This is a genomic window from Nocardia arseniciresistens, from assembly GCF_046764875.1.
GTDB lineage: Bacteria > Actinomycetota > Actinomycetes > Mycobacteriales > Mycobacteriaceae > Nocardia > Nocardia arseniciresistens.
The window spans coordinates 1-230686 of the sequence record NZ_JBKORD010000005.1; the positions used below are offsets into that span (position 1 = coordinate 1).

Consider the following 230686-nt stretch of genomic DNA (forward strand, 5'->3'; position numbering starts at 1 on the left):
AACGCGGCCCCGGGCCAACTAGGTTGTACATTGGGGCCGGCCCCGGGCGGCCGGTCCAGCTGTCCCGGGGGGCGGGCGGCGGGGGTTGCTCGCGCCCCCCGCCGCCCAGTCATTGCGAGAGCTGGCGTGGGATAACGTCGACAGCATTCCGGTGCTGTGGGCGCTGTCGCGGTCGCCGGACGCGGACCTCGCGTTGCTGACGGTGATCAGGTTGCGCGCTGAGCTGGGCGACGAGTGGGCCGAACTGGATTCGACGCTGCGAGTCGACAAATCGTTGCGCGGCAGACTGTTCGCGTTGATCGGATCGTCGAGTGCGTTCGGCGATCATCTGGTCGCCGATCCGGCGGCGTGGCGGCTGCTGCGGCGCGACAAGTTGCCGAGTCGCGAGGAATTGATCGCGGATCTACTGGCCACGGTGGACGCCGTGCCCGCGGAAAGTCCGAACTCGACGGCGATGCTGTATCGGGCGGGGATATCCGGTCCGGAGTCGGTTGCCTTGTTGCGCAAGCGGTATCGCGATCAGCTGATGTTGCTCGCCGCACTCGATCTCGCGGCGACGGTGGAGAACGAACCGGTATTGCCGTATCAGGTCGTCGGGCGGCATCTGACCGACCTTGCCGATGCCGCACTGACCGCAGCGCTGTCGGTCGCGGTGAGCCGGGTGTGCAAAGACGAGCCGGTTGCGATGCGGCTCGCGGTCATCGCTATGGGCAAAAGCGGTGCGCGCGAACTGAATTACGTCAGCGACGTCGATGTGGTGTTCGTCGCCGAGCCCGCCGACGCCACGGCGGCCCGGCTGGCCGCCGAGATGATGAGCGTGGGCAGCGCGGCCTTCTTCGAGGTCGACGCGGCGCTGCGGCCGGAGGGCAAGGCGGGTGCTCTGGTGCGCACCTTGGAATCTCATATCGCGTACTACAAACGCTGGGCGCGAACCTGGGAGTTCCAGGCACTGCTCAAGGCGCGGCCGATGACCGGGGATCTGGAGCTGGGGGAGCAGTACCGTGCCGCGCTGATGCCGATGGTCTGGACCGCCTCGGAGCGACCGGATTTCGTGGCCGACGTGCAGGCGATGCGGCGTCGAGTGGAAGATCTGGTACCCGCCGATCTGCGCGAGCGCGAGCTGAAGCTCGGGCGCGGCAGCCTGCGTGACGTCGAATTCGCTGTGCAGTTGCTGCAATTGGTGCACGGAAGGGTGGACGAGAACCTGCACGTGCAGGGCACCGTGGAGGCGTTGACCGCGCTGGCCGCGGGGGGCTATATCGGCCGCGACGATGCCGCCAACCTCACCGCCTCCTACGAATTTCTGCGGCTGCTCGAGCACCGGCTGCAATTGCAACGACTCAAACGAACACACACCTTGCCTGCTGCCGACGATGAGGAAGGAATGCGCTGGCTGGCTCGCGCCGCGCATATCCGGCCCGACGGCAGGCAGGACGCCGTGGGTGTGCTCGGCAACGAGATTCGACGTAATTCGGTGCGGGTGCGGCGATTACACGCCAAGCTCTTCTATCGACCGTTGCTCGAATCGGTGGTCAAGCTCGAACCGGACGCGGTCCGGCTGAGCCCGGACGCGGCTATCCGGCAGCTGGCCGCGCTCGGCTATGTGGCGCCGGAGCATGCGCTCGGGCACCTGAAGGCACTGACCGGTGGGGTCTCGCGCAAGGGGCGCATTCAAGCGTTGCTGCTGCCGACTTTGCTCGAATGGCTCGGTGACACACCGAATCCCGACGCCGGACTGCTGGCCTACCGGCGGGTGTCCGAAGGGCTCGACGACCAGATCTGGTTCATGCGCGAGCTGCGCGACGAAGGAGCCATCGCGCAGCGACTGATGATCGTGCTCGGTTCGTCGGAATACCTGCCAGATCTGCTGATCAACGCACCGGACACAATTCGGATGTACGCCGACGGCCCGGGTGGACCGCTGCTGCTCAGTCCGCAACCCGAAGACGTCGCGCGCGGCATCCTCACCGCGGCGGCACGCTACGACGATCCGAAACGTGCTGTGGCGGCGGCGCGTTCGTTGCGGCGGCACGAGCTGGCGCGGGTGGCATCGGCGGATCTGCTCGGCATGCTCGACGTGCAGCAGGTCTGTCGTGCGCTGTCCTCGGTGTGGGTCGCGGTGCTGGAAGCCGCACTGCGCGCGGTGATTCGGGCCAGCGAGGTCGAACGCGGCGCGCCGTCGCCCGCCGATCTCGCGGTGATCGGCATGGGCAGGCTCGGCGGTAAGGAGCTGGGCTACGGCTCCGACGCCGATGTGCTGTTCGTCTGTGATCCACGTCCCGGCGAGGACGAGACCAAGGCCGTGAAGTGGGCGAACGGTGTCGCCGAGCGGGTACAGCGGATGCTCGGCGCGCCGAGTACCGATCCGCCGTTGCAGGTGGATGCCGGGCTGCGACCCGAGGGCCGCAACGGTGCGCTCGTGCGGACCCTGGCCGCCTACGCCGCCTACTACGAGCAGTGGGCGCAACCATGGGAGGTGCAGGCGTTGCTGCGCGCACATCAGGTGGCGGGCGACGAGGCGCTGGGGGTCCGCTTCCTGCACATCATCGACAAGGTGCGTTACCCCGAGGGCGGGGTGTCCTCGGACGCGGTGCGCGAGATCCGGCGGATCAAAGCGCGGGTGGATTCCGAGCGGCTGCCACGCGGCGCCAACCCGGCCACCCACACCAAGCTCGGCCGCGGCGGGCTCGCCGATATCGAGTGGACGGTGCAGCTGATGCAGCTGCGGCACGCCCACGATGTGCTCCGCCTGCACAACACCTCGACCCTGGAATCGCTCGACGTCATCGAACAGACCGAGCTGCTCGACACCGAAGACGTCGCGCTGCTTCGTGATGCCTGGCTCACCGCGACGAAGGCCCGCAATGCCCTTGTCCTGGTGCGTGGTAAGCCCGCCGACCAGTTGCCCGGCCCAGGCCGCCTACTATCGGCCGTCGCGAGGGTAGCGGGCTGGCCGAACGACGATGGCAGCGAATTCCTGGACAACTACATGCGCATCACGCGCAGGGCGAAGGCGGTCGTGGAGCGGGTGTTCGGGGAATAACCGAGTTCCGCAGCCGTGCGACGGCGGATGCGCTCAGCCCGGCAACTCGATGTCCACTCGGTCGGCCCGCTTCGTGCCCCACTCGAACATGGCCGTCAGCACCGGGACCAGGCTCCAGCCTTCCTCGGTCAATCGGTACTCGACCTGGGGCGGCACGGTGTCGAAGACGGTCCGCTCGACCAGATTGTCGGCTTCGAGCTCCCGCAGCTGCTGGATCAGCATTTTCTCACTGGTGGCGGGCATCAGTCGGCGCAGCTCGCCGTAGCGGTGTACACCTTTCTTGAGCTGGGCGAGAATCACCGGCTTCCATTTGCCGCCGATCAGGTCGACGGTCACCTCCACCGCACAGTTGTAGCGCTTCTGCGCACCCATCTCTCGCCTCCGGTACTCACAAAAAAGTGCGTTCTTGTAACACTGTAATCATCCGGGTTTCATAGTGATGTCCCGCGGCTGTGCCGCATCAGCATCTACAGACTTGGAGTCCAAAAGCTATGAAGGTCATCGTTTTCGACCGTTTCAAGCCCGGTGTGACGATGGAGACCATCAACCCGTACCTGCCCGAAGAGGTCGCCAATGTCTGGCGGCTGTGGAAGGCGGGGATCGTGCGGGAGAACTACGCGCGAGCCGACGAGCCCGGGGTGGTCATCGTGTTCGAGGTCGACAGCGTCGAGGAAGCAAAGAAGTATGTCGCCGACTTCCCGCTGACCAAGGCCGGCTACCTGGAATGGACCTACGTTCCGGTGCAGGCGCCGTTGCCGCTCGAGGCATTGATGGACCCGAAGGTCGACCTCGCCGAGCCATACGACCGGACGAATTGAGTCCGGTATGAGAAAAGCATTCGGTCTCGACATCCCGCAAAACCTCGAAGACGCCTGCGATCCGAGCCGCATGGCGTTGATCATCTACGACATGCAGGTCGGCATCGTCAACCAGGTTCCGGACGGTGACAAGATCGTGCAGGCTTGTGTTCAGCTGCGAGATGCGGCGCGAGCCAACGGGTTCCGGGTCTTCTATACCCGGCACATGTCGCTGCCCGCACCCATCGCGGGCGTCTCCCAGCTGCGTATGGCCATGGCATGGCAGCGGATCGACGACCCGGCCGAGGTACAGTCCAGCTTCCCGCAGGGCTCGCCGCAATTCCAGCTCGTACCGGAGCTCGCTCCCGGCCCCGACGAGATGGTTTTCGACAAGATCACCATGTCCGCTTTCGCCGCGACGCCGCTGGATATCGCGTTGCGCGACTGCGGAATCGACACCTACGCGATCGCGGGCATCGCCATGGAGGTCGGCATCGAACCCACCGTCCGGCATAGCCTGGACCTGGGCTACTTCCCGGTCGTGGTCACCGACGCCTGCGGTGCGGGACATCCCGAAGCCGCGCGACGTTCGCACGCGACACTGGAGTTCGCGGGAGGCTCGCTCAGTACCGACACCGCCACTCTCACCACGGCATTGAGTCGACCACGCGACTGACACTTCGGCACGGTCGTGGGTCACCGAGGGTGACCTCGCGCGGCAGGACACCGCCGTGCTGATCTGGCCACCCCATGGTTCGAGATCAGCACGGCGGTGCCGCAACGCTTCTCGGTCACGATCGATCCAGCGCACACCGGTCGATGACCTCGGATTCGCGATGTCTGTCACGGTGCCTACTGGGTCGCGCACGGCGACACCGACGCGATGCGGAAGGTGCGGGGGCCCGCAGTGTCGAGGTAGGCGGTGAGGCGATAGCCCCTTCCGTCTGTGTAGGACCGATTCGCCGGATCGTCGATCTGGGACCAATCGGGTTCTCGGACGAAGCCGCGCTCGGTCATCGATTCGAGTTTCGCCAGCGCGGAGTCGACGAAGTCCTGCGGTGGATCGACGAGGGATTGTTCCAGCGTCAGTACCCACGGCGGCCCGTAGCCCATCATCGACTGGTTGTTGCGGCAGCCCGACCGCACTACCGCGAAGGACCGCACCGCCACCGGCCATACAGTTCGCGCATTGTCGCGCACCACCTGCTCGGCCCTATCGACCGTAGGCCCACCGGATTTCGCGATGTTCGCGTTCGTCGGCCCCTCGGAAAAGCCGCACCCCGCCATCGCCAAAACCAGGGCGCAGCCGACGACTCGACCGAACATCTCTATCCGACTCCGATCTTCGGGCCGAGCTCGGGATGGTTGGTCACGTGCGGATTGCCGTACGGGTCCCCGGCACCGTACCTGCGCGCGACCAGGACATCGTGGATTTGCCGCCCCCAATTGTTGTCGTCGCCGAGGTGCACCTCGACATGGTTCGACTCGATCTCGCGCTCCACATAGGCGGTGGCTTCCCCGCCGGTGATCACGTCCACGATGTTGTGGAAGGCATCCGATTTCGGGTCGTCCCAGTATCTGCCGTGGCCGTTCTGTCCGAAGATGATCTCGCCTGCTTTGTGCCCGTCCCGATCCGTGCCGTAATACCCGGTATCCAAGCGCGTGACGCCGGGCGCCGTGTCGGGGTCGTCGCCGAGGCTCTTCTGGCTGGTGGACTGGATTATCCCGATCGGGTCGCCGGGTGCCGTCATGGAATACCGCTGCACCCGGGGGTTCGGGTCCTGCCACGGCCCTTCGTGGATGCCCGTGCCCGCCGAGGACGCATGCAGGATGCGGTCGGCGCGCAGGCCCTCCTGCTCGGCCGTGCCGACGATGACGCCACCGTAGGAGTGGCCGATATAGCTCACCGGTGTTCCCGGTGCGTGCGCGCCGATCTCACGGTCGAGCTCCCTGCCGAAATCGACCAACTTCGGCGCCATGTCCTCGGCCCAGCGCGATTGCGCGGCGTCGGGGGCGAGATTTTGTGGGAAGTCGCCCTCCATATAGAGGAAGATCGGTGACCTGCTCTGCTGCGCGAGATTCCACGCCGCGGTGGTGTTGGAATCGGACCCGTTCAGGTTCGTACTCGTGCCGGGGACATAGACCCCCGCACCGGGCACGCCCGGTTTCACGTCACCGACCATCTCGATCATCCGGCCGTTGCCTTCGGTCGAGAACATCACGAACTTGCGATCGATCATGTAGTCCGGCGCCGTGGCGCCGGCCGGGACGGTCTGGTCCCGACTCGTGGCATTCGACGGATCCGGAATCGGTGCGAGCATGTTCTCGAGCTGCTTGATTCGACCCTGATCGGGATCGGACTTCTGCTTTTCGTGGACGAGGGAATTGCGGATGCTGATCTCGTTGGCGGCGATTCGCGTAACGAAGGGGACGCCGTTCATGTTGCCGAGCTGCTCAGGGTCTGCGACGACGAGTTGGCGGATATCGTCCGGGCTCAGCCCTGCCAGCTGGGCGGCACGCTGGTCGGGGGGCATGGCAGCCAGTCGGGTGATGACTTGGTCGGGGTCCGCGCGGGTGCCGTCGGGGAGTGTCACATCGTGCTGTCCATCGCGAATCGCGGCGAGGTCGGCCTGGTGCTCGCGCAGGCTCGCGCCGAAAGTGGTGTCGATGCGCTCGATTTCGTCGAGTCCACCGAGCAGGTTCGACTGGATGGTCGCGGCGTCTGCGGTCCGCTCGGGATCGGGGTGGGTGACGAAACCGGTCGGTGCGATGGCGTAACCCTGATCCTCGGCCAGACGCTTGGCGGTCAGCACGAACTCGCGGGCGTGCCGGAATTCGCGGGCCGCGTCGTCGGAGTCGTCGGCGATCCGATAGAGGATGTTGCGGACCTCGTAGCCGTGGTCGGTTTCCTCGTTGGTGCGGCGAAACGCGGCATCCTTGGTCTTACCGTGCCAGTCGTGCGCGGCGTCGACGACGCGGGAACAGTCGTTGAGCGAGGCGTCCAGCGCCGCGGCGTTGTTGCGGGCGGTCTCGGCGGCTGTGACGAGGGCACCGAGGTTCCAGCCCGCGAGCACGTCGATGGTCGGGCGCATCAGCGGGCGCTCAATGTGTCGAACTCGCGCGCGATCTCGCCGTCCTCGGCCTCGACGTTCGCCGAGTACTTGTCCACCAGGCCTGCCATAGTGTCGAACCGATCGGCGATCGAGGTCATCGCTTGTTTCGCGGGATCGGCGCACGCGCGCACCGCGGCGAGCACATCACTGCCGGCACCGGTCGCGCCCGCGAGCGCCGACCACACGAGTGCTTCGATCGCGTCGGCGTCCCTGCGCCAGCTCGACGTGATCGCGGTGAGCTGATCGGGGCTGATACCCATCGACTCGGATCCGTTCGCCATGGTTTTCCCTCCTTCTCCTGACATTGACGCGCCCGCGGGCCGATCGGTTCCACTGTCGCCGGAATTGTGTCGCCGAGGCCGATCGCGGGCCGGCCGGGACGTGGGAGGTGGGCCCACACCGAATCTCCACGAGGTCGACACGGCGCGCGCACCGAGCGCGCTTAGAGTTCGAGGCATGCGTAAATGGACGGACCGGGCGCTGCTCGGGTTGGGGTGGTGCGCGTTCACGGCCGGGTTCGCCGGTGTCGTTCTGTATTTCGGATCGTGGCAGCGGCAGCTGGTCGTGCTCGTCGCTTCCGGCGCGTCGTATCTGATGATCGGCGCGGTCGTCGGCCTGGTGCTGTTCCTGATCGCGCGAGGTTGGCGCAGCGCCGCGGCCGCGGGGGTGCTCCTCGCCGCGGTGGTGTGGACACAGCTGCCCATCTTCGTATCGGACGGACATGCGGCCAGTGGGGCGGAAGTCGTTGTGATGCAGTCGAATCTGCTGTTCGGCGAGGCCGATGCGGAGACGGTGGTGCGTGCGGTAGAAGACAATCGGGTCGATGTGCTGACCACCGACGAGCTCACCGCCGACATCGTCGCGAGGCTCGCGGCGGCGGGCCTGGCCCGGTCGCTGCCGTATCAGTACCTCGAGCCCACCTCCGGCGGTGGTGGCACCGGGATCTACAGCCGGTACCCGTTGCGCGACACCGAGAAGTACGACAAATTCGTGCTCAACCAGGTCTCGGCGACGATGGACCATCCGCGAGCAGGGGCGGTCGCGGTGTTCGCCTTCCATCCGATTCCGCCGTCACTGGACTTCCCGGCATGGAGTTCGGAGATGCGCAGGATCCACGAAATCCTCGATGCGCAACAGGGTCCGGCGATCGTAGGCGCGGATTTCAATGCGACGCGCGATCATTCGGCCTTTCGCGACCTGTCGCGCGGGCGCTTCACCGCGGCCGCCGAGCTGGCGGGCGCGGGGCCGCTGCTCACCTTCCCGAACGATCGCCGGTGGGGTCCGGTGATCGGCATCGACCACATCCTGGTCGCCGACGCGACCTGCGACGAGGTCCGCACACTGACTGTGCCGGGATCCGACCATCGGGCCATGATCGCCAGGGTCCGGCTGAACGGATAACGGCCTTGCGGTTCCGCGACGGCTAGCGGGTCACGGCACCACGGCGGGCAATGCGCGCAGGGAGCTGAGGGTGGTCGCCATCGCGCGAGCGGCCTCAGCTCCCTTTGTCACGAAGTGCTCGGTGAAGTAGCCGACGTGGTCGCTGTGTTCGTGGAAGTGGTGCGGGGTGAGCACCACCGAGAAGACGGGCACGTCGCTGTCGAGCTGTACCCGCATCAGGCCGTCGATCACCGCGGTGGCGACGAAATCGTGCCGGTAGATGCCGCCGTCGACGACCAGTGCCGCCGCGACGATCGCCGCGTACTTGCCGCTGTTGGCCAGGCGTTTGGCGTGTAACGGGATCTCGAACGCGCCGGGTACTTCGAAGACGTCGATGGTCGCGGCATCGAAGCCGAGGTCGGCGTACTCGGCGGTGAAGCCCTCATATGCCTTGCCGACGATCGAGCTGTGCCACATGGCGCGAATGAAAGCGACGGATCCGGTGGTAGTGCCCATGGTCGGATCCTACTTCTCGGTAACGTGCGCTTCCAGCCAGTCCACGACATCCGCGATTACCTTGTCCCGCTCGGGCTCGTTGAAGATCTCGTGATAGAGCCCTTCGTAGCGGATCACGGTGAGATCCTTCGAGCCCGCGCCCTCTTCGATGAGGGTGGAACTGGACGGCGCTGCGATGGCGTCCGCGGTACCGTGCAGCACCAGCAGCGGCACGGTGAGCTTGTCGAGCCGCCCCTTGACCACCTTGGTCGCATTCAGGATCTCGGTGCCGGTGCGGGCGGGGAGTTTGCCTCGGAAGACGAGCGGATCGTTGTCATAGGCGCGGACCACCTCGGGATCGCGACTGATCATCGACGAATCCAGCGTCAGCACACCGAGATTCGGCGTCAGCCGCGACAGCACGGGTGCTAGCAGCAGCTGCAACGGATTGCCGATCGGGATATCGAGCGGCGGGGCCGAGAGCACGATGCCCTCGACATCGATCGGCGCCCGAGTGGCCAGGTACAGCACGATGAGGCTGCCCATCGAATGGCCGATAAGGAAGCGCGGCACGTCCGGATGCTCGCGGCCGGCGAGGTCGAGCATGAAGGCGACATTGTCGGCGGCAGCGTCCATCGACCCGATGTTGGCGTTACTGCCCGCGGACTTGCCGTGGCCGATGTGGTCGAGCGCGTAGACGGCGAAGCCGGAGGCCGCGAGCAGCTTGCCGGCATGGGTGTAGCGGCCAGAGTGCTCGGCGACCCCGTGCACGAGCACGATCACCGCCCGTGCGGTGGTGTCGGGTAACCAGGCGCGCCAGGCGACTCGGCCGCCACGTCCTTCGAATTCACTGGTGTCGGACTCGGGACTGTCTGATGTCATCGGGTGTTTGGCGCGGATGCTCCTTCGTTCACGAGGGAGAGGGAGCGCCATCCTCCTTCCAGAGGTCGGGTCGCAAAGATATGTCGGTGGTGTCGTTTACATTGCCGAGCATGACCGAGGTGGTGCGCTACAGCTACCGACTGCGCCCTGGCGTGCAGGCGGAGCGGGCGTTGCTCGCGGAGGGGCACCGGAAACGGTGCGCCGCGGAACTCGCGAAAGCGCAACGCCGCATGGCTCGCCGCCACAGCGGCAAGGGGCACCCGCAGTCCGGCGGCTATAAGCGGGCCACCCGGGAAGCTGCGCGGTTGCACATGAAAGCGGCGCGGCAGACCCGACATGATTCGCGGGTGTGGGCGAAACATGTTGTCGCCCATCATGGGTTGATCGCAGTGGAGGACTTCAAGCTGAAGTTCCTGGCGAAGTCCACGATGGCCCGCAAAGCCGCGGACGCGGCGATCGGTGCGGCGAAGCGAGAGTTGATCGAGCGTGGTGTGCGGGCTGGCCGGAGGGTGGTGCTCGTTCAGCCTGCCTTTACTTCGATGACGTGCAGTGATTGTTTTGCGAGAGCCAAGCGACTGGAACTGTGCGAGAGAACTTTCCGATGCACCGACTGCGGGTTTACCGCTTGTTGGGATCGGAACGCTGCCAGGGTGGTTCTGGTTGTGGCAGAACGCGGCCACGTCAGTGTCGACGATGTGAGACAAGCGGGTCACCTCCCTCGGGTGGGTGGTTCGGTTGCGGTCTGAGCTGTGGATCTCCTGCCTTCAGCGAGGAGAAGCGTTAAGTGTCGGCTCCTGATGTCTGCGGCGGCGCGGTCCTCGACGCGGGTGCGAAATGGTCGATCAGCCGCCTGTTGAACTCGATGAGCCGAGCGTAGTTCACCAGCGAGATGCGCTCGTCGGTTCCGTGGATCGTCGCGAGGTCGGCCTGCGTCATGACGATGGGGGCGAAATTGCAGCGTGCGGTGGCGAGATCGTCGTAGTGCCTGGCATCGGTCGCGCCGGGGACGAGGCCGGTGGTGACCGCGATACCGGGAACAACGGCTTCGGCCAGCCGGGCGATGAGGTCGAACCCGGCGCCGGGCACGGCGGGGTCGGTCGGCTCCGAGGTCGTGCCGACCAGTTCGACGCGCACGCCGGCGTCGCGCACCGCCTTCCGGCAATGCTCGAGCACCGAGGTCACCGAATCACCGGGCAGGATACGGAAATTCACCAATGCCTCGGCCTGTTGCGGTAGCACATTGGCCTTCACGCCGCCGCGGATCACCGTCGGCGCGGTGGTGGTGCGCACCAGCGCCTCGGTCTGCGGCGTCGCGGCCATCACCCGGGTGATCAACGGTGCGGCAAGCCCGGCGAGGCCGAGTAGGCGGCGACGGGAGGCGGGCATGGCATGGCGCAGCCTGGCCAGCATGTCGGCCACCAGGGGGGTCAATCGCAACGGCATCGGATGGTCCTGGACGCGGCCGACCGCGCGGGCGATGCGGCCGACCGCGGTCTGGCGGCCCGGCATGGACGAATGCCCGCCCACCTCCGACACCGACAACCGGATGGTGGCATAGCCCTTCTCGCCCAACATGATCGAGGCCACCGGCTGGTCCACGCCTTCCACGAGGCCCTCGGTGATCACGCCGCCCTCGTCGAGCAGCAGGTCCGCGTGCACGCCCGCGTCACGCAGCCGTTGCGCCATCTGGACCGCGCCCCTGTCGCCGAAGACCTCCTCGTCGTGGCCGAAGGCCAGATACAGGGTGTGTTCGGGCCGGATGCCCGCCGCGAGCGCGGACTCGACCGCTTCCAGGATGGCGAGTACGCGGCTCTTGTCGTCGATAGCGCCACGGCCCCAGATGAATTCGTCGTCGACAATGCCCGCGAACGGCGGATGTGTCCAGCGCGCCGGGTCATCGACGGGAACTACGTCCTGATGGGCGAGCAGTATCGCCGCCACCGTGTCCGGCTCGGTGCCCGACCAGCGGTAGAGCCTGCTGTGGCCGAACCGCTCCAACTCGAGTTCGGCGTGCACGAGCGGGAATGATCGCTCCAGATGCTCGCCCAATCGGGTGAATTCCTGGTGATCGTCGGCGGCGGGCTCGTCGGCCGAGACCGTGACGCAGCGCAGTGCTTGCGCCAACCGCTCGGCGACGGCCGCGTCGACCGTGGTGGCGGTGGTGCGTGCGCTGTCGCCGGTCATCGATCACCGGTGTCGGTCGGTGCGCTGGTCGGTGGCAGATTCATGGGCACCACCGCATTGTTCAACACATCGGGGCCGAGGGGGAGATTGCGGCGCGCCATTCGGCCGTGAGCGCGACCGACGGCGCACCGAGCAGCGGCAGTAGCGCCCCGACCAACGCGCGCAACACCACGGCACCCACGCTCACCTGAGCACTATCGACGGCGCCAGGTCGGCTGTCCAGCCCCCGGAACCGGGGTGTCGGTCACCCGGTGGTTGTGCACGCGCGCGAAAATGGCCCGTCGTTCGCGAGCACGACGGGCCATTCTCGGCGAATCAGCCGACCAGGTTCTTGCGCAGTTGCAGGATGGTCCTGCCGTCGAGGCCGAGGCCCTGCGTCAAGAACTTCCCGAAATCGCCGTAGTCGGCTTCGAGTTTGTCGACCGCGGTATCCAGGTATGCGTCACGGACTTCCTGCAGCGGAATCAACAGTGCGGGGTTCTGCATCAAGCCCGCCCGCTTCACGTCCTCGCGCAGCTTCGCATCGGCGGCGGCGCGGAACTGATTCGAAAGCAAATAGTCCTGTCGCGCAGTCTGTTCCGGCACGCCGACCGCGCGCAGCAGCACGTAGGTCGTCCAGCCGGTCCGGTCCTTGCCCGAGGTGCAGTGGAAGAGAGTGGCCTTATCGGTCGCGGCGAGGTCTTTGATCGTCTGACCGAACTCGGCGAGCGAGTCCGCGGTGAAGAAGCTCCGGTACACCCCCTGCATGATCTCCTCGGCGCGCCCGTTGCCGAGCAACTCCTCCTGTCGTTGCGGATCGCGGGACTGAATGGCCGCCAGCATCTGCTGGAACAGTCCGGTGTCGTCGATCGGCCGCGCCACTTGCTGCACCCCCGCGGGCACCTTGTCCTGGCCCGAGAACTGCACCTCGGCGGGCGTGCGCAGATCGATGACCGCCTTCAGGTGCAAGCCGCCCAATTTCTGTACATCCGCATCGGTCAGTTTGTCCAGCGAATCGGCCCGAATGGCTTTGCCGGACTTCACCTTCGCTCCGTCATAGGTGCGATATCCGCCGATATCACGAACATTCACCGCACCTTGCAACTCGATCCGCGCTGCCGCGGTCTGCACCGTCGGTTCGGCAAGCGCCGTCGGCGGTGAACTGGTCGCGGTGAGCGCGAATGTCGCGAGGGCGGCGGAAATCAAAGAAATAGTGGAAATCTTCATGGCGGGGGACAGTAGGACCCCCGCCGCGCTGCGTGCTGCGGTTCTCCCCGCTTTCGCCGCAGCTGCCCCGCTGATCGGGATTCTCTTCCTGCCCAACGGGATTGGCCTTCCGTTCAACGGGATTCACCCTTTTGCAGGACTGGCGTGAGTGCATCTCGGTGGTGCACGGCGTCCACACCACACCGACGCGGACGCCGACCTGCGATTGCCCAAGGTCGCAGACGGGCGGAGTCGCCGTTTCGGGCGGGCGGCGTGCGGGCCGCTCGCGATCCCACCAAGTCGGCCTCGGCTGCCATCAGCTCGGCCTTCTTCGGGCGGCCGTCGTCGCTACCCGACGAATCATGCATTTACACAGCGGATTTCAGGTGCGGAACGCTAGTTCGGCGACCATCGGGTAGATCATTTCGGGAGGACGTACTCCCTGGCTGGTCGGCTTGCCCCCGCAACGTCGATCGGGGAGACACTCGCCCCGACAGCCTCGCCAACCGGCATCGCCCGAGTTGCGGAGGCATCAAAAGTAGCCGATACCAACATCTTCAGCGTGATTGTGGTGTCGAATTGCCATTGATCGGCGGTGTTGTAGATGACCGATGTGACCAGTCAGGAGTGCCCGCGTGCCACGTGAAATCGATTCGGCTGTCTTCCCGCATCTGGATGCGGACTTGGACCGCGTCCGTGACGTTCTCGGCCCCGTGCAGTTCGAGGGCAGGCCCGAGCTGACCGCACTCACAGACGAAGGACCGGACACCTCTCGCCGCCTGGTCCGTCCCACTTTGACGTTGCTGTCGTACTACCTGCTCACCGATCCCGCGGTCCCGGCCGAGGACCGGGTGGTGCGCGCCGCCGCCGCTGTCGAGTTGGTGCATCTGGGCTCGCTGTACCACGACGACGTTATCGATCACGCCTACCAGCGCCGAGGCCGCCCCAGCGCCAACGTGGTGTGGGGATCGCACATGGCCGTTTTGGGTGGAGACTCGGTGACGGCCTCGGGTGGGCGCATGCTGATCGAACTCGGCCAGCGCGAAGGGCTCGCGGGGTCGATCGCGAGTGAGCAGATGTGCGCGGGCATGGTGATCGAGGCCGCCGACCTCTACATGGCCTCTCGCAGTGAGCAGGCCTACCTCGACGCGATCGACGGCAAAACGGCGGTGCTGCTGTCGCTGGCATGCCGGGTGGGCGCGATGCAGGCCGGCCGCTCCGAGGATGAAGAAGAGGTGCTGGCTTTGTTCGGCCGCCACTTCGGGCTGGCCTACCAGCTGTATGACGACATCCTCGATCTGACTTCGACCGCCGAAGAGATGGGCAAGCCGGTCAACGCGGATCTGCCCGAGGGCATCTACACCCTGCCCGTGATCCGCGCCGCTGCCCGCGATCAAAAGCTCGGTCGTCTGCTGCGCAGCGGAATGACGGGTGAGCAAGCCGCACATGCGCGTGCGCTCGTCATCGCCTCCGGCGCCGTGGACGAAGCACAGGCGGTGGCCGATGAATTCATGGACCAGGCCGCCGGTCAGCTCGCCGACCTGCCCGTTGACCCGCGCGCCCGCCACGCGATGACCGCCTACGCCAAGTCCATACTCGACCGGCGAACTCCGCTGCCCGCAGTCTCCCGGCCCGCGCCGCAGCCACCCAAAGCCCACAGTTATGTGCTCCCGCAGGAACTCACGCGATGGGTGCGAAGCTGGATGGTCGACACCGGCCTTATCGTCTCCCCGGCCGAGGCCGACTACGACCGGTGGACAGGAGCGATCCAGCTCCCGGGACAGATCTTGGCCCCTGCGGACGCGGCCCGTGAACAGACCGCCGTTGGCCTGGCCGTGCTGTCCTTCATGTGGGACGACCTCTTCGATGATCCGCAGCTGACCGACCCGGAAACCGTCACCGCGCTGAGGCGTGGCCTGGTGGCGATGGTGCGCCAGGACCCCCAGGTGCACGGAGCGATCCCGACGGCCTGGGCGAGTTTGTGGCCGCGCCTGAGCGAGGGCCGCACTACCCGCTGGCAGGAGCGGTTCCTCGACAACCTCGAGGAGTGGTTCGAAGCCGCCGAACGCGAAGCGCACCATCGCATCACCGGCTACATCACCTCTACGGCCGACTACCTGCCGCTGCGGAAGTCGACCGGCGGGATCGAAATAGCTGTCGCCGGCGTGGAGGTGCGCCAGGACCGGGAACTGCCGTCGAGGCTGCGCAACCATCCCGTGATCCGCCGTCTCGAGGAACTCGTCTTCTGGGTGACATTCATGGAGAACGACCTGCTGGGGTTGGATCAGGACGAGGCAGATCACATCCCCTACAACCTGGTGCGGGCGGTCCGTCACGAGACCGGCTGCACCCGCGGTGAAGCCATAGAGCAGATTCAGCGCCAGCTGGCGGAGCATCGCGCCCAACTCGACGAGGCGATCCGCTATCTTCCCGCGCTCATCCGCATGATTCCCGGCCTGTCGGGCCAGGGGAAGGACTACCTGTCGATCTACGAGATGGTGAGCGTGGCGCCCCGCGTGCATCAGAGCCGTCGGTACACGCAAACCTCCACTTCCGCAGCACCAGACTTGGAACGTTTGCGCCGTGAGATCTACCTCCCAGCCGACGAAGTGGCTTCCGCCGCGCGGTAATCCCCGGCAAAGCACCCTTGGCGCGTAGGTGTTGCCCCCATGACGGCGCTACGGACACCCAGCAACCCGAGAGGAAACCATGACTACCGCCAACTTCGCAACGCGAATCGGCGCCAAAGCGCTTCAGACGCGCTGGTTCGTGCGCGCGCCGATCCGAATGTACAGCGCCGGACTGGGATTCGTATTCGGCTCCCGCGTGCTGATGCTGCAACACACCGGCCGCACGACCGGCGCCCCCCGATTCGTCGTGCTCGAAGTGATCGAGCATCCAGCGGCCGATGAGTACATTGTCGTTTCCGGGTTCGGCGCGAAAGCTCAGTGGTACCGCAACATCCAAGTGAACTCCGAGGTCAAGGTCTCCTCGGGATTCCGCCGCGGCGCACCGGCCACCGCGACCGCGATGACGCAGGAGCAATCAGCCAGCGCGCTCGAACGCTATGCCGCCGTGCACCCGAAGGCATGGGCGAGACTTCGCGCGACCATCGAACACGCCATCGGCCGATCTGTCGACATCCTTCCGATGGTGCGGTTGCGACTTCCCTAGACGCATCGCGCGGGCTCGCATACGCCACAGCGCATTTCAAGACAGCAGTGGCCGCGTGGCGATCACTACAATGGCGGCGTTCTTCGCCGCGCGGCTGATTTCCTTGGAGTGGCGCAACTATGAGCTTCCGAAAGGGACGAGCCCTCCCCGCGCGAACGCGGGAAGGGCTCGAAACATTTTACGACCGAACGACTTACACGTCGTAGTAGAGCTCGAACTCGTACGGGTGCGGACGCAGGTTGACCGGAGCGATCTCCTGGGTGCGCTTGATGTCGATCCAGGTCTCGATCAGGTCCGAGGTGAAGACGTTGCCCTCGGTGAGGTAGTCGTGGTCCTGCTCGAGCTTGTCGATGACCGACGCCAGGTTGGTGGGGGCCTGCGGGATGTTCTTGGCCTCCTCCGGCGGGAGCTCGTAGAGGTCCTTGTCGACCGGCGCCATCGGCTCGAGCTTGCGCTTGATGCCGTCGAGGCCCGCCATCATCATGGCGGCGAAGGCCAGGTACGGGTTACCCGAGGAGTCCGGCGCGCGGAACTCGATGCGCTTGGCCTTCGGGTTGTTGCCGGTGACCGGGATACGCACGGCAGCCGAGCGGTTGCGCTGCGAGTACACGAGGTTGATGGGGGCCTCGTAGCCGGGAACCAGACGGTGGTAGGAGTTCACGGTCGGGTTGGTGAACGCCAGCAGCGATGGGGCATGGTGCAGGATGCCCCCGATGTAGTGACGTGCCAGATCCGACAGACCCGCGTAACCGGCCTCGTCGTGGAACAGCGGCTTGCCGTCCTTCCACAGCGACTGGTGCACGTGCATGCCCGAGCCGTTGTCGCCGAAGAGCGGCTTCGGCATGAAGGTGACGGACTTGCCTTCCTGCCACGCGGTGTTCTTCACGATGTACTTGAACAGCTGCAGGTCGTCGGCTGCGGAAAGCAGCGTGCCGAACTTGTAGTTGATTTCGGCCTGACCGGCGGTGCCGACCTCATGGTGGCCGCGTTCGAGCACGAAACCCGCGTTCTGCAGGTTGGTCGAGATCTTGTCGCGCAGGTCGACGTAGTGATCGTACGGCGCGACCGGGAAGTACCCACCCTTGTTGCGGACCTTGTAGCCGCGGTTGGGGGAGCCGTCCGGGTTGACCTTCGCACCGGTGTTCCAGGAGCCCGATACCGACTCGATCTCGTAGAACGCGCCGTTGATGCCGGAGTCGTAACGGACCGAGTCGAAGATGTAGAACTCGGCCTCGGCGCCGAAGAAGGCGGTGTCGGCGATACCGGTCGAGACCAGGTACTCCTCGGCCTTGCGCGCGATGTTGCGCGGGTCGCGGCTGTAGGCCTCGCGGGTGAACGGGTCATGCACGAAGTGATTGAGATTCAGCGTCTTCGCGGCGCGGAACGGGTCCAACTGCGCGGTGCTGAAGTCGGGCAGCAGGAGCATGTCCGACTCGTCGATCGACTGGAAGCCACGGACGGAGGAGCCGTCGAACGCGAGCCCTTCCTCGGCGAGGTCGGTCGTGAAGGCCTTCGCCGGGATCGAGAAGTGCTGCTGCACACCGGGAAGATCGCTGAAACGGATGTCGACATATTCGACTTCCTCGTCAGCGAGGTATTTGATGACCTCGTCGGCCGTGCTGAACGTCACTTGTTCTCCTTACGGATCGGTTCCCAGCCCGTGTCGATTGCGTGGGTTCGTCGGGTCCAGACGCTATGGACGCCGTGTTTCCCGGCAGTCAAGGCTGTGTTTCGCCAGTGTTACACGTGCGGCTGGCCGAGTGGCGCTGGCCACCCGGGCTCGAACAGCATGGTAATCCTGCCATCTTGTGCGGCGTGCGCCGACCTGAACTCCCCTTATGCGGTGCCCGGCAGCCGGTCGGGCGCGCTTATTGTGGGGGTATGGCACGCAGCACCGGATCCTGGCTCTCCGGACCCCCGACGGACCCGAGCGACCCGGCAACTCCTGAGTACCCCGGCCAATTTCTCGGTCTGCCACCGTCCGGTCCCGGATCGTTGCCCGGCATGGGACGCCGCATCGTGGCCTTGTTCGTGGACTGGATGATCGCGCTCGGTATCTCGCTGTTGATCGTGCGCGGTGGCTCCGCCTCCAGCCTCACCCTGTTGATCTGGTTCGTGATCGGAATCGGTGCGGTGACGCTGTTCGGCTACACGCCGGGCCAGTACTTCCTGCGACTGCGGGTGATCCGGATCGATGCGCCGGTCGGAGTCGGTTTCGTGCGTGCGCTCGCGCGGCAGGCGCTGCTGGTGTTCGTGGTGCCCGCGCTGTTCACCGACGCAGACGGTCGTGGCATGCACGACCGCGCCACCGGCACCGCAGTCGCGCGCGCCCGCTGACCCGCGGGTCACGTCGCGGCCGACATCGACGAGCCGGGTGGCGCGGGGCCGCACTGTCCACGGCGGCCAAGATCACAGGTCCGCTCGCGGGCCGAGGTACCGGCACATCTCGTTGACCGACAGTGTCCGAAAACCGCCGGGCAGCCGCCTGCCTGCACCGGTAGGCTCCGCCGGTGTCATTGAATCCGGCGTTGCTCGCCGTTCGTCTACTCCTCGAACTCACCGCTATCGCTTCCTTCGGGGTCTACGGCTGGCGGGCGTTCGATTCGCCGTGGCGGTTCATCCTGGTGGTCCTGCTTCCGATCGCGGCAGCGGTCCTGTGGGGCACTTTCGCGGTCCCCGGAGATCCCAGCCGCAGCGGAGCCGCGCCTGTTGCGGTGGTAGGCCCGGTTCGCCTCGCGGTCGAGTTCGCCGTGCTTTTCGGCGGGGTCGCGCTGTTGTGGGCGGCGGGGTTGCCGCGGTGGGCGCTGGTTTCGGCGACGGTGCTCGTCGTCTATCACCTGCTCGCCTACGACAGGATCACGTGGCTGCTCAGCGGCAAACAGTCCGCGTAGTACCTCGGGATAGGCAAAGGCCCGCGTCCCCGGGACGCGGGCCTTTCCAAGCTTCGACAGCGCTGAGATCAGCGCCTGCGAATACTGCGCTGCACACCGCGCATCTTGGCGCCCGCGGGCATCGGGCCCTTCGGCAGGGCAGGGCCGCTGCGCGCGTTGAGGGCGCTTAGCCTGCCTTCGATGAGGTCCATGCGCTTGACGTCGATATTGCGCGGCAGTTTGGTGAGATAGCGCTGCAACTCCTTCAGCGACACCTGGCCCTCGTCGTTGCCGACGATGACGTCGTAGATCGGGGTGTCGCCGATGAGCCGCGCTGTACGCTTCTTCTCCTGCGCCAGTAGCGATTTCAGCCGCTGCGGGGAACCCTCGCCGACCAGGATCACGCCGGGAAGGCCGATCACCCGGTGCACGGCATCCAGCTGGGTGGTCGCGGCGATGCCATTGCTGACCCGCCACTTACCCTGGAGATTCTCCAGCACCCACGCACCTGCGCCCGCCTGGCCCTCGGCCTTGGCGTAGACGTTCTTCTGCACGCGACGGCCGAAGAGGATGAACGCGGCGAGCACACCGAGCAGCAGGCCGATCGGCAGTAGGAACCACTGCAAACCGAAGATCAGGCCGACCACAAGGAACACCGCGGTGATGCCGACCACGGCGCCGATCATCAAGGGCAGCAGCAGCTTGTCTTCCTTGCGCTGCATCTGGAACGCCTGCCACAGCTGCTGGCGACGTTCTTTCGACTGCTGCTTGCGGGCCGCCTTCGCCGCGGCCTTCGCTTCCTTCGACGGCGTGCCGCCCTTGCCTACTGCCATGAGAAACAGGATAGTGCCACGTCGCGTGCCGATCCGCACTGGACGGTCAGGCGACCAGAAATGGCGGCGACCGGGAGGCGACGGGGCGGGCAGCGGAGCTGGATTCGGGTCGCGGCGTGTCCGCGCGGGGAGGTGGCCAAGGGCGTCGGCGTCGGCTCGCGCTCGGCGTAGGCGCGGCTGAAGTCACCGACGGAATGGCCGACCGGGTCTGGGCGGAAATCGAGGCGAGGATCGGACGCACCGTCGAGATCACCCGAGGTTTGTGGAGTAGGAGGCCAGGACGTGCACCCTGCGAAGTCGTTGGAATGCCGTGCGCGCTGTCCTGCCCGTAGCCGAGGGTACGCAGGGTCGGCGCGTACGTGTCGAAGGCTGCGGCCCGCTGCAGAGGCGGGCGGCGGAGGTGCCGAGGCTCCGGCGTATGCCTGTTCTTGCGCTGCCAATGCCCCGCTCTTGCAGTGCCTTTCGGTCGGCCGTCCAGCCTCGCAGCGAATATCTTTGAACGGGCGATGGTTATAGGCGCGATGGAGGTGACTGTCGGTGCGGGTCATCAACGAACCAACGGCGACGCCGGGATCCGGTCCGCGAGTGCTCGACTGGATGCGGAGCTGGACCGGGCACCACATCATTGTGGGACTGGCCGTGGCTGGGTGTCCTATACCTGAACCCGGCCGCACGGGGAAGGTGCGCGAAGCCGACCTGGTGGTGATCACACCGCAGGCGGTCGTCGTGATCGGCGAGCAAGCGGCCGTGCCGGCAGCCGCCCACAGCGGCTTGCCGGTGCGGGCCGCTGGCCGAGGATCCGGGTTCGAAAGTGCCGGCGAGGACGACAGCAGCGGGTTCGATCAGTTGCGCAGTCATGTCTGCGACCTGAAAGAGCTGGTTGGTGCGCACCTCGTCGACGCCCACATCACCGGGCTGATGGTCGTGGTGCCGCCCGAGGAAGCGGCTATCACGGCGTATGTCGATTCGTGGCAGCACGAATGCCCGGTGGTGCTGGGGGCCACTCCAAGCCAGTTGCGCGCCTGGTTCATCCGCAGCGCGGACCGAAGGCTGCTGTGGAACGCCGAGGACGTGCACGCCTTGCTCGATGACTTGCGCATGTCCGAGCTGGTCACCCTCGAGGCTCTGGTCGAGGAGGGCTTTCCGTCGGGAAGCCGACTGCGTGCCGCTTCGAGCACGGCACCGAACTCGACCGCATCCGGTCCGGGCCGTTTGTCGATCCCGGTGTTCCCCGCAGCACCGGCGACCGGACCCGACCCGGTGTGGTCGACCACACCCGTCCCGCCACCATGGGTTGCCCCCGACTCGAACGGGGAGCCGCGTCGGAGCCCGTCTCCTCTCGTGGGTCAGCCGCCGTTGATCAAGCCTGATTTCGACGATGAGCCGCCGTCACCGAGCACTTTCCACACAGATCGTGTGTCGCCGATTGTTCCCGATCCCGGCCCGGATCCGTCCAGGTCTTACCGAATCCCAGAGTGGTACATGGGCGGGCAGTACAAGGCCGAAGACGATTCAGGGGTCGCGGAGCCGCCGGAGTCTGCCGGTGAACTGCGATCGTCCTACACCGGCCAATGGTCATCGTGGGTTGACGGCTATGCCGATGACTTCGCTGATGCTGATGGTTTCGCCGACGCTGATGGCGTCGGCGTCCCCTCCGGCGATTTCGATGACTCCGGCGATGCGGATGACCACGCCGATGGTCGTGATGGTCCTGGTTATAACGATGGTCGTGGGCGCCGTGGGTACGCCGATGGTCGTGATGGTCGCGAATATGGCGATGGTCGTGACTTCCCGGATGCCCTTGACGGGCGTGACTACAGCGATAGTCGTGTTTTCGGTGATGGTGGTGATGGTCGTGGTTACAACGATGTCCGCCATTACGCCGATGGCTATGCCGACATGCCACCGCACCCACCCAGCGCCCTACCGCCTCGCGAGAACAGACTATGGTCGCAGCCCACCACCCCACGACCATTGCCGAGCCGACCCAAATCGATCGCCATCGAGCGTCGGCTCCGATTGCCATCGCTTCGGTCGGCGCTGACCACCCGCCAGCCGTCCCCGACCAACGCCATCAGCCACCAACAGCTCAACCGGCATCTCCCACAGCAGTTGACGGCCGGCGTAGTCATCGCGGGCGCCTTTGCGACTCTCTGGTTCCTGGCCTTCGGCTGCTCGTCGCCGCAACCGAAGGCGGTAGTACCACCCGAGCCCGCCTCGAACACCGAGGTCTACGCGCCACCCGCACACGTCGTGGAAGCACCGGAACCAGCACCCCAGCCTTGACCGCCACTGTGCTAGATGCTGAGTGGCGAGCGGCGAAGTTAGGTCCGGACCGCAGTCCGGCCTCGGACAGCGGCGGCCAACGATTGGGGCATCTGCTCGTGCCTGGCGTAGGTGCGGCTGAAGTCGCCTGTGCCGTGCGAGAGGGAACGCAGGTCGATGGCGTAGCGGCTGAGCTCGAGTTCCGGGACTTCGGCGTGGATGCGGGTGCGGCCGGGCCCGTGCGGCTCGGTTCCGAGTACTCGGCCGCGTCGGCTGGACAGGTCGGTGAGGACCGGGCCGACGTAATCGTCGGAGACCACAACCCAGACCTCGTCCAAGGGTTCGAGCAGCGCGACCCCCGCCACGGTCGACGCCTCACGTAAGGCGAGCGCGCCCGCGGTCTGGAAGGCGGCGTCGGAGGAATCGACCGAGTGCGCCTTTCCGTCGAAGAGCGTGATCCGCACGTCGACGAGGGGATAGCCCGCCGCCACGCCGCGTAGCGCCTGAGCGCGCACACCCTTCTCCACCGACGGAATGAACTGGCGCGGAACAACTCCGCCGACCACCTTGTCGACGAACTCGACGCCGGAGCCGCCGGGCAGCGGTTCCACCTCGATCTCGCAGACGGCGTATTGCCCGTGGCCGCCGGACTGTTTGACATGCCTGCCTCGTGCGGTTGCCTTGCCCGCGAACGTCTCCCGCAGCGCGACCTTGTGGTCGACCACGTCGACCTGCACCCCGAATCGGGTACGCAACCGCTCCAGCGCGACATCGCGGTGCGCCTCGCCCAGGCACCACAGCACGATCTGATGGGTGTCGCCGTTCTGCTCGAGGCGTATGGCGGGGTCCTCGGCAACCAGGCGCGCGAGTCCGCTCGAAAGCTTGTCCTCGTCGGCCTTGCTGTGAGCCGCAACGGCGATGGGGAGCAAGGGATCCGGCATCGGCCACGGTTCGATGCGCAGCGGCGCCGAGGTGCCGGACAGGGTGTCGCCGGTCTCGGCGCAGGTGAGTTTGGTGACGTAGGCGATGTCGCCCGCGATGGCCTTACCGAGTGGGCGCTGCTGCTTGCCGAACGGCGCGGTGACCGCGCCGATTCGCTCGTCGACATCGTGGTTTTCGTGGCCTCGATCTTCTTGGCCGCGGCCGCAGACGTGCACGGTGTCATCGGCGCGCAGGGTGCCGGAGAACACCCGGACCAGCGACACCTTGCCCACGTAGGGGTCCGAGGCCGTCCGGATCACCTCGGCGGCCAGCGCGCCGTCCGGATCGCAGTACAGCGGCCGCGTCGCGGTGTCGTCGGTGGTGGTGACCGCGGCGACGGCATGCTCGGCCGGTGTCGGAAACCCGCCGGTGATCAGCTCGAGCAGTTCGACGGTGCCGAGCCCCTGCTTGGCGCCTTCCGGTGCCTGCGCGCCGAACAGCACGGGATGAAAGCTGCCGCGTGCCACCGCGCGTTCGAGGTCGGTGACGAGCGTGCCGAGGTCGATCTCCTCGCCGCCGAGGTAGCGCTCCATGAGCGATTCGTCCTCGCTCTCGGCGATGATGCCCTCGATGAGCCGGTCGCGCGCCTCCTCCAGCGCCGTCACCTGCTCCGCGGACGGTTCGATCTGCGTGCATTCACCCGTGGAATAGTCGACAACGCAATGCGGCAGCAGCTCGACTAGCCCCGTGGCCGGCCGATGACCGTCGGGACTCCTCGGTCCGTATACCGGAAGATGAAGCGGGAGAATGTTTTCCGACGAACCATTGCCGAGGACGGCGCGGCAGGTCTCGGTCATTTCGTCGAATTCCGCGCGCGCGGTATCCAGATGCGTGATCACAATCGCGCGCGGCATCCCGACTGCCGCACACTCCTCCCACAGCGCGCGCGTCGCACCGCTGATCGCCTCCGCGCCTTCCGCGGCGGAAACCACGAACAACGCCGCGTCCGCCGCTCGCAGACCCGCGCGCAATTCACCGACGAAATCGGCGTAACCCGGCGTATCCACCAGATTGATCTTGATCCCCGCCCAATTGATCGGCACCACAGACAGCTGCACCGACCGATGCTGCCGATGCTCGATCTCGTCATAATCCGACAGCGAAGTCCCGTCCTCGACCCGTCCCGCCCGATTCACCGCCCCGGTAGTCAGCGCTAAAGCCTCAACCAACGTCGTCTTCCCGGCCCCGCTGTGCCCGACCAGCACCACATTCCGGATGTTCTCCGGCCGCCCCCCGGTAACCACTCTGCCGTTGCCTCCGGCAGCAGCACTCGTCTTGTCCACTGTGTGTCTCGTTTCCTCGCCGACACGTGCCGTATATCGAGCTTCCCACCACGCGTGAGGTCGCGTCCACGGATCGGGCGATCCGGTCGGTCGGAGGGGGTAGAAGTTTCGGCTCGGCCTTCGGTCGGCGTCGCCGACATGGTTCGAACTTCCTCCGTAATGACCACCGCGAGCTGTCTGATATGGCGTCCCCGGGCACTGAGACCCATGTCATGTGACGTCCCGTGAGAAAACTGGGGGGACCCGAACCGCAGGTGATCGCGCTGGCTGGGCGATCAGTTGCTCAGTCGTGTTCGGTCACCTTCAGCTCGGTTGGAAGAACTCGAGCATTCTCCGGCTGGCGTCCGGCGACATCAGCAATTCCTGGATGTCCGCGGACATCCGGGCGGCAGCGTTGGTGCGTTCGAACATCTCGCGTTCGTACTCTTCGATGGCGGCGGGATAGTCGTCCGGGTGCGCGGCCAGCGCCAGACCGAGCAGGGCGCCGTCGAGTAGCGCCATGTTGGCGCCTTCTCCCACCGGCGGCATCAGGTGCGCGGCATCGCCGAGCAGTGTGACCCCTGGCGTCGACGGCCAGGTCAGGCCGACCGGGAGAGTAGTGATCGACCGCGGCACGATTATGTCGTCGCAGGCCGCGATCAGCGCGGTGAACCGTGAGTCCCAGCCGGCGAACTCCTCGATCAGCCGGGCCCGGGCGGCGGCCGGGTCGTCGAACGGGATCCCGCTGGTCGCGAACCAGTCCTCGGCGGTGTTGTAGAAGCTGAGGCCGATGCGAACGCGGCCGTCGCCGTTGCGCTGCGCCGCCAGCGATTTTCCGTTGCCGAGCACCCAGTAGTTGCCGCGCCCCACCATCGCCGCGAGGTCGGGGTGGGTGCGGTCGATGTCGGGAATGCCGACCTCGATGATGTTCTGGCCGATATGCGCCGGACGGGCGTCGGTGAGCAGCGCGCGGACCCGGGACTGCGCACCGTCGGCGCCGACCAGTAGGTCGTAGGTCGCGCTGCTGCCGTCGGCGAAGCGCAGCACGCCGTTGTCAGCGGACTCGAACGCATGCCCCCAGCGCGTCGCGTGTTCAGGAAGAGAGTCCAGCAGCAGGTCGCGCAGATCGGCACGGTCCACCTCGGGTCGCTCGAGCGGCGCGCCCTCGGGCGTGTCCTCCTGTAGCAGCAAGGTGCCATCTGGCTCCAGAAGCCGCATGTCCTGGCCTTCACCACGGGCAATCGCGTAGAACTGGTCGATCAGACCGGCCTCGCGCAGCGCCCGCTGCCCGGAGTGGATATCGAGCATGCCGCCCTGACCGCGCGCACCACGCGACGATTCCCGTTCGTACACCACGGCGTCGATGGCGTTCACGTGCAGCACCCTGGCAAGGGTCAAGCCACCCAGGCCGGCTCCGACAATGGCGATGGTCACAATTACCCTCGATTCACCGTATCAGTCAATACACTGTATCAACCCCAACACTGTATTGTCATCGGCATGTTGGTGTGGGAGCGGCCGGAGCCGCCGGATCGACCGATGCCGGCCCCGCTGAGCCGGGAGCGGATCGTCCGAGCCGCTATCCAACTCGCCGATGCGGACGGCCTGGACGCGGTGTCGCTGCGCAAGGTCGCTGCGGCGCTGGACGTCGGACCGATGCGGCTGTATGGCTACATCGCCACCAAGGAGGAGTTGCTCGACCTGATGGTCGATGCGGTCCACGCCGAGATCAGGCCGACCGGAGACGGTTGGCGAGAGGTGTTGCGTGCCTTTGCCGAAACCATCCGGCACGCCGCACACCAGCACGAATGGCTCGCCGACCTGCTCGGCGGGCGGCCCCAGCTCGGGCCGAACACACTGGCCAGTGGAGAGGCCGTGCTGGCCGCGATGGGCGGCGTCGACCTGGACACTGTCGTACCGGCGGTCGCCGCGGTCAATGCGTACGTTATCGGCGCGATCCGCCGAGAGATCACCGAGCGACGCGCCGAGCGAGCCTCCGGGATGGACGAGAAACAGTGGCAGGCCACCTTCGGGCCTTACCTACAGCGAACCTTCGCCAGCGGCCGATTCCCCGCGCTGGCCACGGTCGTCCACGATGGCCCCCACCTGGACGCCGACCAAACCTTCCGGACCGGCCTCGACTTCCTCCTCGACGGCATCGAAGCCCGCATCTCGAGCTGACGGGTGGCCGAGGGGCCGGACGAGCGAACTCCCTGCACAACGAACTCGGTCCTCGCACATCCGGCGGATATCCGCCGGTCGCGCGAGGACCGAGTCAGGTCGGGGTCAGGAACCGAAGCGCGCGAGAACGGCGCTGGCCTCCTGGGAGGCGGTGCCTCCCTGGGCGAGATGGTTCATGGCGGTGGGGATTTCGCGGCCGTGGTGGGCCATCGCCTGGGTGTAGAGGCGGCCTGCGCGGTACGAAGACCGGACCAACGGTCCCGCCATCACACCGGCGAAGCCGATTTCCTCGGCCATCTTGGAGTGCTCGACGAACTCCTCCGGTTTCACCCAGCGGTCGACGGGGTGGTGCCTGGGTGAGGGGCGCAGGTACTGGGTGATGGTGAGGATGTCGCAGCCTGCTTCGTGCAGGTCGCGCATGGCCTGGGTGACTTCTTCGGGGGTTTCGCCCATGCCGAGGATCAGGTTCGACTTGGTGACCAGGCCGTCTTCGCGTGCCGCGGTGAGCACCGAGAGGGAGCGTTCGTAGCGGAAGGCGGGGCGGATCCGCTTGAAGATGCGAGGAACCGTCTCGAGGTTGTGTGCGAGCACCTCGGGGCCTGACGAGAAGACCTCGGCGAGCTGGTCGGGCTCGGCGTTGAAGTCGGGGATGAGGAGTTCGACGCCGGTGTTGGGGTTCAAAGCCTTGATGGCGCGGACGGTTTCGGCGTAGAGCCAGGCGCCGCCGTCTTCCAGGTCGTCGCGGGCGACGCCGGTGATGGTGGAGTAGCGCAGGCCCATGGCCTGGACGCTTTCGGCGACGCGGCGGGGCTCGTCACGGTCGAGCGCGGCGGGTTTGCCGGTGTCGATCTGGCAGAAGTCGCAGCGTCGGGTGCACTGCTCGCCGCCGATGAGGAAGGTGGCTTCGCGGTCCTCCCAGCACTCGAAGATGTTGGGACAGCCTGCCTCCTCACACACCGTGTGCAGGCCCTCGCGTTTGACCAGTCCCTTGAGCTCGGTGTACTCGGGGCCCATCTTGGCCTTGGTGCGAATCCATTGAGGTTTGCGCTCTATCGGGGTCTCCGCGTTGCGCGCCTCGATGCGAAGCAGTTTGCGTCCTGCCGGTGCTGAAGCTGAGGTCACTGGATTGATGCTACGCCCGGCCGAATCGCCTTCCCCGGCCTGGGCAACCGGCCTCGCGCCCGCGCACCCCGTAGCGCCTGGGGACGGCTGTGACACCGGGTGTTCGGCTGTCATCGCGATTCGGCGGGGGCGATGGGCGGTACGACGCGCGCGATATCGTGTGCGGTCACCGGGAGTTCGCCGTTCAGTGCGCGGGTGATCGCGTCGGCGACTACGGGCTTGATTTCCGCGACGGTTACCTCGCGGCCGAGCTCGCGGGTCAGCGTGGTGACGCCCGCGTCGCGGATGCCGCACGGCACGATTGCTTGGAAGCCGTCGAGGGCGGAATTGCAGTTGAGCGAAATGCCGTGCAGCGCAACGCCACGCTGCACGCGCACGCCGATGGCGGCGATCTTGCGTTCGGCGAGGAGGTCGGTGGCGGGTAGCCAAACGCCCGATCGGCCTTCGATCCGGCCGCAGCTCAGACCGAGGTCGGTACACGCCGTGATCAGCGCTTCTTCGAGCCTGCGTACGTACTGCACCACGTCAACGGGCTCGGCGAGGCGCACGATCGGGTAGCCGACGAGTTGGCCGGGCCCGTGCCAGGTGATCTTGCCGCCGCGATCGACCTCGACCACCGGGCTGCCGTCGATAGGCAGATCCTCGGCCTCGGTGCGACGGCCCGCCGTGTACACCGACGGATGCTCGAGCAGCAGCAGCTGATCGTTTCCGATGCCATCGGCCCGCTCGGCGGCGATCTTGCGCTGGAGCTCCCAGGCGCTGTGGTAGTCGATGAGTCCGAGATCCTGGACCACGATCGGGGTCGTATCGAATCTGGCGGACCACGTGGTGCGCGTGTCGTTCACGACGTCGACGGTACGCTCAGCCCGTTCACAGGTTCTACCGATGTGGTGTGGGGGATGCCACACGGTAACCGGCTCGGCTGCGCACTCGGCACGACTGCTACCGGAGTCTGCGCGACTGTCGCGGGAGTCGGCGCGACCACCTCTCGAATCGCCACGACGCGATCGGTGTGTGATAGCCGTCAGTGCGGGTCGATGGGCAACGTCAGCTGCATCAAGGTCAGGTCCATCCAACGCTCGAACTTCCACCCCACTTGCGGCAGTTCGCCGACAGTGTGGAAGTCGAAGCGTTCGTGTAGTGCGATCGAGCCGGTGTTGCTGGTTTCGATCGCGGCGATCATCGCGTGCACGGTGCCGGAGAGGCGCGCCCGTGCGACGAGTGCGGTGAGCAGTGCGGTGGCGACGCCGCGTCGCTGGAATCGGTCCGCGACGTACACCGAGTTCTCCACTGTGTAGCGGTAGCCGGACTTGGGCCGCCATGGTCCGTAGCTGGCGTATCCGGCAACGTCGCCGTTGATGTCGGCGATGAGGATGGGCAGTCCCGCTGCGGTGCGGGTCTCGAACCAGGCCTGCCGCTCGTCGAGACCTACCTGCTCCTCGTCCCAAATGGCCGTGGATGTAGCGATATTCGCGTTGTGGATCTCGAGCACCGACGGCAGGTCACGCTCGGTTGCGTCGCGGATGACCGTGATCGGTCGTGCCTTTAGTTCGGTCATCGATCATCTCCCTCGCGACCCAACGTCGCCGCGAGCGCGGCGCCGATGGTGTGGTGCTGGAACGGGTAGCCCGCCTCCTCGAGGGCGGTGGGGATGGCCCGTGGGCCGTGCAGGATCGCCTCCTGCGCGAATTCGCCGATCAGTGCGCGCAGCGCGAACGCGGGCACGACGAGTGGGGTCGGCCGGTGCAGTGCACGGCCGAGGGCCCGGTTGAACTCGGCATTGGTGACCGGTGCGGGGCCGACAGCGTTGATCGGTCCTGCGATCGTGTCGTTGGTGAGCGCGAAGATGATCGCGCCGATCTCGTCGTCCATCGAGATCCACGGCGTGTACTGCCTGCCGCTGCCGAGTCTGCCGCCGAGGCCGAGCGAGTACAGCGGCTGCAGCATGCTGAGCATACCGTCGCCACGGGACAACACCACCGCACTGCGCAGCAACACTGTGCGCACGCCTGCTGCGGTAGCGGGTTCGGTCGCGGCCTCCCAGTCACGGCACAGCGTGGCGAGGAAGCCGGTACCGGCGGGCGAGGTTTCGTCGACCACCCGATTGCCGGTCTCGCCGCCGTAGAAATGCACGCCGCTGCCGTTCAGCAGGACAGGAACGCCCACGCCGGCCACGGCATCGGCGAGCACATCGGTCGGGGTGATTCGGCTGTCGCGCAGCTCTTGTTTGTAGCTGCCGTTCCAACGTCTTCGCCCGATGCTCGCGCCGCACAGGTTGACCACCGCGTCGGCGCCGCGCAGGGCCCGCTCGTCCAATTCGGCGCGAGCGGGGTCCCACACGTATTCGTCGGGGGCGGCGGCCGGACGGCGCACCAGGCGGGCGACTTCATGCCCGTTTCGGCGAAGTGCCGCGACGAGCGCCGTCCCGATCAGACCGGACGAACCGGCGATCACCACCTTCATGCGTGCGTGTCCGACCTTCCCGAATTACAGGCCGAGATCAGCTTCGAATGCCGCTTCCTCGAGCCGGTGCCGGATCGTGGTCAGGAAGCGACCGGCGTCGGCGCCATCAATGAGGCGGTGATCGTAGGTGAGCGGCAGATAGCACATCGACCGGACGCCGATGGATTCGTTGCCCGTCTCGTCGGTGACGACAACGGGCCGCTTGACGATCGCACCCGTGCCGAGCATGCCCGCCTGCGGCGGTACCAGGATCGGGGTGTCGAACAGCGCGCCCTGGCTGCCGATGTTGGTGATGGTGAAGGTGCCACCGGACAACTCGTCCGGCTTGAGGCCACCGTTGCGAGTGCGGTTGGCGATGTCCGCGATCGCGCGAGCCAGCCCCGCGAGCGACAGGTCGCTCGCGTTGTGGATCACCGGGGAGAGCAGACCCTGCGGGGTGTCGACGGCAATGCCGAGGTGCACCGAAGCGTGGTAAGTGATCTCCTTGGTGCCCTCGTCGTAGCTGGCGTTGACGTTCGGGTGCACACCGAGCGCCTCGACGACCGCCTTGGCGAAGAACGGCAGGAACGTCAGGTTGACGCCCTCACGGTCCTTGAACGAAGCCTTGGCGACGCCGCGCAGCGTGGCGATCTTGGTGACGTCGGCCTCGTGCACCTGGGTCAGCTGCGCGGTGGTCTGCAGCGATTCCCTGGTCTTGGTCGCGGTGATCTGGCGGATACGGCTCGCCTTCTGGACGGTGCCACGCAGATGCGCGAGCTGCGACTGGGGCGCGGCCGGTGCTGCTGCGGGAGCCTTGGCGGCAGCCGCGGGTGCCGGCGGTGCGGCGACCGGAGCCTTCTTGGCTTCAGCGGCGGCGAGTACATCCTGCTTGCGGATGCGTCCACCGACACCGGAGCCGGTCAGTGCCGTCAGATCGACGCCGTTCTCGTCGGCCAGCTTGCGGACCAGCGGAGTGACGTACGGGGTTGCGCCATTGCCGGAGGTGTCCGGGGCTAGTGCCACGGCGGCCGGAGCCGGAGCCGCGGGAGCCGGAGCGGCGGCTGCGGGGGCAGGTGCAGGTGCAGGTGCGGGCGCTGGTGCGGCTGGTGCCGGAGGCGGAGGCGGAGGCGTGGGTGCCGGTGCGGCGGGTGCGGGAGCCGGGGCAGGCGCAGCGGGAGCCGCGGCGGCCGGGGATCCGCTGCCGACAACGCCGAGTTGTCCACCGACCGCGACAACATCGTCTTCCTGCGCGGTGATCTCCAGCAGGGTGCCTGCGACGGGCGACGGGATCTCGGTGTCCACCTTGTCGGTGGAGACCTCGAGCAGTGGCTCGTCGATCGCGATGTCGTCACCGACGGCCTTCAGCCAGCGGGTGACGGTGCCCTCGGTAACCGATTCGCCGAGTTCCGGCATCTTGACCGGGGTGCCCGACGTGGCACCGGCCGATGGTGCGGGGGCTGCCGCTGGTGCGGGGGCCGCTTCGGCCACCGGCGCGGGAGCCGGTTCCTGTGCGGGCGCTGGTTCTGGTGCTGCTTCGGGTGCAGGAGCTGCGGCAGGTGCCGGTGCCTCACCGGCTTCACCGATCACGCCGAGTTCACCGCCGACCTCGACCACATCATCTTCTTGGGCGACGATCTTCGACAACACGCCCGCGATTGGCGACGGGATCTCGGTGTCGACCTTGTCGGTGGAGACCTCGAGCAGTGGCTCGTCGACCTCGACCGTGTCTCCTTCCTGCTTCAGCCACCTTGTCACCGTTCCCTCGGTGACGCTCTCACCAAGAGCCGGCATCTGGACGGAGAAGGCCATGTCCGTTGACTCCTCTGACTGCTCGACGGGTTTTGCAACAGTTGATCTCGCTGCGAACACTCACCGCGAGTTGCGCTGAGTGCTCGAAAGCCACCGATCATTGTGCGTGGCACCGCAGATCCGTGTGGTTCTTGTACCGCGTTCCATCCTTGCACTCGTCTGCTTCTCACGTAGCACAGGGCAGCGAACTGTACCGGGCTGGCAAGATGGGAAGTCCGGTGACGAGCGATTCCCGGTGTTGGACAGGAGGTCGTCTGCGGTGGGTTTGCTGGATCGTTTTCGTGGCGCCGCGCGCCGCGGTAGCGGCGCTCTACGTGCGGGTTCCTCGAGCGATGATGACGTCCGCTACCTGGCTCGGTGGGTGCGCACCCATACCGGGGTCGAGGGCTATATCGAGCCGAAGACCACAGTGACCGACGTCACTGTCGTGCTTATTGCCGTTGATGGGGAATGGACGCGCCGGGTGGTCGGCGAGCGCGGGGCGCGACGGCTTGCCGGAGATTTGCGCATCCCGGTCTACGACGTAGGCAAAACGGGTTATCCGCAGCGGATGCGCGATTACGATGCCCGCAAGCGCATCGAACGCCAGCGCGCGATGGAACGGGATCTGCGCGATCTGTAGCCCGGCCCGCTGTTTCGTTCAATATGTTCACCTGATCCCGCCCGGCTTCGGGCGGGATCAGGTGACCTTCGGCCGCCGGGGGCACTACCCGGCGGCGATGTCCTCGATGACCGCGATGAGCGTGCGGACCGGCACTCCGGTGCCGCCCTTGCCGATGTAGCCGAACGGGCCGCCGGTGTTGTAGGCCGGACCGGCGACATCCAGGTGTGCCCACTGCACGCCTTCGGGCACGAACTCCTTGAGGAACAGCGCGGCCGAGAGCATGCCGCCCCATCGGTGCGGTGCGACGTTGGCGAGGTCGGCGATCTTGGAGTTCAGATCCGCGCGCAGTTCAGTGGGAAGCGGCATGGCCCAGCCGTTTTCGCCGACCCCGCGGGAGATCTCGGCCACCCTGTCGCGGAACTCCTCGGTGCCCATCACGCCCGGGGTCCTGGTGCCGAGCGCGACCATCTGCGCACCGGTCAGTGTTGCCACGTCGATGATGTAGTCGGGCTCGTCCTCGGCGGCACGCACGATGGCATCGGCGAGGATGAGGCGGCCCTCGGCGTCGGTATTGAGCACCTCCACGGTGGTACCGCCGTACTGGGTGAGCACGTCACCGGGGCGCTGCGCGGTGGCCGATGGCATGTTCTCCGCCATCGGAACGGTCGCGACGACCGTGACCGGAAGCCCGAGGCGCGCGGCGAGCAGGACGGTGGCCACGACCGCGGCGGCGCCGGCCATGTCCGAGGTCATGTTTTCCATGTTCTGCGCGGGCTTGATGGAGATGCCGCCGGTGTCGAAGGTGACGCCCTTGCCGATCAACGCGATCTTCTTCGGACCGCCCGCGTAGGTGATGCGGACAAGCCGCGGCGGGCGCGAGGAACCCTTGCCGACGCCGAGCACGCCACCGTAACCGCCCGCCTCCAGGGCCGTTTCGTCGAGCACCTCGACCTCGAGCCCGGCCGCCTCGGCCAATACCTGCGCGCGCGAGGCGAATTCGGCGGGGAAGAGGTGACTCGGCGGGGTATTGACGAAATCCCGTGCGGTGGCGACGGCTTCGGCGACCAACTGCGCCTTGATCAGCGCCGCTTCGCCGAAGTCGGGCTCGGGCACAAGCAATTCGACCCTGGCCACCGGGCGCTCGTCCGGCTTGGGTGCGGACTTGCCCGATCTGAACGGTGTGAAGGCGTAGGCGCCCAGGTAGAAGCCCTCGGCGGCGGCACCGATATCGAGGCCCGAGAGCGTGGTCGCGACGAGCTCGGTTCCGGACAGCGCACGCGCGGCCACACCGGCCGAGCGGCGGATCTGCTCGGCGTCGATCTTGTCGGCCGCGCCGAGGCCGACCGCGAGCACGCTGGTCACCCCGTCGAGCCCGGCGGGCGCAGGCACCCTTGTCAGTTCCTCTGCTTTGCCCTTCGCCCCGACCGCGCCGAGCTGGTCCAGCAATTCCGCGCGGATGTCGGCGTCGAGCACGTCACTGAACAAGTCGTCGGGCGCGATCGCCGGGCCGTTCTCGGAGGAGGTCAATCCGATGACGAGTACATCGGTGTCGGGGCCGACGGTTTGCGTGCGAGCCAGGTCCGGTCCAAGTGGACGATCTGCAACAGCGGTCATGGGCCCAGGCTATTAGGTAGCCGGTGGGTGACGCATCACGACGTCGTCGAGCCGCAGTAGTGCGGGGCATCGAGCAGGGCGTCGAGATCGGTTTCCAGGCCGGTGGGAGTGCTGGTGAAGAGTCGGTGCGGCACCGTCGGGTGAAGTTCAGCATCCGGGTCACGCAGCGTGTGGCGAAGTAGTGGCAGCAACTGTGCGCTGTCCATATCTTGGCGAAGACACTCCGAGGAGAGGACGACACATGGGCACACTATTGACGGTTCGGCGGGAAGACGGCGGTCGTCGCGACGCGCTGATCGAGGCGTTCACCGAGGCCAGCGCGGACGAGACGGCGACGGTTTGGGTGCTGGAAGGGTATTCCGTCGAGCAGTACCAGTCCGGCTACGTGCCCGCGATGATCGACGATGCGTTGCGGGCTGACGAGGTGTGGACCGCGGGGACCGATGACGAGGTGTGGGCGGTGTCGCTCTGGCAGCACGTCACCTCCGCGACCCGGTTCGAAACCGAAGCCGTCGAAGCGCGGGAGCGCGCCGACGCGATGCCCGACCTGCGCCCACTACAGCGGGTTGCCACCCTTACGGAACTGCTCGCAAGGGAGCACCCTCGGGAATTCCCGCACCGCTACCTCCAGGTGATCGTCACGGTGCCGCGGCATCGCGGCAAAGGCGCGGGAGCCGCGATCCTCGGTGACCGGTTGAAGGCCGCCTCCGATGCGGGCGTCCCTGCGTTTCTCGAAGCGAGCACCGAGCGGTCGGCCCGGCTGTACACCCGAAACAGATTCGTGCGCGACAGCGTGACGCACACGCTGCCCGAAGGCGGACCGACGTTGATCCCCATGTGGTTCCGAGGCTGACGCCCGTCGTGGACCGAGCCGCCGCGGCGCACTGCGCCGATGTCGAGGGGGCGTATTCGGGAGCGGCGAGCGTTCGAGTGTGCGGGGCGTCGACGCCGAGAGTGTGCCTCGCCGGTACCGATCCGAGGGCGGATCGGGTCGCGTTAAGCTCGCCCGGTGACCGAGACGAACCTGCTGCAAGGCCCGATCCATGACGTCCACGTCGAGCTCGGGGCGATTTTCGCGCCGTTCGGTGGGTGGGAAATGCCGGTGTCGTATGCGGGGACTGTTGCCGAGCACCAGGCGGTTCGCACAACGGTCGGATTGTTCGATGTGAGTCATCTCGGGAAGGCGACCGTGCGCGGTGCCGGCGCTGCCGCGTTCGTGAACTCGGCGCTCACCAACGACCTCGGCCGTATCCGTCCAGGCAAGGCTCAGTACACCCTGTGCTGCGCGCCCGACGGTGGTGTGATCGACGATTTGATCGCCTACTACGTCAGCGATGACGAGATCTTCCTCGTTCCCAATGCCGCCAACACCGCGGCGGTCGTCGCCGAGCTGCGGAAGGTCGCGCCCGAAGGGATCACGGTGACCGACGAGCACCGCGAATACGGTGTGTTCGCGGTGCAGGGACCGCGTTCGACCGAGGTACTCGCCGCACTCGGGCTGCCAACCGAGATGGAGTACATGGCCTACGCCGACGCCGAGTGGAATGGTCGACCGGTCCGGGTGTGCCGCACTGGCTACACCGGCGAGCACGGCTTCGAGCTGCTGCCCCGCTGGGCCGACGCGGCGCCGTTGTTCCGCGCTCTCGTCGAGCAGGTGCGCGCCGCCGATGGTCAACCCGCTGGCCTCGGCGCCCGCGACACCCTGCGCACCGAAATGGGCTACCCGCTGCACGGACACGAACTCGCACTGGATATTTCGCCGGTCCAGGCCCGCGCCGGCTGGGCCGTCGGCTGGAAGAAGCCCGAATTCTGGGGCAAAGCCGCTCTGGAACAGGAGAAGTCGATGGGCCCGCGTCGAATCCTGTTGGGCCTTAAGGCACTCGACCGCGGTGTGCTGCGCCAGGGACAGACGGTGCTGCGCGACGGCGAGCCGGTCGGCGAAACCACCTCGGGCACCTTCTCGCCCACCTTGAAGATCGGCATCGCCCTCGGCCTGCTCGACACCGAGGCCGACTTGCAGCCCGGCGACGAGGTCGAGGTCGACGTCCGAGGCCGACGCCTCCGCTGCGAGGTCATCCGCCCGCCCTTCGTCGACACCAAAACCAAATAGGGCCGCGCCCCGATCAGTGGCTCGCACACACGCTGTCTCGGCGTGTCGGTACACAAGTTGCTATGCGCGGGCGCCGAAAAAGTGACGTCCGCGCAAGCATGCCGAACACGCGTACGCCCGGGAATCGGTGCCGGATAGGATCAGGCTCATGACCGTCGCCGCACAGTTCACCCGTGTTCCGCATCCTGCGCCGACCCCGGCGCCGCGGGTACAGGAGATCCTCGCGGCACCCGGGTTCGGGCGCTTCTTCACCGACCACATGGTGTCGATCGACTACACCGAGGGTGAAGGCTGGGGCAACGCCCGCATCGAGCCGTACGGGCCACTGGCCATGGACCCGGCGACCATGGTGTTCCACTACGGCCAAGCCATCTTCGAAGGTCTGAAGGCCTACCGCCAGCACGACGGCAGCGTCTCCTGCTTCCGCATCGACGCGAACGCGACGCGGTTCCGCAAGTCCGCACGGCGCATGGCGATGGCCGAACTGCCGGAGGAACTATTCATCGAGTCCGTGCGGCAGCTGCTCGAGCTCGACGGTAGTTGGGTGCCGGCGGCGGGCGGCGAGGATTCGCTCTATCTGCGCCCGTTCATGTTCGCCACCGAGGCCGGGCTCGGCGTCAAGCCCGCGTCGGCCTACAAGTACCTGCTGCTCGGTTCCCCCGCGGGCGCGTACTTCCCGCGCGGCGTCAAACCGGTCCGGGTGTGGCTGTCCACCGAATACGTGCGTGCCGCGCCCGGCGGCACCGGCGAAGCCAAGGTCGCGGGCAACTACGCCGCCTCATTGCTCGCCCAGGCGCAGGCCACCGAGCAGGGCTGCGACCAGGTGGTCTGGCTGGACGCCTGCGCCCGCAGCTACGTCGAGGAGATGGGCACCAACAACCTGTTCTTCGTCTTCGGCTCCGGCTCAGACGCGCGCCTGGTGACCCCGGAACTGTCCGGCTCGCTGCTGCCCGGCATCACCCGCGACTCCCTGCTGACCCTGGCCGCCGATGCGGGTTACCCGGTCGAGGAGCGCAAGGTCTCGGTCGAGGAATGGCGCAAGGGCGCCGAATCCGGTGAAATCACAGAGGTTTTCGCCTGCGGCACCGCCGCCGTCATCACCCCCGTCGGCTGGGTCCGCTCCACCGACGGCGAATTCTCCATCGGCGGAGGCGAGCCCGGCGAGGTCACTATGGCCCTTCGCGACACCCTTACCGGCATCCAACGCGGCACCTTCGCCGACATCCACGGCTGGATGCGCGGCATGTGACTTGCGGACCACACCGGATCCGCAGCCCGGCTAGCTGGGCATGAACATTTGCCATTCGTCGAGGGTTTTGGGTCGCATCACGTAGTTGGTGGCTTTGACCGAGGACAGTGCGGCGGAGGGTTCTTCGGAGTACCAGTGCCCGGGGTAGACGATAGGGTCGCCGGGCAGGTCGGCGAGGTTGCGCAGGCTGCGGAACATCGCGTCGGAGTCGCCACCGGGGAAGTCGGTGCGGCCACAGCCGTCGACGAAGAGAGTGTCGCCCGCGATGAGGCGGTTGTCGAACAGGAAGCACTGGCTGCCGGGGGTGTGGCCGGGGGTGTGCAGGAGTTCGATATCGAAGGCGCCGACGGTGACCTTGTCGCCGTGCTGGTGGCCGGTGAGTTCGCTGGGTGCGATGCCGGTGACATTGGCGACCCATGACAGTTCTTCGGCATTGATGTGCACGGGGACGCTTGTCTTTTCGAGCAGCTCGCGCACACCGCGCAGGGTGAAGCCGAGCATGGTGCCACCCACATGGTCGGGATGATGATGGGTGGCGAGCACGCCGGTCAGCCGCAGCCCATCGGCCTCGGCGATATCGACGAGGTCACCCGCCGCATACGCCGGATCCACCACCAGGCATTCGCCGGTCTCACGGTCACCGATCAGATATGCGAAATTTCGCATCTGCGTCGCGATCGGATCACCTACGGCGAAGTCTCGCCCGGCCAACAGCTGACGAAAATACAGGCGCTCGGAAGACATACCGCACACCTTATTGCCCGACCCAGACGATTCGTGCGGCGCGGCCGGAAAAATTCCAGTGACCCAGACTGTGTTATCCAACACCTGGGCCGCGGCAGCCTTCGACCGCGCATGGCAGGAGCGAAGGCGGAGGTACGCCTAACAGGTGCAGCCGGACGGAGTCCGTCATTCGACCGCGCATGGCAGGAGCGAAGGCGGAGGTACGCCTAACAGGTGCAGCCGGACGGAGTCCGTCATTCGACCGCGCACGGCCGGAGCGAAGGCGGAGGTACGCCTAACAGGTGCAGCCGGACGGAGTCCGTCATTCGACCGCGCACGGCCGGAGCGAAGGCGGAGGTACGCCTAACAGGTGCAGCCGGACGGAGTCCGTCATTCGACCGCGCACGGCCGGAGCGAAGGCGGAGGTACGCCCATGAGCAGTAGCACCGCACGACCCGATGCCGGAGGCGCCAGCTGGCCGCGGACCCTTCGCGCGGTGTTCTCCGTACGTTCAGGTGCTTGCAGCAGCGCGGCGGCCCAAGCGCCGGGCGCCTTAGCCGGGCCGTGGACCGTTCGCGCGGTGTCCTTTGCGCGGTCAGGCGCCGAAGGCCAGGGCGGCTGCGGTGAGGGATACCGAGATTTCGAGTGTGGCGCCGAGGACGTCACCCGAGAGACCACCGAATCGGTGCAGACAGTGGCCCACCAGCACGGCCGAGATGATCAGTACGAGTACGACGACAACGGGACCGAGCCAATGGTGTTCGGGGACAACGGATATGCCCGCGGCCACCGAGGCCGCCGCCCACACTATGACAATGAGGCTGGACTGGGTTCCGGCGACGAGTGCTCCGAACCCGGTGCCCGGTGCGGCGCTGATGCCATGTCGGCAGGCGAGTACGACCGCGACTCGGCCGACGACCACCGCGAGAATTACCGCGAACCAGCGCTCGGCTTGGGCCAGCGCGGCGAATGAGAATGCTTGAACGGCAATCGAAAACACGATGGCCGCGGCACCGAAGGCGCCGACGCTACCGGATTTCATGATCTGCCTCGCACGTTCGGGCGGCCCGTAACTGCCGAGCCCGTCCATGGTGTCGGCGAGGCCGTCGAGGTGCATGCCCCGAGTAATCAACGCCAGCGCGGCGACTACGAGCAGCCCGGCCAGCGGCGCGGTCACCCCCGCGAAGATCAGCACCCACAGCAACCCGGCGGCGGCGGCACCGAGCGCACCACCGACCAACGGCGCCAACGCAATCGCCTGTCCGGCGGTCCCACGATCCACATTGTCCGGCCCGCCAACGGGTATCACCGTCAGCCAGGAAACCGCCAACCGCAGTTCGTTCATGAGCCGTCGATCAGCATCGGTCGAAGCCCGCTCATTTCGTCAGATCCGGCTTGGCCGTGGAGGACTCGACCGTGCCGCCTGCATTTGCGACGGCGTCCGCATTCGAGTCCGCGGCGGTGTCTGTGACCGCGTCCGCCTCGGGTTCAGCAGTACTGACGCCCGCCTCGCCGAACGTAGCCATCTCGGCGAGGGCGGCCACGGCGGTGCGCAGGATGGGCAGGGCAGTGAGTGCGCCGGAACCCTCGCCGAGGCGCATGTTGAGCTTCAGCAGCGGTTCGAGGCGCAACCGGGTCAGGGCCAGAGTGTGGGCGGGTTCGGTGGAGAGGTGGCCCGCGAGCCACCATGCGCTGGCGCCGGCGGCCAGGTCTTCGGCGACCAATGCGGCGGCCGTGACGACGACACCGTCGAGGATCACAGGTGTGCGGCGGGCGGCGGCCTGGGCCAGGAAGCCTGCCATCGCCGCGAAATCGGCGCCCGCGGCTACGCGTAGTAGTTCGACGGGGTCCTTGGCGGCGGGGCGCGCACGGCGCATGGCATCGCGGATCGCGGCCACCTTGCGTGCCCAGCCTTCGTCGTCGACGCCGGTGCCGCGCCCGACCGCGGCGACCGGTTCGGTGTCGGTGAGGGTCGCGATGAGCACGGTGGCCGGCGTGGTGTTGCCGATTCCCATGTCGCCCACGATGAGCAGGTCGGCACCCGCGTCGATCTCCTCGTCGGCGATCGCGATGCCCGCCGCGAGCGCCGCCTCGACCTCCTCGGTGCTGAGCGCGTCCTCGCGGTCGATGGCCCCGCTGGAGCGGCGCACCTTGTGCTTGCCGATCTGTGGATCGGTGTCGGTGTCGACGGAGATATCGGCTACCCGGACTGTCGCGCCGGCCACCGCGGCGAGCGCGTTCACCGCGGCGCCGCCGCCGAGGAAATTGGCGACCATCTGCGCGGTCACTTCGCTCGGATACGCCGACACCCCGTGCTTCGCGATGCCGTGATCGCCCGCGAAAACCACCACCCTGGCCCGCTCGAACTGCTTGGGCGGGCACACGCCCTGGCATGCCGCCACCCAGTTACCGAGATCCTCGAGCCGCCCCAGCGCCCCACCTGGTTTGGTCAGCTGCGCCTGCCGCTGCTGCGCCGCGGCCCGAATTTGCGCGTCAGGCGGCGTAACCGGTCCGAGTCCGTGTGTCACTGTCGAGCCTTTCGGGGTCAGGGCAGTTCGTTCCTACGCCGCCCAATACTGCCCGCCTCCGGCGCCGCGGCGCACATCGCCGACTTCCCACTATTTGAGGCGGACGGGCAACCCGGCGACGATCAAGAAGGCTTCGTCGCAGATGGCGGCGAGACGCTGGTTGAGGGTGCCGATTTCGTCGCGGAACAGACGTCCCGATCGACTGGCGGGGATGACGCCCATGCCGACCTCCGGGCTGACGATCACCAGTCGGTGCGCGTAGGTGTCGACCGCCTCGACGAACGCGTCGGTGTCGGCGGCGACGGTGCCGCGCGGGGATTCCCAGGCGTCGAGGGCGTCGATGCGCGCGGTGAGCCAGGTGCCGATGTCATCGATCAGGGTCGCGCCCGCCGCGGCAGCATCCGCCTCATTAGTGAGAACCGCTGTCGGATCGGCACTTTCGACCACCGTCCAATCGGCGGGCCTGCGATCGCGGTGCCTGGCGATGCGCTCGGCGAAGTCGAGATCGGCGGGATCGAGGATCGCGGTCGCCAGGTAGCGCACCGGCCCTGGGTCGGCAGCCAAGTCTTCGGCGAATGCGGACTTACCGGACCGAGCAGCGCCCAGGACCAGCGTCCTGCGCGTGCGGCGCACGCGCCTGGGGGTTGGTGATCTGTCCGACACGTGCGCAACCGTATCAATGGGCGTACCTCCGCCTCCGCTCCGGCCGTGCGCGGTCGAGGGACGGACTTCGTCCGGCTGCACCTGTGAGGCGTACCTCCGCCTCCGCTCCGGCCGTGCGCGGTCGAGGGACGGACTTCGTCCCGTTGCGCCTATTCGGTGGGTTCCGCGTCGGCGGTCGGGTTGCTGCCGAAGCGGCGGCGGTATTCGGTGGGGGCGATGCCGACGATGCGTTGGAAGTGGTGGCGCAGGAGGGCGCCGGAGCCGAAGCCGGCCTGAGCGGCGATAGGCTCGAGACCGTCGTCGGTGTCTTCGAGTAGGTGCTTGGCGTAGAGCACGCGCTGGTTGGTCAGCCATTTCACCGGTGTGGTTCCGGTTTCGGCGGCGAAGCGGCGGGCGAAGGTTCTTGTCGACATCGTCGAGCGGGCGGCGAGCTCGTCGATGGTGTGTGGGAGTTCGAGATTCTCGTTCATCCACAGCAGCGTGGCGCTGAGGCCGTCGGAGGTGCATGCGGCAACCGGGCGCTCGATGAACTGGCGTTGGCCGCCGTCGCGCTGCGGGGGCACCACCATGCGCCGCGCGATGCCGTTGGCCGCGGCGCTGCCGATCTCCCTGCGCACCAGGTGCAGGCAGGCGTCGATGCCCGCGGCGGTGCCCGCGCTGGTGATCAGGTTGCCTTCGTCGACGTAGAGGACGTCGGGGTCGACGGTGGTCTCGGGGAACATCTCGGCGAGTTGGCTCACATAACGCCAGTGCGTGGTGCATTTGCGGCCGTCGAGCAGCCCGGCCGCACCGGCGAGGAAGGCACCCGAGCAGACCGTGAGAATGATCGCCCCAGCGTCGGAGGCCGCGCGGACACCGGCGACTATGCGCGGATCTACCCCGGAGCCGAGCAAGGACGAGTGGTAAGCGGGAATCGCGACCAGGTCCGCCCCGGTCAGTTCCTCCAGCCCGTACTCCGGTGTGATGGTGACGCCGGGCGTGGTGGAGCGCAGTGGCTTGCCCGGTTCGGCGCCGCACACCCTGAAATCGAAGGCAGGCAATCCGTCGGAGGTTCGGTCGAGGCCGAAAACCTCGCAGACGACCCCGAATTCGAACATGGCGAGGGGGCCGGTGGTGACGACGGCGACCTTGGACAGCATCGGTCCAGTGTAACTGGCTGAATCTTTACGGACAATGTCAGTACAGCCACTTTCGGCCGAAAGTCTACGAGCGCAAAATTACTGCCATGATTACTTTCCTGGTTGTTCTTGCAGTCATCGTCGGTCTCTCCGTCCACATCGCGCACGGCGTCGACCGTTTCGGATCTTCGAACATCACCGATCGCGACGCCCAGCGTCAACAGGCCGAACTCTCCGTCATGTACGGCCGGATGTCGCACCACCGATGAAAACGGGCGAAAACCCGACCCGGACGCGCGAGCCCCATCGACTCCGACACGCTGCGGCGGGGCTCGAGCCCGAACCACAGACAGGACACAGCAGACCGGCCCGGAAGCGTGAAGCGCCGGGCCGGTCTGCTGTTTTCTGTCCGGAGCTAGACCGCGTCGCCGGGGGAGACCCTCGGCTTGGGAGCCCGCATCTTGCGGATCTGGGAAGCGCGGACGAAGGCGTACCAGCCCAGGCGGTACCCGGTGTCGACGCTGTCGGGGAACCGCTCGCGGACCCGGCCGTTCACGATCCGGCCGAGCAGGAAGCCCTCGGCGATCATGAACGCCATCATGACCAGCATCGCCAAGGTGACGATGGTTTGCAGCGCCGGTGCGACGAACATGGACAGGATCAGCACGAGCGCCATCGGCATGAACAAGCCGACGAGGTTGCGCCTGCCGTCGACGATGTCACGGACGAACCCGCGTACCGGGCCTTGATCGCGCGGCAAGAGGTACTTGTCCTCGCCGGCGAGCATCCTGGCGCGCCGATCCTGGGCCGCGACGCGCCGCTCTGAGGACGCCGTTTTGCGGTCTGCCCTGCTGCCACGAGTGGCCTTGCGCCTGGCGCGCGCCTCCTTCGAGGTCAGCGGCGCCGGAGCGACCGGACCGCGGCGCTTGCCTTGTGCGTCACGACGTTTCGGGGTGGGCCGGCCCTTGCCCTCGGTGGCCGGGGCCACCGTCCTGGTTGAGCCCGCGGCCGAGCCGCCGTCCGAGTCCGCCGTCGAGTCGGCGCTCTCGTCGGTGGTGCTGGAGTCGCCGCGACGGAACAATTTCACAGCGACCAGGCTATTCGATGCCGCACCAGGGGAGGAAATGCGGTCGCCCTCGCGAGCGTGCGGCGGGTATCCGGCATGCGAGCGGTCACACACCACCTTCGTGTGCTCCTCCCGCTCCGATGATGGCAAGATGGGGAATAGCAGCCTGCGGAACGGTGTTGACAGCCACGAGCCGTGTGCTGTTCACGGGTTGAACACAGCTGTCCATAGGAGAGTTCATGACTGTGCAGAACGAGACCGAAACTCACGGTGCGACGCTGACCGATGCGGCCGCACTGAAGGCGAAGGCGCTGCTCGATCAGGAGGGGCGTGACGACCTTGCGCTGCGTATCGCCGTGCAGCCCGGTGGTTGTGCCGGCCTGCGCTACCAGCTCTTCTTCGACGACCGCTCGCTCGACGGTGACCTGGTCGCAGACTTCGGCGGCGTCATGCTCGCGGTCGACCGGATGAGCGCCCCCTACGTGCAGGGTGCCTCGATCGATTTCGTCGACACCATCGAGAAGCAGGGCTTCACGATCGATAACCCGAACGCCACCGGCTCTTGCGCCTGCGGCGATTCGTTCAACTGACGGCGGAGAGCGGCTTCTCCTCCTGACGAGGCTGGGCTCGCACGCATCCGCGCGCACCACAGGTGCCGCCGGATTCGCGTGGCGGGCCCACCGTCGGTTGTAGGCCCGATAAGTCGTCTCCCATCGATCAACACCCCTTGACACCCGCGTGGCTGTTGATGTTCGACGGATGTTGTTGTTGATACGGTGAAGTCGTCGCCGGGTGTTCTACCTCGGCGTGTCTTCCTGTCGACAGCTAAGGACCGCGAGCCTCGTGACTATCGCAGTATCGGCATCGATTGCCACCGACCACCTGATGCGTTTCCCCGGAAGGTTCGCCGACTCGCTGTTGGCCGACCAACTCGACCATGTGTCCGTGAGCTTCCTCGTCGATGATCTGCAGATCCGCCGCGGCGGCGTCGCGGGCAATATCGCCTATGCGATGGGTGTGTTGAACAGGACACCGCTGCTGGTCGGTGCGGTCGGCGCCGATTTCGCCGAGTATCGCGCCTGGCTGGAGGCCAACGGCGTCGATTGCAGCGGTGTGAAGATCTCCGAGCGGGCGCACACCGCGCGGTTCGTCTGCACCACCGACGACGATATGGCGCAGATCGCGTCCTTCTACCCCGGTGCCATGAGCGAGGCCCGCGATATCACGATCGGCGACCTCGCCAAGGAACACGAGCTGGAGCTGGTGCTCGTCGGCGCGAACGATCCCGACACGATGCTGCTGCACACCGCGCAGTCCCGCGAGCTCGGCATCCCGTTCGCCGCCGATCCGTCCCAGCAGCTGGCCCGCCTCGACGGTGATCAGGCCATCGAACTGATCGACGGCGCCGCTTACCTGTTCACCAACAAGTACGAATGGGCGCTGCTGCTGCAGAAGACCGGCCTGAGCGAGGAAGAGATCGCGCGCCACGTCGGCATCCGCATCACCACCCTCGGCGCGGACGGCGTGCAGATCGTCGACCGCGACGGCACCGAGGTGCGGGTGAGTGTGGTCCCTGAGACGACCAAGATCGAACCGACCGGTGTCGGCGACGCCTTCCGTGCCGGCTTCCTCACCGGCCACACCGCGGGCCTGAGCCTTGAGCGCAGCGCCCAACTCGGCTCATTGATCGCGGTTCTGGTGCTGGAAACCATGGGAACCCAGGAGTGGACCCTGAACAAGGACGACGCCCTGCAACGCCTCACGAATGCCTATGGCGCCGAGGCGGCTTCGGACATCAAGCCGCTGCTCTGAGCCCATCTCGATGTTGACATCGGCCCCCTACCGGTTCCGGCAGGGGGCCGATGTCGTTCGACAGCCGACCTACAGCGAGACGGGGTAGACCGGCTCCTGGATATCCGGGGTGATGCGGTGCTCGACGAAGATCCCGTGCCAGATCATGAAGACAAGCAGCGTCCACAGGCGACGACTGTGATCGATGCGGCCGGTGCGGTGATCGTCGAGCATGCCCTTGATGGCGCCCTTGTCCAGCAGGTGATCGGTCTGGGATTCCGCGATGGTCTGTTGCGCCCAGTCGTAGAGCTCCTCGCCACGCAGCCAATGCCGTAGCGGGACAGGGAAACCGAGCTTGGCGCGGTGCAGTACATGCGGGGGCACGATGCCTTCCAACGCCTGGCGTAGTGCGTACTTGGTGGTGTCGTTGGTGATCTTCTGTTCGTAGGGCAGCCCTTCGGCGACCTTCAGCACTTCGGTGTCGAGGAACGGCACCCGCAACTCCAGCGAGTTGGCCATGGTCATCTTGTCGGCCTTGACCAGGATGTCGCCGCGCAACCAGGTGAACAGGTCCAGGTGCTGCATGCGCGCCACCGGGTCCCAGCCGCGCGATTGCGCGTAGATCGGGGCGGTGACGTCCTGATGGGTCCATTCGGGCCGGAACTCACGCAGCACCGACCGCAGCTGCGCGTCGTTGAAGCTGCGCGCATTGCCGTAATAGCGCTCTTCGAGGCCGAGCGAGCCGCGGTGCAACAGGCTCTTGCCGCGAGTGCCTTCGGGAATCCGGTCCGACAGCTTGCCCGCCAACCGCCGCAGTCCCTTGGGCAGGCGCTCGAAAGGCTTCAGCGACAACGGCTCCCGGTAGATGGTGTATCCACCGAACAGCTCGTCGGCGCCCTCGCCGGAGAGCACCACCTTGACGTGCTTGCGCGCCTCCTTCGCCACGAAGTACAGCGGCACCAGCGCCGGATCGGCGACCGGATCGTCCAGGTACCAGACGATCTCTGGGATCGCGGCGGCGAACTCGGCGGGGGAGACGGTCTTGATGATGTGCCGTGCGCCGATCGCCTCGGCGGTCTCCGCGGCCACATCCGCCTCGGAGTAGCCCTCGCGCTCGAAGCAGCTGGTGAAGGTGATCAGTTTCGGGTTGTGCCGCATGGCGAGCGCGGCCACCGCGGTGGAGTCGATACCGCCGGACAGGAACGAGCCGACGGTGACATCGGCGCGCATGTGCTTGGCGACCGAGTCCTCCATGGCTTCGGCGATCTCGCGGTAGCGGGCGACCGCCGTACCCGCCGCGAAGGGGCGCACCTGGAACTTCGGGGTGAAGTAGCGAGTCACCTTCGGTGTCTCGCCCTGGCGCACGGTGGCGTAGCTGCCGGATTCGAGCCTGCGGATATCGGCGTGCAGGGTTTCGGGCTCCGGCACGTACTGCAACACCGTGTAGTGCTCCATGGCGCGCGGGTCGAGTGCGTCGGACAGCCCGAGCGCGGGCAACAACTCGAGCAGGCTCTTCTTCTCGCTGCCGAACGCGGTGCCGCCGGTGCCGGTGGCAAGGAACAGCGGCTTGATGCCGAACGGGTCGCGCGCCAGGAACAGTTCCTTGGTCTCGGTATCCCAGATCGCGAAGGCGAACATGCCGCGCAGTCGCCGCACCGCATCGGGGCCCCAGTAATGGAACGCCGCGACGATCGCCTCGCTGTCGCCCTCGGTGTCGAAGATCTTGCCGTCGGTGAACTCGGCCGCGTGTGCCTCGGTCAGCTCCTCGCGCAGCTCCAGGTAGTTGTAGATCTCGCCGTTGAACGTGAGGGCATAGCGCTCCCTGTTCTCCGGTGGGCCCCAGCGCAGCGGCTGGTGCGAATGTTCGATGTCGATGATGGAGAGGCGGTTGAAACCGAAGATCAGGTCGTCGTCGTGCCAGGTGCCACGCTCGTCGGGACCGCGATGACGGACGCAATGCAGGGCGTTGTACACCTGCTCCACGGTGTCCGGTGCCGCGACGTCAGATGTCAGAAATCCGAGCAGTCCACACACAGCGTCGGCAACCTCATTTCCTGCAGTCGGGGCACGTGCCCTGCGACATGGCGGCACTGCGCCCCATCGGGGGAGGACGCAGCGATCGAAATACAGTGTCCGAGTATGCCGCACGAGCCGAATCCGTGCGCCGCGCGCCCGTGGCCACGCCATTTGGCATCGGCGGGGTGTTGAATGCGACCCGACGTCAAACAGGGTGCCGGTTTGGTCTACGCTGCGTAGTACTCAGGCCATTCTCAGGTGGTGCGTGTGCGAAAGTCACGCCTGCGTCAGGACGGCCTGAAACGTGCTTAGAACGTAGCGCCGAGGCGATCGCAACCTCGGCGGTGCAATGTCGGAATGTGTGGCGACCAGGAAGGCGTGAGCGTGGCGCACAAGGCGAGCGAAGAGATCGGGGCACGACCCGCAAGGGGTCGGCAGGGCCGGATCCTTCGGCGGGCCGGGCTGGCGGTGTCGTTGGGCATCACCGCGATGCTCGTCTCGGGCTGCTCGATCGACAATGTTTGGCTGCGGTTCGGTTGGCCCTCGGGCATCACGCCGCAGGCCACTCGGATGCGTGAGCTGTGGACCTGGTCCGTCGTCGCCGCTTTGGTGATGGGCGTGCTGGTGTGGGGTCTGACCTTCTGGACCGTCACCTTCCACCGCAAGAAGAAGGACTCCCCTGAGTTCCCGCGCCAGACCGGCTACAACGTGCCGCTGGAGTTGACCTACACCGCGATCCCGTTCGTCATCATCGCGGTGCTGTTCTACTTCACCGTCGTCGTGCAGAACTACGTGCACGAGAAGGTCGACAACCCCGACGTCACCGTCGATGTGACCGCCTTCCAGTGGAACTGGAAGTTCGGTTACCGCAATGTCGATCTCAAGAACGGCTTCAAGTTCGACGGCATCGACACCGCGCGTGAAGCCGCCGACCGGGAGCAGCTCGAGGAGTACAAGGAGCGCAAGGAAGACGGCCACCCGCAGCCCGGCCCGATGCATGATGGCGGACCTGCGAACGACCTGCTGTCCTTCCTGCACTACGACAAGATCGAGACCGTCGGCTCCAGCAGCGAGGTTCCGATCCTGGTGCTGCCGACCGGCAAGGTCATCGAGTTCCAGCTGGCCGCTGCCGACGTGGTGCACGCCTTCTGGGTGCCGGAGTTCTTGTTCAAGCGCGACGTGATGCCGAACCCGAAGGAAAACCATTCGGACAACGTCTTCCAGATCACCGAGATCGAGAAGGAAGGCGCGTTCGTCGGCCGCTGCGCCGAGATGTGCGGCACCTTCCACTCGATGATGAACTTCGAGGTCCGTGCGGTTTCGCCGGAGAAGTTCGCCAAGTACATCGAGTCGCGCAAGGCGGGCAAGACCAACGCCGAGGCGCTCGACTCCATCGGTGAGTCTCCGATCGCTACGTCAACGAGGCCGTTCAACACCGACCGCACGATCAAGAGCGCGGCCGCGGCCGACAGCAAGTGAGGACTGATCTGACATGAAGATCGAAGCGCGGATTTTCGAGCTGCTCACGGCATTCTTCGTCATCGTCGCTATCGTGTACGGCTACTTCACCGGGCAGTCGCGCACCGGCGTCGAGTGGGCGGGCACCACCGCCACCGTGCTGACCGCGGGCCTGTCACTGATCATCGGCACCTACTTCCGCTTCGTCGCACGTCGCCTCGACCTGCGTCCCGAAGACTACGAAGACGCCGAGATCGTCGACGGCGCAGGCGATCTGGGCTTCTTCTCGCCCGGCAGCTTCTGGCCCATCACCCTCGCGGCCGCGGCTGCGATCACCGCACTCGGCTTGGCGTTCTTCCAGTTCTGGCTGATCGGCCTCGGCGTGGTGTGCGTCCTCGCCGCCGCCGCGGGCCTGGTGTTCGAGTACTACCTCGGCCCGGAAAAGCACTGAGCTGTTCCGCCTCTGGCGCGTATTCGGGCCAGAGGCGGATGTCGCGACAACGAAGCGCCCCATCGCAAATCCGATGGGGCGCTTCGTTTTGGCTGCCCGTCACTAGCGGCCTGGATGCTGAAGGTGATAGTCGCGGAAACGGTCGAGCGATTGGGGGACCGGCCTGTACAGCCCGCACCGGCACCCCGCCGACAACGTCGAAGTCGACCGCCTATGCCCGCCGGTAGCGTCGCGCTACCGGCGGGCGACTATGTGCGGCGCATGTCTAATCCGTGGAGTCGTAGCGCAGGGCCTGTTCGGAGTGGCAGATCTCATCGATTCCGGACACGATGTCGCGCAACAGTTCCGAGGGCAGCGCTGAGGGCCGCAAACGGCAGGTAAAGGTGATCAGGCCGTGGTCCTCGGCGGGCAGAGCGTGCACCGCGGCCTCCGATCGCAGATACTCGGAGCGCACGCCGTAGGTCATCGCGGAGATGACGGTGAAGCAGCCGGTCCGCTCCCGGTGTCCGGCAAACAGATCGTGCAGTTGATAGAACACCGAGGTGTAGGTCGACAGCGGCGCGAAAATGGCCACCCGATATGCGGGTCCGCGTTCGGACGAGCTGATCACCGTATCGGCGAGATACTCCGCATCGCGCAGCGTCAGCACCTTCGGGGCGAACATCAGCGCGCCCGCCGCCGCATTGCGCACCGGGGTGCCCGCACGCCCGCCTGCGGCGGAAGCGATGACGCCCAGCGATTTTCTGGTCCTGGTGCCGACTTCGCGGCGCGCACGAAGCGACCGGGTCGGCGTGGTCGGGTAAAGGCTCGACCACTGACCGAAGCGCACCGTGCCCAACTGCACGTGGCCGGTGCCGACAGGCCGCGACACCTTCAGCGGCGCGGTATCGACCCAGCGGCCCACCTGGAGGGCCGCATTGCCCGGCTGAGTGATCTCGGCGTAGGCGTGCTCGACGAAGGAATCGAAATCGAGGAACCGGTCGGCATTGGTTGTCAGCCAGGTGTGGTCCTTGTCGATATCGATCGCATCGAGGGTGAGCGCGGTGATGATGCCCGCCCGCCCGCCCGCGCCGAGGATGCGGTGGAAGCGCTCGGTGTGGTGGTTGCGTCCGCAGGTGCCGATGCGCCCGTCCGGGTCGACGTATTCCAAATCGACGATCCGGTCGATGAACATGCCGTACTTGTGTGAGGCGGTGCTCACACCGCCGACCGACGCGAAACCGCCAGCGGTGATGTCGCGGTGATCGCCGACGATCGGCAGGCCGAGGCCGTGCGCGCCGAGCCTGCGGTCGATATCGGACAGCTTGGCACCGGCCTGCACCCGGACGGTGCGCCTGCCGAGATTGATATCGAGCACCGAGTTCATCCGTCGCAGCGAGACCACCGCACGCTGATCGGGCAGCGAAAGCCCATCGTCGAACGGCTCGCCGCCACGCACGGTGAGATGATCGGCGCGATTACGTGAATCACGAACAGTGCGAACGACATCCGCAGTGTCGCGGGGTAGATATTCTTCGGGGGCGACAGTGTGCGACGTGCTCATGGCACGAAAGCTAACCACAGCGCGGCTCGCTCTGCTCGCCCGATATCCGTGGCTATCGGCCCTGCGGGAAAAGCCGCTGGCTGAACAGCACTGATCCGGTCGCGTCACACAAATTGACCGTCAGCTCCCTCGACTTGCCGTCGATAAGGACCTCGCCGAAGTGTTGAAAACTTCCGTCCAACGGCGAGGCGTTCTGGACCGGCGGGGCATGCACGAAGACCGCCTCCGGACCGAACGTCGCGTCCAGCGGGTTCGGGCCGAACGCGCCGGCGTTCAGCGGTCCGGACACGAACTCCCAGAACTCGTCGAAGTCGGTGAAAGCGGCGCGTTCGGGCGAATAGCGGTGTGCCGCCGAGTAGTGCACGTCCGCGGTCAGCCAGACGACTCCGCCCACCTTGTTCGCCTTGATCGCCGAGAGCACCCTGGCGATCTCGGTTTCGCGGCCCGACGGTGCGCCGGGGTCGCTGTTGGCCGGACCCTCGAAAGCGGTCGTGTCCTTCTGTTCGCCGTCCTTGACGACTAGGCCGAGCGGTAGGTCGTTGGCGACGATCTTCCAGGTGGCCCTGGAGTCGCGCAGGCCCTCGATCAGCCATGCCGTCTGTGCCGGACCGAAGATGCGTCCGCCGGGGCCGTTGTCGATATCGTTGGTGTCCTTGTAGGTCCGCATATCCAGCACGAAGACATCCAGCAGCGGGCCGTAGGAGATCTTGCGGTAGAGACGTCCGTCCACCGCTTCCCTTGGCTCCAACGGCATCCACTCGTGGAAGGCCCGCCAGGAGCGGGTGGCGAGAGTGTCCATGCCGCGCTCGGAGTAGCCCTTGGACTCGGGGACCAGGCCGCCGGGGTACCAGTTGTTGACCGTCTCGTGGTCGTCCCACTGCACGACCTGGGCGACCGAGCTGTTGAAGCGCAGGTAGTTCTGGTCGGTCAGGTTGTAGGCGTAGTTGCCGCGGAACTGATCCAGGGTTTGGGCGACAGCGCTTTTCGCCTCGGTCACCACGTTGCGCCAGATGCGTCCGTCGGGCAGCCTCACCGATTCCTGTAGCGGGCCGTCGGCGTAGATCGTGTCGCCGGAGTGCAGGAACAGGTGCGGGTCGCGCGCGGCCATGGCGGAGAAGATCTTCATGCCGCCGAGGTCGGGGTTGATGCCGTAGCCCTGGCCGACGACGTCGCCGGACCACAGCAGCTTGATGTCGGAGGCTCCGGTGGGCGCGGTGCGGAAGACTCCGGTGACCGGTTGGGAGGCCGAGCCGTCCTCACCTTCCAGGGTGACCCGGTAGTGCACCTGTTGCCCGGCGGGCAGGCCGTTGACACGCACCCGGCCGGTGCCGTCGGACTCGGGGGTCAGCAGCGGACCGGTGAAGCGTTTGGCATCGGTGAAGGATTCGGTGGCCGCGGTTTCGACGATCAGCTTCGCTGGTTGATCCGAACGCGCCCAGATCAGTGCACCGTCGGCACGCGGGTCACCAACAGCGACGCCATGGGTGAGATTCGGGCGAGGGCGGACCAGCGCGGGCCCGTCGTTCGAGCAAGCGGCCAGCGCTGGCGCCGCGACCAGGCCGAGCGCGGAGGTGCGCAGCAGGGTGCGCCGGGTGATGCCGAAGTCGTTACCGCCGAGAATCATGTCGCCTACTTTTACGCAGGGAGTCCAACGCAAGTTGAACAGGCATTGTCCGGGCAGCCAACAAGGTTACACGCGCCGCCGTCCAGGCCTCTTTGGGCGGGTTCCGCTGCTGCCGAAATGGTTGCGGCGTAACCTCTTACGCGGCGTCCGGCGGTTGCCCGATGTCGACGGCCGGTGCGACGCCCCGAGCGAGGAAGTCGGGGCGTCGCGTCGGCGCTGTCAGACCGCGTTGTCGCACAGCCCTACCCGCCCGGTCGGAGAGGTGGGCCGCGCCCCTGTGATCGAAGTCATCGAGTAGTCATCGGAACTGCAAGTTGCGCACCGTGTACGCCGAATTCGCGCCCTGCACCCCCGGCCGCGGTTCGCGAGCCTCGCAGACGCGGCGCCCGGCGGATAGGGTGAGGTCGCTGGACTATTCGGACGAGAACGATTGGGGGGACGAATGTCATCCCCGCACGGGGGGAACCCTGAGCAGCCGTATTCGCCCCCGCCCCCGCGTCCGCCGCGGCCTTTGCCTCCGCCCGGGCCGCGCCTGCCTGGGCCTGAACGGCCTTCAGGGGCACGCTTTCCGATTGAGCCGTATCCGGATGAGCCCGTGCGTTCCATGGGGCAGTCTTCGGCGCGCCCGCGGCGCCCGCGCCCGCCCGCACAGCAGTCGCCGACGGTGTACCCGCCGCAATCCGGGCGGCCACGCCCGCCTGTGCGTCCGCCCTCGGCGCACTCCGAGGTCGAGCCGTATTCGGATGAGCTGGCGGGCCCGGTGCGGCAGCGTTCGCCGCTGCGGTCTGATCCGGACGAGTCGCATGCTCCGGCGCGCACGGAAGGGCCGGATGATCCGGCCGATGAAAAAGATGGCGCTACCGGGTTTGTGGTGGTGTTCGGTTCGATCCTGGTCGGGGTGCTCGCTATTACCGCGATTATCGGCGTGCGGGAGTACAACGAGCAGGGCGACATCAAAGCCGAGGGCGCCCACAACCAGACCACGACTGCGAGCCCCGCCTCGTCGACCGTGCCGATCTCGGACAAACCGGTTGCGCCCGAGCCGGATTCAACCGCGCCCGACGGCACCGGCACCGATCGCTGGGTCGCCGCCACCTACAACGCGCAGACCGACAAGGTGTCCTGGTTCAGCAGCGAGATCAGCGGGGAGGCGGCCGCGGCGGAAGCCGACGCCGACTGCGGTACCGGCTGCTCGCCCGCCCGCTGGTCCCGCAACGGCTGCATCACCCTGGTCATCGGCCAAACCGACGGCTGGGGTTCCGAACGTGGCGAAACAATCGCCGAGGCCGAAAGCAAAGCGATCAGCAACGCCGAAACCGTCTACGGAATTTCCGGAGGTTTCAACCTGTGGACGAAATGCGCATTCGAATAGCCGAGAGCGCGGACTCGTGCGCTCTCGGCCGGACACACCAAAGTGACTAGCTGGCCGCCGATTCGGGAATGCGGGTGGCCGTGCGCGGGCCGGAAGGAACACCCTTCTTGAGGCTCGCGGCGTAGACATCGACGTACTCTTGACCGCCGAGCTGCATGAGGTCGTACATGACCTCGTCGGTGACAGCGCGCTCGACGAAGCGGTTACCGCCCATGCCCTCGTAGCGCGAGAAGTCGATGGGGGTACCGAATTTGACGGTGACCTTGCGGCGGCGCCAGCGGAACGGTCCCGGCGGACTGACCTCGTCGGTACCGATGACCGCGACCGGGATGACCGGGACGCCGGTCTCGAGTGCGAGCCTGGCCAGCCCGGTCTTGCCCTTGTACAGGCGACCGTCGGGGGAGCGAGTGCCCTCGGGGTACAGCCCGACGAGGCGACCCTGGTCGAGCAGCTTGCGGGCGGCGTTGAGCGCGTCCTCGGCCGAGTCGGCGCCGGTGCGATCGATCGGGAACTGACCGGAGGTGGTGAAGAACCACTTCTGGAACGCGCCCTTGATACCAGGGGTGTGGAAGTACTCGGCCTTGGCCAAGTAGTTGATTCGCCGCGGACTGAGCAGTGGCGCGAACAACCAGTCCGCGAAGGAGAGGTGATTACCCGCCATGATTGCCGGACCGTCCGCCGGGATGTTCTCTACGCCCTCGACTGTGGGCCTGTTGTAGAGATGCATGAACGGTCCCAGCAGAACATACTTCAGCAGCCAGTAGAACATGACGTCCTTCCCCCCGGACCGGGGTCGTTGCGGGCATACCTGCGTCAATTGCCGACTTTACCGTTTGTGATAGATCACATCCAAGCTGAGCGGCGTATCTCACCACATGTTCTCAGCGGCTGGTAGGTCTGTTCTCAGTGGCTGGAACGGGCGACCCGGGAGCGGCCACGACCTGTGTCGGCGAGGGTGGCCCTCGCGAGCTCCGCCGCGCCGATCATGCCCGCGGCTTCACCGAGTTGGGTGGTGCGGATCCTGGCCATCGGGCGGTGGCCGGCGCCGGTGATCGCGCGGGCGTATTCCTCGCGAGCCTCGTCGAGGAACAGCGGTGCCGAACTGCTCACCCCGCCCGCGATAACGACGAGATCCGGGTCGAAGATGTCGCTGACGAAGGCGAGTCCCAGCCCGAGCCAGCGCGCGAAGTCCGCCATGACCTGCACCGCGAGCGGGTCGCCGTCCTGTGCGGCCCCCGCGACCCGACGCCCTGTCAGCGAGCCGGGATCGCGGAAGATGTCCCTGGCGAGCACCGTCGAATGCACCGGGTCGGTGGCCAGCATCTCGATGGCGGTATCGGCCAGCGCGGTTCCGCTGCAATACCTTTCCCAGCAACCGCGCTTTCCGCACGGGCAGGCCCGTCCGTCCGGCACCACTTGCAGATGACCGAGTTCCGGTGCGACACCGTGGGTGCCCCGATACAGTTCGCCGTCGATGAGCAACGCGGCGCCGATGCCGGTGCCGATCGCGACGAGCACCACGTTGTGCCCGCCCGCCGCCGCGCCGAAGCGGTACTCGGCCCACACCGCCGCATTGGCATCGTGCTCCAGGATCACCGGAAGTTCGAGACGTTCGCTCAGCCGCCGCGCGACGGGAGTGTCCTTCCACGGCAGGTGCGGGGCGAAACGGACGGTCGAACGGTCGGCGGTGATGAATCCGGCGACGGCAAGTCCCACCGCGCCGATCGGGTGCCGACGGCACAGTTCACGGACCACACGATCCAGTGCGTCCTCGAGCGCGCGCGCCGAATGCGGTGTCGGCGCCTGCACGGTATCGAGCATCTCACCGTCGCCGTCGACCACCGAGGCGCGAATGTTGGTGCCTCCGACGTCGATACCGACGGTCAGCGGCCGAGGGCCTGCCATCTGGCGAGTCATGCCTTGATCGTCACGGGGATGCCGACGTATCGGGAACGCGTACGGCCGGAGCCGGTCGCGGCGTGACCGTCCCGCGCGTTCGCCGCGGCGCTGTCATCGTTCGGCATCGAATCGTCTCGTAGTGTGTGATCGTGGGACGTAGGGTTATCGTCCGACGCACCCGTTCGCGCATCATCGTCGGGTGGCAGCACCGGCTCGACCGGCACCCCGGCCAGCGCCTCGCGCAGTACCGTGATGATCGCGGTGCCGTGATCGGCGACCGCGGCGAGCACGTCATGATGCTCACCGCGAACCAGCGCCGCCGCCGCGCACACCGGGCACCAGCTACAGCTCGACCAGTCGGTCGTGCCTTCGACGGCAGCATGCCGCAACACCGGTTCGACGCGCTCCAAGACGGCCTCTGCCAGCAATTTCAGCTCTGCCGCGAATTCGCTGAGCCCGTCGACGTCGTCGAAAATTCCCGACCCGGGGCGATCGCCGCGACCGGGATCTGCCCCGACATCCTCGGCGTCGCGCTGCCCGCGGGCGTGGGTCCTCTCGTCGCCGTTCATATCGGCCAGGCCTCCGGATCGGGGCGAAAACGCACGACCAGGTAGCTCCCGTCGAGTTCGGCTCCCTCGACCGTGCACCGCCGCAAAACCGGTGCAAGCCGCATGCGGCGTCGGGTCCCGTCCGCTCCTACGATCAAATCGTCCTCCACTCGTCCCAGTCGCAGCGTCGCCGAATCGACGACGGGCAGGTGCATCCGCAACGCGTACACCGAATGGAGTCCGGTGCCCGATTCCAATCGAACCACCGGATCCCCGGAACTTGTGCGAACCTCTGCCGGATTGTCGCGCAGTGCGGAGTCCGCGTCCACCGCGTGCGACAGCGCGGCCAGGGCGGTGAGCCCGACGGGTTCGGGACCGCTGTGCTGGGCAATCACTACCGGGGTGCCCTGCAGATCACGCCGTAATCGTGCGATCACGTCCAGCTGTTCAGCGTGCCGGTTCAGATACCAGTACACCGCGGGGTGCGCCGTTTCCGGATCATCGGGCGCGGGAGTCGAGGGCAGCACCTTGTTCACCACCACCGCGTCGAGTCGCAGCCCGAGCAGCGCAGCGGCCGAGCGGACCCGCTCGGATTCGGCGACCGCGACCTGCTCGGCGACGGTGATCAGCCTGGCACCGGTGCGTGCGTGGTCGGTGAGCAGATCACGCACCTCGGTGACGGCGGTGACAATCTTCTCGGCGGTCGCCGCGAGCACCGCGCGACGCAGATCGGTGCCGATGGCGCTCATCGCGCGTGCGTGCGGTGGCCACATGCGTTCCACGTAGCCGAGCAGGGTGTCCGGAGCGGTGATGATGCGCAGCATGTCCGCCGAGGGCGGGCAATCCACGATGATCACGTCCCAGTCTTCCTCGTCGGCGAACTGGGAGATCTCCACCAGCATCAACAATTCCTGCACGCCGGGCAGGCCGGTGAGTTCGGCAGGATCTAGCGCCGCGAGATCGAAGCCGTGCTCGTGCCCGCTACCGACGGCCATCATCTGGACGACCTCGCGGAACCGATCCTCCAGTAGCGCAAGGGAATCCATCTCGATCACGTCGAGGCCGGGCAGCACGTTCGCGATCCCGGTCACGGTGCCCGCATCGTGGGCGACGCGGAATCCGAGCGCGTCGCCGAGCGAATGCGCCTGATCGAGGGAGGCGACCAGTACTCGGGAACCGGCCCGCGCGTACGACATCGCGGTCGCGCACGCCAAAGTCGTCTTACCGACTCCGCCCTTGCCGATGAACAGTTCGACCCGGGTGCGGTGCGTGGTCGCGTTCCGGTGCGCGATCAGCCTTCGACCCTTTTCTTCAGTTCGTTCAGCGCGGTATCGGTGATCACCTTCTCCGCCTTGCGCTTGAACATCCCGATCATCGGGATGTTCAGGTCGACGGTCAGCTCGTAGGTCACCTGTGTGGTGCCATCGGGCCGGTCGGTGAGTTCGTAGGTGCCGTCCTGAGCCTTTTGCAGGTCACCGCTGACGAGGGTCCAGCTGACAGCCTTGTTGTCGGGCCGCCAGGTGTAGGAGAGCACATAGGTGTCCTTGACGACGCCGGCGTCGAGCACGAAACGTGCTGTGCGCACTCTGCCGTCGGCACCGCTGTCCAACACCTCGACGGACTTCGCCGCCGAGACCCACTCCGGGTAGGACTCCAGATCGGCGATGACGGACATCACCCGCTGCGACGGTGCCTCGATGATGATCGACCTCTGGGTCCTGTCGGCCATGGCGGACAACGGTTCCTTTCCGGCTACGGTGCTGCGCCTACTACGGTGCTGTGCTTTTATGACGGGCTTTCATAACGGCTCTTCATGACGCTGTGCCTACTACTGTGCTGTGCCTTTTGACGGCTGTGCCTTGACGTTTTATGGCGTGGGTGTGCGCGTCAGGACCCGCTGATGGCTGGGGCGACCCCGGCCGGGCGGCCCGCCTCCAGGCGCGCCTTCACCTCGAACGCCATGTTCCTGCCCGCCACCCGGCGCGCCCGATTGGCGGCGAGTAGGTCGCGCGCCGAGCTCCGGTTCGCCGACCAGGGTTCGGCATGCAGGAAGTAGTGCAGGATCACTCCGTCCAGCGAGGGCTGTAACCATACTTCCATGGTTCCGGTCAGCCCGCCGGTCACCGACCAGCGAATTCCCTTGTCGCCCCGGTCTTCTCGTACCTCCAGGGTGAGGTCGGGCCACCAGTTGCGCCAATTGTTCGGGGCAGACACGACCTCGGCCACCGCGGCCCCTTCGGCGGCGACGAAGGTCTGATCTGCGACCTGGATGCTGCTCACCTGGCTGAGCGTAATGGATGGCTGAACGTCGCCATCCGGTGCGTTGTTCATCGAAGCAGGTGGCGAAGTCGAGCGCCGAGGCTGTCCCAGCGCCACTGCTGCTCGACCCAGGCGCGGCCCTGGGCGCCCATCTCGGCGGCGGCGTCGCGATCGGACAGTATGCCGACGATGGCCTCGGCGATCTCCGGCGGCTTGCGTCCGTCGACCACTCGACCGGTCTTCCCTTCCAACACGGTCTCCGGCGCGCCACCCGAACGGCCCGCGACCACAGGAACACCCGTGGCGGAAGCCTCCAGGTACACGATGCCGAGCCCCTCGACATCGAGCCCGGCGCCACGGGTCCGGCACGGCATCGCGAAAACATCGGCGATGGTGTGATGCGCTGCCAGTTCCGCCGACGGCACCCGCCCGGTGAACACCACATTCTCGGCGACACCGAGAGCAGTCGCGAGCCCGCGCAGCTTCTCCTCGTGCGGTCCGCCGCCCGCGACTACCAGCACGGCGCCGGGAATGCGCTCGCGGATCTCGTGCATCGCGATGATCAGCACGTCCTGGCCCTTACGGGGAACCAGGCGCGACAGGCACAGAATCGTCGGCCGATCACCGAGCCCATAACGATCGCGCAGCTCCGCGCGCGCCGCTGGATCAGGACGGAACACCTCGGTATCCACCCCCGGCGGCAAATACTCCAGTGCCGCGTTCGCGCCGAACGCGGAAGCGAACCGACCACGCGTGTATCGGCTGACATAGGTGACCACGTCGGTGTGCTCACCGATCTGCCGCAGCGCCTGCCTGGCACCCGGCAGCATCGACCAACCGACCTCATGGCCATGTGTACTCGCCAGAATGCGCTCTGCCCCCGCCCGCCGCAGCACCGGCGACATCAACGCCAACGGCGCGGCAGCACCGAACCAGACGGTGTCACAGTTCTCGCTACGCAATAACCGCGCCGCCCGCCGCATCACCAGCGGCGTCGGCAACATCAACGTGGTCGGATGGCGGACCACTTGAAACTTCTGCTGGGCATCGAATTTCAGATGACTGTCCCCGCGCCACCTCGGCGCGTAGACAACCAGATCATCCGCCGGCAACTGACCGGCCAACGCTTGCAGATATGACTGGATACCACCTGGCCGAGGCGGGAAATCATTGGTAACCAGCAGAGTTCGAGCCATGCGCAATAACCTACTGTGTTTGTTTTGCAGCGCCTGCGGCTGTGTCTTTTTGGCGACGCCTTCGGCGTCGCGTGTTCGCGGCCCCCTTGGTCTCGCTTCCGAGCAGTCGAGACTCGCGCCTTCGGCGCATGCGCTTCGACTGCTCGGAAGCGAGACGGGCCGCGAACTCTAGGGCTCGGTCTCGCTTCGCTCGGAATACGGGGTCGTGCCTAGTGGGCGCTTTGGTGGGGATGCTTGTGACTTTGTTGTGTGCCGCTTCGGCTGGGTGTGAGCTGTTGGTCGAGGTCATGGCAGCGCGGGGGGCAGCGATGGTGTTGTGTCGGAGTGGGCGTGTTGGTGGCAGTGCTTGTGACTTTGTTGTTCGCTTCTGCTGTGTGCCAGTTGCTCGCCGAGGTCAGGCGGTGCGAGGGCTCAGCCAGGCGCGCCAGTCGGCGATGAGGTCTGCTCGGGTGGTTTGTAGGACTTCCTGGAGGATTCGGTCCTCGGAGGTGGGGTCCTGTTTGCTTGCCGCGATGCGGCGGTAGAGGGCTACCAGGTGGGGTTCGTCGTATCTGTCGGCGATGAAGGCGCAGATCGTCCAGGCTTGTTCGTAGGCGAGGACGGCTGATTTGCCGGTGAATTCCGCGGCGGAGGGGAGATCGGTGGGGAGCTCGCCGGTGCGGACTCGAGCGGTGACGGTTGGGGCCACGTCGAGGAAGCTGTGGGGCTGGGCGCGGTGGGCGGTGTATTCGGCGAAGCCCTCCAGCATCCAGGGGGGAGCGCCGTCCACGGTAACGGCGCGGGTGGCGACGTGGGTGAGTTCGTGGCGCAGCAGGGTGCGCAGACCGTCGGGGGAGAGACGGCGGCCTGCGTCGGGGCTGAAAACCACGCGCTGGGCGGTCGGCTGGGTGCCAGGAGCGAACGGTTCTGCGATGGAGGCGGCGGCGACGTCGGAGGGCATATCGACCGAATGCAGCAGCGCGGCGAACTCCGCGGGCGCGGATGCCACGGCTACCAGCGTGGACTGAGCCCAGTCCGGTCCCCACAGTTCGGTGACAGCTGAGGTTGCCGCACCGAGTTCACTTGCGAGGACGTCGATTTCGCTGCGCTGGGCCGGATGTCCGACGACAACCGACTCGTGCCCCGCCCCCGTCGCGACCACACGAGTGACGAGTTGGCCGAAGGGTTCGATGGTGCGGCGTACCTGTGCCAGTCGTGGATCGCCCGCTTGGGCCTGGCCGAGGCTCTCGGCGTTCGCCTGTTGGGTGGCGCGAAGTTTCGGCAGTATCGGGTTCGGCACCATGAGTAACCCGACACAGGTGCCGGTCAGCAGCATCACCATCGCGACAGTGAGTACGAACTGGAATCGCCGCCGCGCCGATAACCAGGCGCGGATCTGCCGGACGGTGCTCATAGCGACTTAGTATCGCCGAGCGGAGTGATACGGCGTCGAGGACATGGGTGCCACGGCTACCGGGACACCGAAAGTGGAGGCGTGCAACATGAGCCCGTTGCCCGCGTAGATGCCGACATGGGAGATGTCGGAGTAGAAGAACACGACGTCGCCGGGCTGTAGATCGTCCTTGTCGACCGGCGTGCCGTAGTTGGCCTGCTGCGAACTGGTCCGAGGCACAGTCTTGCCGACCTGTTTGAAGGCCCACTGCACCAAGCCGGAGCAGTCGAACTGGCCAGGACCGGTCGCGCCCCACACGTAGGGGTCGCCGATGCGGGTGAGTCCCGCTGCGAGAGCGCTTGTTCCGCTACCCGGCACGAGGCCCTGCAACAGACTGTCGCGGTCGAAGCCGGGCGGGAAGGGGGAGCCGGCCAGCGCGGTCTTGTCCTTGGCCGAAAGCGTGCCCCACGCCGAGACCACCTGTGCGATGGCGCCGGAAAGGCCGGCGCGCTTGCTTTCCAGTTCGGCGCGCACCTGGTCGGCCCTGGTCGCGGCGGCGCGGGCTTTGTTGTCGGCGGCGCGGGCGGCAGATTCGGCCGCGGTGGCGGCGTTGGTTGCCGACTTGAAGAGGTTCATCTGATCAGAGGTCTTGGTCGAGAGCACATCGAGCGTGGACATCTGGTCGAGCAGTTGCTGAGGCGAGTTGCTGGTCAGCACGGCGAACAGCCGGTTGGTACGTGCGCCCTGATAGGCAGCGATCACGGTGCGGTCGACGACCGGCTGGAACTTGCGTACCTCTTCGCGCGCATGATCGGCGACCTCGGTGCTCTCGGCCAGTTCGACGTCGGCCTCATGCTGGAGGACGAGTTTGGCGTCGAGATCGGTCTGCACGTCCAGTGCCTGCTGGTTGAGCTGCTCGGACTGCCTGGACAGGTCGACCATCCGCTGCACGGCCTCACCGGCCGTGGTCGGCAGGGCGGCCGGATCGGCTCCGGCCGGGCTGCCGCCGTAGAGCGTTGCGGCCAGGACTCCCGCCGCGAATGCCCCTCCCACCAGACGTTTTGCGCTTTGTCTCCGGTGTTGTGCCACAGCCCGCGGTGCCCCGTTCTCTCATCAAGCGCTCGGACGCAGTTCCTCAGTGCGCGCATTGCCCCCGTGAGCTGCGAGAACGTAGGTTCTCTTTCTCGCAACCCCGGAAGGTCTCATTTAGGTTACGGAACGGCGTGTGTCTATGTCCAGTAGGGCACGAAATGATCACGCTCACCGTCCCGCGGCCCTGCTGTGTCGAAGGGGGCGAGTGGCTCAGAAGCGGCGCGCTCCGGCGGTCGGCATCGACGAGATGGGGGCGATCATCACCGGGGTGCCGGAGGTCGAAGCGTGGATCACGTTGCCGTCTCCCGCGTACATGCCCGAGTGGCCGCCGCCGTAGAACGACACCACGTCGCCCGGCCGCAGGTCCTCCATCGAGACCGGGGTGCCCGCGTTGAGCTGGGCGCCGCTGGTGCGGGGCAGCTCCAGGCCCGCCTGCTGGTAAGACCACTTGACCAGACCCGAGCAGTCGAAGGCGTTCGGGCCCGCGGCGCCGTAGACGTACGGCGAACCGAGCTTGGTCATCGCGGCGTCGAGCGCGACCTCGCCAACAGTCTTGATGGGCGCCATGAACGGCAGCTGCCCGGGCGGGATGCCGAGCTGGATGCCTGGGATGTCGGCCGGGATCGGGATCTCGTTGGGAACCTCGAAGGTTCCGATGCCGGGGATGGTCACCGGCTGAGCCGCCGCGGGGGCGGCCGGAAGCAGCAACGCGCCGATGGTGGCAGCGCCGACGGCTCCGGCGGCAACGGCACGCTGCGCCTGTCGCTTTACGGTGTTGTTCGCCATGATGCGGTACTCCGAATCTGCCCCACGACGCCGTACCCGGTGGTGCGGCGGACTTCGTTTCACCAGCCCTGCTGTGCGGCGGAACTCCGTGAGGTCTCGAAAAGGTTACGAACTCATCACGGGGGTTTGTAAAGTCGGACGCATCCGAAATGCCGGTACTCAACAAAAATTCGGCGCATTAATTGCGAGATAAGTCACAGCAATCACGAAACGATAACTACTGGCGATTATCGATGAGCTTTCGAGTCGTCACACGGCGCGTCGCACATGCTGTCTCAGCCAGCCGAAACGGTCCCTTTTCGGGCATTTTCCAAGGTCGTAACCGTCATGCCAGCTGCGATAGCGACTTGATACCGAGCGGGCGATCGGCGACGCCGCGACACGCGGTAGTACCCCTTCGGTGCCGGGTCGGCATGATCGGACGCGCCCGGCCGATTGATGCAATTCCGCTAATGCTGTGATCTGGGTCACTTTTGCGAATTGAAGATCAAATAGCGGGTACGAGATCGGGAAATTCGTGGATAAATACGGACACTTCTCGTCGGCCCTCGCGCTGCGTTCCTGTCGGACCCGAGCCATAGGCTGCACGCCGTGCCCGACCCCGTACCGCGCCAGGCCGCCGCAAAACAGCTGGCCTTCGATGAGCTCGATACGCCGCTCTACGACACCACCTTCGTGGTCGTCGACCTGGAGACCACCGGGACCAGCCCGGACGGTGACGCGATCACCGAGATCGGTGCGGTCAAGGTCCGCGGCGGGGAGGTGCTCGGCGAATTCGCCACTCTGGTCAACCCCGGTCAGGAGATTCCGCCCGCGATCGTGCATATCACCGGGATCACCACCGCCATGGTCTACGAAGCGCCGAGGATCGAGGCGGTGCTGCCCGGTTTTCTGGAGTTCGCGGCGGGCGCGGTCCTCGTCGCACACAATGCGCGGTTCGATATGGGCTTCCTGCGCGCCGCCGCCGCCCGCGCCGAGACACCGTGGCCCGCGGCGCCGGTGCTGTGCACAGTGAAGCTGGCAAGGCGGGTGCTCACCCGCGACGAGGCGCCCTCGGTCCGGCTCGGCCTGCTCGCGCCGCTGCTCGGTGCGGCCACCCAGCCGACGCACCGTGCCCTCGACGACGCACGGGCCACCGTCGACGTCCTGCACGCGCTGATCGCCCGCGTCGGCAATCAGGGGGTGCACAGTCTCACCGAACTTCTCGACTACCTGCCGGGGGTGACCTCCGGGCAGCGCGCCAAGCGGGTGATCGCCACCGACTTGCCCGGCAGCCCCGGCGTCTACCTGTTCCGGGGCCCTTCCGACGAGGTGCTCTACATCGGCACCGCGGTGAACCTGCGTCGCCGGGTCCGCAACTACTTCACCGGTTCCGAGACCAGGGGCCGGATGAAGGAGATGGTGTCGCTTGCCACCCGTGTCGACCACGTGGTGTGCGCGCACCCATTGGAGGCGGGAGTACGTGAGCTGCGACTGCTCGTCGCGCACGCGCCGCCTTACAACCGGCGCTCGAAATTTCCCAAGCGCGCCTGGTGGATCACATTGACCGACGAGCCATTCCCGCGCTTCGCGATCGTCCGGACACCGAACCGTAATGCACTGGGCCCCTTCAACTCTCGGATGGACGCCACCGAGGTCGCGGTCACCGTGGCGGAGTTCACCGCCCTGCGCACCTGCACCACCCGGTTATCGGGTGCCGATCACCACGCTTGCCCGCCCGCGGTCGTCGGCGGTTGCCCGGCCGCGGCTGCCACCGGAATCCCTATATATAGAGAGGAATACGCGGCCGCGTCCGCAACTGTCCGCGCACTGTTCGCGGGCCACTCCGACCTGCCGTTGCGCGCGATGCTCGACAGTATCGAAAACTATTCGCGTGCAGAACATTTCGAAGCGGCGGCCCGGATGCGCGATCGGGTGGTCGCGGTCGTGCGCGCGTTGCACCGCACCCAGCGCCTCGCCGCCGTCGCCCGTATCGCCGAATTGATTGTCGCGCACCCGGACGGCGCGGGCGGCTGGGAATTCTCGGTAATCCGCTACGGCCGCCTCGCAGGTGCGGGAAACGCGGCGCGGGGTGTATCACCGATGCACGTTGTCGAACAGATAGCCGCCGCGTCGGAAACCGTCATGCCGGTCGGCGGAGATGCCGATGCCCCTGCACTGCGTGGTGCGTCGCCGGAAGAAGTAGCGCTCGTCGCGCGCTGGCTGCGGAGGCCCGGGATCCGGATCGTGCGCACTACCGACGGCTACGGTGAGCCCGCCTACGGTGCGGGTCGCTGGATGGGCTGGGTGAAACTGGCCGATGCCGCGGCACACGCCAGACTCCCAGGGGAGGAGTATGTCGAGACATTAGGCTGACATCCATGATTACCGCGATCGTCATGATCAACGCCGAGAACGCCCGTATCCCGGAGACGGCGCAAGCGTTGGCCGATACCGAGGGCGTCGCCGAGGTCTACTCCTGTGCGGGCGACGTAGACCTGATCGCGATCGTGCGGGTGCGCGATCACGAGCAGATCGCCGAGGTGGTGACCAACCGGATCGACAAAACGCCGGGTGTCGCGCGCACCACCACCCATATCTCGTTCAAGTCCTACTCCAGCGCGGACATGGAGGCAGGCTTCTCGCTGGGGGAGTGAGCTCGCGAGGTGAGCTCAGCCGATCTGAATCGAGGACCCGCTCGACGCACGGGCCTCACCCGGTGCGAGGACCGCGGTCACATCGCCCCTGCAGCTCGAACCGATGAAGATGGTCACGGTGCGGTTGGTGTGGTTCTCGAGCACAAGCGGCCCCGTCCCGGCGCCGAACTGCATGCAGCCGGACGGCTCGCGGTACACGGTGTTGTTGACGACCAGCGTCCCCCGCGCCGCGAAGGCGGCCGGTGCGGCCGCGAGCATCCCGGCCGCCGCTAATACGACCGGCACCGCGTAAACGCCCCGCTTCATATGTCTGCTCCTCGCAAGTCGGGCCGGGCGGCGCCCGCCCGACGCCGAACTGGGGCGGGGCGCCGGTTTGCGCCGTCACTGTAACTGTCGATGGCACAACGTGACTGACGACATGCGAAGCGAAACATAGTTGTCACCATGGTCATATTCGGGTAACGGTCCGGTCCGGCTCAGCTGTCGCCGAGGGTGGTGGTCAGCTTCGACCACCGGTCGAGCAGCGCGGCGGACTTACCCGCGTCGACAGCCGCGGCGGCCCGTTCGATACCGACGACCAGCGCGTCGTGCACATCGGCGTCGGGATCACCGACGCCCTGGGAAAAATCGTAGGCCACGATGGCCGCGGCAGAGTTCACCAGTACGGCATCGCGGACGGCGCCGGGGGAGCCCGCGAACACGTCGCGGGCAACGCCTGCGTTGACCTCGGCATCGCCACCGCGCAGCGCGTCCAGGTCCACCCTGGGAATGCCGAGACGGGCCGGGTCGATCGTCGTCTCCCGCAGCCGTCCGCCCGAGACGATCCAGACGTCGGTGGTGTCGGAGGTGGTGATCTCGTCCAGGCCGTCGTTGCCGCGGACCACCAGGGCGCTCGCGCCGCGCTCGGCGAACACGCCCGCGATGACCGGCAACAGGTCCGGGAAGGCGCAGCCGACCAATCCGGCACGTGGCTGCGCTGGATTGGTGAGCGGGCCGAGCACGTTGAAAACGGTGGGGATGCCTATTTCTTTACGTGCGGGTCCCGCGAAGCGCAATGCGGGATGAAACAGCGGCGCGAAGCAGAACCCGATGCCGACCTCGCGCACGCACTGGGCGACCGCCTCCGGCCCGAGCGTCAGCCGTACTCCGAGCGCCTCCAGCACGTCGGCACCACCGCTCTTGGACGACGCCGCCCGATTGCCATGCTTGACCACCGGAACACCGGCCGAGGCCACCACGACCGCGGACATCGTGGAGATATTCACCGAGCCGGACCGATCACCGCCGGTCCCGACGATGTCCACCGCGTCTCCATCGATGTGGACATGGCGTGCGTGCGCGAGCATGCCGGAGGCCATGCCCGACAGCTCGGCGGGTGTCGGGCCCTTGATCTTCATGGCGACACCGAACGCGGCGATCTGTGCCTGCGTCGCATTGTCGGTGAAGATCTCGTTGATCACCCACGCCGTGTCGTCCGCGGCCAAGTCGCCACCATCGGCGAGGGTCCCGAGCACCTGGGGCCAGCTGCGCATGTCCACTTCTCCCGTCACACTGGTTCGCTCACCAGCTTGTCGCCATGCAGCTTAATGGGCCAGGCCTTTCTTTCTGTCCTCGTCTCAGCTTCTACTTACCGTCGCCTGCCAGACTCGCTGCACGCAACGCCTCCTGCCCTCGGCAACCACCTCGTTGCCGACCCTGGAAGCGCGGACCCGGGGCCGATGGGCGGCGGACACACCACACCGCAGGCATATCGAGCCGAAGACTTCCTGGTCGAGAGCCTGTCTGTCCGTGCGTTTTCGACCCGGGTGGACAAGTTCCGTACCCGGGTACTTGTGTCGTACTACGACGAGTCATACTTACCCCCGTGACGACCGCAGTAGGGACCCCAGGATCGGCCATTACTCAGCGTGTGCATTCGCTGAACCGGCCCAACATGGTGAGCGTCGGTACCATCATCTGGCTGTCCAGCGAGCTGATGTTCTTTGCCGGGCTCTTCGCGATGTATTTCGTCGCGCGCGCCCAGGCCCACGGTGTGTGGCCGCCGGAGCCGACCGAGCTGAATCTGAAGCTCGCAGTGCCGGTCACGGCCGTGCTCGTCGCTTCGTCGTTCACCTGCCAGATGGGTGTGTTCGCGGCGGAGAAGGGCGATGTGTTCGGGCTGCGCCGCTGGTATGTGATCACTCTGATCATGGGCGCCATGTTCGTGGCAGGTCAGGGCTCCGAGTATTACGCCCTCGTCGGCGAGGGCACCTCGATCTCGAGCAGTGCCTACGGCTCGGTTTTCTACATCACCACCGGTTTCCACGGCTTGCACGTCATCGGCGGTCTGATCGCGTTCGTTTTCCTGCTGTTCCGCACCAAGGTCAGTAAGTTCACCCCGGCGCAGGCCACCGCCGCGATCGTCGTTTCGTACTACTGGCACTTCGTCGACATCGTCTGGATCGCGCTGTTCGCCACGATCTACTTCGTCCGCTGAGCCCGCCGCTGTGCGTCCGCGGACGTTTCAGCGACAGCCCCCAACCTTGTACAAGTCGGTTCCGTCTACTCCAAAGGGACACAGATGAGTTCATCTCCCCCGTCAGCGCCAGAGCCCGTCGGCCCCGATAGCGGCCAGGCCAGTAAGACGCGTAAGCAGCGCCGTGCCCGCCGTCGTATCGCGGGTGGACTCGCGCTCCTGGTTGGTCTGGTCGGAGCCGGCTTCCTCGCCTCGGTCTTCACGCCGGACCCACAGGTGGCTACCGCGCACGAGGACCAGTCCGCGCTGATCCGCGACGGCAAGCAACTGTACGAAACCTCATGCATCACCTGCCACGGCGCGAACCTGCAGGGCGTTGAGGACCGCGGCCCGAGCCTCATCGGTGTCGGCGAAGCCGCCGTCTATTTCCAGGTGTCCTCCGGCCGCATGCCGATGGCGCGTAACGAGGCCCAGGCGCAGCGCAAGCCACCGAAGTTCGATGAGCACCAGACCGACGCGCTGATGGCGTACGTGGCGGCCAATGGTGGCGGCCCGAGCGTGGTGCGTGAGGCCAACGGCGAGCTCGCGCAGGAATCGCTGCGCGGCCCGGACATTGCCCGCGGTAGCGAGCTGTTCCGGATGAACTGCGCGTCCTGCCACAACTTCACCGGCAAGGGCGGCGCGCTGTCCTCCGGTAAGTTCGCGCCGGCGCTGGAGCCCGCCACCGAGCAGCAGATCTACGCGGCCATGATGACCGGCCCGCAGAACATGCCGAAGTTTTCCGACCGGCAGTTGACGCCGGAAGAGAAGCGCGACATCGTCGCCTATGTCAAGAACGCCACCGAAGAGCGCGACCCGGGCGGGTACGGCCTCGGCGGCCTCGGCCCCGCGACCGAGGCCCTTGCCATCTGGGTGATCGGCATCGGGCTCGTCGTCGGCGCCGCGATGTGGATCGGATCCCGGTCATGAGCACGTCAGGCCCGGAGGCGGCAGCTAGCGCTAGCGACTGCTTGCAGGTCGCTCGAAAGAGGCAGCGTCACCACGCAGGGGCCGGGATCATGACCCAAAGGATGCAGCCATGACGGATAAGGAGCCAAACGACGTGGGTCGGCCGGATGAGGGCGCCGACAGCATCGAGCTGTCGAAAGATGAGGCCGTGACCAATCACGCCGGTGCAACCTCGGATCACCGCACGGTGAACCTGAACCCCACCGAGGAAGAGCTCGACGCGATGTCGCGCGACGAGCTGGTCGAGCTCGGTACCGCGCGCGACGGCGTTGATGTCGCCTACCGGCGCGAGCGGTTCCCGATTCCGGGCACCCGTGCCGAGAAGCGGGCCGAGCGCCAGGTCTCGTTCTGGTTCGCCGTCTCCGGAATCGCCGCTGCGGCGCTCATCGGTGTGTTCCTGTTCTGGCCTTGGGAGTACAAGGGCAAGGACGAGGACGGCAACGCCGCCTACTCGCTGTTCACGCCGCTGGTCGGCCTGAGCTTCGGTATCGCGGTGCTGGTCATCGGCGTCGCGGTGGTGCTGATCCGCAAGAAGTTCATCCCCGCCGAGCTGTCCATCCAGGACCGCCACGACGGCAGGTCGCCCGAGGTCGAGCGCCGCACCCTGGTCGCCGAGCTCAGCGACGCGCTGGAGACTTCGACACTCGGTCGCCGCAAGATGATCACTCGCACGGCAGGTGCCGGTGTCGGTGTGCTCGGTATCGGCGCGCTGCTTGTCTTCGTCGGCGGTTTGGTCAAGAACCCGTGGGCCAAGGGCGACAAGTCGCCGCTGTGGGTCTCGGGCTGGACCCCGGACTTCCCCGGCGAGACCATCTACATCCGCCGCGACACCGGTCGCCCGGACGACATCGTGCTGGTGCGCCCCGAGGACATGGACGCGGGCGCTATGGAGACGGTGTTCCCGTGGAAGGAGAAGTGGCGCGGTGACGAGCACGCGACGCTTCAGTCGCTGCGCGGTATCCGCAACGCCGTCATGATGATTCGGCTGCGCACCGAAGACGCGCAGAAGGCCGTCAAGCGCAGGGGCCAGGAGAGCTTCAACTTCGGCGACTACTTCGCCTACTCGAAGATCTGCACCCACCTCGGCTGCCCGACCTCGCTGTTCGAGTCGCAGACCAACAAGATCCTCTGCCCCTGCCACCAGTCGCAGTTCTTGGCGACCGAATGGGGTAAGCCGGTCTTCGGTCCCGCCGCTCGCGCGCTGCCGCAGCTGCCGATCACCGTCAATTCCGAGGGCTTCCTTGTCGCCAACGGCGACTTCATCGAGCCGCTCGGCCCGGCCTACTGGGAGCGTCGTTCATGAGTAAGGCAGTAGCCCAAGCGAACGCGGCGGACGAGCGGTACCAGGGTGCCGCGTTCATGAAGCGGTCGATCAACAAGGTCTTCCCGACCCACTGGTCGTTCCTGCTCGGTGAGATCGCGCTCTACAGCTTCATCATTCTGCTGCTGTCGGGCGTCTATCTGTCGCTGTTCTTCGATCCGTCGATGACCGAGGTCGTCTACAACGGCGCCTATCAGCCGCTGCGTGGTGTGACCATGTCGCGCGCCTACGAGACCGCGCTCAACATCTCCTTCGAGGTGCGTGGTGGTCTGTTCGTCCGCCAGGTCCACCATTGGGCGGCACTGCTTTTCGCGGCGTCGATCATCGTGCACCTGTTCCGCATCTTCTTCACCGGCGCGTTCCGCAAGCCGCGTGAGGCGAACTGGGTCATCGGTTGCCTGCTGCTGATCCTGGCGATGTTCGAGGGCTTCTTCGGGTACTCGCTGCCCGATGATCTGCTCTCGGGTACCGGCTTGCGGGCCGCGTTCGGCGGTATCACGATGAGTATCCCGATCGCGGGCACCTGGATGCACTGGTTGATCTTCGGCGGGGACTTCCCCGGCACGATCATCATCCCGCGTCTGTTCATCGCGCATGTGCTGCTGTTCCCCGGCATCATGCTCGCGCTGATCGCCGCGCACGTCGCACTGGTCTGGTACCAGAAGCACACCCAGTTCCCCGGGCCGGGCCGCACCGAGAACAACGTGGTCGGCGCGCGCATCGTGCCGGTGTTCGCCGCGGATCAGGGCGCGTTCTTCGCCTTCACCCTCGGCATCGTCGGCCTCATGGGCGGTCTGCTGCAGATCAACCCGATCTGGAACCTGGGGCCCTACAACCCCTCGCAGGTCTCCGCTGGTTCGCAGCCCGACTTCTACATGATGTGGACAGACGGCCTCGCCCGTCTCATGCCGCCGTGGGAGCTCTACCTGGGTCGCTACACCATCCCGGCCGTGTTCTGGGTCGCGCTGATCATGGGTCTCGTGTTCACGGTGCTGATCATCTACCCGTGGATCGAGAAGCGCCTCACCGGCGACATCGTCCGCCACAACCTGCTACAGCGGCCGCGGGATGTGCCGGTGCGCACCGCGATCGGTGCGATGTCGATCGCGTTCTACGTCGTGCTGACGCTCTCGTGCGTCAACGACATCGTGGCGCTGAAGTTCGATATCTCGTTGAACGCCACCACGTGGATGGGCCGTATCGGTCTGCTGATCGTCCCGCCGATCGCGTACTTCGTCGCCTACCGCTTCTGCCTCGGCCTGCAGCGCGCCGATCGGGCGGTGCTCGAGCACGGTATCGAGACCGGCGTGATCAAGCGGCTGCCGCACGGTGAATACATCGAGGTGCACCAGCCGCTCGGGCCGGTCGACGACCACGGCCACCCGATCCCGCTGGAGTACCAGGGCGCGACGGTCCCGAAGAAGATGAGCAAGCTGGGTTGGGCGGGCAAGCCCGGCACCGGCAGCTTCCTGCGCGCGGACCCATGGCAGGAAAGCGAGCAGTCCTTCGAGATCGAGCACGCGGAGGAGCACAAGCAGCTCGCCGTACTGCAGAAGGCTCAGGAGAAGGAAAACGGTCACGGCGGCGAGCACAGCCACTGACCACTGCACACACACGAAGGCCCCGAGTCGAATCCGACTCGGGGCCTTCGTTTTTCAGCGGCGTCGAGCCGCTTCGATCGCCTCGAACTTCGCAAGGTTGTGTCGAGCGTCGGCCAGGGCGTCATGTGCGTCCGGCGGGATAGGGGGCAGTTCGGGCCGACCCTGTGCTTCCCAATGCTGGCGCAACTCATTGGTGTAGCGGGGGAGGGTGTTGGGCAGGTCAACCATTGATCCCCACAGTTGGCACAGGGCCACATGGTCGTATGCCGCGACCCAGGCCCATAATTCAGGCTGCACTGTGGGGCGAGGGACCAAGAATTTGTAGAGGTCGTCGCGGATCTGCTGGCGGCTTCGCCATAACGGCGAGCTTGGTGGGGGCAACTGGGGTAGCACGTTCTTGCGGACCCATGGACCTGCTCGTTCGGGAACGAATTCAGTGGAGACCGCGTAATATTCGCGGCCGTCCTCGCAAACTACGCCGATGGATATCAGATCTATGGTAATTCCGTCTTCAATGAATTCCGAGTCATAAAAATACCTCAATCACTTATGCCTTTCTGTTAGAATTTGCTAACGCATTGTTCGATATGGGGGTGTCATGGATGAATCTTCTGTTTGTAGCATTTCCGGTTGTTCTAGACATGTGCGCTATCGTGGGCTGTGCAATAAACACTACTGCGCCGAACTCGATCGTGAATATCCACGGTGTTCTGTTGAAAACTGCTTGAGGCCAGCCATTCTCAATCATGGGATCTGTCGAGCGCATATGCACAAAATGCGACGATGGGGTTCGATCGAGAATGCACCTGGGCGCGGTGCGCCGGGGCGGCGGCGTAAGAGTTCGCACGACGGTAGACGTATTTCCTCTTGTGGATACTGGATGATCCGACTCGAGGAAGGTGGCTGGGAGCTGGAGCATCGACTGGTAATGGAAGCGCAGCTCGGTCGACGGCTGCAACCGGGGGAAAATGTCCATCACATCAACGGCGAGAAGCTCGATAATCGACCGGAGAATTTGGAGCTCTGGCTTACCAGGCAGCCGACCGGGCAGCGTGTACAGGATCTGGTCGCGTGGGCCCGGGAGATAATCGAAAGATATGGCGATGTCAGTTGACCTCCCCATGACATGAAATGGAGGCCGCGACGGCGATGCGATCGTCTGGTCGCCGTCGTAGTTCCTCACGGCGCACAACCTTATGTGGCCCACCCGGTGGTTCGGCGCAAGGGGCTCCTGGGGTGAGAATTCTCGACACCTTCGGGTGTGACAGGCTCACCCCACCTCCGGGTATCTGCGCAACAAGATGGTCCGTATTCTGAACGCGTGAACTGGACCGTCGACGTACCCATCGATCGCCTGCCGGAACTGCCGCCGCTGCCCGCGGAATTGCGGAGACGGCTCGATGCCGCGCTCGCCCGGCCTGCGTTGCAGCAGCCGTCCTGGGATCCGGAGCAGGCCGCCACCATGCGGACGGTGCTGGAGAGCGTGCCGCCGATCTGTGTGCCCGCCGAGGTCGAGGAGCTACGTGTGCAGCTCGCCGAGGTCGCGCGCGGCGAGGCGTTCCTGATGCAGGGCGGTGATTGCGCGGAGACCTTCGCCGACAACACCGAGCCGCACATTCGCGGCAATATCCGCACTCTGCTACAGATGGCGGTGGTGCTCACCTACGGCGCGAGTCTGCCGGTGGTCAAGGTCGCGCGTATCGCGGGTCAGTACGCGAAACCGCGCTCCTCCGATACCGACGCGCTCGGCCTCAGGTCCTACCGCGGCGACATGGTGAACTCGATCGCCGCCGACGCGTCGGTGCGCGAACACGACCCGTCGCGGCTGGTCCGGGCCTACGCCAACGCCAGCGCGGCGATGAACCTGGTGCGCGCGCTGACCGGCGCTGGCATGGCAGACCTGCACAAGGTGCACGATTGGAACCGCGACTTCGTCGCCCAGTCGCCAGCGGGCGCGCGCTATGAGGCGCTGGCCGAGGAGATCGATCGCGGTCTCGCGTTCATGACCGCCTGCCGGGTGAAGGATCCCAGCCTCCAGTCGGCCAGGATCTACGCCAGCCACGAGGCCCTTGTCCTCGACTACGAGCGCGCGATGCTGCGCCTCGGCCAGAACCCGGCGGGCGAGCCGGTGCTCTACGACTTGTCCGCGCACTTCCTGTGGATCGGCGAACGCACTCGCCAACTCGACGGCGCGCACATCGCGCTGGCGGAACTGATCGCCAACCCGATCGGCCTGAAGATCGGCCCGACAACCACTCCGGACCAGGCCGTGGAGTACGTCGAGCGGCTCGATCCGAACAACGAGCCCGGCAGGCTCACCATCGTCTCGCGCATGGGCAACGGCAAGGTGCGCGATGTGCTGCCGCCGATCATCGAGAAGGTGCAGGCGACCGGTCATCAGGTCATCTGGCAGTGCGACCCCATGCACGGCAACACCCATGAGGCGTCCACCGGCTACAAGACTCGCCACTTCGACCGGATCATCGACGAGGTGCAGGGCTTCTTCGAGGTGCATCACGCGCTCGGCTCTCATCCCGGTGGCCTGCACATCGAACTCACCGGCGAAGACGTCACCGAATGCCTCGGCGGCGCGCAGGACATCTCCGATCTGGATCTGTCCGGCCGTTACGAAACCGCATGCGATCCGCGCCTCAACACCCAGCAATCGCTGGAATTGGCGTTCCTTGTCGCGGAAATGCTGCGCTGAGATCCGCGGCGGTACCGAACGTCATCTCGCGAAGAGTGTGACGTTCGGTGCCGTTCAGGGGAGCGCGACCAGCGTGACGGTCGTGCCCGGCTCGACCTTCGACAGCCCACCCGGGGTCTGTGAGATCACCAACGACGTGTCCGACGGAGTCAGCTGACGGACCTGTACCTGTAGGCCCAAGGCCTCGAGTTTGGCGCGCGCGTCGCCGACTTTCTGCCCGACCACCATCGGCATCTTCACGGCGTTGGACACGATCAGCGTGACCGCGTCACCGGACTGAACCGTGGTGCCCGCGGCGGGGTCGGTGCCGATCACCTTGTCGCCCTCGACCCCCTTGTCGTATTGCAGGCGGGTATCACGCACGGTGATCCCGGCAGCGGTGAGCATTCTGGTGGCGTCCTCGGTGGCGCGTCCGCGCACGTCGGGCATTTTCACCGGCTGAGATCCGTTGCTGCGGTACACCTTTACCTGTGCGTTCATCGGAAGCACGGTGCCTGGAGCCGGATCGATCTTCGCGAGCGAGCCCTTCGGCGCCGAGCTGCCGGTTTCGCCGGAGTCCACCGGTTGCAGGCCCGCGTCGCGGATGAGCTGATTGACCTTCGAGACCGTGTCGCCGGGCTTCGCATCCGGCACTCTGGGTTTGCCGCTGGACACGAGCACCGACACCGTCGTGTTCTTGGTGACCTTGGATCCGGCGGGCGGGTCGCTGCCGACCACGCTGCCGACCGGGATGGTGTCGGAGGCTTTCTGCCTTATCTCGGTCGGGAAGCCCGCATTCTGCAGCGTGCTGACGGCGCGTTCCTGGTCGAGCCCGGCGATCGGCGGGATCGCGGAAAAGCGGCCGACACCGAGCCACCAGCCGCCGACGCCGACGACCAGCGTGAGGATCGCCACCGCGGCCACCCACAACAGCACCGTGCGGCGCGACCTGGTGCGGTCGGAGTCGAAATCCTGATATGGCGAGGACTGCGGTAGGTACGCGGACTGCGGCTCATAGCCACCGTGCGGGTCGTAGTCGTCCGGTGGGCCGTAGTCGGCGTATCTGGGCCGTGACGCGGTGACGACCTTGGTGTGCTGCACCGACTGCGGTGCATACGATTCCTGGCGCGCACCGGGCTGCTGGGCCGCCGCATGGTCCGGCGTGTCCATGCGGTAGGTGGCGCTGAGGTGCTCGGCCGATTCCTGCGGAGCGGGCACCCGATACGGCGGCAGGTTCAGCGCGACCGCGATCTGATGCAGTGCGGCGACCATCTCGTTCGCGTCGGCGAACCGGTGTGCGGGCTCACGGGCGGTGGCTCGCGCGATCAGATCGTCGAACTCCGGGGGCACTCCGGCGATCAACTGGCTCGGGCTCGGAACATCGTTCTCGATCCGCTGATACGCCACCGACAGCGAGGTGTCACCGGTGAAGGGGACCTGGCCGGTCAGCAATTCGAAGATCAGCACGCCGAAGGAGTAGACGTCGCTGCGAGCGTCGGCGGTACCGCTGGTGACCTGTTCGGGCGACAGATAGGCCGCAGTACCGAGGATCACGCTCGCCGAGGTGGTGTTGGCCGCCGCGACCGCGCGGACCAGGCCGAAATCGGCGATCTTCACCTCGCCCGCATCCGAGATCAGCACGTTCTCCGGCTTGATATCGCGATGGACGAGACCCGCCGAATGCGCGACGCCGATCGCGGCGAGCACCGGCTCGGCGACCGCACGCGCCGCATGCGGTGGCATCGGGCCGCGTTCGCGCAACAGCTCGCGCAGCGTGCCGCCCTCGACCAATTCCATGATCAGGAACGGGTATTCGCCGTCGACGCCCTGGTCGTACACCGCGACAAGCGACGGATGCTTGAGCTTGGCGACCGCGCGCGCCTCGAATTCGAACCGCGAAAGGAATTGGGGATCGGCGGCGAATTTCGGGTCCATCACCTTGATGGCGACGGGTCGGTCCAGGCGAGTGTCCACACCCCGGAAGACCATCGACATCCCGCCGCGAGCAATCGGCGAGTCGATCCGGTAGCGCCCTTCCAGAACTTGCCCGATCAAGTGATGTCCTCCGGCTTTCACAAAGTTCTCACCCCTCGCTGTTAGTGCGACAAGCGACCAGCCGCCACGTGCGGCCCCCACGATGGTATCGGCGAACGTGCACCGGGTGTCTCGCGACGTGCGGCAGCCGACCGTCTACCGTTATCCGGGTGAGCGCATTTCCCTGCAGCGATGATGTCCTTCCCGAGTCCGTGGCAGTGCTGCCACTGCCTGAGGTGGCCGACAAGCTCGGGCTCGTGGTGACCCGGGTGCATCAGATGCTGCGCGACCATCAAATTCTCGCCGTGCGCCGCGACGGCGTGGCAGGCGTCCCCGAACGGTTCTTCGACGATACGGGAGCGGTGATCAAATGGCTGCCCGGCCTGATCACCGTGATGAAGGACGCCAAGTACACCGACGAGGAGATCCTGCAATGGGTCTTCACCGAGGACGACACCTTGCCTGGCAGACCGGTCGACGCCCTGCACGGTCACTTGGCTCGTGAGGTCATCCGCCGCGCCTCTGCCGATCCCTTCTGACCCGAACCGCGGTCAGCGTGGGCCGCGTAGCGCGGCGGCACCGAACTCCACGGCGGCAACGCACAGGCGTCGCCGCCGTGGCACTACCGCGCGCCTGCGGAAGATGGCGTAGTCGCCGTGTTCGATCTCATCCAAAATGCCCGCGTAGAGCGTGCTGGCGGTGCGGATGGCCGGGCGGACGCGCGGTGCGAGCAGGTCGATGCCCGGGTCGGCGGCACGATAGATATCGCGGTTGATCGCGATCAGGTGGGCCAACGCCCTGCGCACCCGCTGATCGGTGTGCCCGGTGCGGCGGCAGTGGACAAGCAGGTCGTGGTCGACCCCGAACGCGGCGAGCTCGTCGGCGGGTAGATACACGCGTCCGCGATCGAGATCCTCGGCGACATCGCGCAGGAAATTGGTGAGCTGGAACGCCTCGCCGAGTGCCGCGGCCGCTGGCTGCGCCTCGGCCACCGGCACGACGGTGCCGAGTATCGGCAGCAGTTGTAGTCCGATCGCCGCCGCCGAGCCGCGCATATATCGGCGCAGTTCGTCCATGGTCGCGTAGCGGTCGCGATAATGCGCAGTGCCTGCGATGTCCATCCGCATCGCATCCATGAACGTCCAGAAGTGCTGGTAGGCAATGTCGTAGCGTTCGATGGTGTCGGCAACGGCGAGCAGTACACGGTGCCGTCGCTCGCCGATCCGCTCCGGCAGCGGATTACCCTCCAAGCGACTGCGCAGCTGTTTTTCGATCCGATCGAGCAGCTCGGCGCAGTCTCGGACACGGTAGGCGAGCGTCACTGGGTCGAGGGTGTCGTCGAGATCGATGACGTCGGCGTGATCGACAATGTCGTCGACCGTCCGCGCGAACGCGTAGAGCGCGTGCACCGCTGGTCGTCGCTCGGCCGTCAGCAGGCGGGTCGCGAGGAAATAGGTGCGCCCGTGCGCCGCGGCGATCTGCCTGCATTCGCGATAGGCGACGGCGAGTTCGGCGCTGGTGCGGGCAGCGCCCGTACCGGTCACGGCCGCAACAGTGCCGACGAATCCGTCGACGCGGTAGCCCGCAAACGCAGCGGGTCCACCTTCCGCAGCGACAGCGCCGCCACCACGGCGACGAAGGTCGCGGCGGCCACATGCCAGAAGTTGTAGAGCCCGATCGAGCCGTCCGGCTGGAACACCAGCATCAGCCAGGTGCACAGGCCGACCAGCACCATCAACGTGGTGGTCGACAGTGCGAAACCGGCGGCCAGGGCCAGCGGCCAGGAGTAGTACCAGGGCAGCGCGGCGGGGGAGAGGACGCAGATCGCGACGAACGCGATGACGATGCCGAGCACCGCCTCGCGCTCGCTGTGCCGGAACTTCCACCACGTCCACACCAAGAGAGCGACCAAGGCAACGGCGCACAGCATCCTGGTCACCGGTAGCACGGAATCCCGTGACAACGGGGTTACCCACGTGATTGCGTGCGCCATGATCGTCGGCAGCGAAAGCCAGTTGACGATCTTCTTCGAGCCCGAAAGCGCGGTCAGCCAGCCGATGCCGACACCGGCGGCCACCGAGGCCGCCACGAAGACCACGGCGAACACACTCAGCCCGAGGCCGGCGATCTTCGCGAACATCAGTGCTGGGTGCGGCATTTCCTCGCTCGGCTTGGCGGCGTCCTGCTCACCTTCGAGTGGTTGCGTCGCGCCGGGGGAGCTCGCGGCTCGCTCGAGGGCTCTGCGTTCCTTCTCGTGCAGCATCCAGATCCACACCAGGAACGGCAGTGCGATCCCCGCCGTCGCCTTGATGGCGACACCGATCGCGACGACCACGATGCCCGCCACATGATGGCGTTCCAGTACCAACGCGATGCCCGCGCACATCAGCCCGACCATCAGCACCTCGTTGTGCACACCGCCGATCAGGTGGATCAGCACCAGTGGATTGAGCACGGCCAGCCACAGCGCGACCGTCGGCTTGCCGCCGAGGTGCTTGGTCAGATAGGGCACCGCCCACATCATCAACGCGAGGCCGGGCAGCATGACCAGTCGCAGCGCGATCGTCCCCGCCACCACGTTCTCGCCGGTGATGGCTGTGATCGCGCGCCCGAGTAGCAGGAAGACCGGACCATAGGGCGCGGTCGTCGTTGTCCACACCGGGCTCACGTTGTCCAGCAGCACACCAGGATTGGCGACCGGGCCGACCTGGTAGGGGTCGAACCCGTCACGCAGCAGCGCGCCCTGCGCCAGATATGAGTAGGCGTCACGGCTGAACATCGGAGCGGCGAAGAGCAGCGGGAAGATCCAGATGCCGACGATCGCGCGCAGCTCGTTCAGCGTCACCCCGGCATCGGGACGTTCCCCGAGGCCGATGGTGGTGCGGCCGAGCCGGACCCATGCGGTGATCATCAGCAGCACGCCGACCCAGATGACCATGGTGGAGAGCGCGTAGCCGTGGCCGAACCGTAGCCAGGACAGGTGCATTGCCTCGAGTAGCGGGTCGCGCTTGCGAACGCTGCCCGCGCCGAACCCGCCGACGGTGATCATCAGCGCTCCGAAGAAACCGAGCAGCGCCGAATGGCCTTCGGGACTGCGCAGGAAATCAGCCGAGGTTCGCATCAGTCCACGCATGGATGTCGCGGTAGCCGCATCTGCCCCGGACGCTTCGCGTCGGCTGGGCCGCTGATCCGGCGTGCTGGACGTGCGGTCCGCGAGGCTCGTGTTGGTCTTGATGATCTGGTCCTCGGTGGGGGCTGTGGCGCTGGCTTCGGGGGGCGGCATGTGGTGTCGGTCCCCCGGAGTGGTCGGCGGTCGCAACCGCGAGCGAACAGGTCGGCGTTGAGTTTAATGGTTCGCCGGGAACACTATCCCGGTGGTGCGTGGGGTTTCATCCCGAGCCGGGCTCGGAGCACCGGTAATACGGGTTGCCGCCAGTTTTCCCGACAGCAATGTGGTTGGCACCCCGACGCCGGGAGTGGTGCCGCAACCCGCGATAACCACATTGTCGCTGGAGCGCGGAAAATTGCGTGGACGAAATGGTCCGGTCTGCCGGAACAGGTGCGCCGCGGAGAACGGCGTACCGGCCAACATGCCTTGCTCGCGCCAGGTATTCGGAGTGTCGAGATGGTCGACGGTGAAGTGTTCGGCGATGCCGGTATACCCGCGTGACTCCAGGACCTCCAGCAGTTCGCGCAGGTAGCACGGGCCGAGCCGGTCCCAGTCCAGTGGCGCGGAATCCAGGTTCGGGCACGGCGCGAGCAGCGAGAACGGCTCGTGGCGGCCGTCGGGTCTATCGATGTAGAGCGTCGAGTCGGTGAGAGCGGGCCGGGTCAGCAGCAGCGAGGGATCGCCCATCAGTGCGCCCCTTCCGCGTCGCGCCGCGATCTCGACGAAGGTCTGATCCCACGCCGCACCGAAGTCGATGGTGTGATGCGCCTGCACCGGCCACGCTGCGGCGACCTCGGCGGGCACGGTGCCGTGCGCGACCACGGCGGACGGTGCCGCCCGCAGCCTGCGGCGGCGTACACCGAATCGTTCGATCGAGCCGAGATCGGCGGTGAGCACGAGGGCGTCGCAGTCGAAGACCCTGCCGTCCGCGGTCCGAACTCGCCGGGCGCGCTTTCTCGCGTAGTCGATCGCGGTGACCTCGGTGTTCAGCGCCAGGGTGCCGCCTGCCCCAGTGAAGGCGCCGGCCATGGCCGCGGCGATGGCGCGCATGCCGCCCTCGGGGAAGTAGACGCCGAGGGAGGTGTCCATGTGGGGGATCGCGCCGTACACTGCCAGCGCTTCGGTGGGTGGCATGCCCGCGTAGAGCGCCTGGAAGGTGAACAGCCGGGCCAGCCGCTCATCGCGCAGGAACCGGTTGACGCGCGGCCCGAGCCTGCCGAACCCGCCGAGCCGCACCAGCGCGGCGAGTGCGCGCCGTTTCTCGGGCTTGCGCACCATGTCCAATGGCGAATCGAAGTTCGTGTCCATGAACTCGCCGAACTCGGCCTCATAGATCTGTGCCAGCCACGCACGCAGTCGCCGATAGCCCCGCGCCTGCTGCGGCCCGCAGACCCGCGTCACCTCCTCGGCCATGGTCTCCGGATCGGCGAACACTCGAATCGTCGCGCCATCGGCGAATCGGGCGTGGTAGCTGGGTGCGAGTTGGTGGATGCGCAGCGGCGGTGTGCACGATTGCGGTGTCTGTCCGACCGCGGCCAAGGCATCGGTGATCAGCTCCGGCAGCGTGAGCACGGTCGCGCCGGAGTCGATCTCGTAGTCCGGCCCGCGATGTAAGCCGACGCGACCTCCCGGGTGGTCGGCGCGTTCCAAAAGAGTCACCTTCCGACCCGCACCGGTCAGATACAGTGCCGCCGCGAGCCCCGACAGGCCCGCGCCCACCACGACGACCCGATCGGTCTGTCCTGCTACGGCTTTCACGCGGCGCGCCGCGTCGCCGACAGCGCCATCGCGCGCAGTTGCTCTTTCATCGCGGCGGTGGCGGAGCTGGATTCGATCGCGGCAAGGCCCTGTTCGGTGAGGTCGCTGATGCGGCGCTCCACCTCGTCGACGGCACCGAGGTCGGTGAGTACGGCGCGTAGGTGTGCCACCTGGTCGGCGGAGAGATCGGTGCCGAGGCTGGTGCGCAGCAGGGTGGCGGCCGCGGGGTCGATGCTGTCGGCGCGCTGGAGTGCTTCGGCGATGAGCACCGTCCGTTTGCCCTCGCGTAGGTCGTCGCCGGAGGGTTTGCCGGTGACCTCGGGGTCGCCGAAGACGCCGAGCAGGTCGTCGCGCAGCTGGAAGGCGATGCCGATATCGGTACCGAAGGTGCGGTAGTCCTCGACGAGCTTCGGTTCGGCGTCGGCGATGGCCGCGCCGAGGTGCAGCGGGCGCTCGACGGTGTAGGCGGCCGTCTTGTATCGGTTGATCCGCAGCGCGGCGGCAACAGATTCGTCGCCCCCGGCCTCACCGTTGATATCGAGCAGCTGGCCGCCGAGCACCTCGGTGCGCATCTGCGCCCAGACCGGCGCGAATCTGGCGATGGCGGCGGGGTCCAGCCCGGAGGCGTGCACCATGTCGTCTGCCCATGCCAGCGCGAGGTCACCGACCAGAATGGCGACGCTGGCCCCGAAGTGTGCGGAGTCACCCGCCCAGTCGCGTTCGCGGTGACGCTGCTCGAAGTCGACGTGCACGGTGGGAAAGCGGCGTCGAGTCCGTGAGGAATCGATGATGTCATCGTGAATCAGCGCACACGCCTGCACCAATTCCAGTGCGGCACAAGCCTTCAACACCGCTGCCGCATCGGGACCGGCAGCGTCGCCGCCCGCCCCGAGCCACCCGGTCCACGCGAATGCGGGCCTGGTCCGCTTGCCGCCGCGCAGTACGAACAGCTCGAGAGCCTCGGCAGCCTGGACGAATATCTCGCCGAGCGGCTCGACCGTTGGCCGCTGAGCGTGGAAGAAATCGGTGAGTGCCGCTTCGACCGCGTGGACGAAAGCGGGCGTCCCGGCCTTCAACGTCGTGTAGTCGTCGGTCGGAGCATCGGCAATTGGTGCGTCGCCGTTCGCGGCTGTACTCGATCCTGCCGAGGCGGCTGCCTCGGTCGACGGCGTGTTTCGAGGCGTCTGGATACCGGTTCCGGCGGACAGGGGAGCCTCCAAGGTCGTGCTGGTCGTGGACTGCGCCGGGGCGCGGGCACGAGGTGGTAGTGATGTCTCGGGTGCCTGGCAGCGCCGGTCGTGCGGGTTGCTCGGCGTGGCGGACATGCCGCCTGGTCGCAGAATACGCGGCCGTTGGAAACCACACTCCTGGCGACCCGGCGGGACAGCGACCTGCCACCACTACACTGGACCGGTGACTTTCGACAACGTACGGGGACGTTCGACCCCTGGCCGACCGTCCCCGACGCCACCGAACGTCTCTGGCACACCCTCGGTTGTCCAGAGCCTGCGGACCCACTCGAACGGCGCGGTGCCCTTCTCGGTCGAGTTCAACCCGCCGCGCGACGCCGCGGGTGAGGCTCGGCTGTGGCGCGCGGCGCGCACCTTCGAGCGGATGCATCCGGCCTTCGTTTCGATGACCTACGGTGCGGGCGGCACCACCCGCGATCGCACTGTCCGGATCACCGGCGCACTGGCCCAGGAGACCACTCTGCTGCCGGTGGCGCATTTGACCGCCGTCGACCACAGCGTCGCCGAACTGCGCTCACTGGTCGGCGCGTACGCCGATTCGGGCATCCGCAATATCCTGGTGCTGCGTGGTGATCCGCCCGGTGATCCGCTCGGTGAGTGGCACAAGCATCCCGACGGCGTCTCCTATGCCGACGAGCTGGTCCGCATTGTTCGCGACCTCGGCGACTTCCACGTCGGTGTCGCCTCGTTCCCCGAGGGCCATCACCGCTCACCGGACTTGGACGCCGACACCGCCTACCTGGCCGCGAAATTGCGTGCGGGCGCGGAGTATTCGATCACCCAGATGTTCTTCGATGTCGAGCACTACCTGCGCCTGCGCGACCGCATCGCCGCCTTCGACCCCATCGAGGGCGCGAAGCCGATCATCCCCGAACTGATGCCGATCACCTCGCTGCGCACGGTCGCCCGCGCCGAGGAACTCTGCGGGCGACAGCTACCGGCCGCGGTGCTGGACCGGCTGAACAAGGCCGCGGGCGATGATCCTGACGGAAATTCCGCCGCCGTGCGCGAGGTCGGCATCGAGATCGCGACCGAGATGAGCCAACGCCTGATCGATGAGGGCGCTCCCTGCTTGCACTTCATCACGTTGAACTTCGCCAAGGCGACCGGTGAGGTCCTGACCAACCTCGGCTACGGCGTCAAAGCAGCCCCGATCAACGTCTGAGCCCGTAGCCGGTCCGACCGCCACCCCGGCAGCGGACACCGGGGCGGCGGCGGGGGTTCAGGCGGCGCGCGCCGCGCGAAGTCCCCATGCCTCGGCGAGCAGGCGATGGGATTCGAGGCGGTCCTCGTGGTCGTGCACGATGCTGGTGATCAGGAGTTCGTCAGCGCCGGTGACGCGTTGCAGGGCGGCGAGGCGTTCGACGACTGTTGTGGGGGCACCGACGAATTGGGTGGCCAAGCGGTCCTCGACGAGGCGTTGCTGCTCAGGTGTCAGCGGGGTGGCATCGGCTGGGTCGAGATAGTCGGCGGCACCCGCGCCGCTGCGAATGCTGTGCACCCAGTGTCCGTAGGTGCAGGCCCGTCGCCGCGCGGTCGCGTCATCTTTGGCGACAACCACATCCGCCGAGATCACCACGTATGGTTCGGCGAGCTCGGCCGACGGCCGGAAGGCCGCCCGATACGCGTCGACCGCATCAAGGGCCGTACCCGGCGCGACGTGGTAAGCCGCCGCGAACGGCAGGCCGAGTTGTCCGGCGAGTTCGGCGCTTTCGCTGGCGGAGCTGCCGAACAACCACAGCTCGATCTGTGCACCCTCGCCAGGAACCGCGTGCAGCGCGACACCATCTGCGCTCCTGTAGGTGCCGTCGAGCAGCGCGCGGACCTCGCCGACCTGATCGGCGAACTCCAGCGGCTGCGCGCCCTCCTGTTGCAGCGCGGAGATCGAGGCGATGAACTTCGACCGATCGGTGATCCGGCCGGGATCGAATGGCGGCGGAACCACCACACCGTCTCGGATCTCGGTGCGCCCGGTTACCGTATCGACCACCGGATGGCTCTTTTTCGGATACTCCGGCCGCGTACCGAATTGGGCACGGCGGTGGCCGGAGCGGCCGAGCCCGATATCGAGACGCCCCGGGTACAGGGCATCGATGGTGCCGAACGCCTCCACGATCGACGCGGACGTATGGTGACCGACCTGCACCGCGCCGGAGCCGACCCGAATGCGTGAGGTAGCCGCCGCGACCAGACCGATCAGGGTGATCGATGAGGAGCTGGCGACCGAGACGAAATGGTGCTCGGCGAGCCAATAGCGGTGATAGCCCCAGTCTTCGGCGTGCTGCGCGAGGTCGATCGTATTGCGGATCGCCTGCTGTGCGGTCGACCCGGCGCTGATCGGTGCGAGGTCGAGGATAGACAGTGGAACGCTCATGATTGCGCCTCACCGCTGCCTGGCGCCGACAGTCCCAATCGCGGATCCTGCTCTCCCGCTTCGATAGCCACACGCAACCGGTTCTGCGCGGGCGCGATCGGGCAGGTTGCGTACTCGGTGAAGGCGCATGGCAGATTGGTGGCCCGATTGAAATCGAGCCGGACGATGCCGTCGGATTCGGGTGTGCTCACCGCGAGTGATCGGGCCGCGGGGTAGGTGGTGACGCCGCTGGTGGCATCGGTGAACAGCACCCGCAGATTCGCGGGCTCGCCGAACGCGACGACCTGTTCGGTCACCTGGCCGATACTGAATTCGATAGTTCCCGCCGCGGTGTGGTGATGCTCCAGACCGTCGATGACGGCGCCGGTGGTCAGCGTCCGCGGTGCGTCGAACGGTACGAATCGGCCCTCGACCACCCAGCGCGGATCCGGTGCGTAGGCCGGAATGCCGTCGAAGCTCAGCAGCGTCGGCGCGGCCGGATCGTGCACCCGCACCGCGTACTGTCCGGTTCGAAGGATCACCTCGAGCACCCGATCTTCTTGCAGCACATCGAGTCCCGGCGCACCCTCGGCCGGGGACAGAATCCGCACGCCCGCGATTCCGGTGCCATCGAACTCGAGCCGGTCGGCGGGCTGCGCGGTGATGAACACCTTGCCGTCGGTGACCCACCAGGTGCCGGGCACGCCCGGCAGCCGCTCGGGGCGGTCGGTGAGCCAATGCAATCCGGTCAGGCTCAGGAACCCGAGTGGGTCGCGCAGCTGATCCTGCCTGGCGTGCTGCCAGGAAGCCCACTCGGTCTCGAAAAGTGTTGTGGTGCTTGTGGTCATGACGCTCGGGCTCCTTCTTGTGCGGACGTGCGGTTGTGCTGGTGTGGATGGGGCAGGCCGAGGTGTTCGCGCAGCGTGGATCCGGTGTACTCGGTGCGGAAGCTGCCGCGTTCCTGGAGTTCCGGTACGACCCGGTCGACGAATTCGTCGAGCCCGGCGGGGGTGAGATGCGGAACGAGGATGAAGCCGTCGGCGGCATCGGCCTGGACGTAGGTGTCGATCTGTTCGGCGACCGCGGCGGGCGTGCCGACGAACTGCTGGCGGGCGGTGACCTCGATGATCAGCTCACGGATACTGAGCTTCTCGGCCTCGGCCTTCTCCCGCCAGCCATCGGCGATGGCGCGCGGGTCCTTCGCGTGGCGCACGCGGCCGCGAGTGATGTTGGCGTCGCCGGATGGTTCGACATCCGGCAGCGGACCATCCGGGTCATAGCCGGACAGGTCACGGCCCCAGACCTGTTCGAGGAAGGCGATCGCGGTCTGCGGTCCGACCTGCTGGAGCCGGATTTGCCTCGCGCGTTCCTGTGCGTCCTCGGCGGTGTCGCCGAGCACGAACGTCGCGGCGGGCAGGATCCTCAGCTCGTCCGGCGTGCGACCGTACTTCGCCAGGCGGCCCTTCATGTCCGCGTAGAACTTCTGCCCCGCCTCGAGCGAGCCGTGACCTGTGAAAATCGCGTCGGCGGAGGCAGCGCCGAACTCGCGTCCGTCATCGGAATCGCCCGCCTGCAACAACACCGGGTGTCCCTGGGGGCTCGATGGCAGCACGAATCGACCCGAGATATCGAATTGTGTGTTGCGGTAGCTGATTTCATGTCCATCATGAGCGAACACCCCGGCCTCACGATCCACCACCAGCGAATCGGCGGGCCAACTGTCCCACAGCGCGCGCGTGACCTCGACGACCTCGGCCGCCCGCCGATAGCGCTGACTGTGCTCGAGATAGCCACCGCGCCGGAAGTTCTCGCCGGTGAACGCGTCGGAGGAGGTGACGACGTTCCAGGCCGCCCGCCCACCGGAGAGGTGATCCAGCGAGGCGAACTGCTTGGCCACCTCGAACGGCTCGTTATAGGTGCTGTTGATGGTCCCCGCCAGCCCGAGCCGCTCGGTAACCGCGGCAAGCGCATTCAGAACAGTGAACGTATCCGGCCTGCCCACCACGTCGAGATCGTGGATGCGCCCGAGATGTTCGCGCAGCCGCAGCCCCTCTGCCAGAAAGAAGAAGTCGAACAGCCCGCGCTCGGCCGTCTCGGCCAGATGCACGAACGACTCGAAGTCGATCTGACTCTCGGATTCCGGATCACTCCAGACCGTGGTGTTGTTCACCCCGGGAAAGTGCGCGGCAAGGTGCACCGCCTTACGAGGTTTGTCGCTCATCACAGCGTCCTTTCCGAAGCAGACGGGGAGACTTCCGCAGTTGTCGCGATCACGACTCGGCCTCCTGGCGTGCGATTGCGTAGCGGCTTGCCGGTCGCGACAGTCCAAGCCGAGCGCGCAATGACCCTGCCGAGTTCTGCGTATCCGCTCCTGTTGCCGGGATCCGCACTCCTTCGGGATGTCCGGAACGGCCGCGGATGCCGAGTGCGGGTGCGGCGGTGAGGTGACGGAGGACGGCAGGGACAGCCAGTGGGCGCAGAACGACACCGTCGGCGGCGCCGGAGGCGCGGACGGCGGAGAGAAGTTCGCGCAGGGTGTCCGGTGCGCCGATGTGCCGCAGCGTGTTCGGCGCGCCAGGGGCGGAGGCGTCGATCGGCTCGGCCCAGCGATCCAACTGGGTCACCTCTTCGTGCGCTGCCGCCTCCGTCCCGGCCAGGTGGACGTCGATGTCCAGCAGCACACGCACCGTGTCCGGATCACGATCCGCGGCCACGAGCGCTGTGCGCAGCGCCGTGCGTCGAGCGGCCGCCTCGGCGAGATCGGCGGCACTGCTGCGGATCAGATCGGCGCGGCGAACCGCGACAGCGGTGCTGAAGGCGTCAGCGGCCCTGACCGCGATGATCGGCAGACCCTGCGGGGAACGTGGCGTGATCGAAGGGCCCTTCACCGAGAAGTTCTCCCCCACGAAGTCGATGTAATGCAGCTTGTCCCGGTCGATGAACCGGCCGGTCGACTCGTCGCGGATCTCCGCGTCGTCCTCCCAGCTGTCCCACAGCCGCGCGACCACCTCGACCGCCTCGTCCGCCTCATGCCACAGCGCCTCGGCATCCTGTGCGCTCTTGCGACCGAATACCCGTGCCTGCTGGGTCCCTTCGGAGACGGCCACCTCCCAGCCCGCGCGCCCGAGCGAGGCGAAATCGAGGCTCGCGATCGCCTTGGACAGATGAAACGGTTCGGTATGGGTCACCGCGGCCTGCGGAATCAGCCCAATGCTGTGGGTGCGCGCGGCAACCCTTGCCGCGATGGCCACCGCGTCGAGCACACCACGGGTGACTCCAGGACCACCCGACTGCACACCGAACGAGTCGGGCACGAAAACCGCATCGATACCCGCACTTTCGGCGGCGCCGATCGCATCCACCCAGTACCCGCTCGTGAACAGATCCTCGGCGCGCGAATCAGCGCGCCGCCACGACGCCGGATGCACGCCGGTACCGGCGAGCTCTACGGCGAGGAAGAAGTCTGAATCAAACATCCGCACGGCCCTTTCCAGTCGATTCGACGCGGTATCGGCGAGTGCGGTGCTGCATCAAGGCCGCCCTTTCGTGACGGAGGAACGGGCGGGAATGGCCGAGAGCAGTTCCCGGGTGTACTCGTGCTGGGGGCTGTCGAAAATATCGGTGGTGTAACCGGTTTCGACGATGCGGCCCTCGCGCATCACCGCGACTCGGTCGCTGATGCGGCGCACGACGGCCAGGTCATGGGAGATGAACAGATAGCTCAGTCGCAGTTCGGTCTGTAGGCGGTCGAGCAGGTCAAGGATCTGGGCCTGTACCGAGGCGTCCAGCGCGGAGACCGGTTCGTCGAGCACGAGCAGGTCGGGGTGCAGCGCGAGTGCACGTGCGATCGCGACCCGTTGGCGCTGCCCGCCGGACAGTTCGGCGGGACGGCGCTGCGTGAACCGCTCGGGCAAGGCGACCTGTCCGAGCAGTTCCCGTACTCGGGCTCGCCGCGCCTTGCGGTCGCCGACTCCATAGGCGCGCAACGGTTCCTCGATGATCGACTCGACGCGCCAGCGTGGATCCAGGGAGGCGTACGGGTTCTGGTACACCACCTGGAACCGTTGGCGCAGCGCCCGTAACTCGGGCCCTCGGACCTTGGTCAGCTCGTGCCCGTCGAAGGTGACCGCACCGCTGTCGGGTTCGGTGAGTCGCAGCGCGATCCGCGCGGTGGTGGACTTGCCGGAGCCGGATTCGCCGACAAGCGACAGCGTTTCGCCGCGTCCGAGGTCGAAACCGACACCGGCGACCGCGGTTACCGATCCACCGGCGCGCGCACGGAAGCGCTTGTGCACCTGGCGAACAGACAGCAGTGGTGTGCCCTCGCTTGCGCGCCGAGGACGGAACCCGCCGAACGGCGCCAAGCTCGGGGACGCCGCGAGCAGCCGCTTCGTATACGGGTGCCGAGGTTGGGCGAGCACCTGTGCGGTAGTGCCCGTTTCGACAACCTCACCGCCGTTCAACACCACCAGACGATCGGCGCGCTCGGCGGCCACCGCGAGATCATGGGTAATCAGCAGCACAGCGGTGCCACGGGCGGCGATCTGCTCGGCGAGCCCGTCGAGCACTCGCCGCGCCACGGTTGCATCGAGCGCACTGGTCGGCTCGTCGGCGATCACCAGCTCCGGCCCGCAGATCAGTGCCGCCGCGATCAGCACCCGCTGCCGCTGCCCACCGGACAGCTCGTGCGGATACTGCGACGCCCGCAGCTCCGGCCGATCCAGCCCAGCCTCGGCGAGCAACTCCACCGCCCGCAGCCTGGCACCGTGCCGATCGGCCCGACCGTGCACGATCAGTGCCTCGGCGACCTGATCACCAACCCGCTGCACGGGATTCAGCGACAGACCGGGATCCTGCGGCACGTACCCGATCCGAGCCCCACGAATTCCGCGCAGCGCCCGCTCCGACTTGGTGTCGATAACCTCCCCATCGAAACTGATCGTCCCGCTGATGATTTCGGCATTCGCCCCCAGTAACCCGATCACCGCCTGAGCGAGCGTCGACTTCCCCGAACCGGATTCGCCGACCAGTGCGACTACCTCACCACGCGCCACGGTGAGCGAGGCGCCCGCCAGCGCCGTCACGGGGTCGGAGTCGGACCGGTAGCGCACATGGAGACCATCGATACGCAGCAATGCGGTGTCGGGCCGCGATAACTCGACCTGGGAGGCTCGTGGCGTGCCCTCGGCGAAGGAGCACGGTGGTAGCGCGTCGATTCCATCGGATCGGTTGACGTCGCCACGGAAATCGTTGTCGCTCATGCGTGCTCACTCCTGTTTGCGGCGCGGCCGAGGCGCTGCGCGGCGAGAACGACCGCGATGATCACCAGGCCGGGCAGCGTGGTCATCCACCAGGCGGTGGCAAGATAGTTGCGTCCCTCGGAGATCAGCGAGCCCCACTCGGGGGTAGGGGGTTTCGCGCCATAGCCGAGGAAACTCAGCGCCGAGACCGCGAGCACGGCCATGCCGAACTCGACCGCGGCCAAGGCGAGCACCGGCTGGTAGGCGTTAGGGAGCACGTGCCGGGTGAGCACGCTGTACCAGCGGACGCCGGAGGCATGCGCGGCTTCGACGAAGGGTGATCGGTGTACCCGTAGTACCTCCGAGCGCATCACGCGTGCGAAGTTGGCGACCAGCGAAACACCCACGGCGATAGCCACATTGCGGGTACCGAAGCCGAGCGCGGTGACCAGTGCCAGCGAAAGCAGCAGTGCCGGGATGGATAACAGCACATCGACGAATCGCATGATGAGCGTATCCACCACGCCACCGATCGAACCGGACAACAATCCGAGCAGCGACCCCGCGACCAACGCGATGGCTACCGCGGAGAGCGTGGCAGTCAGCGAAAGCCCCGCACCGTGCACCATCCGGGTGTACAGGTCACGGCCGAGGTTGTCGGTACCGAACCAGTGCGCAGCGCTCGGCCCCTGAAACTTCTGGGCGGGCACACCGGTGAGCGGATCGCCGCTGGCGAAAACGGACGGGAACAGTGCCCATCCCAGCGCGATCAGCACGACCACGACGGCGACGACCAACGCGGTATTGCCGCGCAACGTCTTCCCGCGCAGCACCGGCCGCCGCAGCCACGGCGCAGCCACGCTGCGCCGCTCGTCGAGCACGTCAACCACGGACGTTCACCTCCTCGATGTTGTCGGCGGCCGCGGTGCCCGCACGCTGGGTGCGGCCCGCGATCCGCGGATCCAGCAGCGGATACAACAGATCCACCGCGAGGTTGACCGTCACGAAAACCGTCGAGGTCAACAGCACGATGCCCTGCACGACCGGAATATCCTGAGCGAGTACGGAAGTCTGGGTCAGACGCCCGACCCCGGTTCTGGCGAATACGGTCTCCACCACCACCGACCCGGCCAGCATGTTCCCGACAAGCACCCCTGCGATGGTGAAGGTTGGCAACGCCGCCGAGCGCAGCACGTGCTTGCGCTGCACCCACCACCGCGAACCGCCCTTGGCCAGCGCCACGTCGACGAACGGCTGCCGCCACGTCGATTCCAATCCCGCAGCGAGTACCTGAGCGATCACCGCGCCGATCGGGATGGCAAGGGTGAGGGCGGGCAGGATGGTGCCCGTGATGCCGTGACCACCGAACGCGGGGACCAGCCGGAACTGGAACGAGAACAGTTGCAGCAGCAGCAGTCCGGTCCAGAACGTCGGCACCGACACACCGAGCGACGGCAGCGAGCGCAGCGCATTACGCAACCAGCGACGACGCGAATAGGATGCGGCGAAAGCCAGCGAAACACCGCCGACGGTCGCGAAAAGCAGTGCCAGCGAGGCCAATCCGAGCGTGGCAGGCAGCGCGTCACCGATGGCATGGGTGACCGGCTGTCCTGTCGAGATGGAATGGCCGAGATCGCCTTGTACAGCCTTCGTCAATGCGGTCCAATACTGCTCCCAGAGTGGACGGTCCAGCCCATATCTGGCCTGTAGCTCCGCGATCGCGGCCTTGTCGATCGCCGTGCCGGAGCCGCCGGAATCGGCGGCGATGGACACCGGATCGGCGGGCAGCAGGTAGAGCACGACGAACGAGATGGTGAAGGCCGCCCACAGCACCCCCACCGCCTGGAGTGCGCGCAGCGTCACATACCGGGCCATCGCTACCGCCCGCTCAACCAGGTGTCGAAGAACTGTAGCCGCGCCGATGCCTCGAACTTCAGATCCTGCACGGTGCTACCTGCGCCGATGGCCTGGGACAGTTCGACGGTCGGAATCCACAGACCCGAATCGAGCACCGACTTCTGAGCGGTCTGGATGAGCGCGGTACGCGCGGCGGTATCGCCGGTACTCAGCTGGCCGTCCAATGCGTCATCCAGCGCCGGGATACGTTCGCGGGCATTCAGATTGCGTCCGTCCACACTGAACGCGGTGCGCAGGATGTCGCCGTCGGCGCGGGTGGAGTTGTAGTAGAGGCTGTCGTAGTCCTTGGAGTTCTGCCTGGCCGTGTACTCCGCGCCCGCTACCAGATCCAGTTTCAGCTCGACGCCGATCTGCCGAAGCTGCTGCTGCACCAGTTCGAGGATCGCCTGATTGCCCGCGAATACCTGGCTGAACAGGACCGAGAAGGCCAGCCGCTCACCATTTTTGACGCGAATACCGTCGCCGCCGGGCGTCCAGCCCGCTCGGTCGAGGATGCCGCGAGCCCGGGCTTGGTCGTAGGTCAGTGTGGACGAGAGATCCTGATAGCCCGGTGTGCTGCTGGCCAGCGAGCTCGTCGCGGTCTTGAATTGCGGGCCGAGCACGGTATCGATGAGCTGTTTACGGTCGATCGCGGGCAGCAGTGCCTGGCGGACCGCGGCATCGCGCAAAGGTCCTCGGGTCACGTTGGGCTGGAGGCCGAAGGGCACGCCAGGGTTCGCGGTGCTCAGAATCCGCCCGCCGGTCGCCTCGATCTGCGGCGCGTCCTGCGGCAGGGCGTCGCTGATGGCGTCGAGCTGGCCGGAGCCGAGACTGCCGGTGCGGACACCGGATTCGGGGACGACGGTGAATTCGATCTTGTCGAGGTAGGCCTCGCCGCGGTGGGCGAACACCGCCGAGCCCCAGTGGTATCCCGCGCGTTTGACCAGCGTCGCCGAGGCGTCCTGACGGTAGTTCGCGTAGGTGAACGGTCCGCTGCCGACATTGTCGCCGGTGCAGCGCTGCTCGGCGGGTTTGGCGGTGGTGGCCTCGGCGAGGATGCCGAGCTGCGCGGTCGAGGTTGCCTGTAGGAATTGGGCGTTCGGCTTGCTGAACTCCACCCGTGCGGTCAGCTTGTCGACGGGGATGGTCGCGGCATAGTTGGTGAGGTAGCTGGCGCCGAGCGGCGTCTTCGCCGCGCCGAGCGTGATGACCGAATCGAAGGTCTTCCGCACCGATTCCGCTGTCAGCGGCGTGCCGTCGCTGAAGGTGACGCCGTCTACGAGATGGAAGGTGAAGACCTTCGCGTCGGGGCTGACTTCCCAGCTCTGCGCCAGCCACGGCTTCAGTTCACCGGTCTCGGGATCCTGATCGGTCAGCGAATCCACAATCTGACGGCTGAGGTACAGCGACTGATTGGTGCTCGACTGTGCGGGATCGGAGCAGGTCGGCGCCACCGAAAGGCCGTAGCGCAGCGTGCCGCCCGGCTTGGGCGGACCCGCGTCGACGCCGGTCCGTGCCGAATCACTGCCGCAGGCGGCAAGACTCGCTGCCGCGGTGATGGCGGCGGCCACGGCCGCGATTCGATAGCGGGAACGGATCACGGTGCTACTCCAGATGTTTCGGTGCGGACAAGCTCGCCATGGGAATCCAGGTCGTACTCGGTGGGCGGTCGGACGGGAATGTCGTTGTCGGTGGCCGTATTCGTGGCCAGTGGCCTGCTGTGGAAGCGGCGGCGCAGTTCGGGCGCCACCTCGGCCTGGAACAACTCGAGGCTGTCGCGGTGCTGAATCTCGCTGCGCCCGTCGCGATCCGCGGCCAGGTGGGTCACCTCGTGGCCGAAGAGCTCGTGCTGGCGGCCGACTTTGTCGATTACCTGCTCGGGGCTGCCGACCAGCGCGGAACTGCGCGTGAGGAAGTCCTCGAGGGTCTCGAATACCACCGGCAGACCGAGCTCGCGAGCCAGTGCGAGGCGCGCCTGGAAGATCGGCCGGAATACATCCGCGGCCTCCTGTGAAGTCCTGGCTACGTGGAATCCGGCGGTTCCAGCGCCGACCAGTGCGTCGGCGGGTTTGTGCCCGTGGAACTCCCACCGTTCCCGGTAGTGACGCACCAGATCGGCATACGGCTCGATGGGATTGGTGACATTCGCCGAGAACAGCGGATCGCCGTGGCGCGCGGCCAGTTCCACCGAGTCTCGACTTGTCGCGCTGCCGTGCCAGACCCGAATGCGCGGCTGCCACGGTCGCGGCAGCGCCTTCGCCGCGCGCAGCTCGGGCCGGAACCGGCCCGACCACGTCACGCTATCGCTGGCCCACAGCTCCCGAAACAGTTCGTAGCCTTCGCGATTGCGATCCCACTGATCGTCGGTGGTGACGTGGAACAGCTCCGCCTGCGCGCTGCCGTTGCCCTTGCCGATGATCAGCTCCAGCCTGCCGCCGGAAAGGTTGTCCAGCGTCGAGTAGTCCTCGAAGGCGCGCACCGGATCGAGCAGGCTCAGCGTGGTGACCGCGGTGAACAACGAGATACGTGAGGTGACCGCGGCAATGTGGCTGAGGATCACCGGCGGTGCGGCCGAGAGGAACGGATCCTCGTGCCGCTCACCGACGGCGAACCCGTCGTAGCCGAGCTCTTCGGCGATCCCGGCCTGTTCGATGACATTGCGCAGGCGTTCTCTTGTTCCGGGCAGCCGCCCGGTTATCGGATCAGGCACCCGGGTAACCAGGGTGAACAGTAGGAACTTCATGCGCGGGCTCCCGCTCCGATAGTGCCGAGCGCACCGACGAGGTCGGCGGATTCGCCGGTGGCGGCCGTAGTGCCCAACTCGTCAGGGGAGCCTGGTACACCGCCGACGTCGGCAGCGCCGGATGCGATGGACGCACTCATATCGAGGTCCTTCGAAGAAACGTACGAGACCGGTCCCTCATCAGGCGGTCACATCACCCGGCCAGCGACGGGTGCACTATCTGGCGGCGCTGTCAGGCGCGACAACTCGCGGAGGTGACGCGGCATTGGTCGATATGGTGACGGGCCCAACGGTTGTCGCATTGTTCGGTGATCATTTCGGTTCCTCCATCGTTCCCGGCGGAAGCACCCGCACCCGGCGAGCGGGGGGTTGCTGCGACGTCCACGAGCCAGGTCTCTCGGTCGCTCTGGATGGTGCGGCCTGTGGCGAGCACGGGCCGTCGAAGGTCTAGCCGAATCAGCATGCGAAGTAAGGGCACTCCAGAACAAGGTTAGGAATCATCCTGAGTGCAGCCCTTGTCCGGGTGACCCGATCCCGCGATCATTTAGCCCGTCGCCACGAGAAGTGCCATCTCCCACCTCGCGGACTGATCCTGGGCCACGCGACGCGCCGGAAATTTGCCAGCCGAAAGAAGCCCTGTTGAGCGGGTTTGCCGGAGTAGCCTGACCTCGATCTTTCCGACGATGAGAGAGGCTCGTTGTGACCGTTGTGCGCCGTTTGACCACGTTGACCGCGATCGCGACCACTGCGGCCGCGCTAGCCCTCGCTGCCCCGGCCACCGCCTCGGGGGCTCCAGCCGCTCCCGCGACCCCGGCCGCTGCCGATCGCCCGGGTGTGGCTCGAACGGCCGCTCCCAATGATCTACTCGGCGCCTACCAGGCGGCGATCGACGCATTGCGCGGCTTCGGCATGGACCCGTTCCTGTACCCGACCGCCGCAGCGTTCTGTTCCGACGACGCCACCCTCGGCCTTGTCCCCGCCGTCGCGGGCGCCGTCCCCGGCCCGTGGCCCAAGACCGCCGTGAACATCCCCGGCCTCGACCTCACCGCCGTCAAGGCGGGCCAGACCATGTTCACCTTCGTCCCCTACGGCATCGCTCCCGACACCTCGACCGTGTCCGGCATGCGCGTCGCCTGGATGAACCTGAGCAATGGCCGCAGCGGCCTCACCTCGATGGGCCCGCTTTCCGACATCGTCCGCGCCATGGTCCCCGCCGAGGTTCCCCAGGAAATCCGCCCCCTCGCCGAACGCGCGATCCAGGACTTCTTCTTCGCCGCCCTCCCGGTCGGCGGCGTCCGCGCGGTCCCGGTGGACACGGGCTCGGGAACTGTACTGGCCGCGGTCTTCGGCACGGTCGAAAACGCGGGCCGCTCCTGCTTCTTCCTCCCGACCATCGGCCTCACCTCGGTCCGATAGCCACTGCTCGAGGGGTGAGTGCGCGATCCTTCCAGCGAAGCTCGCCGCGTCGACGAGCGCGGCGGGATCGTGCCCACAGCCACAGGTAGGCGCCGATGGACAGTGGATGAGCAAGTGCCGCAAGGGTATCTACGGCTGTTATGGGTCCGCCGGATTCGGTGGAACGAGACAGTAGACGTCCTGCCACGGCGGCGCAATAGCCGAGCAGGCCGGCGCGGCGGACCCGGCCGCTGCCGGTGACGGCAGCCAGCGGTGGAACCCAAAACCCCAGTGCCGCAACGGTGCCGACCGCCGCGCCAGCGGCCGCGGATCCGCCATAGGCGGACCACAGCCAACGCGTATATCCCGCTTCGAGTTCGGCGGCCCCACCGTACATGCGGGTGCTCGCCAGCGGGCCGGCGGCGACCAGGGCAGTGCGGAAACCGTTGCGGCGCAATAGGCGAGCGATATCCAGGTCCTCGGTCGGGCTGGCCGCCACCGCGCGGTGGCCGCCGATAGCGCGGTAGGCGGCGGTATCGAAGACCATGAACTGCCCGCATGCCACCGCCGTCGAAGGTCGGGTGCTGCGGTTGGCCACCGAGATCGGCAGTGTGGACGCCCATGACCAGCACAGCAGCGGTTGGACCAATGCCTCCGCAGCCGATCCGGCTCGCTGTCCAGGCCACGGCGAGAGCAGCGCGACATCGCGACGGTGGAATTCGGCTGCCGCCGCGGCGACCGCATTCGGTGCGAGGCGGATGTCGGCATCGAGAAAGATCAGCATCGGTGCATCGACGAGCTCGGACAGTCGCGCGCACGCCGCGGCCTTGCCGGTCCAGCCTGGGCTGGGCTCGATGTCGTTGCGCAGCACCGTGAATCGCTTGTCGCCTGCTACCGCACCGACGGCCGCGGCATGAGTGCCATCGCTGGAGACGTCATCGAGGATCAGCACCCGCAAAAGTGGGACTCCGATCTGTGCGCGCAGATCGGCGATCAACGCGGGCAGCCGCCGCGCCTCGTTGCGAGCGGGAATGCAGATCGTGATCGGCCCGATGGCGGGCGCCGCGGTATCGGACAGGCGATGCACCCGCGCGCGGTTGTGCAGGGCAATGGCACTGCCGAGCAGTGCGATGCCAGTTCCTGCGCGGGTCAGTAGCAAGCCGACCGAAGCCGGATTCGCGCCGGCCCGGCGGTTCACGAGTTCGGCGTCACGAGTTCAGCGGCGCTGCCGTTGCTGCCACAGGCTGCTGAACGAGAAGCCTTCCGGTGCGCCGGGCGGAGCGGGGTTGCGATTCATAAAGGCCATTGCGGCGATGATGGCGGCGACGGCGAGGGTGATGCCGCCGACAATTCCCGCCCAGCCCGCGAAGGAGCGGGTGTTCGGATCGGCGTAGCTGACCTCGGCGCGCAGGGTGGACACATCGCCGGGCGGCAGCTTCCACGACACAGTGGAATCGTCGTCGCGGTTGCCGTTGGTCTTGGCGACGCGAGCCGGGAACGCCACGGTGAACTGCACGTCGGAGCCGTGCGGCGGAACGGATTTCAGATCGACCCTGCCATTGAGGCTGACCAGGTCGCCGGTGCGCTGGAACTGGAGGTTGAACATGCCCTGCGTCTGTTCGGAAAGCGCGCCGAGCTGGGAAATCTCGCCAAAGGACAGATCATCGAAGAACACCTTGCTGCCCACATACCCGTCCTGGCTGTAAGGCTCGACCCGCACCTTCGTCGCCAGCGAATCGGGCGACTTCAGCTGCGGGCCTTTGTCGTTGGGGTCGGCGGGGACGACGGCCGCGACAATCCGGCCGGACACCCTGTCATTGGACGACACACCCATCGATACCTGTACGCGCAGGCAGCCGGCGAGCACCGGCACCAGCAATGCCGCCAGCAGGACAGCCGCCGCGACTCTGACCCCGAGGCGGGGCCGGCGCGGCGACGTTAGAACCGGAGCGGCGGGTGATGTGGTGAGAGGACTCGGCTGCACGGGTCACATCGTGCCAGGCCATCGGTTCAGATTGCCACGCGACGGGCGGAACCGTTCTCGTTGTGTTCCCCTCGGGACCGGCGCAGCCGCGCTACCAGCGGAAGCCCGAGGAGCCCGAGCCCGACCACGCCGTAACAGGCCGAGGCGGGCAGATCCAGAAACACCGCGTGCGCGAGCGCGGACCCCAGCCAGGTCCACAGGAAAATCGCGACCGGAACCGCCGTATTCGAGCCGGACGGCCGCACCTCGCGCGCGGCCCGCTCCCACACCGTCAGCGCCAGCGCCATCAGCACCGCGACCGCGAACCAGCCCAGGTAATTGGTCACGGGAATCTGCACCAGCCCCGGCACCCCCGAATCGGTATCGCACCAACTCCACTGCCCATCTGCCACCATTTGCGGATCCAAGTACAGATCCCACCCCACAGCACCCACGGCCGTCAGCCCGATCCGGCCGATCGCCCCACGTGCCAACAGTCCGGCAACCACCCACACCGGATACAGCCCGCCGGTCCACGCGAGCGCCACAACCAACGGCACCCCGGCGATGTCGGGCCCGAGCCTGCCGTCCGCGTAGTCGTAGCAGCCGAACGGGAATCCCGTTGCGGTACCGACGACCTCGGCGACGAGGCCGATCCCTGACACGATGACCAAGAATCCGGCGGCATATCCGAGCCCGCGAGTAGTCCCTGCGTGGACGAGCGCGGTAGCGGCGGAGAGCAACACGACCACGGTGGTCACCGCATCACGGGCGTCCCCCGAGGTCAGTGGATAGGCGATCTGCGCGAGCACCAACGCCATCGCGAACAACGCGGGTACCAGGTCGAGTGGCCCTGGTCGAAATGTGGCCGCCGCAGCGGATGCTGTTGCCGCAAGCTGTCGCAGGAACGCCGCGGTGTGCCGCCCCGATGTTCGCGCGCGTTGTCGATCCGGATGTTCTCGGTCCGGCCTCCCGGAGGCAAGCGCCTCCGGCCGACCGGCTTTCGGGTGGATGGGGTCCGTCATCGTTTTCTGGGTAGTGGGAACCGTTTCCGGCGTTGGTCGCGTAGGACGAGTTGTGCGGCACTACGGCCGCTCGCTCCCGATACGCCACCGCCGGGATGAGTCGACGCGCCGGTCAAGTACAGGCCGGGTGCATTCGGAACACGTTGTCCCGAAAGTTCGGGCAGCGGTCGCCACAGCATCATCTGGTCCAATGACATCTCGATGTGCATCACATTGCCGCCGCGCAAGCCCATCTCGCGTTCCAGATCGACCGGTGTCTGTACGTGGCGTCGCAGCACCGAGTCGGCAAAACCCGGTGCGTAGAAATCGACTTCTGCGATGATTCGGTCGGCTTCGTGGTCGGCGTGCTCGGCCCAGTCGGTGCCGTCGGCCAGTTGGTAGGGGTGCCACTGGGCCCACAGCGAGAGTTGGTGCTCCCCGAGCGGGGCGATGCTCGCGTCGAGTGCGCTGAAACTCATGGCGAGCACAACGGGGCGTGGCGGGAGGTCGCCGGCGAGCGCGGCGCCGTGCGCTCGACGCAGCTGTCGCCGATCGGAGACCAGAAACTGAAGGCCGTTCGCGGACTCGTCGATCGAGCTGCCCGGATATCGCGGCAGTGACCGGGTCGCCAATCGCACCACCATGCCGATGCCGGGCCCGACGCGGATGCGGCGCTGCCAGTCGTCGAGCACGCCCGCGTTGTATCCGCCGTCTCGCAACAGGTCCAATGTGGTGAGCACGTGGGTGCCAGCAATCACGGTGCCCGCGTGCAGGTTTCGGCCCGAGGCGGTGTGTACGCGCCAGGCGTCGCCCGTGCGTTCCAGCGCGGTGACCGCATCACCCGCCGACACCGTGCCGCCGTCGGCACGCAGTCGCGCGACAAGCGCCGCGGATAGCGCACCGCTACCGCCGACAGCGCGACCGGGCGGCAGGGTGTGCATAAGTGCGGCGAAACCCACCATCGGCGCGGTGCCAGGCTCTGACATGGGCGGACCCGACTGCGCGCCGAACCACGCCAGCGACGCTTTGAGCCGCTCATTGTCGAAGTAGCTGTCCAAAAGGGCATCGCCGGACTGTAGAAACTCCCGTGACAGCGCACTGCCACCGGCGCGCGCGTCAAGACCCCAGAACGAACGCAGCAACCTGCCCGGTGTGGGGGAGCCGCCGAATGCCCGCATTACCCGTGTGGTGCGTGGGCCCCAGGCGTTGACGAATCGCCGGTACGCGGCGGCGTCGCGAGCACCGCAGGCCTCGGCGATCGAGGCGCAGGTTCGATCGAGATCGCGATGGAACACGATCGGCGGGTCGCCATCGGGACCCCCCGGTGTGAACCCCCATGGATCACAATCGATGTAGCGCAGCCCGAACCGCGCCAGTTCGAGCTCCTCGATGATCCCGGTGTGTCGCACCATGATGTGCGCGGAGGATCCGCGGTCGACCAGATGACCAGGGAAGCGTTCGACGGTCGACACCGCGCCGCCGAGCACATCGTCACGTTCGAGCACCTCGACCCGATGTCCGGCGCGCGCCAGGTAACAGGCCGCGACGAGCGCGTTGTGGCCCGACCCGACCACGACAACTGTCACGTGACCCTCACCAGCGCATCCCCTCCTCGGCCGCTCACATTCGCAGCCGGAGCCGTCGGCCGATGCATGTTCACAGTGGGAGCCGTCGGCCGAGGATGGCGAACGGCCGGGTGTCGCCCGCGAACACGAAGTCCCTGACCACATCGGTGAACCCGAGCCGCCGATACAGCCGCCACGCCCGGTTGCCCTCCTGCGCCACTTCGGGCGTGGACAGCAGCACCGCGCTTTCGGGACGGTCCCGCAGCAACCGCGCCAGCAGGATCGCCCCGATGCCGCGGCCCTGGGCCGCCGGGTGCACATGCAGCTCGGTGAGCTCGAAATAGTCCGAGAGTAGTTCGCGCGCAGAGTGTTCCGGCCATCCTGTGCGTCGCATACCGCTGTGTACCTGCTGATGCCACCACTGGTGTGCGGCGCCACGATAGCCGTAGGCGATCGCGACGATCGGCGACGACCGGAGGTCGAAGTGCCCGGAATCGTCGGGCACGACCGCGGCGACCGCCTGCCAGCCGGGACGGGTGGTGTGCTCGGTCCACATCGGCGCGCGGTGCTGCTCGGTGCCGCGCGGATACTCCATCGCCGCGACATACACGGCCAGCGCATCGTGCAGCCGGGAGCGCAGGGTCGCAACCGAGAGGTCGACGATGACAGGTGCGGGGGCGTGATTGGGCTTGACGGCAGTCATGGCTCTCGTCGGGCCGCGCTGGCGCGGAAGTTGTCGGTGGGTGTCTCTATATTCAATCTCAATTCAAACGTTCGAATACCTGTTCGATCCGCGCGGTGGGTGAGAAGTCGGTCTCCGCGCACACGATGGGGCGGGCGCGCGATTGTGGAGGGACGGCTGATGTCTGGTCGGATCGAAGGTGTGGGACAACCCGGTAGGGCGGGAAAGCTGCTGAAGAAGGCCGACGGCCTACTGATGCAAGCGGCAGGCGAGGAGGATCCGCGTGAGCGATTCCGGACCGCGTATCTCGCGGCGTTGCGCGGCGCGGGCGCGGTGCTCGCGTTCACTGGTGCTGACGCCGCGCCGCGGGCGCGTTCGCGTAATGCCTGGGTGCTCTTGCAGCGCGCGGCCCCCGAATTCGTGATGTGGGCGGACTACTTCAGCGCGCGCTCGGAGACGCGCGCCGCGCTGGAGGCCGGCCTCGATCGTGATGTCGATGACCAGCAGGCCGACGAGTTCTATTCGCGGGTAGGCGCATTCCTGCACGACGTGGAGGATCTCATCGACGTGGGGGCGCGGTTGCGTCCGGCGCCGGGCTGGAACAGCGGCATCACCGCATAGTCATCGGCGAGTCGCCGACCGTCTCATCGACGCTGCGCCCGCCGCAATTTGGCGACAGACTCGGCTCGCTGCACCCATTAGGTGGTACGGCATTGATCGAACTCGTATCATTGGTGACAGATAGCCGCCAAGGTCGGCTGTCTGTCGCCTACCCGGAGGCGACAGCCAAGTCCTAGTGCCGGGGGAGGTACCGTGCCACTCTCCGAGCACGAGCAGCGCATGCTCGAACAAATCGAGAGCGCTCTCTATGCTGAGGATCCGAAGTTCGCCTCGTCCGTCCGCGGCGGACGCCTTCGCTCGACCTCGAGTCGTCGCAGACTCCAGGCCGCAGCTTTGTTCGTCCTTGGTCTGTTTCTACTCGTCGCTGGCATCGCCGCTCCGGTGAAGCTCGGCGACTTTCCGATCATCAGTCTGATCGGATTCATTGTCATGTTCGCCGCAGGCGTGCTGCTGCTGGTCGGCAGTTCGAAGGGTATCGCCAAGGGTGACCGGTCGGGCGAAGCCCAATCCGGTGACGCGAGCGGCGGTGCGAGCGGACGTGGGCGCCAGCGCAAGTCCGGCGGCTTCTCCGAGCGCATGGAGGATCGGTTCCGGCGACGGTTCGAGCAGGAGTAGCTCGGGCTTAGCCGAACATCGCAACATTACAGACGGCGACGCCGCACCGATTCGGTGCGGCGTCGCCGTCTTGCGTGCGAAACGCCCAACGGTCAGATGATCTTCGAGCAGGTTTCGTTCGATGCCCCACATCGCCCCACGAAGATCCCCGCGGTGCCCCATTCATCCGCTGAATCCGGCGACACCGGGGTGTTTGCTGGGTGTTGTCGGGCGGCTGTCCAGCCGGGCGGCGCGTGTCGGCGAACACCTGAAAAGTTCTCCACCGTGGTGATAGCTGGGATGACCTGCGGAATCGCCGAAGCGGGGAGCCAGATCACCCCGCGTTTCGATTGAAAGTGGGGGAAAGTGGGGTAATGTGGAGCGCGCTACACAGGTAAGTCATACATCCGAGGTGATCGTGCTCTCCGCGCAAGCGGGGTAGATCCGGGAGGTATCGGGTTGTTTCTCGGTACGTACACACCTCGGTTGGATGACAAGGGGCGACTCACGTTGCCTGCAAAGTTTCGAGACGATCTGGCGGGAGGGTTGATGGTCACGAAGGGTCAAGACCACAGCCTGGCCGTTTATCCCAAGGATGAGTTCACCGCGCTCGCTCGTCGAGCTGCGGCGGCGTCTCGGAGCAACCCGCAGGCTCGCGCGTTCGTCCGTGCGCTGGCAGCCGGAACCGATGAGCAACGTCCGGATGCCCAGGGTCGGATCGTGTTGTCGGCCGATCATCGTCGCTATGCGAGCCTGGACAAGGAATGCGTGGTGATCGGGTCGGTCGACTTCCTCGAGATATGGGACAAGCAGGCGTGGGATTCCTACCTCGCCGAGCACGAGGAGGACTACGCGGAAGCGAGAGACGAGTCGCTGGGCGGAATCTTCTAACCGAGCGAACGAGTGCCACGCGGCCTCTGCCCGGACGTGGACCCTGACGTACTTCCCCGACGCCAGGTGCCGTGTTTCGGACAGAGACCACGCGGCATTCGTATTTTCGAAAGCAGCTGTCTATCAAGGCGACCCGTCCGATGGTCGGACACTTATCCGCCGACGCGCTCCAAGTAGTGCAGGACGACGCGAGGCAAAATCCGGGAGGTCGAGGTGAACCGTGAACAGCACGGTCCCCGCCATGTTCCGGTTCTGCTCAGGCGAGCTGACGATCTGCTCGGGCCCGCACTCGGTGAACCCGATGCTGTCTATATAGACGCCACCCTCGGACTCGGCGGGCACGCCGAGCACTTCCTGCGGACCTATCCACAGATCCGCCTGATCGGACTCGATCGTGACGCCTCGGCGCTGGCACTCGCTGCCGAGCGGCTACGTCCGTACGAGGACCGAATCACTCTGGTGCACACTCGATATGACGGCATCGCCGAGGCGCTGAAGGAAGCCGGGCTCGCCAGCACCGGCTCGGTGAGCGCCATCCTGATGGACCTCGGTGTGTCCTCGATGCAGCTGGACGAGGCCGATCGTGGCTTCGCCTACTCCGTCGACGCGCCGCTGGACATGCGGATGGATCCGACCACCGGCATCACCGCCGCCGATGTACTGAATACCTACAGCCACGGCGATCTGGCTCGCGTGCTGAAAACCTATGGGGAGGAACGCTTCGCGGGCCGGATCGCGTCGGAGGTGTTGCGGCGGCGACAGCAGAAGCCGTTCACCACGAGCGCCGAACTCGTCGAGGTGCTCTATGCCTCGATCCCGGCCGCGACAAGGCGGACCGGCGGACATCCCGCCAAGCGGACCTTCCAGGCGCTGCGGATCGAGGTCAACCACGAGCTCGACTCGTTGCGTGCCGCGCTACCCGCGGCGCTCGATTCGCTGCGGGTCGGTGGACGGATCGTGGTGATGTCCTACCAGTCGCTCGAGGACAAGGTCGTCAAGCAGGAGCTCGCGCCGCGCACCACATCGCGGACGCCGGTGGACCTACCGGTCGAATTGCCCGGTATGGGACCGGAATTCAGGCTGTTGACCCGTGGCGCCGAGAAGGCGACCGAGCAGGAGATCGAGGAGAACCCGCGCGCGACACCGGTACGGATGCGCGCGGCAGAGAGAATTCAGGAGGGGAAATAATGAGTGTTCGGACGCGTGCCGTCGATGCGCCGGGCCGGGTCGCCCGCCGGGTTCAGGCCGCCGAGCGAGTCAAATCCGGTGCGGCGCAACGTGCGTACGCCCGCCGTCGACTGCGTGCCGAACAACTCACCGACACCCCCGATCTACCGAAGCGCCGAACTTCGGTCATGGCGACCCGAATTCCTTTCGTGGCGGCCATCATTGCGTTGCTCGGCTGCGGGCTCGCCTTCACGCTGCTGCTGACCACAAGGGCGGCCGAGGACAGCTACCAGCTCGGTGACGCCAGACTGGTCAACAGGAAGCTCTCGGAGGAGCGGGCAGCGTTGCAACGCGAGGTGGAGGCCGCCGACTCGGCGCCGGAACTCGCGGCACGGGCCCGCGAGCTCGGCATGATCCCGGCCAAGGATCCCGCCCGCATCGTGGTCGCTCCGGACGGCACCGTCACTGTGATCGGCAAACCGACTCCCGCGCAGGGGCCGCCGGTGCCGCCGCTGAACTCCGCGCCCGCGCCGATCACCTCGCAGCCCGGCCATGTGTTGGCACAGGGTGAGCGAGTGGTGCCGGTCCCGTCGTCGCGGCCGTCCGATCAGGCGAACGCGGCTCAGGCCAACGGCACGCAGGCGCACCCTTCGCCGATCGGTCCGACGCCGACCAGCCCGATACCCGCTGCGCCGAGCCCGACTCCGGCCGTTCCCGCGCAGGGGACGGTGGCGCCGTCCTCGGTGTCGCCACTACCGCCCGCCGACGCGCCGCTGCCCGAAGGAGCGCTGCCCGAAGCGGCGCAGCCTGGCGCACCGGAGGGGCAAGCGCTGGAAGGGCAAGCGCCGCAAGGTGAATCGTCGCAGGAACCGGCTCCGCAGCCGGACGGGCCACAGGAGCAGGCTGTGCCGGGTGGGGGCACGCAATGACCCAGACCAGGCCCGCGCCGCGCCAGCGGCGCGGGCCGAATCCATCCAGAGCACCGAGACCTGCCAAGCACAAGGACCGCCCGCTGCGGCTTCGGCTCGGCGTCGGCCGGATCGTGATGTTGGTCGCGCTGTTGGTTGTCGCAATCCAATTGCTCTGGGTCCAGAGCTTCGCCGCGCCCGGCCTTTCGGAGCAGGCGGCGAGTCAGCGCACCACATTCAAGATCGAGGAAGCCACCCGTGGCCCGATCACCGATCGTAACGGCAAGTCGCTCGCGTTCACCGTCAGTGCGAAGTCGTTGACCTTCCAGCCGGTTCCGGTTCGCAAGCAACTCGAGGACGCCAAAGCCAAGAGCTCGAAGGCGCCGGATCCGGACGAGCGGTTGCGCGCCATCGCGAAGATCATCCACGAGAAGCTCGGTAAGGACGCGCCGAGTGAGTCGGAGTTGCTGCAAAAGATGCGTAGCGACCAGACATTCGTCTATCTCGCCCGCAACGTCGACTCGCGCATCGCCTCCGACATCCAAGTGCAGTACCCGGAGGTCGGCGCCGACCGGCAGGACGTCCGTGAGCACCCCGGCGGTTCGCTCGCGGCCAATGTCATCGGCGCGACGGGATGGGACGGCCACGGCCAGATGGGGCTCGAATCCTCGATGGACTCGGTGCTGGCAGGCACCGACGGGTCGCATACCTACGACCGGGGCTCCGATGGCGCGGTCATCCCCGGCAGTTGGCGCGACAAGCAGTCCGCCGTGAACGGCACCGGTGTCGAGCTGACCCTCGATTCGGACCTGCAGTACTACGTGCAGCAGCAGGTGCAACAGGCCAAGGAGATGTCGGGAGCCAACTCGGCTTCCGCGGTGGTGCTCGACGCCAAATCCGGCCAGGTGCTTGCGATGTCCAACGACAACACCTTCAATCCCAAGCTGGGCCCCCAGAATTGGGGCAACTCCGAGATGTTCAACCCCTCGGTGTCCGACCCGTTCGAGCCCGGTTCGGTGAACAAGATCGTCACCGCGTCCGCGGCCATCGAATACGGATTGACCAATCCCGACGAGGTGCTACAGGTTCCCGGTGAGATCCGGATGTCGGGTGTGACGGTCCACGATGCCTGGGTGCACGGCGTGGCGCCGTACACCACCACCGGTATCTTCGGTAAGTCGTCCAATGTCGGGACGCTGATGCTGGCACAGCGGGTCGGTGAGGATCGGTTCGCGGACATGGTGAACCGATTCGGTCTCGGCCAGCGCACCGGTGTCGGGCTGCCCGGCGAGAGCACCGGCCAGGTTCCGGCACGCGACCAATGGTCGGGCGGCACCTTCGCGAACCTGCCCATCGGCCAGGGCCTTTCGATGACCACCCTGCAGATGACCGGGATGTACCAGGCGATCGCCAACGACGGAATGCGGATCCCGCCGCGGATCGTCAAGGCGAAGGTCGCACCCGACGGCACCAGGACCGAAGAGACGGCGCCCGACGGCGTGCGCGTGGTGAGTCCGCAGACCGCGGCGACACTGCGCACCATGTTTCAGGCGGTGGTGCAGAAGGATCCGATGGGCGTCCAGATGGGTACCGGCAGCCCCGCGGCGGTCGAGGGCTATCAGGTCGCAGGCAAGACCGGCACCGCGCAGAAGGTCGATCCAGGCTGCCGCTGCTACTCGACCTCGTCGTTCTACATCACTTTCGCCGGGATGGCGCCCGCGGACAACCCGCGCTATGTCATCGGCCTGATGCTGGACGCGCCGATCCGCAGCTCCGACGGTAGCGGTGGCGGCTCGGCGGCCCCGCTGTTCCACAACATCGCCTCGTGGGCGTTGCAACGTGATCGCATTCCGCCTTCGCCGGAACCGGCCAAACGGTTCGTTCTGCAGGCTCCGTAAAACCATGATGCTGTCGTTTTACCTCGTTTCGCCCAGCGTGTCCCCGCTCCGGCGGGAACATGCCGGGGCGGTGCGGGGTGCCCGCGGTCGCTTCGCCAGACTTGCGAGGTCGAATCGGTGAGCCGCGTTGTCCGGTCGTGAGCCGACGTCGGTAACCTGACTCCTCGTTCCGCACCATTCGTCCAGTCCATATTGTCCGTGCCGATACCCGAGAGGAGCCCTGTGCCCGCGCAGTCCAACCAGCACGCGCTCCGGCCGACCCACCCGCGGTCGACGTCGTTGTCCACCGTGCTGGAGCTGACCGGCGCGAGCACGCCGGGCCCCGCCCCCACCGACCTTCTCGTCACGGGTATCGAACAGCGCTCGAATGCGGTGCGGCCCGGCGACCTGTTCGCGGCTCTGCCCGGCGCGCAGGCGCACGGTGCCCGGTTCGCGCGCGACGCCGTCGATCGTGGCGCGGTCGCGGTATTCACCGATGCGGCGGGCGCGGAACTGGCGGGCGAGCTCGGTGTGCCGGTGCTGGTGCGTGAGCAGCCGAGGTCGGTGCTCGGCGAGCTGTCGGCGGCGCTCTACGGCAATCCGTCGCAGCGGCTGCGCATCGTGGGTATCACCGGTACCTCCGGCAAGACAACCACCGCATATCTGGTGGAGGCGGGGCTGGCCGCCGGTGGCCTTTCCACCGCGCTGATCGGCACCATCGAGACCCGGATCGGTGGCCGCAGGGTCCCGAGCGCGCTGACGACGCCCGAGGCGCCACAGCTGCACGCGATGTTCGCGTTGATGGTCGAGCAGGGCGTGGACGCGGTCGTGATGGAGGTGTCCAGTCACGCGCTCGCGCTCGGCCGGGTCGACGGTGTGCGCTTCGCGGTGGGCGGTTTCACCAACCTGTCGCAGGACCATCTGGACTTCCACGCCGACTTCGAGGACTACTTCGCCGCCAAGCGCATGCTGTTCGAGCCCGAGTCGCCGGTGGCCGCGCGCACCGCGGTGATCTGTGTCGACGACCAGTGGGGACAGCGCCTCGCCGACGGGCTCGTCGGCCCGACCACGGTGTCCACCAACGGTTCCGCCGACTGGTATGTCGAAGGCCCTGTCGCGGTGCACGGCGGCGAACAAGACTTCACCGCCGTGGGACCCGACGTGAGTGTCGATGTGCGCCTGCGACTTCCAGGCAGCTACAACATCGCCAACGGACTGCTCGCGGTCGCGCTGTGCGCGGCGGCGGGTGTCGATCCGGCGATCGCGGGGCCGGCGCTCGCCGCCGTCGATGTGCCGGGCCGGATGCAGCGGGTGGAATGTGGCCAGGATTTCCTCGCCATCGTCGATTACGCGCACAAGCCCGCTGCGGTCGAATCGGTGATCGCCACCCTGCGCGGGTATCTCGCGACGGCGGCCGAACCCACCGGCCGGCTCGCGGTGGTCCTCGGCGCGGGGGGCGACCGGGACGCGGGCAAGCGGCCGCTGATGGGTGCGGCCGCGGCGCGCGGCGCGGACCTGGCGATCATTACCGATGACAACCCGCGCAGCGAGGACCCCGCTGCCATCCGCGCCGCCATGCGTGCGGGTATCCAAGACATTCCGGCCGAGGAGCGCGGCGAGATCAGGGAAATCGGCGATCGGGCCGAGGCCATCGCCGCCGCGGTCGACTGGGCGCGACCAGGTGACGTGGTGCTCGTCGCGGGCAAGGGGCACGAAGCAGGGCAAGAGATCAAGGGTGTGAAGCATCCGTTCGACGACCGCGACGTGCTCGCCGCGGCATTGGAGCGGAGCCTCGGCAGCGATACACAACGAAGTCCGGACAGTTCGGACGCGGAGGATTTGACGGTTTCATGATCGAGATGACACTGCGGGAGATCGCGGACGTTGTCGGCGGCACGCTGCACGACGTACCCGACCCGGAGGTGACGGTGCCGGGTTCGGTCGAATTCGATTCGCGTCGAATCGGTTCCGGAGATCTGTTCCTGGCCCTGCCGGGCGAGCATTCCGACGGCCACGAATACGCCGCCGCGGCCATCGCCGCGGGCGCGGTCGCGGTGCTCGCGGCTCGGCCGGTGGGAGTGCCCGCGATCGTGGTGGCACCCGCTTCCGGTTCGGTGCCCGCGACTTCGGTTGCGCTGAGCCATGATTCGGACGGCTCTGGAGCCGCGGTGCTCGCCGCGCTCGCCGCGCTCGCGCGCACCAGCGTCGAACGGCTCAGCGCCACAGGCGGACTCACCGTTGTCGGGGTGACCGGTTCCTCCGGCAAGACCTCGACCAAGGACCTGCTCGCCGCGGTGCTCGCGCCCTTGGGTCCGGTGGTCGCCCCGCCGGGATCGTTCAACAACGAACTCGGCCATCCGTGGACCGCGCTGCGCGCCGACGCCGACACCCGATTCCTGGTGCTGGAACTGTCCGCGCGCGGCCCGGGCCACATTGCCGCGCTCGCACAGGTCGCGCCGCCGCGGATCGGTGTCGTCCTCAATGTCGGCACCGCCCACCTCGGCGAGTTCGGCAGCCGCGAGGCGATCGCGAAGACGAAGGGCGAACTGGTCGAAGCACTTCCCTCGGCGGGACTTGCTGTGCTCAACGCCGATGATCAGCAGGTGGCCGCGATGGCCGATCGCACCACCGCACGCGTGGTGACGGTCGGGCAGACCGAGCGTGCCGACCTGCGGGCCACCGACATCCGGCTCGACGACGAGGCACGCGCTGGCTTCACCATGCACACCCCGACCGGCAGTGTCGCGGTGCGGCTCGCGGTGCACGGCGAACATCAGGTCGGCAACGCGCTCGCCGCCGCCGCGGTGGCACTGGAATGTGGCGCGGACCTCGACACCGTCGCGCAGGCGCTCTCCGGTGCCCATGCCGCGTCGGCCCGCCGGATGGATGTACGGACCACCGCCGACGGCGTCACCGTGGTCAACGACTCCTACAACGCCAATCCGGATTCGGTGCGAGCCGCGCTCAAGGCGCTGGTCACCATGTCGCGCTCGGGTGACACCGCACGGCGCAGCTGGGCGGTGCTCGGCGAAATGGGCGAACTCGGCGAGGAATCGGTGATCGAGCACGACCGGATAGGACGTCTCGCGGTACGTCTCGATGTCGACCGGCTGATCGTGGTCGGCACCGGAAGGCCGTCCCGGGCGATGCATCAGGGAGCGGTGATGGAAGGCTCATGGGGCGAGGAGTCGATTCTCGTGCCGGATATCGGCTCAGCCATCGCGCTGCTCGACGACGAGGTCGCTGCGGGCGACGTGGTGTTGGTCAAGGCATCGAAATCGGTCGGCCTCTGGGAGGTTGCCGAACATCTGACCGGTGCGGCGCGTGCACGGGGTCACGCGGGTGGGACCAGCGCGGGGACTGACACGGAGGCGGCAGGCGTGAGCGAACGAACTGAAGACACAGCGGCACTTCACCGAATGACGGAGCCGAGCGTTGGCGAGGCGGAGTCGTGAGTGAGCGAAGTGAACGAAGTGAAGACACAGCGGCGCTCTGCCGAATGACGGAGCCGAGCGTTAGCGAGGCGGAGTCGTGAGGCAAATTCTATTCGCGGCGGGCATCGCGCTAGCGGTGTCGATCCTGCTGACGCCGTTACTGATTCGGACCTTCGCCAAGCAGGGCTTCGGCCAGGAGATCCGGGTCGACGGCCCGGCGAGCCACCAGGCCAAGCGTGGCACCCCGACCATGGGTGGTGTCGCCATCCTGATCGGCCTGTGGGCCGGTTACCTCGGCTCGCATCTGATCGGCATCGGCTACGACGCCGAAGGGCCGACCGCGTCGGGCCTGCTCGTGCTCGGTCTGACCACCGCGCTCGGTCTCGTCGGTTTCCTCGACGACTTCATCAAGTTGCGCAAGCAGCGCAACCTCGGCCTGACCGCCGCGGGCAAGTACCTCGGTCAGCTGGCCGCGGCAGTGATCTTCGGCGTGCTCGCCCTGCAATTCCGTGGCGAGAGCGGGCTCACCCCGGCCAGTCGGCACCTGTCCTACGTCCGCGATATCACCACGGTGTCGATGGGTGCGATCATTTTTCTTGCCTTCGTCTGCATCATCGTGGTCGCTTGGTCCAACGCGGTGAACCTCACCGACGGCCTCGACGGGCTCGCGGCGGGCTCGATGAGCCTGGTACTCGGCGGCTACGTGGTGATCTCGTTCTGGCAGTACTACCACGCATGCGCGATCAAGCCGGAAGCCGGCTGCTACAACGTGCGTGACCCACTCGACCTGGCCCTTGTCTGCGCCGCCGGCGCGGCCGCGTGCGTCGGGTTCCTCTGGTGGAACGCCGCACCGGCCAAGATCTTCATGGGTGACACCGGCTCGCTCGCGCTCGGCGGCATGCTTGCGGGTTTGTCCATCACCACCAGGACCGAGCTGCTGATGGTTGTCATCGGCGCGTTGTTCGTGGCGGAGGCGGCCTCGGTGGTGTTGCAGGTGGCGGTGTATCGCACCACCCGCAATCGGTTGTTCAAGATGGCGCCGTTCCATCATCACTTCGAGCTGAGCAAGTGGGCCGAAACTACGGTGATCATCCGTTTCTGGTTGCTCGCGGCGATTGCCTCCGCGGTCGGACTCGGGCTCTTCTATAGCGAATACCTCTCCGCGGTCGGGTGAATTAGCGATGGTCGAACATTCTCCGAGGGCCCTGCGATCGCCGGGGCCCATGCTCGAATTCCTGCGTGGCCGTGACGTTCTGGTGGCAGGCTGGGGCGTCTCAGGGCGCTCGCTCATCGAGCCGCTACGCGATATCGGCGCCCGCCCGGTTGTCACCGACAACGGTGCTTCCGCGCTGTCCGAGGCGGCGGGGCTCGGCCTGGACATCGCGACGTGCACCGAACTCGAGTCCACCGACTGGAGCCGCTTCGCGCTGGTCATCACCAGCCCAGGCTGGCGACCGGACTCGCCGGTGCTTGCCGCTGCCGTCACCGAAGGCACTCCGGTGTGGGGCGACGTCGAATTCGCCTGGTGGGTCGATCAGGCCAGGATCTACGGCCCGGTCCGCAAGTGGCTGGTGGTGACGGGAACCAACGGCAAGACCACCACCACCTCGATGGTGTACTCGATCCTGCGCGCGGCGGGCATCGCCAGTGTGGCGTGCGGCAATATCGGGCTGCCGATCCTGGATGCGTTGCGGCGCAACCCCGGTCCGCAGGTGCTGGCCGTCGAACTGTCGTCGTTCCAGCTGCACTGGGCGCCGTCGGTGCGGCCGGAGGCGGGCGTGGTGCTCAATGTCGCGGAGGATCACCTGGATTGGCACGGTGGCCTCGACGCCTATGCCGCCGCGAAGGCACGGGCGCTGGTCGGCAGGGTCGGTGTTGTCGGACTCGACGATCCGGTTGCGGCCTCGCTCGCTCGTCGTGCGAAAGCCCGTAGGGTCATCGGTTTCCGTATCGGCGTTCCCGCCGACGGTGAGCTCGGCGTCGTGGACGGCAAGCTGCTCGATCGTGCCTTCACCAAGGCCGCGATCCTGGCCGAGATCGGTGACATCAGCCCGCAGGGACCCGCGGGTATCGCGGACGCACTCGCCGCGTCGGCGCTGACGCGTGCGATCGATGTCGCTCCACAGTTCGTGCGGGAGGGGCTGATCGAGCACAAGGTCGGTCCGCACCGCGCGGCCTTCGTGCGTGAGCTGGACGGCGTCGAGTTCATCGATGATTCCAAGGCAACCAATCCGCACGCGGCGCGGTCATCGATCCTGGCGCATTCGCAGGTGATCTGGCTCGCCGGTGGGCAATTGAAGGGTGCCGCGGTCGAGGATATGGTCGAAGAGGTCGCCGACCGGTTGGTCGCCGCGGTGCTGTTCGGGGCCGACGCGCCGAAAATCGCGGCCGCGTTGGCGCGACACGCGCCCGAGGTCCCTGTCGTCGAGGTGCGCGCGGGAGACGATGCAGAGATGGCTAGAACCGAGAAGGCCGACGCCGTCATGGCCGAGGCCGTGCGCGCGGCGGCTGGGTTCGCCCGTCATGGCGATACCGTGCTGCTGGCTCCCGCCGCCGCGTCGCTGGACATGTTCGCCGACTACACGCACCGAGGACGCAGTTTCGCTGCGGCGGTGCACGCTCTGGAAGATGGTGACATCGGGCGGCGGCTATGACCGAGACGAAGCGGGGCAGCGCCCAGATGGGGACGAAGTTCGGTGCCTGGCTTGCCCGCCCGCTTGCGTCGTTTCATCTGATAGTCACCATTGCCACGCTGCTGACGGTGCTCGGTCTTGTGATGGTGCTCTCCGCGTCGAGCGTCGAGGCGTATGCCGACGGTAGGTCGGCCTATTCGCTGTTCAACCAGCAGGCCATGTTCGCGGCCATCGGTTGCGTGCTGTTCTATCTCGCGCTGCGGATTCCGTTGCGACGGCTGCGTCAATGGTCGTTCCCACTGTTCGCGGGCTCGGTGCTCGCGCTGGTACTGGTGCTGATTCCGGGGATCGGCAGTCAGGTTCAGGGCTCGCGCCGATGGGTCGACCTCGGGCTGATCTCGGTGCAGCCGTCCGAGATCGTGAAGGTGACGCTGGTGGTGTGGGGCGCGCACTTGCTCGCCTCACGCCACGCGGAGCGGGCGAACCTCAAAGAGCTGCTGGTTCCGCTGGTGCCCGCCGGTCTGCTCGTCTGTCTGCTCGTCGTGCTCGAGCCGAACCTGTCCACCACCATCGCGCTCGGCATCGTGCTCGCCGCGCTGCTGTGGTTCGGCGGACTTCCGGTGCGGTTGTTCGTGACGATCGCGGTGTCCGGTGTTGTCGCCGCGGCCATTCTCGCGTTGTCCGCGGGGTACCGATCCGACCGGATGCGTGCCTTCTTCAACCCGGGCGACGATCCGCAGGGCATCGGTTACCAAGCACGCCAAGCGTTGTACTCGCTGGCCGACGGCGGGATCTGGGGCCGCGGCCTCGGTCAGAGCCGCGCCAAGTGGAGCTATTTGCCCAACTCGCACAACGACTTCATCTTCGCCATCATCGGCGAGGAGCTCGGTTTCCTCGGCTGCGCGCTGGTGCTCGGACTGTTCGCGCTGTTCGTCTATACCGGCCTGCGCATTTCGAGCCGCTCGGCCGATCCGTTCCTGCGGCTGCTCACCGCGACCGCGACGACCTGGATCACCGGGCAGGCCCTGATCAATATCGGTTACGTTGTCGGCCTGCTTCCGGTCACCGGATTGCAGTTGCCGCTGGTGTCGGCGGGCGGTTCGTCGCTGGCGATTACGCTGTTCATGTTCGGCATCATCGCTAATGCGGCCAGGCATGAGCCGGAGGCTGTTTCGGCGTTGCATGCCGGGCAGGACGGCCGTTTCAGCAAGCTGCTCCGGTTGCCGAAGCCAGAGGTGTATTCGACTGCGCGGGCGGATGCGGCGCGGGCGCGCTCGGCCGCCGCCAAGGCGGCCAAGTCCGCCGAGAAGGCTCGCGCCGATCGGGCACGGGCCGAGCGGGCCCGGCAGGCGCTGCCGCAGGGGCGGCGTCCGCAGTCCGGCGCCGATCCGGGCAGGCGCCGTGCACCGGAGAGCCGGGGCACGGGGTCGTTGCGTTCGACCAGGGCTTGGGAGCCGAGCTATCCGGTGAATCATGCGAGAGATCGGGGAAGATCCAGGTGAGTGACGTGCGGCCCGCTAGCCGACCGCTGTCGGTGATCGTCGCGGGCGGTGGCACCGCGGGACATATCGAACCTGCGCTTGCCGTCGCGGATGCGCTCGTGCGCCTCGACGATTCGATCCGAGTGACCGCGCTCGGCACCGAACGTGGGCTGGAAACTCGCCTCGTTCCCGAGCGCGGCTATCGGCTGGAGCTGATTCCGCCGGTGCCGTTGCCGCGCAAGCCGACTGCCGATCTGCTGCGGTTGCCCGGCCGTGTTCGCGCTTCGGTGGCACGGACGAGGGCCATTATCGAGGAGGTCGACGCCGATGTGATCGTCGGCTTCGGTGGCTACGTCGCGTTGCCCGCCTACCTGGCCGCGGGCCGGGGAGTATTGCGGCGCAGGCGCGCGGTGCCGGTAGTGGTGCACGAGGCGAATGCGAAAGCGGGCATTGCCAACAAGGTCGGCGCCCGCCGTGCGGCGCGGGTGCTTGCCGCCGTCGCGGGTTCCGGGCTCGCCGGCGCCGAGGTTATCGGCATCCCGGTGCGTGGCTCGATTACCTCGCTGGACAGGGCCGCCTTGCAGGCCGAGGCACGTGCGCATTTCGGTTTGCCGACCCAGGGGCCGGTGCTGCTGGTGTTCGGCGGCTCACAGGGCGCGCGGACGCTGAACGAGGCGGTCTCCGCCGCCGCGCCGCAGCTGGCCGCCGCGGGGATCTCGGTGCTGCACGCGCACGGCCCCAAGAACACCGTGGACGTCGCGGACACCGGCGACGACCGATCGCGGTATGTCGCCGTGCCGTATCTTTCCCGCATGGACCTGGCCTACGCCGCCGCCGACGCGGTCGTTTGCCGGTCCGGTGCGATGACCGTCGCCGAGGTTTCGGCGGTCGGACTGCCCGCGTTCTACGTGCCGCTGCCGCACGGCAACGGTGAGCAGGAGCTCAATGCCAGACCCGTCGTCGGTCAAGGCGGTGGCAGAATTGTGGCTGATTCCGAACTGACCGCGAAATACGTAATCGACGAGGTGATCCCGCTGCTGACCGACCCCGCACGGCTGATCGAGATGAGCTTGTCCGCCGCAGGCGCCGGACATCGTGATGCCGCCGATGCGGTGGCGCGAATCGTCGTGCAGGTGTCGGGCCGATGAGCGAGGCGAGTGTCAACCAGGTGGGATCCGAGGCCGTGGACGAGCGTTCGGCGCTGCCGCCCGAGTTGGAACGGGTGCACATGGTCGGCATCGGGGGCGCGGGGATGTCCGGCATCGCACGCATTCTGCTCGCGCGCGGTGGCGCCGTGTCCGGTTCGGACGCCAAGGAGAGTCGCGGTGTGCTCGCACTGCGGGCCCGTGGTGCGCAGGTGCGCATCGGCCACGATGCGAGCGCGCTCGACCTGCTACCCGGCGGCGCGTCCGCGGTGGTCACCACCTACGCGGCCATCCCGAAGACCAATCCGGAACTGGTCGAGGCGAATCGGCGCGGCATCCCGGTGCTGCTGCGCCCCGCGGTGCTCGCCTCCCTCATGCAGGGGCATCGCACGCTGCTGGTTTCCGGCACACACGGCAAAACATCCACTACATCGATGCTGATCGTCACGTTGCAGCACTGCGGGTTCGATCCGTCCTTCGCGGTCGGTGGCGAACTCAACGAAGCGGGCACCAACGCCCATCACGGCACCGGTGAGATCTTCGTCGCCGAGGCCGACGAGAGCGACGGCTCACTGCTGCAATACGACCCGCATGTCGCGGTGGTCACCAATATCGAATCCGATCACCTGGACTTCTTCGGTTCGGACGAGGCCTACGTGCAGGTCTTCGACGATTTCGCCGATCGGCTTTCCGAGGGCGGACTGCTGGTGGTGTGCCTGGACGACCCCGGCTCGCTGGCATTGGCCGAACGGGTCGGCACCCGGCTCGCGGACAAGAACATTCGGGTATTGGGCTACGGGTCGGGCGAGCTGCCCGACGCGCCGGTGCCGGTCGGGGTGCGACTGCACAGCTGGGAGCCGCGCGATGTCGGCGGCGTCGCCCAGTTCCAGCTCGCCGACGAAGCCGCGCCGCGCACTCTGCGATTGTCGGTGCCGGGCAGGCATATGGCGCTCAACGCGCTCGCCGCGCTGCTCGCGGCCCGCGCCGCCGGTGCCGACGTGGCCGAAATCGTCCAGGGCCTGGAGGGTTTCGGCGGGGTGCACCGCAGGTTCCAGTTCGTGGGACGCGAAAACGGCGTGCGTGTCTTCGACGACTATGCCCACCATCCGACCGAAGTTCGTGCGGTGCTCGGCGCGGCCGCCGAGCTGGTCCAGCAGGAGGCCCGCGACGGCGCCCGCTCCAGGCAGGGCCGGGTCATCGTGGTGTTCCAGCCGCATCTCTACAGCCGCACCGCGACCTTCGCCGGTGACTTCGGCGCCGCGCTGAGCCTGGCCGACGAGGTGGTCGTGCTCGATGTCTTCGGTGCGCGGGAAAAGCCGCTGCCGGGGGTCAACGGTGCGCTTGTCGCCCAGTCGGTCACCAAACCTGTGCATTACCAACCGGATATGTCGCGGGTCGGCCGTCAGGTCGCGGCGCTCGCGCTGCCAGGCGATGTGGTGATCACCATGGGCGCGGGCGATGTGACGATGCTCGGCAGTCAAATCCTCGACGGGCTGCGGGCCCGTCCACAGTACGGGCGGTGAGACACGATGCCGTGGCGACAAATCCGGCTGTGGGGTTCGCTCGGTGTGTTTCTGCTCGTCGTTCTCGGTGTCCTGGCTTGGTTTACGCCGATGCTTTCGGTGCGCACCGTCGAGATCGATGGGTTGGTCACGGTGTCACAGCAGCAGGTGCGCGAGCATTTGCAGATCCCGTCGGGGCGCTCGATGCTGCGTATCGACACGACGTCGGTGGCACGGCGGGTCGCGAGCGTCCCGAAAGTGCGTACGGTTCGGGTGCAGCGGGTGTTTCCGTCCACCGTCAAGGTGACGGTGGACGAGCGCAGCCCGACCTTGTTCTTCGACAGCCCGCAGGGCGCGCATCTAGTGGACGCGGAGAGCGTCGAATTCGCGATCGAGTCCGCCCCGATCGGCGTGCCGAAACTGATCACCGATCATCCGGGCGGCGACGATCCCGTCACCAAATCCGCCGTGTCGGTGCTTGCCGCGCTGCCGCCCTCGCTGAGCATTCAGGTGGGCGAGGTTGTCGCGCGGTCGATTTCGGATATTTCGCTGAACCTGCGCGACGGGCGCACTGTACTGTGGGGCGGGACGAACGACGCCCAGCGCAAGGCAGCTGTCGTTTTGCCGCTGCTCACAAGGGACGGCACGGTCTACGACGTGTCGAGTCCGAATCTCGTCACGGTAAAGTGATCGACACCCATTGCGCCCGGGGAATTTTCGGTGGAGCTCTCGTATTTCGGAGGGCTGACACAGAGACGGGGCATCGGGGGCAACCGTCCACGATACTGTGCGTTGTGCGGCGAGACGAGAGGGATCACACAAGATTCTGTCACTCGTTTCGGCGCGCCTGCGCACGGATCGCGGCGGCGGCGAATAGCGTTCCGCACCAGTCGGATACTTGACATAACGCCAACCCTATGGTTGAGGTTTAGGGTTTTGCGCCCGGCCGAGTGTTGAGAATCCGAAAACGACAGGCTTTAGATCGAAGGAAGGCGAGAGCCCATGACGCCCCCGCACAACTACCTTGCAGTGATCAAGGTCGTCGGTATCGGCGGCGGCGGTGTGAATGCCGTCAACCGGATGATCGAACAGGGTCTCAAGGGAGTCGAGTTCATCGCGGTCAATACTGACGCGCAGGCCCTGCTGATGAGCGACGCCGACGTCAAGCTCGACGTCGGCCGTGAGCTCACCCGCGGCCTCGGCGCCGGTGCTGACCCCGAGGTCGGCCGCAGGGCCGCAGAAGATCACAAGGACGAGATCGAAGAGGTGCTCAAGGGCGCCGACATGGTCTTCGTCACCGCGGGCGAGGGCGGTGGCACCGGAACCGGTGGTGCGCCGGTCGTCGCCCAGATCGCGCGCAAGCTCGGTGCCCTGACCATCGGTGTGGTCACCAGGCCGTTCTCCTTCGAGGGCAAGCGGCGTGGCAACCAGGCCGAGGTGGGTATCAACCTGCTGCGCGAATCCTGCGACACGCTGATCGTCATCCCGAACGACCGACTGCTACAGCTCGGCGACGCCGCGGTGAGCCTGATGGACGCGTTCCGTTCCGCCGACGAGGTGCTCCTCAACGGTGTCCAGGGCATCACCGACCTGATCACGACCCCGGGTCTGATCAACGTCGACTTCGCCGACGTCAAGAGCGTGATGTCCGGCGCGGGCAGCGCGCTGATGGGCATCGGTTCGGCGCGCGGCGAGGGCCGCTCGGTGAAAGCCGCGGAGTCGGCGATCAATTCACCGCTGCTCGAGGCGTCCATGGACGGCGCACACGGCGTGCTGCTTTCGATCGCGGGCGGCTCCGATCTCGGTCTATTCGAAATCAACGAGGCCGCGTCGCTGGTGCAGGAGGCCGCGCACATCGAGGCCAACATCATCTTCGGCACCGTGATCGATGATTCGCTCGGCGACGAGGTGCGCGTCACCGTGATCGCGGCGGGCTTCGACAGCGGCGCGCCCTCCCGGCGCACGTTCGAACCCGCGAACCGGGGCACGATCGGGTCAGCGCGAGCGGGTGAAGTCGCGCAGAGCCGCACCAGCGAGGTCGCGGCGTCCTCGCGCAGCGAAACCTTGCCCGCGGCAAGCCAGCCCGTCTCGACCCGGGGAGCCGTGCCGAGCTACCGGGACAGCGAGCGCGCCCGCACCCTCGCCGAGCCGACGGTCACCAGCAACTCGCGCTCGCACATCGAACCCCCCGATGCGGGCGACGACGATGATGACGTCGACGTGCCGTCGTTCATGCGCAGGTAACCAGGCGTACCTCCGCCTTCGCTCCGGCCATGCGCGGTCTGAGGGCGGACTTCGTCCGACTGCGTTGATCAGGCGTACCTCCGCCTTCCCTCCGGCCATGCGCGGTCTGAGGGCGGACTTCGTCCGACTGCGTTGATCGGGCGTACCTCCGCCTTCGCTCCGGCCATGCGCGGTCTGCGGGCGGACTTCGTTCGACTGCGCCTATTAGGCTGGCGTCATGACAATTGCGCCGACGCTGACCGTTCGACGGGTGACCACCACGCGAGCGGGGGGCTTCTCGGCATCGCCGTACGAGTCGTTCAATCTCGGCGATCACGTGGGGGACAACCCGGCGACGGTGCGGCGCAACCGGGATCGGCTGGCCGAGGGGATCGGGCTCGCACCGGAGCGCTTGGTGTGGATGGAACAAATCCACGGACGCAATGTCGAAATCATCGATGGCCCACAGGCCGAGCCCGTCCCCGCGACCGACGCGCTGGTCACCACGGTGCCCGGTCTCGCGCTGGTGGTGCTGAGTGCGGACTGTGTGCCGATCCTGCTGTCCGATGACGAGGCAGGCGTGGTCGCGGCCGTGCACGCAGGACGCATCGGAGCCCGTATCGGCATCGTGCCGCGCGTGCTCGACGCGATGGTGTCCGTCGGCGCCAGGCTCGATCGGATCGGCGCCTTCCTCGGCCCCGCCGCCTCCGGCCGCCAATACGAGGTGCCCGCCGCGATGCGCGCGGATGTGGAAGCGCATCTGCCCGGCAGCGCGACCACCACAGTCCGCCATACTCCCGGCCTCGATCTGCGTGCCGGAATCCGCAGGCAGCTCACCGAAGCCGGTGTCGCCGCGATCGCGGTCGACCCGCGCTGCACCATCGAAGATCGCACCCTGTTCAGCCACCGTCGCGGCGCGCCTACCGGCAGGATAGGCAGTGTGATCTGGGCACAGGCGGGCGCGTGAGTAGCACTGAGTCGCAAACCTTTGCGGCAGCGGCCTTCGACGGCAGGATCGCGGAGTTGGCGGAGAACCTGGCCGGGCTGAACAAGCGGATCGGCGCGGCCTGCCATGCGGTGGGGCGCGATCCGGCATCGGTACGGCTGCTGCCGGTGACGAAATTCTTCCCGGCTTCCGATGTCGCCATCCTGCACCGATTGGGTTGCCGCGATTTCGGTGAGTCGAGGGAGCAGGAGGCCACCGCGAAGGTTGCCGAGCTCGGCGAGCTGGAGGATGTGCGGTGGCACATGATCGGCCGGTTGCAGCGCAACAAGGCGCGAGTCGTCTCGCGCTGGGCCTACGCCGTGCACTCGGTGGACAGCGAACGATTGGCAATGGCTCTTGACACCGCGGCGCGCTCCGCGCTCGATGCGGGGGAGCGGACGGACCCGGTTCGGGTCCTTGTTCAGGTCAGCCTGGACAAGGATCCCGGCCGCGGCGGCGTCGCGCCCGAAGAGCTTGCGGCGCTGGCAGATCGGGTCGCCGGTTCCGAAGGGCTTCGACTGGCTGGGCTGATGGCGATCGCGCCGCTCGATGACGACCCGGCCGCCGCGTTCGGCCGCCTCGCCACGGTGCGTGCCCGACTACTGCTCGACCATCCCGACGCCCGAGAACTTTCCGCGGGAATGTCCGGCGATCTGGAATCGGCAATAGAACACGGTTCCTCCTGTGTGCGTGTCGGAACCGCCTTGATGGGCGCTCGACCGATAACCTCGGCGTAGCAAAGAAACCTCATCAGTCACATTCGACACATATGCTTTGGGACAGAAGAGGGCTGAGCAAGACTTCAACACCCGGCCGCCACCGGGGCCGAAGGAAGGTCGACCAGAATGAGCGAGCGCAGCGAGCGAGTAACCGACGCAACCACCACCGTGGTCATGACGGAGCCGAGCGTTAGTGAGGCGTGGTCCTCGAGTGAGCGCAGCGAGCGAGCGATCGGCTCAGCCACCGCCGTGGTCATGACAGGGCCGAGCGTTAGTGAGGCGTGGTCCTCGAGTGAGCGCAGCGAGCGAGCGATCGGCTCAGCCACCGCCGTGGTCATGACAGGGCCGAGCGTCAGCGAGGCGCGGTCATGAGCACGCTGCACAAGTTCAAGGCTTACTTCGGCATGGTTCCGCTCGAGGACTATGAAGACGACTATGTCGCCGAGCATGCCCCTCGGGGCTTGGATGAGCGTGCCACCCGTAGGCCTCGTGACTACGGCGACCGCGCGGGCTACAACGCCCCTCGGTACTCGGACGATCGGTATGGTGCCGATCGCTTCGATGACGAATCCGATTACGCGGAGCCGGCTTACAAGTCGCCGTACAAGGCCGGGTACCCGGTGTCACGTCGCGACGACTACTCCGACGAGTCCTACAACGACGACCGCTACGAGGCGCCACGCCGCCCGACCCGGATCGAGTCAGCGCCGACCGCGGGCCGATTCCGTGCCGGTGGTGGCAACGCGCCGATGATGCGGGGGGCCACCAGGGGTGCGCTTGCCGTCGATCCCGAGGCCGAGGAGCGGCGGCTCGAGGAGCGCGTGCGCCCCGAGCCCGCGCCCGTGCGTCGTCCCGGGATGTTCGAGGACGGAGGCCCCTTGTCCAAGATCACGACGCTGCGCCCGCGTGACTACAGCGAGGCCCGCATCATCGGTGAGCGCTTCCGTGAGGGTAACCCGGTGATCATGGACCTGGTCGACCTGAGCAATGCCGATGCCAAGCGGCTCGTAGATTTCGCCGCGGGCCTGGCCTTCGCGCTGCGTGGTTCGTTCGACAAGGTCGCGACCAAAGTGTTCCTGCTCTCACCGGCCGACGTGGACGTATCGGCCGAGGAGCGTCGCAGGATCGCCGAAACCGGCTTCTACAACCAGAAATAGCGGTCTGTTCCGGGGGCGGTCTCAGACCTGTTGCGCATGGGGCGGATCTTTTCGAGCGAGCTGCGAGCCATCGCTAGCGGTGTGGTCATTTTGCGCGGCGGGGATTTTCGGGCAGAGTGAAGTCGTGGCCTTGTTCGCGGTGCTGTACTTCGTACTGTTCATCTTCTGGCTGTTGCTCATCAGCCGGGTGATCGTCGAGTTCATCCGGAGCTTTGCTCGTGACTGGCGCCCGAGTGGCTTCGTTGTCGTCATCCTCGAGGTGATCTTCACGATCACCGATCCTCCGGTGAAACTCCTGAGGCGGTTGATACCACCGGTGTCATTGGGAGGAATTCGACTCGACCTATCGATTATGGTCCTGCTTTTCATCGTCTTCATACTGATGTCGATCGTGGGCAGGCTCGGGCAACCGGTAGCCCCGGTGTGACAGAATGAACCGAGAAGATAGCTTGCTAGATCTGCTAGATCTCCAAAAGACGCGTGAAGGGATCCTTCCATGCCGCTGACCCCAGCCGATGTGCACAACGTCGCGTTCAGCAAACCGCCGATCGGGAAGCGCGGCTACAACGAGGATGAAGTAGATGCCTTCCTGGATCTCGTGGAGCAGGAGCTCTCGCGGCTGATCGAAGAGAACGCCGACCTGCGCCAACGGGTCGCCGAGCTGGACGCGGAACTGGCCGATGCCAAGAAGAATCGCGGCCCTGCCAGGCAGGATGTCGTGAAACCCCCGATTCAGCAGGCCCCGCCGCCGCTCCCGGAGCCGATCAAGCCTCCGGTGCAGCAGGCCCCGCCGCCACTTCCGATGCCGGTGGCCGCGCCCATCGCGAAGGAGCCGCCGAGCGCGGACGCGAACTTGCAGGCAGCCAAGGTGCTCAGCCTCGCCCAGGAGATGGCGGACCGGCTGACCAGCGATGCCAAGACCGAGGCGGAGAACCTGCTCTCGAACGCTCGGGCAAATTCCGAGCGACTCGTCGGAGATGCCCGAAATCGCTCCGAAGCAATGATCGCCGATGCCCGCCAGAAGTCGGATGCGATGCTCTCGGACGCGCAGAGCCGCTCGGACAACCAGCTGCGCCAGGCCAAGGAAAAGGCCGACGCATTGCAGGCCGATGCCGAGCGCAAGCACACCGAGATCATGGCGACCATCACCCAGCAGCGCAGCGTGCTGGAGAGCCGGATCGAGCAGCTCAAGACCTTCGAGCGCGAATACCGCGTGCGGCTCAAGTCGTACCTGGAATCGCAGCTCGAGGAGCTGGAGAACCGCGGCTCGGCAGTCCCGGTCGATGGCGACGGTGCTTTCGCCGACGCCAACACGGCCAACAATCTCGCGCCGGCGTCATTTGCCAAGGGCGGCAAGTAGTCTGGTTCTCAGGCCGATATGGCCGCCTTTGTAGTCCTGCCACCTGGCATGTCTAGGGGGTCAACATGCTTGTATCGACGCTCGTCCTCGCTGCTGTAGGTTTCGCCCTGCTGGTGGCCGCGCTGACCACCGGATCCGTGGTGTGGGCGTGGGGATGCATTGTTGTCTGTGTATTGGGTGCTGTGTTGTTGTTGGTGAGTGCGCTGTCCATGCGGAGCCCGGAGGGTGATTCCATGCCTCCTCCTGGGCGACACGCCAAACGTTGAGGTCGGGCCACGCAAAGTGGGTTGACCACTCTGACTAGAATCAAACATATGCGGCGTTGATCCGGCCATCACCGGGGAGTCTTCGGAAGAACAGCGTTACGGGCGAACGCCCGCGCCAAGTAGAACCGAACGGGTGAGCCCGTCACAGCTCATGACGAGAGGTCCAGGGCAGCTCTCCTGGACAAGCGGGGTGGTACCGCGGTATCGGCGCAACCGGCGCCGGGATCGTCCCCGTGCTGACACATACGCGCCATCGGCGCGGCGGCACGAGGAGACGGCATCCGCGATGGCGGACGACACTTCCAGTAGCGCATACCCCCGCGTCGACCTCGGAGCAGGCAGCGGGGCGAGGTTCCCTGACCTGGAGCGACGTGTTCTCGCGGAGTGGGAGGCCGATGACACCTTCCGCGCAAGCATCGAAAACCGTTCGGGTGCAGCGGAGTTCGTCTTTTATGACGGCCCACCGTTTGCCAACGGTCTGCCACATTACGGACATTTGCTCACCGGCTATGTGAAGGATCTGGTTCCGCGTTTCCAGACGATGCGTGGTAAGCGCGTCGATCGGCGATTCGGTTGGGACTGTCACGGATTGCCCGCGGAAATCGAGGCGGAAAAGCAGCTCGGTATCACGGACAAATCACAGATCGATGAGATGGGGCTGGCGGAATTCAACGCCGCCTGTAAATCCTCGGTGCTGCGCTACACCGGAGAATGGCGCGACTACGTGACGCGTCAGGCGCGCTGGGTCGACTTCGAGAACGACTACAAGACACTGGATCTCGACTTCATGGAGTCGGTGATGTGGACGTTCAAGTCATTGCACGAGAAGGGCCTGATCTATCAGGGCTTTCGGGTGCTGCCCTACAGCTGGTATGAGCAGACGCCATTGTCCAATCAGGAGACCCGCCTCGACGACGCTTACAAGATGCGTCAGGACCCGGCCGTCACCGTGGACATGGTGCTGCGGGTACCGGCGGAGCATCCTCTGCACGCGCTCGACGGCGCCAATGCGCTGATCTGGACCACCACGCCGTGGACGTTGCCGTCCAACCTCGCCATCGCGGTGCACCCCGACGTGCGTTACGTGCACCTGCGTGCGGCTGACGGCAAGCGGTATGTGCTGGCCGCCGAACGGCTCTCGCATTACACCCGCGAATTCGGCGAAGAGCCGCAGGTGCTGGCGGAGTACGACGGTGCCGCGCTCACCGATCTGTCCTACCAGCCGCCGTTCGACTTCTTCGTCGGTCACCCGCGGGCGCATCGGGTACTGACCGCCGACTATGTGACCACCGACTCCGGCACCGGAATCGTCCATCTCGCTCCCGCTTTCGGTGAGGAGGACATGGACGTCGCCACCGCCAACGGCATCGAGCTGGTGCAGCCGCTGGACCCCGGCGGCAAGTTCACCTCGATGGTGCCGCCATACGAGGGTCTGATGGTCTTCGATGCCAATCCGGTGATCATCAAGGATCTCAAGGCCGCGGGAAAGCTGTTGCGGCACGAGACGATCGAGCACTCCTACCCGCACAGCTGGCGTTCGGGCCAGCCGCTGATCTATATGGCGGTGCCGTCCTGGTTCGTCGCGGTCACCAAGTTCCGCGACCGGATGGTGGAGCTGAACAAGCAGATCAGCTGGGTGCCCGAACACATGAAGGACGGCCAGTTCGGCAAGTGGCTCGAGGGTGCCAGGGACTGGAACATCAGCCGTAATCGCTACTGGGGCAGCCCGATCCCGGTCTGGGTATCCGACGATCCCGGCTACCCGCGTACCGATGTCTACGGCTCGCTCGACGAGCTGGAGCGTGACTTCGGTGTGCGCCCATCCGATCTGCACCGGCCCATGATCGACGACCTGACCCGGCCGAATCCCGATGACCCGACCGGCAATTCGACCATGCGCCGGGTCCCGGAGGTGCTGGACTGCTGGTTCGAGTCCGGCTCGATGCCGTATGCCCAGGTGCACTACCCGTTCGAGAACAACGAATGGTTCGACAACCACTTCCCAGGTGACTTCATCGTCGAGTACAACGGGCAGACCAGGGGCTGGTTCTACAACCTGCATGTGCTCTCCACCGCGCTGTTCGACAGCCCAGCCTTCAAAACCGTTGTCGCGCACGGCATCGTGCTCGGTGACGACGGGCTGAAGATGAGCAAGTCCAAGGGCAACTACCCGGACGTGAACGAGGTGTTCGATCGGGACGGCTCCGACGCGATGCGCTGGTTCCTGATGAGCTCGCCGATCCTGCGCGGCGGCAATCTCATCGTCACCGAGCGCGGCATCCGCGAAGGCGTCGGCCACGCGCTGCGCCCGCTGTGGAACGCGTGGACCTTCCTGCAGCTCTACGCATCCCGTCCGGGGACATGGCGCACGGATTCGACCAACGTGCTCGATCGCTACATCCTGGCCAAGCTGGCCGCGACCAGGGACGCGATGACCGAGGCGCTGGAGACCTACGACATCGCGGGCGCTTGCGACGAGCTGCGCGCGTTCGCCGACGCGCTCACCAATTGGTATGTGCGCCGGTCACGTTCGCGGTTCTGGAGCGAGGATCGCGACGCCGTCGACACCCTGCACACGGTGCTCGAAGTCGTCACCAGGCTGGCCGCACCGCTGCTGCCGCTGATCTGCGAGGTGATCTGGCGTGGGCTGACCGGTGAGCGGTCGGTGCATCTGACCGACTGGCCCAAGGACGGTGAGCTGCCGCAGGATCCGGAGCTCGTCTCCGCGATGGACGAGGTGAGGGTGGTCTGCTCGACGGTGCTCGGCCTGCGCAAGGCACAGAACCTGCGGGTGCGACTGCCGCTGGCCGAGGCGACTATCGCGGCGCCCGACGCCGAGCGGATGCGCCCGTACACGGACATCATCGCCGACGAGGTGAACGTCAAGAAGGTCGATTTGACCACCGACGTCGCGGTGCACGGCCGGTTCGAGCTGGTCGTCAACGCCCGTGCCGCAGGCCCGCGCCTTGGCAAGGACGTGCAGACGGTAATCAAGGCGGTCAAGGCGGGCGAGTGGTCCGAGAACGCCGACGGCGTCGTCACGGCGGCCGGTATCGGGCTGCTGCCCGAGGAGTACACCCAGCGCCTGGTCGCCGCCGAACCCGAATCCACCGCTGCGCTGCCGGGCAATGCGGGTCTGGTGGTGCTGAACTCGGTGGTGACCGAGGAGCTGGAGGCCGAGGGTTGGGCCCGTGATGTGATCCGCGATCTGCAGGAGACCAGGAAGTCGGCGGGGCTCGAGGTTTCCGACCGCATCACGGTGGTCCTTGGGGTGCCTGCCGAGCGGGCCGCGTGGGCCAAGACCCATCGTGACCTCATCGCCGGTGAAATCCTGGCCACCGAGCTGACCTTCGGCGACCCGGGCGCCGATGCCGCCGAGATCGTCGGTGGTGTGCGGGTTTCTCTCGCCAAGGTCTGACCGGGAGAGCCGATCGGCAATGAAGGGCGGGACCGAGTCGGTCCCGCCCTTCGTCGTTCGCGGCATCTGATTGTGTAACGCAAGCGGTCAAGTGTGATTAACGTCACATGCTGAAAATTTGCTGGAACCCTTGTCTCGATCTTGAAGAGACCGGCACAATCAACCTTGTTGCTGCTGATGCGTGGGTGTACTCCTGTTACGGCAGTGAATGCTGGTGCTGTGCTGCTCTACCTGAAATACCTTGTGTCGCTGCGGATTCGCGTTGAACATCGGGCGCGCCCCGCAGGTGATCGCTGCTGGTCGTTTCGAGCGAACTGCACGCGGTCTCGACGGCGCAGGTGCTGTGATGTGCGGCTCGACCCCATCGATGAGGCCGGTGCCGCGCGGTAGCCGGGTCGACGGAAGGGACGAGCATATGACGAGAAAACCACTGCACCGGATAGCCATCGGGTTTCTGGTGTCCGCCGTCGCGACGCTCATCCTGGCCGCTCCGGTACACGGAGATTCAGGGAGTGCGTCGGGTTCGGGTTCGGGAAGCTCCGGGTCCGCGTCGGGTAGCTCCAGCGGCTCCGCGATGCTGCCGCTGCCGAGTACCGCGGGGCTCGGCGCACTGTCCGCGGCCGCGACCCAGGTCGGTAAGCCCTACGAATGGGGTGCCACGGGACCCTTCGCTTGGGACTGCTCTGGCCTGGTCCAGTGGGCGTTCCGCCAGGTCGGGGTGAATATTCCGCGCACAACCTGGCAGCAGGCAAGGGCCGGTGCCGCGGTTCCGTTCGGCGCGCTCTCGCCGGGCGATGTCGTCGTCCTCAACGGCGACGCCTCCCACGTCGGCATCTACGCCGGTTTCGGGCAGATCCTCGACGCCCACGATTGGGGTGTCCCTGTCGGCCTGCATCCCCTCAGCCAGTTCGACATCTTCACCATCCGCCGCTTCTGAACCCGTGCTCGTCGGCCGTCAGTCGACGAGTGCGCGCAATCGCGGTCCGTACTCCGGATGTGCGAGGGCGGAGGCGAACTGGGCGACCAGATAGTCGGCGGGGTTGCCGGTGTCGTACCAGCGGCCCCGGATGACCTGGCCGAAGACCGGGCTATCGGTGGCGTGCACGTTGATGGCATCGGTGAGGTAGACCTCGCCTTCGCGGTGTTCGTACCAGCGCTCGGTCTGCCTGCGCAGTTCGTCGACGATACCGGGGGTTACCACGTAGCCGCCGATCGCGGCGAAGTTGGAGGGGGCATCCTCCGGCTTGGGCTTCTCCATCAGGCCGGTGATGCGCAGCAGGCCGTTGCCCTGGTCGTCGGCGACCACCGGGACGCCGTAGCGGTGGGATTCGGAGGGATCCATCGGCATCAGGGCGAGCACCGGCGCGCCGGTGGCCTCGTAGGCGTCGATGAGCTGCTGGGCACGCGGCACCTCGGCGACGAAGACGTCGTCGGGCCACAGCACCAGCATCGGTTCGTCGCCCGCATTGCGGGCCGCGTTCAGTACCGGGGTGCCGTTGCCGTAGGGGCCGTGCTGGTCGAGATAGGTGATGTGGCCGAGGCGCGAGAGTTCACCGACCTCTTCGACGGCGTCGGCGTATGCCGTCTTGCCGTCCGCGCGTAGCTGTGCGACCAATGCCGGATTGGGCCGGAAGTGGTCTTGGATCAACGACTTTCCACTGCTGACGACGATGGTGATGTCGGTGATGCCCGACGCGACCAGTTCGCGGACAGTGTGCTCTATGACCGGCTTGTCGCCGACCGGCAGCATCTCTTTGGGGATGGCCTTGGTCAGCGGGAGGAGGCGGGAGCCGATTCCGGCGGCCGGGATCACGGCCTTGCGGATCTTCATAGACCGATCATCACATACCTGCGCGGCCGAAAAGTTCGATCCCCGGCCTTCGGCGCTGTCGTGTCCGCGTGCTGACACCTCGGACCGTGTATTCGATCGGGGCAGGTCACGGCCGTTTCATCGGAGCGGACGCGGTTCGGCAGGAGGTAGAAGGGCCATGGTGGCACTTGCATGAGATCGATAGCAACCCGACAGTGACCGCACAGGTCGGCGGATGCCGTATCTGTCGGTGACGCCGCGTAGATTCCGGGTCGTGAGCACCGACGACACCACCATCGCCGCAGGCGCGGTAGGTGGCGACGCGGGTGCGGGGGCTGTGGGCGCGACGGGTGCCGCGGTGCCGGTCATCGGCCGTACGGCGCGGCGGTGGGTACTGCACGTCGATATGGATGCCTTCTTCGCTTCGGTCGAGCAACTGACCCGGCCGACGCTGCGCGGGCGCCCCGTTCTGGTCGGCGGTGCCGGCGGACGCGGTGTCGTCGCCGGTGCGAGTTACGAGGCGCGGGTGTTCGGCGCGCGCTCGGCGATGCCGATGCATCAGGCACGGCGATTGGTCGGCGGCGCCGCGGTGGTGGTGCCACCGCGCGGCGCCGTCTACAGCATCCTGAGCGCGCAGGTATTCGATGCGCTGCGCAGCAGGATCCCGGTGCTGGAGACGCTGTCGTTCGACGAGGCGTTCGGGGAGCCCGCCGAATTGGCAGGCGCGAGCGCGCAGCAGGTGCGTGAGTTCTGTGAACATCTGCGGGCACTGGTGCTCGAGCGGACCGGGCTGGTCGCCTCGGTCGGTGCGGGCACCGGTAAGCAGCTGGCCAAGATTGCCTCCGGGCTGGCCAAACCCGATGGGATCCGGGTGGTTTCGCCGGATGAACAGCAGCAGCTGTTGGCCGGTTTGCCGGTGCGCAAACTGTGGGGGATCGGGCCGGTGGCCGAGAGCAGGCTGCGCTCGCTCGGTATCGAGACCGTCGGCGCGTTCGCGGCGTTGCCGGAGTCGGAGGCGGTGTCGATCCTCGGCGGCAGTATCGGCGCCGCGCTGCATCGACTCGCCCGCGGTGTTGACGACCGGCCGGTGGCCGAACGCGCGGAGGCCAAACAGATCAGCGCCGAAACCACCTACGAGAGCGACATTGTCACCCTCGCCCAGCTGCGGCCCGCGATCGAGGCGATGGCCGGTGCCGCGCACGCCAGGCTCGGCAAGGACGGGCGCGCGGCCCGCACCGTGGTGCTGAAACTCAAGAAATCCGATATGAGCATCGTGACCAGGTCTTTCACCTTGCCGTACGCGACAGCGGATCTGGCAACGCTGAGCACCGCCGCACAGCGCTCGGCGATCGATCCTGTCGAGCTCGGCCCGGTCCGGTTGGTCGGGGTGAGTTTCGGCGGGCTGTCGACGGTGCGTCAGGAATCGCTGTTTCCCGAACTGGACCAATCGCCGATCGAAGAGCACAGCGCGGAGCCCGAGTGGGTGCCGGAACCGGGTTCCTCGGCGCCGCATGCCGATTCAACGACCAGGCAGGCGGCGCCGTGGCACCCGGGCATGGACGTGGCGCATCCCGAATTCGGACACGGCTGGGTGCAGGGCGCCGGGCTCGGTGTAGTCACCGTCCGCTTCGAGACCAGCTCGACAGGGCCGGGTCCGGCGCGTACTTTCGCTGCCGACGACATCAGTTTGTCGCGGGCTGATCCACTGGGCAGTCTCCGCTGACCGGTAGCCTGTGAGACTCGTGCAGCGCTGCCGGTTCGGTTGGATGGTTCGGTAGGACGCTGCCCGGGTTGACCCGTACCTACTCGAACGTAAAGGACGAGCAGTTGAAGCTTCGTAAGACTGGACGTATCGCGATCGCCGGGCTGGCCCTCGCCGCCACCCTGAGCATGACCGCTTGTGGTAGCGACGACAAGAAGGACACCGCCTCGCCGACCAAGACTTCGACCAGCGCCAAGGCGTCGGCGTCGGCGTCGGCGGACCTGCCGCCGGTCCCGACCGTGGCGGAGCTGAACGATTCGCTGCAGAAGGCGTTGGATCCGTCGATCCCGAACTCCGACAAGCTCGACATGGTCCAGGGCGCCCAAGCCGACCCGGAGCTCCCCAACCGTCTGGCCGAGGCCGCCAAGGGCGCCAACATCCAGGTCGCCGTCACCGAGGTGACCCCCTTCGGTGACAGCGTCAACGCCAAGGCGAACTTCACCATCAATGGCCAGACCAACATCGTCGACGTGCCCTTCGTCGCCGAAGACGGCAAGTGGAAGGTCCAGAAGACCTGGGCCTGCACCATGCTGAGCAACCTCGGCCAGCAGTCGGTGGCCTGCACCAGCTAGTTCTTTTCGGCGTCGGCCGGCCCCTCGGGGTCGGCCGCCGGCCAACAAGTTTCATCGGCGAACTATTCCGCTACTATCGGGCACCGTGGCTGACACGATGGTGTGGGCGGGGCCGCCGTCCGTCGAGGAACTCGAACGAGGGACCGCACAACCGAAGACACGTGGGGGATGGACAGGACCTGTCGCCTTGATCGCGGGTCTGTTCGCCGCATTGTTCGCGCTGGCAGTGCCCTTGCTGCCGATTCGGATGGACGCGGCGACGCTGAGCTGGCCGCAGGACGGATCCGCTCGCAGCATCGAGGCCCCGTTGGTCTCCTTTGCGCCACTGACCTTTGATGCCACCCTGCCCTGCGCGGCGATCAACCAGCTCAGCGCCGAGGGGGGCGTGCTCGCCGCGACCGGACCCGCGGGAGCACCGAACCTCGAGCGGTACGGGTTCGTCGCACGCGTGCAGCCGCCGCGCGCCGAGGGCGTCGCTCGACTCGACGTGGTGTTGAGAAACCAGGCGCTGCTGAGTGTCCCGGTCGACCAACTGGTCCCGGGTTGCGAGCTCACCGTGCACGCCGACACCACCAGCGCGACCGCCACCCTCGTCGGGTTCGAGGCCCCTGGCTTCCCCGTGGTGCTCAACGGCGACTACCGCCCACAGATGGTCGGCATCTTCAGCGATCTGGCCACTGCCGACGGCGCGCAGGTCACCGCCGCCCTCGACACCAGGTTCTCCTCCACCCCCACACCGATCAAGCGCGCGGCGATCTGGCTTGCGGTGCTGTGCACGATTGTTTCGCTGGTCGCGCTGTACCGGCTCGATCGGCAGGACGGCCGTCGCACCCGCCGCATCATTCCGCGCCGCTGGTTGACGTTCTCCCTGCTCGACGGCGTGGTGCTCGGCACGATGGTGCTGTGGTGTTTCATCGGCTCCACCACCTCCGATGACGGCTACCAGTTCGGCATGGCGCGCGCGTCCGGTGCCGCCGGGTATATGGCCAACTACTTCGCGTACTTCGGCGTGCCCGAAAATCCCGTCGGCACACCGTATTACGACCTGATCCGGATCATGACCGAGGTCAGCACCGCCAGCCCGTGGGTTCGGCTGCCTGCCCTGCTCTGCGGTGTGCTGATGTGGCTGCTGCTCAGCCGCGAGGTCGCGCCGCGTCTCGGAGTCGCGGTGCGGCACAACAGGATTGCGATGTGGACAGGGGCGCTCGGCTTCCTGGCCATCTGGATGGCCTACGACAACGGGTTGCGCCCGGAACCGCCGGTGGCGCTCGGGCTGTTGCTCACGTGGTGTCTTGTCGAACACGCGATCGGGACGCGGCGGCTGCTGCCCGCAGGGTTCGCGATCCTGGTCGCGGCGTTCAGTTGTACTGCGGGGCCGTCCGGTGTCATCTGTATCGCAGCACTGTTGGGGGGTTTGCGGCCGGTGGCGCGAATCATCATGGCCCGCATCGGCTCAGCGGGTTCGGTGCGTACGCGGGTCATCGGTTACGCGACGCTGCTCGCCCCGCTGCTCGCGGCGGGTGCCGTTGCTTTGGCGGTGATGTTCGCCGATCAGCCGCTTGCCGCGATGTTCGAGATGAAGCGCATCCATCACATCGTCGGCCCGGACGTGCAGTGGTTCGACGACTATCTGCGCTACCAGTACCTGTTCCAAGGTGAGACCGACGGTTCGGTCGGCCGCAGGATCGGCGTCTTCGCGATGTTCGTCGGACTGGCCGTGTGCGTGCTCATGTTGCTGCGCAAGGGCGGTCGCATCCCGCAGACCGCGGCGGGTCCGACCCGGCGCATACTCGGTGTCACCGTCGGTGCGCTGCTGCTCATCATGATCACGCCGACCAAATGGACCCACCATTTCGGCGTCTACGCCGGTGTGGCGGGGGCCGTCGCGATGGTCACCGCTATGGCGGTCGGTCCGCGGGTGCTGCGCGCGCCGCGCAACCGCGCGCTGTTCGCCGCGCTGATCGCGTTCGTGCTCGCGCTGGTGTTCTCGGGCCCCAACAAATGGTGGTACGTCTCGTCTTACGGCATTCCGTGGTGGGACAAGCCGCCGGTCGTCGCCGGGCTCGAGCTCAACAAGTTGTTCCTCGTCGCCACCGTCCTGCTGCTGTTGGTTGCCGCGTGGTGGCACATCCATGCTCCGCAACCGGGTACACCACACCGTATTTCGCGCTTTGCTCGGCGGGTGTCGTTGCTACCGCCGCTGACTATCGCGCTGGCGCTGCTCGTGGTGTGGGACGTCGGATCGTTCGCCAAGGCGGCGGTCTCGCAGTATCCGGCGTTTTCGCTGGCGCGCTCGAATATCGCTGCGGTGTCGGGGGATACGTCGGGGCTCGCTGGCCAGGTGCTGGTCGAATCCGATCCGAATGTGGGGATGCTGCGGCCGTTGACCGGCGACGCGGTCAGCACATTGTCGGGCAGCGGAACCGGATTCAGCGGCAACGGTGTCGCCGAAGATCTGCGTCCCGACGACGAAGCGAGCTCGTCGGGCAGTATCGCCGACGCCCTCAGCAGCAAGTCGGCGACCGAGAACACCGCGGGAACCGCAAGCGCCGCACTACCGTTCGGCCTCGACCCGGCGAAGACGCCGATGCTCGGCACCTACCGTTCCGGCGACGCGGGCCCCGCCGACCTGACCACCGGCTGGTACCGCCTGCCCGACCCCGGTGATCGCGCGGGCATCATCGCGCTGAGCGCGGCGGGGCGGATCAGATCGGTCGACGCGGACGGCATCGTCTCGCCGGGACAGTCGCTCGAAATCGAGTACGGCGCCACTGATTCCGCGGCGTCCGCGCAATCTCTGGGCCGGGTCACCCCGATCGACATAGGTCCAGCGCCGTCGTGGCGCAATCTGCGGGTGCCGTTCGCCGAGATTCCGGACCGCGCCGACGTGATCCGGATCGTCGCGGTCGACCGGGATCGCAACCCGAAACAGTGGCTGGCGCTGACCCCGCCGCGAGTGCCGCAGACCAAAACACTCGAAGAGGTCGTCGGCTCGAAGGTCCCGGTGCTGACCGACTGGATGGTCGGGCTTCAGTTCCCGAATCAGCGTCCATACGACCACCGCGACGGCATCGCCGAAATCCCCGCCTACCGCATCCTGCCCGACCGCCCAGGCGCCGAAATCACCAGCCTGTGGCAAAGCCACGACGGCGGCGGCCCCCTCGGCTGGACCGATATGCTGCTGCGCTCGCGCAGCCTGGCCACCTATTTGAACAATGACTGGCGTCGCGACTGGGGCGAGCTCCAGCAGTTCAGCAGGACGGATGCGAGCGCGGAGCCGGCGCGACCGACGATCACCGAACAAGACCACTCCGGACTCTGGACCCCGGGGCACATCAACACCGACTACTGAGCGCGCGTTTGTCGAGGGCGTTCGTCGTGACGTGGGGAGGTGTCGCTCAGGCGGACGCGGGGGCCGTGATTCTTCTGACAATTCCCGGTACCGGGGCTATTCCCGGTACCAGGGAGAGTCGACGCCACGGCGTCAACCGGGGTTTCCGTAGCCTCCGAGAAAGCAGTTCGGCAGCCGGTGGCCACAGCTGCGGTGGGGAGTTCGATGAATGAGTCCAGCCGCGTGGTTCCGGGCGATTACCCAGCGCCTATCCGGCGGGGCGCAGGCGGCTGGTCCCGGCTTCGTCGGGCGACAGGCCAACGAGCTGGATGAGTTCGGGCGGGTCGCGCGCCGGGGGGACGGGGATAGTGCCGATGCCATCAGCAGAAGTGCCACTGACACGGAGGCCGGGACGTCCGGGATCCCTTCGGTAGGGGTCTCTCCCACATCTGGCCGCCGTGTTCCGTTGACCGACCTTTCGCATATGCCAGATATGGGTGACCTACTCCGTGCGGGGCCTACTGCGTCCGAGGCGGAATTGCATTCGCTCTTTTCCGGATTCGAAGGAAAATACGGTCCGTATACGTTGCATTTTCCCAAAGACGGATCTTCGATCGAATATTCGAATGCGACCCATACGATCAGGGGGGAGGTTCCCGGTATAAAGTATACTGCCATGCTTTCCGATAAGAACGGAATGTTCGTCGGAACTGTCACCAACACATTCTATCAGGACTCTCGAGGGCGGCTGGTTGTCGAGAATACCGGAATGTTTCTGAAGCCCAAGTATCACCGACAGGGATTCGCTACGGCATTCAATGCCTCTATGGATCAGTACTATCGTCGGTGTGGTGTCGATCGAGTAGAGCTGGCAACAGGGCAGGCCGGCGGTGCAGTCTGGGCTAAGTCTGGCTACGAGTATATTACCGACGATCCAGCCTTGCTTGCGAAGTCGAGGAAGTCGATCGAGGGTCGCATCTCGGCAATATTCGATAAGTGCTCGCCCGCTGATCAGGCGCAGTTAACTGAATTTCGCAGGCGGTTCGAAACGGGAAACCCCGCCGAGTATCCTTCACCGAACGAACTTGCCAGCCTGACGAGCGCTAATCCCGGACGCCGAGAAAAAAAGACTCTCGGTGAAATATTGATGAATACCTCCGAATGGTACGGAATGAGGGTTCCATGAACGCGACACCTGCTGAAGAGAATTTCATCCGTGCACGTAGCAAGGCTACGTCGGATCATTTCATTGAATTTGTTGTCGCTCGCGGGCTCGACATGGATGTCGACTCCTGGCCCGACGCCGATCGCAGCGAGTTCGAAATCCTCAACCGCGCTCTCATAGAGGAATGGAAGCGCAAAGCCCAGCAGCTGTGAGCATGGTGCCGAACTGCACGGTGCCGAACCAACTGCTCGCGGCACCGGTCGCCTGCACCTCGGCCAGCCACCGAGCTACTTCGCTGCACGATACCGACCGCAGTTCTAGGTAGCCTTGCGGTCATGTCGATTACCGTGCAGGCATCGGGCGCCACCGGACTTACCGCGGCGGAAGTCGAGCGACGTCGCAGCGACGGGCTCACCAACGACGTGCCGGACCGGGCCAGCCGATCGGTACGCGAGATCGTCCGTGCCAACGTCTTCACGCGAATCAACGCCATCCTCGGCGTGCTGTTCATCCTGATCGTGGCGACCGGTTCGATCATCGATGGCATGTTCGGCCTGCTGATCATCGCCAACAGCGGGATCGGCATCATCCAGGAGATCCGCGCCAAGCGCACCCTCGACGAGCTTGCCATCGTCAGTCAGGCGAGGCCGACCGTGCGCCGCGACGGCAAGTCGCTGGAACTCGCGCCGCGCGAGGTCGTGCTCGACGACCTCATCGAGCTCGGCCCCGGCGATCAGATCGTGGTCGACGGCGTCGTCGTGGAGTCCGCGCAGCTCGAGATCGACGAATCGCTGCTCACCGGTGAAGCGGACGCGGTGGATAAGAAGATCGACACGGAGGTGATGTCGGGCAGCTATGTGGTGTCCGGCAGCGGCGCTTACCGCGCGACCAAGGTCGGCCGCGACGCATATGCCGCGAAGCTGGCGGCGGAGGCGAGCAAGTTCACCCTGGTGAAGTCCGAGCTGCGCAACGGCATCGACACGATCCTGAAGGTGATCACCTATCTGCTGATCCCCGCGGGCCTGCTGAGCATCTACAACCAGCTGTTCTCCAGCAAGGAGAGCTGGCGGCCCGCGGTGAGCGGCATGGTCGCGGCCCTGGTGCCGATGGTGCCCGAGGGCTTGGTGCTGATGACCTCGGTCGCGTTCGCGGTCGGGGTGGTGCGCCTGGGTCGGCGGCAGTGTCTTGTACAGGAGTTGCCCGCGATCGAGGGGCTGGCCCGCGTGGATGTGGTGTGCGCCGACAAGACCGGAACTCTGACCGAGAACGGGATGCGCCTCTCGGATATCAAGGTGCTCGGTGATGTCGACGATGCCGAGGTGCGTACGGCGTTGGCGGCCTTGGCAACCGACGATCCGCGCCCGAACGCGAGCGTGCAGGCGATCGGCGAGGCGCTGCCCGACGGGCCCGGCTGGCAGCACACCGCGGTCGCCCCGTTCTCCTCGGCGAAGAAGTGGAGCGGGTTCTCCTACGGCGAGCACGGCGACTGGTTGCTCGGTGCGCCCGATGTGCTGCTCGACCCGGCCTCCGAAGATGCCAGGGTCGCTGAGGAACTCGGTTCGTCCGGCCTGCGGATTCTGCTGCTCGCGCGCAGCGACCGCCCCGTCGACGCCCCCGACGCCCCCGGCGATGTGGCGCCTGCCGCGCTCGTCGTGCTCGAGCAGAAGATCCGTCCCGATGCCCGCGAGACGCTCGAATACTTTGCCGGCCAGGATGTCTCGATCAAGGTGATATCCGGTGACAACGCGGTGTCGGTGGGCGCGGTGGCCTCCTCGCTCGACCTCGCCGGTGGCGAGCACGCGGTCGACGCCCGCGAATTGCCCGACAATCGCGACGCACTCGCTGACATCCTGGACCGCGAAACAACTTTCGGCCGCGTGCGCCCAGACCAGAAGCGAGCCATGGTGGCCGCCTTGCAGTCTCGTGGCCACACCGTCGCGATGACCGGTGACGGCGTGAACGACGTACTCGCGCTGAAGGATGCCGATATCGGCGTGGCGATGGGTGCGGGCAGCCCCGCGACCCGTGCGGTCGCGCAGATCGTGTTGCTGGACAACAAGTTCGCGACGCTGCCGTACGTGGTGGGCGAGGGCCGCAGGGTCATCGGCAATATCGAGCGGGTCTCGAACCTGTTCCTCACCAAGACCGTGTACGCGGTGCTGCTGGCCTTCCTGGTCGGTCTCGCGGGTGTCGGTTCGCAGATTTTCGGCTACGAGCCGATCCCATACCCGTTCCTGCCGAGGCACGTCACGATCGCGGCCTGGTTCACCATCGGCATCCCGGCGTTCATCCTGTCCCTCGCACCGAACAACGAGCGGGCTCGGACCGGATTCGTTCCGCGGGTGCTGCGTTTGGCCATTCCGTCCGGCGTGGTGATCGGCACCGCGACCTTCGCCTCCTATCTGGTCGCCTACGCGGGGCCGAATGCCGGTGAGCAGCAGAAAGAGCAGGCGGGCACTACTGCGCTGATCACGCTCATCATGATCGCGGTGTGGGTGCTCGCCATCGTGGCGCGGCCGTACGTGTGGTGGAAGGTCGTGCTCATCGCGACTTCGGTGGCCGCGTACCTGATCTTGTTCACCGTTCCTTTCACGCGGCATTTCTTCAAGCTCGACCCCTCGAACATCAGGCTCACCATCGCCGCGCTCATCTTCGGTGCTGTCGGCATCGTGCTCGTCGAGGCCGCCTGGTGGATCAGTGCGGCGTTGCGAGGAGAGAAGGGGCAACTGCTCCCGCCCGCCCCAAGCGGCGGAACCTGACAAACTGGACATCCGACCCGCCGCGCCGCGAGATACCTTGTGCGAGGCGATCATTCAGTGTTGGAGTACCTTTCCGAATATGGAGGTACTGCTGCACCAGATCGACGCGTTCGCCGACGCACCGTTCTCGGGCAACCCAGCCGCGGTCATGCCGCTGACCGCGTGGCTGCCCGATGAGCTGCTGCAAAACCTGGCGGAGGAGAACAACCTCGCCGAAACCGCCTTCTATACCTCGCAATTACCCACGGAGGCCGGTGCGCGACCGGGGGAGTGGCCCGCGTTCCACCTGCGCTGGTTCACACCGACCATGGAGGTGAACATGTGCGGCCACGCCACCATGGCCTCCGCGGCACAGATCCTCGAGGACATCCACCCCGGTGAAGATCGGGTGAGCTTCTTCACCCGCAGCGGCTGGTTGCACGTCGACCGCACCGACGACGACGAGTACGTGCTCGACTTGCCCGCACTCGAATCCAGGGAGATCGAACCCGACCCGGTACTGGTCGACGCACTCGGCGTCCGCGCGTTGCGCGCGTTCACCGGATTCGACGAGGTGATCTTCCTCGGCTCCGAACAGGAAGTGCGCGACGCCCACCCGAACTTCGCGGCGTTCCCGCCGCTAGCGTTCGACGCGGTCATCACAGCCCGCGGCGACACCTCCGACATTGTCTCCCGGGTCTTCGGCCCGGATCTCGGCGTGATCGAGGACGCGGTCACCGGATCGGCGCACGCCCAGCTGGTTCCGCTGTGGACACGCGAACTCGGCCGCACCGACCTCACAGCCCGCCAGCTGTCCCACCGTGGCGGCAGCATGCGCTGCGAACTCGCGGGTGATCGTGTCCTGCTCATCGGCCGCTGCCGCCGCTACCTCGACGGCGTGGTGACGCTACCGGACTGAGTGCCCGCGTCGCGTTCTCACCGTTCGGGAAGCGGGCCGTCGTCGGGGCCGGGCGCCACCACATCATTCTGGTCCGGAGGTAGCGGGACTACCGCGAAGCGGCCGGACACGGCGTCGGCGGGGAGGGCTTGGACGGCGCGGATTCCGTTCTGGGTGGACAGTTCTCGCAGACGCGGTAGCGATCCTCGCACGACGATGCCGATGGTGCAGGCGCAGCCCGCGCGCAGGCGGGACACCGAGATCGCGACGACGCGGGCGAAGCGCTCGTCGGAGGCAGGTTGCGCGAGCAACTGCCAGGCCGCGTTATCGGCGGAGGCGACCGCTGCTGCGTCGCCTGCCGGGACGGCGACGGTGACTATCGGGGTGTGGACGCGGGGAATTCGCGTTTGGTGGATCACCTGGGCGATGCGCAGACCGCCGCCGTGTGCCGGAATCCGGTCCGGCGTCAGCGTTTCGGTGAACGAGACAAGGGCCCAGTGCTCGTCGGTGTCCCCGCGGTCATCGGCGCCAGGGCTCGCGAGCGAGTCATGGGCGCGGGCAAGGTAGTCCGCGACCGGCTCGCCCCGTTCGGGGCCGAGCCGGTCGGTGGAGACGCCGGAGGGGACCGGCGGATTCAGCGCGCCGAGCACCGCCATCAGCACGACGAGCCCGATGGCTGCCGCGGCGATGGCGATCGCGCGCCACGGTGTCCGATCAGGGGCCGTGTCAGGCATTTCGCAGGACGTCGAGCGCGTTCTTCAAGTCCGCCGGGTACTCGCTGGTGATCTCCAGGTATCGGCCGTCGGCGGGGTGGTTGAAGCCGAGGGCGCGGGCATGCAGCCACTGGCGTTGCAGGCCGAGGCGCTCGGCGAGGCGCGGATCGGCGCCGTAGGTGAGGTCGCCGCAGCAGGGGTGGCGGATCGCGGAGAAATGCACCCGGATCTGATGGGTGCGGCCGGTTTCCAGATGGATGTCGAGCAGGCTCGCGGCCTGGAAGGCCTCGACGGTGTCGTAGTGGGTGACGCTCGGGCGTCCGTCGGCGGTGACCGCGAATTTCCAGTCGTTGCCTCGGGCCCTGCCGATGGGGGCGTCGATAGTGCCGCTGCTCGGATCGGGATGTCCCTGCACCAGCGCGTGATACCGCTTATCGATGGTGCGTTCCTTGAAGGCCCGCTTGAGCACCGTGTAGGCCCGCTCGGACTGTGCGACCATCATCACCCCCGAGGTGCCGACATCGAGCCGATGCACGATGCCTTGGCGTTCGTGCGCACCGGAGGTGGAGATGCGGTAGCCGGCCGCGGCCAGCCCGCCGACCACCGTCGGCCCGCTCCAGCCGACACCGGGATGCGCGGCGACGCCGACCGGCTTGTCCACCGCGACGATGTCGTCGTCGGCGTACAGGATCGTCAAGCCCTCTACCGCTTCGGCCTCGATCGTCAATTCTCGGCGGGGCTCGGGGAATTCGACCTCCAGCCAGGCCCCGCCGACGAGTCGATCGGACTTGCCCGCGGCGACGCCGTCGAGCTGTACCGAGCCGTCCTCGGCCATCGCGGCCACCGCGGTGCGCGAAAGGCCGAGCAGCCGTGCGAGCCCCGCATCGACGCGCATGCCGTCGAGGCCGTCGGGCACCGGCATGGTTCTGGTTTCCCTCATGCCGCGTTCTCCTGTTCGGTGTTCTCGGTCTTGCTGTCGTTGTCCCCGAGGGCGGTGTCACGCCCCGCCCGACGGCCGTCGGGTTCGAACCCGAACACCGTCAGCACGACCAGCAGGATGGCGCCGCACACGATCGCGGAATCCGCCACATTGAACACCGGCCACCAGCCGATCGCGACGAAGTCGACCACATGGCCCTGTAGTGGACCGGGGGCACGGAACAACCGGTCAACCAGGTTGCCGAGCGCGCCGCCGAGCACCATGCCCAGCCCGATCGCCCACCACAGCGAGCGCAGTGTGCGCCCGATGCGGATCACGCCGATCACCACGCCCGCGGCGACCAGCGTCAGCAGCCAGGTCATGCCGGTGGCCATCGAGAACGCCGCGCCGGGGTTGCGCACCAGCGACAGCCGCGCGAAATCGCCGATGATCGACACCGGTTCGCCCGGCTTCAGCTGAGCGACCACGATCGCCTTGGTGAGCAGATCCAGTCCGAGCAGCACCGCCGCGATGATCAGCAGCGTTCGCAGCCGCAAAGGCGCTGCTGGGGCTGCCGTCTCCCCTTCGTCGGATAGTTCAGGGGTCGTTGCCGCTGGTTCGGTTGGTGGCACAGCCTGTTCGGCAGTGTCTTCCTCGTTCGGCCGGTCGTCACTCACGACGACCATCATCTCTCGAGCAACCTTGGGCCGTTTGCACGCGGTCACCTGCATGTCCCAGCTGACACTCAGGAAGCGGTCGTACTCTGATCGTCGTGACGGTGTTGTCTTCCCCCAACACACCTCGGATCGCGCGATCGGGTGTGCTGCTGATGGTGCTCGCGGTCGGGCTTTCCGCGTTCGGTGTCGGTTGCGGCGATGGGACCGAGGCGCGCAGCGAATCCGACAGCACCGACCCGCTCGGAATCGGTAAGGAAGTGACGGTGCCGATCTCGGCGGCCGTCACAACGGTCGTTTCGCAGGGCGCCGAGCCGCGCGCCCTGCTGCGTCCGAGCTACCTACCCGGTACCGCCCAGCAAGTGACATTGCATACCGGCTACAGCATCCAGCAGCAGATCAACGATCAGCCGTCGCGCGATTTTTCGACGCCCGCGCTGACCATCCCGATGACCGCACGCGCGGACGGCGATGATGTCGACCTCACTCTCGGCACCATCAGCAGCCCGGACCCCTCGCTCGCCAAGGCGCTCACCGCGGCCGGTGGTTCGCACGCGGGCTTCGATATGAGCGAGCTCGGCGCGATCACCGCGCTGCGCCTCGAGCCGTCACCGGATACTTCGAATGCCGCACGTGCCGCGCTGGAGCAAGCCTTCTATCAAGCGGTCTATCGTTCGATCGCGTTTCCCGACGAGCCGGTCGGCGAGGGCGCGGTGTGGACGGTGCGCCAGGAGGTGACCGGTGGCGTCGCCCTTGACCAGGTGACAACCGCGACCATGACCGAGCGCGAGGGCGACCGGCTGACCATCGAGCTCGAGGTGACGCAAACGCCGAAGTCAGCGGTGTGGGCGATGCCCAACAATGCGGGCACCCTCGACATCCAGGACTACGTCATGCAGGGCACGGGAACGATCACCGTCGACCTCGGGCTGCCGCTGCCGGTATCGGGTTCCATCACCGTCGGCGGGCATCAGGCCTACCGCGACTCGCGCAGTGCGAGCATGCTGCGGCAGACGATCAATACACAGGTGTCGTGGACGGAATGACCAGGCGGGAATAGGCTCGGATCGTCCGACACTTCGCCTTCTCCCGGAGGTTAATCATGTCCGATGTCAAGCCCATTCCCGATGGATATCCGGTGGTCTCGCCAGGGCTGGCGATCGACGGCGCCGCTGCTGCCATCGACTTCTACAAACACATTTTCGGCGCATCGGAGCGGATGCGCATACCGGGCCCGGACGGCAAGATCGCGCATTGTGAATTGATGTTCGGCGATTCGGTCGTCATGCTCAGTGACCCAGCTCCCGATATGGAGTTCCTGGACCCGAAGACGGTCGGCGGAACTCCGGTCAACCTCCTCGTCTACGTCGAGGATGCCGACGCCGCCTTCGCCGCCGCCCTCGCGGCCGGTGCGAGGCAACTCACGCCCGTGGTCACCCAGTTCTACGGCGACCGCAGCGGCTCGTTCGAAGACACGTGGGGCCACCGCTGGACCGTGTCGACCCATGTCGAGGACGTCTCGCCCGAGGAGATGGACAAGCGGATGGCCGAAGTCTTCGGCAGTTCCTGACCGGTTCTACTCCGGCGCTGCCGCGCTACTCGGGCACTATGGATTCGCCCTCGACGCGAACTTTCTTCGCGGCGAGTGGGCGGGTCGCAGGACCGTTCACGACCGAGCCGTCGAGGCCGAACTTGCTGCCGTGGCAGACACAGTTGATGGTGCCGCCGGACACCTCGGCGACGGTGCAGCCCGCATGTGTGCACACTGAGGACAGCCCGACGAAGACGCCTGCGCTCGGCTGGGTTACCACGGTGTCGCCGTTGATCACGCCACCGCCGACCGGGACATCGGTCGTCTTTGCGAGGGCATTCGGGCTCGGCTGCCCGGCGGCGGTATTCGGGCTAGGGGTGGTATTCGGGCCGGGGGCAGCGGCGGTGGCGGGTTTCGGCCCGGATGCGGAGTCGTTCGTGCCGTAGGTGCTGCACGCGGTGAGCGCGGCCGCGGCCGCCACCGCACCTGCTCCGGCCACCACGACAGTGCGCCGCCGGACGATGCGTTCGTTGTTGGTCATGAGTGGGGCTCCGTTCAAAAAATGATGCCGTTGTTCTGGAAGAACCACAGGGCGGAGGTCAGCCAGATGCCGATGAGGCCGGTGAGCGTCAGGCCGCCTGCGACCGGAATTACCCAGCCGGGCAGGCCCTTTCGGGTCAGCAACAGCATTTTCGCGACGAATGCCCCGTAGAAGAAGCAGCCGAACAGCGAGTGCAGCAGCACCCTGGTCTGGTATTCGTGAAATCCCAGGGCGTACAGGCAGTGCACCGCGACCGGGACGCTGGCGAGCACGGCGAGTCTGCCGGACCAGACGTGTGCGACGCCGATCCAGGACGGTGCGAATCCGCGGATCTTGCCGTACATACACAGCGCGGAGGCGAATTGGAACAGCGCCAGCGCGGTCGCGAGCGTGGCCAGCCAGGTCTTCACCGCCGTCGGGCTGGAGAATCCGGCCACGTTGACCGAGAAGAACCGCGGGTCGTGCACTTTCCCATACACACCGAGCGCGACAGCGACGGCCGCGCCGATCAGCATCGGGATAACGATCGCCGCCGCCGACGCGGTCCTCGGCTGGGCTCGCACAGTCAGGGCCTCTCGATCAGCCGGCACTGTCACCACCGCTTACCTTGCTCGCAGTTACCTTCTTGCCGTTGACAATTGCCGTCGCGTCGGTCGCGAGGGCGGGTGCGGGCGAGGTGGAACCGTCGGCCGCACGCCGGACGCCGGTGACGCCACCGTTGGAGTCGACGATCCAGCTCTCACGCTCGCCACCGTCGTTGTAGACGTACAGCCCCGCGGGTGGCTGTACCGGCGCCGCGGTGAACCCCCACTGCTCGCCGCCGATCCGCAGCGTCCCGTTGACGGCCTTGCCATCGAAGCTGCCGTCGAGTCGCGCGTTGTTCTTGCCGGTCAGCTGCAACGAACCATTTGTCGCGCTGCCCTGTAGCCAGGATTCGATCGACTGGCCGTCGCACGCGTACGCGGTCGCCTTGCTGCCTTGCACGGCGATCGAGAGCGTGAGGGTGCCGCCGGACTGTAGCGGGATGGTGCCGACATAGTCGGCCTTGGCGGGGAACGGGGTCGCCGCGTTGATGCTGGTGGTCGGTGTGCCCGGTGTCGTCGCAGCGGCGGGTGCGGTGGTCGTCGCTGCCGCCGAGTTCGGCGTCGGCTCGGTTTCCTTGGACATATTGATGACGAGCAGGACAACGGCCAACACCGCCATCGCCCCGAGAGTGAGCAAAGGTCCCAGACGTTTCATCGGTCTCCTTGATGTGCGGCCGTCGACAGACCGGCCGAAGCGATATCCGAACCGCACGCTGCGCCGGTATCGCTGTCTCGCATTGTCTACGTGGTAGACCGCCCGAGCGGTTCAAACCAGCATTCACGACACCCGTCAACCGGCGTGCCCTGCCTGTGCGTTCGCCGCTCACGCGGATGGGTCGAATTGAGTATGCCGCGCAGGACGTAAGCCAGGGATCGGCGGGTGTGTGGCGTGCAGTCGGTATCTATGGCCGCCTGCAAGAGGGAATGTTCGTGGACAAGGCGACTGTCAGTGCCCCGGCGGGTTCCTATGTCGGAATGCGACGTATCGCAGATACCGACGCTTGTCCCGGGTTGTCCGGTCGAGGTCAGCCGAGTTCGGCGGCTGTGCGCTGCGCATTCGGTGCCACCGCGGCTGCCAGCGCCCGGGCCGCACCGGGGGTCAGTTTCGCGCCCGCGGCGTGGGCGGCGGTAAACGCCGGATCGCCGAGGGCCGCTCGGACTGTGGCGGTCGGGTGGTCGATGTCCGGGCGTTCGGCGGGCAGTAGCGCGATGCCGTTGGCCAGGCGGACAGCTTCTGCGGCGCTTAAAAGGTGTGCGGCGGTGTTGTATTCGCCGAGGCTCGCGGTGGCGGCCGCCAAACCGGCCAGGGCGAAGGAGGTGTCGCGGGGGGCGGCGATGCGTTGAGCGCCGTCGAAGGCGGTGAGGTGGAGGTCGAGGGCGGCCGCGGGCTCGCCACGCTGTTCGAGGATGTAGCCGAGTTCGACCTGGAGCATGGGCAGGAAAAGCGGAGTCTCTTCGGCGCCGGGTGGGGTGAGTGCGAGGAGTTCACGCAGGATGTGTTCCGCGACATCGGGTTTGCCAGCTCGGCGGGCGGTGAAAGCGAGCACCACCGAGGCGAAGATGCGGCCGGGACCGTAGCCGTGTTCGGCAGCGATCCGCAGTGCCTGTTCGCCGAGCGTGGTGGCACGGTCGAACTCGGTGTGCTGCATGGTGATCCAGCCGAGCCAACACAGGTGGGTGCATACCTGGCCCCACAGTTCCAACTCCTCGGCGAGGCCGAGTGCTTCGGTGTGGATCTCGGTGGCTCCGGCTAGGTCGCCGGTCAATTCGGCGAGCCCGCCCAGCCATTCGGCCGCTTGCAGCCTGCCCCAGCGGTCGTCGATCTCGGCGAAGATCCGCGCGGCGGATCTGGCATTGTCCTCCAATGAGGTCAGATCGACCCGGCTGTGTGCCGATTTCGCCAGCGCCACATGCGCTGTCGCGATACCCCAACGGTCACCGAGCTGTTCGCACACCGGAAGTGCTCGGCGCACCAGTGCTTCCAGCTCCGGCAGGTCACCGGATTCCAGCGCGGAGAATGCGAGAAACAATTCGGCACGCGCGCGCCCGGCCGGATCCTCGACAGTGTCGTAAGCGGCGAACACCGCGGCGCGCTTCGCCACACCGTCGGTGAATTCGCCCTGCTGGAAAGCCAGGCCGACATTCCATGCCAGGGCGGGCGCGCGATGCTTCGGTGAGCCGCCGAGGGCGAGAGCGGCGTCGAACCACCGCCGTGCCTCACTCGACCGGCCGCGCAGCAACCAGTACCAGGCCAGCGCGTTCACCAGGCGCAGCGCATGCTCCGCGTCGTCACCCCGTACGAATCCGTCCAGTGCGGCACGCAGATTCGCGCTTTCACTATCCAGCCGGTGCAGCCACCGCCGCTGATCGGCGCCATAGAGCTCGGGTGCGGCCCGTTCGGCCAACAGCAGGTAGTAGCGATGATGCGCCCAATGCAGCGCAGCCACCTCGCCCGCCTCCGCCAGTCGATCCATGCTGAACGCCGCCACCGACTCCAGTAGTCGATACCGTCGCCCTGCCGCGTGAACGAGCGACCGATCTACCAGTCGTGCAACAACATCCGCCACGGCGGACGCGTCGAGGCGGACCGGCGCGATGGCAGCGCGATCGCCGTGATCGCTGTCGGCCGCTCTCCGATCGACAGCGGCCACCCTGCTGCGGGTGCTGTCTTCGGCCCGTGGCCGGCCGCGCGTTGGACCGGACTCGGTGGCAGTTTCCGCATCAATACTTGTCGCACAAACGGTTTCGGCGGCGTCGAGGGTGCAGCCACCCGCGTGCACGGCCAGTCGGCGCAGTACCGCGCGTTCGGTGTCGTCGAGCAGCCCCCAGCTCCAGTCGATCATGGCGGTGAGGGTCTGTTGGCGGGGTGGGGCGCCGCGGTGGCCGGTGGCGAGCAGGCGGAAGCGGTCGTCGAGCCGGGCCACCATCTCGTGCACACCCAATGCCCGGACCCTCGTCGCGGCCAATTCGAGGGCGAGCGGGATGCCGTCGAGTCGACGGCACAGGGTGGCGACCGGTTCGGCGTTGTCGGCGTCGAGAACGAAGTCGCGGTCGCTCGCGCGGGCCCTGGTGAGGAATAGCTGTACCGCGCTGGATTGTTCGAGCTCGTCGATCGGAACTTCGCGTGCGGGGACCTGTAGTGGCTCCACCGGCACGATGCTCTCACCCGGCAGCCGCAGCTGCTCGCGGCTGGTGGCCAGAATGCGCAGGTTCGGTGCCGCGCCGAGGAGTAGTTCGGCGAGGTCGGCCGCGTGGTCGATGATGTGTTCGCAATTGTCCAGGACAAGCAGCAGGTCCTGGTCTGCGAGCACTTCGCAGAGTAGTTCCGCCGGATCGGCGCCGTCAGTGGCCCGGATGCCGAGCACCTGCGATACCGCCTCGGCCAGCCAGGCGGCGCCGTCGGTTGCCGTCGGTTGCAGCGGTGCCAGCTCGACCAGCCAGCGGCCGTGCGTGAACCGATCACTCAGCCCTGCGGCCATGGCGAGTGCCAGCCGGGTCTTGCCGACGCCGCCAGGACCGGTCAACGTCACCAGCCTGGTGCCGGAAACGGTGTCGCGCAGGCGAATCAGATCCGCATCGCGCCCGATCAGCTCGGTGCGTTGGGCCGGGATATTGGAATCGCGCCGCCGGAGTGTGGTTTCCGGTCGGGGCGCGGCGAGCTCGAGCTCCTGTCCGAGGATCGAGCGTTGCAGGGCAACGAGTTCCGGACTCGGGTCCAAGCCGAGATCGTCGGCCAACTGCCTGCGTAGATCCTCGTAGCTGTCCAGCGCTTCGGCTTGACGGCCCGCGCCGTAGAGCGCCCGCACATAGCAGGCCCGCAGCCGTTCGCGCAGTGGATGTTCGCGCACGAATGTCGCGAGATCACCCGCCACCTCTCGGTATTCGCCCAGTGCCAGTCGTGCCTCGGCCAATTCCTCGACGGCCACGAGCCGCTGCTCCTCCAGTTGCGCGATCGCGGGTTCGGCGAAGGGCGCGTCCCGGAAATCGGCGTAGGCGGGTCCGCGCCACAGCTCGAGCGCCTCGGTGAGCGCCCGCACGCGCCCGGCAGTATCGGTGGCGGCGCGGGCGGTGGCCACCAGCGAACGGAAACGCGATGCGTCGACATCGGTGCCGCCGAGTCGATACCCGGGCGGCGGCGACACCACCAACTCGCGACCGCCGGGCTCGGCATCCTGCAACGCCCTGCGCAACTGCGACGCCTTGGCCGCCAGTGTGCCCGCTGGGTTACCCGGCGGCTCATCGGCCCAGATGTCATCGATGAGCCGATCCGCCGAGACCGGTTGACCGCCGTTGACCAGCAGATCTGCCAACAATGCCCGCACTTTTGCACCCGGTATCGGTACCACCGTCCCGGTATCTGTCCATACCGTCAATGGACCGAGCACACCGAAACGCATATCCGCAGCCTAAGCGGTGACCATGCCTGCTTGTGCCGCACGACGTGCCCGAAGCGGGAGCTCGTTGCCGTGCCGGAGCTCGACGTCGAGCCGGAGCCCGCGGCGAACGCCGAGGTCGCTCCGTCGACCGAGCACCCAGGGCACCGGAATCGGACCGTAAAGAAACCGGAAGGTGCGCGGCTCAGAGTTGGTGACAACGACGAACATCGATCACCGAAGGAACCGCCATGAAACTCCGCACCGCATTCGCCGCCGCTGCCCTCGCCGCGACGGCCCTGATTTCCGGCTGCTCGGCGGCCGACGATGAGAAGGCTCCGGTAGACGCCGGCGCCTACGCCGAGGTGAACGGCCTGCACATGTACTACGAGGTGCACGGCGCCCCGACATCGCAGCCGCCCCTTGTGCTGCTGCACGGCGCGCTGTCGGGCATCGGCACCGATTTCGGTCAGCTGATCCCGGAGCTGTCCAAGACCCGCCAGGTGATCGCCGTCGAACAGCAGGCGCACGGTCACACCGCCGACATCGACCGTCCGCTGCGCACCCCGCAGATGGCCGAGGACACGGTGGCACTGCTGCACGAGCTCGGTGTGCAGCGGGCGGATATCCTCGGCTACAGCATGGGTGCCGGTGTCGCACTGGAGATTTCGCTGAAGTATCCCGAACTGGTGCGCAAGCAGATACTGGCCGCGGGTGGTCTCGATGCGAGCGCGATGCACCCGGGTCTGATAGAGGGGCTCGCCGATCTGCAGCCCGAAATGCTGCACGGCTCGTCCTTTCACACCGACTACATGAAGAACGCCCCGCGCCCCGAGGACTTCCCGAAGTTGGTCGCGCGGGTAAAGGATCACGACCAGAACGCGATGCCCGCTTTCGCGGCGGAAGCGGTGCGCCGGATCGAAGCGCCGACGCTGACGGTGATCGGCGACTCCGACATCGTCAGGCCCGAACATGCGGTCGAGCTGTTCCGGCTCTTCGGCGGCGGCATCATGGGTGACACGCCCGCGGGCCTGCCGAACTCGCAGCTCGCCATCTTGCCGGGTACCACCCACATCACCCTGGTCCACCGCCCCGAACTGCTGCTGCCGATCATCCCTGCCTTCCTCGAGGCACCCGTCAAGGACGCCCGGTGAGTGAGCGCGGTGACCGGACCACGAGCACTGCGGCGGACGGCACCGACAAGCCGGATCGCAGCACACCGTGGTTGCCCACCGCGAGGGTAGGCCTGGTGGTGCCTGCCGCGAGTTCTGATCGGGTGGTGTCTGCCGCGAGTTCTGATCGGGTGGTGCTTGATGCGGGTTCGGATCGGGTGGTGCCGACCGCGAGCCCGGTCCGGGTAGCGGTGATTCTCGGCAGCACTCGCATCGGCCGATTCGGGCCGACGGTGGCGGATTGGTTCGCAGGCCGGATGCGCCGCCGCCGTGATGTCGATTTGGACTCCATCGACCTCGCCGCAGCAGGACTTCCCGACCAGCTCACCGATGAGGACGAACCGCTTCCCGCAGCGGTGCGGGAACTGGGGGAGCGTTTGGCCGCGGCCGACGCCTTCGTCGTAGTCACCCCCGAATACAACCGAAGCTTCCCCGCCGCGGTGAAGAACGCCATCGACTGGTTCGACACCGAATGGGCCGCCAAACCGGTCACCATCGTCAGCTACGGCCGAGACACCGACGGTAGCCAGGCCGCGGCCCAATTGCGGCAAGTGTTCGGCGAACTGAACGCGGTCCCCATTCGCCGCATCGTCCCCATCGCCAAGGTCTGGCAGCGCTTCGCCGCCGACGGCAGCTGGCCCCGCCGCGACGCCGAGCTCGACGAATCCGTCAACTCCGCCGTAGACCAACTCCTCTGGTGGGCCCGCGCATTGCGCGCTGCCCGTGCCCGCGCGCCTTTCGTCCTGTGAGCGGGGCCATCGCATCCGCGATACTGATGGAATGGTCGCCGTCACGCGTACACCCCGCAGCAACTGGATCGAGCAGGGTCTTACGGCGCTGTCGGCAGGCGGCCCCGACGCCGTGCGCATAGAGGCCCTCGCGCAGGCGCTCGGTGTCACCAAGGGTGGCTTCTACGGCCACTTCGCCGACAGGAACGCGCTGCTGGAGGAAATGCTCGACACCTGGGAACGCGAAAGCACCGAGGTGCGCATCCGAGTCGAACGCGAGGGCGGCGACGCACAGACAAAGCTGCGGCGTGCAGGTCTACTCACCTTCTCCAGCGACCGCCTGCTGCCGATCGACCTCGCCATCCGCGACTGGGCCCGGCGCGACGAGGCGGTCGCCGAACGCCTACGCCGCGTCGACAACTACCGCATGGAATACGCCCGCGAACTTTTCGGCGCCCTCTACACGGACCCCGACGAAATCGAAGCCCGCTGCCTCCTCGCCTTCTGCCTCGCCATCGGCAACCACTTTCTCGCCGCCGACCACCCCCACCGAACCCGCAGCGAAGTCGCCGCCCGCGCCGCCGACCTCTTCCTCGACTCCTCGCCGGACAACCGCGAATAGCGAACTCGGCGGTCGTGCCTCGGGCGCGTTGCTACGGCACCAGGTCCAGCACCGCCATGCCGCTCGCAAAGTCTGTCGGCACCGAGGTGTGATCGTGCACGATCAGCCACCGGCCCTCGATTTTCCGGAAACAGGCCGTCCACCGGAACCAGTAGTCGATCTGCTGCCCGTCGCCCATGGTGGCTGTCATTCGGTTGAGGCTGCGACTGAAGGCGAGATCGCTGCCGAGGGTGATATCCAGGTCGCGGATCTCGAAATCGATGGGGCCGGGGAAGTTCTCGAACACCTCCTCCCACGGCCTCCGGTACGCGCTGACGCCGACGTAGCGCAGCGGCGCGACGATGTCGAAGGACACCGTGTCCGGAGCGTGAACGGCCATCGCAGCCTCCACATCGTGGCTGCGAAACGCTTCGACCCAACCGTCGATCACGCCGCGGATCTCCGCGACGTCTGTCTCCGCTGTTATCTGAGTCATTTGTCCACCTCGAACTTTCTCGGCGATCGCCGGAGCGATCAGCAGGTAGGGCTGACCGCACTCTTGCAGACCCCACCGACAGATACGTCACACCGGTTGAAACGCGGAACGGCGGACCCGGCCCCCCTCATCACTGTGGTGGCCGGGTCCGCCGCATTCCGCGTCGCCTATCCGCGTGCGATGGTCTCGAAGACCTTCGGGTCGACGAGGGTCGAAGTATCGCCGAGTTCTCGGCCTTCGGCGACGTCGCGGAGTAGGCGGCGCATGATTTTGCCGCTGCGGGTTTTCGGGAGTTCGGGGACGATGTGGATTTCGCGTGGGCGCGCGATCGGGCTGATCTCGCGGGACACTTCGGCTTTGAGCTCGGCGATCAGTGCCGCGCCGGTGTTGTCAGCGCTGTTTCGAGCGACCTGCAAGCGGCCGCTAGCGGCAGTGTCCGCGGTGAGGATGACGAAGGCGACGATGGCCTGGCCGGTGGTGTCGTCGCTGGCGCCGACCACGGCGGCCTCGGCCACTCCGGCGTGACCGACGAGGGCGGATTCGACTTCGGCGGTGGAGATTCGGTGGCCGGAGACGTTCATGACATCGTCGACGCGGCCGAGTATCCATAGGTCGCCGTCGGTGTCGAGCTTGGCGCCGTCACCGGCGAAATACCAACCGGCGGCGGCGAATCGGTCCCAATAGGTTTCCCGGAAACGGTCCATGTCGTTCCAGATGCCACGCAGCATCGATGGCCATGGCTGGTCGAGGACGAGCAGACCGGAACGGCCGCTGTCGAGTTCGGTGCCCTCGTCGTCGACGATCTTGGCGGAGATGCCGGGCAGCGGTGCCATCGCCGCACCCGGTTTGGTCGCGGTGACGCCGGGCAGCGGGGAGATCATGATGGCGCCGGTTTCGGTCTGCCACCAGGTGTCCACGATCGGAGTTCGGTTGCCGCCGATGACATCTCGATACCAGCGCCACGCCTCCGGGTTGATGGGCTCGCCCACCGAGCCGAGCAGCCGCAGCGAGGACAGGTTGTGCGCGTCGGGAATCTGCCGCCCCCATTTCATGAACGTCCGCACCAGGGTGGGAGCGGTGTAATAGATGGTGACGCCGTACTTTTCGATGATTTCGAAGTGCCGGTGCTCGTCGGGGGAGTTGGGTGTGCCCTCGTAGACGACCTGCGTGGCCCTGTTCGACAGCGGGCCGTAGACGATGTAGCTGTGCCCGGTGACCCAGCCGATATCGGCGGTGCACCAGTAGACGTCGTGGCCGGCCTTGTGGTCGAAGACGTTGTGGTGGGTATAGGACGCCTGGGTCAGGTAGCCGCCGGTGGTGTGCAGGATTCCCTTGGGTTTTCCGGTGGTGCCGGAGGTGTAGAGGATGAACAGCGGGTGCTCGGCGTCGAAGCCCTGCGCCTGGTGATCGGGGGAGGCATCGGTGACCGTGTCGTGCCACCAGAGGTCACGACCTTCGGTCCACAGCACGTCGATGTTGGTGCGGCGCACCACAAGTACGTGCTCGACGCTCGATGGCGCACCGTCGAGCGCCTCGTCCACCGCGGCCTTGAGCGGCGCGGCCGCACCGCGCCGCCACTGGCCGTCGGTGGTGATCACCAGTCGCGCCTCGGCGTCGTCCACCCGCTGCCGCAGCGCGGTGGGGGAGAAGCCCGCGAACACGACCGAGTGGGTCAGGCCGAGGCGGGCGCAGGCCAGCATCGAGACGATGGCCTCCGGCACCATCGGCATGTAGATGGCGACGCGGTCGCCCGCCCGCATTCCGAGTTCGGTGAGATAGTTTGCCGCCCTGGATACTTCGGCGAGCAACTCGCTATAGGTGATGTCCCTGGAATCACCCGGCTCACCTTCCCAGTGGATCGCTACCTGCTCGCCGTGGCCGTCGATCACGTGCCGGTCCACGCAGTTGTACGCGACATTGAGCTTGCCGTCGATGAACCATTTCGCGACCGGTGCGTCGCTCCAATCGAGGACCTGCGTCCACGGCTGATCCCACTGCAACCGCCGAGCCTGATCGGCCCAGAACCCGAGCTGATCGGAGGCCGCACGCTCATACAGTGCACCGTCGGCGTTCGCGCTCGCGATGAACGCGGCATCCGGAGAGTAGGTCGCCGGTACGGAGCCCGCCGTGCTGTCGAGGTCGGTGGTTGCGCTGGTCAACGTGAAACTCCTATCGAAATAGCAAGATGCGCGGTACTAGTGCGCGACGGCCTTCTCGGCACCGACGCCGGTGAGCGAGCGGACCTCCATCTCCGAGGCCTTGGCGGGGTCTTCCTTGGCGCGTCCGCCGACGAAGGTGCCGATCGCGCCGAGCGCGAAAGCCAGTGGGATGGAGACGATTCCCGGATTCGACAGCGGGAACCAGTCGAACTTGGAGCCGGGGATCATCGAGGTCGCCGTGCCGGACACCGCGGGGGAGAACACGATCAACACGATCGTGGAGATCAGGCCGCCGTACATGCTGAACAATGCGCCCGTGGTGTTGAACCGCTTCCAGAACAGCGAGAACAGGATGGTCGGCAGATTCGCGGCCGCGGCGACCGCGAACGCGAGTGCCACCAGGAACGCGACATTCTGGCCGTTGGCGAGGATGCCGAGCCCGATGGCGAGGATGCCGATGATCACCGCGGTGATCCTGGAGACCCGGACCTGCTTGTCCTCGTCGACCTTGCCCTTCTTGATCACGCTCGCGTAGATATCGTGCGCGAACGATGTCGATGCGGTAATGGTCAGGCCGGCGACGACCGCGAGGATCGTGGCGAAGGCGACCGCGGAGATAATGCCGAGCAGCACAACACCACCCAGCTCGAACGCGAGCAGCGGTGCCGCCGAATTCTGGCCGCCGGCCGCGCTCAGAATCTTGTCGGGGCCGACGATCGCCGCCGCGCCGTAGCCGAGCACCAGGGTGAACAGGTAGAACGCGCCGATCAGGCCGATCGCCCAGACCACCGATCGCCGAGCCTCTTTCGCGGTGGGCACGGTGTAGAAGCGCATCAGCACGTGCGGCAGACCGGCGGTGCCCAGTACCAGCGCAAGGCCGAGGGAGACGAAGTTCAGCTTGGAAGTCGAGCTGCCACCGTACTGAGCGCCGGGGGCGAGCACGTCACGCGCGGCAACGCCCTTGGTCTTCGAGCCGGATACCGCGTCCTGGGCCGAGCCGAGGATGTCGGAGAAGTTGAAGCCGAACTTGGCGAACACCATGACCGTCATCACCGCGGCCCCGGTGATTAGCAGTGCGGCCTTGATGATCTGCACCCACGTGGTGCCCTTCATCCCGCCGACCAGCACGTACACGATCATCAGCACGCCGACGGCGGCGATCACGATGGATTGCCCCGTCTTGTCGGAGATGTTGAGCAGTAGTGCGACCAGACCACCGGCACCCGCCATCTGCGCCAGCAGATAGAACAGTGAGACGGCCAGCGTGGTGAGCGCGGCGGCGGTGCGGACGGGGCCTTCCTTCAACCGGAAGCTCAATACATCGGCCATGGTGAATTTGCCGGTGTTCCTGAGCATTTCGGCGACAAGGAGCAGCGCGACCAGCCAGGCGACCAGGAAACCGATCGAGTACAGGAACCCGTCGTAGCCGTATACCGCGATAGCGCCCGCGATGCCGAGAAAGCTTGCCGCGGAAAGGTAATCGCCCGCGATGGCGACGCCGTTCTGTGGGCCGGTGAAGCCGCGCCCGCCGGTGAAGTAGTCCGCGGCGGTGCGGTTGTTACGACTGGCCCGGATCACCACGACCATCGTGATCGCGACGAAGACGCCGAAGATGGCGATGTTCGCAACCGGATTGCCGACGGTCCCAGCCGCCAGATACTGCTGACTCATGCCTGGCTTCCCTCGAGGTAATGACGAATAGCACCAGCGCGCGGGTCCAGTTCGCGGTTGGCGAACCGGACGTAGAGCGCGGTGATGGCGAAGGTGGAGAGGAACTGCGCGAGGCCGAGCAGGAGGCCCAGGTTGATGTTCCCGAAGACCTTGTGCGCCATGAAGTCGTGCGCGTACGCGCCGAGCAGCACGTAGCTCAGGTACCAGACCAGGAACAGTGCCGTCATCGGGAACACGAAACGGCGCAACCGGCTTCGCAGTTCCTGGAATTGCGGACTCGCTTGTACGGCGGCGAAGTCCTCGGCGCTCGGCGTGCGCGGCGGCGCGTCGGCATCCGAGCGTCGAGGCTCGGTGCTCTCGTCGTCGAGGTCGATACTTGTCATAGGAGTCCTAGCGTGTGACTTGGCTTACTGCGCAGACCGTAGCCAGGACGGCGTGCCGGAATGATGATGTGGCGCAGGTCACTCTGTGAAGGTGCCCGATTGTGCGGTGAGCGGTCGGCTCGGCGCGACGAACGGTCTGGTGCGCGGGAGCCGGAACGAGGTCGTTCGCGGCCTCAGTTCGAGTGCAGGACGCGCTCGCGGTCGGCACCCATGCCGAGCCTTTCCGGCGCGTGCAGGCGTACGAAGATTCGGCCGATCGTGCGCGTGTTCTGACGCGGTGTCACTTTGCTGACCAGGATCATCGATACGAAGGCGAGGGGAACGCTGATCGCGGCGGGGTAGCCGAGTATTGCCGAGGGCCAGCCGTCGGCCACCGTGTCGGGGATGCCGCCGAGCACCGAGACGACCGTCGCGGCACCCGCGACCAGTCCGCCGGTGATCAGCCCGGTGCCGGCGCCGATCGCGGTGAGCCCGCGCCACCAAATGCCGAGGGCGAGTAGTGGGCAGAGGGTCGACGCGGCGACCGAGAACGCGAGTCCGACGGTGCGGGACAGATCGAGCGACGCGACCGTGAGGGAAAGGCCGAGGGGCACGGCACCGGCACACAGCGCCGCCGTACGGAAATCGCGAACGCGCCCGCGCAGCATGTCCGTACTGAGCACGCCCGCGATGCTGACGAGCAGACCGGATGAGGTGGACAGGAACGCGGCGATCGCCCCCGCGGCCACCAGCGCCGCGAGCAGCTGTCCGGGCAGTCCGGCGAGCACCGATCCCGGTAGCAGCACCACCGCGGCGTCGGAGGTGCCGGTGATCAGCAGTTGCGGCACATATAGGCGCGCGAAGACCCCGAGCAGTACAGGGAACAGATAGAACATGCCGACAAGACCGATCACCGCGAGGGCGGTCGTCCGCGCGGCGCGACCGTCCGGGTTGGTGTAGAAGCGCACCAGCACATGAGGCAAACCCATAGTGCCGAGGAAGGTGGCGACGATCAGGGAGAACACCTGATAGGCCGGATGTGATCCGCCGAACCCGCCGCCGGGCATCAGCCAGGCTGTGCCGTCCGCGGGCGCACCGGCGACCACCGGCACCGCCGAGCCCGCATCCAGGACCAGCTGGGTGCCGGCGGCCAGCTCGTGTTCACCGGGTGTCAGCAGCACCGATCCGGCCACCGCGTTGTCGTCGAGGGTGCCGTTGATCGAAACCTGTTGTGGCGCGGCAACCTGTACCACCACGTCGGTGCTCACATCGACCGTCGTCCGCTCGGTGACACTCGGCGGAGCGGGCGTGGCGAGCTCGCGATCGTGGGCGAGGAAATGTCCGAGCAGCACCAGCGCGGGTATCGCCACCGCGGTGAGCTTGAGCCAGTACTGAAAGGCCTGCACCAGCGTGATGGACCGCATCCCACCACCTGCCACATTCGCGATCACGATGGCGCCGACCGCCACCACACCCACCCAGTCCGGCACGTCCAACAGAATGTGCAGCGTCAACCCCGCGCCCTGGAACTGCGGAATCAGATACACCCCGCACACCAGCACCACCACGACCGCCGCCAGCCTGCGCAGCCGCACCGACCCGAGCCGGAACTCCGCGAAGTCGGGCACCGTATAGGCGCCCGACCGTCGCAGCGGCGCGGCCACGAACAGCAGCAGCCCCAGATATCCGGCGGTGAATCCGACCGGATACCAGAGCGCATCGGCGCCATATTTCGCGATCAGACCGGCAACGCCGAGAAACGAAGCGGCGGATAGATATTCGCCGGATATCGCCGCCGCGTTCCAGCGTGGACCGACACTGCGCGAGGCGACGAGGAAGTCCGAGGTAGTGCGCGCCATTCGCACGCCGTAGACGCCGATGGCGACGGTGGCGAATGCCGCCAACAGCAGGGCGGCGATCGTCAGAGCAGGCGCGGTGCCGGTGCTCATCGCTCTGAGATCCGTTGCGGCAAGGGCGTCCATGTCACTCGTCCGCCAGCTCTAGGAAGTCCTGCTCATTGTGTTCGGCCAGGCGAACGTAGAGGCGGCCGACCGCGTACAACAGGGGATAGACGACGACACCGAGCAGTAGCCACGGTAGTCGTATGCCGACGATAACGAATGAGCCGATCGCCCCGATCCGGAAAAGTAAAGGCAGCGAGCATAGTACGAGCACCGTGACCAGGCTCAGCCGCAACGCGAGCCCGAGCTGTGCACGAATCAGCCCACCGATCATCGCCTCGCCGATCTCGGTCTGCTCGGCCACCTCCACGCGGGTGCGGACACGCCGCGCGCCCCGGCGCTGGGCCAGCACCACGCGCTCGCGGTTCGGGCGGTGCGGTCCGGTCACGGGTGGGTCCACTGCTGTCGTGGGCCGTGCACGAGGCGCTGTTTGAGCTCCCTGACCTGCCGTCGACTGACCGGCAGCTCCACTGCCGCGGCATTCCCGTCGGCGCGCAGGCACACCACCGTGCCGGTGCCCACCGTGCGCAGTCCGGTCACCAGCCGCAACGCCACCAGATACGACCGGTGCACGCGCAGGAATCCCGCATTCTCCCAACGGGTTTCGAGCGCGGACAACGGAATGCGCACCAGATGCGACCCCGTGCTGGTGTGCAGTCGCGCGTAGTCACCGTCGGCCTCCACCCAGCTCACGCTCGAACGGTTCACCAACGTGGTGACTCCGCCCAGCTCGACGGGGATCACCTCGTTCGGATCCGCGCGCGGCGGCGCGGCAGCCGGTGCCGGAGCGATCCGCGCGGCGACGATCCGTCGCACCGCCTCGGCCAACCTCGCCTCCCGCAACGGCTTCAGCAGGTAGTCGACCGCTCCGAGGTCGAACGCAGCCATCGCCCGATCGTCGTGTGCGGTAACGAACACCACGGCGGGCGGGCTGGCGAACTCCGACAGGATCCCCGCCAACTCCATCCCGTCCAGCCCGGGCATATTGATGTCGAGGAACACCGCGTCGATGGGATGGGCCCGCAGCAGCCGCAGCGCGTTGGTCGCGTCGCCCGCGCTGTGGAGCTCGCCGACGCCCGCTTGCGCGCGCAGCAAATAGACCAGCTCGTCCAGAGCAGGTTTTTCGTCGTCCACGGCAAGCACACGTAGCGCGCCGGCGGACTGGTCAGTGGTCCGGGTCACAACCGGTCCATCGTAAGCGCTCGGTTCGTGGTAGTGGATCGGGTCTACCTCTCAGGCCTGGATGCCAGCACGGAACTTGGGCACTCGCAGGCTCACCTTGGTGCCCGCGCCCTGCGCGGTTTCCACGATCAGGCCGTAGTCGTTGCCGAAGGCGGCGCGCAGCCGGTCGTCGACATTGGCGAGACCCACATGCGCCGACTCGCCGGAAGCCGCTGGACCGGTGCCGGTTTCGATCGCGTCGAGGGCGCCGGAGCGCAGCACATCCGGATCCATTCCGATGCCGTCGTCCTCGACGCTGATCACACAGTCGGTGCCTGCGTCGAGGGCGATAATGCTCACTGTGCCGCCGCGTGCCGCCCCGGCCAGGCCGTGCCGGACGGCGTTCTCCACCAGCGGTTGCAGTGCGAGGAAGGGCAGCACGACCCCGAGTACCTCCGGCGCGATCTGCAGCCGCACCTCGAGCGCGTCACCGAAGCGGGCGCGTTCGAGGGCGAGGTAGCGCTCGATATTGCGGAGTTCGTCCGCGAGCACGGTGAATTCGCCTGCGGCGCGGAAGGAATAGCGGGTGAAGTCGGCGAATTCGAGGATCAGCTCCCGCGCCCTGTCCGGGTCGGTGCGCACGAACGACGCCACGGTATTGAGTGCGTTGTAGATGAAGTGCGGACTGATCTGAGCGCGCAACGCGCGCACCTCGGCCCGGTCGAGGCGGGCTCTGGACGCGTCCAACTCGGCCAATTCGAGTTGGCCGCAGGCATACCGCGCGACCTCGGCCACCGCGCCGAGCCGACCCGGCCCCGGCTGTCCGGTGGTCACCACCCCCAGTGCCCCTGCAACTCCGGAGTTTTCGATCAGCAACGGCTGGGCGATCAACGTGCGCCCCGCGTGTTCGACGTGGTCCGACCCTGACACCAGGACCGGCCGTTCGGTCGCCATCGCGCGGCGCGCGGCATCGGCGAAATGCTCGGCGAGATCGGAGTGCGGGCCGTCCCATGCGAGCAGGGTGCCGTCTGGATCGGCGACACCCAGCGCCTCGGCTCCGGTGAGCGCGCGCAGGTGCGGCGCGGATTCCTGGGCGGACTGGTCGGTCAAACCTTGGCGCAGCGGGCGCGCGGCCAGCGACGCGATGTGCAACGCGGTGTGCACCGCGCGCTCGGCGGGTGTGGTCACGGTTCTGCGGGTCCGCGACCACACCACCAATGCGACGGCGAGCAGCACAACCGAGGTCACTACGGCCACAACCGCCGTCGTCACTGCGTACCCGTCGAATGGTGCTGCCGTCGCCACGTCATTGCCCGATTATCCTGATGCCACCACACGGTCGGTGGCAGCAGCGCCGTTTCGGCTACCCCTGATACTGATGCACCGTGAATTCCTGGGTGCCGGGTTCGGGCACGTGCGTCGCGCCGACGGTCACCGTGCTGGTGAAATTGCCGATGCCGGGCTGGAAGATCGCGGAGTAACCGCCGTTGCTCCAAAAACCGGGCCCGTGCGCGGTCACACCGAACGATCCGGTCGCGCCGGTGTCGAGGTTGCGCCAATTCAGGGTGACCGGCAGGGTGCACGGCCCGACGCCGAACATCGTCGTTGTCACGGTGAATCCCGCACTCGACGGATAGGCGTCGCCGTTGACGTTCGAGTCGACCTGTGCGACACAAGCGCCCTGGGTGAGCGAGTAGACGGTCGCGAAGTTGCCCTCGGCCGCGGCGGGCGCGGCGGTGGCGAGCAAGGCAATGGCCGCGACAGGTGTAGCGGAAAAGACGAACAGCGATCTTGCGGTATTCATCGACACCTCTACTGAGTTGGGTGGTTCCTTCGGTTGCGCGGCCGTTCCCGCGCGTTCATCGGTAGACGTTGCCATGAGCGTCGCGTCGGCGGCCGGTTTCCGCGGACTCCACGGCGACAACGATTGGTCCGGCTCGAGATTCGTCCGGCGGAAGAAACCTGACCGCGGCCATCCCGTACTGTCGACCGGTCCGTGCTAGACGTCATTCGCGGAAATCGGACAGCTCCATGGTGACTCGACAGACGCGCCGGTGATCTTCGACACCGACACGCCGGGCCCTCCTGGGACGTCTCATCGTGGTGGCGCGCCGCAGAAAAACTTGTCGTATGACGTGCCTAGAATCGCTAGGCCAACCCCCGTCGAGACCTTGGGAGGAAGGACCGTCTTGGCCGCCTCGTCCGGATCGTTCGTTCACCTGCACAACCACACCGAGTACTCCATGCTCGACGGTGCCGCCAAGATATCTCCGCTGTTCGCCGAGGCGAATCGGTTGGGCATGAGCGCGGTCGGCATGACCGACCACGGCAATATGTACGGGGCGTCGGAGTTCTACAACTCCGCCAAGAACGCGGGCATCAAGCCGATCATCGGCATCGAGGCCTACATCGCACCTGCCTCCCGCTTCGACACCAAGCGCGTGCTGTGGGGTGATCCGAGCCAGAAGGGCGACGACGTCTCGGGCTCGGGCGCCTACACGCACATGACGATGGTCGCGGAGAACGCGACCGGTCTGCGCAACCTGTTCAAGCTGTCCTCACTCGCCTCGTTGGAGGGGCAGCTCGGCAAGTGGGCGCGCATGGACGAGGAGATCATCGCCGAGCACGCCGCGGGCATCATCGCGACGACCGGTTGCCCCTCGGGCGAGGTCCAGACCCGGTTGCGCCTCGGCCATGATCGCGAGGCACTCGAGGCCGCTGCCAAGTGGCAGGAGATCTTCGGGAAGGAGAACTTCTTCCTCGAGATCATGGACCACGGGCTGTCCATCGAACGCCGGGTCCGCGAGGGACTCATCGAGGTCGGTAAGAAGCTCGGCATTCCACCGATCGCGACGAACGACTGCCACTACGTCACCAAGGATCAGTCGACCAACCACGAAGCGCTGCTGTGCATTCAGACCGGCAAGACGCTCAGCGACCCGACCCGGTTCAAGTTCGACGGCGACGGCTACTACCTCAAATCCGCCGAGGAGATGCGCGCGATCTGGGACGCCGAGATACCGGGCGCCTGCGATAACACCGTGCTCATCGGCGAGCGGGTCCAGCCATACGACGAGGTGTGGGAACACCGCGACCGGATGCCGATCTTCCCGGTGCCCGAGGGCTACAACCAGGCCACCTGGCTGCGCAGGGAGGTCGATCTCGGGCTGAAGCGCCGCTTCCCCGACGGTGCGCCGCAGGAATACCTCGACCGCGCCCAGTTCGAAATCGGCGTCATCCTCGAGATGGGTTTCCCCGCCTACTTCCTCGTCGTCGGTGACTTGATCAAGCACGCGCACGAGGTCGGCATCCGGGTCGGTCCCGGTCGTGGTTCCGCGGCCGGTTCGCTGGTCGCCTACGCGCTCGGCATAACCAATATCGACCCGCTCCCGCACGGCCTGCTCTTCGAGCGGTTCCTCAACCCCGAGCGCGTATCGATGCCCGATATCGATATCGACTTCGATGATCGTCGGCGCGGTGAAATGGTCCGTTACGCGAGTGAGAAGTGGGGCACCGATCGGGTCGCCCAGGTGATCACCTTCGGCACCATCAAGACCAAGGCCGCGATCAAGGACTCCGCGCGAGTCCTGTTCGGCCAGCCCGGTTTCGCCATCGCCGACCAGATCACCAAGGCGCTGCCGCCACCGATCATGGCCAAGGACATCTCGGTCGCCGGTATCACCGATCCGGAGCACGAGCGGTACAAGGAAGCCGCCGAGGTCCGCGAACTCATCGCCAACAACCCGGATGTCGCGAAGATCTATGAGACCGCCCGCGGCCTCGAGGGCCTGATCCGCAATGCGGGCGTTCATGCCTGCGCGGTCATCATGTCCTGTGATCCGCTGACCGATGCGATCCCGGTGTGGAAGCGGCCCCAGGACGGTGCGCTCATCACCGGTTGGGACTACCCGTCCTGCGAGGCCATCGGCCTGCTGAAGATGGACTTCCTCGGTCTGCGCAACCTGACCGTGCTCGGCGACGCCATCGAAAACGCGAAAATGAACCGCGGCGTCGATATCGACCTCGACACCTTGGCCCTGGACGATAAGGCCACCTACGAACTGCTGGCCCGCGGCGATACCCTCGGCGTCTTCCAGCTCGACGGTGGCCCGATGCGCGACCTGCTTCGCCGCATGCAACCCACCGCCTTCGAGGACATCGTCGCCGTCGGCGCGCTGTACCGACCGGGCCCGATGGGCATGAACGCGCACAACGACTACGCCGACCGTAAGAATGCCCGGCAAGAGGTCAAGCCGATCCATCCGGAGCTGGCTGAGCCGCTCAAGGAAATCCTCGGCGAGACCTACGGTCTGATCGTCTATCAAGAACAGATCATGCACGTCGCGCAGAAGGTGGCCGGGTACTCCCTCGGTCGAGCGGACATTCTGCGCCGCGCGATGGGTAAGAAGAAGCAGTCGGTACTGGAGGCCGAGTTCGAGGGCTTCGAAGCGGGTATGCAGGCCAACGGCTTCACCAAACCGGCCATCAAGGCGCTGTGGGACACCATCCTCCCGTTCGCCGGTTACGCGTTCAACAAATCGCACGCCGCCGCCTACGGTCTGATTTCCTACTGGACGGCGTATTTCAAGGCGAATTACCCGTCCGAATACATGGCCGCGCTGCTGACCTCGGTCGGTGACGACAAGGACAAGGCCGCGGTCTACCTCTCGGACTGCCGCCGCCTCGGCATCACCGTGCTGCCGCCGGACGTCAATGAGTCCGAACTGAACTTCGCCTCGGTCGGCACCGATATCCGCTTCGGTCTCGGCGCGGTGCGCAACGTCGGCGCCAACGTGGTGTCCTCGATCATCGCCGCGCGCAAGGAAAAGTCGAAGTTCACCGACTTCTCCGATTATCTGAACAAGATCGACGCGATCGCCTGCACCAAGAAGGTCACCGAATCCCTCATCAAGGCAGGCGGATTCGACTCGCTCGAACATCCGCGCAAGGGCCTGCTGCTGATCCACTCCGATGCCATCGACGCGGTGATGTCCACCAAGAAGGCCGAGGCGATCGGGCAGTTCGACCTCTTCGGCGGGCTGGACGACGGCGACGATTCGATGGCCTCGGTCTTCAATGTCAAGGTGCCCGACGACGAGTGGGAGACCAAGCACAAGCTCGCGCTCGAACGCGAAATGCTGGGTCTGTACGTCTCGGGGCATCCGCTCAACGGCGTCGAACATGTTCTTGCCGCTCAAGCGGATACGCAGATCCCGGCCATCCTGCAGGGCGATGTCAAAGACGGCGCCCAGGTGACCATCGGCGGTATTCTCGCCTCGGTCAACCGGCGTATCAACAAGAACGGCCTGGCCTGGGCCTCGGCGCAGCTGGAAGATCTGACCGGTGGCATCGAGGTGCTGTTCTTCCCGCAGTCGTATTCGGTTTACGGCATGGATGTCACCGAAGATGCGGTTGTGCTGGTCAAGGCCCGCGTCTCGGTACGCGACGATCGAATCTCGTTGATCGCCAACGACCTCGCCGTCCCCGACCTGTCCTCGATCGGGGTGGCGAAACCTCTCGCGGTGATCTTGCCGACCAGGTTGTGCACGCCGGACAAGGTCGGTGAACTCAAGCGCGTGCTGTCCCGGCATCCCGGCACGGCGGACGTCCACATCCGCCACGTCGGCGCCCGCGACAATACCTCCACCTGGAAAGTCGACGACAGCCTGCGGGTCACTCCGTCATCGGCGTTGATGGGCGACCTGAAGGCGCTACTCGGCCCGGGCTGTCTGGCCGGCTGAGCCGGCAATCCGGGTGGTCGCAGCGGTGGGGTGACCACGCAGATACCCGGTGCTGCCCGAAAGCCCGGGTACCTGCGTGAGATCAATACGAGTCGGTCAGCGGGCGAGTTCCGGTATCGGCTGGGGTGCCCGCGTTTGCGCGGTTGGCCTGCGGTGCAGGTAGTGCGCCCAGACGATCGCGGCGAGCATGGCGGTGCCCATCATCGCGCCGATCCAGCCGACCGATGCGTAGCCGAGGCCCGCGCCGATGGCGATGCCGCCGAGCCAGGGGCCGATGGTGATACCGACGTTGAACGCGGAGTAGTTGGTGGCGGTCGCGAGGGTGGGTGCGGTGCCCGCCATGGCGAAGACGCGGGTGTTGAGGGCGGGGTTGGTGGCGAAACCGAAGGCGCCGAGCAGGAATACGAGGACGATCACCGGTGCCGGTAGATTCGCGGTCAATGCCAGGCCGGTGGCGATGACGGTGATGCCCGCCGCGCCTACGTAGAGGGTGCGAAAGGGGTGGGCGTCGGAGGTGCGCCCGCCGATGCCAATACCGATGAGGCTGCCGAGGCCGTAGAGCGCGAGCACCGCGGGAACCCAGGTCTCGGAGATTCCGGTGGTGTCCGCGAGCATGACGCCCAAGTACGAGAAGGTTACGAACAGCGAGCCGGTGGACAGCGCGGTGATGCCGTAGGACAGCCACAGCCGTGGGTTGGCCATGGTGCGCAGTTCATTGCGCAGTCGCGGGACCACGGTCGGTCGTCCGCCGGGGATCTTCGCGAGCACGCCGATCGCCGAGAGCGCCGACAGCGCGGCGACCACCCAGAAGGCCGCGCGCCAGCCGAAGTGCTGACCGATCACGGTGCCCGCGGGCAGTCCGATAATGGTGGCGATGGTGAGTCCGCCCGCGACGATGCTCATCGCCTTGCCGCGCGCGTTTTCCGGCACCAGGCTCACCGCGGCGGTGGCGCCCAACGCCCAGAACCCCGCGTAGACAAAGGCACTCACCACTCTGGTCGCGAACAGCACCCAGTAGTCCGATGTCAGCGCGCCCACAATGTGCGCGGCGATGAAGATGGCGAGAAAGCCGAGCAGTGAATCCCGGCGTGGCCAGCGAAGTGTCACGACGGCGAGCACCGGTGCGCCCACCAGCATGCCGAGCGCGAAGGCCGAAATCAGCAGTCCCGCTTGGGGAATGGACACACTCAGATCGGTGGCCATTTCGGGCAGCAGTCCGGCGAGCATCAGCTCCGAGGTGCCCTGAGCGAAGATGGACAGCCCAAGGACATAGACGGCTAGTGGCATCGGAAACCCCTCTTATTTTGGATTGATCGGTTCAAAATGAACCCGAAAGAAAAGGCGGCACCATGCCGCCGCGCTGGTTCTTACGGTGCGCTCGGGTCTATAGAGCGCTGAGCGCGGTACTCGCGATGGCCGTCAACGCATCCCGTCCCGTTCCGCCGCGTGCGGCTACGCGCATGCCTGCGATGGTGGCATTCATGAAATGGGCGAGATCGCGCGCGTCCTTGCCCCGCTCGATTTCGCCTGCGCGCTGGCCGCTTTCGATGGTGGCGGTCAGTGCGGCCAGGCGCTGCTCCTGATCGGCGTGCAGTGTCGTGGCGACCGCCGCGTCTCGCGGAGCCAGTTCGACCATCGAATTGACGACCAGGCAGCCGGTCGGTTCTTCCTCGGGTGCGTCGATCACCTGCCACAGCAGCGCGCGCAGTTTCGCCTTGGCCGACTCGTCGCTGTCGAGCAGCTCGAAAATGGTGGCGTTCTTGGTGCTCATGTACCGGTGCAGCGCCCGATCGAACAGCTCGTGCTTGCTGGTGAAGGTGTTGTAGATGCTGCTGCGCCCGAGCCCCGTCGCGTCGCACAGGTCTTGGGTCGAGGTGCCTTCGTACCCTGCGCTCCAGAATGCGCGCATTGCCGCGTCTACTGCTTGCTCCTCGTCGAATCGCCTCGGTCGCGCCATGGTGTCGACGCTAGCACATTTTGCACTGATCGTTCCAATACTTGGGTGTGGACCGTGTCGGGTTGGCTAGGGCGACACCGCGACGCCGAGGGTGAGTGCGGTCAGGAACTTGGGGCCGTCTTCATAGAAGACATCGATATCGCGGATCTCGAAGCCCGCGGTCTCCACCAGGCCGCGGATGTCACGGTTGAGGTGGCAGCCCCCGGCGAGAGCCTTCTGAATCGGGTTGAGCCGATGCTGCCAGAGCTGCACTTTCGAATCCGGCGCAAGGCCGTGCTCGACGAAATGCAGCGTGCCGCCGGGAACGAGCACCCTGCGCACCTCGGCAAGCGCGGTGGCGATATCCGGAATCGTGCACATCGTCCAGGTCGAAAGGGCGGCGTCGAAAAAATTGTCATCGAAGGGCAGCGCTCGGCCGTCCAGCCCGGAGCGTTCGATCGGCACGGTGGCCTTCGCGACCCGCTTGGCGGCCAGCTTCCACCCGAGATCCGCGGGCTCGACCGCACTGATCGACTGCACGGCCGCCGGATAGAAGGGCACATTCAGCCCCGACCCGAACCCGATCTCCAACACCCGCCCCTGCAGCCCGGCACACACCCGCCTGCGTTGCGGATTATTGAGCTTCGACCCGCATGCCACGTCCACAATGCGTGGCACGATCTGATCGTTGTAGATACCCACGCGTTCACTGTGTCAGTGCGGCCACGGTAGCGCCAGGAGCGGCTGTCGATCAGGCGATCTCCGATACTCCGGGTGTCGCGCGGCTCGGCGCGTGCGGAGTCCGCCATGCGATGCTGACGCGGTGACCCTGTTCGAGGTGTGGGCGCCGCGTCCGGAGCGGGTGCGGGTCGAGGTGGACGGTTCGGCGTATCCGATGACCTGGTCCGCCGACGGATGGTGGCGGGCCGAGGTGGTATCCGAATCGGGTGCGCGCTACGGCTACCTCCTGGACGACGATCCAACGGTGCTGCCCGATCCTCGCTCACCCCGCCAGCCCGACGGCGTACACGCTCGCTCGGCGCTGCACACCCTCGACCAGACGGTATGGACGGACCACGGCTGGACCGGACGGCAGTTGGCGGGCGCGGTCTACTACGAACTACACGTCGGCACCTTCACCCCCGCAGGTACGTTCGACGCCGCGATCGAACGCCTCGATCACCTGGTCGATCTCGGCGTGACCGTGGTCGAGTTGATGCCGGTGAACGCCTTCGACGGCACCCACAACTGGGGCTATGACGGTGTGCTCTGGTTCGCGGTGGCCGAACCCTACGGTGGTCCGGACGGTCTACAGCGCCTCGTCGATGCCTGTCACGCACGAGGATTGGCGGTCGCGCTCGATGTCGTCTACAACCACCTCGGCCCGTCCGGCAACTATCTGCCGCGCTTCGCGCCCTACCTGTCCGACGGCCGCAATACCTGGGGCCGAACCCTGAACCTGGACGGTCCGGGCTCGGATGCGGTGCGCCGCTTCATCATCGACAATGCGTTGCGCTGGCTGCGCGACTTCCACATCGATGCGCTGCGGCTGGACGCGGTGCACGCGCTGGTCGACCGCACCGCAACCCATCTGCTCGCCGAACTCGCCGCCGAGACCGAACGCCTTGCCGCCCACCTGCGTAGGCCGCTGACGCTGATCGCTGAGAGCGACCTCAACGATCCGACGCTGATCACGCCACGTGCCGCGGGCGGATACGGCTTGACCGGCCAGTGGAACGACGACCTGCACCATGCGGTGCACACCGCGGTCTCCAGTGAACGACAGGGCTACTACGCGGATTTCGGCACACTCGGCTGCCTAGCGCACACGCTGACGCACGGGTTCTTCCATGCTGGAACGTATTCCAGCTTCCGTGGCCGCACCCACGGCCGCCCGCTCGATACCCGAGTGATCCCGGCGAGCGCGTTACTGGCCTACACCTGCAACCATGACCAGATCGGCAACCGAGCGATCGGTGATCGGCCGAGCATCGACCTCACCGATGGACAACTGGCGATCAAGGCCGCGCTCATACTGCTCTCGCCCTACACGCCGATGCTGTTCATGGGGGAGGAGTGGGGCGCGAGCACGCCGTTCCAGTTCTTCACCTCGCACACCGATCCGGTGATCGGGGCCGCGACAGCCACCGGCCGCAAGGCCGAATTCGCCGAGCACGGCTGGGACAGCGACGACGTTCCCGACCCGCAGGACGCGCAGACGTTCCTGCGCTCGAAACTCGACTGGTCCGAACTCGAGGACACCCGCCACGCGCGCCTACTCGGCTGTTACCGCGAGCTGCTCGCGCTGCGCCGTGCGCGGGCGGAGCTCACCGACCCGTGGCTGACCCATATTTCGGTCGACTTCGACGAGGACGCCCGATGGATCCTCGTGCACCGAGGGGAAATATTGCTGGTGTGCAACTTGTCCGCTGAACCGGTCACGGTGCCGGTTGCTGGAGTGGTGCTGCTGTCCTGGGATCCACCTATCGAAGCCGTTTCGGGGCTGGCCGTTCCTGGACATTCGTTCGCGGTCGTGTCGGCAGGCGGGGTCGCAGCTACAGGCCGGGCCCGGTAGTCGAGGCTTGTCTGGGATAGCCCGCTCGATGTGCGCCGCTATTCGCGGGCCTGCTCACCGCCGAGCGGCGGCGAAGTCGGTTCGTTGAACCGGTCGGGGCGCTTGTCGAGGTCCGGGACGCATCGAGCGTCAACCGACCGACAATCGAACGGCAATTGTCATCCCGGTGCCGCCCACCGTGTGTAGACCGCGTTGACCTGCGACGTTCGATCCAAGGGGTGCTAGAGCCGATGGCCCACAGCCGAGTACCTGGCACTCATCCAGTCCGGTGTCAACTGTCCGAGACAATTGCCATTGCCGAGTGCGATCGACGCTATTAACGTTGAGTAATGAGCAACGTGGCTTCATCCGGGGATTTCGACCTATCCGGCCAACTCCCCGTCGGGGTGGGCGGCAGCGCCGCCGCTGAATTCGGACCGCTGGTGCGCCGTTTTGCGAAGACATTCGGTAGCCGTCGTGGCGTGGGCGCGGGGCTGGCGGTGCATCTGCACGGTGAGCCACTCGTCGAGATCTGGACCGGGAGCGCGGGGGGCACCCCATGGGCCAAGGAGACCGGATCCATCATCTTCTCCGCGACCAAGGGCATCACCGCCACGGTCATCCACCGGCTGGCCGACCGAGGTTTGCTCGACTACGCCGCTCCGGTGTCGGAGTACTGGCCCGAATTCGGCGCCAATGGCAAGGGCGGCATCACCGTTCGTCAGGTGATGACCCACAGCGCCGGGCTCTCCGCGCTGAGTCCGATCGCCTCCGGCCTCGAGATCCTCGATCACCAGCTGATGGAAGAGCGCCTCGCCGCCGCGAAACCCGATCGCCTGCTCGGCATTCCGGCCTATCACGCGCTCACCTACGGTTGGTTGCTCGCCGGACTGGCCCGCGCGGTCACCGACCACGGTATGGCGGAGCTATTCCGCAGCGAGGTCGCCGATCCGCTCGGTATCGACGGGATTCATCTCGGCCGCCCGCCGGTCGCCGCGCCGACCAGCTACGCCGAGCTCGCGGGCACCCAGCTGCGGCCGATCGGGAACCCGCTCACCGCAAAGGTATTGGGCCTGAGCTACGGGATTCCGGGAGCGCTCGGTGCCGCGGCTCGCTGCCTGTTCCTGCCCGGCGTCGAGGCAATTCTGGAGGGCGAGGATCCGCCCATCCTGCGCACCGAACTCGGTGCGGGCAACGGCGTATGCACCGCATCGGCGCTGGCCACCATGTACGGCGTGCTGGCCAACGGTGGAATGGTCGACGGCCGTCAGTACCTGTCGCCGCGAACCATCAAGGCGCTGTGCAGGATCCAGAGCTACCGCCTCGACCGCGCGCTGTTCTACGCACCGATGCTCTGGCGCCTCGGTTACCACTCGCTGCCGATGCCCGGCGCCCACGCCGGATTTGGGCACGTCGGCCTCGGCGGCTCGTTCGGCTGGGCCGAGCCACGCCTCGGGCTTTCCGTCGGCTTCGTGCACAACCGACTTTCGGTGGGGCAGTTGACCTTCGATCAGTCCTCGGCGGGCTGGGTACTGCCGTTGGCGCTGGCCGGTCTGCGTTCGGCGCGGCGGGCCGCCACCCTCGTGGAGACGCCCGAGGCGGCATAGCGGTAGCGACAGCGGTACGTCAGATCGGATGGCCGCGTCAGGTCAGATAACGGTAGGCCGGGGACCCCGGCTCCAGCCGCTCGCACTGGATGGGCGAGTCCGCGATGCGTTGCTGTAGCGAGGCCAGCCCGCTCGGCGCACCGAGTTCGATACCGACCAGCGCCGCCCCGGTTTCCCGGTTGTTGCGCTTGACGTACTCGAACATGGTGATGTCGTCGTCGGGGCCGAGCACCTCGTTGAGGAATCGCCGCAGCGCGCCGGGCTCCTGCGGAAAGTCCACCAGGAAATAGTGCTTCAGGCCGCGATGCACCAGCGAGCGCTCGATGATCTCGCCGTAGCGCGACACGTCGTTGTTGCCGCCGGAGACCAGGCACACCACCGTCGAGCCGGGCTCGACGGTGATCTCGGACAGCCCCGTGACCGCGAGCGCGCCCGCGGGCTCGGCGATGATGCCCTCGTTCTGGTAGAGGTCGAGCATGCAGGTACAGATCGCGCCCTCGTCGACCTGCATAATGCGGAAAGCGCCCGAGCCTCTGAGGGATTCTGGAGCGGTAAGCAAGGGCAGCGAGGCATGGGAGACCACTCGGCCGCCGAAGCCGGAGACCGCCGCGAAGGGCACGGCACCGATCCGGCGCACGGCAGCGCCGTCCACGAACGGATCGATCTCCGGCAGTGTCACCGGTGCGCCCGCGACAAGGGCCGCGGTCATCGAGGCGGCGCCCGCCGGTTCCACGCCGAGAATGGCGGTCCGCGGTGAACGGTCGCGCAGGTAGGTGCCGATGCCGGCCAGGCAGCCGCCGCCACCCACCGGCACGATCACCAGGTCAGGGGACGTGTCGAGCTGATCGAGGATCTCGACGGCGATGGTGCCCTGCCCGGCCGCGGTGCGTACATCGTCGAACGGCGGGACCATCGTCGCGCCGGTGCGTGCGACGTCATCGGCGGCGGCCGCGGCGGCCGCGTCGTAGGTTTCCCCGACGGCGATCAGTTCGACGAACTCGCCGCCGTGTACCCGGATGCGGTCACGCTTCTGCCTGGGGGTGGTTGTCGGAACGTAGATGCGGCCGCTGATTCCCATCGCCTTGCAGGCGAAGGCCACGCCCTGTGCGTGATTGCCCGCGCTGGCCGCGACCACGCCCGCGGCCTTTTCGGCCGTGGTGAGCTGCACGATCAGGTTGTAGGCGCCACGCAGTTTGTAGGAACGCACGGCCGAGAAGTCTTCGCGCTTGAGGTAGACCTTCGCGCCGGTCGCCGCCGATAGCCTGGGACTGAATTGCAGCGGGGTCGGCTCGATAATGTCGGCAATTCGCTTCGCGGCGGCGTCGATCTCGTCCGCGTTCAGCACGGGACGGGAAGCGGACAGTTCGTCGACAACATCAAGCGGATTGGACACCCGAAATATGCTGCCATCCGCCGCGTCGGAGCGACGCGGCGGGTAGCACTGCGGTGTTGGATTCGCCTACGGTTTGCGTCGGGGGAATTACTGCGGAGTGAGCACGAAGACCGGGATCTGGCGATCGGTCTTGGTCTGGTAATTCGCGTAGTCCGGCCAGACCGTGACCGCTCGCTCCCACCACAGCGCCTTCTCGTCACCGAAGACCTCGCGGGCGGTGTAATCCTTGGTTTCGGTGCCGTCGCGCAGTTCGACGTGCGGATCGGCCTTGATATTGAAGTACCAGACCGGATGTTTCGGTGCGCCGCCCAGCGAGGCGACGACGGCGTATTCGCCCTCGTGTTCGACCCGCATCAGCGGGGTCTTACGCAGTAGACCGGACTTCGCACCCCGCGTGGTGAGCAGGATGACCGGCTTACCCTGCAATGAGGTGGCGTCGGTCCCGCCGGAGCTCTCGTACGCTTCGGCTTGCTCACGGGCCCAGTCGGATGTGCTCGGTGCATACTCTCCTTTAAGTGGCATAAACCCAGCAACGCCGCAGGGTGCCTCGGTGTTCCCGTTCGAAATGTTCGGTGGACCGAACTTCGATATCCGTATATCCTGACGAGATGGCAATGGTTCACCCCTCCACCGTCGATATCGCGGGTACCGCGTGGCCGACGTACAAGCTCGAGGCGCTCGCCGCCGGGCTGGTGACCTGCCTGATCCTGGCCGTGATTACCGGATCGCTTCAGGTTGCGGTGCTGGTCGCCGCGGCAGTGGCAGGTGCGCGCTGGATCGGCGGGCTCGCGGGTAAGCGCCGGACGTCGGCCCGCCGAATGGACCGGGTCCTCTCCTCGCACTGACTACTTGCTGTCGATCAATCCGCGTCGAGCGGTAGATCGGCCAGCTCCCCGCGCGACAGCACCCCCAGCTTCGGATATGCCTTGTATAGGTGGTGGCCCACCGTCCGCGGGCTGAGGAACAGCTGGGCCGCGATATCGCGGTTGGACATTCCCTGTGCCGCGAGCCGCACGATTTGCAGTTCCTGCGGCGTCAGCCGGGCAAGCACCCCGCTCGCGGGACGCGCGGCGGTGCCGACGCCGAGCGCGCCCAGTTCGGTGCGAGCCCGCTCGGCCCACGGTGTGGCGTCGAGTCGTTCGAAGATTTCCAGCGCCGGTTGTAGCTGGTTGCGCGCGTCGACCTTGCGGCGGTTACGGCGCAGCCATTCGCCGAATAACAGTTGGGTGCGTGCCCGCTCGAACGGTCGGCCGCCGAGGGCGAGCGCGGCCTGGAAATGGTCCTCCGCCTCGCTTTCCGGAGCGAGCAGCGCCTGGCAGCGGTGAACGAGCGCGGCGATCCAATCCTGCCGGGCACCAACGGCCCACGACCGCAGCCTTTCCATGGCATCCGCGGCGCGCTCCGGACTGCCGAGCCGTACAGCTGCCTCGATCAGATCGGGCAGCGCGTGCATGCCCGCGACATGGTGGCGGGCGGGTTCGATGGTCAGCAGCTCCAGCCTCGCCAGCGCGGTCTCGATCTTGCCTTGGCCTAGTTCGAGGAGGCCGAGTGCCGAATTCGTCCATGGCCCACCGGGCGCCGCCGCACCGCCGAGTTCTTCGGCGAGTGCGCGCTCGACCAGCGTCCGGCAATCCTGCTCACGTCCTTCGAACGCGGCCAGGTAGGCGAGGCAGCTGCATAGTTGGCTGATCCAGTGGCCCTGTCCGATATCCTCGGCGATCCGCAGGCCCTCGGTCGCGGCGATTCTGCCCTCGTGCGGCCTGCCGAGAAACATCTCGGCCTCGGAGCGGAAGAACAGCAGCGTCGGCAGCAGCGCGATGCGACCCTGGTCGCGGCATTCGGCGATGAGGGTCTGCGCCAGCTGCGCGACCTGCTCGTCCTGGCCGACGACGAGGCCTGCCCCGCACATCTGCACCAGGTCTCGTGGACTGTCGGCGCCGTTGCCGCGCGCCGCGGCCGCGCTCTCGCGCAGGTCGACGGTGAATCGTCCATCGATGGCGGCGACGGTGTAGTGCACGATCGGCGTCATCGAATCCGACTCGGGCAGCGGCAGCGCGGTCAGGCGCGCCGCGACGTCCGCCAACTCGGGTGCACCGAGGTACCAGGCCGTGTGCACCGCCTGCGACAGGATGCGTGCGGCATGTACCGGTGCACCCTCGCGCACCAGTTCCGCACCCGACAGCAGCAGCTGGTGGGCCGAGAGTGGTTTGCCCGCACCGAATTCCGCGTTCGCCCGCACCAGATCCAGTCTCGCGTCGAGCAATGGGTCGCTGTTCTGGCCCGCCGCGCGTTCGGCGAGGGTTCGCGCACGGTCCAATTGACCTGCCTCGCTCGCGGTTTCGGCAGCCAGGACCAGTCTGCGGACGCGGGCCTTCGCGTCGGTGCTCAAGCCTGCCGCGCGCTCGTAGGCGGTGACGGCGCCGGAGAAGCCACTGCGTTTGCGCGCACGGTCGGCGGTGTCCTCCAGTGCGACAGCGGTTGTTTCGTCGGGACCCGTTGCCGCTGCGGCCAGATGCCAGGCGCGCAGGTCCGCGTCCACAGGGTCGTGCAATGCCTCGGCGAGCGCGCCGTGCACGGCTAGGCGTTGCGCGAGGGGTGCGCCCTGGTAGACCGCCGAACGTAAGAGCGGATGACGGAAGCCGAGGGTTCTGCCGTTGCTGTACATCAGACCGGTTTCCTCGGCGGGTTGCAGATCCGACAGCTGCGGGCCCAGAGCCGCCGCGGCCCGCAACACGATTCCGAGGTCGTCGGTGCCTGCCGCAGCGGCGACGAGCAGCAGTGTGCGTGTCGGTGCGGGCAGTCTGCTGACCTGACCGTGGAAGGCCACCTGTAGGCGCTGGGTCAGCGGCAGGGGATTGGGACCCCCACCTGTCGAGCCCGATCCGGTGGCCTCGACGGTCAGCACGGCGGGCAGTTCCAGCAGCGCGAGTGGGTTGCCCGCCGCCTCGGTCAGCAGTCGATAACGCAGGGTGGGAGCCAGATCGGCGGTGTGGCTGTCCACCAGCGCCGCCGCGGCGTCTTGACGCAGCCCGGTGACGCTCAGCTCCGCCAGCCCCTGCGCCGGGAAATCGTCTTCCGCGGTGCGGGTGGCGAAAATGATGACGACACCCTCGGCATCCAGCCGTCGTGCCGCGAACAACAGCGTTTCGGCCGTCGCCCGATCCAGCCAGTGCGCGTCATCGATCAGGCACAGCAGCGGCCCGTCGGCCGCCTCCTCGGCAAGCAGCGACAGCACCGCGAGACCGATCAACATCCGGTCGGCCGGGTTGTGCGTGCTCAGACCGAAAGCGCCGCGCAGCGCATCGCGCTGTGGCTGCGGCAGCGTATCCACCAGCTCGATCCCCGGCCGCACCAACAGATGCAGCGCGGCGAAAGGCAGCTCCGCCTCCGACTCGATACCCGCACTGCGCACCGTCGGAATACCCTGCGCCGCCGCATAGTCCAGCAGCGCCGTCTTCCCGATCCCCGGCTCCCCGCGCACAACCAGCGCCCCGCTACGACCCGCCCGTGCGCCTTCGAGAAGCCGATCGATGAGCCCTTGTTCGGCTTCGCGTCCATGGAGCATCTGCCCACCGTAACCGTCGCCTGGACAATCGCTCAGCTCCCGCCTGTGGGCGGTGGGCAGCCGCGTGCCGCGCCACCACCGGATTCGTCGTTCCTGTGCCCGCCGGGTCGTTCGAGGTCGGTAGCTCGGCGTGGCCGGTGGATTGCGGGATACCTTGCTGCCACCGGGGGCTCACGAGTCGGGTGGAGCTCTGTACACCGCCCAATGGTCTTCGGAGCTTCTAGGTTCGGGTTGGACACTGAGACCACGAATGACAGGGCGATGGCTATCGTCGATGTAGACGTCGACCTGATGTTTGGACGCCCACACATCGGTGCCGATGGATGCCTCATGCAGTGCATCAGCCGCAGCCTTGGCTGCGGGGCCTGCGGCAGGGTCGCACGATAGCTGGAGCAGCAGGTTTACCGGGTGATTGTCGAGGGCACGCTGAATATGTGGATTCGTGGCCAGGACACGGCCGAAGTTTCCGCCGTCGACTCCTACTACGCGGACCTCCCCTTCCGTGACGACCCCGACCTCGTACCCGAAGGGCTGCCCGTGCGCATCGGAGAAGAGCATTGTCTCGGTTTTCGCGTTCTCGGCCCATGGAGCGGGTGCGGACCGACCTAGACCAAGAATTTGCTTCCACTGAGACACCTGGCCGGCGTTGGAGGTGACGCCGTAGCGCTGGTGCACTCGGTCGAGGCCCGCGCGGCTCCATCTCGGAGGGCCGAGGTGATTGTCGGTGGCATGTGACGGGAAGGTCGCTCCGATGGTTTCCCCATCCGGGTTCAGAATCGGAAAACTGCGGATCGTGTCATTAGAGAATATGACCCGCTGGTGACTGTCCGAGCCTACAAACAGCGGAGTGCTCGGATCGCGCTCGAGCGCCCATATCATCCGCAGGGCCGCGTCCATGTCGCTATCGGGCAAGTTGGTCCGCACCGCATCCAGGTCCGTGACTATATTGCCGTAATTTTGTCGGATCGCCGTGCTTCCCTGGCTGAGTGCGTCGACCAAACGGTCTGCGGCGGCAGACCATTGGGGAAGAAAGAGATTGACGATGAAAACACGCTAATCGCACATATGGGACATCGATCTACCCATGGGTGGGAGGCCAGATGTGGTCCCAGCGCCGGTCATTCGCGCGTGAGGGCTTCGGTGCGGAGCCGGAATGCGGCCGACCCGCTGGGATTGAGCATGATGTCCGCACCCGCCGGACAGATCTGTGGCAGCAGACCGCCCGGTATCGCGTTCCAGCGCTCGACGTCGATGCCCCTCTTGTGTGCCGCGGCGGTAACAACAACGACGCAGGCCACACCATCGGGCGCGAACCCGAGCAGGGGTTGATCGTGCTCGTCGCAGCCGACCTCCACCATCGACTTTCGAAGGAGGGGAACGACTTCGCCACCGGCGTCGGCGCCGTCGGCGATCTGTCGCAGCACCGCGTCGAGAGGATCGGACGGCGAATTGTCGTCGGGCACATACTCGGGATTCGGCTGGAACAGCCCCGCGGCGTCCTCCTCGAGCAGCCACGCGCCCACGATCATGGACGGTGGCGGCACTTCCGAGGGGTCTGTCGGCTGCCAGCGCGGGTCGACAAGCGCAACCCAGTTCTCCTTCTGACCGGGAGTGGCCGGTCCCACCTCGTCCATCGACTCTCCTGCCGCCCGCATCCCCTGTCGACAACCATCATGCAGGTTCGCCGCCGATGGCGAAGGCGACCGCGCGACGCCGCGGCACAGGTACCGTCGGCCTATGGCACATCGAGACGTGACCGAAAAGGGACCGTCATTCCGCTCTGATCAGGTCGATTCCGGACAGATCGACATGCTCGTCGCCATTCTCGATGTGCAGGCGCGGCTACCCGGGATTCAGCGGATGCGGCGGTGGGCGCACGAGGCGCTGGCGGTCCAGGCGGGGGAGCGTGCCCTCGATATCGGATCGGGCACCGGGTCGGAGGCCATGGCGTTCGCCGAGCGGGTCGGTGCGGACGGCGAGGCGGTCGGAATCGACCCGAATTCCGACATGGTCGCCCTCGCGGAGCGGCGCGCGGCCGAAGCCGGGTCGACGGCGCGGTACGTCGGTGGTTCGATCTATGCGTTGCCGTTCCCCGACGGTCACTTCGATGCCATCCGCTGCGAGCGGGTGTACCAGCATCTCGACGATCCGGCTGCCGCCACCGCCGAGATCGCGAGGGTGCTTCGCCCCGGCGGTCGAGTGCTGCTCATCGACAGCGACTGGTACACCTCGATCACCCACCCCGGTGATCCGGCGGTCGTGCGGGCAGTGTCGGAGACCCTGCTGACGAATACACCCAATCCTGGTTCCGGCCGCCGTCTGCGCGGGCAGCTGGTCGCGGAGGGTTTGGAGATCGACGACATGGGCTCCGAAGCGGTGATCTGGGACCCGGAATCGGCACTGCCGCTCTACGGCGAGATGACGAGGCGGGCGGTCGCGGCCGGGGCGATCACCGCCGCGCAGCATGATCAGTTCCGCGCGGACCTGGACGCGGGCATCGCGGCGGGCGACTATCACCTCTCGGTGACCATGTTCGCGGTACTGGCGCACCGGCGTTAGCCCGCGATCCACCGGGTTTTCTGGTTTTCCGGGCGTCCCCCGATTGACAGTTCAGGGTATTCAACTACTGAAATGCGTTGTTTTCATTAACATCCCGTGCCCTGACCCCGATGATTCGAGTAGTCCGGTACGCAGGTTTCACACGGGGATGTTGCGGGAGAATCCACCCATGAAACGCCTGGTAGTTTGTTGCGACGGCACCTGGAAAGCCGAGTCGAGCAGCACGGTGTCCAACATCATCAAGATCGCTCAGACGATCAGATTCGACACCCCCGGACCGACGGGGGAGCCGATCCAACAGTGGGTGAGTTACGTTTCGGGGCCGGGTGCGCGCGGATTCCTCGCCGACCGGCTGATGGGCGGTGCGTTCGGGCTCGGACTCGAGGCGAACCTGTCGTCCGCGTACTGGCATCTGGCGCTGAACTGGGAACCCGGCGACGAAATCTACATCTTCGGCTTCAGTCGCGGTGCCTACACCGCCCGCAGCCTGGCCGGACTGATCGGCCGCATCGGGATCATGACGCCGGAGGCCATGATCGACGGCAAGTACCCGCAGGCGCTGGCCATCCATCAGCAGGCCGCCCCTGAGCGCACAACGCGGAACCCGGATCCGCCAGAGCCGCAGGAGTGGATCGACTTCCGTCGGGAGCACTGCAGGCACCCCGCCAAGATCGACTTCCTCGGTGTGTTCGACACCGTCGGCGCGCTCGGCGTTCCGGGGCTGACCTCGCTGCGACACAAGTTCCACGACGTGAAACTCTCGTCCAACGTGCACTGCGCGCGCCAGGCCCTTGCCATCGACGAGCGTCGCCGCAACTTCGAACCGTGCCTCTGGCAGGTGCCGATCGAACCGGAGGTGAAGTACCGCAAGCACTTCGATCGGGTGAAGCAGGTCTGGTTCGCGGGCGTGCACAGCGATGTCGGCGGCGGCTACGCCGAGTGCGGGCTTTCCGACCTCACGCTCCAGTGGATGGTCGCCGAAGCCGAATCGGTCGGCCTCGCCTTCGATCGGGAACGGCTGGAAGGGCTTTCGAAGCGCTGCCGCGCCGAGGGCGCCAAGCATCTCGAGCTGCACAAGTCTCTCGGTATCGGCTACCGCATCCTGAATGTGTTTCGGACGCTACGCAATCCGCGCAGCCAGCGCTTCCACTGGGATTCCTGGCGGCGGTTGTCCATGCCGACCGACCGGTGTGTCCGGATAGCATCGAGCACCCAGGACGACGTGGACTACCAGCCGGTGAATTTGCGGCGCTGGCGTGCGGAACTCGGCGGGATGTTCCCGGAGGACATGGTGGAGAAGACCGGCTCTGTCACCGCCCTGTCAGCGGACTAGCAGCGCGACGGGCAGACGCGCGAAGAGCTTTTCCAGTCGGGCCCTGCCCTGGAACGTGTGGCCTGTCAGCCGGTCGGTCCAGCTGCCTTGCGGCAGGTCCAAAGTGGTATCGCCCCAACCCGTTTCGGCAAGGCCGACACTGTGTCGAGTGGCGGCGACGATCACTTCGGGCGTCTCGCCCGCACGGCCACGGGCGTAGCTCACCAGCCTGTTCGCCTGGTCACCGGTGGCGAACAGTGGCAGATAGATGCCGCCGACGAAGCAGTCCGGTCGCTCCCTGCGCAGCCACAGCGCATAGGCGACGATCCACATCTTCGCGGCCCCATTGGTGTTCAAGGCCGGTGTGCCGGTGAGTGATTGCAGCAATCCGGCACGGGCCGCGAAGTCCACCGGACGTCGATTGTCCGGGTCGACAAGGGTGTCCTCCCACAGCTCGCAGCCCTGATAGATGTCCGGGATACCGGGACCGCACAGCTGGAGCAGCTTCTGTGAGAGGGAATCCGACCAAGCGTGCGGTGCGAGTTCGTGCACCAGGTCGCCGATTTCGGAGCCGACCGGTCCGTCGATCACCGCGTCCAGCCAGCCGTGCACCGACGCCTCGAACTCGGCATCGGGCTCCTCCCACGAGGTGTGCACACCCGCCTCGCGAATCGACTTCTCCGCGAATCGGTGCAGCCGCTCGCGCAGACCGGACACCGAGGAGGCGGGGCGGCCGTCCGCGGGCCATACGCCGAACATGTTCTGTAGCAGAAACAGCGTCGTCGCGCCGTCGGGGCCGGGCGTGCTCTCCTCCCACGATTCGACCGACCTCGCCCAGGTCTCGGCGACCTGGGACAGCACCCCGATCCGCGCGCGCACGTCCTCGCCGCGTTTGGTGTCATGGGTAGACAGCGTGGTCATGGTCGCGGGCCAGCGCTGCGCCCGCTCACTATTGGACAGGTGGAACTCGTTGAGTGAGTGCCCGAATCGGGCCGGATTGCCGCCGACCTCCTGTAGCGAGACCAGTCGGGCCGCCTGATAGAACATGGTGTCTTCGACGGATTTGGCGGTCAGCGCGCCACAGACCTGGCTGAAGCGCACACTGGCCTCGCCTTCCAGGGACAAGGCCGAGACCAGGATATTCAGCGGCGCGGTGAGCTCGGTGTTGCGCTTCTCCACCTCGGCGACCACCGCGCCGGTCATACCGACCAGCGGCGCGTAGTCGACGCGGTACACCGGCATGAACGCCAGCACCTCGATGGTGGCGTTGGTCAGCGCCAAGGTGTCGAAACTATCGGCTCGCGCGTCGCGTTTGACGGCGGCGACCAGGCGTCGAACCTCCGGAGCCAGAATGCTTTCCGCTACCGCACGTTTGATCCGGTGCTCGGTCTCGCCGATCCACGCCCGATCGCTGCCGTGCCCGGCGATGTGCCTGGACAGTTCGGTGAGCGCGGGCTCGCCGTCCGGATCGATCAGCACCCCGCCGATATCGGCGAGTGCGTCGTAGCCGGTGGTGCCGTCGATCGGCAGTGTCGCGTCCAACGGCTCGCGGTTGGCAAGGATCTTCTCCACCAGCAGCAGGCGCTGGGTACCGATCAGCCTGCGCAGCTTCGTCAGATAGGCGGCGGGATAGGACAATCCGTCCGGATGGTCGACCCGCACTCCGTCGATGAGATCGTGCTCGCACCACGCGGCGAGTTCGCGATGGGTGATCTCGAAGACCTCGGGGTCCTCCTGGCGTATCGAGGCCAGACTGCTGACGGCGAAGAACCGGCGATAGGTACACAGGCCGGCCTTCCAACTGACCAGCCGATAATTCTGCTTGTCGTGGATGCGCAGCGCGTTGTCGCCATCGGTGCCCGCCGCGATGGGGAAGCGCAGATCGTGCAGTGCCAGCATCGGTTCCGAGCCGGACCGGTCGACAGTCAGTGCCGCCGGGTCGTTTTCGCTCTGTAGCACCGGCAACGCCAGCCGCCCGCCCGCGCCGTTGGCCGGGCTCCAGTCGATGTCGAAGAAGTGCGCGAACTTCGATTCGCGTCCGTTGCGCAGCACATCCCACCACCACGGGTTCTGTTGCGGGTCGGCGACACCGACATGGTTGGGCACCAGGTCGACGATCAAACCCATACCACGGCTACGCACTTCGTCGGAGAGCGCTTTGAGCCCCGAGGGCCCGCCGAGCGCCGCCGACACGGTGGTGGGGTCGGTGACGTCGTAGCCGTGTGTAGAACCCTGTGCCGCGGTGAGGATCGGCGACAGGTACAGATGCGAGACACCCAGCTGCTGTAGGTATTCCGCGATCGAGCGGGCCTCGATGAAGGTCAGCACATCGGGTCGTAACTGGAGTCGATAGGTGCTGCGGATCGTGGTCTGCCTGGCGGGCCGTCGGCCGCGGAGGATGGGATCGGTGAAATGTGTTCGGGTCTCGGTCATGGGCGTTTCGGTCATGCCGCGCAGCGCAGGACGAGCAGGCAGCGGGCGGCGAGGGTGACGGTCGATGCCGCCGGATGGAAAGCGTCGGACCGGCCGTCGGGCATCGAGCAGTCGAGCGCGACCGACCATTCGGGGCCGTAGTCGGTACCGGGCAGGGCGAAATCGAGAGCGTTATCGTGCGCGTTGAAGCAGAGTAGGAACGAATCGTCGGTGATGTGCTCGCCGCGCGGGCCCGGTTCGGGAATACCGTCCCCGTTGAGATAGACGGTCAGCGACTTGCCGAATCCGCTGTCCCAGTCCGCAGGTGTCATTTCCTCGCCCGCCGGGGTGAGCCAGGCGATATCGCGTGCGTGCTCCTTGGACCGGATCGGGCCGCCCTTCAGGAAGCGTCTGCGACGGAAGATCGGGTGCGCGGTGCGTAGTGCGATCACGTTGCGCGTGAAGTCGAGCAGGTCCGCATTCGTCTGCATCAACGACCAGTCCATCCAGGCCAGCGGTGCGTCCTGGCAGTACACATTGTTGTTCCCCCCTTGTGTCCTGCCGATCTCGTCCCCGTGGGAGAGCATCGGCGTCCCCAGGCTGAGTACCAGCGTGGCCAGCAGATTACGGCTTTGCTTGGCGCGCAGGGCGAGGATATCCGGGTCGTCGGACGGTCCCTCCACCCCGCAGTTCCACGAGCGGTTCCAGCTCTCGCCGTCGCGGTTGTCCTCACCGTTGGCCTCGTTGTGTTTCTCGTTGTAGGACACCAGGTCTCGCAGTGTGAACCCGTCGTGTGCGGTGATGAAGTTGATGCTCGCGCTCGGTCTGCGGCCGGTGTCCTCGTACAGGTCCGAGGAGCCGGTGAGCCGGGACGCGAATTCGCCGAGCGTCGCGGGCTCGCCGCGCCAATAGTCGCGGACGGTGTCGCGGTACTTGCCGTTCCACTCGGTCCACAGGCCGGGGAAGTTGCCGACCTGATAGCCGCCTTCGCCGACATCCCACGGCTCCGCGATCAGTTTCACCTGGCTGACCACCGGATCCTGTTGCACCAGATCGAAAAACGTGGACAGTCGGTCCACGTCGTGTAGTTCGCGGGCCAGGGTGGCGGCCAGGTCGAAGCGGAAGCCGTCGACGTGCATGTCCAGGATCCAGTAGCGCAGCGAGTCCATGATCAGTTGCAGTGTGTGCGGGTGGCGCACATTGAGGCTGTTGCCGGTGCCGGTGTAATCCATGTAGTGCGAAGGGTCGTCGTCCGCCAGCCGGTAGTAGGCGGCGTTGTCGATGCCGCGGAAAGCGAGGGTCGGTCCGAGATGGTTACCTTCGCCGGTGTGGTTGTAGACGACGTCGAGGATCACCTCGATGCCCTCCGCGTGCAGCGCGCGCACCATCGCCTTGAACTCGGTGACCGCGGCGCCACCGCGCGGGCTCGCCGCGTACTCGTTGTGCGGGGCCAGGTAGCCGAAGCTGTTGTAGCCCCAGTAGTTTCGCAGGCCCTGATCGAGCAGGACGCGGTCGTGCAGGAACTGGTGCACCGGCATCAGTTCGATGGCGGTGATGCCGAGGCCCTTCAGATGTCCGACGATCGCCGGGTGTGCGATGCCCGCGTAGGTGCCGCGCAACTCCTCCGGGATGTCGGGGTGCGTCATCGTCATGCCCTTGACGTGTGCCTCGTAGAGCACCGTCTCGTGATAGGGCCGATTCGGCGGGCGGTCGGAGCCCCAATCGAAGAACGGGTTGATCACCACGCCGATCATGGTGTGACCGAGGGAATCCAGGCCGTGGGTGTAGAGCGACGGATCATCGGTGAATTCGCCGTCGAAGGCTTTCCCGTAGGGATCGAGCAGCAATTTGCTGGGATCGCAACGTAATCCGCGATCCGGGTCGTAGGGTCCGTGCACTCGGAAGCCGTAGCGTTGCCCGGGCCCGATCGTCGGTAGATACGCGTGCCAGACATAGGTGTCGACCTCTTCGAGGTCGACCCTTGTCTCGGTGCCGTCCCTGGCGATCAAGCACAACTCGACCGCGTCGGCGACCTCGGAGAACACCGAGAAATTGGTGCCTGCGCCGTCGTAGGTAGCGCCCAGCGGGTAGGCGGTTCCCGGCCAAACACCGAGTGGTGTCACGTCACCGGGTGCTGCGTCGGGCTGAGCCATGTCAACGAGATTAGCGGCAGCCGGGCCCGCCCCAGTGCGGGTGGTTGCGGCCGGGCGCGTCAGTCCTGGTGGGAGGCGGTTTTCAACCAGTGGCGCTGATAACCCGCCCACGTGGCTGTGGCGGCGAACCACCGAGGACGGCGCGTCGGAGCTACGAGGGGATGCCCGCGAGGTAGCCGTCCTGGTAATCCCACAGCAATGCCAGAGCAAGCGGGTCGCTCATCAGGCGTACCTTCGCCTTCGCTGCGGCCCGCGCGGTCTCGGGACGGACTTCGTCTTCAGGGGTTGGGTTCGAGTGGGCGGCGCCAGGTTTGGCCTATGAGGTCGTGGCCGAAGCTGTGGTGGGGCTTGGATTCCACCAGTTCGAAACCGGCGCGTTGGTAGATGTGCCTGGCGGAGGTGAGGACGTCGTTGGTCCACAGCACCATCTCGCGGTAGCCGACTTCGGTTGCGAAACGTAGGCATTCCTCGACGAGGGCGGAGCCGACGCCGAGGCCGCGGGCGGTGGGTTCGACCAGCAGTAGTCGGAGGCGGGCGGTGGTGTCGTTTTCCGCGACGCAGAATATCGAGCCGACCGGCTCACCGTTGTGCTCTGCGATCCAGGCGCGCTCCCGCTGTTCGTCGTGTTTGTCCAGGTAGTCGGCGGTGATCCTGGTGATGAGCGTCTCGTAGCTCGTGTCCCAACCGTATTCGGCCGCGTAGAGCGCGGCGTGGCGCTGAATCACCCAGCCGTAGTCGCCAGGTCTCGGTGCTCTGATAGCGACCGGGGGTGCGGCGCTCGGCTCGGTGGGGTGATCGAGGATGTGCTGGATGGTCCGCATCGCTTCGACCAGGTGGGCGCGGTCGGTGGGCGGATGCGGGGCAAGCAACTCGCCTATCTCGCGGCTGGAGCGCTCGTTCAATGTGGCGAAGGTGGCCCGGCCGTGCTCGGTGAGACGCACCTCCTGGCGTCGACCGTCGGTGCTGGAACGGCTGGTCTCGATCAGGCCGCGGCTCTTGAACCGCGCCAGAATGCGGCTCAGATAGCCCGGATCGAGATCGAGGTCGCGCCGCAACCGAACGACCTCGGTGGATCCGGAAGTGGCCAGCTCGAAGATGATTCGGGCCTCGGTCAGCGAATACTCGGTGTCCAGCAGTCCGCCTCGCAGCACGCCGATCACTCGGGTGTAGCGACGGTTGAACTCTCGAACAGCGGCGATCTCCTTCGCGGCGGTCGCGATCACGGCAACTCCATTCGTTGACTCAGTCAAAGAATACCTGGAACGGAACCTACGCGCTTGTGAATGGAGGGAAATCGTGCCTGCCCAGCTCGAGTGGTAACTTGAACACCGTTCAATCCAGCTCCGGGGAGGCCGGGGCGGCGCACGACCGCGAGGATTCCTGTGGCAATGACCCCCGACGAGATCGCCGCCATCGACGCGAAACATGTCTGGCATCCCTACGGCGGGTTCCCGGCGACGACCGAACTGCTTGTGGTGGCGGGCGCGTCCGGGACCAGGCTGACCCTGTCCGACGGGCGTGAACTGATCGACGGCATGAGTTCCTGGTGGGCCGCGATCCACGGTTACCGGCATCCGGTGCTGGACGCGGCGCTCGTCGCCCAGTCGCAGCGGATGAGTCACGTGATGTTCGGCGGGCTGACCCACGAGCCCGCGGCCCGGCTGTCCGAACTGCTCGTCGAGCACACTCCGGCCGGCCTGGACAAGGTGTTCCTGTGCGACTCGGGATCAGTGTCGATCGAGGTCGCGGTGAAGATGTGCCTACAGTATTGGCGCGCGCTCGGGCTACCGGGTAAGCGGCGGCTGCTCACCTGGCGCGGCGGCTATCACGGTGACACGTTCACACCGATGGGCGTCTGTGATCCGGACGGCGGTATGCACTCGCTGTGGACCGATGTGCTTGTCGAGCACGTCTTCGTGCCCGCGCCCCCGCGTGACTACGAACCCGGCTATGTCGCCGAACTCGACCGCGCACTTGCCGCGCACGCCGACGAACTCGCGGCCGTCATCGTCGAGCCCGTCGTCCAGGGTGCGGGCGGCATGCGCTGGCACGATCCGCGCTACCTCGCCGACCTGCGCCGCCTGTGCGACGAACACGGCGTGCTGCTGATCTTCGATGAGATCGCCACCGGATTCGGCCGCACCGGAGAACTTTTCGCCGCCGACCACGTGGGGGTGAGCCCCGATGTCCTGTGCGTCGGCAAGGCGCTCACCGGCGGCTACCTCAGCTTGGCCGCGGCACTGTGCACCGCACAGATCGCGGAAACGATCAGTGCCGCACACGGCGGTCTGATGCACGGGCCGACGTTCATGGGTAACCCGCTGGCCTGCGCGGTCGCCGTCGCGTCGATCGAGCTGCTGCTCGAACGAGACTGGCGCGGCGAGGTGGTCCGCATCGAATCGGAGCTGAACGCTGGTCTCGCACCGCTGCGCGAGTTGCCGGGTGTCAGCGAGGTTCGAGTGCTCGGTGCGATCGGCGTAATCGAGCTCGACCATCCCGTGGACATGCGCACCGCCACCGACGCCGCAGTGTCCGCCGGCGTCTGGTTGCGCCCGTTCCGCAACCTCATCTACACCATGCCGCCGTTCATCAGCTCCGCTGAGGACGTCGCCGCGATCACCGCGGGCATGCGGGGTGCGGTCGAGGCACAGGCACGCTGAGGCGGGTTGCGGTCGAGGCGAAAGCGAGCAACGCCGTGCTGTGTCGGTGCCGCTGGGGTGCGGTTCGCGGCCGTGCGGGTCGGTGCGCCGGGGTGACGAAACCCGGGCAGCCCGCGTGCGCGGATGGGTGGGCGTGATGGACGACCTGAACGGTGTTCAAGTATGCTCCGTAGCTGTGACTATCGATCCATTGAGCTGGCTGGATGAGCGCGCGGCAGAGCGGGTGGCCGCTGGGTTGCGGCGCGAGCTGCGGGCACGGGCGCCGCAGTCGCCGTCGATCGATCTCGCCTCCAATGACTACCTCGGTCTGGTTCGGCATCCCGCCGTGGTCGAGGGCGCGATCGACGCCGTGCGGCAATGGGGGACCGGTTCGACCGGTTCCCGGCTTGTCACCGGTACGACGGTCGCGCATGAACAGCTCGAAGCCGAGCTCGCCGAATTCGTCGGTGCCGAAGCCGGTTTGGTGTTCGCGTCCGGCTATGCCGCCAATCTCGGTGTGGTGACCGCGCTGGCCGGACACGGTGCGCTGATCGTTTCCGACGCGGGCAGTCACGCTTCACTGGTCGACGCGTGCAGATTGTCGCGGGCGCGAGTGCGGATCTCCGCACATCGCGATGTCGCCGCCGTCGATCGTCTGCTCGCCACGCGCACCGAAGAACGCGCGCTGGTACTCACCGATTCGGTGTTCAGCGCGGACGGCGATCTGGCCCCTTTGGCCCAACTGCATCGAGTGACCCGGGCCAACGGCGCCGTGCTGATCGTGGACGAGGCGCACGGGCTCGGCGTGCGCGGCGCAGGGGGGCGTGGCCTCGTGCACGAGGTCGGGCTGGCGGGTGAACCGGACCTGATCATCACCGCGACCCTCTCGAAAGCCCTTGCCGCCCAAGGTGGTGTCGTCCTGGCCGACACCCGAATCCGCGCACACCTGATCGATGCCGCGCGCACCTTCATCTTCGACACCGGCCTGGCCCCTGCCGCCGTCGGCGCGGCGCGCGCGGCACTGCGTCTACTGCGCGGCGAACCCGAAATGGCCGTCCGAGTGCTCGAGCGGGCTGCCGATATCGCCCGCATCGCCGGTGTGGCGGAACCGCATTCGGCGGTGGTCTCGGTAGTACTCGGCGAAGCGCAGGTCGCTCATGACGCTGCCAGGGCCTGCCGCGCGCGCGGGCTCGAGGTCGGCTGCTTCCGTCCGCCCTCGGTCCCCGAGGGGACCTCCCGCCTTCGTCTCACCGCCCGCGCCGACCTCACTCCCGACGAACTCGACACCATCGCAACGGTTCTCACCGAGGTACTGGCGCAGACCCGCGGGCTGAGCGCGGTGCCCGCATGAGCTCCCGGTTTGCCGCGACAGCTCCCGCCGACAGGAGAATGATGATCGCTGTGGTGCGGCCATGAGTCCGCTCTTGATTACCGGAACCTCAACCGATGTCGGTAAGACCGTGGTCACGGCTGCGATCGCGGCCGCCGCTCGTGCCGCTGGTCGATCGGTAGCGGTGTGTAAACCGGCTCAAAGCGGTGTCGCTCCAGGCGAACCCGGCGATCTCGCCGAAGTCGAACGCCTTTCCGGAGTCACCCGCAGCGTCGAACTCGCCCGCTACCCGGACCCGTTGGCGCCGGACACCGCGGCCCGCAGGTGCGGTCAACCGCTGCTGACCTTGACCGAAACCGCCGCCGCCATAGACAGCCTCGCCGATGCCGATCTCACCCTGGTCGAAGGCGCGGGCGGGCTGCTCGTCCGCCTCGGCGAATTCACACTGCTCGAGCTCGCGCAGAAACTCGGCGCTCCGGTCCTTGTGGTCGCCGCCGCCGGGCTCGGCACCCTCAATCACAGCGAATTGACCACTCGCGCACTGCGATCGGCAGGCGTCCGGTGCGCCGGCTTGGTGATCGGCTCCTGGCCCGCCGAGCCCGATCTCGCCGCCGAATGCAACCGCGCCGATCTACCCGAGGTCACCGGCTCACAGATAGTCGGAACCATCCCCGCGGGTGCGGGCGCATGGGACCGCACCCGATTCACCGCCGCGGCCCCCGGTTGGTTCACCCGGACTTGGTGATTCGCCGAGCGATGATGGCGATCAGCGACCGGGTGCTCGGTGGCCGCGCCGCTGCGGATCCGGTGTGGACGGTGCCGCGGTCAGCGTCGTGGCCGCAGCGCCGAGCTGGTCAGATGGCCGGGTGCGGCCGAGGTAGGCCAGGAGCCGGTCGCTCGGACCGGTGGTCGGTGCGTGGACCGGTGGCCCGAAGAGGGGGGATCGGCCGGTGATCGGGACGAGCTGGGGGGCGACCGCGAGTAGATCGTCCGCGAGTTCGCCGGGGATCTGGACCGATGGCGTATGAACCGCCGCAATATCCCAGGCGTGCACGGTCAATTCCAGAGCACCGACCATGACGAGAGTTGCTGCGGGTAAAGGGGTTTCGGAAACCAGCACGGGATCGTGCGAATAGTCGGTCAGGTCGCCGAGCAGGCCGGTCGCGGCGGTTTGGACATGTGTGACGGCAGTGCCCGAATGGCGGATGGCAGAAGTCGTGCAAATCCGGCCGCCTCCAACGCCTTCACGCAGGGCGGCGATCGATTCGTCGACATGTGCGAGCAGCATGCGCAAGTCCCAGCCGTGGCATGGAGTCGGCAGGTTGAGGTCGGCGCCGACACCTTGTAGAGCGCACAGGAGATAGAGCACCGATCGGTCGAACAAGTCACACCTCATGGCAGTGACTTCGGCAGATCGAAGGATTCGAACAGCGCGCTGTCGTTGTAGGAGACGATGCGCTCGATCCCCGCCCGCGTCGCGGTGAGCACGTGGATCGAATAGGCCTCGCCGCGCAAGTAGAAGCCGAAGGCGGGCTGGCCGTTCGCGGCGGTGGGCACCATCCGAACATCGCCGGGGCGGGCCGGGCATCGCGTGGTGATCAGTCGCACGATATCGACGTTGCCGTGGAACCATTCGCGCAGCGGCGGCATCTCGATGATCGCATCGGTTTTCAACAGCGCGGTGAGCGCCGTCATATCGGATGTCTCGAACGCGGCCGCATATTGATCGAGCAGCGCACGCACGGCCGGATCGTCCGGTTCGGTGATATCGGTCGACTCCGCGGGGGCTTGCCGTAGGGTTGCGTGCGCGCGCTGCAACGCACTGTTCACCGCGGCCACGCTCACGCCGAGCAATTCGGCGACCTCGGAGGCCTTCCAGCGCAGCACATCTCGCAGGATGAGCACCGCACGTTGGCGGGGCGGCAAATACTGCCATGCGGCGATCAACGCCAGCCTCATCCCTTCGCGTGCGGCGACGATCATGGCCGGATCCGACGACTGGGGCGCGATGCGAGCATCCGGCATCGGCTGTAGCCAGGGGATCTCGTTGGACAGGAACGTAGCGCGCTCTGGGTCGTCGGATGGCCCTGCCAGTCCTGTGGGCAGCACGCGTCTGCTGCTGTGCTGTAGCGCGTTGAGACAGGCGTTGGTCGCTATCCGATACAGCCACGTCCGCATCGACGCCCGCCCCTCGAATTCGCCGTAGGAGCGCCAGGCCCGCAGCAACGTTTCCTGCACCAGATCCTCGGCATCGTCTACCGAGCCGAGCATGCGGTAGCAGTGCGCCAGCAGTTCCCGCCGGTACTGCGCCGTCTGTGCGGCGAATTCGTCGACGTCGTCCATCGGTGCTCCTTCGTGTCGGACTCCTTCGTGTCGGACCGCGGTCGCGGCGTAGAAGCCCTCGGACATGCAGACCGCCCGCGCACCCGGAACTCATCGGTGCCCGAAAGCCTCGGCGCCCGACCGATGAGTTCTGCCGTCGCGCCGGTCGGTATCTGTGCAGACCTGCTGCACAGGAAGGAGCATTGTGAGTACACCAACCGTTTCGGTCGTGACTCAGCGCTGGGTGCTCGCGCTCGGCGCGATCGCCTCGCTGATGGCGGCATTGGACACGCTGGTCGTCGCGACGGCGCTCAGTACTATCCGCCGCGATCTCGAGGCATCGGTCGAAACGCTCGAGTGGACGGTCAACGGCTATAACCTGAGTTTCGCCGTGCTGCTGATGACCGCCGCGGTTGTCGGCGATCGATTCGGTCGTCGGCGGATGTTCGCTGTCGGGCTGGCGATCTTCGTCACGGCTTCGGCGGCGTGTGCGCTGTCGACCTCGGTCGCCGCGCTGATCGCGGCTCGTGTGGTGCAGGGAGTCGGCGCGGCCTTGATCATGACACTGGCGCTGGCTTTGGCCAGTGCGGCGTTTCCGCCGCAGCGGCGCGGGGTTGCGATGGGAGTTTTGCAGGGGATTACCGGATTGGCGGTCGCGTGCGGTCCGCTGGTCGGTGGCGCCGTCGCGGAGGGATTGTCCTGGCAGTGGATCTTCTGGCTCAACGTGCCGATCGGGCTCATCGCGATTCCGTTGGTGCTGAACCGGATTCCGGAAACCTTCGGTCCCGACACCAAGGTGGATACCGGGGGCTTGGCCTTGCTGACCTGCGGTGCGTTCGGTGTGGTGTGGGGATTGGTACGCGGTAACACCGCAGGATGGGCCAGCGCGGAAATAGTCGTCGCGCTGGCCGGTGGTGTCGCGGTGATCATCGCCTTCGCTGTCTGGGAGGCGGGCAGACCGGAGCCGATGATCCCGATGCGGCTGTTCGCGTCGCGCGGGTTCACAGCCGGTAACACCGCGATCTTCCTGCTGTTCGCCGGGCTGTTCGGTTCGGTGTTCTTCTACGCCCAGTTCCTGCAGATCGTGTTCGGGTATGGGCCTCTCGGTGCGGGGCTGCGGCTGCTGCCGTGGACGCTCACGTTGTTCTTCTGCGCGCCGATCGCAGGTTTGCTGGCCGACCGTATCGGCGAACGACCGCTGATGGCGGGCGGATTGGCCATGCAGGCGGGCGGCATGTTCTGGATCGCGCGCATCGCGGAGCCGGGAATGGTCTACGCCGCCTTGGTGATTCCGCTCGTCGTTTCGGGAATCGGCGTGTCGATGGCGCTGCCGTCCACGCAAACCGCGGTGGTCGGCGCGGTCGAGCATGCGGCGCTCGGCAAGGCTGCGGGCGCGAACAGCATGATGCGTGAGCTAGGTGGGGTATTCGGAATCGCCGTCGCGGTTGCGGTGTTCACCGGCGCGGGCGGTTACGGTTCGGCGGCGCAGTTCGTGGACGGATTCGGCCCCGCGATAGCGGTCGGTGCGGGATTGTCGCTTCTCGGCGCGGCCGTCGCGCTCGCGCTGCCCGGTCGCCGTGCGGCCGTTGCCGTCACCGACGCTCCCGAAATGATGGCTGCTGATCACGCGGTCACCTCGGAGGTGGCGACGATCGAGGGGTAATCGGTCCTACCGTGCTCGGCGCACGCGCGACATCGGCAGGCCGGGCGATCGCGCCACCGCGCCTGGGATGACGGCCCGAACTTTACCGTTCGGTCGGATTCCCGGCGGTGGCGGGTGACGCGCGTCTGCCTGGCATGTGCCGGGCAATCGTGCATACAGTGAAGAGATGTCGCCGTTGGAGGAACGGCACCCGTCCACCGTCACGGACTGGGACGACCAGCGACGCAAAGCCAGCCTGCGGGTGACCGGCCTCGGGTATGAGTGGAAGTCGTTGCGCCGCACCCGGCTGGCGCTGGTGCGGGTCGCCGCATTGCTGCTCGTGGGACTCGTGCTGTTCGCCCAGTACTGGGTGCACGATGTCGCGCCGGAGCAGGCCAGGCTGGCTCGCACCGAACCGGCCATCCTGCCCGTCGCGCCGCCCGCCGATGCCGAGAACTGGGACACCGTGGTCGTCGACATGGTCGGTCTGGGTGGCCTCAATGCCAGCAATACCGCGGCAGCGTTGCCCTCGCTCAGCCACCTGGGTGTGGTGTGGGCCATCAAATACGACAATCGCGGTATCGACACCAGAGTGATCGCCGAGCTGATCATCCGCGCCGCGCAAATGTCCGGCCTGAAGAACATCGTGCTGGTCGGGCACAGCATGGGCGGGGTGATCGCGCTGGAGGTAGCCAAGCACATCCACACCGACAGCGATCGGCGGCTGGTATCGGTGATCCTCGATTGCACGCCGATGGACCTGAACGCGGTGCGTCCCGAAAGCCGGGGCCGCGGCGAGGACATGCTGCGCTGGATGGGCTGGCTGCCAGGTGCGCGGGAGAGCCGCGGGCTGCGGTTGACCGTGGAAACCTATGCACGCCGCGACCGATTCCTCGACCGGGGCGGCGCGGGGATGCCCGGCATCAGAGTCGCCAAACTGGGGGCGGTGGTGTCGGATGTGTTGCGCGAAAAGATCTTTTCCCGCGACGCGGCGAGCAATGGGCTCATCGAGTCGCAATTCCTGGCGATCGTGGCGGGGGGTGCGATCGACGATCTGCGCGCCCTGTCTCGCCCCTCGGGCGGCAAACCGCGCCCGTCCATCGTTTTCATCCGCCCGCGCAATCCCGGCAACGACCCGGTGGTCGACGTCGAATACTCCCACCAGGTGCTGATCGAGCGCTCCGGCGGCGTCGACGGCACCCTGCTTGTCGTCATGCCGCGAAATATCGGTCACGCCAACCCGATGCAGCGCCCCCGCGAGTACAACGCGGTGATCGACCAGCAGATCCTGCCGTTCGTGCAGCGCTTCCAGCGGGAGATTCGTGCGGACGCCAGTGCGGCGGCACCACGGTGAAAGTATCGGGATAGGGCTCGAATCAGCCTGAAAGTAACCGTATCCACGCCCAATTTGTCTTGCTTCAATGCTGGGATGCACCAACCACGCACGTTCTTCACCGGCCTCCGTGGCCGCACTGTCGCCGCAGCGCTCGTCGCGGCGACCGCTGCGACGATCGGTCTGGCCGGGTGTGCGAACAATGACAAAACGCCGGGCACCACCGTCGCCGACGGTCCGCTGCCGACCGAGATTCCGGCGGGCACCACATTGGTTGTCGCCGACCAGCAGGAGCGCCTCCAGTCGGTGCTGCGGTTCTCCGGCGAGCTGGACAAGCTGCCTTTCAAGGTCGAATTCGCCAACTTCATCGGCGGGCCCGCGATTCTCGAGGCCTTCCGCGGTGGCGCAGCGGATGTCGCGCAGGTGGGCGATGTGCCGCCGATTCACGCACTGATCGCCAAGCAGGATGTGCCGATCGTCGCGTCGTACCAGACCAGCCCCAGCGCATTGAAACTCGCGGTCGCACCAGGTAAATCGGTCACCAAGCTTGCCGATCTGAAGGGCAAGAAGATCGCCTATGCCGAAGGCACCGCACAGCAGGCCGCGGTATTGCGCGCGCTGGCCAAGGCCGGACTGAAAACCGGTGATGTACAGCTGGTCCGGCTACAACTGGCGGAGTTCCTCGATGCGGTGCGGACCGGGCAGGTCGACATCGCGCCGCTGATCGAGCCGAATGTCACCCGGCTGTTGCGCACACCGGGCGCGTCCCTGATCCCGGACTCCGAGACCGCCGGTATCTATGGCGGACTCGGCTACCTGTACGGGCGTCGCGCTGTCGTGCAGGACCCCGCCAAGGCGGCCGCTACCCGCGCACTTGTCGGCGCTTTTGTGCGGGCGCACCAATGGATCAATACCCACCAGGACGAGTGGGCCCGTCGGTACTACGTCGAAAATCAGAAGGTCAGCGCCGAGGACGGCAAACGCATCGTCGAATCGCTCGGCACCTACACCTTCCCGCACCTGGATCAAGCGCTCATCGACCGCCAGCAGGCCACCATCGATGCCATCGACGGTGCTGGTGAGCTGCCGAAGAAGGTGAGCGCCGCAGGCGGTTTCGACCTGCGCTTCGACGCACCCGTCACCCAGGCCGTCACCGAGAGTGGCGCAGCGTTCGAACCGAAGGAACGTTGATGGCCACCTTGGATGCCGGTGTGCTCGGCCGATTCGGCCGCACTCGCACCGCACCGGCCCCGGTGTTGGCTCGGCGCAAGCCGACTCGGCGGCGGCTCGGTCCCGGCCGTCCGATCCCATTCGGCATCGCCGTCGGGCCGGTGTTGCTCATCGCCGCCTGGGTGATCGGATCCGCCTCCGGCGCACTGGATCCCGAGACACTGCCCGCGCCGTGGACTGTCGCCGAGACCGCCGGTGACATGATCTCCGACGGCAGGCTGCAATCGAACCTGCTCACTTCCGTCAAGCGCGCCGGTGTCGGGCTCGGCCTCGGCGTCGTGATCGGTGTAGTGCTCGCGTTGGTCGCCGGCCTGAGCCGGATCGGTGAAGCCCTGGTGGACGGGCCGATTCAAATCAAGCGGGCCATCCCGACGCTGGCTCTGATTCCATTGTTCATTGTCTGGTTCGGTATCGGCGAAGAGATGAAACTGCTGGTCATCACCACCAGCGTGGCAATTCCGATCTATCTCAACACCCATGCGCAGCTGCGCAGCGTCGACTCCAGGTATGTGGAGCTCGCGGCCACGGTCGGCCTTTCACGCTGGGGGTTCGTCCGGCGCATCGCGCTGCCGGGATCGCTGCCCGGTTTCTTCACCGGCCTGCGGCTTGCGGTGACCATCGCGTGGCTCGCGCTCGTCGTGGTGGAGCAGGTCAATGCCACCAGTGGCATCGGCTACCTGATGACGCAGGCCCGCACTTACGGCCAGATCGATGTCATCGTCGTCGGACTGGTGATTTACGGACTACTCGGCCTGTTCGGCGACGTCGCCGTGCGCGCGGTGGAACGGAGGGCGCTGTCATGGCGACAGACACTGGGCGACTGAGCGCGGGGCCGAACGTGGTTCGCACCCGAAACCTCTACCGCGGCTTCGGCGACCGTGCCGTGCTGCGCGGCATCGACCTCGATATCGCGCGCGGCGAATTCGTCGCCCTGCTCGGGCGCAGCGGCTCCGGTAAGAGCACCCTGCTGCGGGCGCTCGCCGAACTCGATTACGACGTGCCCGGCTCCGGCGAGCTGACCGTACCCACCGAACGCGCCGTGGTCTTCCAGGATTCGCGGCTGCTGCCATGGATCCGACTGCTGGACAATGTGACTCTGGGACTCTCTGGCTCCGGCGCCGCCGATCGCGGCCGCACCGCGCTGGCCGAGGTCGGCCTCGCCGGGAGGGAAAAGGCCTGGCCCAAGGAACTTTCCGGTGGCGAACAGCAGCGGGTCGCGCTGGCGCGTTCGCTGGTCAGAGAGCCGCAGCTGCTGCTGGCCGACGAACCCTTCGGTGCGCTCGACGCATTGACCCGAATCAAAATGCATGTGCTGCTCCAGGATCTGTGCGCCGAGCACAAGCCCGCCGTACTACTGGTGACTCACGACGTCGACGAGGCCGTATTGCTCGCCGATCGCGTGCTCGTCCTCGACGACGGCAGGATCGCGCTGGATCAGCGCATCGAGCTGGAACGGCCACGCCGCCACAGCGATCCGGGCTTCACCCGACTCCGGGAGCTGCTGCTCGCCAGCCTCGGCGTCGATATCGCAACCCATCACATCGAGGAAGAGAAGAAAGCTTCATGAGCTCACCGCGCCAACTCAACCTCAACGCGTTCATCTATCCGGGCGGCCACCACGAGGCGGCCTGGCGACACCCCGACAGCCAGCCGGGCCGGATCTACGATGTCGCCTACTACCAGGAGATCGGCAGGACCGCCGAAGCGGCGAAGCTCGACGCGGTGTTCTTCGCCGACGGACCGGCACTGCGTACCAACGTCGAGCACAACGCGGGTTCCGGGCTGGAGCCGATCACGCTGCTTACCGCCATCGCCACGGCGACAACCCATCTCGGCCTGATCGCGACGGCGTCGACCACCTATTACGAGCCCTACAACCTGGCAAGGCTGTTCTCCACGCTCGATCACATTTCCGGTGGCAGGGCCGGATGGAACATCGTCACCACCGGAACCGACCTGGCCGCAGCCAATTTCGGTCTCGCCGAGCACCCCTCGCACGCCGAGCGCTACGCACGGGCACGAGAGTTCGTCGATGCCGTCGTGGCGCTGTGGGACAGCTGGGAAGACGATGCGATCGTGCTGGACCAGGCGGCGGGCATTTACGCCGACCCGGACAAGATCCATCCGATCGACTTCGTCGGCGAATACTTGAAGGTGCGTGGGCCGTTCAACGCGCCGCGGACGCCGCAGGGCTATCCGGTACTGGTGCAGGCGGGCGCCTCCAATGACGGCCGTGCCTTCGCGGGCAAGTACGCCGAGGCGATCTTCACCGCGCATCAACGCCTGGAAGACGCACAGGCGTTCTATTCCGACATCAAGGCGAAGGCCAGGCAGTTCGGTCGCGACGCCGACCACATCAAGATCCTGCCGGGCATCAGTCCCTTCATCGCCGATACCGAGGCGGGCGCGAAGAAGCTGGAGCGGGAGTTCAATGAGCTCACCGTCCCCGAGTACGGCCTGAAGCAGTTGGAGGGCATCGCGGGCAAGAGCCTGCGGCATCTCGCGCTCGACGAGCCGGTACCCGTCGAGTTGTTCAGTGACGCAGGCGATGTCACCGATAACGCGCGCAGCCGCCTACAGGTGGTCGCTGGGATCGTGCAGCGCGAACGCCCGACCGTCCGCGGACTGCTGCACCGCCTGGCGGGCGCCCGCGGACACCGGGTATTCGCAGGCACGCCGGAACAGGTAGCCGACACCATCGAGGAATGGTTCCGCAGCGGCGCCGCCGACGGTTTCAACATCATGCCGCCCTACTACCCCGGCGGTCTGGAGGTCTTCGCGGAAACAGTCGTCCCGATCCTCCAGCAGCGTGGGCTCTTCCGTACCGAGTACACCGGCACCACCCTGCGCGACCATTTCGGCCTACCTCGCCCGGAAAGCCAATTCGCCCGCCGCCCGGCCCTGGCGCAGTGAGCGGCTGCGCAGACGCCCACTGTCCTGAACCAGCTCATGCCGAAAGTGGCCGAGCCAGTGCGGAATCGGATCGAGTCCTACTCGCTGTCGTCAGGATATGCCTCGACGCGGTGAGGTCGGCTGCTCGTGTAGTGGTTGCCGCGTGAGCTCGCGGGGAGCCGGGGCAGATCTTGTCGCGCAGCCGACAGTGCGGTTGCGCACCCTGGTGTGGACGGTATTCGTCCCGATGGTGTTGTACGGCACCGGATCTGGTGCGGCAGCGCCGATGTATGCGTTGCGTGCGCTGGATCTGGGTGCCTCCATCGGTGTCGCCGGTGTGATCGTGGCGTCGAGTGGGCTCGGCATGGTGCTGGCCGACCTGCCCGCCGGACGGATTGTGGCGCGGATAGGGGAGCGTGGGGCGATCGGTCTCGGGTCGGCGCTCGGGGTGGTCGGGGTGTTGTGTGCGATCTGTGCGCCGAATATCGGTGTGCTTGCCGCGGGCATGTTGTTGAACGGGGCCGCGGGTGCGGTGTGGGGGCTGGCTCGGCAGTCCTATGTTGTCGCCGTCGTCGATCCAGCCGATCGCGGGCGGGCACTGTCAACGCTGGCGGGGGCCTCGCGGCTCGGGTTCTTCTGCGGGCCGTTCCTCGGTGCCCTGCTGGTGCATGCGATGGGGCCCAACGGCGCGCTGTGGTTGCAGTTCGCGACGACCATTCTGGCCGGCGCCGCCATGGTCGCCATTGGTTCGATCGACGTCGACACCGCACATCCCGGCGGCCACAGCCTGCGTTCGGTAGTCGTCGAAAACCGCAGAGTGCTCGGCACACTCGGTTCGGCGGCCTTGCTGGTCGGTGCCGCACGTGCGGCCAGGGTGGCACTGCTGCCGCTCTGGGCGGCGCACATCGGCGCGAGTCCGTCGACCGCCAGCCTGGTGTTCGGCGTCGCGGGCGCGATGGACGTGCTCATGTCTTATCCCGCGGGCGTCTGGTTGGACCGTTACGGCCGCCGCGCCACCGGCGTCCCGTCGATGCTGCTGTTCGCGGCCGGATACGCGGCCATTCCTTTTACCTCGTCGGCGCTGGAACTCGCCGGTGTCGCAGTGATACTCGGGCTCGCCAACGGCGTGAGCAACGGCCTCATCATGACTGTCGGCGCGGATATCGCCCCCGCCGGTCAACGCGCCGAATTCCTCGGCGCCTGGCGCCTGACCCACGACTTCGGCTCGTTCGTTGGCCCGATTGCCGTCGGACTGATCAGCGCCGCAACAGTTCTCGGCGCCTCATCAATCGCTCTCGCCGTGGCCGCGGCAGCGGGTGCGGCCGCCACGCACCGCTGGTTCCCCGGCGCTGCTTCAATCGTTCGCCCCCGAAATACGCTTTCGACAACTACCCCGGTCCACCTCATTGCTCCGCCACCCATCGGCGAAGTCTCGTGAGCGGTACACCAGAGCGCTGCTCGTCGCGTGGCACCGCCATCGGCCGCCATCCACGATCGGTGGGCCGGAGCAACGAGGATCGGGCCGCACCCTCGCGCGCATCAAAACCGACAGCCCCGTCCAGCTTCCCGAAGTTCCGCTGGCGGTGCCCACCTGCCGGATCGACCTCGTGAGTGGCACACCCGTAAAGGTGTGTCGCCGCAGCTGTGTTCCGCTCCCGGTCAGCGCGCGCGGGTGCCGAGCAGGTGGCGGACGCCGCCGACGAAAAGCTGTAGACCGAAGTCGAAACGGGCGGTGGCATCGGGGGTTCCGGGATCTTCGTGTAGCGGGGAGGCGTCGTCGGTGAGGGCGCCTACAGAATCCATCTGCATTCTGGACTGTTCGTCGACGGTTTGGCCGAGGACGTAGTACAGCAGGGTGTATGCGGCCAAGTCGGCTTCATGGCGGGGCATACCTGCGCGAATCGCGGCGCTCACCAGTCGTTCTCGGCCTTTGCTGGTGGTGAGGCGGGAGGCGTAGGTGGCTGAGACGAGTTCGGCGCCGTCGCGGTATGCCAGTAGGCAGTCGCGCAGGCGGTGCGCCAATTCGGTGATCTCACCGGACCATTCGGTGGACTCGATCGGCTCGTCCATGGGCGAGAGGATATTGTCGGCGACCGCGCCGAGCAGTGCCTGTTTGTTGGGAAAATGCCAGTACAGGGCACCGGGCTGGACCTGAAGTGAACCGGCGAGCCTGCGCATGGTCAGGTCGGCGAGACCGTATTGGTCGAGAATGGCGACGGCGCCGTCGACTACGTCCGCTCTGTGCAGCTGCACCCGAATTCCTTTCCGGTTGTTTCGAGCGACCTGCGAGCAGTCGCTAGCGGGCCGTTTCGAGCGACCTGCGAGCAGTCGCTAGCGGGCCGTTTCGAGCGACCCGCCAGCAGTCGCCAGCGGCCACCGTGTTTTGACTCACTCTTACCATTACCCTAGCCTGAACGCCGTTCAAGTTGCACGGCGACCTCGGGTAATTAGCTCCAGCGCTGCCGTGCACTGCACCGGACGAAGGGATTCGTGCAGTGACCCAGGCACCCGTTCAGACCGATATCTTGGCCATTGCCCGCGAGCAAGTGCTCGAGCGCGGCGTCGGCCTGACCCAGGAGCAGACCCTCGAGGTGCTGCGGCTCGACGACGACCAGCTCGAAGCGCTACTCGCCCTCGCGCACGAGGTGCGCATGAAGTGGTGCGGACCCGAAGTCGAGGTCGAGGGCATCATCAGCCTCAAGACCGGTGGCTGCCCCGAGGATTGCCACTTCTGCTCGCAGTCGGGCCTCTTCCAGTCGCCGGTGCGCGCTGCCTGGCTCGATATCCCCAGCCTGGTCGAGGCGGCCAAGCAGACCGCCAAGTCCGGCGCCACCGAGTTCTGCATCGTCGCCGCGGTCCGCGGTCCGGACGAGCGGCTGATGGCGCAGGTCGCTGCGGGCGTCGAGGCCATCCGCAACGAGGTCGACATCCAGGTCGCCTGCTCGCTGGGCATGCTCACCCAGCAACAGGTCGATCAGCTGGCCGCGATGGGCGTGCACCGCTACAACCACAACCTGGAAACCTCGCGCTCGCACTTCCCGAACGTGGTTACCACACACAGCTGGGAAGAGCGCTGGGACACTCTGCGGATGGTCCGCGAAGCAGGCATGGAGGTCTGCTGTGGCGGCATCCTCGGCATGGGTGAAAGCCTGGAGCAGCGCGCCGAATTCGCCGCCGATCTCGCGAAGCTCGATCCCGACGAGGTCCCGCTGAACTTCCTCAACCCGCGTCCGGGGACCCCCTTCGGTGAGCTCGAGGTGCTGCCCGCCTCCGACGCGCTGCGCGCCGTCGCCGCGTTCCGGCTCGCGTTGCCCCGCACCATGCTTCGCTTCGCGGGCGGCCGCGAGATAACCCTCGGCGATCTCGGCGCCAAGCAGGGCATCCTCGGCGGCATCAACGCGGTCATCGTCGGCAACTACCTGACCACGCTCGGTCGGCCCGCTGAGGCGGACCTCGATCTGCTCGGCGAATTGAAGATGCCGATCAAGGCACTCAACGAAACGCTCTGACCCGCCCGCGTCGTGAAGAAAGAGGCTGGCGCTTTGAGTAGTGTCATAGGTATGGACGAGCGCTACAACCCGTTCACCGGCAAGCGGATCGTGCCCGGTCTCGATGACCAGGTACCGACCGCTGCCGCGCTGGGACTGGAACCGCCGCGCTTCTGCGAGGAGTGCGGACGCCGGATGGTCGTGCAAGTGAGCCCGGACGGCTGGTGGGCGAAATGTTCACGGCACGGCGTGATCGACGCGGCGAGTCTGGGACTCCGCTAGTGGTGACGGGTGTGGCGGGAATCCGGCGCGAGGTGCGTGCCGCGGTGATCATCGGTGTCGTGGTGTTGTTGCTCAGTGTGCTCGGCGGCCTTGTGTGGGGTTGGCTGGCACCGACCGAGCAGCTGTTGGTGACCGAGCCGGGTCGCGGCTCCGCGCTGACGGGGGAGAGCGTGCATCAGTTCGACGCGCTGGCGATCTTCGTCTGCATCGGCGCGGTGACCGGCGTGGTGTCCGCGGTGGGTGCGTGGCGGTGGCGCGCGGTGCGAGGGCCGATTCCGCAACTCGGGTTGCTGATCGGGTCGCTCGCAGGCGCATTCGCGATGTCCTGGGTTGGTGAGCAGATCACGCAGTGGCAGCATCCGCGTCCGCATGACCCGCACATCGGGCAAATCGTGGTGTTGCCGACTGAGGTTGGCAGCTGGCTCGCGCTGATTGTGCAGCCGCTGCTCGCGTCGCTGGTGGTGTTGTTCGTGGCCGCGCTCTATCCTTCGGACGATCTCGGCACCGAATTCAGCGGCCCGTTCGGAGAGTCGAGGCCGGTCGGCGACCGAACCTTCTCCGAGGCAACGGCTTATCGGCCGTACCCCGCCGAGCATACGGGCAATGGGGCAGTCCAATACGGTGGGCACGAGCCGACCGGAGACGCCGGACCCGGTTCGATACCGCACTCTCGCCCCACATACTGACGCGTTGGCCGAACCGTTGCCTACGTGCCGCCACGGTTGTATCACAGCACTCTAAAATTGTGGGACACGCTGTGCGTTCGGAGAGGAACGGATCGTGGTGTTCGTGGGTAGCGGGCCGGTCGTCGAGGAACTCGACGCGAAATTCTGGCGGGTGGCAGCGCCGCTGATCTATCACGGTGCGGACGAGGAATTCGTTGTCCCCGAAGGGTTCCGGACCGATTTCGCATCGGTGCCGCGGGCGCTGGTGTGGCTGATACCTCGCTATGGCGCTTACACCAGGGCGGCGATTCTGCACGACTATCTGCACAGTTCCGGTGTGGTCGGTCCCGCGGACGCGGACGGCATCTTCCGGCGCGCGTTGCACGAGGCCGGTGTGCCGGTGCCGCGCCGCTGGATGATGTGGGCCGCGGTGCGTCTGGGCAGCCGGCTGCGCGGCGCCACCGCCTCGGACATCGCCCGCTTCGTTCTGGTCGCCGCACTCGCTGTGCCGTTCCTCGCCATTCCCGCGACGGTCGTGCAGATCTTTCTCCTGCTGTTCTGGCTCGTCGAGTTGCTGTTCTGGGGCGTAGCCCACATCGGACGTCGTGCGCCCGCGCCGCCACCCCCGACGCCACAGATAAAGACGGCCTGACCTTCTCCCGGTTCGTCCGATGATTTCGCCGCGACGGCGCTGTCGGTACTGTGTCCGAATGTCCGTGCTGTACTGTGCGTCTGAGCCGACTCGACAGGCGCGTGGTGTGGGCACTCGCGGGCCGGGGGACACCCGATGAGGTTCCGTGCACCGAGCGATCCGGCACTTGCCTTGGTCAAGCAATTGACCAGCGGACTCGCGGTGCCGCAGCCGTGGGATATGACCGCGTTCCTCGCACAGGTCACGACGGTGGTCGGCAAGGACATTCTGCTGATGCCGCTCTCGAGTTCGGCGGCCGCGGGAATGCCGTGCGGGCTGGCGCTCGAGCGGGTCGAGGACATCGTGATCGCCTACGACGCGAACAGTTCGGGATATCACGCCGACCACATCGTCCTGCACGAGATCGGTCACCTGCTGTTGCGCCATGCCGGTGTCGCGCCCGACGCCGAGCAGCGCGCCACCATCGGAATGCTGCTGCCCGGCATCGACCCGGATACCGCGCTACAGGTGCTGCAACGCAGTAATTACGACGACGCGTCGGAACGACAAGCCGAACTGTTCGCCTCACTCGTCATGTCCGCGGCGCGGACGACACCGACCGGTTCGGCGCTGCGCCGGACGCTGTTTCTCGACTGAAGCGCCGGAGGCGTTCGTTGAATTCGTCATGGCCGACGGTCATCTCGCTGCCGCTGGTGGTCTACACCTGGATAGTGGTGATCCTTCGGTTCATCGGCTTCCGTTCGACGCCGATCGACCGCCGCGTCAGCATCGTGTTCCTCTGCCTTGCCATCGGATCCACTCTGCGCGAACCGACGATTCAGCATTGGCTCGCGCAGTCGACGGATGGACGACTGTCGGCAGCGGCACTGTTCCAATACGGCTTGATCATCATGGCCGCGCAGGTCGGCCTGCCGATATTGATCGTCGCGTCGATGCTCGGTCGCGAATATGTGCCCGCCGTCGTACACAGCATCGCGATCGGAACGGCGGTGGCCGCGCTGATACTCGGCAGCGGTGCTCGTCGGCAAGGCATTCTGATCGAGGAGCAGACCGGCTGGGCCCCACTCGGATTCTGGATCGCGCTACTCGTGGTGATGTGGTGGCTCGACGCGCTGGTCGTGTGGCTGTGCGTTACCCAGTTCCGCGCGCGTGGTGACGGCCGCGAGGTCTTCGTGTACTCCGTGGTGCTGCTGCTTCCGTTCCTGCATATCGCCGGGTTCATGCCCGCGCTGATCGGCGCGGTGTACCAAGTGGGCGGCCACGACAATGTCTTCAGTCGAGTACAGGCTTTCTTGGATCGTGACGTCCTGCTGAACCAAACAGCGCTGTTCGCTATCGGATTGACCATTCCCATTGTGCTGCGCCTTGCCAGGCGGTTGGGCTTGGACAGCGCGTCGCGGCACCGTAAGCGCTTGCAGCCGCTGTGGTCGGACCTGACCGCCGCCTGCCCCGAAATCATCTACCGAGACTCGACCGGCACCGGCTTCGGCAGCGAATTCCTACTGCACCGCACGGTGATCGAGATTCGAGACTGCCTGCGCATCCTGTCGCGATACGGCACAGCGGATGCCGCCGTTGCGCTGTCGGCGCAGGCACCGGAGCACGAGGTCATGGAGTTCGCACTCCGGCTCGCGCAGGCGTGTGCGGCCAAGTCCGGTGGTGCGCCGCCGTCCTGCGCGACCAGCCCGATGCCCTCGCTCGCCGGCGATGTCGGCGACGAGATCGCCGAACTCACCGCGCTCGCCGCGTGCTGGGAACGCGCACGCAATGCCGTCGAGAATCAGCCGATCCGGGTCATACCGCTGGTCGCGAATTGACCGAATGTTCCGGTCCGGAACATATCTCTGACTCTTCTAGCTGTGCGTTTACCAGATTTTCGCAATGAGGCCGGAATCTGCCTACCGCTGAGTATCTACTCTCGGTTCTGGTCGGTGGCGGTGCCTTCGACACCAGGAGGGGAGGTGTCGAGCACAGCCAGGGCGCGGTCCGCTCCGAATATTCAACGGTGCCACGGATTCGGAACGCGGCCCCGACACGGTGGATGCCGCCGCCTCCGAGAACGCAGGGGGTTCTTCGGAATCGGCGGCGTCCACCACCGCGGCGTCGGCTGATGGGGGCATCGGCCGACGCCGCCTGTTGATCATGGACCAGTTCGATACGTGCTGGGTGACTGCCGCTCTATCGATGTTCGCGGCAGGTCTTCGATCTGCTGTGACAACAAGGGTTTTCGAAGGCGCAGTCGGGTCTGCCCTCGTCGGCAGCGGTGCTACCCGCTGCCGTTCAGACAGCGAACTCCGCCCATCCATACAACTGTTCCCCGGGAATCAGAACTGAATCTCTCAGTCCGACTCCGTCACGCCACCCGTGAAGGCGTCTGACTCGGCGCACTGTGTGATGGTCGCAGCCCACCAGGTCGGCGGCCTTGCGGTAGCTGCCGGCCTCCTCATTGGTCTTCATCGGACCCGACACCTGGCGGCTCGGGGTGCGTGCGCCACCGCACAGCGCCCCGGGCCGCCGTGGCCTGGCATCATCCGATCCGGATGATGCTCTTGCCATGGGTCGTTCCGTCGGCAAGGGCGTCGATGGCGGTCTCGACGTCGGCCAGCTCGTATTCGGCGGTGATATCGATGCGGACGGTGCCTTCCGCGACCAGTTCCAGGGCACGGCGTGCGCTGTCGGCGAGCTGCTCGGGATGGGTTTGGCTGAGCAGGTTGCTGTTGTAGGTCAACATCGAGGTGCCGTGCATCAGTAGATCGTTGGCCGAGACCGAGACCGGTTCGAAGGTGGCGATGTTGCCGTACACCACGATCCGGCCGTGCGGTGCCAGGCGTTCCAGATTCGCCACGCGGGTCTGGCCGCCGATCGGATCGAGGATCACATCGAACTGCTCGCCCGCGAGCGCGTGCGGGAACTCCTCACGACTGAGGACCTGGTCGTAACCGAACTGCCGGGTGTACTCGACCTGTCCGGGATTTCCCACGACACCCACGACCCGCCCCGCGCCGGCCGCGCGGGCGAACTGCGCCGCTAACGTGCCGACTCCGCCGGCTGCCGCGTGAATTAGCACGCCCTGGCCCGAACGGACACCGGCGACAGCGTTGATCAGGTCGTAGGCGGTGGAGGTGACCCACCCGAACGCGGCGGCGGTGCGCGAGTCCATGGCGGGCGCGGCGATCGCCAGCAGCGAGGACACCACGACCACCTCCGCGAAGGCGCCTGAACCGGTGAGCGCGACAACCTGCTCACCGACGCGCCCCGGATCGACACCGTCGCCGACGGCGATGATCTGCCCGGACGCCTCGAAACCGGGGACGAAGGGACGGGGCGTCGGGAAGTGGCCGTCGCGGACCAGCACGTCACCCCACTGAACACCCGCGTAGGCGACACGGATCGCCACCTCGCCTGCGGCGGCAGCGGGCTCGGCGATCTCGGTCATGCGGAACTTGTCGTCGGTGCCGAGCACTACAGCCTTCATGATTCACAACTTTCTTGGTTGAGTCAGTATCCTGATATTGCCGAAGGTAGCGAGTATCAGATGCCTGAGTCAAGTTAGGGAGTTGATATACCGTGGATATGTCCGCTGAGGAATACCTGTGCACCAGGATCCGCCGCACCGAACAAGCCCTGATGGCCCACCACGAGGCGGTTCTGCGAACCTACCGGCTGACCATGACCCAGTACGCGGTGCTGCTCACCCTCTCTCGCGGTGGAGACCTGTCCGGTGCGCAACTGGCCCGCGCCTGCGGCGTCACCCAGCAGAGCATGGCCACCGTACTCACCGGCATGCAGAACAAGGGCCTCATCGATCGGCAGCCCTCACCCGTGCACGCCAAGGTCATGATCGCCGCCCTCACCGATGACGGTCAGCGCGTCCTCGAAGGGGCCTACCAAAAAGTCAACGTGCTCGAAAAAGCATTCCTCGACAAGTTCACCCCTGCCGAGCACAAACAGTTCACCGACCTGCTCGACCGAGCCACCGAAACCCTGATCGAACAAACTCCCAAGACCGGCTAGATCGACAATCCATCGACCCAACGCCCACCGTCAAAACGAATCGCAGGCTGGGGAGAATCGCTGTCCGCCACCGTGTTATATCTCGTGTCCGCCACCGGGCAGACTCTCGTGTCCACTAACGGTTCCGTCAAGTAGGCAGTGGCACAGCGATTTCCATGCGCCAGAACGTTTGCGTCGAGCTGGCATCCGGCACAAAAAGGCCCCGGAGCGACTCCGAGGCCTTCTGTACATCAGTAGATCAGGGGCGATTGAACTCCCCGTCGGTCACGCCACCCGTGAAGGCATCCCACTCGCCGGGAGTGAAGACCAGCGCGGGCCCGCCAGGATTCTTGGAGTCGCGCACGCCGACCGAGCCGTCGTCCAGGTGCGCGACCTCCACACAGTCTTTCGTGCCACTGCTCCGTGTGCTTTTGAACCAACGTGCCCCGGACAGGTCAACGTTCACGCTGTGTACTCCTCTGCTATTTCGAGAATGAGAGCACGGCTCTCGGCCTCATCTGCCGACAGACGCCGAAGGTCTGTGCAAACCTCACGATACGTCTCGATCTCTTCGGGGCGCTCTAGATATAAGTCACCGGTGAAGCCCTGCACGTACACGACGGGGGGTTCCGTCAAGTACGCAGTGGGATGAGGCGGGAACTCCAGCAGCACAAACGCACCAACCACGACGGCCCGATACGTGCCCGCAGACCCGGGGATCACACGAATCGAGATGTTCGGGAGTTGCCCGACCTCTGCTAGGCGCCTCATCTGATCCGCCATGATCTCGGTGTTGCCTGTGACACGCCGTAGGGTCGACTCGTCCACGAACACGTCCAGCGTGAGCGGGTTGCTCTTGTTCGTCAGCCGCGCTTGTCGACGTGCGCCGATCTCCACCGCTGTCTCTACGTCCTCCGTCCGCATATTCGGATACTCAGTCCAGATCAATGCCCGTCGGTACTCCCTGGTGTGGAGCAGACCCGGCAAGAGCGTGGTTTGAAAGCTTATGATCCGATGCGCGGCATCCTCCAGGCCGACGAACAGGCCGAAGGTCTTGGGGATCGCGTCATCGAACGTATGCCACCACCCCCGCTTTCGCGATTCCTCGGCCAAGGTGAGAATCACCGCCCGTCGCTCATCCGCCACCTCGTACAACTCACATAGCCGTTTCAAGAAGAGTGGGTTCAGTTTGGTCGGCATCGCGTTTTCCATGCGCCAGAACGTTTGCTTGGATACGCCGATGTCTTGCCGTGCCGATTCCGCGCTAACACCTGCCTTGGCACGAAGGTCTCGCAACTGACGAGCGAGTAGCCGCAAGGGGAGGGTTGAACCAGTCGTCATGGGCGCATCTCCGGTGGGTTGCTAACGATCACTGCCCGTTTTGGAACCTCGGGGCTCATATTGGAACCTCAGTCTGCCAGCCGATTTGGAACTTAACAGGAAAACCCGGATTTGCAGGTTCGGAACGTTCCAACAACCCCTGACGTGGTGATGAACTGGGTTGCACCAGGCGGAACCGGCGACTACCAGTGACCCGCCTGGTGCACCTAAACCACAGTCGATGCCCCGGAGGTCGGCAGATGCCGAACAACGAGCTTCCACAACGAGACCCGTTCACCGGGCCACCCAACGCCTATGTAGGCGAAACGAACACCGAGCTACTCGGAGCCGTCGCGTATGCCCTTCGAGAAGGGACCGCACCGCTGAATCGTCCCGGTGCCGGGGTGTCGAGCCCTCCGGCATCGGGCGCACCAACCCCGCTGCCGCGAGCAGAGGTCTTGTGATGGAACACATTCCGTTCGGAGACACCCCGGTGTCCCGGTGCCTGTTCTACCGCAGGGTGTGTGATTTGCCCGCCAACCTCGACCCGCCGAGTCTGGGGCGCATCGTCATGCAAGCAGCGCACGTCGGGGCGTTGACGATGCCCGCATCACTGGGCCAATCGGTCAAACATGACATGGGTCGACGCGGAGCGGCGATCGGTCCGATTGTGTCGCATCCTCGGTCGAACAGATGGTCATTTCTCATTGTGCGCCACGAGGCGCTGTTATCCATATTGGAGGTGAAATGACTCCGAAGTGATTGTGTCGCAGCATGTTTGCTGTAGCTGAGGGCAGTCTGATCCGGGAGACGCCGGGGAGGGCGGGAAGCAGCCCTGACAAAGCCGGGACGTGCCAGCACTGCCGAATGGGGCGGGTCCGGCAAGCGTGGAACAAAGGTGGACGCAAGGAACCAGTGCGTAAAGCCCCTCAAGAAAGCCGTCAGCTCGAATTCGGTGGATATGGGCTGAATCGCGGTGCGCACCCATTCAATTCGTTGGGTGGGGAACTCCTCAACCGAGATAGATGAGGCTCGGTCGGAGGTCACGGTGAATGTCTGCGGCGTAACCGTGACGGTGCCGCAGGGGCAGAGCTGGCCACCTCCTGTTCCGAATGGATAGCAGTGAACGTGGGAACCATCCCGTCCCGCCCGCGGGACGGTCGAATCCATCGACCGATCGCGGGCAGGCTCGTCGTCAGCTGTTGGGGCGCGGATGGGACGGAGGCGTCGTAGTAGTCCGAGAACGGGAAAGCCGTTCACATGGCGAAGGACGCCAGTGGATATCGCGGGAGGGGATTGTAATGGTCGGAGGCACTTGTGAATTCGGGTGAATCATGGCCGGACTTCGACGAAGCCTGGACACGAGTACGGCGGATGCAGGCCAAACTGCACTGGTGGGCGGTCCGGGACCCGGGCCGTGTTTTCGATGATCTGCACAACCTTGTGCACGATCCGGCGTTTCTGACACATGCCTGGGAACGGGTGCACGACAACAAGGGTGGCCGAACGGCCGGGGTCGACGGGATAGTCCCCCGCGAGATCCCGAAAGACTCGACAGTCTTGTTGTCGAGTATTCGAACCGAGTTGAGGGACAGAAGTTTTCGTCCTGATCGGGTTCGGGAAAAGTTGATCCCGAAACCGGGAAACCCGTTGAAGAAACGCCGGTTGGGGATACCAACGGCAGCGGACCGGATCGTTCAGGCGTCGCTGAAGTTGGTGTTGGAGCCGATCTTCGAGGCCGATTTCCAGCCCAGCTCGTATGGGTTTCGGCCGAGAAGGCGCGCTCAGGACGCGATCGCCGAGATCTATCACTTCGGGACTCAGGGTTATAGGTGGGTGCTCGAAGCCGATATCGAGGCGTGTTTCGACCGGATCGACCACACGGCTCTGATGGGCCGGATGCGTCACCGGATTGCAGACAAACGTGTTCTTGCCCTGGTCAAGTCGTTCCTGAAGTCGGGCATTCTGTCTGAGGACGGCCTGGATCGGGACACCTCCACGGGGACCCCGCAAGGCGGCATCCTGTCCCCGCTACTGGCGAATATCGCCCGTCCGTGCTGGACGAGCATTACCAGCACAAATGGGACGCTATCGGCGGGGACACTGGGACGCGGGCCAGAGGTCGGCGCAATTATCTGCGCCGGACAGGGGGCGCGACCTACCGGATCGTCCGTTACGCGGACGATTTCGTGGTCCTGGTCAACGGCGAACAGCATCATGCCGAACACGCCAGAATCGAAGTCGCGCAAATACTGGCACCGATGGGATTACAGCTGTCGGAGCCGAAAACCTGTGTGCTGCATATGGATGAAGGGTTCGACTTCCTCGGCTGGCGCATCCAGCGCCGAACGAAGGCGGGCACAACCCGGAAGGTGATCTATACCTACCCGTCGAAGAAGTCGTTGGCTTCGATCGTCGGCAAAGTCCGGTATATCACCCGCAGATCAGGGTCACCCTATATGTCGCTCGAACATCTCCTCAAACACCTGAACACTGTGGTTCGGGGTTGGTGTCGATATTTCCGACACGGAGTTTCCGCCGCCACCTACCGATATCTCTACAGCTATTTGTGGAAGTCGGTCATTCGGTGGCTTCGTGTGAGACACCGAGGCCTGGGTTGGCGAAAGATCAAGCGCCGCTACCTGACCGGGTATCCGGCGCACCGCCCAGAAGAGAATGGAACCGCGCTCTATAACCCCCAGGACATCGTGATCGAACGATACCGATACCGGGGTTACGCGATCCCGACACCATGGACCGTCCCAGCGGCATTACTCGAAGCAGGCACATCAGCATGATGTCCATGGAGAGCCGGATGCGGGGAAACTCGCACGTCCGGTTCGGAGGGCGGCCACAAGAAACGGACCGGGAGCAATCCCGGCACCGCGCTCGTGGTCGACCCTACCGACCCGATGTGCCCGATGATGTGCCGTTGTTCGCGGATCTGTTCCGGCACAACGTGTCTGTGACCCGCGACGGTGGCACGGTGGCGTTGCCGTCCCCGACCGCGCAATCCGGTGCGATCAGGCGATGGATCGAACCCCCGCGTGACACCTTCCGACCTTCTGGTCTTTTGGTCATCGAGTCGGTTCGTGCGTGTTTGGGACCGGGCAAGGTGCGGGCGGTGGCTCGTGTCCGATGACGTCGTGGCACATATGCCCGAAGGCGAAATCGCCTCGTCTGTGCGGGAACTGCTCACGGTGTTCCATGAGGACACTCGCGCGAAGCTCGAGCTGGCTCCGGTGGATAGTCGGCCGACCTTGCACATGACAGATGGGATGGTCTGTGCGGTTGACGCGAACGGTTGGCCCGAATGGTACGACGACCTCGACAAGCTGGAAGCTCTCCCCGCACGGCCGATCAGCGTCCGAGACACGGAAACACTATGAGTGCCAACGGATCCCCGATGCCGGACGAAAAGGATGTTCACCTGAGCGTATTCCTGCATGGCGTGCGAATGGATTTCGCCGCGTGCCTGACTGCGGCACTATGCTTCGTCGAAGACCACCGATCACGTCATTACGTCGACGCTGTGAACGTGATCCCCGGCGATACGAGCGGATTTCCGCGCCTTCCTTGCGCGAGCCTCTACCTCGGCCGATGAGATGAGACTCGGACCGAGAACGCGCATAGACGAGAAACGGAGGCATCAACGTGGGGAATTAGCGGATGGATCTCGGCGTGGAAGTCGAGCAGACCGCATGGGGTAAATGGCTCGACCTGAACCGGCGAGCGGTACAGGTCCAGAAGTTTGTGGAACGCGCGAATTTGCAAGGTATTCCGTCGAAACCATGGCCAGAAGGCTCACCGGATGTGAAACAAATTGCCACTGTTGTAGCGGACCCTCCGCTATCCAGGGCCTTTGTCTGTGAGGATTCGGGGCGGTAGCAACTCGCCAATCAGATCCGCTACGCGCGCTTTGATCTGATCACGAATGGGCCGTATGGCTTCGAGGCCTTTACCCGCTGGGTCGTCGAGGACCCAATCCCGGTAGCTGACACCGGGGAAGACTGGGCAGGTATCGCCGCAGCCCATGGTGATGACGACGTCGGAGGCTTCGACCGTGTCGTAGGTGAGGATCTTCGGGGATTGGTTGGAGATGTCGATGCCGAGTTCGGCCATCGCTTCAACGGCGGCCGGGTTGATGGTGTCGGCTGGTGCGCTGCCCGCAGAGCGGACCTCGATGCCATCACCGGCGAGGTGGGCGAGGAATCCGGCGGCCATCTGGGAGCGTCCGGCGTTGTGGACACAGACGAACAGGACGCTGGGCTTGGAAACCATGGAAGACAACGCCTTTCGATATCTGGGATTTGCCGCCGTTCTTGACGCAGACGAACAGCACGGCAGGTGTCGTGCTCACTGCTGCGACGCCCCTTCCGTAGCGGTGGTAGCAGCGGGGGCCGCCCGAAATCGGCTGCGCAGTGCGAGGGACACGTAGACCAGGCCGACGAGGACAGGGACCTCGATCAGTGGCCCGACGACTCCGGCGAGGGCTTGCCCAGAGGTGGCGCCGTAGGTGGCGATCGCGACGGCGATGGCGAGCTCGAAGTTGTTGCCCGCAGCCGTGAACGCCAGCGTGGTCGTGCGCCGGTAGCCGAGGTCCATAGCCGCACCGAGGAGGTAGCCGCCGCCCCACATGATCGCGAAGTAGGCCAGCAGCGGGATCGCGATTCGCACGACATCCAGCGGCTGGGAGGTGATCTGCTTGCCTTGCAGCGCAAACAGAATCACGATCGTGAACAGTAACCCGTAGAGCGCCCACGGCCCGATCTTCGGGAGGAACTTCGCTTCGTACCAGTCACGGCCTTCGGTGCGTTCGCCGAAGCGGCGGGTGAGGAACCCCGCCAACAAGGGGATGCCGAGGAAGATCAGTACTGATTTCGCGATTTGCCATGGTGAGGTGTCGATCGTGGTCTGTTCGAGGCCGAGCCGGCCGGGCAGCACCGAGAGGTAGAACCAGCCGAGCACGGCGAACATGATCACCTGGAACACCGAGTTCAACGCGACCAGCACCGCAGCGGCTTCACGGTCTCCGCAGGCGAGGTCGTTCCAGATGATCACCATCGCGATGCAGCGGGCGAGACCGACGATGATCAGGCCGGTCCGGTATTCGGGCAGATCCGGCAGCAGCAGCCACGCAAGGGCAAACATCAGCGCGGGACCGAGCACCCAGTTCAATACCAGCGAACCAACCAAAAGCTTGCGGTCGCCGGTCACGGTATCGAGGCGGTCATAGCGGACCTTCGCCAGTACCGGGTACATCATGATCAGCAGTCCGATCGCGATCGGCAGCGAAATCCCGTCGATCTCGACCGCGCTCAACGCGTCACCCAGTCCGGGGATCATCCGGCCGAGTAGTAGTCCGGCGGCTATCGCGACGCCGATCCATACCGGCAGGAACCGGTCCAGGGTGGACAGTTTGCCGACGACGCCGTGTTCGGCGGTAGCCGTTTCCGAGCTCACGCGCTCACTCCCGCGCCGCTTTCGATCAGCAAGACATCCGAGAGGCGTTGCAGTGCTTCAGGAACGACCCTGTAGTACACCCAGGAGGCTCGCCGCTCGCTGATCAGCAGCCCGGCCTCACGCAGCACTTTGAGGTGATGGGAAATGGTCGGCTGGCTGATGTCGAATCCATCTGACACGTCGCAGACACATGCCTCCTGGCCCGTGCGAGAAGCGATCGAACTCAACAACCGCAACCGCACAGGATCGGCCAACGCCTTGAATGCGCTCGCCAACTGCGCGGCGTCGCCGGGCGACAGTGGTTGCCTTGCCAACGGGGCGGCCGAACACGCCTGGACAGGTGTGATCGTCAGCTTTGACTTCGACATGCATCGATATTGACGTCCATCGATTCCGAAGGCAAGCGAACATTGAGTAAACAAACACGGCATGGTGAACCTGACGAAGAGAAACGCGCCGATATGGCGCGGTTCTCCGGGAAGATCGAGGTCTGCAAGGTCCATAGCCCGGCCTCGTCGGCGGCGATCACCTGCTTGTGCAGCAAAGCTTTGCCGACGGATTCCGCGAAGAGGTTCCGTTCGTCCAAGACAGGGGCATGGGATCAGCCGATGCTCGAGGTATGGATCCGAAGAATGAATTCCAGGCGTTGGTCGACAAATGGGCTGTAGCGATTGTCGCCAACGACGCTGACGCCATCGGCAGTTTCGCCACGCTCGACTGGATACTGACCGGCCCAGAAGGCGGCCCCGGAAATCGCGAACAGTTCCTTTCGGTGGTCGCCTCCGGCGATCTGACACACTCTGAGATGGCGTTCGAAGTGCTCGAGGCGCGGGTATTCGGCGACGTGGCAGTGGTGCTCGCACACGGGACGAACAGAGGAGCCTGGCGTGGCGAGCCGTTCACTGCCGACGAGTGGGTCACCGAGGTGTTCATCCGCGAGGCTGGCGCCTGGTTGTGCACGATGAGCGCGCTCACCCCCAACTACGCGGCAGCTGCCGATTGATCCGAGGCTAGAGCTCGTTACCTCGAACAGAACCCTCGACACCACGTTCTCGACCATGCCCAGCCCTCGCCTGCACCCGACCAACGCTGAATCGAAATCCCTTGGGCTGTAACAGTAGCCAGCGCAAGGTCAAACGTCGTAGAAGGCCCGATGGTGTTGTCCGGGCCGATAAATAAGTGGAAAGCGAACTGCTGGCGCGGATACCGTGGATCGGCAGTCGGTTCGACAGGTCGACTGCGGGAAGGAGGTGTTGGCTATGAACGAACGCAACCAGGCATTGGTGCTTGCGGGGATGTACCCGGAGCAGGCTGGCGAGCGGCCGGATTTGGTGGCGTGGCGGCGGCGCGATGCGCTGCGCCGGTCCAGTGCCGCGCAGCCTGTTCCCAGTAATCGGCAGTATCGCCGGACGCGGAAACATAAGAACCAGTCGCAGGATTCGTGACGCTGGGCGATCAACCAATGGCTTCGACACGAGTGAGGGCGGGCCACCAGGCCCGCCCTCATCTACTTTGACACAGGCCCTAGACGCCGAGGCCCGCCTTCAGACTCGGCCAGGATTTGGGCAGTGCGGTCTTCCAGTACGGCCATGAGTGGACGCCGACGGCGGCCCAGTCGGTTGAAACGTCGGCACCAGAGAGTCCCATGGCGGTCCCGGTGGCGGCGGTGCAGTTATGGGAGACATTTTCAATCTCGCTCGCCCGAAATGGGTCATTGGGCCACGACCATTTTCCGTCGAACAGGGCATCATCGAGGCCGGGCACGCCGGTGCCGACGTAGAGGTGGACCGGTTTGCCGCGCAGTGCGTCGAGGTGTTTCATCGGGTCGTGCGCGTCCCACTCTGGACTGCTCGCGGAACCCCACATGTTGTCCGGGTTTCCGCCTTTCGCTTCGACCACGGGGCGCACCGAGAGTTGGCCGACACCGTCGGTGGAGTAGCAACCGCTGAAGGCTGCCAGGGCTCGGAACATCTTGGGGTGGCGCACGGCGAGAATGGCTGCCGCTCCCGCTCCCATCGAGAGTCCGCCGACGGCGTAGACCCCGTTGCCCTTCAACTCACGGTCGATCAGCGGGGGCAGCTCCGAGGTGAGAAAGGTTTCCCACTTTTGGTGTCCGATTTTGGGATCATCCTGCAACCAGTCGGTGTAGTAGGTTCCCCCGCCGCCGACCGGCATCACCACGTTGACCGGCTTGTTGGCGAAGAACTCCTTGGCGCCGCCGCGCAGCGTCCAGGTGCTTGCCGACTGAGATTCCGACGCCCCGTTTCCGTCCAGTAGCAGCAAGGTCGGCCGGGATGCCGACTGGTTCGCGGGTACCAGCACATCGAGGTGAATGGTCCGCTTCATCGCGGGGGAGTGCACGTACATCTGCCATTGCTGCGGGGAGGTGCGGTCGATCCGCTCGACGGTGGCCTCCGCGTGCGCCGGAGCGACAACGAACAACGGCGCGACCGCGACCGCGACGGCCGCGGCAACCGACGCTATTCGTCGGTAGCCCCGACGTCCTCGCAATACCGACACACGCAAATCCATGCTGCAAACCTCATCGACGGGTTGGCCCCCGTCGGAGGCCGTGAATTTTTCTCGTCGACAATGTCATGAAACGTCAAGTGCCAGGCGTCATCGGATTCCCACCGTTGGTGATCAAGTCGGGAGCGGACCGCGGTAAGGGTGGGACTGCCTGCCCCGCCTTTTGGACGGTTTGCATCTCGAGCTGAACGGTGGCGAGCTGCGGTCCTGCATTCGTCTGCCGGGTTCGGACCACGAGCAGCGGAGTGAGCTGAGGGGTGGAGAGGACCATCCAGCCCGCGCCGATTACGTCGGAGGTCGCAGCGCCGCGAATTCGTCGGTGACGCGGAGGCCGGAGTCGGTGAATCGGTAGACGGCGGCGGGGCGACCACCCGCGCGGCCGGGGGCGGTGGTCGCGCCGGTGGGGGTGATCACTCTGCGGCGGGTGAGGACTCGTTGCAGGTTGGTGGTGTCGACGTCGTAGCCGAGTGCGGCGCAATAGATTTCGCGAAGGGTGGACATGGTGAAGCGGTCGGGGGCCAATGCGAAGGCGATGTTGGTGTAGGAGAGTTTCGCGGCAAGTCGGGTGCGGGCGTGGTCGACGACCGTGCCGTGGTCGAAGGACATGTTGGGCGGCAGGGCCGAGACGGGGTGCCACGCGGTGTCGGAGGGCACCTGCGGGTCCGCGGTGAGTGGGACGAGTCCGAGGTAGGCCGAGGCGATGCGGCGCGGGTGCGGGACTCGGTCGGGGGCGCTGAAGACCGACAGCTGCTCGAGGTGTGTCAGCTCTCGCACGTCGACCTTTTCGGCGAGTTGGCGCCGGGCCGAGTCGTCGAGGTCTTCGTCCTCGCGCAGCCGCCCGCCCGGTAGGGACCAGGTGCCCTTCTGTGGGTCGAGTGCGCGCTGCCACAGCAGCACGGCGAGTTCGGTTCGCTGATCGGGTGGGCAGCGTTGGGTGACCTCGCCTGCGCGCTCTGCGGGGTCGGGACCTGCGGTGATATCGGAGGGGAAGCGCCGAACCTGGAACACCGCGGTGAGCGATTCGTGGATGGTGTTACTATGAGGCACGTTTTCGATTATAAGTCGAAAACCTGGTTTGGTGCGAATTCGGCGGACTTGCCGAGCGCATGGAGGAAGGAGCCATCATGGTGACGATGGGAGCGAAGCTCGCGACCGCGCCTGGCACCACGCTGATGGAGCAGGTCATCGACGGGCCATCGGGGTTCACCGGGATCGACGGGACGCCCGAGTGGGCGCAGGAGATCAAGCGGCTGGCGCGCGAGCGCAACGCCACGATTCTCGCGCACAACTATCAGCTGCCCGAGATCCAGGACGTGGCCGATCACGTCGGTGACTCGCTGGCACTGTCGCGAATCGCGGCCGAGGCGCCCGAGGACACCATCGTGTTCTGTGGGGTGCACTTCATGGCGGAGACGGCCAAGATCCTCAGCCCGGAGAAGACCGTGCTGATCCCGGACCAGCGGGCAGGCTGTTCGCTCGCCGATTCCATCACCGCGGACGAACTGCGGGCATGGAAGGCCGAATTCCCGAACGCCGTGGTGGTGTCGTATGTGAACACCACGGCCGCGGTGAAGGCACTCACCGACATCTGCTGCACGTCCTCGAACGCCGTCGACGTGGTCGCCTCCATCGATCCGGACCGCGAGGTGCTTTTCCTGCCCGACCAGTTCTTGGGCGCGCACGTCAAGCGGGTCACCGGCCGGGAGAACATGCAGATCTGGGCTGGGGAATGCCACGTGCACGCGGGCATCAACGGCGAGGAACTCCAAGAGCAGGCCCGCACCCACCCGGACGCCGAACTGTTCGTACACCCCGAATGCGGTTGCGCCACTTCGGCGTTGTACCTCGCGGGCGAGGGCTCGTTCCCGGCCGACCGGGTGCACATCCTGTCCACCGGCGGCATGATCGACGCGGCCAAGGCCGCCAAGTCGAGCCAGGTGCTCGTCGCCACCGAGGTCGGCATGCTGCACCAACTGCGCAAGGCCGCCCCCGGCATCGACTTCCAGGCCGTCAACGACCGCGCCTCGTGCAAGTACATGAAGATGATCACCCCGGCCGCCTTGCTCCGTGCACTGGTGGAGAATCGCGACGAGGTGCATGTCGACTTGGAAACCGCTGCGTTAGCGCGGAATTCGGTGCAGCGCATGATCGAGATCGGCACTTCGGGTGGTGGGGAATGACCGCTGCGTTCGAGGTGAGCGTGCGGCACGCGCTCGTCCGGATCGGCCGGGGCGCATGACAATCGCGCCGCCCGAGATCGAGTGGGAGGCTGAAGCGGACCTGGTAGTGATCGGTGGCGGGGTCGCGGGGCTCACCGCGGCGCGCACCGCGTCGCTGCGCGGCATGCGGGTGCTCATCCTCAGCAAAGGCGGAGCCACCGATACCTCCACCCAGTACGCCCAGGGTGGGATAGCTGTCGTTGCGCCGCAAGAGGATTCGGTGGAATCCCATGTGGAGGACACGGTCGAGGCCGGTGCCGGGCTGTGCGATGTGGACGCGGTGCGCTCGATCGTCGAAGGCGGGCAGGACGCCGTTGCCGCGTTGACGGATCTGGGTGCGGTGTTCGATCTCGGCCGGGACGGCCAGATCTCGCGCACCCGCGAAGGCGGGCACAGCACTCGACGGATCATCCACGCAGGCGGCGACGCCACCGGTGCGGAGGTGCAGCGCGCCCTGAACGCCGCCGGTCTGCCGGTCATGTTCGGCACCGCGGCGCTGGAGATCGTCACCGGTCCCGGCGGCGTTCAGGGCGTGATCGCGGTGTCCGAGCGCGGATTCGGGGTCGTGCACGCACCCGCGGTGCTGTTGGCCACCGGTGGGCTCGGTCAGCTGTACGCGCTCAGCACCAACCCGCAGGGCGCGACCGCGGACGGCATCGCGCTGGCCTTATGGGCCGGAGCGACCGTCGCCGACCTCGAATTCGTGCAGTTCCACCCCACGGTGCTCTACACGCCAGGCGGAACCGGCCGCAGACCGCTGATCAGCGAGGCCGTTCGGGGCGAGGGCGCGACACTGGTGGATTCCGAAGGCAATTCGGTGACCGAGGGTGTGCACCCGAGCGGTGACCTCGCACCACGCGATGTGGTGTCGCGAGCCATCGCCGAACGAATGCGGGCCCTGGACACCGACCATGTGTACCTCGACGCTCGATCCATAGTCGGCTTCCCGCAACGGTTTCCGACGATCACCGCCGCCTGCCTGGCCGCGGGCATCGACCCGCAAAAAGACCTCATCCCGGTCGCCCCCGCCGCGCACTACCAATGTGGCGGCGTAGTCACCGACACGCACGGTCGCACCGCTGTTCCCGGCTTGTACGCCGCGGGCGAGGTGGCGCGAACCGGCCTGCACGGCGCCAACCGCCTCGGCTCCAACAGCCTCCTGGAAGGGTTGGTGGTCGGCGAACGCGCCGGAGTCGCCGCCGCCGAACGGCTCGGCGAAGAAGTACCCATCACGGAAATTCCGCTGCGCGCGGTACCTCGCGTCGACCGAACACTGGTGCAGCAGTTGATGACCGCGCACGGCTCCGTCGTCCGCGAGGCCGCTGGCCTGTCCGATGCGACACGTAAACTGGAGGCCGCGGTCCTGCACCGCGTGACGCGCAGGGGCCACGGATCCGGCGATTCAGCAACAAGTGACCGCATCGCAGCGCTCGACGATGCGACGGTGCAAGCGGTGCCCAACGGCGTTGCGGCGCTACCTGGTCTTCAGGATCGGACCCCTAATAGTGTTGCGGCGCAACGTATCAACGATTTCGAAGATGCCGCACTGACGTTGACCGCCCGAGTGCTACTGCTCGCCGCGGCGGCGCGCACCGAAAGCCGTGGCTGCCATACCCGCGACGACCACCCGGAGTCGACGGAACATCTGCGATACAGCGTCGCATTCCGTCTCGGCTCGGAAGGCCAACCGGTCCAAGCCCCCGACGGATTCGCCGTGGCCGACCCTTGGCCCCGCGACTCCCTACCGAGCGCGTCATGACCCCCGCTCGGGCGACGAGTGGCACCTGCCGACGCCGATGTGCGGGAGGTGCCCACCGTGGTGTGCTTCCGAACACGAGTCGTGGCCTTTTGAATGCTGTCCGTGGGTTGTGCGGGCATGGAGAGTAGGAGTGCAGTGATGGGGCTCGACAGTGAACTCGGGCGCGATGAGGTGCTCGCGCTTATTCGGACCGCACTGGATGAGGACCTGCGGTATGGGCCCGATATCACCACCGCGGCAACAGTTCCGGCGGATGCGGTGGTGAAGGCGTCGGTGGTGTCGCGGCAGCCGGGGACGGTCGCCGGACTCGATGTGGGGTTGCTCGTCCTCGACGAGGTGATCGGAGCGGGGAAATATCAGATCATCGGCCGGGTTGCCGACGGAACACGGGTAACGCCGGGACAATCGGTGCTCGGGCTGGTTGCGCCGACGCGCGGTCTGCTCACCGCTGAGCGCACCATGCTCAACCTGGTCTGCCACCTGTCCGGCATCGCAACGGCCACCGCCGCCTGGGTGGACGAGGTCGCGGGCACGAACTGCCGGATCCGCGACAGCCGAAAAACACTGCCCGGCCTGCGCGCGCTGCAAAAGTACGCGGTCAGGGTCGGCGGAGGAGTCAATCATCGGATGGGTCTCGGCGACGCGGCGCTGATCAAAGACAACCATGCGGTCGCCGCCGGTTCGGTGGTCGCCGCCCTGCGCGCGGTGCGCGATATGGCGCCCGACATCGCCTGCGAAGTCGAGGTCGACAGCCTCGAACAACTGGACGCGGTCCTCGCCGAAAACGTGGAACTCGTACTGCTGGACAACTTTCCACTCTGGCAGACCCAGGCTGCGGTCCAACGCCGCGACAACAAGGCCCCGCAGACCGAACTCGAATCCTCGGGCGGCCTGACCCTCGCCGACGCCGCCGACTACGCCCGCACCGGCGTCGACTACTTGGCGGTGGGCGCACTCACCCACTCGGTGCGCGTGCTCGACCTCGGTCTCGACATGTAGGAGCGGGCAGTGCGGCTTCCTCTCACGCCGTGAGTTCACGCTCGAGCGGGGTGCGAAAGCGGGGGATGGCGCGGACATCGCCGAACCAGGTGGTGGTGCGTGCGGCTTCGGCTTCGATCATCGCTCGGGCATCGGAGCCGACGTCTTCCAGTAGGCGGTAGACGATTTCGCCGTCCTTGCGCTGGGCCCAGCCGCCGATGATGCGGCCGTCGCACCAGATGCTCGGGCCGATATTGCCGTTGCTGTCGAACAGGACTGGCGCGTGCGGGCCGAGGTACCAGTCGCGGGATTGCCAGCCCATGGGGGTGGGGTCGAGGGCGGGTAGTAGTGAGACCCAGGGGTCGGGGGTGGGGACCGGCTCGAGATCGTCGGCGAGCAGGATTCCGGTGGCACCGTCCAGGTCTACCTCGACGGTGTCGAGGAGGGCGAGGGCCTTGCGGACTTCGCCGAGGGGCCAGCCGGTCCACCATTTGATATCTGTGATCGGAGCGGGTCCGAAGGCGGACAACCACTTTCGGACCAGCTCGGCGCGGGCGAGGTCGGCGGGCATTGTCTCGACACCACCCGGCAGCCACGATTCCACTGGGGCCCAGGTGTATTGACTGCTGGTCCAGCCCCCGTTGGGGCGTCCGCGCACGATGCGGCCTTCGGCACCGAGGATCACGAGCACCCAGGTGGTGATGCTGGTCGGCTTCGAATACGACTTCCCCGGCGACGTATCCACCTGCGTGCGCAACCGAGGCACGTCCTTGCTCAACTGTGCGCCGGTCGCCGCACCGCGAGCCAGCAGCGCCTTGTGGGTTTCGTCTTCGACATCAGCGAGCCATTCGCGAACATCGCCGTCGACCACACCGGCTACCTCGATGAACCTGCTGTAGGTGCGCCGTTGCTTCTCGGCAAGCGCGTCTGCGCACGACGCCTGTAGCACCGGCAACAGCTCCACCGGCGCGATGAACATGGTGCGCCGCATAGCGAGCAGCCGCAGCAGCGTGCGGTCCTCGTACAGCGCCTGCTCGACGTGCGCGGGCGTCGCGGTGTGGCTGCGGGCACCGAGTGATAGGAACACCGTGCCCGGGTCGGTCGCGTGCAGAACGACCAGAGACTGGGCGATATCGGTGACGTCATCGGTCCTGGAGGCAGTGGCCAGACGGTGCCTGACCCCGAGCCTGGCTCGCCGCTGGGCCGCATCAATCGAACGCATAGGCGAATCTTAGCCGGGCTCAGTTCGTGCTACCGCGAACTGCCCGGAGCTATGACGACAGGTCGTGTCGCCCGGCTGCTCGGCGTCTCCGACGCCGCCACCCAGCCCCACAAGGGGCAACCCGACCCCGCCGTGGCCGAGATGGCTCGCAAGATCACCGCAGCCGTCGGCTGACCAGGCGGCCGAGCCGGTCAGCCGACGAACCGAACATCTCGAACCCGTACGCCTCGAGGCGGTCGTGCTCAAAATCGTTCGATACCAACCCCTTCCACGTGAAAGTGGTGTCAAATTTCACTGATCATCGGCGTGTGTCGATGTCGGATGTGAACCAGTCAGGAGTGCCCGCATGCCACGTGAAATAGATTCGGCTGTCTTCCCGCATCTGGAGGCGGATCTGGACCGCGTCCGTGACGTTCTCGGCCTCGTGCAGTTGCCTGGCAGGCCCGAGCTGGCCGTACTCACCGACGAAGGGCCCGACAGCCCTCGGCGTCTGGTGCGTCCTACTTTGACGTTGTTGTCGTACTACCTGCTCACCGATCCCGCCGTCCCGGCCGACGACCGGGTAGTGCATGCCGCCGCGGCCGTGGAGTTGCTGCATCTGGGATCGCTCTACCACGACGACGTCATCGATCACGCCTACCAGCGCCGAGGCCATCCCAGCGCCAATGCGGTCTGGGGTTCGCATCTCGTTGTATTAGGTGGGGACTCAGCGATATTCGCGAGCGCGCGCATGCTGGCCGAAATCGGCCAGCGAGAAGCTCTCGCGGGTGCGAACACGGGTGAGCAGATGTGCGCGGGCATGGTGATCGAGGCCGCCGACCGCTATGTGGCCTCCCGCAGCGAGCAGTCCTACCTGGACGCGATCGACGGCAAAACAGCGGCTCTGCTGTCGCTGGCATGCCGGGTGGGCGCGATGCAGGCCGGGCGCGACGATCAGGAACAAGAGGCGCTGGCCGGGTTCGGCCGATACTTCGGGCTGGCCTACCAGTTGCGCGATGACATCCTCGATTTGACCTCGACCGTCGAAGAAATGGGCAAGCCGGTCAACGCGGATCTGCCCGAGGGCATCTACACACTTCCCGTGATCCGCACAGTTGCCCGCGATCAGGGCTTTGCCCGACTGTTGGGCAGAGCCCTGACCAGTGAGGAAGCCACACGCGTCCGGAGGATCGTTATAGCCTCCGGCGCCGTGGACCAAGCACAAGTGGTGGCCGATGAATTCATGGACCAGGCCGATGGTCAGCTCGCCGCTGTGGCCGCTGACCCGCGCGCCCGCGACGCGATGAAAGCTTTTGCTCGGTCCGCACTCGATCGGCGAACTCCGCTGCCCGCAGTCTCGCAGCCCTCGACGCAGGTACTCCAGAACCACCGTGGTGAGGGGCTCCCGCCAGAGGTCGATCGATGGGTGAAAAGTTGGCTGGTGGATACCGGCCTCGCCGCCTCCCCGGCCGAGTTGGACCACCGCCGGTGGGCAGGATCGTTCCAGCTGATGGAAACCGTGTTTCCGGTCATGGCCCCCAAGGAGGCGGCCCATGAACAGTCCGCCGTCGGCCTGGGCACGCTGTGCTTGCTGTGGGATGACCTGTTCGAGGATCCGCAGCTGACCGACCCCGAAAAAATCACCGCGCTGAGGCGTGGCATGGTGGCGACGCTGCGCCAGGACCCGGAGAAACCGTGGAGGTCCGGCGCGCTCCCGACGGCCTGGGCGAGTTTGTGGCCACGCCTGCGTGAGGGCCGCAGCACCCGCTGGCAGGAGAAGTTCCTCGACGACCTCGAGGCGTGGTTCGAAGCCGCCGAACGCGAAACACACCATCGTCTCAACGGCTACATTCCCGCCACGGTCGACTACCTGCCACTGCGCAGGTCGACCAGCGGATTCGAAACCGCCATAGCCATATTGGAGTTACACAACGACCGAGAACTACCACCGGCAGTGCGCAACCACCCCACAATCCGCCGCCTCGAAGAACTCGCCTTCTTCGTGGCCTTCGTGAAGAACGACCTGGTGGGAATCGATCAGGACGAGGCAGACCAAGTCCCCTACAACTTGGTCAGAGCCATCCGCCACGAGACCGGCTGCACCCGCGAAGAAGCCATCGAGCAAGTGCAGCGCCAACTGACCGAGCAACGCGCCCAACTCGACGCGCTGACCCGCTACATCCCCAAGCTTTTCCGGAGCCTTCCCGGCCTGTCCGGCCTGGGGAAGAAATACGAGTCGATCTACGAAAGCGTGACGAACATGGCGCGGTGGGTGCCCGACAGCGATCGGCACACCCAAACCTCCGGTTCCCGCGCGCCGGAGCCGGACTTCGAACGCTTGCGCCGTGAGATGTACTACTACCCGGCCGCCGAACCCGCTCCTACCGCACCGTAAGCCCCCGCAGCCGGCAAAAGTCGGGTGTCCGCGCGATCCGCCGGTGGTGGTCGCGCGGCACACCCTCTCAGCGCTTGGCCGGAGCGGGCGCGCAGGTGGTAAGCGACGAGGGCGCTCGCGGTGAACCGGGCCTGTGTTTAGATAGGATCGAAATCCCTTGTGTGACTGTCGATCTGGGGGTGAGTGCTCGTGCGTTCCCGGACCGGTGAACGACACCGCATGCGTCGAGGCTCACGACGGTGGCAGGGCGTATCGGGCGATCACGTCGGGCAACCAGTCGGGTTCGCCGAATCGCAGACCGTAGCGCTCGGCAATTGCGGCGATCGGGGTGGCATCCGGTGCGCCTGCGGCGATCAGTTCGGACATTTCCAGGAAGCAATGTTCGAAGCCGGCCGGACTGATGATCTCGATCATGCGCGCCGGGACGGTGCCGGCGTTCCACATCGCGTGCATCTCACCCCGGGGCTTTGTGATGTATCCGCCGGATTCGAGAACGGCCTCCCGGTCGCCGGAGCGGAATCCGATCGCACCCTCAGTAACTATCGAGAATTCGTCCTCCCGCGTATGCAGATGCGGCGGCACCAGCGCACCGACGGGGAACGGGTGCTCGACGACCGACAACACCCCACCGGTGTCACGGCCCCAGAGCTTGAATTCGACCCCGATCGGGCCCAGATCACCGGTCTGCCCGGCCCCCGGCGGCACGACGACCAGCGGTGCGGGATCGGTTGCGCTCACGCTACTCACCTACTCACCGACGTTGAAAGATCGGGTCACAAGTTCTCTGCTCAACTTTCCGCCGACGGCGCAGCCATTGTCAACGTTCTCGGGGAACGGTGGAGTATCGCCTATCGAGGTCGGCGCTGGGGTGGCTAAGGTCGTGGGTATGGCTCGTGCGCTTGTGCTCGGCGGGACGGGCGTGCTCGGTTCGGCGATCGCCCGCCGACTTCTCAGCGGCGGTTGGGCGGTCGATCTGGTCGGACGGGATCCGGCTCGGCTGCCCGATGATCTGACCGCGGCCGGAGCACGGTTCAGGATGGCAGATCGTCACAATCGAGCCGAGTTGAGCGGCGTGTACGGCGACGGGACGGACCTGCTGGTCGACTGCCTGTGCTTCACCGCCGAACACGCCCGGCAATTGCTACCGTTCGCGGGAGATGCGGCCTCGACGGTGATGATCTCCAGCAAAGCCGTCTATGTGGATGAGGGCGGATATCACGTCAACTCGGCTGCCGCCCCACGATTTCCGGTGCCGATCCGCGAAACGGATCCGACGCTCGCGCCCGGCGACGGTGACTACACGACTCGGGAGGGCTACGGCGCGAGCAAGGCTGCTGCCGAACAGGTGCTGCTCGACAGCGGCGCACCAGTGACGGTGCTGCGCGCGTCAAAGGTGCACGGGGCAGGTGCTCGTCGTCCGCGGGAATGGTACTTCGTCAAACGAGTGCTGGACCGGCGGCCGATAGCGCTGTTGGCCGGGCACGGTGCCGGAGTCGATCACCCGACCGCCGCGGTCAATCTCGCTGCACTGGTGGAAACCGTTGCGGGCGAGCCAGGTTGCCGGATTCTGAACAGCGCGGACCCGGATGCGCCGACGGGTCGGGAGATCGCCGCGATCATCGCCGAGCGGCTCGGACACCGTTGGAAAGAGATACTGCTCGACGAGGATGCTTCCCCTGGGTTGGGGCGACATCCCTGGGATGCTCGGCCGCCGATCGTGCTCGACACCGCGGCTGCCGCAGATCTCGGGTATCGGGCGGTTGGTGACTATGCCGCTACCGTCGCCGACACCATCGACCGGCTTGCCTCATCGGCGGTCGCGGGTTCGGATGGAGCCTGGCACCTGCCAGTAAGCGATCGGGACTTTCTCGCCGACTCCTTCGACTATCCGACCGAAGACAGCTACCTCGCCGGTCACCCACCGCGCGAGGACACCGGAGTCGCGGTCCGATCGCGCCGGTGAACTCGTCGAACTGTTGCCGCCACCGGTCGGCACCTACGCTGGCGAACGCAGCCACCGCCAATTCAGTTGTGTCCCACACAAACACAACATGATCACGCGGTGGCCGCCCCACTTCCAGCCCACCGATCAACAGCAGCATCGGACGGCTACCGTGGTGGGCTATGACGATTACGCCCGAGTCAACCCCGCGGACCTTATCTTCGTCAGCAAAACCAACACTGCAACCGGACTCATCGTGGAGTCCCACGATTACCTCGGCCCACGACAATAGCTGTAGCCAACTCGCCATGATCACAAAGTCCGGCTGGAGTACTAACCCGCCGTATTCCACATCGGCGAAATCTGACGTGGTGATAGAGCTCGACGACTTGCTGTGGCCGTTTTTTCCTGGAGTTAAGCCGGGGTGAAGCGCCACTTTTGCGCCGGGCGGCCCCGGGACAGTCCATACGGCTTTCCCTCATAATCGGAAAAGTAGAACTGCTTGTCCCGGTCGAAAATATAGCCGTCCTGAGTCACCCATATCTGGTTGCCCGCATTGTCGTTGGTGGCGCCGTCCACGGTGATCATGCAGCCCTCCGGCACCCGGGCACCCTCAGCCGCCCTATACAGCGCTGTCGACCATGGCAAGCCGCCCGCATACTCCTGCGGTACATGATCAGCGATCTCGCGTTGGCGTGCTGAGGTAGCGGACAAGAACTCGGCGAATACCTGCGCCCAATCCCGGCGGTCGCCCCGCCATCCTTGTGGCGGATGATATTCGGCGTACCGCAGCGCCTCGTCGTAGGTCGGCGGCCGGTACACCCCGGTCATGCCCGCGCCGGTCTGCGCGCTGAGGGCGTAGGTGCCGATATTGCGTTGTTTCTCGATGTACAGGCTGATCAGCTTGCCTTTTTCCACGAACCAGACGTCTTGCGGGACCGCCGCGGAGCCAACCAGAATTACGCCCTCACCGCTACCGCGGATGGTACAGAGCACGCGCCCAGTTTCTTCATTGGTGATGGTGAAATTACCGCCCGGAAAACCCATTGAATCCTCCTGCTCCGACGCATTGCGGCGCAGCCCGTGAGGCACACGCCGAGAGCGCGCAAAGCCTATCAGCGGCCCGCGCCGGCACGCGGCGAAAAGCCAGAGGCGGTTCGGCTACGATCCTGGCCCATTTAGTCGCGTCAGTTCATAAGCCTGTCCGGATACGCACCGCGCTGCCACGCCTTTTCTTGCGCCGGTGGGCGGGTCGAGTACGTGCGGTGGGAGGCTGGACACCGTTGGCTGGCAGCCACGCATCCTGACTGCCGCATTTGGTGAACTCTAGTGATCGACGACAAGCAACGCAGGGACGATCATGCAATAGTGCGTAAGTAGCGGCGGCCTGGTGAGCCGTGGTCGCCAACGAGGAACTTCACAACTCCAGCCTCCGTGCCGTCACGACCTCGGAATCACCGCAAGTCATCCAAACAAAAGGAGTTTGATATGACCGATACTGGAGCGCGCAGTGAAACCGCAATGCTCGACATGAAGCTCGAGATCGTCGTCCTTCCCGTTTCAGATGTGGATCGGGCCAAGCGCTTCTATGGCGACTTGGGATGGCGGCTCGACGCCGACTTCGCCGACGGAGACGACTTTCGGGTGATCCAGTACACGCCGCCAGGCTCTCCGACGTCAGTCATCTTCGGCAAGAATGTGACCGCGGCGGTTCCTGGCTCCGCCCAGGGTTTGTATCTGATCGTTTCCGACATCGAGGCCGCCCGCGACGCTCTGCTCCGTCGCGGCGTCGAGATCGGTGAGGTGTTCCACGGCGGTGACGGCGTGTACGTCGGTCCGGACGAGCCCTATTTGTTCGGACGGATCCGTGTGAACGGTCCAGACCCCGACCACAGCAGTTACCGCTCCTTTGTATCGTTCAGCGATCCCGACGGCAACGGCTGGCTGTTCCAGGAGATCACTACACGATTGCCTGGCCGGATCGACTCGACCGCCACGAGTTTCGCTTCCGCACAGGATCTTGCAAGCGCGATGCGGCGCGCGTCCGTCGCTCACGGCGAGCATGAGAAAAGGACAGGCGGCCAGCGTGATGAAAACTGGCCCGATTGGTACGCCGCCTACATGGTGGCGGAACAGGCGGGCGACCCGTTGCCCTTATGAACGATGGGTTCGTGCCCGCGAATTGGGCTAGTCGGTTGGCGGCTAAAATTCGCCCGGGGCGACGAAGATCTGCATCAGAACGGGGTTGAGCGTGGGCTGGAAGGTGAACGGACTGATCGTCGAAGGTCCGGTGGATCCGGTTCGGCTACCCGGTCGACCGCGTGATGAAGGGGAGGCCATCGACATAGACGGCGTTTTCCGGCGTCCTTGTGATTACGGGGTCGCCTCGATCGGCGACTGGACCTTCATCGCCGATCCCGGTTTTCGGGTGAGCTTCAATGATGAAGCGGTGCAGGAGCTTTCGATTACCAGCCGAACCCTCGCTTGGGTGACCAACAGTGTGTCGACGGTGCACGGTATCGCTTGGTACATCGACAGGACGCCGCTTCGCCGGATCGTGTATGCCGAGGGGCAGGTTGTCGATGAGTACGGACAGCCGATACCCGAAGAGGCAGCAGCGCCGGACCCTACTGCTGAGGACTACGTGTTCGAGATGATGCAGCGACTGACCGGATGTGGTTGGGGCGACGGTGCCGATGCTGCCTATCGTGTCTGGACCTGCACTGAATAGCGGATGGTTTAGGCGCTGTCAGCGCAGCACCCGATAGCTGAGGTGGGTGGCGCGGTTGCCGGGTCGGATCACCGGGTTGTCCAACCGCACGGGCGATGATGCCAGCTTCTCGAAATACGGTGTGCCGGAGCCGAGCAGGTAGGGCACGAGGTCGACGGTGATCACGTCGAGCAGGCCCGCGTCGAGCGCCTGCTGGGCGATGTTCGGGCTGGCGATCACGACGTCCTTGTCACCCGCGGCGGCCTTCGCCTGAGCGATTGCGCTGGCGACGCCATCGGTGACGAAGG

209 protein-coding genes, 2 pseudogenes and 1 riboswitch (1 of these 212 cut by a window edge) are annotated in these 230686 nt (G+C 66.3%); of the genes and pseudogenes, 104 read left to right on the forward strand and 107 right to left on the reverse strand.

What is annotated here, in order from left to right; all coding sequences use genetic code 11:
• Positions 1–85: 85 nt before the first annotated feature.
• Positions 86–3043, forward strand: a complete 2958-nt coding sequence (locus tag ACLMAJ_RS09945) for a bifunctional [glutamine synthetase] adenylyltransferase/[glutamine synthetase]-adenylyl-L-tyrosine phosphorylase (protein ID WP_412013282.1) — start codon at positions 86–88, stop codon at positions 3041–3043.
• A 33-nt stretch (positions 3044–3076) separates the two neighbouring features.
• Here ACLMAJ_RS09945 and ACLMAJ_RS09950 read toward each other — a convergent pair whose 3' ends face one another.
• Positions 3077–3415 carry a winged helix-turn-helix transcriptional regulator gene (locus tag ACLMAJ_RS09950; RefSeq protein ID WP_412013283.1) on the reverse strand — a complete coding sequence of 113 codons (339 nt, stop codon included), beginning with the start codon at positions 3413–3415 and terminating at the stop codon, positions 3077–3079.
• 119 nt (positions 3416–3534) lie between these two features.
• Here ACLMAJ_RS09950 and ACLMAJ_RS09955 point away from each other — a divergent pair, with 119 nt between their 5' ends.
• Both ACLMAJ_RS09955 and ACLMAJ_RS09960 read left to right on the forward strand, forming a co-directional pair.
• On the forward strand, positions 3535–3861 hold the full coding sequence (locus ACLMAJ_RS09955) for a YciI family protein (RefSeq protein WP_412013284.1): 327 nt from the start codon (positions 3535–3537) through the stop codon (positions 3859–3861).
• Positions 3862–3868: 7 nt separating this feature from the next.
• Entirely contained in the window at positions 3869–4516 is a 648-nt protein-coding gene (locus ACLMAJ_RS09960) for a cysteine hydrolase family protein (protein ID WP_412013285.1), read from the forward strand.
• Between the two features lie 176 nt (positions 4517–4692).
• Here ACLMAJ_RS09960 and ACLMAJ_RS09965 read toward each other — a convergent pair whose 3' ends face one another.
• From ACLMAJ_RS09965 to ACLMAJ_RS09975, 3 genes are read right to left on the reverse strand one after another with little or no spacing between them, the layout of a single operon-like run.
• A complete protein-coding gene (locus tag ACLMAJ_RS09965) occupies positions 4693–5166 on the reverse strand; it encodes a hypothetical protein (protein WP_412013286.1) in 474 nt (157 codons plus the stop codon).
• Between the two features lie 2 nt (positions 5167–5168).
• Complete coding sequence (locus ACLMAJ_RS09970) at positions 5169–6932, reverse strand: alpha/beta hydrolase (protein WP_412013287.1); 1764 nt, start codon at positions 6930–6932, stop codon at positions 5169–5171.
• Positions 6932–7234, reverse strand: a complete 303-nt coding sequence (locus ACLMAJ_RS09975) for a hypothetical protein (RefSeq protein WP_412013288.1) — start codon at positions 7232–7234, stop codon at positions 6932–6934. Before ACLMAJ_RS09975 ends, ACLMAJ_RS09970 begins: the two co-directional genes overlap by 1 nt.
• 175 nt (positions 7235–7409) lie before the next feature.
• Between ACLMAJ_RS09975 and ACLMAJ_RS09980 the strand changes: the two genes are divergently transcribed.
• A complete protein-coding gene (locus ACLMAJ_RS09980; protein ID WP_412013289.1) occupies positions 7410–8354 on the forward strand; it encodes an endonuclease/exonuclease/phosphatase family protein in 945 nt (314 codons plus the stop codon).
• 30 nt (positions 8355–8384) lie between these two features.
• On the opposite strand, the gene ACLMAJ_RS09985 is transcribed toward ACLMAJ_RS09980, so the two are convergent.
• Positions 8385–8849, reverse strand: a complete 465-nt coding sequence (locus ACLMAJ_RS09985; RefSeq protein ID WP_412013290.1) for a 6,7-dimethyl-8-ribityllumazine synthase — start codon at positions 8847–8849, stop codon at positions 8385–8387.
• Between the two features lie 9 nt (positions 8850–8858).
• Positions 8859–9710: an alpha/beta hydrolase gene (locus ACLMAJ_RS09990; protein WP_412013291.1), complete on the reverse strand. Its 852-nt coding sequence runs from the start codon at positions 9708–9710 to the stop codon at positions 8859–8861.
• A 110-nt stretch (positions 9711–9820) separates the two neighbouring features.
• Between ACLMAJ_RS09990 and ACLMAJ_RS09995 the strand changes: the two genes are divergently transcribed.
• Positions 9821–10456 carry a zinc ribbon domain-containing protein gene (locus tag ACLMAJ_RS09995; protein ID WP_412013292.1) on the forward strand — a complete coding sequence of 212 codons (636 nt, stop codon included), beginning with the start codon at positions 9821–9823 and terminating at the stop codon, positions 10454–10456.
• Between the two features lie 34 nt (positions 10457–10490).
• Here the strand turns inward: ACLMAJ_RS09995 and ACLMAJ_RS10000 are convergent, their stop codons facing one another.
• From ACLMAJ_RS10000 to ACLMAJ_RS10010, 3 genes are all read right to left on the reverse strand, one after another.
• Positions 10491–11894 carry a M20/M25/M40 family metallo-hydrolase gene (locus ACLMAJ_RS10000; protein ID WP_412013293.1) on the reverse strand — a complete coding sequence of 468 codons (1404 nt, stop codon included), beginning with the start codon at positions 11892–11894 and terminating at the stop codon, positions 10491–10493.
• Positions 11895–11955: 61 nt separating this feature from the next.
• The gene (locus ACLMAJ_RS10005) at positions 11956–12081 is read right to left on the reverse strand and encodes a hypothetical protein (RefSeq protein ID WP_412013294.1); all 126 of its coding nucleotides are present in this window, start codon (positions 12079–12081) and stop codon (positions 11956–11958) included.
• A 128-nt stretch (positions 12082–12209) separates the two neighbouring features.
• Complete coding sequence (locus ACLMAJ_RS10010) at positions 12210–13100, reverse strand: tyrosine-protein phosphatase (RefSeq protein ID WP_412013295.1); 891 nt, start codon at positions 13098–13100, stop codon at positions 12210–12212.
• Between the two features lie 614 nt (positions 13101–13714).
• On the opposite strand from ACLMAJ_RS10010, the gene ACLMAJ_RS10015 reads away from it, so the two are divergent.
• Complete coding sequence (locus tag ACLMAJ_RS10015; protein WP_412013296.1) at positions 13715–15709, forward strand: polyprenyl synthetase family protein; 1995 nt, start codon at positions 13715–13717, stop codon at positions 15707–15709.
• 79 nt (positions 15710–15788) lie between these two features.
• The gene (locus tag ACLMAJ_RS10020; RefSeq protein ID WP_412013297.1) at positions 15789–16253 is read left to right on the forward strand and encodes a nitroreductase family deazaflavin-dependent oxidoreductase; all 465 of its coding nucleotides are present in this window, start codon (positions 15789–15791) and stop codon (positions 16251–16253) included.
• 193 nt (positions 16254–16446) lie between these two features.
• On the opposite strand, the gene glnA is transcribed toward ACLMAJ_RS10020, so the two are convergent.
• Entirely contained in the window at positions 16447–17883 is a 1437-nt protein-coding gene (gene glnA / locus ACLMAJ_RS10025) for a type I glutamate--ammonia ligase (RefSeq protein WP_412013298.1), read from the reverse strand.
• A 251-nt stretch (positions 17884–18134) separates the two neighbouring features.
• Between glnA and ACLMAJ_RS10030 the strand changes: the two genes are divergently transcribed.
• The gene (locus ACLMAJ_RS10030; RefSeq protein ID WP_412013299.1) at positions 18135–18590 is read left to right on the forward strand and encodes an RDD family protein; all 456 of its coding nucleotides are present in this window, start codon (positions 18135–18137) and stop codon (positions 18588–18590) included.
• A gap of 173 nt (positions 18591–18763) precedes the next feature.
• The gene (locus tag ACLMAJ_RS10035) at positions 18764–19144 is read left to right on the forward strand and encodes a YrdB family protein (protein ID WP_412013300.1); all 381 of its coding nucleotides are present in this window, start codon (positions 18764–18766) and stop codon (positions 19142–19144) included.
• A gap of 68 nt (positions 19145–19212) precedes the next feature.
• On the opposite strand, the gene ACLMAJ_RS10040 is transcribed toward ACLMAJ_RS10035, so the two are convergent.
• Entirely contained in the window at positions 19213–19956 is a 744-nt protein-coding gene (locus tag ACLMAJ_RS10040; RefSeq protein WP_412013301.1) for a DUF4191 domain-containing protein, read from the reverse strand.
• Between the two features lie 537 nt (positions 19957–20493).
• Here ACLMAJ_RS10040 and ACLMAJ_RS10045 point away from each other — a divergent pair.
• On the forward strand, positions 20494–22242 hold the full coding sequence (locus ACLMAJ_RS10045) for a hypothetical protein (protein ID WP_412013303.1): 1749 nt from the start codon (positions 20494–20496) through the stop codon (positions 22240–22242).
• Positions 22243–22280: 38 nt separating this feature from the next.
• On the opposite strand, the gene ACLMAJ_RS10050 is transcribed toward ACLMAJ_RS10045, so the two are convergent.
• A complete protein-coding gene (locus ACLMAJ_RS10050) occupies positions 22281–24485 on the reverse strand; it encodes an elongation factor G-like protein EF-G2 (RefSeq protein WP_412013304.1) in 2205 nt (734 codons plus the stop codon).
• Positions 24486–24788: 303 nt separating this feature from the next.
• Positions 24789–25898, reverse strand: a complete 1110-nt coding sequence (locus ACLMAJ_RS10055) for an FAD-dependent oxidoreductase (protein WP_412013305.1) — start codon at positions 25896–25898, stop codon at positions 24789–24791.
• A gap of 66 nt (positions 25899–25964) precedes the next feature.
• Between ACLMAJ_RS10055 and ACLMAJ_RS10060 the strand changes: the two genes are divergently transcribed.
• Positions 25965–26645, forward strand: a complete 681-nt coding sequence (locus tag ACLMAJ_RS10060) for a TetR/AcrR family transcriptional regulator (RefSeq protein ID WP_412013306.1) — start codon at positions 25965–25967, stop codon at positions 26643–26645.
• A 105-nt stretch (positions 26646–26750) separates the two neighbouring features.
• Here ACLMAJ_RS10060 and lipA read toward each other — a convergent pair whose 3' ends face one another.
• The 5 genes from lipA to sucB form a co-directional block, all read right to left on the reverse strand.
• Complete coding sequence (gene lipA / locus ACLMAJ_RS10065) at positions 26751–27767, reverse strand: lipoyl synthase (protein WP_412013307.1); 1017 nt, start codon at positions 27765–27767, stop codon at positions 26751–26753.
• 110 nt (positions 27768–27877) lie between these two features.
• Positions 27878–28612, reverse strand: a complete 735-nt coding sequence (lipB, locus tag ACLMAJ_RS10070; protein ID WP_412013308.1) for a lipoyl(octanoyl) transferase LipB — start codon at positions 28610–28612, stop codon at positions 27878–27880.
• Between the two features lie 179 nt (positions 28613–28791).
• Positions 28792–29325, reverse strand: a complete 534-nt coding sequence (locus tag ACLMAJ_RS10075; protein WP_412013309.1) for a GNAT family N-acetyltransferase — start codon at positions 29323–29325, stop codon at positions 28792–28794.
• Entirely contained in the window at positions 29322–30230 is a 909-nt protein-coding gene (locus tag ACLMAJ_RS10080) for a TIGR01777 family oxidoreductase (protein ID WP_412013310.1), read from the reverse strand. The genes ACLMAJ_RS10075 and ACLMAJ_RS10080 overlap by 4 nt, the downstream gene beginning before the upstream one ends.
• A 24-nt stretch (positions 30231–30254) precedes the next feature.
• Positions 30255–32018 carry a 2-oxoglutarate dehydrogenase, E2 component, dihydrolipoamide succinyltransferase gene (gene sucB, locus ACLMAJ_RS10085; RefSeq protein ID WP_412013311.1) on the reverse strand — a complete coding sequence of 588 codons (1764 nt, stop codon included), beginning with the start codon at positions 32016–32018 and terminating at the stop codon, positions 30255–30257.
• Between the two features lie 259 nt (positions 32019–32277).
• Here sucB and ACLMAJ_RS10090 point away from each other — a divergent pair, with 259 nt between their 5' ends.
• The gene (locus ACLMAJ_RS10090; protein WP_412013312.1) at positions 32278–32640 is read left to right on the forward strand and encodes an oxidoreductase; all 363 of its coding nucleotides are present in this window, start codon (positions 32278–32280) and stop codon (positions 32638–32640) included.
• 84 nt (positions 32641–32724) lie between these two features.
• Here the strand turns inward: ACLMAJ_RS10090 and ACLMAJ_RS10095 are convergent, their stop codons facing one another.
• Positions 32725–34236, reverse strand: a complete 1512-nt coding sequence (locus ACLMAJ_RS10095; RefSeq protein WP_412013313.1) for a leucyl aminopeptidase — start codon at positions 34234–34236, stop codon at positions 32725–32727.
• 35 nt (positions 34237–34271) lie between these two features.
• The gene (locus tag ACLMAJ_RS10100) at positions 34272–34442 is read right to left on the reverse strand and encodes a hypothetical protein (protein ID WP_412013314.1); all 171 of its coding nucleotides are present in this window, start codon (positions 34440–34442) and stop codon (positions 34272–34274) included.
• 35 nt (positions 34443–34477) lie between these two features.
• Here ACLMAJ_RS10100 and ACLMAJ_RS10105 point away from each other — a divergent pair, with 35 nt between their 5' ends.
• The 3 genes from ACLMAJ_RS10105 (at position 34478) to ACLMAJ_RS10115 (ending at position 37595) form a co-directional block, all read left to right on the forward strand.
• Positions 34478–35089: a GNAT family N-acetyltransferase gene (locus tag ACLMAJ_RS10105; RefSeq protein ID WP_412013315.1), complete on the forward strand. Its 612-nt coding sequence runs from the start codon at positions 34478–34480 to the stop codon at positions 35087–35089.
• A 156-nt stretch (positions 35090–35245) separates the two neighbouring features.
• Complete coding sequence (gcvT, locus tag ACLMAJ_RS10110) at positions 35246–36346, forward strand: glycine cleavage system aminomethyltransferase GcvT (protein WP_412013316.1); 1101 nt, start codon at positions 35246–35248, stop codon at positions 36344–36346.
• Positions 36347–36494: 148 nt separating this feature from the next.
• Complete coding sequence (locus ACLMAJ_RS10115) at positions 36495–37595, forward strand: branched-chain amino acid aminotransferase (RefSeq protein ID WP_412013317.1); 1101 nt, start codon at positions 36495–36497, stop codon at positions 37593–37595.
• 30 nt (positions 37596–37625) lie between these two features.
• On the opposite strand, the gene ACLMAJ_RS10120 is transcribed toward ACLMAJ_RS10115, so the two are convergent.
• The 5 genes from ACLMAJ_RS10120 to ACLMAJ_RS10140 form a co-directional block, all read right to left on the reverse strand.
• A complete protein-coding gene (locus tag ACLMAJ_RS10120) occupies positions 37626–38339 on the reverse strand; it encodes an MBL fold metallo-hydrolase (RefSeq protein ID WP_412013318.1) in 714 nt (237 codons plus the stop codon).
• Between the two features lie 574 nt (positions 38340–38913).
• A complete protein-coding gene (locus ACLMAJ_RS10125; protein WP_412013319.1) occupies positions 38914–39663 on the reverse strand; it encodes an adenosylcobinamide-GDP ribazoletransferase in 750 nt (249 codons plus the stop codon).
• A 31-nt stretch (positions 39664–39694) separates the two neighbouring features.
• Positions 39695–40846, reverse strand: coding sequence for a nicotinate-nucleotide--dimethylbenzimidazole phosphoribosyltransferase (gene cobT / locus ACLMAJ_RS10130; protein WP_412013320.1), 1152 nt, complete (start codon positions 40844–40846; stop codon positions 39695–39697).
• A 90-nt stretch (positions 40847–40936) separates the two neighbouring features.
• A complete protein-coding gene (locus tag ACLMAJ_RS10135) occupies positions 40937–41509 on the reverse strand; it encodes a bifunctional adenosylcobinamide kinase/adenosylcobinamide-phosphate guanylyltransferase (protein WP_412013321.1) in 573 nt (190 codons plus the stop codon).
• A 149-nt stretch (positions 41510–41658) separates the two neighbouring features.
• A complete protein-coding gene (locus ACLMAJ_RS10140) occupies positions 41659–42648 on the reverse strand; it encodes a helix-turn-helix domain-containing protein (protein ID WP_412013322.1) in 990 nt (329 codons plus the stop codon).
• Between the two features lie 86 nt (positions 42649–42734).
• Here ACLMAJ_RS10140 and ACLMAJ_RS10145 point away from each other — a divergent pair, with 86 nt between their 5' ends.
• Positions 42735–42896, forward strand: a complete 162-nt coding sequence (locus ACLMAJ_RS10145) for a hypothetical protein (protein WP_412013323.1) — start codon at positions 42735–42737, stop codon at positions 42894–42896.
• Between the two features lie 146 nt (positions 42897–43042).
• Here the strand turns inward: ACLMAJ_RS10145 and ACLMAJ_RS10150 are convergent, their stop codons facing one another.
• Positions 43043–43714, reverse strand: a complete 672-nt coding sequence (locus tag ACLMAJ_RS10150; protein ID WP_412013324.1) for a DUF3043 domain-containing protein — start codon at positions 43712–43714, stop codon at positions 43043–43045.
• A 218-nt stretch (positions 43715–43932) separates the two neighbouring features.
• On the opposite strand from ACLMAJ_RS10150, the gene ACLMAJ_RS10155 reads away from it, so the two are divergent.
• Positions 43933–44283 (forward strand): iron-sulfur cluster assembly accessory protein, encoded by a 351-nt coding sequence (locus ACLMAJ_RS10155; RefSeq protein ID WP_412013325.1) that lies wholly within the window; start codon positions 43933–43935, stop codon positions 44281–44283.
• A 253-nt stretch (positions 44284–44536) separates the two neighbouring features.
• The gene (locus tag ACLMAJ_RS10160; protein WP_412013326.1) at positions 44537–45505 is read left to right on the forward strand and encodes a carbohydrate kinase family protein; all 969 of its coding nucleotides are present in this window, start codon (positions 44537–44539) and stop codon (positions 45503–45505) included.
• 69 nt (positions 45506–45574) lie between these two features.
• Here the strand turns inward: ACLMAJ_RS10160 and asnB are convergent, their stop codons facing one another.
• On the reverse strand, positions 45575–47518 hold the full coding sequence (gene asnB / locus ACLMAJ_RS10165; protein WP_412013327.1) for an asparagine synthase (glutamine-hydrolyzing): 1944 nt from the start codon (positions 47516–47518) through the stop codon (positions 45575–45577).
• Between the two features lie 471 nt (positions 47519–47989).
• Between asnB and ctaC the strand changes: the two genes are divergently transcribed.
• Entirely contained in the window at positions 47990–48979 is a 990-nt protein-coding gene (gene ctaC, locus ACLMAJ_RS10170) for an aa3-type cytochrome oxidase subunit II (RefSeq protein ID WP_412013668.1), read from the forward strand.
• A 13-nt stretch (positions 48980–48992) separates the two neighbouring features.
• Positions 48993–49409, forward strand: coding sequence for a cytochrome c oxidase subunit 4 (locus tag ACLMAJ_RS10175; RefSeq protein WP_412013328.1), 417 nt, complete (start codon positions 48993–48995; stop codon positions 49407–49409).
• Between the two features lie 265 nt (positions 49410–49674).
• On the opposite strand, the gene ACLMAJ_RS10180 is transcribed toward ACLMAJ_RS10175, so the two are convergent.
• Both ACLMAJ_RS10180 and ACLMAJ_RS10185 read right to left on the reverse strand, forming a co-directional pair.
• Entirely contained in the window at positions 49675–50952 is a 1278-nt protein-coding gene (locus tag ACLMAJ_RS10180) for an FAD-binding oxidoreductase (RefSeq protein ID WP_412013329.1), read from the reverse strand.
• A 52-nt stretch (positions 50953–51004) separates the two neighbouring features.
• Entirely contained in the window at positions 51005–52576 is a 1572-nt protein-coding gene (locus ACLMAJ_RS10185; RefSeq protein ID WP_412013330.1) for an alkaline phosphatase D family protein, read from the reverse strand.
• A gap of 604 nt (positions 52577–53180) precedes the next feature.
• On the opposite strand from ACLMAJ_RS10185, the gene ACLMAJ_RS10190 reads away from it, so the two are divergent.
• Complete coding sequence (locus ACLMAJ_RS10190; protein ID WP_412013331.1) at positions 53181–53948, forward strand: DUF4189 domain-containing protein; 768 nt, start codon at positions 53181–53183, stop codon at positions 53946–53948.
• A gap of 46 nt (positions 53949–53994) precedes the next feature.
• On the opposite strand, the gene ACLMAJ_RS10195 is transcribed toward ACLMAJ_RS10190, so the two are convergent.
• From ACLMAJ_RS10195 to ACLMAJ_RS10240, 10 genes are all read right to left on the reverse strand, one after another.
• Complete coding sequence (locus ACLMAJ_RS10195) at positions 53995–54717, reverse strand: lysophospholipid acyltransferase family protein (RefSeq protein WP_412013332.1); 723 nt, start codon at positions 54715–54717, stop codon at positions 53995–53997.
• Between the two features lie 134 nt (positions 54718–54851).
• On the reverse strand, positions 54852–55865 hold the full coding sequence (locus tag ACLMAJ_RS10200; RefSeq protein WP_412013333.1) for an ROK family glucokinase: 1014 nt from the start codon (positions 55863–55865) through the stop codon (positions 54852–54854).
• The gene (locus tag ACLMAJ_RS10205) at positions 55862–56416 is read right to left on the reverse strand and encodes a hypothetical protein (RefSeq protein WP_412013334.1); all 555 of its coding nucleotides are present in this window, start codon (positions 56414–56416) and stop codon (positions 55862–55864) included. The genes ACLMAJ_RS10200 and ACLMAJ_RS10205 overlap by 4 nt, the downstream gene beginning before the upstream one ends.
• Positions 56413–57690, reverse strand: a complete 1278-nt coding sequence (locus ACLMAJ_RS10210; protein ID WP_412013669.1) for an ArsA family ATPase — start codon at positions 57688–57690, stop codon at positions 56413–56415. Before ACLMAJ_RS10210 ends, ACLMAJ_RS10205 begins: the two co-directional genes overlap by 4 nt.
• Positions 57687–58124, reverse strand: a complete 438-nt coding sequence (locus ACLMAJ_RS10215) for an SRPBCC family protein (RefSeq protein WP_412013335.1) — start codon at positions 58122–58124, stop codon at positions 57687–57689. Before ACLMAJ_RS10215 ends, ACLMAJ_RS10210 begins: the two co-directional genes overlap by 4 nt.
• A 158-nt stretch (positions 58125–58282) precedes the next feature.
• Complete coding sequence (locus tag ACLMAJ_RS10220; protein WP_412013336.1) at positions 58283–58675, reverse strand: polyketide cyclase / dehydrase and lipid transport; 393 nt, start codon at positions 58673–58675, stop codon at positions 58283–58285.
• Positions 58676–58722: 47 nt separating this feature from the next.
• A complete protein-coding gene (locus tag ACLMAJ_RS10225; RefSeq protein ID WP_412013337.1) occupies positions 58723–59850 on the reverse strand; it encodes a glycosyltransferase family 4 protein in 1128 nt (375 codons plus the stop codon).
• Between the two features lie 394 nt (positions 59851–60244).
• Complete coding sequence (locus ACLMAJ_RS10230; protein WP_412013338.1) at positions 60245–61243, reverse strand: hypothetical protein; 999 nt, start codon at positions 61241–61243, stop codon at positions 60245–60247.
• 6 nt (positions 61244–61249) lie between these two features.
• On the reverse strand, positions 61250–62275 hold the full coding sequence (locus tag ACLMAJ_RS10235; RefSeq protein ID WP_412013339.1) for an NlpC/P60 family protein: 1026 nt from the start codon (positions 62273–62275) through the stop codon (positions 61250–61252).
• Between the two features lie 249 nt (positions 62276–62524).
• Complete coding sequence (locus ACLMAJ_RS10240) at positions 62525–63100, reverse strand: C40 family peptidase (protein WP_412013340.1); 576 nt, start codon at positions 63098–63100, stop codon at positions 62525–62527.
• Positions 63101–63691: 591 nt separating this feature from the next.
• Here ACLMAJ_RS10240 and ACLMAJ_RS10245 point away from each other — a divergent pair.
• Together ACLMAJ_RS10245 and ACLMAJ_RS10250 are read left to right on the forward strand one after the other, a co-directional pair.
• Positions 63692–65455, forward strand: coding sequence for a DEDD exonuclease domain-containing protein (locus ACLMAJ_RS10245; protein WP_412013341.1), 1764 nt, complete (start codon positions 63692–63694; stop codon positions 65453–65455).
• Positions 65456–65460: 5 nt separating this feature from the next.
• The gene (locus ACLMAJ_RS10250; protein WP_412013342.1) at positions 65461–65736 is read left to right on the forward strand and encodes an Lrp/AsnC family transcriptional regulator; all 276 of its coding nucleotides are present in this window, start codon (positions 65461–65463) and stop codon (positions 65734–65736) included.
• Between the two features lie 15 nt (positions 65737–65751).
• On the opposite strand, the gene ACLMAJ_RS10255 is transcribed toward ACLMAJ_RS10250, so the two are convergent.
• Positions 65752–66042, reverse strand: coding sequence for a hypothetical protein (locus tag ACLMAJ_RS10255; protein ID WP_412013343.1), 291 nt, complete (start codon positions 66040–66042; stop codon positions 65752–65754).
• A 170-nt stretch (positions 66043–66212) separates the two neighbouring features.
• Positions 66213–67268 carry an anthranilate phosphoribosyltransferase gene (trpD, locus tag ACLMAJ_RS10260; protein WP_412013344.1) on the reverse strand — a complete coding sequence of 352 codons (1056 nt, stop codon included), beginning with the start codon at positions 67266–67268 and terminating at the stop codon, positions 66213–66215.
• A 332-nt stretch (positions 67269–67600) separates the two neighbouring features.
• Here trpD and ctaE point away from each other — a divergent pair, with 332 nt between their 5' ends.
• The 4 genes from ctaE (at position 67601) to qcrB (ending at position 72121) form a co-directional block, all read left to right on the forward strand.
• Positions 67601–68212: an aa3-type cytochrome oxidase subunit III gene (ctaE, locus tag ACLMAJ_RS10265; protein ID WP_412013345.1), complete on the forward strand. Its 612-nt coding sequence runs from the start codon at positions 67601–67603 to the stop codon at positions 68210–68212.
• 84 nt (positions 68213–68296) lie between these two features.
• Positions 68297–69160, forward strand: coding sequence for a cytochrome bc1 complex diheme cytochrome c subunit (gene qcrC, locus ACLMAJ_RS10270; RefSeq protein ID WP_412013346.1), 864 nt, complete (start codon positions 68297–68299; stop codon positions 69158–69160).
• Between the two features lie 109 nt (positions 69161–69269).
• Entirely contained in the window at positions 69270–70502 is a 1233-nt protein-coding gene (qcrA, locus tag ACLMAJ_RS10275; RefSeq protein ID WP_412013347.1) for a cytochrome bc1 complex Rieske iron-sulfur subunit, read from the forward strand.
• The gene (gene qcrB / locus ACLMAJ_RS10280) at positions 70499–72121 is read left to right on the forward strand and encodes a cytochrome bc1 complex cytochrome b subunit (protein WP_412013348.1); all 1623 of its coding nucleotides are present in this window, start codon (positions 70499–70501) and stop codon (positions 72119–72121) included. Before qcrA ends, qcrB begins: the two co-directional genes overlap by 4 nt.
• A 54-nt stretch (positions 72122–72175) precedes the next feature.
• On the opposite strand, the gene ACLMAJ_RS10285 is transcribed toward qcrB, so the two are convergent.
• Complete coding sequence (locus tag ACLMAJ_RS10285; protein WP_412013349.1) at positions 72176–72664, reverse strand: polyadenylate-specific 3'-exoribonuclease AS; 489 nt, start codon at positions 72662–72664, stop codon at positions 72176–72178.
• A 337-nt stretch (positions 72665–73001) separates the two neighbouring features.
• Between ACLMAJ_RS10285 and ACLMAJ_RS10290 the strand changes: the two genes are divergently transcribed.
• A complete protein-coding gene (locus ACLMAJ_RS10290) occupies positions 73002–73235 on the forward strand; it encodes an HNH endonuclease (RefSeq protein ID WP_412013350.1) in 234 nt (77 codons plus the stop codon).
• Positions 73236–73442: 207 nt separating this feature from the next.
• Positions 73443–74828, forward strand: coding sequence for a class II 3-deoxy-7-phosphoheptulonate synthase (locus ACLMAJ_RS10295; protein ID WP_412013351.1), 1386 nt, complete (start codon positions 73443–73445; stop codon positions 74826–74828).
• 54 nt (positions 74829–74882) lie between these two features.
• Here ACLMAJ_RS10295 and pknB read toward each other — a convergent pair whose 3' ends face one another.
• Complete coding sequence (gene pknB, locus ACLMAJ_RS10300) at positions 74883–76862, reverse strand: Stk1 family PASTA domain-containing Ser/Thr kinase (RefSeq protein WP_412013352.1); 1980 nt, start codon at positions 76860–76862, stop codon at positions 74883–74885.
• Positions 76863–77011: 149 nt separating this feature from the next.
• Between pknB and ACLMAJ_RS10305 the strand changes: the two genes are divergently transcribed.
• A complete protein-coding gene (locus tag ACLMAJ_RS10305) occupies positions 77012–77380 on the forward strand; it encodes an Rv2175c family DNA-binding protein (RefSeq protein WP_412013353.1) in 369 nt (122 codons plus the stop codon).
• Between the two features lie 12 nt (positions 77381–77392).
• Here the strand turns inward: ACLMAJ_RS10305 and ACLMAJ_RS10310 are convergent, their stop codons facing one another.
• The 4 genes from ACLMAJ_RS10310 to ACLMAJ_RS10325 form a co-directional block, all read right to left on the reverse strand.
• Positions 77393–78385 carry a phytoene/squalene synthase family protein gene (locus ACLMAJ_RS10310; RefSeq protein WP_412013354.1) on the reverse strand — a complete coding sequence of 331 codons (993 nt, stop codon included), beginning with the start codon at positions 78383–78385 and terminating at the stop codon, positions 77393–77395.
• Positions 78382–79974: an alpha-(1->6)-mannopyranosyltransferase A gene (locus ACLMAJ_RS10315; RefSeq protein ID WP_412013670.1), complete on the reverse strand. Its 1593-nt coding sequence runs from the start codon at positions 79972–79974 to the stop codon at positions 78382–78384. The genes ACLMAJ_RS10310 and ACLMAJ_RS10315 overlap by 4 nt, the downstream gene beginning before the upstream one ends.
• A 213-nt stretch (positions 79975–80187) precedes the next feature.
• Positions 80188–81768: a phytoene desaturase family protein gene (gene crtI / locus ACLMAJ_RS10320; protein ID WP_412013355.1), complete on the reverse strand. Its 1581-nt coding sequence runs from the start codon at positions 81766–81768 to the stop codon at positions 80188–80190.
• Complete coding sequence (locus ACLMAJ_RS10325; protein WP_412013356.1) at positions 81765–83093, reverse strand: polyprenyl synthetase family protein; 1329 nt, start codon at positions 83091–83093, stop codon at positions 81765–81767. Before ACLMAJ_RS10325 ends, crtI begins: the two co-directional genes overlap by 4 nt.
• Positions 83094–83181: 88 nt before the next feature.
• On the opposite strand from ACLMAJ_RS10325, the gene ACLMAJ_RS10330 reads away from it, so the two are divergent.
• Positions 83182–84183 (forward strand): methylenetetrahydrofolate reductase, encoded by a 1002-nt coding sequence (locus ACLMAJ_RS10330; protein WP_412013357.1) that lies wholly within the window; start codon positions 83182–83184, stop codon positions 84181–84183.
• A gap of 57 nt (positions 84184–84240) precedes the next feature.
• On the opposite strand, the gene ACLMAJ_RS10335 is transcribed toward ACLMAJ_RS10330, so the two are convergent.
• From ACLMAJ_RS10335 to ACLMAJ_RS10380, 10 genes are read right to left on the reverse strand one after another with little or no spacing between them, the layout of a single operon-like run.
• Entirely contained in the window at positions 84241–85392 is a 1152-nt protein-coding gene (locus tag ACLMAJ_RS10335; RefSeq protein WP_412013358.1) for an LLM class flavin-dependent oxidoreductase, read from the reverse strand.
• Positions 85389–86219, reverse strand: a complete 831-nt coding sequence (locus ACLMAJ_RS10340; RefSeq protein ID WP_412013359.1) for a DUF1684 domain-containing protein — start codon at positions 86217–86219, stop codon at positions 85389–85391. The genes ACLMAJ_RS10335 and ACLMAJ_RS10340 overlap by 4 nt, the downstream gene beginning before the upstream one ends.
• Positions 86216–87592, reverse strand: coding sequence for an NtaA/DmoA family FMN-dependent monooxygenase (locus ACLMAJ_RS10345; protein WP_412013360.1), 1377 nt, complete (start codon positions 87590–87592; stop codon positions 86216–86218). The genes ACLMAJ_RS10340 and ACLMAJ_RS10345 overlap by 4 nt, the downstream gene beginning before the upstream one ends.
• 49 nt (positions 87593–87641) lie before the next feature.
• The gene (locus tag ACLMAJ_RS10350) at positions 87642–88847 is read right to left on the reverse strand and encodes an LLM class flavin-dependent oxidoreductase (RefSeq protein ID WP_412013361.1); all 1206 of its coding nucleotides are present in this window, start codon (positions 88845–88847) and stop codon (positions 87642–87644) included.
• Between the two features lie 54 nt (positions 88848–88901).
• Positions 88902–90632, reverse strand: a complete 1731-nt coding sequence (locus ACLMAJ_RS10355; protein WP_412013362.1) for a dipeptide ABC transporter ATP-binding protein — start codon at positions 90630–90632, stop codon at positions 88902–88904.
• Positions 90629–91501, reverse strand: coding sequence for an ABC transporter permease (locus tag ACLMAJ_RS10360; RefSeq protein ID WP_412013363.1), 873 nt, complete (start codon positions 91499–91501; stop codon positions 90629–90631). Before ACLMAJ_RS10360 ends, ACLMAJ_RS10355 begins: the two co-directional genes overlap by 4 nt.
• Entirely contained in the window at positions 91494–92486 is a 993-nt protein-coding gene (locus tag ACLMAJ_RS10365; protein ID WP_412013364.1) for an ABC transporter permease, read from the reverse strand. The genes ACLMAJ_RS10360 and ACLMAJ_RS10365 overlap by 8 nt, the downstream gene beginning before the upstream one ends.
• Before the next feature lie 2 nt (positions 92487–92488).
• Complete coding sequence (locus ACLMAJ_RS10370) at positions 92489–94108, reverse strand: ABC transporter substrate-binding protein (RefSeq protein ID WP_412013365.1); 1620 nt, start codon at positions 94106–94108, stop codon at positions 92489–92491.
• Positions 94105–95250, reverse strand: coding sequence for an LLM class flavin-dependent oxidoreductase (locus ACLMAJ_RS10375; RefSeq protein ID WP_412013366.1), 1146 nt, complete (start codon positions 95248–95250; stop codon positions 94105–94107). Before ACLMAJ_RS10375 ends, ACLMAJ_RS10370 begins: the two co-directional genes overlap by 4 nt.
• A complete protein-coding gene (locus ACLMAJ_RS10380; protein WP_412013367.1) occupies positions 95247–95390 on the reverse strand; it encodes a hypothetical protein in 144 nt (47 codons plus the stop codon). Before ACLMAJ_RS10380 ends, ACLMAJ_RS10375 begins: the two co-directional genes overlap by 4 nt.
• A 183-nt stretch (positions 95391–95573) precedes the next feature.
• A riboswitch (SAM riboswitch) is annotated at positions 95574–95667 on the reverse strand.
• A gap of 282 nt (positions 95668–95949) precedes the next feature.
• Here ACLMAJ_RS10380 and ACLMAJ_RS10385 point away from each other — a divergent pair.
• A complete protein-coding gene (locus ACLMAJ_RS10385) occupies positions 95950–96666 on the forward strand; it encodes a hypothetical protein (protein WP_412013368.1) in 717 nt (238 codons plus the stop codon).
• Here ACLMAJ_RS10385 and ACLMAJ_RS10390 read toward each other — a convergent pair.
• From ACLMAJ_RS10390 to ACLMAJ_RS10410, 5 genes are all read right to left on the reverse strand, one after another.
• Positions 96650–97843, reverse strand: coding sequence for a glycosyltransferase family 2 protein (locus ACLMAJ_RS10390; protein ID WP_412013369.1), 1194 nt, complete (start codon positions 97841–97843; stop codon positions 96650–96652). The genes ACLMAJ_RS10385 and ACLMAJ_RS10390 overlap by 17 nt on opposite strands.
• 18 nt (positions 97844–97861) lie before the next feature.
• Positions 97862–98629, reverse strand: a complete 768-nt coding sequence (locus ACLMAJ_RS10395; RefSeq protein WP_412013371.1) for an LppM family (lipo)protein — start codon at positions 98627–98629, stop codon at positions 97862–97864.
• A 26-nt stretch (positions 98630–98655) separates the two neighbouring features.
• Positions 98656–99429, reverse strand: a complete 774-nt coding sequence (locus tag ACLMAJ_RS10400) for a carotenoid biosynthesis protein (protein ID WP_412013671.1) — start codon at positions 99427–99429, stop codon at positions 98656–98658.
• Positions 99430–99629: 200 nt separating this feature from the next.
• Positions 99630–101198 carry a phytoene desaturase family protein gene (locus ACLMAJ_RS10405; RefSeq protein WP_412013372.1) on the reverse strand — a complete coding sequence of 523 codons (1569 nt, stop codon included), beginning with the start codon at positions 101196–101198 and terminating at the stop codon, positions 99630–99632.
• Between the two features lie 70 nt (positions 101199–101268).
• Positions 101269–101880, reverse strand: coding sequence for a GNAT family N-acetyltransferase (locus tag ACLMAJ_RS10410; protein WP_412013373.1), 612 nt, complete (start codon positions 101878–101880; stop codon positions 101269–101271).
• A gap of 159 nt (positions 101881–102039) precedes the next feature.
• Here ACLMAJ_RS10410 and ACLMAJ_RS10415 point away from each other — a divergent pair, with 159 nt between their 5' ends.
• The 17 genes from ACLMAJ_RS10415 (at position 102040) to ACLMAJ_RS10495 (ending at position 122057) form a co-directional block, all read left to right on the forward strand.
• On the forward strand, positions 102040–102480 hold the full coding sequence (locus ACLMAJ_RS10415) for an SAV_6107 family HEPN domain-containing protein (protein WP_412013374.1): 441 nt from the start codon (positions 102040–102042) through the stop codon (positions 102478–102480).
• A gap of 192 nt (positions 102481–102672) precedes the next feature.
• Complete coding sequence (locus tag ACLMAJ_RS10420) at positions 102673–103095, forward strand: DUF3040 domain-containing protein (protein WP_412013375.1); 423 nt, start codon at positions 102673–102675, stop codon at positions 103093–103095.
• A 438-nt stretch (positions 103096–103533) separates the two neighbouring features.
• Entirely contained in the window at positions 103534–103965 is a 432-nt protein-coding gene (mraZ, locus tag ACLMAJ_RS10425; protein ID WP_412013376.1) for a division/cell wall cluster transcriptional repressor MraZ, read from the forward strand.
• A 213-nt stretch (positions 103966–104178) separates the two neighbouring features.
• Positions 104179–105153, forward strand: a complete 975-nt coding sequence (gene rsmH / locus ACLMAJ_RS10430) for a 16S rRNA (cytosine(1402)-N(4))-methyltransferase RsmH (RefSeq protein WP_412013377.1) — start codon at positions 104179–104181, stop codon at positions 105151–105153.
• On the forward strand, positions 105153–106061 hold the full coding sequence (ftsL, locus tag ACLMAJ_RS10435) for a cell division protein FtsL (protein ID WP_412013378.1): 909 nt from the start codon (positions 105153–105155) through the stop codon (positions 106059–106061). Before rsmH ends, ftsL begins: the two co-directional genes overlap by 1 nt.
• Positions 106058–107938, forward strand: coding sequence for a peptidoglycan D,D-transpeptidase FtsI family protein (locus ACLMAJ_RS10440; protein ID WP_412013379.1), 1881 nt, complete (start codon positions 106058–106060; stop codon positions 107936–107938). Before ftsL ends, ACLMAJ_RS10440 begins: the two co-directional genes overlap by 4 nt.
• A 222-nt stretch (positions 107939–108160) precedes the next feature.
• Positions 108161–109771 carry a UDP-N-acetylmuramoyl-L-alanyl-D-glutamate--2,6-diaminopimelate ligase gene (locus ACLMAJ_RS10445; protein ID WP_412013380.1) on the forward strand — a complete coding sequence of 537 codons (1611 nt, stop codon included), beginning with the start codon at positions 108161–108163 and terminating at the stop codon, positions 109769–109771.
• The gene (locus tag ACLMAJ_RS10450) at positions 109768–111372 is read left to right on the forward strand and encodes a UDP-N-acetylmuramoyl-tripeptide--D-alanyl-D-alanine ligase (protein ID WP_412013381.1); all 1605 of its coding nucleotides are present in this window, start codon (positions 109768–109770) and stop codon (positions 111370–111372) included. Before ACLMAJ_RS10445 ends, ACLMAJ_RS10450 begins: the two co-directional genes overlap by 4 nt.
• A gap of 76 nt (positions 111373–111448) precedes the next feature.
• On the forward strand, positions 111449–112525 hold the full coding sequence (gene mraY / locus ACLMAJ_RS10455; RefSeq protein WP_412013382.1) for a phospho-N-acetylmuramoyl-pentapeptide-transferase: 1077 nt from the start codon (positions 111449–111451) through the stop codon (positions 112523–112525).
• A 49-nt stretch (positions 112526–112574) separates the two neighbouring features.
• Positions 112575–114005 carry a UDP-N-acetylmuramoyl-L-alanine--D-glutamate ligase gene (murD, locus tag ACLMAJ_RS10460; RefSeq protein WP_412013672.1) on the forward strand — a complete coding sequence of 477 codons (1431 nt, stop codon included), beginning with the start codon at positions 112575–112577 and terminating at the stop codon, positions 114003–114005.
• Positions 114002–115486, forward strand: coding sequence for a putative lipid II flippase FtsW (ftsW, locus tag ACLMAJ_RS10465; protein WP_412013383.1), 1485 nt, complete (start codon positions 114002–114004; stop codon positions 115484–115486). Before murD ends, ftsW begins: the two co-directional genes overlap by 4 nt.
• Positions 115483–116613 carry an undecaprenyldiphospho-muramoylpentapeptide beta-N-acetylglucosaminyltransferase gene (gene murG, locus ACLMAJ_RS10470; protein WP_412013384.1) on the forward strand — a complete coding sequence of 377 codons (1131 nt, stop codon included), beginning with the start codon at positions 115483–115485 and terminating at the stop codon, positions 116611–116613. The genes ftsW and murG overlap by 4 nt, the downstream gene beginning before the upstream one ends.
• On the forward strand, positions 116610–118133 hold the full coding sequence (murC, locus tag ACLMAJ_RS10475) for a UDP-N-acetylmuramate--L-alanine ligase (protein WP_412013385.1): 1524 nt from the start codon (positions 116610–116612) through the stop codon (positions 118131–118133). Before murG ends, murC begins: the two co-directional genes overlap by 4 nt.
• 6 nt (positions 118134–118139) lie before the next feature.
• Complete coding sequence (locus tag ACLMAJ_RS10480) at positions 118140–118802, forward strand: cell division protein FtsQ/DivIB (protein WP_412013386.1); 663 nt, start codon at positions 118140–118142, stop codon at positions 118800–118802.
• Between the two features lie 312 nt (positions 118803–119114).
• A complete protein-coding gene (gene ftsZ / locus ACLMAJ_RS10485; RefSeq protein WP_412013387.1) occupies positions 119115–120356 on the forward strand; it encodes a cell division protein FtsZ in 1242 nt (413 codons plus the stop codon).
• 217 nt (positions 120357–120573) lie between these two features.
• On the forward strand, positions 120574–121302 hold the full coding sequence (gene pgeF / locus ACLMAJ_RS10490) for a peptidoglycan editing factor PgeF (protein ID WP_412013388.1): 729 nt from the start codon (positions 120574–120576) through the stop codon (positions 121300–121302).
• Positions 121299–122057, forward strand: coding sequence for a YggS family pyridoxal phosphate-dependent enzyme (locus ACLMAJ_RS10495; protein ID WP_412013389.1), 759 nt, complete (start codon positions 121299–121301; stop codon positions 122055–122057). The genes pgeF and ACLMAJ_RS10495 overlap by 4 nt, the downstream gene beginning before the upstream one ends.
• 65 nt (positions 122058–122122) lie before the next feature.
• Here ACLMAJ_RS10495 and ACLMAJ_RS10500 read toward each other — a convergent pair whose 3' ends face one another.
• Positions 122123–122377 carry a hypothetical protein gene (locus ACLMAJ_RS10500; RefSeq protein ID WP_412013390.1) on the reverse strand — a complete coding sequence of 85 codons (255 nt, stop codon included), beginning with the start codon at positions 122375–122377 and terminating at the stop codon, positions 122123–122125.
• A gap of 30 nt (positions 122378–122407) precedes the next feature.
• Here ACLMAJ_RS10500 and ACLMAJ_RS10505 point away from each other — a divergent pair, with 30 nt between their 5' ends.
• The 6 genes from ACLMAJ_RS10505 (at position 122408) to ACLMAJ_RS10530 (ending at position 129177) form a co-directional block, all read left to right on the forward strand.
• Positions 122408–123196: a cell division protein SepF gene (locus tag ACLMAJ_RS10505; protein WP_412013391.1), complete on the forward strand. Its 789-nt coding sequence runs from the start codon at positions 122408–122410 to the stop codon at positions 123194–123196.
• A gap of 124 nt (positions 123197–123320) precedes the next feature.
• The gene (locus ACLMAJ_RS10510) at positions 123321–123623 is read left to right on the forward strand and encodes a YggT family protein (RefSeq protein WP_228000883.1); all 303 of its coding nucleotides are present in this window, start codon (positions 123321–123323) and stop codon (positions 123621–123623) included.
• 69 nt (positions 123624–123692) lie between these two features.
• A complete protein-coding gene (gene wag31 / locus ACLMAJ_RS10515) occupies positions 123693–124556 on the forward strand; it encodes a DivIVA-like cell division protein Wag31 (RefSeq protein WP_412013392.1) in 864 nt (287 codons plus the stop codon).
• A 65-nt stretch (positions 124557–124621) separates the two neighbouring features.
• Positions 124622–124822: a hypothetical protein gene (locus ACLMAJ_RS10520; protein WP_412013393.1), complete on the forward strand. Its 201-nt coding sequence runs from the start codon at positions 124622–124624 to the stop codon at positions 124820–124822.
• Between the two features lie 286 nt (positions 124823–125108).
• Positions 125109–128240, forward strand: a complete 3132-nt coding sequence (ileS, locus tag ACLMAJ_RS10525) for an isoleucine--tRNA ligase (RefSeq protein ID WP_412013394.1) — start codon at positions 125109–125111, stop codon at positions 128238–128240.
• 415 nt (positions 128241–128655) lie between these two features.
• Entirely contained in the window at positions 128656–129177 is a 522-nt protein-coding gene (locus tag ACLMAJ_RS10530; protein WP_412013395.1) for an NlpC/P60 family protein, read from the forward strand.
• An 18-nt stretch (positions 129178–129195) separates the two neighbouring features.
• Here ACLMAJ_RS10530 and ACLMAJ_RS10535 read toward each other — a convergent pair whose 3' ends face one another.
• Positions 129196–130071, reverse strand: a complete 876-nt coding sequence (locus ACLMAJ_RS10535; RefSeq protein WP_412013396.1) for a UTP--glucose-1-phosphate uridylyltransferase — start codon at positions 130069–130071, stop codon at positions 129196–129198.
• 385 nt (positions 130072–130456) lie between these two features.
• On the opposite strand from ACLMAJ_RS10535, the gene ACLMAJ_RS10540 reads away from it, so the two are divergent.
• The 7 genes from ACLMAJ_RS10540 (at position 130457) to ACLMAJ_RS10570 (ending at position 140537) form a co-directional block, all read left to right on the forward strand.
• Positions 130457–131773: a DNA polymerase IV gene (locus ACLMAJ_RS10540; protein WP_412013673.1), complete on the forward strand. Its 1317-nt coding sequence runs from the start codon at positions 130457–130459 to the stop codon at positions 131771–131773.
• A 104-nt stretch (positions 131774–131877) separates the two neighbouring features.
• Positions 131878–132384, forward strand: a complete 507-nt coding sequence (locus ACLMAJ_RS10545; RefSeq protein WP_412013397.1) for a WKL family lipoprotein — start codon at positions 131878–131880, stop codon at positions 132382–132384.
• An 85-nt stretch (positions 132385–132469) separates the two neighbouring features.
• Entirely contained in the window at positions 132470–135736 is a 3267-nt protein-coding gene (locus ACLMAJ_RS10550; RefSeq protein WP_412013398.1) for an arabinosyltransferase domain-containing protein, read from the forward strand.
• 655 nt (positions 135737–136391) lie between these two features.
• Positions 136392–136901: a GNAT family N-acetyltransferase gene (locus ACLMAJ_RS10555; RefSeq protein WP_412013399.1), complete on the forward strand. Its 510-nt coding sequence runs from the start codon at positions 136392–136394 to the stop codon at positions 136899–136901.
• Positions 136898–137092 carry a hypothetical protein gene (locus ACLMAJ_RS10560; RefSeq protein WP_412013400.1) on the forward strand — a complete coding sequence of 65 codons (195 nt, stop codon included), beginning with the start codon at positions 136898–136900 and terminating at the stop codon, positions 137090–137092. Before ACLMAJ_RS10555 ends, ACLMAJ_RS10560 begins: the two co-directional genes overlap by 4 nt.
• Positions 137093–137215: 123 nt before the next feature.
• Complete coding sequence (locus ACLMAJ_RS10565; protein WP_412013401.1) at positions 137216–139639, forward strand: HAD-IC family P-type ATPase; 2424 nt, start codon at positions 137216–137218, stop codon at positions 139637–139639.
• 79 nt (positions 139640–139718) lie between these two features.
• Positions 139719–140537 (forward strand): PhzF family phenazine biosynthesis protein, encoded by an 819-nt coding sequence (locus tag ACLMAJ_RS10570; protein WP_412013402.1) that lies wholly within the window; start codon positions 139719–139721, stop codon positions 140535–140537.
• A 17-nt stretch (positions 140538–140554) separates the two neighbouring features.
• Here the strand turns inward: ACLMAJ_RS10570 and ACLMAJ_RS10575 are convergent, their stop codons facing one another.
• The 3 genes from ACLMAJ_RS10575 to lspA are packed head-to-tail and all read right to left on the reverse strand — an operon-like array spanning position 140555 to position 142837.
• On the reverse strand, positions 140555–141250 hold the full coding sequence (locus ACLMAJ_RS10575) for a hypothetical protein (protein ID WP_412013403.1): 696 nt from the start codon (positions 141248–141250) through the stop codon (positions 140555–140557).
• On the reverse strand, positions 141243–142169 hold the full coding sequence (locus tag ACLMAJ_RS10580) for an RluA family pseudouridine synthase (RefSeq protein WP_412013404.1): 927 nt from the start codon (positions 142167–142169) through the stop codon (positions 141243–141245). Before ACLMAJ_RS10580 ends, ACLMAJ_RS10575 begins: the two co-directional genes overlap by 8 nt.
• Positions 142166–142837, reverse strand: a complete 672-nt coding sequence (gene lspA / locus ACLMAJ_RS10585; protein WP_412013405.1) for a signal peptidase II — start codon at positions 142835–142837, stop codon at positions 142166–142168. The genes ACLMAJ_RS10580 and lspA overlap by 4 nt, the downstream gene beginning before the upstream one ends.
• Positions 142838–142977: 140 nt before the next feature.
• Here lspA and ACLMAJ_RS10590 point away from each other — a divergent pair, with 140 nt between their 5' ends.
• Both ACLMAJ_RS10590 and ACLMAJ_RS10595 read left to right on the forward strand, forming a co-directional pair.
• Entirely contained in the window at positions 142978–143868 is an 891-nt protein-coding gene (locus ACLMAJ_RS10590; RefSeq protein WP_412013674.1) for a hypothetical protein, read from the forward strand.
• Positions 143869–143924: 56 nt separating this feature from the next.
• Positions 143925–144392, forward strand: a complete 468-nt coding sequence (locus ACLMAJ_RS10595) for a VOC family protein (RefSeq protein ID WP_412013406.1) — start codon at positions 143925–143927, stop codon at positions 144390–144392.
• Positions 144393–144417: 25 nt separating this feature from the next.
• Here ACLMAJ_RS10595 and ACLMAJ_RS10600 read toward each other — a convergent pair whose 3' ends face one another.
• The 4 genes from ACLMAJ_RS10600 to ACLMAJ_RS10615 all read right to left on the reverse strand — a co-directional run bounded on the left by ACLMAJ_RS10600 (position 144418) and on the right by ACLMAJ_RS10615 (position 149875).
• Complete coding sequence (locus ACLMAJ_RS10600) at positions 144418–144894, reverse strand: Rieske (2Fe-2S) protein (protein ID WP_412013407.1); 477 nt, start codon at positions 144892–144894, stop codon at positions 144418–144420.
• 14 nt (positions 144895–144908) lie between these two features.
• On the reverse strand, positions 144909–145409 hold the full coding sequence (locus tag ACLMAJ_RS10605) for a DUF6529 family protein (protein ID WP_412013675.1): 501 nt from the start codon (positions 145407–145409) through the stop codon (positions 144909–144911).
• 64 nt (positions 145410–145473) lie between these two features.
• Complete coding sequence (locus ACLMAJ_RS10610; protein WP_412013408.1) at positions 145474–146133, reverse strand: hypothetical protein; 660 nt, start codon at positions 146131–146133, stop codon at positions 145474–145476.
• 370 nt (positions 146134–146503) lie between these two features.
• Positions 146504–149875: an AfsR/SARP family transcriptional regulator gene (locus ACLMAJ_RS10615; RefSeq protein ID WP_412013409.1), complete on the reverse strand. Its 3372-nt coding sequence runs from the start codon at positions 149873–149875 to the stop codon at positions 146504–146506.
• 227 nt (positions 149876–150102) lie between these two features.
• Here ACLMAJ_RS10615 and ACLMAJ_RS10620 point away from each other — a divergent pair, with 227 nt between their 5' ends.
• Genes ACLMAJ_RS10620 through ACLMAJ_RS10630 form a run of 3 tightly spaced genes read left to right on the forward strand, consistent with a single transcriptional unit; the run spans position 150103 to position 152373 of the window.
• Positions 150103–151005, forward strand: coding sequence for an alpha/beta fold hydrolase (locus ACLMAJ_RS10620; RefSeq protein ID WP_412013410.1), 903 nt, complete (start codon positions 150103–150105; stop codon positions 151003–151005).
• The gene (locus ACLMAJ_RS10625) at positions 151002–151772 is read left to right on the forward strand and encodes an NADPH-dependent FMN reductase (RefSeq protein ID WP_412013411.1); all 771 of its coding nucleotides are present in this window, start codon (positions 151002–151004) and stop codon (positions 151770–151772) included. The genes ACLMAJ_RS10620 and ACLMAJ_RS10625 overlap by 4 nt, the downstream gene beginning before the upstream one ends.
• 31 nt (positions 151773–151803) lie before the next feature.
• On the forward strand, positions 151804–152373 hold the full coding sequence (locus tag ACLMAJ_RS10630; protein WP_412013412.1) for a TetR/AcrR family transcriptional regulator: 570 nt from the start codon (positions 151804–151806) through the stop codon (positions 152371–152373).
• 31 nt (positions 152374–152404) lie between these two features.
• Here ACLMAJ_RS10630 and ACLMAJ_RS10635 read toward each other — a convergent pair whose 3' ends face one another.
• From ACLMAJ_RS10635 to ACLMAJ_RS10675, 9 genes are all read right to left on the reverse strand, one after another.
• Entirely contained in the window at positions 152405–152848 is a 444-nt protein-coding gene (locus ACLMAJ_RS10635) for a YybH family protein (RefSeq protein WP_412013413.1), read from the reverse strand.
• A 167-nt stretch (positions 152849–153015) separates the two neighbouring features.
• Entirely contained in the window at positions 153016–155007 is a 1992-nt protein-coding gene (acs, locus tag ACLMAJ_RS10640) for an acetate--CoA ligase (protein ID WP_412013414.1), read from the reverse strand.
• Positions 155008–155043: 36 nt separating this feature from the next.
• The gene (locus tag ACLMAJ_RS10645; RefSeq protein ID WP_412013415.1) at positions 155044–156678 is read right to left on the reverse strand and encodes a solute symporter family protein; all 1635 of its coding nucleotides are present in this window, start codon (positions 156676–156678) and stop codon (positions 155044–155046) included.
• Positions 156675–157061 carry a DUF485 domain-containing protein gene (locus ACLMAJ_RS10650; protein WP_412013416.1) on the reverse strand — a complete coding sequence of 129 codons (387 nt, stop codon included), beginning with the start codon at positions 157059–157061 and terminating at the stop codon, positions 156675–156677. Before ACLMAJ_RS10650 ends, ACLMAJ_RS10645 begins: the two co-directional genes overlap by 4 nt.
• 173 nt (positions 157062–157234) lie before the next feature.
• The gene (locus ACLMAJ_RS10655) at positions 157235–158989 is read right to left on the reverse strand and encodes a sodium/solute symporter (RefSeq protein WP_412013417.1); all 1755 of its coding nucleotides are present in this window, start codon (positions 158987–158989) and stop codon (positions 157235–157237) included.
• Between the two features lie 34 nt (positions 158990–159023).
• Complete coding sequence (locus tag ACLMAJ_RS10660; protein WP_412013418.1) at positions 159024–159389, reverse strand: hypothetical protein; 366 nt, start codon at positions 159387–159389, stop codon at positions 159024–159026.
• Positions 159386–160183 (reverse strand): LytR/AlgR family response regulator transcription factor, encoded by a 798-nt coding sequence (locus ACLMAJ_RS10665; protein ID WP_412013419.1) that lies wholly within the window; start codon positions 160181–160183, stop codon positions 159386–159388. Before ACLMAJ_RS10665 ends, ACLMAJ_RS10660 begins: the two co-directional genes overlap by 4 nt.
• A 51-nt stretch (positions 160184–160234) precedes the next feature.
• A complete protein-coding gene (locus ACLMAJ_RS10670) occupies positions 160235–161434 on the reverse strand; it encodes a sensor histidine kinase (protein ID WP_412013420.1) in 1200 nt (399 codons plus the stop codon).
• 91 nt (positions 161435–161525) lie between these two features.
• Positions 161526–161966 carry a hypothetical protein gene (locus ACLMAJ_RS10675; protein ID WP_412013421.1) on the reverse strand — a complete coding sequence of 147 codons (441 nt, stop codon included), beginning with the start codon at positions 161964–161966 and terminating at the stop codon, positions 161526–161528.
• A 385-nt stretch (positions 161967–162351) separates the two neighbouring features.
• Between ACLMAJ_RS10675 and dnaE the strand changes: the two genes are divergently transcribed.
• Positions 162352–165903, forward strand: coding sequence for a DNA polymerase III subunit alpha (gene dnaE / locus ACLMAJ_RS10680; protein ID WP_412013422.1), 3552 nt, complete (start codon positions 162352–162354; stop codon positions 165901–165903).
• 96 nt (positions 165904–165999) lie between these two features.
• Here dnaE and ACLMAJ_RS10685 read toward each other — a convergent pair whose 3' ends face one another.
• The 3 genes from ACLMAJ_RS10685 to ACLMAJ_RS10695 form a co-directional block, all read right to left on the reverse strand.
• The gene (locus ACLMAJ_RS10685; RefSeq protein ID WP_412013423.1) at positions 166000–167190 is read right to left on the reverse strand and encodes a Cmx/CmrA family chloramphenicol efflux MFS transporter; all 1191 of its coding nucleotides are present in this window, start codon (positions 167188–167190) and stop codon (positions 166000–166002) included.
• 97 nt (positions 167191–167287) lie between these two features.
• Entirely contained in the window at positions 167288–167860 is a 573-nt protein-coding gene (locus ACLMAJ_RS10690; protein ID WP_412013424.1) for a TetR/AcrR family transcriptional regulator, read from the reverse strand.
• A gap of 66 nt (positions 167861–167926) precedes the next feature.
• Positions 167927–168541: a class I SAM-dependent methyltransferase gene (locus ACLMAJ_RS10695; RefSeq protein ID WP_412013425.1), complete on the reverse strand. Its 615-nt coding sequence runs from the start codon at positions 168539–168541 to the stop codon at positions 167927–167929.
• 121 nt (positions 168542–168662) lie between these two features.
• On the opposite strand from ACLMAJ_RS10695, the gene treZ reads away from it, so the two are divergent.
• Both treZ and ACLMAJ_RS10705 read left to right on the forward strand, forming a co-directional pair.
• Positions 168663–170414: a malto-oligosyltrehalose trehalohydrolase gene (gene treZ, locus ACLMAJ_RS10700; protein ID WP_412013426.1), complete on the forward strand. Its 1752-nt coding sequence runs from the start codon at positions 168663–168665 to the stop codon at positions 170412–170414.
• Between the two features lie 329 nt (positions 170415–170743).
• Positions 170744–172000 carry a serine hydrolase domain-containing protein gene (locus tag ACLMAJ_RS10705; RefSeq protein ID WP_412013427.1) on the forward strand — a complete coding sequence of 419 codons (1257 nt, stop codon included), beginning with the start codon at positions 170744–170746 and terminating at the stop codon, positions 171998–172000.
• A gap of 37 nt (positions 172001–172037) precedes the next feature.
• Here ACLMAJ_RS10705 and ilvA read toward each other — a convergent pair whose 3' ends face one another.
• Positions 172038–173393 carry a threonine ammonia-lyase IlvA gene (gene ilvA / locus ACLMAJ_RS10710; RefSeq protein ID WP_412013428.1) on the reverse strand — a complete coding sequence of 452 codons (1356 nt, stop codon included), beginning with the start codon at positions 173391–173393 and terminating at the stop codon, positions 172038–172040.
• 87 nt (positions 173394–173480) lie between these two features.
• Complete coding sequence (locus tag ACLMAJ_RS10715; RefSeq protein WP_412013429.1) at positions 173481–173915, reverse strand: nitroreductase family deazaflavin-dependent oxidoreductase; 435 nt, start codon at positions 173913–173915, stop codon at positions 173481–173483.
• 86 nt (positions 173916–174001) lie between these two features.
• On the opposite strand from ACLMAJ_RS10715, the gene ACLMAJ_RS10720 reads away from it, so the two are divergent.
• Positions 174002–174238, forward strand: a complete 237-nt coding sequence (locus ACLMAJ_RS10720) for a hypothetical protein (RefSeq protein WP_412013430.1) — start codon at positions 174002–174004, stop codon at positions 174236–174238.
• Between the two features lie 14 nt (positions 174239–174252).
• On the opposite strand, the gene ACLMAJ_RS10725 is transcribed toward ACLMAJ_RS10720, so the two are convergent.
• The 3 genes from ACLMAJ_RS10725 to ACLMAJ_RS10735 form a co-directional block, all read right to left on the reverse strand.
• Entirely contained in the window at positions 174253–176958 is a 2706-nt protein-coding gene (locus tag ACLMAJ_RS10725; protein WP_412013431.1) for a helix-turn-helix transcriptional regulator, read from the reverse strand.
• A 171-nt stretch (positions 176959–177129) separates the two neighbouring features.
• Positions 177130–177957 (reverse strand): hypothetical protein, encoded by an 828-nt coding sequence (locus ACLMAJ_RS10730; protein ID WP_412013432.1) that lies wholly within the window; start codon positions 177955–177957, stop codon positions 177130–177132.
• A 119-nt stretch (positions 177958–178076) separates the two neighbouring features.
• On the reverse strand, positions 178077–178592 hold the full coding sequence (locus ACLMAJ_RS10735; RefSeq protein ID WP_412013433.1) for a type VII secretion system-associated protein: 516 nt from the start codon (positions 178590–178592) through the stop codon (positions 178077–178079).
• A gap of 103 nt (positions 178593–178695) precedes the next feature.
• Here ACLMAJ_RS10735 and ACLMAJ_RS10740 point away from each other — a divergent pair, with 103 nt between their 5' ends.
• Positions 178696–179517, forward strand: a complete 822-nt coding sequence (locus tag ACLMAJ_RS10740) for a methyltransferase domain-containing protein (protein WP_412013434.1) — start codon at positions 178696–178698, stop codon at positions 179515–179517.
• Between the two features lie 169 nt (positions 179518–179686).
• Entirely contained in the window at positions 179687–180850 is a 1164-nt protein-coding gene (locus ACLMAJ_RS10745) for a DUF2235 domain-containing protein (protein ID WP_412013435.1), read from the forward strand.
• Here ACLMAJ_RS10745 and treY read toward each other — a convergent pair.
• The 3 genes from treY to ACLMAJ_RS10760 form a co-directional block, all read right to left on the reverse strand.
• Positions 180839–183277 (reverse strand): malto-oligosyltrehalose synthase, encoded by a 2439-nt coding sequence (treY, locus tag ACLMAJ_RS10750; protein ID WP_412013436.1) that lies wholly within the window; start codon positions 183275–183277, stop codon positions 180839–180841. The genes ACLMAJ_RS10745 and treY overlap by 12 nt on opposite strands.
• Positions 183274–185394, reverse strand: coding sequence for a glycogen debranching protein GlgX (gene glgX / locus ACLMAJ_RS10755; RefSeq protein WP_412013437.1), 2121 nt, complete (start codon positions 185392–185394; stop codon positions 183274–183276). Before glgX ends, treY begins: the two co-directional genes overlap by 4 nt.
• Before the next feature lie 278 nt (positions 185395–185672).
• On the reverse strand, positions 185673–186617 hold the full coding sequence (locus ACLMAJ_RS10760; protein ID WP_412013438.1) for a bifunctional helix-turn-helix transcriptional regulator/GNAT family N-acetyltransferase: 945 nt from the start codon (positions 186615–186617) through the stop codon (positions 185673–185675).
• 165 nt (positions 186618–186782) lie between these two features.
• Here ACLMAJ_RS10760 and ACLMAJ_RS10765 point away from each other — a divergent pair, with 165 nt between their 5' ends.
• The 3 genes from ACLMAJ_RS10765 (at position 186783) to bioD (ending at position 190108) form a co-directional block, all read left to right on the forward strand.
• Complete coding sequence (locus tag ACLMAJ_RS10765) at positions 186783–188054, forward strand: adenosylmethionine--8-amino-7-oxononanoate transaminase (protein WP_412013439.1); 1272 nt, start codon at positions 186783–186785, stop codon at positions 188052–188054.
• A gap of 136 nt (positions 188055–188190) precedes the next feature.
• A complete protein-coding gene (locus tag ACLMAJ_RS10770; protein WP_412013440.1) occupies positions 188191–189384 on the forward strand; it encodes an 8-amino-7-oxononanoate synthase in 1194 nt (397 codons plus the stop codon).
• Between the two features lie 61 nt (positions 189385–189445).
• Positions 189446–190108 carry a dethiobiotin synthase gene (gene bioD, locus ACLMAJ_RS10775; RefSeq protein WP_412013441.1) on the forward strand — a complete coding sequence of 221 codons (663 nt, stop codon included), beginning with the start codon at positions 189446–189448 and terminating at the stop codon, positions 190106–190108.
• 21 nt (positions 190109–190129) lie between these two features.
• Here bioD and ACLMAJ_RS10780 read toward each other — a convergent pair whose 3' ends face one another.
• Positions 190130–190747 carry a DinB family protein gene (locus tag ACLMAJ_RS10780; RefSeq protein WP_412013442.1) on the reverse strand — a complete coding sequence of 206 codons (618 nt, stop codon included), beginning with the start codon at positions 190745–190747 and terminating at the stop codon, positions 190130–190132.
• A gap of 8 nt (positions 190748–190755) precedes the next feature.
• Positions 190756–191706: a sigma-70 family RNA polymerase sigma factor gene (locus tag ACLMAJ_RS10785; RefSeq protein ID WP_412013443.1), complete on the reverse strand. Its 951-nt coding sequence runs from the start codon at positions 191704–191706 to the stop codon at positions 190756–190758.
• 184 nt (positions 191707–191890) lie between these two features.
• Here ACLMAJ_RS10785 and ACLMAJ_RS10790 point away from each other — a divergent pair, with 184 nt between their 5' ends.
• The 7 genes from ACLMAJ_RS10790 to ACLMAJ_RS10820 all read left to right on the forward strand — a co-directional run bounded on the left by ACLMAJ_RS10790 (position 191891) and on the right by ACLMAJ_RS10820 (position 200220).
• The gene (locus ACLMAJ_RS10790; protein ID WP_412013444.1) at positions 191891–193348 is read left to right on the forward strand and encodes a DHA2 family efflux MFS transporter permease subunit; all 1458 of its coding nucleotides are present in this window, start codon (positions 191891–191893) and stop codon (positions 193346–193348) included.
• Between the two features lie 166 nt (positions 193349–193514).
• Positions 193515–194681 (forward strand): alpha/beta fold hydrolase, encoded by a 1167-nt coding sequence (locus ACLMAJ_RS10795; protein WP_412013445.1) that lies wholly within the window; start codon positions 193515–193517, stop codon positions 194679–194681.
• A 75-nt stretch (positions 194682–194756) separates the two neighbouring features.
• On the forward strand, positions 194757–195851 hold the full coding sequence (locus ACLMAJ_RS10800) for an ABC transporter substrate-binding protein (RefSeq protein WP_412013446.1): 1095 nt from the start codon (positions 194757–194759) through the stop codon (positions 195849–195851).
• Positions 195851–196714 carry an ABC transporter permease gene (locus ACLMAJ_RS10805; protein WP_412013447.1) on the forward strand — a complete coding sequence of 288 codons (864 nt, stop codon included), beginning with the start codon at positions 195851–195853 and terminating at the stop codon, positions 196712–196714. Before ACLMAJ_RS10800 ends, ACLMAJ_RS10805 begins: the two co-directional genes overlap by 1 nt.
• On the forward strand, positions 196690–197457 hold the full coding sequence (locus ACLMAJ_RS10810; RefSeq protein WP_412013448.1) for an ABC transporter ATP-binding protein: 768 nt from the start codon (positions 196690–196692) through the stop codon (positions 197455–197457). Before ACLMAJ_RS10805 ends, ACLMAJ_RS10810 begins: the two co-directional genes overlap by 25 nt.
• Entirely contained in the window at positions 197454–198803 is a 1350-nt protein-coding gene (locus tag ACLMAJ_RS10815; protein ID WP_412013449.1) for an LLM class flavin-dependent oxidoreductase, read from the forward strand. The genes ACLMAJ_RS10810 and ACLMAJ_RS10815 overlap by 4 nt, the downstream gene beginning before the upstream one ends.
• Before the next feature lie 142 nt (positions 198804–198945).
• On the forward strand, positions 198946–200220 hold the full coding sequence (locus ACLMAJ_RS10820) for an MFS transporter (RefSeq protein ID WP_412013450.1): 1275 nt from the start codon (positions 198946–198948) through the stop codon (positions 200218–200220).
• A gap of 221 nt (positions 200221–200441) precedes the next feature.
• On the opposite strand, the gene ACLMAJ_RS10825 is transcribed toward ACLMAJ_RS10820, so the two are convergent.
• Entirely contained in the window at positions 200442–201035 is a 594-nt protein-coding gene (locus ACLMAJ_RS10825) for a TetR/AcrR family transcriptional regulator C-terminal domain-containing protein (RefSeq protein ID WP_412013451.1), read from the reverse strand.
• 242 nt (positions 201036–201277) lie between these two features.
• On the opposite strand from ACLMAJ_RS10825, the gene bioB reads away from it, so the two are divergent.
• From bioB to ACLMAJ_RS10855, 6 genes are all read left to right on the forward strand, one after another.
• Entirely contained in the window at positions 201278–202291 is a 1014-nt protein-coding gene (gene bioB, locus ACLMAJ_RS10830; protein WP_412013452.1) for a biotin synthase BioB, read from the forward strand.
• A gap of 51 nt (positions 202292–202342) precedes the next feature.
• The gene (gene bsaP, locus ACLMAJ_RS10835; protein ID WP_412013676.1) at positions 202343–202552 is read left to right on the forward strand and encodes a biotin synthase auxiliary protein BsaP; all 210 of its coding nucleotides are present in this window, start codon (positions 202343–202345) and stop codon (positions 202550–202552) included.
• Positions 202553–202563: 11 nt separating this feature from the next.
• A complete protein-coding gene (locus tag ACLMAJ_RS10840) occupies positions 202564–203238 on the forward strand; it encodes a DUF2567 domain-containing protein (protein ID WP_412013453.1) in 675 nt (224 codons plus the stop codon).
• Positions 203239–203332: 94 nt separating this feature from the next.
• Positions 203333–203869 (forward strand): DUF1353 domain-containing protein, encoded by a 537-nt coding sequence (locus ACLMAJ_RS10845; RefSeq protein ID WP_412013454.1) that lies wholly within the window; start codon positions 203333–203335, stop codon positions 203867–203869.
• 135 nt (positions 203870–204004) lie between these two features.
• Positions 204005–204505 carry a hypothetical protein gene (locus tag ACLMAJ_RS10850; protein WP_412013455.1) on the forward strand — a complete coding sequence of 167 codons (501 nt, stop codon included), beginning with the start codon at positions 204005–204007 and terminating at the stop codon, positions 204503–204505.
• A gap of 17 nt (positions 204506–204522) precedes the next feature.
• Positions 204523–205686: an MAB_1171c family putative transporter gene (locus ACLMAJ_RS10855; RefSeq protein ID WP_412013456.1), complete on the forward strand. Its 1164-nt coding sequence runs from the start codon at positions 204523–204525 to the stop codon at positions 205684–205686.
• 710 nt (positions 205687–206396) lie between these two features.
• Here the strand turns inward: ACLMAJ_RS10855 and ACLMAJ_RS10860 are convergent.
• Positions 206397–207344: a quinone oxidoreductase family protein gene (locus tag ACLMAJ_RS10860; protein WP_412013457.1), complete on the reverse strand. Its 948-nt coding sequence runs from the start codon at positions 207342–207344 to the stop codon at positions 206397–206399.
• Positions 207345–207442: 98 nt separating this feature from the next.
• Here ACLMAJ_RS10860 and ACLMAJ_RS10865 point away from each other — a divergent pair, with 98 nt between their 5' ends.
• Positions 207443–207883 (forward strand): MarR family winged helix-turn-helix transcriptional regulator, encoded by a 441-nt coding sequence (locus ACLMAJ_RS10865; protein WP_412013458.1) that lies wholly within the window; start codon positions 207443–207445, stop codon positions 207881–207883.
• A 238-nt stretch (positions 207884–208121) separates the two neighbouring features.
• Here the strand turns inward: ACLMAJ_RS10865 and ACLMAJ_RS10870 are convergent, their stop codons facing one another.
• The gene (locus ACLMAJ_RS10870) at positions 208122–208328 is read right to left on the reverse strand and encodes a DUF397 domain-containing protein (RefSeq protein ID WP_412013459.1); all 207 of its coding nucleotides are present in this window, start codon (positions 208326–208328) and stop codon (positions 208122–208124) included.
• On the reverse strand, positions 208325–209203 hold the full coding sequence (locus ACLMAJ_RS10875; protein ID WP_412013460.1) for a helix-turn-helix domain-containing protein: 879 nt from the start codon (positions 209201–209203) through the stop codon (positions 208325–208327). Before ACLMAJ_RS10875 ends, ACLMAJ_RS10870 begins: the two co-directional genes overlap by 4 nt.
• A 1488-nt stretch (positions 209204–210691) precedes the next feature.
• Here ACLMAJ_RS10875 and ACLMAJ_RS10880 point away from each other — a divergent pair.
• The 4 genes and pseudogenes from ACLMAJ_RS10880 to ACLMAJ_RS10895 form a co-directional block, all read left to right on the forward strand.
• A pseudogene (locus tag ACLMAJ_RS10880) lies at positions 210692–211171 on the forward strand (reverse transcriptase domain-containing protein); the annotation flags it as partial.
• Positions 211172–211236: 65 nt separating this feature from the next.
• Positions 211237–211980 carry a group II intron maturase-specific domain-containing protein gene (locus ACLMAJ_RS10885; protein WP_412013461.1) on the forward strand — a complete coding sequence of 248 codons (744 nt, stop codon included), beginning with the start codon at positions 211237–211239 and terminating at the stop codon, positions 211978–211980.
• A gap of 333 nt (positions 211981–212313) precedes the next feature.
• Positions 212314–212571, forward strand: coding sequence for a hypothetical protein (locus ACLMAJ_RS10890; RefSeq protein ID WP_412013462.1), 258 nt, complete (start codon positions 212314–212316; stop codon positions 212569–212571).
• Positions 212572–212588: 17 nt separating this feature from the next.
• Positions 212589–212786, forward strand: a complete 198-nt coding sequence (locus tag ACLMAJ_RS10895) for a hypothetical protein (protein ID WP_412013463.1) — start codon at positions 212589–212591, stop codon at positions 212784–212786.
• Between the two features lie 245 nt (positions 212787–213031).
• Here the strand turns inward: ACLMAJ_RS10895 and ACLMAJ_RS10900 are convergent, their stop codons facing one another.
• The 4 genes and pseudogenes from ACLMAJ_RS10900 to ACLMAJ_RS10915 all read right to left on the reverse strand — a co-directional run.
• Positions 213032–213463, reverse strand: a complete 432-nt coding sequence (locus tag ACLMAJ_RS10900) for an arsenate reductase ArsC (RefSeq protein ID WP_412013464.1) — start codon at positions 213461–213463, stop codon at positions 213032–213034.
• 75 nt (positions 213464–213538) lie between these two features.
• Positions 213539–214645, reverse strand: coding sequence for an ACR3 family arsenite efflux transporter (gene arsB, locus ACLMAJ_RS10905; protein ID WP_412013465.1), 1107 nt, complete (start codon positions 214643–214645; stop codon positions 213539–213541).
• Complete coding sequence (locus tag ACLMAJ_RS10910) at positions 214642–215013, reverse strand: ArsR/SmtB family transcription factor (RefSeq protein ID WP_412013466.1); 372 nt, start codon at positions 215011–215013, stop codon at positions 214642–214644. The genes arsB and ACLMAJ_RS10910 overlap by 4 nt, the downstream gene beginning before the upstream one ends.
• 68 nt (positions 215014–215081) lie before the next feature.
• Positions 215082–215201: pseudogene (locus tag ACLMAJ_RS10915) on the reverse strand (ArsR family transcriptional regulator); the annotation flags it as partial.
• A gap of 63 nt (positions 215202–215264) precedes the next feature.
• On the opposite strand from ACLMAJ_RS10915, the gene ACLMAJ_RS10920 reads away from it, so the two are divergent.
• Together ACLMAJ_RS10920 and ACLMAJ_RS10925 are read left to right on the forward strand one after the other, a co-directional pair.
• The gene (locus ACLMAJ_RS10920; protein ID WP_412013467.1) at positions 215265–215648 is read left to right on the forward strand and encodes a nuclear transport factor 2 family protein; all 384 of its coding nucleotides are present in this window, start codon (positions 215265–215267) and stop codon (positions 215646–215648) included.
• 256 nt (positions 215649–215904) lie between these two features.
• Entirely contained in the window at positions 215905–216090 is a 186-nt protein-coding gene (locus tag ACLMAJ_RS10925) for a hypothetical protein (RefSeq protein WP_412013468.1), read from the forward strand.
• 79 nt (positions 216091–216169) lie between these two features.
• Here ACLMAJ_RS10925 and ACLMAJ_RS10930 read toward each other — a convergent pair whose 3' ends face one another.
• On the reverse strand, positions 216170–217177 hold the full coding sequence (locus tag ACLMAJ_RS10930; protein WP_412013469.1) for an alpha/beta hydrolase: 1008 nt from the start codon (positions 217175–217177) through the stop codon (positions 216170–216172).
• A 282-nt stretch (positions 217178–217459) separates the two neighbouring features.
• On the reverse strand, positions 217460–218221 hold the full coding sequence (locus tag ACLMAJ_RS10935) for an NUDIX hydrolase (protein WP_412013470.1): 762 nt from the start codon (positions 218219–218221) through the stop codon (positions 217460–217462).
• 125 nt (positions 218222–218346) lie between these two features.
• On the opposite strand from ACLMAJ_RS10935, the gene nadA reads away from it, so the two are divergent.
• The 3 genes from nadA to nadC all read left to right on the forward strand — a co-directional run bounded on the left by nadA (position 218347) and on the right by nadC (position 222151).
• The gene (gene nadA, locus ACLMAJ_RS10940; protein ID WP_412013677.1) at positions 218347–219354 is read left to right on the forward strand and encodes a quinolinate synthase NadA; all 1008 of its coding nucleotides are present in this window, start codon (positions 218347–218349) and stop codon (positions 219352–219354) included.
• 55 nt (positions 219355–219409) lie between these two features.
• Positions 219410–221152, forward strand: coding sequence for an L-aspartate oxidase (locus ACLMAJ_RS10945; protein ID WP_412013471.1), 1743 nt, complete (start codon positions 219410–219412; stop codon positions 221150–221152).
• A gap of 138 nt (positions 221153–221290) precedes the next feature.
• Positions 221291–222151, forward strand: a complete 861-nt coding sequence (gene nadC / locus ACLMAJ_RS10950) for a carboxylating nicotinate-nucleotide diphosphorylase (RefSeq protein WP_412013472.1) — start codon at positions 221291–221293, stop codon at positions 222149–222151.
• Between the two features lie 22 nt (positions 222152–222173).
• Here nadC and ACLMAJ_RS10955 read toward each other — a convergent pair whose 3' ends face one another.
• On the reverse strand, positions 222174–223352 hold the full coding sequence (locus ACLMAJ_RS10955; protein WP_412013473.1) for a winged helix DNA-binding domain-containing protein: 1179 nt from the start codon (positions 223350–223352) through the stop codon (positions 222174–222176).
• A 51-nt stretch (positions 223353–223403) separates the two neighbouring features.
• Here ACLMAJ_RS10955 and ACLMAJ_RS10960 point away from each other — a divergent pair, with 51 nt between their 5' ends.
• Both ACLMAJ_RS10960 and ACLMAJ_RS10965 read left to right on the forward strand, forming a co-directional pair.
• A complete protein-coding gene (locus tag ACLMAJ_RS10960; protein WP_412013474.1) occupies positions 223404–223526 on the forward strand; it encodes a hypothetical protein in 123 nt (40 codons plus the stop codon).
• Between the two features lie 172 nt (positions 223527–223698).
• Complete coding sequence (locus tag ACLMAJ_RS10965) at positions 223699–225726, forward strand: polyprenyl synthetase family protein (protein ID WP_412013475.1); 2028 nt, start codon at positions 223699–223701, stop codon at positions 225724–225726.
• 231 nt (positions 225727–225957) lie between these two features.
• Here ACLMAJ_RS10965 and ACLMAJ_RS10970 read toward each other — a convergent pair whose 3' ends face one another.
• Entirely contained in the window at positions 225958–226464 is a 507-nt protein-coding gene (locus ACLMAJ_RS10970) for a cupin domain-containing protein (protein ID WP_412013476.1), read from the reverse strand.
• Between the two features lie 148 nt (positions 226465–226612).
• Here ACLMAJ_RS10970 and ACLMAJ_RS10975 point away from each other — a divergent pair, with 148 nt between their 5' ends.
• Complete coding sequence (locus ACLMAJ_RS10975; RefSeq protein WP_412013477.1) at positions 226613–227689, forward strand: NAD-dependent epimerase/dehydratase family protein; 1077 nt, start codon at positions 226613–226615, stop codon at positions 227687–227689.
• A gap of 393 nt (positions 227690–228082) precedes the next feature.
• Here the strand turns inward: ACLMAJ_RS10975 and ACLMAJ_RS10980 are convergent, their stop codons facing one another.
• The gene (locus ACLMAJ_RS10980) at positions 228083–228715 is read right to left on the reverse strand and encodes a hypothetical protein (RefSeq protein WP_412013478.1); all 633 of its coding nucleotides are present in this window, start codon (positions 228713–228715) and stop codon (positions 228083–228085) included.
• A 441-nt stretch (positions 228716–229156) separates the two neighbouring features.
• Here ACLMAJ_RS10980 and ACLMAJ_RS10985 point away from each other — a divergent pair, with 441 nt between their 5' ends.
• Positions 229157–229828: a VOC family protein gene (locus ACLMAJ_RS10985; protein ID WP_412013479.1), complete on the forward strand. Its 672-nt coding sequence runs from the start codon at positions 229157–229159 to the stop codon at positions 229826–229828.
• Between the two features lie 91 nt (positions 229829–229919).
• Positions 229920–230399: a hypothetical protein gene (locus tag ACLMAJ_RS10990; protein ID WP_412013480.1), complete on the forward strand. Its 480-nt coding sequence runs from the start codon at positions 229920–229922 to the stop codon at positions 230397–230399.
• 18 nt (positions 230400–230417) lie between these two features.
• Here the strand turns inward: ACLMAJ_RS10990 and ACLMAJ_RS10995 are convergent, their stop codons facing one another.
• Positions 230418–230686: the end of a dihydrofolate reductase family protein gene (locus tag ACLMAJ_RS10995; protein ID WP_412013481.1), read on the reverse strand. The gene runs 328 nt beyond the window's last position; only the last 269 of its 597 coding nucleotides appear in the window; the start codon falls outside the window, past its right edge; it ends in the stop codon at positions 230418–230420.

What these genes read in the sequence shown, in the direction of transcription:
- ACLMAJ_RS09950 (WP_412013283.1), bottom strand. Translation starts at nt 3,415, where the DNA reads ATGGGTGCGCAGAAGCGCTACAACTGTGCGGTGGAGGTGACCGTCGAC.
- ACLMAJ_RS09955 (WP_412013284.1), top strand. Translation starts at nt 3,535, where the DNA reads ATGAAGGTCATCGTTTTCGACCGTTTCAAGCCCGGTGTGACGATGGAG.
- ACLMAJ_RS09960 (WP_412013285.1), top strand. Translation starts at nt 3,869, where the DNA reads ATGAGAAAAGCATTCGGTCTCGACATCCCGCAAAACCTCGAAGACGCC.
- ACLMAJ_RS09965 (WP_412013286.1), bottom strand. Translation starts at nt 5,166, where the DNA reads ATGTTCGGTCGAGTCGTCGGCTGCGCCCTGGTTTTGGCGATGGCGGGG.
- ACLMAJ_RS09970 (WP_412013287.1), bottom strand. Translation starts at nt 6,932, where the DNA reads ATGCGCCCGACCATCGACGTGCTCGCGGGCTGGAACCTCGGTGCCCTC.
- ACLMAJ_RS09975 (WP_412013288.1), bottom strand. Translation starts at nt 7,234, where the DNA reads ATGGCGAACGGATCCGAGTCGATGGGTATCAGCCCCGATCAGCTCACC.
- ACLMAJ_RS09980 (WP_412013289.1), top strand. Translation starts at nt 7,410, where the DNA reads ATGCGTAAATGGACGGACCGGGCGCTGCTCGGGTTGGGGTGGTGCGCG.
- ACLMAJ_RS09985 (WP_412013290.1), bottom strand. Translation starts at nt 8,849, where the DNA reads ATGGGCACTACCACCGGATCCGTCGCTTTCATTCGCGCCATGTGGCAC.
- ACLMAJ_RS09990 (WP_412013291.1), bottom strand. Translation starts at nt 9,710, where the DNA reads ATGACATCAGACAGTCCCGAGTCCGACACCAGTGAATTCGAAGGACGT.
- ACLMAJ_RS09995 (WP_412013292.1), top strand. Translation starts at nt 9,821, where the DNA reads ATGACCGAGGTGGTGCGCTACAGCTACCGACTGCGCCCTGGCGTGCAG.
- ACLMAJ_RS10000 (WP_412013293.1), bottom strand. Translation starts at nt 11,894, where the DNA reads ATGACCGGCGACAGCGCACGCACCACCGCCACCACGGTCGACGCGGCC.
- ACLMAJ_RS10010 (WP_412013295.1), bottom strand. Translation starts at nt 13,100, where the DNA reads ATGAAGATTTCCACTATTTCTTTGATTTCCGCCGCCCTCGCGACATTC.
- ACLMAJ_RS10020 (WP_412013297.1), top strand. Translation starts at nt 15,789, where the DNA reads ATGACTACCGCCAACTTCGCAACGCGAATCGGCGCCAAAGCGCTTCAG.
- ACLMAJ_RS10030 (WP_412013299.1), top strand. Translation starts at nt 18,135, where the DNA reads ATGGCACGCAGCACCGGATCCTGGCTCTCCGGACCCCCGACGGACCCG.
- ACLMAJ_RS10040 (WP_412013301.1), bottom strand. Translation starts at nt 19,956, where the DNA reads ATGGCAGTAGGCAAGGGCGGCACGCCGTCGAAGGAAGCGAAGGCCGCG.
- ACLMAJ_RS10060 (WP_412013306.1), top strand. Translation starts at nt 25,965, where the DNA reads ATGTTGGTGTGGGAGCGGCCGGAGCCGCCGGATCGACCGATGCCGGCC.
- ACLMAJ_RS10075 (WP_412013309.1), bottom strand. Translation starts at nt 29,325, where the DNA reads ATGACCGAACTAAAGGCACGACCGATCACGGTCATCCGCGACGCAACC.
- ACLMAJ_RS10080 (WP_412013310.1), bottom strand. Translation starts at nt 30,230, where the DNA reads ATGAAGGTGGTGATCGCCGGTTCGTCCGGTCTGATCGGGACGGCGCTC.
- sucB (WP_412013311.1), bottom strand. Translation starts at nt 32,018, where the DNA reads ATGGCCTTCTCCGTCCAGATGCCGGCTCTTGGTGAGAGCGTCACCGAG.
- ACLMAJ_RS10095 (WP_412013313.1), bottom strand. Translation starts at nt 34,236, where the DNA reads ATGACCGCTGTTGCAGATCGTCCACTTGGACCGGACCTGGCTCGCACG.
- ACLMAJ_RS10100 (WP_412013314.1), bottom strand. Translation starts at nt 34,442, where the DNA reads ATGGACAGCGCACAGTTGCTGCCACTACTTCGCCACACGCTGCGTGAC.
- ACLMAJ_RS10105 (WP_412013315.1), top strand. Translation starts at nt 34,478, where the DNA reads ATGGGCACACTATTGACGGTTCGGCGGGAAGACGGCGGTCGTCGCGAC.
- ACLMAJ_RS10115 (WP_412013317.1), top strand. Translation starts at nt 36,495, where the DNA reads ATGACCGTCGCCGCACAGTTCACCCGTGTTCCGCATCCTGCGCCGACC.
- ACLMAJ_RS10120 (WP_412013318.1), bottom strand. Translation starts at nt 38,339, where the DNA reads ATGTCTTCCGAGCGCCTGTATTTTCGTCAGCTGTTGGCCGGGCGAGAC.
- ACLMAJ_RS10125 (WP_412013319.1), bottom strand. Translation starts at nt 39,663, where the DNA reads ATGAACGAACTGCGGTTGGCGGTTTCCTGGCTGACGGTGATACCCGTT.
- ACLMAJ_RS10140 (WP_412013322.1), bottom strand. Translation starts at nt 42,648, where the DNA reads ATGCTGTCCAAGGTCGCCGTCGTCACCACCGGCCCCCTCGCCATGTTC.
- ACLMAJ_RS10145 (WP_412013323.1), top strand. Translation starts at nt 42,735, where the DNA reads ATGATTACTTTCCTGGTTGTTCTTGCAGTCATCGTCGGTCTCTCCGTC.
- ACLMAJ_RS10155 (WP_412013325.1), top strand. Translation starts at nt 43,933, where the DNA reads ATGACTGTGCAGAACGAGACCGAAACTCACGGTGCGACGCTGACCGAT.
- ctaC (WP_412013668.1), top strand. Translation starts at nt 47,990, where the DNA reads ATGCTCGTCTCGGGCTGCTCGATCGACAATGTTTGGCTGCGGTTCGGT.
- ACLMAJ_RS10175 (WP_412013328.1), top strand. Translation starts at nt 48,993, where the DNA reads ATGAAGATCGAAGCGCGGATTTTCGAGCTGCTCACGGCATTCTTCGTC.
- ACLMAJ_RS10180 (WP_412013329.1), bottom strand. Translation starts at nt 50,952, where the DNA reads ATGAGCACGTCGCACACTGTCGCCCCCGAAGAATATCTACCCCGCGAC.
- ACLMAJ_RS10185 (WP_412013330.1), bottom strand. Translation starts at nt 52,576, where the DNA reads ATGATTCTCGGCGGTAACGACTTCGGCATCACCCGGCGCACCCTGCTG.
- ACLMAJ_RS10190 (WP_412013331.1), top strand. Translation starts at nt 53,181, where the DNA reads ATGGGGCAGTCTTCGGCGCGCCCGCGGCGCCCGCGCCCGCCCGCACAG.
- ACLMAJ_RS10195 (WP_412013332.1), bottom strand. Translation starts at nt 54,717, where the DNA reads ATGTTCTACTGGCTGCTGAAGTATGTTCTGCTGGGACCGTTCATGCAT.
- ACLMAJ_RS10200 (WP_412013333.1), bottom strand. Translation starts at nt 55,865, where the DNA reads ATGACTCGCCAGATGGCAGGCCCTCGGCCGCTGACCGTCGGTATCGAC.
- ACLMAJ_RS10205 (WP_412013334.1), bottom strand. Translation starts at nt 56,416, where the DNA reads ATGAACGGCGACGAGAGGACCCACGCCCGCGGGCAGCGCGACGCCGAG.
- ACLMAJ_RS10215 (WP_412013335.1), bottom strand. Translation starts at nt 58,124, where the DNA reads ATGGCCGACAGGACCCAGAGGTCGATCATCATCGAGGCACCGTCGCAG.
- ACLMAJ_RS10225 (WP_412013337.1), bottom strand. Translation starts at nt 59,850, where the DNA reads ATGGCTCGAACTCTGCTGGTTACCAATGATTTCCCGCCTCGGCCAGGT.
- ACLMAJ_RS10230 (WP_412013338.1), bottom strand. Translation starts at nt 61,243, where the DNA reads ATGAGCACCGTCCGGCAGATCCGCGCCTGGTTATCGGCGCGGCGGCGA.
- ACLMAJ_RS10240 (WP_412013340.1), bottom strand. Translation starts at nt 63,100, where the DNA reads ATGGCGAACAACACCGTAAAGCGACAGGCGCAGCGTGCCGTTGCCGCC.
- ACLMAJ_RS10250 (WP_412013342.1), top strand. Translation starts at nt 65,461, where the DNA reads ATGATTACCGCGATCGTCATGATCAACGCCGAGAACGCCCGTATCCCG.
- ACLMAJ_RS10255 (WP_412013343.1), bottom strand. Translation starts at nt 66,042, where the DNA reads ATGAAGCGGGGCGTTTACGCGGTGCCGGTCGTATTAGCGGCGGCCGGG.
- trpD (WP_412013344.1), bottom strand. Translation starts at nt 67,268, where the DNA reads ATGCGCAGCTGGCCCCAGGTGCTCGGGACCCTCGCCGATGGTGGCGAC.
- qcrC (WP_412013346.1), top strand. Translation starts at nt 68,297, where the DNA reads ATGAGTTCATCTCCCCCGTCAGCGCCAGAGCCCGTCGGCCCCGATAGC.
- qcrA (WP_412013347.1), top strand. Translation starts at nt 69,270, where the DNA reads ATGACGGATAAGGAGCCAAACGACGTGGGTCGGCCGGATGAGGGCGCC.
- qcrB (WP_412013348.1), top strand. Translation starts at nt 70,499, where the DNA reads ATGAGTAAGGCAGTAGCCCAAGCGAACGCGGCGGACGAGCGGTACCAG.
- ACLMAJ_RS10290 (WP_412013350.1), top strand. Translation starts at nt 73,002, where the DNA reads ATGATCCGACTCGAGGAAGGTGGCTGGGAGCTGGAGCATCGACTGGTA.
- ACLMAJ_RS10315 (WP_412013670.1), bottom strand. Translation starts at nt 79,974, where the DNA reads ATGCGTGGACTGATGCGAACCTCGGCTGATTTCCTGCGCAGTCCCGAA.
- ACLMAJ_RS10325 (WP_412013356.1), bottom strand. Translation starts at nt 83,093, where the DNA reads ATGTCCGCCACGCCGAGCAACCCGCACGACCGGCGCTGCCAGGCACCC.
- ACLMAJ_RS10335 (WP_412013358.1), bottom strand. Translation starts at nt 85,392, where the DNA reads ATGAGCGTTCCACTGTCTATCCTCGACCTCGCACCGATCAGCGCCGGG.
- ACLMAJ_RS10340 (WP_412013359.1), bottom strand. Translation starts at nt 86,219, where the DNA reads ATGACCACAAGCACCACAACACTTTTCGAGACCGAGTGGGCTTCCTGG.
- ACLMAJ_RS10345 (WP_412013360.1), bottom strand. Translation starts at nt 87,592, where the DNA reads ATGAGCGACAAACCTCGTAAGGCGGTGCACCTTGCCGCGCACTTTCCC.
- ACLMAJ_RS10350 (WP_412013361.1), bottom strand. Translation starts at nt 88,847, where the DNA reads ATGTTTGATTCAGACTTCTTCCTCGCCGTAGAGCTCGCCGGTACCGGC.
- ACLMAJ_RS10355 (WP_412013362.1), bottom strand. Translation starts at nt 90,632, where the DNA reads ATGAGCGACAACGATTTCCGTGGCGACGTCAACCGATCCGATGGAATC.
- ACLMAJ_RS10365 (WP_412013364.1), bottom strand. Translation starts at nt 92,486, where the DNA reads ATGGCCCGGTATGTGACGCTGCGCGCACTCCAGGCGGTGGGGGTGCTG.
- ACLMAJ_RS10375 (WP_412013366.1), bottom strand. Translation starts at nt 95,250, where the DNA reads ATGAAGTTCCTACTGTTCACCCTGGTTACCCGGGTGCCTGATCCGATA.
- ACLMAJ_RS10380 (WP_412013367.1), bottom strand. Translation starts at nt 95,390, where the DNA reads ATGAGTGCGTCCATCGCATCCGGCGCTGCCGACGTCGGCGGTGTACCA.
- ACLMAJ_RS10400 (WP_412013671.1), bottom strand. Translation starts at nt 99,429, where the DNA reads ATGGCGTTGGTGCTCGCGCAGATCGCCTATCCACTGACCTCGGGGGAC.
- ACLMAJ_RS10410 (WP_412013373.1), bottom strand. Translation starts at nt 101,880, where the DNA reads ATGACTGCCGTCAAGCCCAATCACGCCCCCGCACCTGTCATCGTCGAC.
- ACLMAJ_RS10415 (WP_412013374.1), top strand. Translation starts at nt 102,040, where the DNA reads ATGTCTGGTCGGATCGAAGGTGTGGGACAACCCGGTAGGGCGGGAAAG.
- ftsL (WP_412013378.1), top strand. Translation starts at nt 105,153, where the DNA reads ATGAGTGTTCGGACGCGTGCCGTCGATGCGCCGGGCCGGGTCGCCCGC.
- ACLMAJ_RS10440 (WP_412013379.1), top strand. Translation starts at nt 106,058, where the DNA reads ATGACCCAGACCAGGCCCGCGCCGCGCCAGCGGCGCGGGCCGAATCCA.
- ACLMAJ_RS10450 (WP_412013381.1), top strand. Translation starts at nt 109,768, where the DNA reads ATGATCGAGATGACACTGCGGGAGATCGCGGACGTTGTCGGCGGCACG.
- murD (WP_412013672.1), top strand. Translation starts at nt 112,575, where the DNA reads ATGCTCGAATTCCTGCGTGGCCGTGACGTTCTGGTGGCAGGCTGGGGC.
- ftsW (WP_412013383.1), top strand. Translation starts at nt 114,002, where the DNA reads ATGACCGAGACGAAGCGGGGCAGCGCCCAGATGGGGACGAAGTTCGGT.
- murC (WP_412013385.1), top strand. Translation starts at nt 116,610, where the DNA reads ATGAGCGAGGCGAGTGTCAACCAGGTGGGATCCGAGGCCGTGGACGAG.
- ACLMAJ_RS10480 (WP_412013386.1), top strand. Translation starts at nt 118,140, where the DNA reads ATGCCGTGGCGACAAATCCGGCTGTGGGGTTCGCTCGGTGTGTTTCTG.
- ftsZ (WP_412013387.1), top strand. Translation starts at nt 119,115, where the DNA reads ATGACGCCCCCGCACAACTACCTTGCAGTGATCAAGGTCGTCGGTATC.
- pgeF (WP_412013388.1), top strand. Translation starts at nt 120,574, where the DNA reads ATGACAATTGCGCCGACGCTGACCGTTCGACGGGTGACCACCACGCGA.
- ACLMAJ_RS10500 (WP_412013390.1), bottom strand. Translation starts at nt 122,377, where the DNA reads ATGACCACGGCGGTGGCTGAGCCGATCGCTCGCTCGCTGCGCTCACTC.
- ACLMAJ_RS10505 (WP_412013391.1), top strand. Translation starts at nt 122,408, where the DNA reads ATGAGCACGCTGCACAAGTTCAAGGCTTACTTCGGCATGGTTCCGCTC.
- wag31 (WP_412013392.1), top strand. Translation starts at nt 123,693, where the DNA reads ATGCCGCTGACCCCAGCCGATGTGCACAACGTCGCGTTCAGCAAACCG.
- ACLMAJ_RS10520 (WP_412013393.1), top strand. Translation starts at nt 124,622, where the DNA reads ATGCTTGTATCGACGCTCGTCCTCGCTGCTGTAGGTTTCGCCCTGCTG.
- ileS (WP_412013394.1), top strand. Translation starts at nt 125,109, where the DNA reads ATGGCGGACGACACTTCCAGTAGCGCATACCCCCGCGTCGACCTCGGA.
- ACLMAJ_RS10530 (WP_412013395.1), top strand. Translation starts at nt 128,656, where the DNA reads ATGACGAGAAAACCACTGCACCGGATAGCCATCGGGTTTCTGGTGTCC.
- ACLMAJ_RS10535 (WP_412013396.1), bottom strand. Translation starts at nt 130,071, where the DNA reads ATGAAGATCCGCAAGGCCGTGATCCCGGCCGCCGGAATCGGCTCCCGC.
- ACLMAJ_RS10540 (WP_412013673.1), top strand. Translation starts at nt 130,457, where the DNA reads ATGGATGCCTTCTTCGCTTCGGTCGAGCAACTGACCCGGCCGACGCTG.
- ACLMAJ_RS10555 (WP_412013399.1), top strand. Translation starts at nt 136,392, where the DNA reads ATGCTTTCCGATAAGAACGGAATGTTCGTCGGAACTGTCACCAACACA.
- ACLMAJ_RS10560 (WP_412013400.1), top strand. Translation starts at nt 136,898, where the DNA reads ATGAACGCGACACCTGCTGAAGAGAATTTCATCCGTGCACGTAGCAAG.
- ACLMAJ_RS10565 (WP_412013401.1), top strand. Translation starts at nt 137,216, where the DNA reads ATGTCGATTACCGTGCAGGCATCGGGCGCCACCGGACTTACCGCGGCG.
- ACLMAJ_RS10570 (WP_412013402.1), top strand. Translation starts at nt 139,719, where the DNA reads ATGGAGGTACTGCTGCACCAGATCGACGCGTTCGCCGACGCACCGTTC.
- ACLMAJ_RS10575 (WP_412013403.1), bottom strand. Translation starts at nt 141,250, where the DNA reads ATGCCTGACACGGCCCCTGATCGGACACCGTGGCGCGCGATCGCCATC.
- ACLMAJ_RS10580 (WP_412013404.1), bottom strand. Translation starts at nt 142,169, where the DNA reads ATGAGGGAAACCAGAACCATGCCGGTGCCCGACGGCCTCGACGGCATG.
- lspA (WP_412013405.1), bottom strand. Translation starts at nt 142,837, where the DNA reads ATGATGGTCGTCGTGAGTGACGACCGGCCGAACGAGGAAGACACTGCC.
- ACLMAJ_RS10590 (WP_412013674.1), top strand. Translation starts at nt 142,978, where the DNA reads ATGGTGCTCGCGGTCGGGCTTTCCGCGTTCGGTGTCGGTTGCGGCGAT.
- ACLMAJ_RS10595 (WP_412013406.1), top strand. Translation starts at nt 143,925, where the DNA reads ATGTCCGATGTCAAGCCCATTCCCGATGGATATCCGGTGGTCTCGCCA.
- ACLMAJ_RS10600 (WP_412013407.1), bottom strand. Translation starts at nt 144,894, where the DNA reads ATGACCAACAACGAACGCATCGTCCGGCGGCGCACTGTCGTGGTGGCC.
- ACLMAJ_RS10605 (WP_412013675.1), bottom strand. Translation starts at nt 145,409, where the DNA reads ATGCTGATCGGCGCGGCCGTCGCTGTCGCGCTCGGTGTGTATGGGAAA.
- ACLMAJ_RS10610 (WP_412013408.1), bottom strand. Translation starts at nt 146,133, where the DNA reads ATGAAACGTCTGGGACCTTTGCTCACTCTCGGGGCGATGGCGGTGTTG.
- ACLMAJ_RS10615 (WP_412013409.1), bottom strand. Translation starts at nt 149,875, where the DNA reads ATGCGTTTCGGTGTGCTCGGTCCATTGACGGTATGGACAGATACCGGG.
- ACLMAJ_RS10620 (WP_412013410.1), top strand. Translation starts at nt 150,103, where the DNA reads ATGAAACTCCGCACCGCATTCGCCGCCGCTGCCCTCGCCGCGACGGCC.
- ACLMAJ_RS10630 (WP_412013412.1), top strand. Translation starts at nt 151,804, where the DNA reads ATGGTCGCCGTCACGCGTACACCCCGCAGCAACTGGATCGAGCAGGGT.
- ACLMAJ_RS10635 (WP_412013413.1), bottom strand. Translation starts at nt 152,848, where the DNA reads ATGACTCAGATAACAGCGGAGACAGACGTCGCGGAGATCCGCGGCGTG.
- ACLMAJ_RS10645 (WP_412013415.1), bottom strand. Translation starts at nt 156,678, where the DNA reads ATGAGTCAGCAGTATCTGGCGGCTGGGACCGTCGGCAATCCGGTTGCG.
- ACLMAJ_RS10650 (WP_412013416.1), bottom strand. Translation starts at nt 157,061, where the DNA reads ATGACAAGTATCGACCTCGACGACGAGAGCACCGAGCCTCGACGCTCG.
- ACLMAJ_RS10655 (WP_412013417.1), bottom strand. Translation starts at nt 158,989, where the DNA reads ATGAGCACCGGCACCGCGCCTGCTCTGACGATCGCCGCCCTGCTGTTG.
- ACLMAJ_RS10675 (WP_412013421.1), bottom strand. Translation starts at nt 161,966, where the DNA reads ATGAATACCGCAAGATCGCTGTTCGTCTTTTCCGCTACACCTGTCGCG.
- ACLMAJ_RS10685 (WP_412013423.1), bottom strand. Translation starts at nt 167,190, where the DNA reads ATGCCACTAGCCGTCTATGTCCTTGGGCTGTCCATCTTCGCTCAGGGC.
- ACLMAJ_RS10690 (WP_412013424.1), bottom strand. Translation starts at nt 167,860, where the DNA reads ATGGCGCGACCGAGGCGATTCGACGAGGAGCAAGCAGTAGACGCGGCA.
- ACLMAJ_RS10705 (WP_412013427.1), top strand. Translation starts at nt 170,744, where the DNA reads ATGAGCAACGTGGCTTCATCCGGGGATTTCGACCTATCCGGCCAACTC.
- ACLMAJ_RS10715 (WP_412013429.1), bottom strand. Translation starts at nt 173,915, where the DNA reads ATGCCACTTAAAGGAGAGTATGCACCGAGCACATCCGACTGGGCCCGT.
- ACLMAJ_RS10720 (WP_412013430.1), top strand. Translation starts at nt 174,002, where the DNA reads ATGGCAATGGTTCACCCCTCCACCGTCGATATCGCGGGTACCGCGTGG.
- ACLMAJ_RS10725 (WP_412013431.1), bottom strand. Translation starts at nt 176,958, where the DNA reads ATGCTCCATGGACGCGAAGCCGAACAAGGGCTCATCGATCGGCTTCTC.
- ACLMAJ_RS10735 (WP_412013433.1), bottom strand. Translation starts at nt 178,592, where the DNA reads ATGGACGAGGTGGGACCGGCCACTCCCGGTCAGAAGGAGAACTGGGTT.
- ACLMAJ_RS10740 (WP_412013434.1), top strand. Translation starts at nt 178,696, where the DNA reads ATGGCACATCGAGACGTGACCGAAAAGGGACCGTCATTCCGCTCTGAT.
- ACLMAJ_RS10745 (WP_412013435.1), top strand. Translation starts at nt 179,687, where the DNA reads ATGAAACGCCTGGTAGTTTGTTGCGACGGCACCTGGAAAGCCGAGTCG.
- treY (WP_412013436.1), bottom strand. Translation starts at nt 183,277, where the DNA reads ATGACCGAAACGCCCATGACCGAGACCCGAACACATTTCACCGATCCC.
- glgX (WP_412013437.1), bottom strand. Translation starts at nt 185,394, where the DNA reads ATGGCTCAGCCCGACGCAGCACCCGGTGACGTGACACCACTCGGTGTT.
- ACLMAJ_RS10765 (WP_412013439.1), top strand. Translation starts at nt 186,783, where the DNA reads ATGACCCCCGACGAGATCGCCGCCATCGACGCGAAACATGTCTGGCAT.
- ACLMAJ_RS10770 (WP_412013440.1), top strand. Translation starts at nt 188,191, where the DNA reads ATGGACGACCTGAACGGTGTTCAAGTATGCTCCGTAGCTGTGACTATC.
- bioD (WP_412013441.1), top strand. Translation starts at nt 189,446, where the DNA reads ATGAGTCCGCTCTTGATTACCGGAACCTCAACCGATGTCGGTAAGACC.
- ACLMAJ_RS10785 (WP_412013443.1), bottom strand. Translation starts at nt 191,706, where the DNA reads ATGGACGACGTCGACGAATTCGCCGCACAGACGGCGCAGTACCGGCGG.
- ACLMAJ_RS10795 (WP_412013445.1), top strand. Translation starts at nt 193,515, where the DNA reads ATGTCGCCGTTGGAGGAACGGCACCCGTCCACCGTCACGGACTGGGAC.
- ACLMAJ_RS10800 (WP_412013446.1), top strand. Translation starts at nt 194,757, where the DNA reads ATGCACCAACCACGCACGTTCTTCACCGGCCTCCGTGGCCGCACTGTC.
- ACLMAJ_RS10805 (WP_412013447.1), top strand. Translation starts at nt 195,851, where the DNA reads ATGGCCACCTTGGATGCCGGTGTGCTCGGCCGATTCGGCCGCACTCGC.
- ACLMAJ_RS10810 (WP_412013448.1), top strand. Translation starts at nt 196,690, where the DNA reads ATGGCGACAGACACTGGGCGACTGAGCGCGGGGCCGAACGTGGTTCGC.
- ACLMAJ_RS10815 (WP_412013449.1), top strand. Translation starts at nt 197,454, where the DNA reads ATGAGCTCACCGCGCCAACTCAACCTCAACGCGTTCATCTATCCGGGC.
- bsaP (WP_412013676.1), top strand. Translation starts at nt 202,343, where the DNA reads ATGGACGAGCGCTACAACCCGTTCACCGGCAAGCGGATCGTGCCCGGT.
- ACLMAJ_RS10850 (WP_412013455.1), top strand. Translation starts at nt 204,005, where the DNA reads ATGAGGTTCCGTGCACCGAGCGATCCGGCACTTGCCTTGGTCAAGCAA.
- ACLMAJ_RS10860 (WP_412013457.1), bottom strand. Translation starts at nt 207,344, where the DNA reads ATGAAGGCTGTAGTGCTCGGCACCGACGACAAGTTCCGCATGACCGAG.
- ACLMAJ_RS10865 (WP_412013458.1), top strand. Translation starts at nt 207,443, where the DNA reads ATGTCCGCTGAGGAATACCTGTGCACCAGGATCCGCCGCACCGAACAA.
- ACLMAJ_RS10875 (WP_412013460.1), bottom strand. Translation starts at nt 209,203, where the DNA reads ATGACGACTGGTTCAACCCTCCCCTTGCGGCTACTCGCTCGTCAGTTG.
- ACLMAJ_RS10895 (WP_412013463.1), top strand. Translation starts at nt 212,589, where the DNA reads ATGCCGGACGAAAAGGATGTTCACCTGAGCGTATTCCTGCATGGCGTG.
- ACLMAJ_RS10900 (WP_412013464.1), bottom strand. Translation starts at nt 213,463, where the DNA reads ATGGTTTCCAAGCCCAGCGTCCTGTTCGTCTGTGTCCACAACGCCGGA.
- ACLMAJ_RS10910 (WP_412013466.1), bottom strand. Translation starts at nt 215,013, where the DNA reads ATGTCGAAGTCAAAGCTGACGATCACACCTGTCCAGGCGTGTTCGGCC.
- ACLMAJ_RS10920 (WP_412013467.1), top strand. Translation starts at nt 215,265, where the DNA reads ATGGATCCGAAGAATGAATTCCAGGCGTTGGTCGACAAATGGGCTGTA.
- ACLMAJ_RS10925 (WP_412013468.1), top strand. Translation starts at nt 215,905, where the DNA reads ATGAACGAACGCAACCAGGCATTGGTGCTTGCGGGGATGTACCCGGAG.
- ACLMAJ_RS10930 (WP_412013469.1), bottom strand. Translation starts at nt 217,177, where the DNA reads ATGGATTTGCGTGTGTCGGTATTGCGAGGACGTCGGGGCTACCGACGA.
- nadA (WP_412013677.1), top strand. Translation starts at nt 218,347, where the DNA reads ATGGAGCAGGTCATCGACGGGCCATCGGGGTTCACCGGGATCGACGGG.
- ACLMAJ_RS10945 (WP_412013471.1), top strand. Translation starts at nt 219,410, where the DNA reads ATGACAATCGCGCCGCCCGAGATCGAGTGGGAGGCTGAAGCGGACCTG.
- nadC (WP_412013472.1), top strand. Translation starts at nt 221,291, where the DNA reads ATGGGGCTCGACAGTGAACTCGGGCGCGATGAGGTGCTCGCGCTTATT.
- ACLMAJ_RS10955 (WP_412013473.1), bottom strand. Translation starts at nt 223,352, where the DNA reads ATGCGTTCGATTGATGCGGCCCAGCGGCGAGCCAGGCTCGGGGTCAGG.
- ACLMAJ_RS10960 (WP_412013474.1), top strand. Translation starts at nt 223,404, where the DNA reads ATGACGACAGGTCGTGTCGCCCGGCTGCTCGGCGTCTCCGACGCCGCC.
- ACLMAJ_RS10965 (WP_412013475.1), top strand. Translation starts at nt 223,699, where the DNA reads ATGCCACGTGAAATAGATTCGGCTGTCTTCCCGCATCTGGAGGCGGAT.
- ACLMAJ_RS10975 (WP_412013477.1), top strand. Translation starts at nt 226,613, where the DNA reads ATGGCTCGTGCGCTTGTGCTCGGCGGGACGGGCGTGCTCGGTTCGGCG.
- ACLMAJ_RS10980 (WP_412013478.1), bottom strand. Translation starts at nt 228,715, where the DNA reads ATGGGTTTTCCGGGCGGTAATTTCACCATCACCAATGAAGAAACTGGG.
- ACLMAJ_RS10985 (WP_412013479.1), top strand. Translation starts at nt 229,157, where the DNA reads ATGACCGATACTGGAGCGCGCAGTGAAACCGCAATGCTCGACATGAAG.